At 68.6% G+C, this 223560-nt stretch carries 206 protein-coding genes, 5 tRNA genes, 3 rRNA genes, 1 pseudogene and 1 riboswitch (2 of these 216 only partly in view); of the genes and pseudogenes, 92 read left to right on the plus strand and 123 right to left on the minus strand.

Translation table 11 applies throughout. The features are described from left to right. From RAH39_RS08710 to RAH39_RS08740, 7 genes are all read right to left on the minus strand, one after another. Nucleotides 1-361, minus strand: the 5' portion of a protein-coding gene (locus RAH39_RS08710; RefSeq protein ID WP_306589704.1) for an SDR family NAD(P)-dependent oxidoreductase. 464 nt of this gene lie to the left of the window's left edge; the window shows 361 of its 825 coding nt (coding positions 1-361); it begins with the start codon at nucleotides 359-361; the stop codon falls past the left edge of the window. 60 nt (nucleotides 362-421) lie between these two features. Then, nucleotides 422-694, minus strand: a complete 273-nt coding sequence (locus RAH39_RS08715) for a hypothetical protein (protein WP_306589705.1) — start codon at nucleotides 692-694, stop codon at nucleotides 422-424. 37 nt (nucleotides 695-731) lie between these two features. Further along, on the minus strand, nucleotides 732-2453 hold the full coding sequence (ispH, locus tag RAH39_RS08720; RefSeq protein ID WP_306589706.1) for a 4-hydroxy-3-methylbut-2-enyl diphosphate reductase: 1722 nt from the start codon (nucleotides 2451-2453) through the stop codon (nucleotides 732-734). Nucleotides 2454-2545: 92 nt separating this feature from the next. Continuing rightward, nucleotides 2546-8695 carry a DUF8740 domain-containing protein gene (locus RAH39_RS08725; protein ID WP_306589707.1) on the minus strand — a complete coding sequence of 2050 codons (6150 nt, stop codon included), beginning with the start codon at nucleotides 8693-8695 and terminating at the stop codon, nucleotides 2546-2548. A 49-nt stretch (nucleotides 8696-8744) separates the two neighbouring features. Further along, nucleotides 8745-9299 (minus strand): hypothetical protein, encoded by a 555-nt coding sequence (locus RAH39_RS08730; protein WP_306589708.1) that lies wholly within the window; start codon nucleotides 9297-9299, stop codon nucleotides 8745-8747. Between the two features lie 7 nt (nucleotides 9300-9306). Continuing rightward, nucleotides 9307-9804, minus strand: coding sequence for a hypothetical protein (locus tag RAH39_RS08735; RefSeq protein ID WP_306589709.1), 498 nt, complete (start codon nucleotides 9802-9804; stop codon nucleotides 9307-9309). 382 nt (nucleotides 9805-10186) lie between these two features. Continuing rightward, complete coding sequence (locus RAH39_RS08740; RefSeq protein ID WP_306589710.1) at nucleotides 10187-12418, minus strand: nitric-oxide reductase large subunit; 2232 nt, start codon at nucleotides 12416-12418, stop codon at nucleotides 10187-10189. Between the two features lie 209 nt (nucleotides 12419-12627). On the opposite strand from RAH39_RS08740, the gene RAH39_RS08745 reads away from it, so the two are divergent. Further along, the gene (locus tag RAH39_RS08745) at nucleotides 12628-13068 is read left to right on the plus strand and encodes an ATP-binding protein (protein WP_306589711.1); all 441 of its coding nucleotides are present in this window, start codon (nucleotides 12628-12630) and stop codon (nucleotides 13066-13068) included. A gap of 19 nt (nucleotides 13069-13087) precedes the next feature. Here the strand turns inward: RAH39_RS08745 and RAH39_RS08750 are convergent, their stop codons facing one another. From RAH39_RS08750 to RAH39_RS08775, 6 genes are all read right to left on the minus strand, one after another. Further along, a complete protein-coding gene (locus tag RAH39_RS08750) occupies nucleotides 13088-14311 on the minus strand; it encodes a chloride channel protein (RefSeq protein ID WP_306589712.1) in 1224 nt (407 codons plus the stop codon). A gap of 17 nt (nucleotides 14312-14328) precedes the next feature. Continuing rightward, a riboswitch (Fluoride riboswitch) is annotated at nucleotides 14329-14391 on the minus strand. Continuing rightward, nucleotides 14392-15159 (minus strand): penicillin-binding transpeptidase domain-containing protein, encoded by a 768-nt coding sequence (locus tag RAH39_RS08755; protein WP_306589713.1) that lies wholly within the window; start codon nucleotides 15157-15159, stop codon nucleotides 14392-14394. It abuts the riboswitch before it with no gap. Beyond that, nucleotides 15156-16073, minus strand: coding sequence for a divergent polysaccharide deacetylase family protein (locus RAH39_RS08760; RefSeq protein WP_306589714.1), 918 nt, complete (start codon nucleotides 16071-16073; stop codon nucleotides 15156-15158). Before RAH39_RS08760 ends, RAH39_RS08755 begins: the two co-directional genes overlap by 4 nt. A gap of 2 nt (nucleotides 16074-16075) precedes the next feature. Further along, nucleotides 16076-17203, minus strand: coding sequence for a S41 family peptidase (locus RAH39_RS08765; RefSeq protein ID WP_306589715.1), 1128 nt, complete (start codon nucleotides 17201-17203; stop codon nucleotides 16076-16078). Between the two features lie 70 nt (nucleotides 17204-17273). Next, on the minus strand, nucleotides 17274-17591 hold the full coding sequence (locus tag RAH39_RS08770; protein WP_306589716.1) for a flagellar basal body rod C-terminal domain-containing protein: 318 nt from the start codon (nucleotides 17589-17591) through the stop codon (nucleotides 17274-17276). Nucleotides 17592-17616: 25 nt separating this feature from the next. After that, complete coding sequence (locus tag RAH39_RS08775; protein WP_306589717.1) at nucleotides 17617-18723, minus strand: D-alanine--D-alanine ligase family protein; 1107 nt, start codon at nucleotides 18721-18723, stop codon at nucleotides 17617-17619. A 125-nt stretch (nucleotides 18724-18848) separates the two neighbouring features. On the opposite strand from RAH39_RS08775, the gene RAH39_RS08780 reads away from it, so the two are divergent. From RAH39_RS08780 to coaD, 3 genes are all read left to right on the plus strand, one after another. Continuing rightward, nucleotides 18849-20096 (plus strand): DUF438 domain-containing protein, encoded by a 1248-nt coding sequence (locus RAH39_RS08780; RefSeq protein WP_306589718.1) that lies wholly within the window; start codon nucleotides 18849-18851, stop codon nucleotides 20094-20096. 7 nt (nucleotides 20097-20103) lie between these two features. Beyond that, a complete protein-coding gene (locus tag RAH39_RS08785) occupies nucleotides 20104-20613 on the plus strand; it encodes a DUF1858 domain-containing protein (RefSeq protein ID WP_306589719.1) in 510 nt (169 codons plus the stop codon). 67 nt (nucleotides 20614-20680) lie between these two features. Next, nucleotides 20681-21166 (plus strand): pantetheine-phosphate adenylyltransferase, encoded by a 486-nt coding sequence (coaD, locus tag RAH39_RS08790; protein WP_306589720.1) that lies wholly within the window; start codon nucleotides 20681-20683, stop codon nucleotides 21164-21166. A gap of 3 nt (nucleotides 21167-21169) precedes the next feature. On the opposite strand, the gene RAH39_RS08795 is transcribed toward coaD, so the two are convergent. Beyond that, entirely contained in the window at nucleotides 21170-21445 is a 276-nt protein-coding gene (locus RAH39_RS08795; RefSeq protein ID WP_306589721.1) for a metal/formaldehyde-sensitive transcriptional repressor, read from the minus strand. A 72-nt stretch (nucleotides 21446-21517) separates the two neighbouring features. Between RAH39_RS08795 and dmeF the strand changes: the two genes are divergently transcribed. Next, nucleotides 21518-22438, plus strand: a complete 921-nt coding sequence (gene dmeF, locus RAH39_RS08800) for a CDF family Co(II)/Ni(II) efflux transporter DmeF (RefSeq protein WP_306589722.1) — start codon at nucleotides 21518-21520, stop codon at nucleotides 22436-22438. Here dmeF and recG read toward each other — a convergent pair. The 3 genes from recG to RAH39_RS08815 form a co-directional block, all read right to left on the minus strand. Then, nucleotides 22431-24527: an ATP-dependent DNA helicase RecG gene (gene recG, locus RAH39_RS08805; RefSeq protein ID WP_306589723.1), complete on the minus strand. Its 2097-nt coding sequence runs from the start codon at nucleotides 24525-24527 to the stop codon at nucleotides 22431-22433. The genes dmeF and recG overlap by 8 nt on opposite strands. A gap of 37 nt (nucleotides 24528-24564) precedes the next feature. After that, complete coding sequence (locus RAH39_RS08810; protein WP_306589724.1) at nucleotides 24565-25347, minus strand: VOC family protein; 783 nt, start codon at nucleotides 25345-25347, stop codon at nucleotides 24565-24567. Between the two features lie 64 nt (nucleotides 25348-25411). Then, entirely contained in the window at nucleotides 25412-26626 is a 1215-nt protein-coding gene (locus tag RAH39_RS08815) for a trans-sulfuration enzyme family protein (protein WP_306589725.1), read from the minus strand. Nucleotides 26627-26704: 78 nt separating this feature from the next. Between RAH39_RS08815 and RAH39_RS08820 the strand changes: the two genes are divergently transcribed. Next, a complete protein-coding gene (locus tag RAH39_RS08820; RefSeq protein ID WP_306589726.1) occupies nucleotides 26705-27169 on the plus strand; it encodes an Lrp/AsnC family transcriptional regulator in 465 nt (154 codons plus the stop codon). On the opposite strand, the gene RAH39_RS08825 is transcribed toward RAH39_RS08820, so the two are convergent. After that, nucleotides 27157-27492, minus strand: a complete 336-nt coding sequence (locus tag RAH39_RS08825) for a winged helix-turn-helix transcriptional regulator (RefSeq protein WP_306589727.1) — start codon at nucleotides 27490-27492, stop codon at nucleotides 27157-27159. The two genes, RAH39_RS08820 and RAH39_RS08825, sit on opposite strands and share 13 nt — an antisense overlap. A 204-nt stretch (nucleotides 27493-27696) precedes the next feature. Between RAH39_RS08825 and RAH39_RS08830 the strand changes: the two genes are divergently transcribed. Further along, the gene (locus RAH39_RS08830) at nucleotides 27697-28767 is read left to right on the plus strand and encodes a DUF3187 family protein (protein ID WP_306589728.1); all 1071 of its coding nucleotides are present in this window, start codon (nucleotides 27697-27699) and stop codon (nucleotides 28765-28767) included. Between the two features lie 144 nt (nucleotides 28768-28911). On the opposite strand, the gene RAH39_RS08835 is transcribed toward RAH39_RS08830, so the two are convergent. The 5 genes from RAH39_RS08835 to RAH39_RS08855 are packed head-to-tail and all read right to left on the minus strand — an operon-like array spanning nucleotide 28912 to nucleotide 32320. Next, nucleotides 28912-29493: a TMEM175 family protein gene (locus RAH39_RS08835; RefSeq protein WP_306589729.1), complete on the minus strand. Its 582-nt coding sequence runs from the start codon at nucleotides 29491-29493 to the stop codon at nucleotides 28912-28914. A gap of 49 nt (nucleotides 29494-29542) precedes the next feature. Next, the gene (locus RAH39_RS08840; protein ID WP_306589730.1) at nucleotides 29543-30091 is read right to left on the minus strand and encodes a DUF1697 domain-containing protein; all 549 of its coding nucleotides are present in this window, start codon (nucleotides 30089-30091) and stop codon (nucleotides 29543-29545) included. Nucleotides 30092-30099: 8 nt separating this feature from the next. Beyond that, nucleotides 30100-31365 carry a hypothetical protein gene (locus tag RAH39_RS08845; RefSeq protein WP_306589731.1) on the minus strand — a complete coding sequence of 422 codons (1266 nt, stop codon included), beginning with the start codon at nucleotides 31363-31365 and terminating at the stop codon, nucleotides 30100-30102. Next, complete coding sequence (locus tag RAH39_RS08850; RefSeq protein WP_306589732.1) at nucleotides 31365-31988, minus strand: hypothetical protein; 624 nt, start codon at nucleotides 31986-31988, stop codon at nucleotides 31365-31367. Before RAH39_RS08850 ends, RAH39_RS08845 begins: the two co-directional genes overlap by 1 nt. Then, nucleotides 31988-32320, minus strand: coding sequence for a hypothetical protein (locus RAH39_RS08855; RefSeq protein WP_306589733.1), 333 nt, complete (start codon nucleotides 32318-32320; stop codon nucleotides 31988-31990). The genes RAH39_RS08850 and RAH39_RS08855 overlap by 1 nt, the downstream gene beginning before the upstream one ends. Nucleotides 32321-32358: 38 nt before the next feature. Here RAH39_RS08855 and map point away from each other — a divergent pair, with 38 nt between their 5' ends. Continuing rightward, the gene (gene map, locus RAH39_RS08860; protein ID WP_306589734.1) at nucleotides 32359-33156 is read left to right on the plus strand and encodes a type I methionyl aminopeptidase; all 798 of its coding nucleotides are present in this window, start codon (nucleotides 32359-32361) and stop codon (nucleotides 33154-33156) included. 106 nt (nucleotides 33157-33262) lie between these two features. Here map and RAH39_RS08865 read toward each other — a convergent pair whose 3' ends face one another. Beyond that, complete coding sequence (locus RAH39_RS08865) at nucleotides 33263-33766, minus strand: thioesterase family protein (protein WP_306589735.1); 504 nt, start codon at nucleotides 33764-33766, stop codon at nucleotides 33263-33265. Between the two features lie 37 nt (nucleotides 33767-33803). Between RAH39_RS08865 and ispE the strand changes: the two genes are divergently transcribed. From ispE to RAH39_RS08920, 11 genes are all read left to right on the plus strand, one after another. Next, nucleotides 33804-34640 carry a 4-(cytidine 5'-diphospho)-2-C-methyl-D-erythritol kinase gene (ispE, locus tag RAH39_RS08870; protein ID WP_306589736.1) on the plus strand — a complete coding sequence of 279 codons (837 nt, stop codon included), beginning with the start codon at nucleotides 33804-33806 and terminating at the stop codon, nucleotides 34638-34640. 69 nt (nucleotides 34641-34709) lie between these two features. Then, complete coding sequence (locus RAH39_RS08875; protein WP_306589737.1) at nucleotides 34710-35630, plus strand: ABC transporter ATP-binding protein; 921 nt, start codon at nucleotides 34710-34712, stop codon at nucleotides 35628-35630. Nucleotides 35631-35632: 2 nt separating this feature from the next. Then, nucleotides 35633-36691: an ABC transporter permease gene (locus RAH39_RS08880; RefSeq protein WP_306589738.1), complete on the plus strand. Its 1059-nt coding sequence runs from the start codon at nucleotides 35633-35635 to the stop codon at nucleotides 36689-36691. A gap of 55 nt (nucleotides 36692-36746) precedes the next feature. Continuing rightward, the gene (locus RAH39_RS08885) at nucleotides 36747-39161 is read left to right on the plus strand and encodes a PAS domain S-box protein (protein WP_306589739.1); all 2415 of its coding nucleotides are present in this window, start codon (nucleotides 36747-36749) and stop codon (nucleotides 39159-39161) included. Nucleotides 39162-39203: 42 nt separating this feature from the next. Then, nucleotides 39204-40472 (plus strand): MFS transporter, encoded by a 1269-nt coding sequence (locus tag RAH39_RS08890; RefSeq protein ID WP_306589740.1) that lies wholly within the window; start codon nucleotides 39204-39206, stop codon nucleotides 40470-40472. Further along, a complete protein-coding gene (gene hutH / locus RAH39_RS08895) occupies nucleotides 40469-41986 on the plus strand; it encodes a histidine ammonia-lyase (RefSeq protein ID WP_306589741.1) in 1518 nt (505 codons plus the stop codon). Before RAH39_RS08890 ends, hutH begins: the two co-directional genes overlap by 4 nt. After that, the gene (locus RAH39_RS08900) at nucleotides 41983-42663 is read left to right on the plus strand and encodes an HD domain-containing protein (RefSeq protein ID WP_306589742.1); all 681 of its coding nucleotides are present in this window, start codon (nucleotides 41983-41985) and stop codon (nucleotides 42661-42663) included. The genes hutH and RAH39_RS08900 overlap by 4 nt, the downstream gene beginning before the upstream one ends. Further along, nucleotides 42660-44906: a HEAT repeat domain-containing protein gene (locus RAH39_RS08905; protein WP_306589743.1), complete on the plus strand. Its 2247-nt coding sequence runs from the start codon at nucleotides 42660-42662 to the stop codon at nucleotides 44904-44906. The genes RAH39_RS08900 and RAH39_RS08905 overlap by 4 nt, the downstream gene beginning before the upstream one ends. Further along, nucleotides 44903-45982: a sensor histidine kinase gene (locus tag RAH39_RS08910; RefSeq protein ID WP_306589744.1), complete on the plus strand. Its 1080-nt coding sequence runs from the start codon at nucleotides 44903-44905 to the stop codon at nucleotides 45980-45982. Before RAH39_RS08905 ends, RAH39_RS08910 begins: the two co-directional genes overlap by 4 nt. 67 nt (nucleotides 45983-46049) lie before the next feature. Further along, on the plus strand, nucleotides 46050-46574 hold the full coding sequence (locus tag RAH39_RS08915) for an inorganic diphosphatase (protein ID WP_306589745.1): 525 nt from the start codon (nucleotides 46050-46052) through the stop codon (nucleotides 46572-46574). A gap of 4 nt (nucleotides 46575-46578) precedes the next feature. Then, on the plus strand, nucleotides 46579-47283 hold the full coding sequence (locus RAH39_RS08920) for an HAD family hydrolase (protein ID WP_306589746.1): 705 nt from the start codon (nucleotides 46579-46581) through the stop codon (nucleotides 47281-47283). Here RAH39_RS08920 and RAH39_RS08925 read toward each other — a convergent pair. Continuing rightward, nucleotides 47267-47845, minus strand: a complete 579-nt coding sequence (locus tag RAH39_RS08925; protein ID WP_306589747.1) for a LolA family protein — start codon at nucleotides 47843-47845, stop codon at nucleotides 47267-47269. The genes RAH39_RS08920 and RAH39_RS08925 overlap by 17 nt on opposite strands. Before the next feature lie 640 nt (nucleotides 47846-48485). Continuing rightward, nucleotides 48486-49061: pseudogene (locus RAH39_RS14090) on the minus strand (ATP/GTP-binding protein); the annotation flags it as partial. A 184-nt stretch (nucleotides 49062-49245) separates the two neighbouring features. On the opposite strand from RAH39_RS14090, the gene RAH39_RS08935 reads away from it, so the two are divergent. Further along, nucleotides 49246-50280, plus strand: coding sequence for an isocitrate/isopropylmalate dehydrogenase family protein (locus RAH39_RS08935; protein WP_306589749.1), 1035 nt, complete (start codon nucleotides 49246-49248; stop codon nucleotides 50278-50280). Nucleotides 50281-50498: 218 nt separating this feature from the next. Here RAH39_RS08935 and lexA read toward each other — a convergent pair whose 3' ends face one another. Next, nucleotides 50499-51167, minus strand: coding sequence for a transcriptional repressor LexA (gene lexA, locus RAH39_RS08940; RefSeq protein WP_306589750.1), 669 nt, complete (start codon nucleotides 51165-51167; stop codon nucleotides 50499-50501). A gap of 222 nt (nucleotides 51168-51389) precedes the next feature. On the opposite strand from lexA, the gene RAH39_RS08945 reads away from it, so the two are divergent. From RAH39_RS08945 to RAH39_RS08970, 6 genes are all read left to right on the plus strand, one after another. Further along, nucleotides 51390-53213, plus strand: a complete 1824-nt coding sequence (locus RAH39_RS08945; RefSeq protein ID WP_306589751.1) for a 2-oxoacid:acceptor oxidoreductase subunit alpha — start codon at nucleotides 51390-51392, stop codon at nucleotides 53211-53213. Between the two features lie 12 nt (nucleotides 53214-53225). Further along, entirely contained in the window at nucleotides 53226-54278 is a 1053-nt protein-coding gene (locus RAH39_RS08950; RefSeq protein ID WP_306589752.1) for a 2-oxoacid:ferredoxin oxidoreductase subunit beta, read from the plus strand. 208 nt (nucleotides 54279-54486) lie between these two features. Beyond that, a tRNA-Ala gene (locus RAH39_RS08955) sits at nucleotides 54487-54562 on the plus strand. Nucleotides 54563-54613: 51 nt separating this feature from the next. After that, a complete protein-coding gene (gene ruvA / locus RAH39_RS08960; RefSeq protein ID WP_306589753.1) occupies nucleotides 54614-55201 on the plus strand; it encodes a Holliday junction branch migration protein RuvA in 588 nt (195 codons plus the stop codon). Then, nucleotides 55198-56142, plus strand: a complete 945-nt coding sequence (locus tag RAH39_RS08965) for a 2-hydroxyacid dehydrogenase (protein WP_306589754.1) — start codon at nucleotides 55198-55200, stop codon at nucleotides 56140-56142. The genes ruvA and RAH39_RS08965 overlap by 4 nt, the downstream gene beginning before the upstream one ends. A gap of 40 nt (nucleotides 56143-56182) precedes the next feature. Next, complete coding sequence (locus RAH39_RS08970; RefSeq protein WP_306589755.1) at nucleotides 56183-57724, plus strand: tetratricopeptide repeat protein; 1542 nt, start codon at nucleotides 56183-56185, stop codon at nucleotides 57722-57724. 320 nt (nucleotides 57725-58044) lie between these two features. On the opposite strand, the gene smc is transcribed toward RAH39_RS08970, so the two are convergent. Beyond that, nucleotides 58045-61554, minus strand: coding sequence for a chromosome segregation protein SMC (smc, locus tag RAH39_RS08975; protein ID WP_306589757.1), 3510 nt, complete (start codon nucleotides 61552-61554; stop codon nucleotides 58045-58047). 251 nt (nucleotides 61555-61805) lie between these two features. On the opposite strand from smc, the gene RAH39_RS08980 reads away from it, so the two are divergent. The 10 genes from RAH39_RS08980 (at nucleotide 61806) to RAH39_RS09025 (ending at nucleotide 69419) form a co-directional block, all read left to right on the plus strand. Continuing rightward, the gene (locus RAH39_RS08980; protein ID WP_306589758.1) at nucleotides 61806-62537 is read left to right on the plus strand and encodes a hypothetical protein; all 732 of its coding nucleotides are present in this window, start codon (nucleotides 61806-61808) and stop codon (nucleotides 62535-62537) included. Then, a complete protein-coding gene (locus RAH39_RS08985) occupies nucleotides 62537-63385 on the plus strand; it encodes a PilN family protein (RefSeq protein ID WP_306589759.1) in 849 nt (282 codons plus the stop codon). Before RAH39_RS08980 ends, RAH39_RS08985 begins: the two co-directional genes overlap by 1 nt. Next, nucleotides 63382-63960 (plus strand): hypothetical protein, encoded by a 579-nt coding sequence (locus tag RAH39_RS08990; protein WP_306589760.1) that lies wholly within the window; start codon nucleotides 63382-63384, stop codon nucleotides 63958-63960. The genes RAH39_RS08985 and RAH39_RS08990 overlap by 4 nt, the downstream gene beginning before the upstream one ends. Continuing rightward, nucleotides 63957-64625: a hypothetical protein gene (locus RAH39_RS08995; protein WP_306589761.1), complete on the plus strand. Its 669-nt coding sequence runs from the start codon at nucleotides 63957-63959 to the stop codon at nucleotides 64623-64625. The genes RAH39_RS08990 and RAH39_RS08995 overlap by 4 nt, the downstream gene beginning before the upstream one ends. Nucleotides 64626-64643: 18 nt before the next feature. Next, nucleotides 64644-66983: a secretin GspD/PilQ domain-containing protein gene (locus RAH39_RS09000; protein WP_306589762.1), complete on the plus strand. Its 2340-nt coding sequence runs from the start codon at nucleotides 64644-64646 to the stop codon at nucleotides 66981-66983. Next, a complete protein-coding gene (locus RAH39_RS09005; RefSeq protein WP_306589763.1) occupies nucleotides 66980-67438 on the plus strand; it encodes a type II secretion system protein in 459 nt (152 codons plus the stop codon). The genes RAH39_RS09000 and RAH39_RS09005 overlap by 4 nt, the downstream gene beginning before the upstream one ends. A 92-nt stretch (nucleotides 67439-67530) precedes the next feature. Next, nucleotides 67531-67616 (plus strand) — tRNA-Leu (locus RAH39_RS09010). 126 nt (nucleotides 67617-67742) lie between these two features. Then, nucleotides 67743-68012, plus strand: coding sequence for a 30S ribosomal protein S15 (rpsO, locus tag RAH39_RS09015; RefSeq protein ID WP_306589764.1), 270 nt, complete (start codon nucleotides 67743-67745; stop codon nucleotides 68010-68012). A gap of 133 nt (nucleotides 68013-68145) precedes the next feature. Beyond that, a complete protein-coding gene (locus RAH39_RS09020) occupies nucleotides 68146-68820 on the plus strand; it encodes an NUDIX domain-containing protein (RefSeq protein WP_306589765.1) in 675 nt (224 codons plus the stop codon). Further along, nucleotides 68817-69419, plus strand: a complete 603-nt coding sequence (locus RAH39_RS09025; RefSeq protein ID WP_306589766.1) for an L-threonylcarbamoyladenylate synthase — start codon at nucleotides 68817-68819, stop codon at nucleotides 69417-69419. The genes RAH39_RS09020 and RAH39_RS09025 overlap by 4 nt, the downstream gene beginning before the upstream one ends. Nucleotides 69420-69612: 193 nt before the next feature. On the opposite strand, the gene RAH39_RS09030 is transcribed toward RAH39_RS09025, so the two are convergent. From RAH39_RS09030 to RAH39_RS09060, 7 genes are read right to left on the minus strand one after another with little or no spacing between them, the layout of a single operon-like run. Then, nucleotides 69613-70368 carry a hypothetical protein gene (locus RAH39_RS09030; RefSeq protein WP_306589767.1) on the minus strand — a complete coding sequence of 252 codons (756 nt, stop codon included), beginning with the start codon at nucleotides 70366-70368 and terminating at the stop codon, nucleotides 69613-69615. Next, on the minus strand, nucleotides 70368-71765 hold the full coding sequence (locus tag RAH39_RS09035; RefSeq protein WP_306589768.1) for an L-serine ammonia-lyase: 1398 nt from the start codon (nucleotides 71763-71765) through the stop codon (nucleotides 70368-70370). The genes RAH39_RS09030 and RAH39_RS09035 overlap by 1 nt, the downstream gene beginning before the upstream one ends. 24 nt (nucleotides 71766-71789) lie before the next feature. Continuing rightward, a complete protein-coding gene (gene nadB / locus RAH39_RS09040) occupies nucleotides 71790-73373 on the minus strand; it encodes an L-aspartate oxidase (RefSeq protein WP_306589769.1) in 1584 nt (527 codons plus the stop codon). Further along, nucleotides 73370-74146: a DUF309 domain-containing protein gene (locus RAH39_RS09045; RefSeq protein WP_306589770.1), complete on the minus strand. Its 777-nt coding sequence runs from the start codon at nucleotides 74144-74146 to the stop codon at nucleotides 73370-73372. Before RAH39_RS09045 ends, nadB begins: the two co-directional genes overlap by 4 nt. Continuing rightward, a complete protein-coding gene (gene yaaA, locus RAH39_RS09050) occupies nucleotides 74143-74880 on the minus strand; it encodes a peroxide stress protein YaaA (protein WP_306589771.1) in 738 nt (245 codons plus the stop codon). Before yaaA ends, RAH39_RS09045 begins: the two co-directional genes overlap by 4 nt. Beyond that, nucleotides 74877-75725 (minus strand): DUF3473 domain-containing protein, encoded by an 849-nt coding sequence (locus tag RAH39_RS09055; RefSeq protein WP_306592114.1) that lies wholly within the window; start codon nucleotides 75723-75725, stop codon nucleotides 74877-74879. The genes yaaA and RAH39_RS09055 overlap by 4 nt, the downstream gene beginning before the upstream one ends. Further along, nucleotides 75692-76387, minus strand: a complete 696-nt coding sequence (locus RAH39_RS09060) for a MotA/TolQ/ExbB proton channel family protein (protein ID WP_306589772.1) — start codon at nucleotides 76385-76387, stop codon at nucleotides 75692-75694. Before RAH39_RS09060 ends, RAH39_RS09055 begins: the two co-directional genes overlap by 34 nt. A 66-nt stretch (nucleotides 76388-76453) precedes the next feature. Between RAH39_RS09060 and RAH39_RS09065 the strand changes: the two genes are divergently transcribed. The 4 genes from RAH39_RS09065 to tatC are packed head-to-tail and all read left to right on the plus strand — an operon-like array spanning nucleotide 76454 to nucleotide 79170. Beyond that, entirely contained in the window at nucleotides 76454-77824 is a 1371-nt protein-coding gene (locus RAH39_RS09065) for a UDP-glucose dehydrogenase family protein (protein WP_306589773.1), read from the plus strand. Next, nucleotides 77821-78168: an AtuA-related protein gene (locus RAH39_RS09070; protein ID WP_306589774.1), complete on the plus strand. Its 348-nt coding sequence runs from the start codon at nucleotides 77821-77823 to the stop codon at nucleotides 78166-78168. Before RAH39_RS09065 ends, RAH39_RS09070 begins: the two co-directional genes overlap by 4 nt. A gap of 29 nt (nucleotides 78169-78197) precedes the next feature. Then, on the plus strand, nucleotides 78198-78383 hold the full coding sequence (tatA, locus tag RAH39_RS09075; RefSeq protein WP_306589775.1) for a twin-arginine translocase TatA/TatE family subunit: 186 nt from the start codon (nucleotides 78198-78200) through the stop codon (nucleotides 78381-78383). A 19-nt stretch (nucleotides 78384-78402) separates the two neighbouring features. Further along, a complete protein-coding gene (gene tatC, locus RAH39_RS09080; protein WP_306589776.1) occupies nucleotides 78403-79170 on the plus strand; it encodes a twin-arginine translocase subunit TatC in 768 nt (255 codons plus the stop codon). On the opposite strand, the gene RAH39_RS09085 is transcribed toward tatC, so the two are convergent. After that, on the minus strand, nucleotides 79116-80246 hold the full coding sequence (locus RAH39_RS09085; protein ID WP_306589777.1) for a UDP-N-acetylglucosamine--N-acetylmuramyl-(pentapeptide) pyrophosphoryl-undecaprenol N-acetylglucosamine transferase: 1131 nt from the start codon (nucleotides 80244-80246) through the stop codon (nucleotides 79116-79118). The two genes, tatC and RAH39_RS09085, sit on opposite strands and share 55 nt — an antisense overlap. Nucleotides 80247-80448: 202 nt before the next feature. On the opposite strand from RAH39_RS09085, the gene RAH39_RS09090 reads away from it, so the two are divergent. Together RAH39_RS09090 and RAH39_RS09095 are read left to right on the plus strand one after the other, a co-directional pair. Further along, the gene (locus RAH39_RS09090; protein ID WP_306589778.1) at nucleotides 80449-81198 is read left to right on the plus strand and encodes an electron transfer flavoprotein subunit beta/FixA family protein; all 750 of its coding nucleotides are present in this window, start codon (nucleotides 80449-80451) and stop codon (nucleotides 81196-81198) included. Between the two features lie 42 nt (nucleotides 81199-81240). Next, complete coding sequence (locus tag RAH39_RS09095; protein ID WP_306589779.1) at nucleotides 81241-82212, plus strand: electron transfer flavoprotein subunit alpha/FixB family protein; 972 nt, start codon at nucleotides 81241-81243, stop codon at nucleotides 82210-82212. Nucleotides 82213-82461: 249 nt separating this feature from the next. Here RAH39_RS09095 and RAH39_RS09100 read toward each other — a convergent pair whose 3' ends face one another. From RAH39_RS09100 to RAH39_RS09115, 4 genes are read right to left on the minus strand one after another with little or no spacing between them, the layout of a single operon-like run. Continuing rightward, nucleotides 82462-82911, minus strand: a complete 450-nt coding sequence (locus RAH39_RS09100) for a DUF1569 domain-containing protein (protein ID WP_306589780.1) — start codon at nucleotides 82909-82911, stop codon at nucleotides 82462-82464. 55 nt (nucleotides 82912-82966) lie between these two features. Continuing rightward, complete coding sequence (locus RAH39_RS09105) at nucleotides 82967-83194, minus strand: RNA-binding protein (protein ID WP_306589781.1); 228 nt, start codon at nucleotides 83192-83194, stop codon at nucleotides 82967-82969. A gap of 25 nt (nucleotides 83195-83219) precedes the next feature. Next, the gene (locus tag RAH39_RS09110; RefSeq protein WP_306589782.1) at nucleotides 83220-83942 is read right to left on the minus strand and encodes a cyclic nucleotide-binding domain-containing protein; all 723 of its coding nucleotides are present in this window, start codon (nucleotides 83940-83942) and stop codon (nucleotides 83220-83222) included. 25 nt (nucleotides 83943-83967) lie between these two features. After that, nucleotides 83968-84495, minus strand: coding sequence for a free L-methionine (R)-S-oxide reductase MsrC (locus RAH39_RS09115; protein WP_306589783.1), 528 nt, complete (start codon nucleotides 84493-84495; stop codon nucleotides 83968-83970). A gap of 24 nt (nucleotides 84496-84519) precedes the next feature. Between RAH39_RS09115 and lpxK the strand changes: the two genes are divergently transcribed. The 9 genes from lpxK to RAH39_RS09160 all read left to right on the plus strand — a co-directional run bounded on the left by lpxK (nucleotide 84520) and on the right by RAH39_RS09160 (nucleotide 93255). Further along, nucleotides 84520-85572, plus strand: a complete 1053-nt coding sequence (lpxK, locus tag RAH39_RS09120) for a tetraacyldisaccharide 4'-kinase (protein WP_306589784.1) — start codon at nucleotides 84520-84522, stop codon at nucleotides 85570-85572. A gap of 119 nt (nucleotides 85573-85691) precedes the next feature. Next, on the plus strand, nucleotides 85692-86966 hold the full coding sequence (locus RAH39_RS09125) for an ABC transporter substrate-binding protein (RefSeq protein ID WP_306589785.1): 1275 nt from the start codon (nucleotides 85692-85694) through the stop codon (nucleotides 86964-86966). 60 nt (nucleotides 86967-87026) lie between these two features. Beyond that, nucleotides 87027-87905 carry a branched-chain amino acid ABC transporter permease gene (locus RAH39_RS09130; protein ID WP_306589787.1) on the plus strand — a complete coding sequence of 293 codons (879 nt, stop codon included), beginning with the start codon at nucleotides 87027-87029 and terminating at the stop codon, nucleotides 87903-87905. A 1-nt stretch (nucleotide 87906) separates the two neighbouring features. Further along, a complete protein-coding gene (locus RAH39_RS09135; RefSeq protein ID WP_306589788.1) occupies nucleotides 87907-89871 on the plus strand; it encodes a branched-chain amino acid ABC transporter ATP-binding protein/permease in 1965 nt (654 codons plus the stop codon). Between the two features lie 10 nt (nucleotides 89872-89881). Then, complete coding sequence (locus RAH39_RS09140) at nucleotides 89882-90598, plus strand: ABC transporter ATP-binding protein (protein WP_306589789.1); 717 nt, start codon at nucleotides 89882-89884, stop codon at nucleotides 90596-90598. Nucleotides 90599-90656: 58 nt separating this feature from the next. After that, nucleotides 90657-90731 (plus strand) — tRNA-Gly (locus RAH39_RS09145). A 629-nt stretch (nucleotides 90732-91360) separates the two neighbouring features. After that, complete coding sequence (locus RAH39_RS09150) at nucleotides 91361-91621, plus strand: YkvA family protein (protein ID WP_306589790.1); 261 nt, start codon at nucleotides 91361-91363, stop codon at nucleotides 91619-91621. A gap of 224 nt (nucleotides 91622-91845) precedes the next feature. Next, entirely contained in the window at nucleotides 91846-92463 is a 618-nt protein-coding gene (locus RAH39_RS09155) for a GIY-YIG nuclease family protein (RefSeq protein ID WP_306589791.1), read from the plus strand. A gap of 360 nt (nucleotides 92464-92823) precedes the next feature. Continuing rightward, nucleotides 92824-93255: a hypothetical protein gene (locus tag RAH39_RS09160; RefSeq protein ID WP_306589792.1), complete on the plus strand. Its 432-nt coding sequence runs from the start codon at nucleotides 92824-92826 to the stop codon at nucleotides 93253-93255. 173 nt (nucleotides 93256-93428) lie between these two features. Here the strand turns inward: RAH39_RS09160 and RAH39_RS09165 are convergent, their stop codons facing one another. The 9 genes from RAH39_RS09165 to RAH39_RS09205 form a co-directional block, all read right to left on the minus strand. Next, nucleotides 93429-94538, minus strand: a complete 1110-nt coding sequence (locus RAH39_RS09165) for a hypothetical protein (RefSeq protein WP_306589793.1) — start codon at nucleotides 94536-94538, stop codon at nucleotides 93429-93431. Further along, nucleotides 94535-95359, minus strand: coding sequence for a helix-turn-helix domain-containing protein (locus RAH39_RS09170; RefSeq protein ID WP_306589794.1), 825 nt, complete (start codon nucleotides 95357-95359; stop codon nucleotides 94535-94537). Before RAH39_RS09170 ends, RAH39_RS09165 begins: the two co-directional genes overlap by 4 nt. Further along, nucleotides 95356-96330, minus strand: a complete 975-nt coding sequence (locus tag RAH39_RS09175) for an AAA family ATPase (protein WP_306589795.1) — start codon at nucleotides 96328-96330, stop codon at nucleotides 95356-95358. The genes RAH39_RS09170 and RAH39_RS09175 overlap by 4 nt, the downstream gene beginning before the upstream one ends. Beyond that, nucleotides 96327-97580, minus strand: coding sequence for a sigma-54-dependent transcriptional regulator (locus RAH39_RS09180; protein WP_306589796.1), 1254 nt, complete (start codon nucleotides 97578-97580; stop codon nucleotides 96327-96329). The genes RAH39_RS09175 and RAH39_RS09180 overlap by 4 nt, the downstream gene beginning before the upstream one ends. 88 nt (nucleotides 97581-97668) lie before the next feature. After that, complete coding sequence (locus tag RAH39_RS09185; protein WP_306589797.1) at nucleotides 97669-98082, minus strand: arsenate reductase ArsC; 414 nt, start codon at nucleotides 98080-98082, stop codon at nucleotides 97669-97671. Between the two features lie 73 nt (nucleotides 98083-98155). After that, nucleotides 98156-99235 (minus strand): ACR3 family arsenite efflux transporter, encoded by a 1080-nt coding sequence (gene arsB, locus RAH39_RS09190; RefSeq protein ID WP_306589798.1) that lies wholly within the window; start codon nucleotides 99233-99235, stop codon nucleotides 98156-98158. A gap of 10 nt (nucleotides 99236-99245) precedes the next feature. Next, nucleotides 99246-100082 (minus strand): arsenite methyltransferase, encoded by an 837-nt coding sequence (arsM, locus tag RAH39_RS09195; protein ID WP_306589799.1) that lies wholly within the window; start codon nucleotides 100080-100082, stop codon nucleotides 99246-99248. Nucleotides 100083-100096: 14 nt separating this feature from the next. Continuing rightward, a complete protein-coding gene (locus RAH39_RS09200) occupies nucleotides 100097-100420 on the minus strand; it encodes an ArsR/SmtB family transcription factor (protein WP_306589800.1) in 324 nt (107 codons plus the stop codon). A 79-nt stretch (nucleotides 100421-100499) separates the two neighbouring features. After that, nucleotides 100500-101864 carry a bifunctional type I 3-dehydroquinate dehydratase/shikimate dehydrogenase gene (locus RAH39_RS09205; protein ID WP_306589801.1) on the minus strand — a complete coding sequence of 455 codons (1365 nt, stop codon included), beginning with the start codon at nucleotides 101862-101864 and terminating at the stop codon, nucleotides 100500-100502. A gap of 189 nt (nucleotides 101865-102053) precedes the next feature. Here RAH39_RS09205 and RAH39_RS09210 point away from each other — a divergent pair, with 189 nt between their 5' ends. Then, nucleotides 102054-103388, plus strand: a complete 1335-nt coding sequence (locus tag RAH39_RS09210; RefSeq protein ID WP_306589802.1) for an anaerobic C4-dicarboxylate transporter — start codon at nucleotides 102054-102056, stop codon at nucleotides 103386-103388. Nucleotides 103389-103459: 71 nt separating this feature from the next. Beyond that, nucleotides 103460-104515 carry a tartrate dehydrogenase gene (locus RAH39_RS09215; protein ID WP_306589803.1) on the plus strand — a complete coding sequence of 352 codons (1056 nt, stop codon included), beginning with the start codon at nucleotides 103460-103462 and terminating at the stop codon, nucleotides 104513-104515. 114 nt (nucleotides 104516-104629) lie between these two features. On the opposite strand, the gene RAH39_RS09220 is transcribed toward RAH39_RS09215, so the two are convergent. The 17 genes from RAH39_RS09220 to RAH39_RS09300 all read right to left on the minus strand — a co-directional run bounded on the left by RAH39_RS09220 (nucleotide 104630) and on the right by RAH39_RS09300 (nucleotide 123224). Further along, the gene (locus tag RAH39_RS09220) at nucleotides 104630-105145 is read right to left on the minus strand and encodes a hypothetical protein (RefSeq protein WP_306589804.1); all 516 of its coding nucleotides are present in this window, start codon (nucleotides 105143-105145) and stop codon (nucleotides 104630-104632) included. Beyond that, entirely contained in the window at nucleotides 105142-105933 is a 792-nt protein-coding gene (gene mazG / locus RAH39_RS09225) for a nucleoside triphosphate pyrophosphohydrolase (protein WP_306589805.1), read from the minus strand. Before mazG ends, RAH39_RS09220 begins: the two co-directional genes overlap by 4 nt. Nucleotides 105934-106061: 128 nt before the next feature. Further along, on the minus strand, nucleotides 106062-108002 hold the full coding sequence (locus RAH39_RS09230; protein WP_306589806.1) for a glutamate ligase domain-containing protein: 1941 nt from the start codon (nucleotides 108000-108002) through the stop codon (nucleotides 106062-106064). Then, a complete protein-coding gene (locus tag RAH39_RS09235; RefSeq protein ID WP_306589807.1) occupies nucleotides 107999-109951 on the minus strand; it encodes an aconitase family protein in 1953 nt (650 codons plus the stop codon). Before RAH39_RS09235 ends, RAH39_RS09230 begins: the two co-directional genes overlap by 4 nt. 137 nt (nucleotides 109952-110088) lie before the next feature. After that, nucleotides 110089-110625, minus strand: coding sequence for an energy transducer TonB (locus RAH39_RS09240; RefSeq protein WP_306589808.1), 537 nt, complete (start codon nucleotides 110623-110625; stop codon nucleotides 110089-110091). Nucleotides 110626-111023: 398 nt separating this feature from the next. After that, nucleotides 111024-111968, minus strand: coding sequence for a retropepsin-like aspartic protease (locus RAH39_RS09245; protein WP_306589809.1), 945 nt, complete (start codon nucleotides 111966-111968; stop codon nucleotides 111024-111026). A gap of 194 nt (nucleotides 111969-112162) precedes the next feature. Continuing rightward, complete coding sequence (locus RAH39_RS09250) at nucleotides 112163-112357, minus strand: hypothetical protein (RefSeq protein WP_306589810.1); 195 nt, start codon at nucleotides 112355-112357, stop codon at nucleotides 112163-112165. Between the two features lie 99 nt (nucleotides 112358-112456). Further along, on the minus strand, nucleotides 112457-114046 hold the full coding sequence (locus tag RAH39_RS09255) for a methyl-accepting chemotaxis protein (RefSeq protein WP_306589811.1): 1590 nt from the start codon (nucleotides 114044-114046) through the stop codon (nucleotides 112457-112459). Nucleotides 114047-114294: 248 nt separating this feature from the next. Then, a complete protein-coding gene (locus tag RAH39_RS09260) occupies nucleotides 114295-114642 on the minus strand; it encodes a DUF1292 domain-containing protein (RefSeq protein ID WP_306589812.1) in 348 nt (115 codons plus the stop codon). 78 nt (nucleotides 114643-114720) lie between these two features. Continuing rightward, nucleotides 114721-115404, minus strand: a complete 684-nt coding sequence (gene flgA / locus RAH39_RS09265) for a flagellar basal body P-ring formation chaperone FlgA (protein ID WP_306589813.1) — start codon at nucleotides 115402-115404, stop codon at nucleotides 114721-114723. A 5-nt stretch (nucleotides 115405-115409) separates the two neighbouring features. Continuing rightward, complete coding sequence (gene flgG, locus RAH39_RS09270; RefSeq protein WP_306589814.1) at nucleotides 115410-116198, minus strand: flagellar basal-body rod protein FlgG; 789 nt, start codon at nucleotides 116196-116198, stop codon at nucleotides 115410-115412. A gap of 36 nt (nucleotides 116199-116234) precedes the next feature. After that, nucleotides 116235-116978, minus strand: coding sequence for a flagellar hook-basal body protein (locus tag RAH39_RS09275; protein ID WP_306589815.1), 744 nt, complete (start codon nucleotides 116976-116978; stop codon nucleotides 116235-116237). Between the two features lie 120 nt (nucleotides 116979-117098). Beyond that, a complete protein-coding gene (locus RAH39_RS09280; protein ID WP_306589816.1) occupies nucleotides 117099-117302 on the minus strand; it encodes a cold-shock protein in 204 nt (67 codons plus the stop codon). A gap of 160 nt (nucleotides 117303-117462) precedes the next feature. Further along, complete coding sequence (locus RAH39_RS09285) at nucleotides 117463-118275, minus strand: C40 family peptidase (RefSeq protein WP_306589817.1); 813 nt, start codon at nucleotides 118273-118275, stop codon at nucleotides 117463-117465. Next, nucleotides 118272-119423: an HD domain-containing phosphohydrolase gene (locus tag RAH39_RS09290; protein ID WP_306589818.1), complete on the minus strand. Its 1152-nt coding sequence runs from the start codon at nucleotides 119421-119423 to the stop codon at nucleotides 118272-118274. The genes RAH39_RS09285 and RAH39_RS09290 overlap by 4 nt, the downstream gene beginning before the upstream one ends. Further along, complete coding sequence (locus tag RAH39_RS09295) at nucleotides 119420-120631, minus strand: response regulator (protein WP_306589819.1); 1212 nt, start codon at nucleotides 120629-120631, stop codon at nucleotides 119420-119422. The genes RAH39_RS09290 and RAH39_RS09295 overlap by 4 nt, the downstream gene beginning before the upstream one ends. Before the next feature lie 4 nt (nucleotides 120632-120635). After that, nucleotides 120636-123224: a PAS domain S-box protein gene (locus RAH39_RS09300; protein ID WP_306589820.1), complete on the minus strand. Its 2589-nt coding sequence runs from the start codon at nucleotides 123222-123224 to the stop codon at nucleotides 120636-120638. A 281-nt stretch (nucleotides 123225-123505) separates the two neighbouring features. On the opposite strand from RAH39_RS09300, the gene RAH39_RS09305 reads away from it, so the two are divergent. The 3 genes from RAH39_RS09305 to RAH39_RS09315 are packed head-to-tail and all read left to right on the plus strand — an operon-like array spanning nucleotide 123506 to nucleotide 129570. Next, nucleotides 123506-126475, plus strand: coding sequence for a hybrid sensor histidine kinase/response regulator (locus RAH39_RS09305; RefSeq protein WP_306589821.1), 2970 nt, complete (start codon nucleotides 123506-123508; stop codon nucleotides 126473-126475). A 12-nt stretch (nucleotides 126476-126487) separates the two neighbouring features. Continuing rightward, nucleotides 126488-126934: a response regulator gene (locus RAH39_RS09310; protein ID WP_306589822.1), complete on the plus strand. Its 447-nt coding sequence runs from the start codon at nucleotides 126488-126490 to the stop codon at nucleotides 126932-126934. Next, on the plus strand, nucleotides 126931-129570 hold the full coding sequence (locus RAH39_RS09315) for a hybrid sensor histidine kinase/response regulator (RefSeq protein ID WP_306589823.1): 2640 nt from the start codon (nucleotides 126931-126933) through the stop codon (nucleotides 129568-129570). The genes RAH39_RS09310 and RAH39_RS09315 overlap by 4 nt, the downstream gene beginning before the upstream one ends. 3 nt (nucleotides 129571-129573) lie before the next feature. On the opposite strand, the gene RAH39_RS09320 is transcribed toward RAH39_RS09315, so the two are convergent. Beyond that, entirely contained in the window at nucleotides 129574-130485 is a 912-nt protein-coding gene (locus RAH39_RS09320) for an alpha/beta fold hydrolase (RefSeq protein WP_306589824.1), read from the minus strand. A 141-nt stretch (nucleotides 130486-130626) separates the two neighbouring features. After that, nucleotides 130627-131052 (minus strand): molybdenum cofactor biosynthesis protein MoaE, encoded by a 426-nt coding sequence (locus RAH39_RS09325; RefSeq protein WP_306589825.1) that lies wholly within the window; start codon nucleotides 131050-131052, stop codon nucleotides 130627-130629. A gap of 54 nt (nucleotides 131053-131106) precedes the next feature. On the opposite strand from RAH39_RS09325, the gene lat reads away from it, so the two are divergent. Beyond that, on the plus strand, nucleotides 131107-132447 hold the full coding sequence (gene lat, locus RAH39_RS09330; RefSeq protein ID WP_306589826.1) for an L-lysine 6-transaminase: 1341 nt from the start codon (nucleotides 131107-131109) through the stop codon (nucleotides 132445-132447). Then, nucleotides 132444-132884: a ribonuclease HI gene (rnhA, locus tag RAH39_RS09335; protein WP_306589827.1), complete on the plus strand. Its 441-nt coding sequence runs from the start codon at nucleotides 132444-132446 to the stop codon at nucleotides 132882-132884. Before lat ends, rnhA begins: the two co-directional genes overlap by 4 nt. Nucleotides 132885-132920: 36 nt before the next feature. On the opposite strand, the gene RAH39_RS09340 is transcribed toward rnhA, so the two are convergent. From RAH39_RS09340 to RAH39_RS09350, 3 genes are all read right to left on the minus strand, one after another. Beyond that, a complete protein-coding gene (locus RAH39_RS09340) occupies nucleotides 132921-134732 on the minus strand; it encodes a TonB family protein (protein WP_306589828.1) in 1812 nt (603 codons plus the stop codon). An 81-nt stretch (nucleotides 134733-134813) separates the two neighbouring features. Then, nucleotides 134814-135473 carry a hypothetical protein gene (locus RAH39_RS09345; protein WP_306589829.1) on the minus strand — a complete coding sequence of 220 codons (660 nt, stop codon included), beginning with the start codon at nucleotides 135471-135473 and terminating at the stop codon, nucleotides 134814-134816. After that, a complete protein-coding gene (locus RAH39_RS09350) occupies nucleotides 135466-136884 on the minus strand; it encodes a sigma-54-dependent transcriptional regulator (RefSeq protein WP_306592115.1) in 1419 nt (472 codons plus the stop codon). The genes RAH39_RS09345 and RAH39_RS09350 overlap by 8 nt, the downstream gene beginning before the upstream one ends. A 67-nt stretch (nucleotides 136885-136951) precedes the next feature. On the opposite strand from RAH39_RS09350, the gene RAH39_RS09355 reads away from it, so the two are divergent. Then, nucleotides 136952-139279: a ComEC/Rec2 family competence protein gene (locus tag RAH39_RS09355; protein ID WP_306589830.1), complete on the plus strand. Its 2328-nt coding sequence runs from the start codon at nucleotides 136952-136954 to the stop codon at nucleotides 139277-139279. On the opposite strand, the gene RAH39_RS09360 is transcribed toward RAH39_RS09355, so the two are convergent. The 10 genes from RAH39_RS09360 to RAH39_RS09405 all read right to left on the minus strand — a co-directional run bounded on the left by RAH39_RS09360 (nucleotide 139248) and on the right by RAH39_RS09405 (nucleotide 151236). Beyond that, nucleotides 139248-139829, minus strand: coding sequence for a phosphorylase family protein (locus RAH39_RS09360; protein ID WP_306589831.1), 582 nt, complete (start codon nucleotides 139827-139829; stop codon nucleotides 139248-139250). The genes RAH39_RS09355 and RAH39_RS09360 overlap by 32 nt on opposite strands. A 9-nt stretch (nucleotides 139830-139838) precedes the next feature. Continuing rightward, the gene (locus tag RAH39_RS09365; protein ID WP_306589832.1) at nucleotides 139839-140720 is read right to left on the minus strand and encodes a DNA cytosine methyltransferase; all 882 of its coding nucleotides are present in this window, start codon (nucleotides 140718-140720) and stop codon (nucleotides 139839-139841) included. Then, nucleotides 140696-141310, minus strand: a complete 615-nt coding sequence (locus RAH39_RS09370) for a hypothetical protein (RefSeq protein WP_306589833.1) — start codon at nucleotides 141308-141310, stop codon at nucleotides 140696-140698. The genes RAH39_RS09365 and RAH39_RS09370 overlap by 25 nt, the downstream gene beginning before the upstream one ends. Beyond that, on the minus strand, nucleotides 141307-143004 hold the full coding sequence (ettA, locus tag RAH39_RS09375; RefSeq protein ID WP_306589834.1) for an energy-dependent translational throttle protein EttA: 1698 nt from the start codon (nucleotides 143002-143004) through the stop codon (nucleotides 141307-141309). Before ettA ends, RAH39_RS09370 begins: the two co-directional genes overlap by 4 nt. 109 nt (nucleotides 143005-143113) lie before the next feature. Further along, nucleotides 143114-145828 (minus strand): pyruvate, phosphate dikinase, encoded by a 2715-nt coding sequence (gene ppdK, locus RAH39_RS09380; protein WP_306589835.1) that lies wholly within the window; start codon nucleotides 145826-145828, stop codon nucleotides 143114-143116. A 119-nt stretch (nucleotides 145829-145947) separates the two neighbouring features. After that, a 5S ribosomal RNA gene (gene rrf / locus RAH39_RS09385) occupies nucleotides 145948-146063 on the minus strand. 115 nt (nucleotides 146064-146178) lie between these two features. Further along, nucleotides 146179-149116: ribosomal RNA gene (locus tag RAH39_RS09390) — 23S ribosomal RNA — on the minus strand. Nucleotides 149117-149355: 239 nt separating this feature from the next. Continuing rightward, nucleotides 149356-149433, minus strand: a tRNA-Ile gene (locus tag RAH39_RS09395). Between the two features lie 68 nt (nucleotides 149434-149501). Further along, nucleotides 149502-149577, minus strand: a tRNA-Ala gene (locus RAH39_RS09400). A gap of 121 nt (nucleotides 149578-149698) precedes the next feature. Then, nucleotides 149699-151236: ribosomal RNA gene (locus RAH39_RS09405) — 16S ribosomal RNA — on the minus strand. Together the 16S, 23S and 5S rRNA genes with 2 tRNA genes alongside form the textbook arrangement of a ribosomal RNA operon. A gap of 369 nt (nucleotides 151237-151605) precedes the next feature. Here RAH39_RS09405 and trmFO point away from each other — a divergent pair. Beyond that, nucleotides 151606-152952 (plus strand): methylenetetrahydrofolate--tRNA-(uracil(54)-C(5))-methyltransferase (FADH(2)-oxidizing) TrmFO, encoded by a 1347-nt coding sequence (trmFO, locus tag RAH39_RS09410; RefSeq protein WP_306589836.1) that lies wholly within the window; start codon nucleotides 151606-151608, stop codon nucleotides 152950-152952. 10 nt (nucleotides 152953-152962) lie between these two features. Here the strand turns inward: trmFO and flgL are convergent, their stop codons facing one another. The 14 genes from flgL to hpt form a co-directional block, all read right to left on the minus strand. Continuing rightward, a complete protein-coding gene (gene flgL, locus RAH39_RS09415) occupies nucleotides 152963-153880 on the minus strand; it encodes a flagellar hook-associated protein FlgL (protein ID WP_306589837.1) in 918 nt (305 codons plus the stop codon). Nucleotides 153881-153898: 18 nt separating this feature from the next. After that, on the minus strand, nucleotides 153899-155374 hold the full coding sequence (gene flgK / locus RAH39_RS09420; RefSeq protein ID WP_306589838.1) for a flagellar hook-associated protein FlgK: 1476 nt from the start codon (nucleotides 155372-155374) through the stop codon (nucleotides 153899-153901). Nucleotides 155375-155382: 8 nt separating this feature from the next. Next, entirely contained in the window at nucleotides 155383-155679 is a 297-nt protein-coding gene (locus RAH39_RS09425; RefSeq protein WP_306589840.1) for a hypothetical protein, read from the minus strand. 32 nt (nucleotides 155680-155711) lie between these two features. Beyond that, nucleotides 155712-156020 carry a hypothetical protein gene (locus RAH39_RS09430; RefSeq protein WP_306589841.1) on the minus strand — a complete coding sequence of 103 codons (309 nt, stop codon included), beginning with the start codon at nucleotides 156018-156020 and terminating at the stop codon, nucleotides 155712-155714. A gap of 27 nt (nucleotides 156021-156047) precedes the next feature. Then, nucleotides 156048-156350 (minus strand): flagellar biosynthesis anti-sigma factor FlgM, encoded by a 303-nt coding sequence (gene flgM, locus RAH39_RS09435; RefSeq protein WP_306589842.1) that lies wholly within the window; start codon nucleotides 156348-156350, stop codon nucleotides 156048-156050. 43 nt (nucleotides 156351-156393) lie between these two features. Beyond that, the gene (locus RAH39_RS09440) at nucleotides 156394-156735 is read right to left on the minus strand and encodes a rod-binding protein (protein ID WP_306589843.1); all 342 of its coding nucleotides are present in this window, start codon (nucleotides 156733-156735) and stop codon (nucleotides 156394-156396) included. Further along, entirely contained in the window at nucleotides 156732-157841 is a 1110-nt protein-coding gene (locus tag RAH39_RS09445) for a flagellar basal body P-ring protein FlgI (RefSeq protein ID WP_306589844.1), read from the minus strand. The genes RAH39_RS09440 and RAH39_RS09445 overlap by 4 nt, the downstream gene beginning before the upstream one ends. A 10-nt stretch (nucleotides 157842-157851) precedes the next feature. Beyond that, nucleotides 157852-158517 carry a flagellar basal body L-ring protein FlgH gene (locus tag RAH39_RS09450; protein ID WP_306589845.1) on the minus strand — a complete coding sequence of 222 codons (666 nt, stop codon included), beginning with the start codon at nucleotides 158515-158517 and terminating at the stop codon, nucleotides 157852-157854. Nucleotides 158518-158569: 52 nt separating this feature from the next. Next, on the minus strand, nucleotides 158570-159400 hold the full coding sequence (gene prmC, locus RAH39_RS09455) for a peptide chain release factor N(5)-glutamine methyltransferase (RefSeq protein ID WP_306589846.1): 831 nt from the start codon (nucleotides 159398-159400) through the stop codon (nucleotides 158570-158572). Further along, nucleotides 159400-159978 carry a FumA C-terminus/TtdB family hydratase beta subunit gene (locus tag RAH39_RS09460; RefSeq protein ID WP_306589847.1) on the minus strand — a complete coding sequence of 193 codons (579 nt, stop codon included), beginning with the start codon at nucleotides 159976-159978 and terminating at the stop codon, nucleotides 159400-159402. Before RAH39_RS09460 ends, prmC begins: the two co-directional genes overlap by 1 nt. Nucleotides 159979-159998: 20 nt before the next feature. After that, nucleotides 159999-160979 (minus strand): fumarate hydratase, encoded by a 981-nt coding sequence (locus tag RAH39_RS09465; RefSeq protein ID WP_306589848.1) that lies wholly within the window; start codon nucleotides 160977-160979, stop codon nucleotides 159999-160001. A gap of 77 nt (nucleotides 160980-161056) precedes the next feature. Continuing rightward, nucleotides 161057-162076: a DNA polymerase III subunit delta gene (holA, locus tag RAH39_RS09470; RefSeq protein ID WP_306589849.1), complete on the minus strand. Its 1020-nt coding sequence runs from the start codon at nucleotides 162074-162076 to the stop codon at nucleotides 161057-161059. After that, nucleotides 162076-162642 (minus strand): LPS assembly lipoprotein LptE, encoded by a 567-nt coding sequence (lptE, locus tag RAH39_RS09475; protein ID WP_306589850.1) that lies wholly within the window; start codon nucleotides 162640-162642, stop codon nucleotides 162076-162078. The genes holA and lptE overlap by 1 nt, the downstream gene beginning before the upstream one ends. Continuing rightward, on the minus strand, nucleotides 162639-163160 hold the full coding sequence (gene hpt, locus RAH39_RS09480; RefSeq protein WP_306589851.1) for a hypoxanthine phosphoribosyltransferase: 522 nt from the start codon (nucleotides 163158-163160) through the stop codon (nucleotides 162639-162641). The genes lptE and hpt overlap by 4 nt, the downstream gene beginning before the upstream one ends. A gap of 142 nt (nucleotides 163161-163302) precedes the next feature. Between hpt and RAH39_RS09485 the strand changes: the two genes are divergently transcribed. The 3 genes from RAH39_RS09485 to RAH39_RS09495 are packed head-to-tail and all read left to right on the plus strand — an operon-like array spanning nucleotide 163303 to nucleotide 164923. Further along, a complete protein-coding gene (locus RAH39_RS09485; protein ID WP_306589852.1) occupies nucleotides 163303-163929 on the plus strand; it encodes an RNA polymerase sigma factor in 627 nt (208 codons plus the stop codon). Next, nucleotides 163926-164432 carry a hypothetical protein gene (locus RAH39_RS09490; protein ID WP_306589853.1) on the plus strand — a complete coding sequence of 169 codons (507 nt, stop codon included), beginning with the start codon at nucleotides 163926-163928 and terminating at the stop codon, nucleotides 164430-164432. The genes RAH39_RS09485 and RAH39_RS09490 overlap by 4 nt, the downstream gene beginning before the upstream one ends. 5 nt (nucleotides 164433-164437) lie before the next feature. Further along, a complete protein-coding gene (locus RAH39_RS09495; protein WP_306589854.1) occupies nucleotides 164438-164923 on the plus strand; it encodes a hypothetical protein in 486 nt (161 codons plus the stop codon). 142 nt (nucleotides 164924-165065) lie between these two features. Here RAH39_RS09495 and RAH39_RS09500 read toward each other — a convergent pair whose 3' ends face one another. The 8 genes from RAH39_RS09500 to priA form a co-directional block, all read right to left on the minus strand. Continuing rightward, complete coding sequence (locus RAH39_RS09500) at nucleotides 165066-166784, minus strand: ribonuclease J (protein WP_306589855.1); 1719 nt, start codon at nucleotides 166782-166784, stop codon at nucleotides 165066-165068. Beyond that, nucleotides 166781-167605, minus strand: a complete 825-nt coding sequence (gene rsmA, locus RAH39_RS09505; RefSeq protein ID WP_306589856.1) for a 16S rRNA (adenine(1518)-N(6)/adenine(1519)-N(6))-dimethyltransferase RsmA — start codon at nucleotides 167603-167605, stop codon at nucleotides 166781-166783. The genes RAH39_RS09500 and rsmA overlap by 4 nt, the downstream gene beginning before the upstream one ends. Before the next feature lie 55 nt (nucleotides 167606-167660). Continuing rightward, entirely contained in the window at nucleotides 167661-171983 is a 4323-nt protein-coding gene (locus RAH39_RS09510; protein ID WP_306589857.1) for a pilus assembly protein, read from the minus strand. 31 nt (nucleotides 171984-172014) lie between these two features. Next, nucleotides 172015-172581, minus strand: a complete 567-nt coding sequence (locus tag RAH39_RS09515; protein WP_306589858.1) for a PilX N-terminal domain-containing pilus assembly protein — start codon at nucleotides 172579-172581, stop codon at nucleotides 172015-172017. A gap of 22 nt (nucleotides 172582-172603) precedes the next feature. Then, nucleotides 172604-173842 carry a type II secretion system protein gene (locus RAH39_RS09520; RefSeq protein WP_306589859.1) on the minus strand — a complete coding sequence of 413 codons (1239 nt, stop codon included), beginning with the start codon at nucleotides 173840-173842 and terminating at the stop codon, nucleotides 172604-172606. Next, nucleotides 173835-174398, minus strand: coding sequence for a type IV pilus modification PilV family protein (locus RAH39_RS09525; protein ID WP_373467322.1), 564 nt, complete (start codon nucleotides 174396-174398; stop codon nucleotides 173835-173837). Before RAH39_RS09525 ends, RAH39_RS09520 begins: the two co-directional genes overlap by 8 nt. Continuing rightward, complete coding sequence (locus tag RAH39_RS09530) at nucleotides 174383-175057, minus strand: prepilin-type N-terminal cleavage/methylation domain-containing protein (RefSeq protein ID WP_306589861.1); 675 nt, start codon at nucleotides 175055-175057, stop codon at nucleotides 174383-174385. Before RAH39_RS09530 ends, RAH39_RS09525 begins: the two co-directional genes overlap by 16 nt. Before the next feature lie 137 nt (nucleotides 175058-175194). Continuing rightward, nucleotides 175195-177465, minus strand: coding sequence for a replication restart helicase PriA (priA, locus tag RAH39_RS09535; protein ID WP_306589862.1), 2271 nt, complete (start codon nucleotides 177463-177465; stop codon nucleotides 175195-175197). Between the two features lie 23 nt (nucleotides 177466-177488). Here priA and tsaD point away from each other — a divergent pair, with 23 nt between their 5' ends. Beyond that, complete coding sequence (tsaD, locus tag RAH39_RS09540) at nucleotides 177489-178517, plus strand: tRNA (adenosine(37)-N6)-threonylcarbamoyltransferase complex transferase subunit TsaD (RefSeq protein ID WP_306589863.1); 1029 nt, start codon at nucleotides 177489-177491, stop codon at nucleotides 178515-178517. A 1-nt stretch (nucleotide 178518) separates the two neighbouring features. Then, nucleotides 178519-178803: an Asp-tRNA(Asn)/Glu-tRNA(Gln) amidotransferase subunit GatC gene (gene gatC / locus RAH39_RS09545; protein WP_306589864.1), complete on the plus strand. Its 285-nt coding sequence runs from the start codon at nucleotides 178519-178521 to the stop codon at nucleotides 178801-178803. Between the two features lie 17 nt (nucleotides 178804-178820). Here the strand turns inward: gatC and RAH39_RS09550 are convergent, their stop codons facing one another. Next, complete coding sequence (locus tag RAH39_RS09550) at nucleotides 178821-179408, minus strand: hypothetical protein (RefSeq protein WP_306589865.1); 588 nt, start codon at nucleotides 179406-179408, stop codon at nucleotides 178821-178823. 68 nt (nucleotides 179409-179476) lie between these two features. On the opposite strand from RAH39_RS09550, the gene RAH39_RS09555 reads away from it, so the two are divergent. Then, nucleotides 179477-180598: an anhydro-N-acetylmuramic acid kinase gene (locus RAH39_RS09555; RefSeq protein WP_306589866.1), complete on the plus strand. Its 1122-nt coding sequence runs from the start codon at nucleotides 179477-179479 to the stop codon at nucleotides 180596-180598. Next, nucleotides 180595-182547, plus strand: coding sequence for a transglutaminase TgpA family protein (locus RAH39_RS09560; protein ID WP_306589867.1), 1953 nt, complete (start codon nucleotides 180595-180597; stop codon nucleotides 182545-182547). Before RAH39_RS09555 ends, RAH39_RS09560 begins: the two co-directional genes overlap by 4 nt. Here the strand turns inward: RAH39_RS09560 and RAH39_RS09565 are convergent. Next, on the minus strand, nucleotides 182534-183304 hold the full coding sequence (locus tag RAH39_RS09565; RefSeq protein WP_306589868.1) for a slipin family protein: 771 nt from the start codon (nucleotides 183302-183304) through the stop codon (nucleotides 182534-182536). The genes RAH39_RS09560 and RAH39_RS09565 overlap by 14 nt on opposite strands. Before the next feature lie 45 nt (nucleotides 183305-183349). Continuing rightward, complete coding sequence (locus RAH39_RS09570; RefSeq protein WP_306589869.1) at nucleotides 183350-183979, minus strand: MBL fold metallo-hydrolase; 630 nt, start codon at nucleotides 183977-183979, stop codon at nucleotides 183350-183352. A gap of 36 nt (nucleotides 183980-184015) precedes the next feature. Between RAH39_RS09570 and RAH39_RS09575 the strand changes: the two genes are divergently transcribed. Together RAH39_RS09575 and uvrC are read left to right on the plus strand one after the other, a co-directional pair. Beyond that, complete coding sequence (locus tag RAH39_RS09575; protein ID WP_306589870.1) at nucleotides 184016-184651, plus strand: DUF5808 domain-containing protein; 636 nt, start codon at nucleotides 184016-184018, stop codon at nucleotides 184649-184651. 34 nt (nucleotides 184652-184685) lie between these two features. Continuing rightward, complete coding sequence (gene uvrC, locus RAH39_RS09580; RefSeq protein WP_306589871.1) at nucleotides 184686-186500, plus strand: excinuclease ABC subunit UvrC; 1815 nt, start codon at nucleotides 184686-184688, stop codon at nucleotides 186498-186500. 1 nt (nucleotide 186501) lies between these two features. Here uvrC and RAH39_RS09585 read toward each other — a convergent pair whose 3' ends face one another. The 3 genes from RAH39_RS09585 to RAH39_RS09595 are packed head-to-tail and all read right to left on the minus strand — an operon-like array spanning nucleotide 186502 to nucleotide 188284. Further along, nucleotides 186502-186999: a tetratricopeptide repeat protein gene (locus tag RAH39_RS09585; RefSeq protein ID WP_306589872.1), complete on the minus strand. Its 498-nt coding sequence runs from the start codon at nucleotides 186997-186999 to the stop codon at nucleotides 186502-186504. A gap of 32 nt (nucleotides 187000-187031) precedes the next feature. Next, nucleotides 187032-187478, minus strand: a complete 447-nt coding sequence (locus RAH39_RS09590; RefSeq protein ID WP_306589873.1) for a hypothetical protein — start codon at nucleotides 187476-187478, stop codon at nucleotides 187032-187034. Further along, complete coding sequence (locus tag RAH39_RS09595) at nucleotides 187475-188284, minus strand: segregation and condensation protein A (RefSeq protein ID WP_306589874.1); 810 nt, start codon at nucleotides 188282-188284, stop codon at nucleotides 187475-187477. The genes RAH39_RS09590 and RAH39_RS09595 overlap by 4 nt, the downstream gene beginning before the upstream one ends. 148 nt (nucleotides 188285-188432) lie before the next feature. Between RAH39_RS09595 and lipA the strand changes: the two genes are divergently transcribed. Further along, on the plus strand, nucleotides 188433-189317 hold the full coding sequence (lipA, locus tag RAH39_RS09600; protein ID WP_306589875.1) for a lipoyl synthase: 885 nt from the start codon (nucleotides 188433-188435) through the stop codon (nucleotides 189315-189317). A 29-nt stretch (nucleotides 189318-189346) separates the two neighbouring features. On the opposite strand, the gene RAH39_RS09605 is transcribed toward lipA, so the two are convergent. The 6 genes from RAH39_RS09605 to RAH39_RS09630 form a co-directional block, all read right to left on the minus strand. Beyond that, entirely contained in the window at nucleotides 189347-190474 is a 1128-nt protein-coding gene (locus RAH39_RS09605; protein ID WP_306589876.1) for a response regulator, read from the minus strand. Between the two features lie 10 nt (nucleotides 190475-190484). After that, a complete protein-coding gene (locus RAH39_RS09610; protein ID WP_306589877.1) occupies nucleotides 190485-192017 on the minus strand; it encodes a sensor histidine kinase in 1533 nt (510 codons plus the stop codon). Between the two features lie 25 nt (nucleotides 192018-192042). After that, nucleotides 192043-193173, minus strand: coding sequence for an NrfD/PsrC family molybdoenzyme membrane anchor subunit (gene nrfD, locus RAH39_RS09615; RefSeq protein ID WP_306589878.1), 1131 nt, complete (start codon nucleotides 193171-193173; stop codon nucleotides 192043-192045). Next, nucleotides 193170-193943 (minus strand): 4Fe-4S dicluster domain-containing protein, encoded by a 774-nt coding sequence (locus tag RAH39_RS09620; RefSeq protein WP_306589879.1) that lies wholly within the window; start codon nucleotides 193941-193943, stop codon nucleotides 193170-193172. The genes nrfD and RAH39_RS09620 overlap by 4 nt, the downstream gene beginning before the upstream one ends. 538 nt (nucleotides 193944-194481) lie before the next feature. After that, a complete protein-coding gene (gene groL / locus RAH39_RS09625) occupies nucleotides 194482-196107 on the minus strand; it encodes a chaperonin GroEL (protein ID WP_306589880.1) in 1626 nt (541 codons plus the stop codon). Nucleotides 196108-196138: 31 nt separating this feature from the next. Continuing rightward, on the minus strand, nucleotides 196139-196426 hold the full coding sequence (locus RAH39_RS09630; RefSeq protein WP_306589881.1) for a co-chaperone GroES: 288 nt from the start codon (nucleotides 196424-196426) through the stop codon (nucleotides 196139-196141). A 216-nt stretch (nucleotides 196427-196642) separates the two neighbouring features. On the opposite strand from RAH39_RS09630, the gene RAH39_RS09635 reads away from it, so the two are divergent. The 9 genes from RAH39_RS09635 to RAH39_RS09675 all read left to right on the plus strand — a co-directional run bounded on the left by RAH39_RS09635 (nucleotide 196643) and on the right by RAH39_RS09675 (nucleotide 204634). Beyond that, nucleotides 196643-197341, plus strand: a complete 699-nt coding sequence (locus tag RAH39_RS09635; RefSeq protein ID WP_306589882.1) for a zinc ribbon domain-containing protein — start codon at nucleotides 196643-196645, stop codon at nucleotides 197339-197341. Next, nucleotides 197338-198003, plus strand: coding sequence for a YggS family pyridoxal phosphate-dependent enzyme (locus RAH39_RS09640; protein ID WP_306589883.1), 666 nt, complete (start codon nucleotides 197338-197340; stop codon nucleotides 198001-198003). Before RAH39_RS09635 ends, RAH39_RS09640 begins: the two co-directional genes overlap by 4 nt. A 69-nt stretch (nucleotides 198004-198072) precedes the next feature. Then, on the plus strand, nucleotides 198073-198501 hold the full coding sequence (locus RAH39_RS09645; protein ID WP_306589884.1) for an SRPBCC family protein: 429 nt from the start codon (nucleotides 198073-198075) through the stop codon (nucleotides 198499-198501). 21 nt (nucleotides 198502-198522) lie between these two features. Then, nucleotides 198523-199953, plus strand: coding sequence for a DUF4139 domain-containing protein (locus RAH39_RS09650; protein ID WP_306589885.1), 1431 nt, complete (start codon nucleotides 198523-198525; stop codon nucleotides 199951-199953). Nucleotides 199954-200179: 226 nt separating this feature from the next. Continuing rightward, complete coding sequence (locus tag RAH39_RS09655; RefSeq protein ID WP_306589886.1) at nucleotides 200180-200629, plus strand: hypothetical protein; 450 nt, start codon at nucleotides 200180-200182, stop codon at nucleotides 200627-200629. 15 nt (nucleotides 200630-200644) lie between these two features. Further along, entirely contained in the window at nucleotides 200645-201409 is a 765-nt protein-coding gene (locus RAH39_RS09660) for a DUF58 domain-containing protein (protein WP_306589888.1), read from the plus strand. Then, entirely contained in the window at nucleotides 201406-202179 is a 774-nt protein-coding gene (locus RAH39_RS09665) for a hypothetical protein (protein ID WP_306589889.1), read from the plus strand. Before RAH39_RS09660 ends, RAH39_RS09665 begins: the two co-directional genes overlap by 4 nt. Continuing rightward, nucleotides 202176-203132, plus strand: a complete 957-nt coding sequence (locus RAH39_RS09670) for a VWA domain-containing protein (RefSeq protein ID WP_306589890.1) — start codon at nucleotides 202176-202178, stop codon at nucleotides 203130-203132. The genes RAH39_RS09665 and RAH39_RS09670 overlap by 4 nt, the downstream gene beginning before the upstream one ends. Further along, complete coding sequence (locus RAH39_RS09675; protein ID WP_306589891.1) at nucleotides 203129-204634, plus strand: vWA domain-containing protein; 1506 nt, start codon at nucleotides 203129-203131, stop codon at nucleotides 204632-204634. The genes RAH39_RS09670 and RAH39_RS09675 overlap by 4 nt, the downstream gene beginning before the upstream one ends. A 15-nt stretch (nucleotides 204635-204649) precedes the next feature. Here the strand turns inward: RAH39_RS09675 and RAH39_RS09680 are convergent, their stop codons facing one another. Further along, nucleotides 204650-205057 (minus strand): thioredoxin family protein, encoded by a 408-nt coding sequence (locus RAH39_RS09680; RefSeq protein ID WP_306589892.1) that lies wholly within the window; start codon nucleotides 205055-205057, stop codon nucleotides 204650-204652. 161 nt (nucleotides 205058-205218) lie between these two features. On the opposite strand from RAH39_RS09680, the gene RAH39_RS09685 reads away from it, so the two are divergent. The 3 genes from RAH39_RS09685 (at nucleotide 205219) to cysS (ending at nucleotide 207509) form a co-directional block, all read left to right on the plus strand. Then, on the plus strand, nucleotides 205219-205566 hold the full coding sequence (locus tag RAH39_RS09685) for a hypothetical protein (RefSeq protein ID WP_306589893.1): 348 nt from the start codon (nucleotides 205219-205221) through the stop codon (nucleotides 205564-205566). Nucleotides 205567-205631: 65 nt separating this feature from the next. Next, complete coding sequence (locus RAH39_RS09690) at nucleotides 205632-206024, plus strand: acyl-CoA thioesterase (RefSeq protein ID WP_306589895.1); 393 nt, start codon at nucleotides 205632-205634, stop codon at nucleotides 206022-206024. A 45-nt stretch (nucleotides 206025-206069) separates the two neighbouring features. Further along, nucleotides 206070-207509 carry a cysteine--tRNA ligase gene (cysS, locus tag RAH39_RS09695; protein WP_306589896.1) on the plus strand — a complete coding sequence of 480 codons (1440 nt, stop codon included), beginning with the start codon at nucleotides 206070-206072 and terminating at the stop codon, nucleotides 207507-207509. Between the two features lies 1 nt (nucleotide 207510). Here cysS and RAH39_RS09700 read toward each other — a convergent pair whose 3' ends face one another. Together RAH39_RS09700 and RAH39_RS09705 are read right to left on the minus strand one after the other, a co-directional pair. Then, nucleotides 207511-208497: a PstS family phosphate ABC transporter substrate-binding protein gene (locus RAH39_RS09700; RefSeq protein ID WP_306589897.1), complete on the minus strand. Its 987-nt coding sequence runs from the start codon at nucleotides 208495-208497 to the stop codon at nucleotides 207511-207513. A 133-nt stretch (nucleotides 208498-208630) separates the two neighbouring features. Continuing rightward, nucleotides 208631-209611: a glycosyltransferase family 9 protein gene (locus RAH39_RS09705; RefSeq protein ID WP_306589898.1), complete on the minus strand. Its 981-nt coding sequence runs from the start codon at nucleotides 209609-209611 to the stop codon at nucleotides 208631-208633. Between the two features lie 30 nt (nucleotides 209612-209641). Between RAH39_RS09705 and RAH39_RS09710 the strand changes: the two genes are divergently transcribed. The 5 genes from RAH39_RS09710 (at nucleotide 209642) to RAH39_RS09730 (ending at nucleotide 214619) form a co-directional block, all read left to right on the plus strand. Beyond that, nucleotides 209642-210463, plus strand: coding sequence for a hypothetical protein (locus RAH39_RS09710; protein ID WP_306589899.1), 822 nt, complete (start codon nucleotides 209642-209644; stop codon nucleotides 210461-210463). Nucleotides 210464-210568: 105 nt separating this feature from the next. After that, nucleotides 210569-211453, plus strand: coding sequence for a hypothetical protein (locus RAH39_RS09715; RefSeq protein ID WP_306589900.1), 885 nt, complete (start codon nucleotides 210569-210571; stop codon nucleotides 211451-211453). Between the two features lie 36 nt (nucleotides 211454-211489). Continuing rightward, a complete protein-coding gene (locus tag RAH39_RS09720) occupies nucleotides 211490-213763 on the plus strand; it encodes a ribonuclease R family protein (RefSeq protein ID WP_306589902.1) in 2274 nt (757 codons plus the stop codon). Next, nucleotides 213760-214254: a crossover junction endodeoxyribonuclease RuvC gene (ruvC, locus tag RAH39_RS09725; protein WP_306589903.1), complete on the plus strand. Its 495-nt coding sequence runs from the start codon at nucleotides 213760-213762 to the stop codon at nucleotides 214252-214254. The genes RAH39_RS09720 and ruvC overlap by 4 nt, the downstream gene beginning before the upstream one ends. A gap of 170 nt (nucleotides 214255-214424) precedes the next feature. After that, complete coding sequence (locus RAH39_RS09730) at nucleotides 214425-214619, plus strand: hypothetical protein (protein ID WP_306589904.1); 195 nt, start codon at nucleotides 214425-214427, stop codon at nucleotides 214617-214619. A gap of 241 nt (nucleotides 214620-214860) precedes the next feature. Here RAH39_RS09730 and RAH39_RS09735 read toward each other — a convergent pair whose 3' ends face one another. Further along, entirely contained in the window at nucleotides 214861-216588 is a 1728-nt protein-coding gene (locus tag RAH39_RS09735; RefSeq protein WP_306589905.1) for an NAD-dependent malic enzyme, read from the minus strand. Between the two features lie 108 nt (nucleotides 216589-216696). Next, nucleotides 216697-218691, minus strand: a complete 1995-nt coding sequence (locus tag RAH39_RS09740) for a thioredoxin domain-containing protein (RefSeq protein WP_306589906.1) — start codon at nucleotides 218689-218691, stop codon at nucleotides 216697-216699. A 102-nt stretch (nucleotides 218692-218793) separates the two neighbouring features. On the opposite strand from RAH39_RS09740, the gene ffh reads away from it, so the two are divergent. The 5 genes from ffh (at nucleotide 218794) to RAH39_RS09765 (ending at nucleotide 222088) form a co-directional block, all read left to right on the plus strand. Next, nucleotides 218794-220152 carry a signal recognition particle protein gene (gene ffh, locus RAH39_RS09745; RefSeq protein ID WP_306589907.1) on the plus strand — a complete coding sequence of 453 codons (1359 nt, stop codon included), beginning with the start codon at nucleotides 218794-218796 and terminating at the stop codon, nucleotides 220150-220152. Between the two features lie 59 nt (nucleotides 220153-220211). Then, nucleotides 220212-220454: a 30S ribosomal protein S16 gene (gene rpsP / locus RAH39_RS09750; RefSeq protein ID WP_306589908.1), complete on the plus strand. Its 243-nt coding sequence runs from the start codon at nucleotides 220212-220214 to the stop codon at nucleotides 220452-220454. Between the two features lie 61 nt (nucleotides 220455-220515). Continuing rightward, on the plus strand, nucleotides 220516-220770 hold the full coding sequence (locus tag RAH39_RS09755; RefSeq protein ID WP_306589909.1) for a KH domain-containing protein: 255 nt from the start codon (nucleotides 220516-220518) through the stop codon (nucleotides 220768-220770). Between the two features lie 271 nt (nucleotides 220771-221041). Then, nucleotides 221042-221593, plus strand: coding sequence for a ribosome maturation factor RimM (locus tag RAH39_RS09760; RefSeq protein ID WP_306589910.1), 552 nt, complete (start codon nucleotides 221042-221044; stop codon nucleotides 221591-221593). A gap of 9 nt (nucleotides 221594-221602) precedes the next feature. Then, complete coding sequence (locus RAH39_RS09765; RefSeq protein WP_306589911.1) at nucleotides 221603-222088, plus strand: DUF4442 domain-containing protein; 486 nt, start codon at nucleotides 221603-221605, stop codon at nucleotides 222086-222088. Nucleotide 222089: 1 nt separating this feature from the next. Here the strand turns inward: RAH39_RS09765 and RAH39_RS09770 are convergent, their stop codons facing one another. The 3 genes in view from RAH39_RS09770 to sppA are tightly spaced (at most 57 nt apart) and all read right to left on the minus strand, a layout consistent with a single transcriptional unit that may run on beyond the window. Further along, nucleotides 222090-222671: a hypothetical protein gene (locus RAH39_RS09770; protein ID WP_306589912.1), complete on the minus strand. Its 582-nt coding sequence runs from the start codon at nucleotides 222669-222671 to the stop codon at nucleotides 222090-222092. A 57-nt stretch (nucleotides 222672-222728) separates the two neighbouring features. Beyond that, nucleotides 222729-223343, minus strand: coding sequence for a MarC family protein (locus tag RAH39_RS09775; protein ID WP_306589913.1), 615 nt, complete (start codon nucleotides 223341-223343; stop codon nucleotides 222729-222731). Nucleotides 223344-223346: 3 nt separating this feature from the next. After that, a protein-coding gene (sppA, locus tag RAH39_RS09780) for a signal peptide peptidase SppA (protein ID WP_306589914.1) crosses the window boundary here: on the minus strand, nucleotides 223347-223560 show its 3' portion. Its footprint extends 1559 nt past the window's final position; the window shows 214 of its 1773 coding nt (coding positions 1560-1773); the start codon falls outside the window, past its right edge — the gene reads right to left on this strand; its stop codon occupies nucleotides 223347-223349.

The raw sequence follows: 223560 nt of genomic DNA on the forward strand, positions 1-223560 counted from the left end.
CGCGCCGCAGGAGCGGCAGGAAGGCGTTCGTGACGGCGTGGAGGCCGATCACGTTGGTCTCGAACTGGGCTCGCAGTTCCTCGGGCCGCAGCAGTTCCAGCGGCCCCACCTGGCCGTAGCCCGCGTTGTTCACGAGGGCCTTGAGCCGCAGATCCGAACAGGCGCTTGCTGCCGCCGCGATGCTGTCCGCGTCCGTCACATCCAGGGTCAAGGTGCGCAGGTCCTCGCCCGGGGGCAGGTCCATGAGGGTTTCCGGTCGGCGCGCCGTCGCCACGACGCCCCAGCCCGCCGCGCGACAGAGCGGAACCAGCGCCCGACCGATGCCGGTGGAACAGCCCGTGATCAGCACCCAAGCGCGCATCCCGCCTCCTTCAGGAAAACGGGGCGCCGCGGCGCCCCGTTCCTCACGGTCCTTCGCCAGTCACTTCTTCTTCGCGTCCTTGGCCTCGATGCTGCTGGCCACCTGCCGGTAGGTCACGGTGACCTTGTTCCCCACCTTGAGGGCCTCCTTGCCGCTGGTGCCGCCCTCGGTGTAGAAGCGCCACTCCTCCTTCCCTAGGTCGAGGGTGAAGCTGTCGCCGGACAGCTCCTTCACGACTCCGGTCTTCTGGTACTTGGCGGCGGCCGCGGCCCATCCCAGGGCGCCGCCGAGCACGGCGACGGCGGACAGCACGACGAGCGGTTTCAGGCGCATGGGCTCTCCTCGAAAAAGGTGGACCCAGGCTAGCAGCTCAGACCAGCGCCAACAGCCCCACCAGCCAGAAACTCAGGTCCACGCTCAGTTCGAAGCGCGTCTTCCCCGTGGTGAACCGCTCGTGGTACAGCCACAGGTACAGCACGGGATAGGCGGCGCAGATCACCAGGACGAGCGCGACGATCAGGGGATGGCCCTGTTGGCGGGTATTGAAGGTGAGCCACAGGGTGCCCGCCAGCAGCGTTCCCAGCAGGGCGAGGAGAATGGCCTTGGTGGCGGGTTTCCCCAGAAAGATGGGGAGGGTCTCCTTCCCGATGATCTGATCGTTCTGCATGTCGCGGATCTCGTAGATCACGGTGCGGACGAAGGTCAGAACGCCGACGAGGAACGCCGCGGCGAAGGCGCGGAGGTTCCAGGGGCGGCCCGCCTGCCACATGGGCATGACCACCGCGACCGTTGCCAGGGCCAGGGCCACCACCGCGTCCTTGGAGCCGGGGATGTTCCGCAGGCTGACGCTTCGGCCGCCGACCAGGAAGCGGCGCTTGTAGGCGACGCCCACCAGGCTGGCCGCGGCCATCACACCGAGCGCCTTCGCCCCCAGCGTGGCGGCCAGTCCCAGGGCGGCGGCCAGGGCGGCCATACCGGTAAGAAGGAGGGCCATCCGGTTCCGCGACAGGAAGCGCGCGCGAGCGGGTCCCTTCGCGCCGAGCCCCAGGGGATCGAGGAAGGGCGTCAGCAGGTACATGGCCAGAACGTAGGTGCCCACGAGAAGGGGATAGCGCCAGCCGAAGGGAAAGCCGAGCCACTTGTGGACGCCCAGGGTCATCAGCCCCGCGCCGATCGCCAACAGGGAGGAACTGCCGAAGGCCGCCTGCACGAAGCTGCGCCAGCGACTGGGGCCGTCGCCGAGCTGTTCGAGCACATCCACCACTTCGTCCACGAGCCAGGTGGGCGTGGAGGCGCCCGCCAGGACGCCCACGGTCTCGCGACCGGTGAAGGCGGTCACGTCCAACTCGGCGGCCGTCTCCACGTACTGCACGGGCTTCCCATAGTGGTGGGCCAACTCGGCCAGGTGCTTGGTGTTGCTGGAGGCCTTCCCGCCGACCACGATCACGGCATCCACGGTTTGGGCCAGTTGCCGGGCCTCGTCCTGCCGCATCCAGGTGTCCTCGCAGATGGTGTTCTCGAAGACGGCGTCCTTGGCCCGGGTGCGGATGTAGTCGGTGATGGCGTGGTAGTCCTTCACGGTGAACGTGGTCTGGGCCACCACCAGCACCTTCTTGAGCTGCTCGTCCGTGAGGGCCTCGGCCTCGGCCATGTTCGCGACGATGACGGAGCCGCTGTCCGCGAAGCTGCGGTGGGCGACGCTCTCCGCATGGCCGTGGCTGCCCAGGATCACGGTGAAGTAGCCCTTGGGGCTCCACTTCTTGATCTTGTTGTGGACCTTGGCGACCTCGGGACAGGTCGCGTTCACGATCTTCAGTTCGCCCTTGGCCTGGCGCGCCTTCAGCCCGCGCAGATCCTGGATGGGGATGCCGTGGGCGCGGATCACGACCGTCCCGTTCTGGACCTGGTCCGGCGCCGGCGCGACCGCCACGCCCCGCTTCCCGATGAGATCCAGGGCCTGGGGATTGTGGATGAGGGGCCCGAGCGTCTGGACCGGGCGCCCGTCGTTCCGCACCGACGCCTCCAGCACCGCGTCCATGGCGCGCTTGACGCCCCAGCAGAACCCCGCGGTCTTGGCGACGATCACCTTCATGGCTGCCCCAGAAACCTGACCGACTTGGTCAGGTTATTCATCATAGCGCCCCTCGATCCCGGCCGGAATCGAGGGGCGCCATGAACCGGAGCTCAGTTGACGTACCAGTCCGTCCCGTCGCAGACGAGTTCCATGGGAGCCAGGAAAACGCCCAGGATGTTGTAAAGGAGGCTGGACAGCAGGGTTCCAAGCCCCGTGCGCCCATCGCGGATGCTGCCCGACAGCGTGAAGGAGTAGGAAGTCGGGAGGAGGGTGATGATCCGATTGGCGCTGGTGGCCGGGTTGGGGAGGGTGATGGTGGCCCCGCTGTTTCGGAGGACGAGGTAGCGGTCCCCGGCCTGCACCGTGTAGTTGGCGGTGATCTTGATCACGGTGTTGGAGATGTTGCCCCCGAGCACAGCAGCCCACGTGCCGTCCGCCTTGAGGAATTTTCCGCCCGCCGCATCGCCGGAGGCCGGCGCCGGGGCGATGCCGGCGGTTCCGCCGGAGCCGCTGTCCCCCACCAGGACGGGCAGCCGTGCCACCCCCACGGTGCCGGTGGAGAGATTGGAGGCGCTGATTCCCGTCAGCGAGGCGCCGCTGCCGCTGAAGGCCGTGGCGGTGACGGTGCCCGCGGTGAAGTTGCCGGAGGCGTCCCGCGCCACGATGGCGTTGGCCGTGTTGGCGGACGTGGCCGTGGTCGCGCTGTTGGACACTTTGCCCGCCGTCGCGACGGTGGCGAGGTTGGTGTCCGCCAGGCTGCCGGTGACTTCCGAAGCCAGGTTCACCGAACTGCCGTTGGAGGCAGCGGTAACGCGCCCCTGGGCATCCACGGTGATGTTGGCCCGGGTGTAGGCATTCGGCGTCACCGCCGTATTGGCGAGGGCGATGGTGCCGCTGCTGGAGATCGTTCCCCCTGTGAGGCCCGTGCCCGCGGTGATCCCCGTGACGGTGCCGGCGTTGATCGTCGTCCCGTTGACCCGGAATCCGCCGCTGATGTTCACGTCCCCGGCCACGTCCAGGGCGTAGCCCGGCGTGGACGTACCCACGCCCACCCTGCCGGTGCTGAGGATCACCACCTTCGGGGTGCCCGCCGAATCCGGATCCCCCTGGGCGGCGTTCGACACATGGATGCCCAGGGCGCCGGAGCTCACTCGATCCGCCGTGATGCCCCAGTTGCGGGCCGTGCTGACGGCGCTTTCGCTGCCCAGCCGGAACTGCGGTCCCGCGGTGCCGTTGCCGGCGAGGCGGATGCCGTCCGAATTGCTGCTCACCACCACGTCGAGGGCTTTGGTGGGGGAAGTCGTGCCCAGGCCCACCTTCCCGGCCGTATAGACCACGTCGGACCCGTTCAGGGTCAGGGGACTGGCTCCCGTCGCGCCTGTGGCGCCAGTCGCACCCGTGGGACCCGTGGCGCCGGTGGCTCCCGTCGCTCCGGTCGCGCCCTGGGCACCCTGCGGCCCCTGGGGGCCGATCAGGGAAACGGGCACCGGCCACGCTCCGCCGGCCTTGGGGCCGTAGAACTGCGATGTGGCGGTGTTGAGGTAGAAGTCCCCGTTCGTTCCCAGCGAGACGGAAGGCGCGGTCGTCCCATTGAGAACCGTCTTCCCGTCCAGACCGACCGCACCAGCGGCGCCCGTCGCACCCGTGGCTCCCGTCGCGCCGGTGGCGCCCTGGGGTCCCTGGATGCCCTGGGCCCCCTGCGGCCCTACGAGAGAGATGCTGGACGGCCAGACGCCGCTCGATTTGGGGCCATAGATCTGGGAGGTGGCGATGTCGATGTAGAAGTCGCCGTTGATGCCGAGACCCGCCGAGGGAATGCCGGACCCGCTGAGCACGCTCCTTCCATCCGCGCCCGTGGCACCCGTGGCGCCCGTCGCACCGGTGGGCCCGGTCGGTCCAGCCCCGCCGGTCGCGCCGGTCGCGCCCGTCGAACCCGTGGCTCCCTGCGGCCCCTGGGGACCCACCAGGGAAACGCTGGTGGACCACACGCCCGCGGCCTTGGGCCCGTAGATCCGGGAAGCGGTGGTGTCGACGTAGAAATCGCCGTTCGTGCCCACCCCCACGGAGGGCGCGCCGCTCCCGTTCAGGATCGACCTCCCGTCGAGGCCGGCAGCTCCGGTGGCTCCTGTCGCGCCGGTGGCTCCCGTGGGCCCCGTGGCGCCGGTCGGCCCGGCGACGCCGGTGGCTCCGGTCGCACCCGTGGCGCCCTGCGGTCCCTGGGCACCGATCAGGGAGGTCCCGGCGAGCCACACGCCGCCCGCCTTGGGACCGTAGATCTCGTGCGCCGCGGTATCGATGTAGAAGTCGCCGTTGGAGCCCGTGCCCGCTCCGGGCACACCCGTGCCCGTGAGGACGCTCCGGCCGTCGGCGCCCGCGGGGCCCGCCGCGCCGGTGGCTCCCGTCGCGCCGGTGGCGCCTGTCGGTCCCGCAACGCCGGTCGCCCCGGTGGTGCCCTGGGGTCCCTGCGGCCCGACCAGCATGATCCCGATCGGCCAGATGCCGCCGGCCTTGGGCCCGTAGAGTTCGGGAATGGCCGTGTCGACGTAGAAATCGCCGTTGGCTCCGGTTCCCGCCGAGGGGGCACCGACGCCGCTCAGCAGCGTCCGTCCGTCGAGCCCTGCCGCACCCGTGGCCCCGGCCGCACCGGTAGCGCCCGTCGCGCCTGCGGGTCCGGTAGCGCCGGCAGCGCCCGTGGCCCCCGTCGCGCCCTGGGCGCCCTGCGGCCCCACGAGGGAGACGCCGGCGGGCCAGGCGCCCCCGGCCTTGGGTCCGTAGATCCGGGAGGCGGCCACATCGACGTAGAAGTCCCCATTGGCGCCCAGGCCGGCGCCCGGCGCTCCGGATCCGTTCAATACGCTCTTTCCGTCAGCCCCGGCAGCACCCGTGGCCCCCGTCGCTCCCACAGCGCCTGCCGGTCCCGCGGGACCAGCCACCCCTGCCACGCCCTGGGGACCCTGCGAGCCCACCATGGACAAACCCGTGGGCCAAAGGCCACCCGTCTTGGGCCCGTAGATCTCCGCCGTGACGGTGTCGATGTAGAAGTCGCCATTCACGCCCAGGCCCGCGGAAGGAACGCCCATCCCGCTCAAGAGGCTCCTTCCGTCCGTTCCAGCCGGACCGGCAGGGCCGGTGGCCCCCGCCGAACCCGGCGTCCCCGCCGCACCGGCCACCCCTTGGACGCCGACCATGGAGACGCCGGGAGTGGGCCAAGCCCCCCCGGACTTGGGCCCGTAAATGCGGAAGGTCAGGGTGTCGATGTAGAAGTCCCCCTCCCCTCCCACACCCGAACCGGGCGCTCCCGCGCCATTCAGGACCGCTTTCCCGTCCACTCCGCCTGACGGCCCCGTGAGCCCCTGAGGACCGGCGGGCCCCTGCGGCCCGACAAGGGAGATGCCCGGCAGCCACGCGCCGGCCGTCTTGGGGCCGTAGATCGTGGCCGTCAGCGTGTCGAGGTAGAAGTCCCCATCGGTGCCCACTCCCACGCCGGGGGGCACGAGACCGTTCAGGATCGTCTTGCCGTCGATTCCCCCCGAGGGGCCGGCAGGTCCCGCGGCGCCCGTCGCCCCCTGAGGGCCCGTGGGACCGATGAGGGAAACGCCCACGGGCCAGAGGCCGCCGGCCTTGGGGCCGTAGATCGCGGCCGTCAGCGTGTTGATGTAGAAGTCCCCGTCCGCGCCCAGACCCGCGCCCGGGGCCACAACACCGCTGAGGACGCTCCGTCCGTCCGCGCCCGCAGGACCCGCGGCTCCCGTCGCTCCGGTGACGCCCTGGAGTCCCTGGGGACCCACCATCGAGACGCCCACCGGCCAGATGCCCGCAGCCTTGGGCCCGTAGACCTTGGACGTGAGCACGTCGATGTAGAAGTCCCCATTCGAGCCCGCCCCGGAAGAAGGCACGCCCGCACCGCTCAGCAGGCTCCTTCCGTCCGCGCCCGCGGCCCCGGCCGCGCCGGTCGCACCCGCGACTCCCGTGGCGCCCGTCGCTCCCGCGATGCCCTGGGAGCCTTGAGGTCCCTGCGGCCCGACGAGCGAAAGACCCGCGGGCCAGACGCCCGCGGCCTTGGGCCCATGGATTTCAGCCGTGGCGAGGTTGATGTAGAAATCGCCATCGACGCCCGCGCCCGAGGACGGTGCTCCGGACCCGCTGAGAAGGGTCTTTCCGTCCACGCCAGCCGCCCCGGCGGCTCCCGTGGCGCCCGCCGCGCCCGTCGCGCCGGTCGCCCCCGTGGCGCCCGCGACCCCGGCAGGTCCCGCGGGGCCCTGCGCTCCGATGAGCGAGACGCCCGCGGGCCACACGCCGCCCGCCTTGGGTCCGTAGAAATGGGAGGTCGCGACGTCGAAATAGAAATCGCCATTGTTGCCGGCGCCGGACGAAGGCGCCCCCGATCCGCTCAGAACGCTCTTCCCGTCGACGCCTGCCGCGCCTGCCGCCCCCGTGGCGCCCGCGACTCCCGGGGCCCCGGCCGCACCGGTGGCGCCCGTAGCGCCCGTCGTGCCCTGCGGTCCCTGGGCCCCCACGATGGAGATCCCCACGGGCCAGATCCCGGCCGCCTTCGGTCCGTAGAGATGGGAGGTGGCGACATCGATGTAGAAATCACCGTCCGCTCCAGCGCCCGAAGAAGGCGAGCCCGACCCGCTAAGGAGCGTGCGGCCATCCACACCGGGCGTTCCCGCCGCCCCCGCCACGCCGGTGGCCCCCGTCGGACCGGTGGCGCCGGGAGCCCCCGCCGCACCCGTCGCCCCGGTGGCACCCGCCGCCCCCGCGGGTCCCTGCGGCCCCTGGGAGCCCATCAGCGATACCCCGGCGGGCCACACGCCACCCGCCTTGGGACCGTAGAGATGGGAAGCGACAACATCGACGTAGAAATCGCCGTTCGCCCCAGCTCCCGAAGAAGGCGCGCCGGATCCGCTGAGGAGCGTTCTGCCATCCACGCCCGCTATCCCCGTGGCCCCGGTGGCTCCTGGAGCCCCGGGACTGCCCGCGGGACCCGTCGCGCCGGCGGGGCCCGTGGCTCCGGCAGGACCCGCCACGCCCTGGGGGCCCTGGGCTCCCACGAGGGAGACGCTGATGCTCCAGACGCCTCCGAGCTTGGGCCCGTAGAGCCTGTCGCTCGCGGTGTCGAGGTAGAAATCGCCATCGGCGCCGAACTCAGAGGGAGGAGCGCCGGCCCCGCTCAGTACCGTCCGCCCATTGGCTCCGCCAGGGCCGGCCGGTCCTGTGGGCCCCACACCGGCAGGCCCGACGAGGGAAACGGGAGGAGGCCAGACGCCCCCGCCCTTGGGGCCGTAGAGCAGGGCCGTGGTGGTATCGATGTAGAAATCGCCGTTGATGCCCAGCCCCACGGGCGGCGCGCCCATTCCGCTCAGCATGCTCTTTCCCTCGGGCCCCGCGGGACCCATCGGGCCCGTGGGACCCGCCGATCCAGCCACGCCCGCGGGCCCCGCAGGTCCCACGGGGCCCTGGCTGCCCATCAGGGACACGCCGACCGTCCAAACGCCATTCGCTTTGGGGCCGTAGATCTGGGAGGTGACCGTGTCGATGTAGAAGTCCCCATTGGTGCCCAAAGACACCGAAGGGGCTCCGATTCCCGTCAGGATCCCTTTCCCGTTGGCCCCCGCGGGTCCCGCCGCCCCTGCGGGGCCTGCCGGACCGGCGGGACCCGCGGGCCCTTCAGGCCCGGCCGGACCCACGGGGCCGATGCTGCCGCTGATGCTGGCCGGGATCCACTGGGCGCCGTCGAAGGTCAGGATTTGGCCCGTCAGCGGAGTGTGGTTGGTGAAGTCGATGGGCACGCCCTGGATCCGGCTGACGGCCATCTCCCCTTGGGTGCCCGTCACGTCTCCGGCGAAGGGGCCGACCACTTCCCAGGCCGCGCGGGCCTGGAAGGAGGGCACCAGTTCCACGTCGGGGCTCAACTGCCAGCCGCCGACATTCACCCGCAGCTTGATGTTGGAGATGCTGAGCGCCGACGCGGGAATGGCCGGCATGCCGGAGGAGCCGAGAACCACGGAATAGAGCCCGTTTTCCAGCGTGAGGGTCTGGGGGCCCGAATTCCAGAGTTCGGTGCCGGAGGTGTCCCAGAGGGAGAACACGAAACTGCGGGGCCCGTTGATGGGAACGGAGGCTTCCAGCAATCGGCCCTGGTACGCCAGCAGCGGGAGCGGAGTCGGATCCGCCTGGGCCGTGGGGACTTTGGACTGTTGGGCCACGAGACAGATGGCGCTGAGGCTGAGGGCCGCGGGGAGGGAAATGCGTCGCATGAAGCCGCCTGAGAAGTGAAAGAAAGGAAAGAAGGCTTGAAGAAGCGAGCTAGGGCGTCGTCGGGGCGGTAAAGGTCGAAAAGCCGTGGCGGAGCCGGACCGTGCCCGTCGAGTCCTCCACGGTCATGGCCCGCAGGGGCTCGCCCACCACGACGGCGTTCCACAAAATGTCGCCCGGCGTGCCCTGTCCCACGCCGGAGGCCTGGACGATCTCCGGCGAAGAAGTCGCGGGCATCGGCAAGGCCATCACAGTGGCGCTGGCCAGGGCCGTGTACCGCACGTCGTCGTTCCACATGGCCACAATTCGGTACTGCCCGGGAGCGGCGGCCGCTGTGAACAATCCGTCCGCCGTGAAGGTGCCGCCGGTGGCGGGCACGACGGACCAGCGCGCCTGCTGGCCCCACGGGCCATACGCCCGGAATTGGACCGTCTGCCCGACCAGGACGTTGGCAAGGGCCGGCTCCACCTTGAACACCGCATTGGCCGTCCCCACCCGATCCCCGCGGTTGTGGTTCGAGCCGGTGCACGCCGCTGACGCCAATAGGGCGAGGGCCGCCAAGAAGCGCAGGGCGTGAAGCGAAAGGGCAAAGCGAGGAAGGCTCATAAAGATCCTAGAAATGCCAAAGAACGCCGAGGGAAGCGGCGTGGATGGAGTGGTTCTCGTAGCCGTAGCGGCTCGCGATCGTCCGCGCCTCCACCTCCCAGGCGCGGGAGAGGCGCCACGTGGCCACCAGGCCGAAACCGGGCCGCGTCCAATGGCTGGTGCCGCTCTGGGCGACGGTGCCCTCCGGCAGGTGCACGCGGTTGGTGCTGTCCACGCTCCAGCGGATCTCGTAGACTCCGACGCCGATCGCCAGGGGCCTCTGTCCGGGGAAGCGGAAAAGGTACTCGGCGCCCGCCGCCAGGCTGCTGACGCGGGTGCGCAGATCCTGCGAATAGCCGGGCAGGTCGGTGTGGTGGTCCGCCTTCTGGAAGAAGCTGGCGTCCAACCGCGGCCGCAGGAGATGCCTGCCCTGGGCTCCGAAGCTCCAGGTTCCATGGACGCCGACGGAAAGATGGGGGCCGGAACCGGTGGTGTTCCGGAGATCGCCGTTCTGGGGGAACAGCACCGCCCCTTGGACACCCCATGCCGGGGCAGCCATCCCGTCCTGGGCTCGGAGTCCTCCCCCCACGAGGAGGATTAGCGGCAGGATCCATCGGCTGCTCATCAAGGGCCTTTCTGCTTCCGAGGGCTCAAGTTGAAAAACGCTTCATATTTGTTTTCGGAAGTTTATTTGCCAATGGTAAATAAAAAACAAATTATTTTTTTATGCATTTTTTGCCCCTGAACACCTATGCCAATAAAAAGCATTTTTTTGTTCTATGAATGGAATCGATTAAAAATAGAAGACTAAAGTATCGCTAGGTAAAAAAACGCTAGTTGAGGCTCGTGAAATCGGAATACAAAAAGGACCTCCATGTCGGAGGTCCTTTTTGCGGGAAAGGGGCGCTTCAGTCTTCGGCCACGGCAAAAGCGGGGGCCGGAACCGGATCTTCCGCGAGGGGTTCGGAGGCTTCGGCGCTCCTCCATCCCCACGCGCCGATGACGGCCTTGAAGGTGAAGAGGATGACCGCCAGGGCGCCGAGCCCGAAGAGGATGTCGCCGGGCATGCGCATCCAGGTGAAGGCGCGCATGAGCGGGCTCTGCACCACGTCGGCGCTCCGGGCGTACCAGGTGCCGTGCTCGAGGCTCTGGGCGATCTGGTAGAACCCGCTGGGGACGAGCGAGCAGGCCAGCATCAGGATCAGCCCCAGGTTCAACCCCCAGAACCCGAACTTCAGCCACTTCTCGTCCCAGGCCTTGTCCGGCGTCATGCCGCGCAGCGCGAACAGCATGAGGGAAATCGCCAGGAAGCCGTAGACCCCGAACAGCGCGGCGTGGCTGTGGATGGGCGTGGTGTTGAGCCCCTGCCCAAAGTAGAGGACCGACGGCGGATTGATCAGCATCCCGAAGACGCCCGCGCCCAGCAGGTTCCAGAAGCAGACGGCGGCGAAATACTTGAACGGCCACTCGTAGCCGCTGCCGAGGGCGCGGCCGGCCTTGAGGCTCTGGGCGATCTCGAAGCCCACGATGGTGAGGGGCACGATCTCCAGGGCGCTGAACACGGAACCCAGCGCCGAGATGGAGGAGGGCGAGCCGGTGTAGTAGAGGTGGTGGAACGTGCCGATCACGCCGCTGCCGAGGAAGAGGCCCATGGAGAGGCTGACGGCGCGGAGCGCGGTGCCCTCGCGCAGCAGGCCCATGCGGGTGGACAGCAGCGCGATGGCCACGGTGGCGAAGACTTCGAAGAAACCCTCCACCCAGAGATGGACCACCCACCAGCGCCAGTACTCGGCGAGGGCGATGTGGGTCTCGCGGGTGTACATGAAGCCCGCGGAGTAGAACAGCGGAATGGCGATGGCGGACAGCACGAAGAGCTTGAGCAATCCCAGCCGGCCCCGCTCGCCGCGCAGGGCGGGCAGGAGCGCACGCAACACCAGCACCAGCCAGCCGATCATTCCCACGGTCAGCAGGATCTGCCAGAGGCGACCCAGTTCCACGTACTCGTAGCCCTGGTGGCCCAGCATGAAGGAGCCCGACAGCCTACCGAGGATCGCCTGGTGGGCGCCGGCCAGCGCGCCGACCACCACCACCACGAGCGCGGCGAGCAGCCCGGCCACGCCCAGCCACTGGCCCTTCGGCTCCTTGGCGCTGAGCTTCGGCCCCAGATAGAGCCCCGTGGCCAGCCAGCAGGTGGCGATCCAGAAGACCGCCAGCTGGAGATGCCAGGTGCGGGACGCGGCGTAGGGGAGGATGCGGGACAGGTCCACGCCGTAGAGGGCGTTGCCTTCCACCGCGTCATGGGCGGTCAGGACGCCCATCCCGATCTGCACCAGGAACAGGGCCATGGCCACACCGAAGTAGAGGGCGGACCAGCGCTGGCTGGGCGTGGCGGGAGCGGGCGGGATGGGCTGGGGATCGGGGAATTCCTCCGCCGGCTGGCTGGCGTGGTGCCAGATCATCAGGCCCACGCCCAGGATCAGGAGAATGATGGAGAGGATGCTCCAGAGGTGGCTGATGGGCGTGATGCTGTTGCCCACGAGCGATTCCTGGGGCCAGTTCTGGGTATAGCTGTGATCGGCGCCGGGCCTGCGGGCCGAGGCGGTCCAGGCCGTCCACAGCCAGAAGTCGGCCACGCGCTCGCCTTCCTCCATGACGGGAATCCAGCGGGCGGGAATCGCGGCGCTCTTGTCGCCCTCGACCGCGATCTTGGCCAGTTCGGCGCGGGTGCGGAGGTAAGCGGCGGCCTGCGCGCCCGACAAGGTCAGCGTGGCGCTCGATGAATCATACCTATTTATCTGAAATATGGACGCGGTTTGCGCCTTGGCGTCGGCGAGGGATCCCCCCGCGGCCTTCACGCCTTCGAGGGTGTGGGAAGCCCACTGGTGCAGCGCCTTCGCCGTCCAGTCCGGGGCGAGGTAGGCGCCGTGGCCCCAGATGGAGCCGATGTGCTGTCCGCCGTGGCCCAGGTAGCTCTTCTGGCCTTCCATGATCTGTCCGGGCCCCACCAGCACGGTGCCGTCCTCGGCCACCACCCGCTGAGGAATGGGCGGCGCGTTCTGGGCGATCTGCCGCCCCCCCAACCCCAGCACGCCGAAGCCCGCCAGGAGCACCAGCAATACCCCCCACCATCGACCTTTCATGGAAACCTCCTCACCACCGCATCGGGCGTCAGAGGAAGAGTGTTTCAGGATTTTCCATATTTAGGACACATTATTCTTAATTGTGATCTTCGGCACGCCCGCAGGGCTTCTTGCCTCTTCCTACCTGGCAAAAACTTCTGGCCGAAGGAGCGGGATTCCCATTACCTTGAGCACTGACCCCCCGATCTCTGAAAGGGTTTGTCCTTCCCATGGCCCATCCCGCCCTTCTGCCCGTCGTCCTCACCTGCAACACGGACCTTCGCTTCATCGACCTGATCCAGGTGGTGGGGGCGGAGTTCCTGAAGCACCTGAGCTTCAGCCAGGAGGACGGCGAGCGGCTGTGGCTCGCGATCCAGGAGGGCATCGCCAACGCCATGCGCCACGGCAATCACCTGGACCGGGAGAAGCCCGTCAAGGTGACGTTCACCCCCAAGACGGACCGCTTCGAGATCCGCATCGAGGATCGCGGAACCGGCGTGGACCTGGAGGCCCTGCCCGATCCCAACCTGCCGGAGAACCTCCTGAAGCCCGGCGGCCGGGGCGTGTTCTTCATGCGGCAGGTCATGGACGAGGTCCACATGGAGCGCCGCCCCGAGGGCTCCACCCTGGTGCTGGTGAAGGCCCGGAAGGTGCGGGAACCACACCACTGAAGGGATCGCCCGCCCCCTACTAGGGGCGCTTGGGCGTGTGAATCCGGTGGCCGCCGTAGATGCCGCGGTGGCCCACCAGGACGTAGGCGACGAAGCTGACCACGGCGATGGGGCCCACGAACGCCGAACCGAACAGCTCGATTCCCATCAGCGTGGACGCGATGGGCGTGTTGCTGGCCGCGGCGAAGACGCCGATGAAACCGACGGCTGCCAGGACGGGCACGGGGATGTGCAGGATCCCGGCGCAGGCCGCGCCCAGGAGCGCCCCCATCACGAAGAGCGGCGTCACCTCGCCCCCCTTGAAGCCAAAGCCGACCGTGACCGCCGTGAACACCAGCTTCACGAGGAAGGCCCAAGAGGGCACGGCGTGGGGGCTCGTGAAGACCTGGTCCAGCCAGGGAAGGCCCAGATTCAGGAACCCGTCCTGGGGAAAGATCACGGCGAGGAGGACCACGGCGAGTCCTCCCATAACGGGACGGGCCAGGGGGTGGAGCACGCGCCGGCTCCAGCGCCCCAGCCCGTGGGCCAGTTCCGAAAAACTGCCCGCCACGAGGGCGACCGGAATGGCGAAGAGGAGCATCCGGATTCCCAATCCCCAGGAGAAGACGGGGGCGGGAACGCTGAAGACCGCGTGATGGGCTCCCAGCCCCCGGCAGGTCCAGTCGGCGACGAAGCTCGCCGCGGTGCAGATGACGAGCCCCTCGTAGTGGAGCTTGCCGATGGCGACCGCCTCCAGTCCGAAGACGGTCCCCGCCACGGGCGTTCCGAACAGGGAACCGAAGCCCGCGGAGACCCCGGCCATGAGCAGCCGCCGCTGCCGGGAGCGGGTGAGTTTGAGGAAGCGCCAGGGCAACTTGCCCACGGACCGGGCCAGCGAAGCACCCATCTGGACGGCGGTGCCCTCCCGCCCCGCGGATCCTCCCCCGAGGTGGGTCAGCAGGGTTCCCAGGAGGACCAGGGGCGCCATCCGGCTCTGGACGCGGCCCCGGAATTCCAGGGCCTCGTCCAGGACCAGCGTGCCGCCGCCATCAGCTTCTCCCCCGTACCAGTGGTACAGCGCCGCGGAAACCAGCCCCAGGACCGGAAGCAGGAACAGAAGCCACGGATGCGCCATCCGAAGCCCGATCACCCGTTCCAGGGCCCAGAGGAAGCCCGCCGAGGCCGCCCCGGCCAAAAGGCCCACCACCGCTCCCAGGAGCGACTCTCGAACGGTGCGGGAAAGGGTGTCCGCGAATGCCTGCATGCCTACGCCTCCTTGAAGGGATCGTAGGCGTCATCAGCCGTTCCGGCGGTTATGGGGCGGACACCATCGCCGCCTCCAGCCTACCAGACGGCCCGCTCCAGCAGCACCCGCAAGCGGCGCTCCGCGTCGCTTCCCGACGCGCCCTTCCCCTTCAGCAGGACCGTCACCCAGGAGGCATGGCCCTCGCGGGTGATCTGCCCCACGAACCAGCCCAATCCCTCCCGCGCGGCGCCCGTCTTGCCCTCCAGGAGGCAGCCTCCCGCGGGAGCGCGGCGGGTGGCGGCGCGGACGGCCGCGAGGTGTTCGGCCTTCACCGGCAGCGGCTCCGTGAAGAAGCGGCGGATCCACCGGAGCTGCTGCTCCGCGGTGATCCGCATCCCGCCGGTGAGCCAGAACCCGTCGAGGGGCTCCAACATTCCCGTGGTGGGGGTCCCCGTCGCCGGATAGCCCAGCTTCCCCAGGCCCGCCGCCATCCGCGCGGGTCCGATGGCGCGGGCGGTCTGCCGGAAGTAGCTGATGCAGGATTCCCGGATGGCGCCCGCCAAATCGATCTCGCCGTGGGCGCTGTGGCATTCCCGGGGCTCGCAATGACGGCGATCCTTCCCCAACACCACGACGCCCGTGTCGAGGGCGACCAGGGCGTGGGGCAGTTTGAAGGTCGAGCACGGCAGAAAGGCGTCCTGCGCCGTCAAACGGTGAGTCCAGACCGCCGTCGCCCCGTCCCGTTCCACGAGGAGGACGTAATCGTAGGGCGCCAGGACCTCCGCGACGCGGGCATCCGTCCAGCCCTGGGCTCCCGCGCCAACGCAGAGGCAGGCGCAGAGACAGGCCAGGAGCGGCACCCTCACCGCGCCAGCTCCCCCGCCTTCACGAAGCGGACCTGGCCCTTCGTCCGGGCCACCAGCTTCTCCAGGGCCTCCACCGTCTCGGGATAGATGTGGCCGATGGCCAGCACCGATCCCTCCTTTTCCGCCAGCTTCACGGCCCGTTCCCACTGCTTCTCGATGGCCGGGAAAGCCTTGTCGTCGTCCAGGAACACCTTCCGCTGGACGGCGGGAATCCCCAGTTGCTCGGCCACGTCGAAGGCCACGCTGTCCTTCTCCGTCCGGCTGTCCACGAAGAACAGCTTTCGCGCCTTGATCTCCTGGAGCACCCACCCCATGCGCGCGCGGTCCGGCGTGATGCGGCTGCCCATGTGGTTGTTCACCCCCACGCGATGGGGGATGTCGTCGAGGGCGAGCCGGACGCGGCGGCGCACCTCGGTTTCGGAAAGGTTGAACAAGATGGCATTGGGACCAGGATCCCGGCCGGGACCCGGGTAGCCGATCGGCTCCATCGGCAGGTGCAGCATCACTTCCTTGCCGAGGCGATGGGCGATGTCGGCGCTCTCGCGGGTGTGCTCCTGATAGGGCAGGACCGCCACGCTGAAGGCCACCGGCAGGCTGCACAGCCGCGTCACCACTTCCGGCTGCATGTAGCCGAGGTCGTCGATCACCAGGCAGAAGCGGGGCAAGCTGGGTTCCGGCTCCGAAACGGCGGGTGCAGGGGGTTTCGCCGGGACTTCGGGCTTCTTGGGTTCGGGCCGGGCGTTCCGCCGGGGTTCGGGCTGATCCGCCTCTGGCTTCCGATGTTCCTGCCGCTCCCCGCCGCGGCGGCCGCAGCCCTGCTGGCCCAGCACGAGGCCCGCGCCGAGCCCCAACGCCAGCATCAGGACGGCCCAACCCACCAGGGCCAGGCTGGAGGTGCGCTTCCCCTTCGCCAAGGTCAGGAGGCTTTCGCGGGGGTCGCGGGAGGGGGAGTCTGGAGGGCGGCGAGCGCCTTGGCCAGCGGATCGTCCCCGTCAGCCAGGCGCAGTGCCTGATCGGGCGTCATTCCCTGGCGGTCCAGCTTCTCGCCGCCCGCGCCCAGCCAGCGGCGCGACACCAGTTCCACGGCACCGCCCTGCTTCAGGGGGAAGCGGCTGCGCTCCACGCCCAGGCCCGGCGTCTTCTCTCCCAGGACTTTGGCGCCGCCCTTCTTGAGGCAGGCGGTCAGCACTTCGGCGGGTCCCAGGGTGGAGCGCCCCACCAGGAGGGCGACATGAGCGAAGGGCGTTCCCCCCGCGGCCACGGGCACGACGCGATCGGCCTTTCCCGCTTCCTGCAGCGTTCCGAAGGGGCCTGGGACCCCCAGGAGTCCAGCCAGAGCCGCGGCTTCCTCCGGGGTGCCCTGAGCGCACTGGCGGAGGTCCAGGACCAGGGTGTGGGCGCGGTTGGCGGAAGCGAGCAGCTTGCCCACCTCCTCCGCCCGCCCGGAACCGAGATCCGGCAGGGTCACGAGGATGCCGTTGGCGCCCGTCTTGAGCGAGGCCGGGGCCTTGGGCAGAACATGGCGCTGGATGGTGGTCTTGGCCAGATCCCCGGCCGTGTTGTAGCGGTACAGGTCCAGGCTGGAACCCTCGGCCCCGCGGAGGCGCCGTTCCAGAGCCCACGCGCTGATCCGGCCCACGGAATCGCCGTCCATCTTGCGGATGACGTCGCCGGCCTGGATGCCGGCCTTGGCCGCCGGCCCGTCGGGCGTCACGGCGAGCACCGCGGCGTAGATGCCCCGCTTCATCACCACCATCCCCGCCTCGGCGGGACCGGGATCGGGCAGGCGGAGATCCTCCGCGGACAGGTAGGCGTTCAAGGGATGGGACCGCTCCAGCACCGCCTGGATACCCCCGGAGACGACCTTCTCCATGTCCGGCGGGTCCACGTAGTTCTGCTGGACCAGGCCCAGGACGTCCTGGATGTCCGACAGCCCGGCCAGGGGATCCTGGGGCGTGGACTTGGCCCCGGCCTTCGCGGGCTTGGGCTGCGAACCCTGTTGGAGCACCGGCAGCGTGAACGAGGTCACGAGCGGAAGGGACAACACCGAGAGCCAGGTACGCGCGTGCATAGGGACAGTGTCGACTATCGGCCGCCCGCTGTCAGCTGTCGGGTCAGGCTTTCAAGTCCAGGGTGGCCTGGGTCAGCTCGTCCTGGGACTGGAGGACCTTGAGATTCGCCTTGTACATCAGGTCGAACCCCATCCCCTGGACGGTCTCCGTCGCCAGGTCCACGTTCGAACCGCCGGGCACCGCCGGGGCGGCCGTGTCGGACAGGCTTTCCACCCGCACCCCACCACCGGGCTGCTCCGCGAGGTCGGCGCGCTTCGCCTTGAACCCCTCCGACAGCTGATTGACGACGTTGTTGGCCTGCACGGCGAGCCCCGCGCCCGCAGCGCGGAGTCCCGAAAGGGCAATGCCGAATCCGTCCATGGAGGCGATATCGGCAGGGCCGAATTCAGCCTTGAGCGTTCCCGCCCTTCCGGAACCAGTCGCTCCCCGACTGGAAGCCCTTCTGCTTGGCGGCCATCTGGGCATGCCGGGCGAGGGCCAGATCGATGAGCCGCGTGAGCAGCTCCCCGTAGGGCATCCCCCCGGCCGCCATCATCTTGGGATACATGGAGATGCTGGTGAACCCGGGGATGAAGTTCAGCTCGTTCAGGAACACGCGCCCCGTGAGCCGCTCCAGGAAGAAGTCCACCCGGGCCATGCCGTAGCCGTCGGACGCGGCGAAGGCCTCCGTGGCCAGCTTGCGCACGAGGTCGGCCAGTTCTCCCGGGATCTGGGCGGGGATCTCCGTCCGGCTCTTCCCCTGGATGTACTTGTCCTCGAAGGTGTAGAACTCGTCGGCCACGATCACTTCGCCGGGCTCGGAGACCAACGGCTCGTCCCCGCCGAGGACCGCCACTTCGATCTCCCGGACGTCGAGCCCCTGCTCGACCAGGACCCGCCGGTCGTAGGTGAAGGCGCGGTCGAGGGAGGCCGCCAGATCGTCCGCCCGCTTCACTTTCTCCACGCCGATGCTGCTGCCGAGGTTGGCGGGCTTCACGAACAGGGGCAGGCCCAGCTTCGCGCATTCCGCCAGGCAGCCGCCCCGGTCCCGCTTCCAGCGCTCCTCGGTCAGGCCCACGTAGGGCACCACGGGCAGGCCGGCGGATTCCCACAGGCGCTTGGTGATCCACTTGTCCATCCCCGCGGCCATCGCCAGCAGGCCGGCGCCCGTGTAGGGACGGTGGAGGAGTTCCAGATAACCCTGGATCTGGCCGTCCTCGCCCCCCGCGCCATGGAGGGCGTTGAAGAAGAGATCCGGCAACGGCGTAGCCTCCGCGCCCTTCTCCAGAGGCAGAAAGGGGTGGTCGCTGCGCTCCGGCAGCTCGCCCACCGCCAGCCGCGCGAAGGGATCGCCCGTCACGACCCACACCCCGTTGCGCGCGATGCCCATGGGCCGCACGATGAACCGCTCAGGATCCAGGTGCTCCGCGATGGCACGCGCCGTGACGATGGAGACTTCGTGCTCGGGCGATTCCCCGCCGAAGAGAAGGCCGACGCTCAGATGCTTGCTCATGGAATCACTCTAGCATCGGCGCCAGACGCGCTCCGGCGGGGTTCGGGGGCCCTCCCGGATGATGGCGGTCACATTTAGGAATAGTTGATTTTTTTAGTATGGTAATTTTCTTCCGGGAGGCTCCCATGAGCGAACTCATCAACAACCGCGAGCACCGGATCGCCACCCTCAAGCACGTCATCCTCCATCTCCACCGCGGGGAGGCCCCGGAGCAGGTGAAGGCGCAGCTCGCCCAGCTCATCGGCGAAGTGGACGCCAGCGAGATCGCCGCGATGGAGCAGGCGCTGATGGCCGAGGGCATGGCCGCGGAGGAGGTGAAGGCCATGTGCGACCTCCACGCGGAGGTGCTGCAGGACGCCGTGGCCCCGCCCCGGACCGAGTCCCTGCCCGCGGGCCATCCGGTGGACACCTTCCGGAAGGAGAACCGCGCCCTGGAAGCCGCCGTCGCCACAGCACGGGAGCGGGTGGGGACGCTGGAATCCGTGGAGGACCACGCCTATCCCGCGGCCCAGCGCCTCGACGTGCTGGAAGCGTTCAATGTCCTGATGGACGTGGACAAGCACTACCAGCGCAAGGAGAACCTGGTGTTTTCGATCCTGGAGCGCCACGGGACCACCGGCCCTTCCAAGGTGATGTGGGCCAAGGACGACGAGGTGCGCGAGCTACTGAAAAGCGCCATCCAGGTCCTGCGGGAGGAGCACCTCAGCGGGGCGGAGCTGAAGATTCTCGCCCCCACCGTCCTGAAGCCCGCCCTGGCCGCGGTGGAGTCCATGATCTACAAGGAGGAGAACATCCTGCTGCCCATGGCGCTGGGGATGTTCACGGAAGAGGAATGGGGCGAGATCTGGCGCGACAGCCCGCGCTACGGCTGGTGCCTGGTCGAGCCCGGCACAAGCTTCGCGCCGCCGGAAGCGCATCTTCCCGAAGCTCCCATCCAGCTGCCGACGGCGTCCGCCGTGGCCTTCCCCAGCGGATCCCTCACCTTCCAGCAGCTCGTGGGGATCTTCTCCAATCTGCCCGTGGACATCACCTTCGTGGACGCGGACGATCGCGTCGCCTTCTTCAGCGAAGGCCCGGACCGCGTGTTCGCCCGCAGCCGCACCATCCTGGGGCGCGAGGTCAAGCACTGCCATCCGCCCAAGAGCGTGGACGTGGTGGAGCGCATCCTGGGCGACTTCAAGTCGGGCCGGCAGAGCGTCGCCGAGTTCTGGATCCAACTCCAGGGGAAATTCGTCCACATCCGCTACTTCGCCGTCCGGGACGAGGCCGGCGCCTATCTCGGAACGCTGGAGGTGACGCAGGACCTCACGCGCCTCCGGGCGCTGGAGGGCGACCGCCGCCTGCTGGAATACGACGCTCCCGCGCAGGCCTGAGGCGGCCGTGGCCATCACCCCCGCAACCCGGATCGGCGACTTCCTGGAAGCCCACCCCGACCTCCAGGAAGCCCTCATCGCGCGGGTTCCCGAATTCGCGAAGCTGCGCAATCCCATCCTGCGCCGCACGGTGGCGAAGCTGGCCACCGTGGACCAGGCGGCGCGGATCGCCGGCCTCCCCACCGCCGAGCTTGTGCGCTTCCTCCGGGAACTGGCGGGAGAAGCCGACATTCCGGGACCGGAAGCTCCGGTACTCATCCCCGAAGCCCGCCCGGATTGGGCGTGGCCCGAATCACTCCGCGCCACGGTGGACGCCGAGGCCGCCCTCGCGGCGGGAGAGCATCCCCTCGCGCAGACGCGGGCGGCGCTCCGAGTGCTCGCCTCCGGCGAGGCCATGCAGCTCCTGAGCGCCTTCCGGCCCGAGCCGCTATTGGCCGAACTTTCCCAAGAGGGCGTGCCGTGCTGGTGCGAAGAAGAGGCGCCCGGCCGCTTCCGCACGTGGATCCTCAAGGCGTGAGCGCCCAGCTTTGACCCGGCAGGCGGCGCGGATGCGCTAGGCTGGTTCCCCATCTTGCGGAGCGCCCGTGCGGTCGGCCATCTATCCAGGCTCCTTCGATCCCGTGACCCTCGGCCACTGGGATCTCATCCAGCGGGCGGCGAAGCTCGTCGATCGGCTGGTGGTGGCCGTCCTCCACAATCCCGCCAAGTCCCCCGCCTTCAGCGTGGAGGAGCGGGTGGAGATGCTGAAGGAGTTGACCGCCCCCCTCCCCCGAATCGAAGTCACCGCCTTCCACGGGCTATTGGTGGACTTCGCGCGGGCCCAGGACGCCCAGGTGATCATCCGCGGCGTGCGCGCCTTCAGCGACTTCGAGTACGAGTTCCAGATGGCCCTGATGAACCGCAAGCTGGCCCCGGAGCTGGAGACGGTCTTCCTGATGCCCAAAGAAAAGTACAGCGCCGTCAGCAGCCGCTTCGTCCGCGAGATCGGCGGCATGGGCGGAAACCTCGCCGACCTGGTGCCCGAGTCCCTACGGGAGCGGCTGGCCGCCCGCCTGCGGAAGCCCGACTAGCCGCTATTTGAAGTAGGACCGCAGGACCGCGACCACCTGCTCCAAGTCCCGCTCCCGCTCCGCGGCCGACACCGCCTCGGACGCCAGGTGCTCCCGCAGGTGGCCCTCCAGGACCACGGCCATCAGGCCATTGACGGCGCCCCGGACGGCGGCGATCTGTTGGAGGACCGCGCCGCATTCCGAGCCGCGCTCCAGCGCCTTCTCCAGGGCCCCCACCTGCCCCTGGATGCGCCGCACCCGCGCCAGCAGCTTGTCCTTCGCCTTGATCGTGTGGGGCATCCGGCCTCCGTCCCCGCCTCATAGGGCGAAGTATACTGGGGTATAGTATATTCCTCCGCGAAAGGAAGGTCCATGCGATCCGCCCCTTCCCTCGAAAGCCGGCAGCATTCCCACGTCTTCGACGAGGGGGACCCCCTGGCGGAGCGCAACACCAGGTGGGCGGTGGGGCTCACCGCCGCGATGATGGTCGCGGAGATCGCCGGCGGGTGGAGGTTCAACTCCATGGCCCTGCTGGCGGACGGCTGGCACATGAGTTCCCACGCGCTCGCCCTGGGCTTGGCGGCCCTGGCCTACGGCGCCGCCCGGCGGTTCGCCCGCGACCCGCGCTTCGCCTTCGGGACCTGGAAGATCGAGGTGCTGGGCGGCTACACCAGCGCCCTCTGCCTCATCGGCGTGGCCCTCCTGATGGCCTGGCAGTCCGTGCAGCGCCTCCTCGCCCCCGCGCCCATCCACTACGACCGGGCCATCGCCCTGGCGGTCGCGGGCCTCCTCGTCAACCTCGCCTGCGCCTGGCTCCTGCGGGACGGACACGACCACGGGCATGGGCCCCACCATGACCTGAACCTGCGGGCCGCCTACCTGCACGTCCTCGCCGACGCCGCCACGTCCATCCTCGCCATCCTGGCGCTGGTGGGAGGCAAGGCGTGGGGCGCCGCCTGGCTCGATCCGCTGATGGGCCTGATCGGAGCGGGTCTCGTGGGGGCCTGGGCCTGGGGCCTGCTGCGGGATTCGGGGCGGGTGCTGCTCGACGCGGAGATGAACGCGCCCGTGGTCGAGGAGATCCGGGAGGCCATCGCCGAGGGGCCGGTGGAAGCCGCCATTTGCGACCTCCACGTGTGGCGCGTGGGGAAGGGCAATTACGCCTGCATCCTGTCCCTCGTGACCGCCGAGGCGGCCGATCCCGACGTCTTCAAGCGCCAGTTGGAGCTCCACGAGGAACTGGCCCACATCTCGATCGAAGTGAACCGCACCTGCACCGTTCCGGTCAGCTGATCTCGGCCAGCTTGAGGCGGGCCTGTTCCCGGCGCAGCCACTGGATCTGGGCCTCGGTCAGCCCCGCCGCCAAAGCTTGATCGGCGGCTTCGCGGCACCGCGCGAGCAGGCGGCGGTCGCGCACCAGGTCCGCCACCTGGAACTGGGGCAGGCCGGCCTGCTTCACGCCGAAGAACTCGCCGGGACCGCGCAGCTCCAGGTCTCGCTGGGCGATGCGGAACCCGTCCTGGGTTTCCACCAGCGTCTGGAGGCGCTCGGTCTCGGAGCCGCTGATCATCAGGAAGTGGCTGCGGTGGGCACCGCGCCCCACTCGGCCGCGGAGCTGGTGGAGCTGGCTGAGACCGAAGCGCTCCGCGTGGTCCACCACCATCACCGTCGCGTTGGGCACGTCCACGCCCACCTCGATGACCGTAGTGGCAACGAGGATCTTCGCTTCCCCCGCCGTGAACCGCGCCATCCGGGCGGCCATGTCGTCCGCCTTCAGCCGGCCGTGGACCACCTCCAGGGGCGTGTCCGGGAAGATGCCCCGCAGCAGCGCCTCCATGGCCTGGATGTCGCGGAGCTGCACCTTGCCCTCGTCGGACGGATCGATGCTGGGGCTCACCACGAACGCCTGGCGGCCCTCGGCGAGTTCGGTGCGGACGCGCTCCCAGGCGCGCTCCGCGAACTCCGGTTTGTGCAGCTTGGTGGTGATGGGCTGGCGCCCGGGGGGCAGTTCGTCCAGGACGCTCTGGTCCAGATCGCCGAACACCGCCAGGGCCAGGGATCGCGGAATGGGCGTGGCGCTCATCACGAGCCAGTGCGGATCCCCCCCCTTCTCCTTCAGCGCCTCGCGCTGCTTGACGCCGAAGCGGTGCTGCTCGTCCACCACGACCAGTTGCAGGCGGTGGAACGCGACGGCCTCCTGGAACAGGGCGTGGGTGCCCACCACGTACTGCGCCTCGCCACTGGCGATGCGGGCGAGGGCGGCCCGCTTCTCCGCGACCTTCATGCCGCCCAGAAGCAGTTGGAGCGAATCCGCGCGGTCGCCGAGGTAGCGCCGGAAGCTGGTGGCGTGCTGGCGCGCCAGAACCTCGGTGGGCGCCAGGAGCGCGCCCTGGCCTCCGGTTTCCGCCACCATCCCCATGGAAAGCAGCGCCACCAGGGTCTTTCCGCTGCCCACATCGCCTTGGAGGAGGCGGTTCATCACGCGGCCCGAGGTCAGGTCATCCACGATCTCCTTGAAGGCCCGCCGCTGGGCCCCCGTCAGGGAAAAGGGGAGGAAGGACTTCAGCCGCTCCCGCAGCTCCGGCGAGGTGGGGATCACCAGGCCCTTCCGCTTCATGCGTCCCGCCCGGCGCAGGGCGACGCCCAGGGCGAAGGCGAACAGCTCCTCCACCGCCAGCCGCTGGTGGGCGGGCGATTCGCCCCGCTCCAGGAGCGCCGCGTCGCTGTCGTCGGGAGGGTCGTGGAGGAGCCGCAGGGCCGCCAGGCTGTCCGGCAGATCCCGGGACAGCTCCAGCGGCAGCCATTCCGGAGGAGGCGGCACCCGCGAAAGGGCCTCCTGCACCAGCTTTTGCCGCGCCCGGCCCGGCAGCGCCCCCAGCTTGCGGTAGAGGGGAAGGAAGCGGCGGATCCAGGGATCCTCCCCGCCCCGTTCTCCTTCCCGCCCCATCAGCTCGACCTGCGGCCCCCGCAGCTCCAGGCCGTGGCGGCCGGCGCTCAGCGTTCCGAAGGCCAGCAGGCGGTCGCCCACTTTGAGCGCCCGGGCGAGGTAGGGCTGGTTGAACCAGACCAGGCGAAGGGTCCCCGTCCCGTCCTCCAGGAGGGCCTCGGTGAGGGCCATCCGCTGAACGCGGGTGGTGCTCTGGCGGAGGTCGCGAAGGGTGCCCAGCACCGTGACCACCCCCGGATCGGCGGGCTCCAGCCCCCGCATCTCCAGGCTGCCTAGGGGCCGGAGGCTGCCCCGGTCCACGTAGCGGTAGGGAAGGCTCCACAGCAGGTCGCGCAGGGTGTCGATCCCCGCCTCCTGGAGCGCCGCCGCCCGCGCCGGCCCGAGGCCCCGGAGGACCGTGGCCTTGGACGACAGGGGGAGGGGCGCGAGCGACATGGCCTTCCAGCCTAGCGGAGCGCCGCCGCCGCAGGATCTAGAGCGGCTGGAGGAGCGAGATCACGCCGCCCGTGGGATCCCCCACCACCGCGAACCGGCCCACGTCCGGAATGTCCGTGGGAGGCACGCAGCCGGATCCGCCCAGGGTGGGCACCGCCGCGGCGCGCGCATCCACGTCCGCCACCGCCACGTAGGGCATCCAGTGGTTGGGAACGCCTTCCCATTCGGGGCCCGAGATCGCCATGAGGCCGCCCATCAGCTCCTCTCCCCGGAAGAGCAGCGTGTAGTCGACGGAGGCCAGCCCCATGGGCTGGGCCGTCCACCCGAACAGGGCCCCATAGAAAGCGAGGGCAGCGTCCCGCTCGCGCGTGGCCAGCTCGTACCAGCAGAACGTGCCGGCGCCCGCGGGGAGGGGGCGGGAAGGATCCGCGGGAGGATTCTGCTGATACAGCCCCAGCGTGGCTCCGGTGGGATCGCCGATGACCGCGAAGCGCCCCACGCCGGGGATGGGGGAAGGAGGGACGAAAGCCGCGGCGCCCAGCGACAGGGCCCGCGCGAAGCTCGCGTCCACATCCTCCACCCAGACGTAGCTCATCCAATGGCTCCGGGCTCTGGGCGTGCCCGCGGGGATTTCCAGGAGGGTGGCCACCTCGTCCTTCCCCCGCGTGAACAGGGTCAGGGAGGCGCCGCCCGCCCGTTCGGGCGCCGCGGACCAGCCGAGCAGCTTCGTGTAGAAGGCTTCGCACGCCGCTGGGTCCGTGGCGTTCAGCTGGCTCCAGCAGAAGGCGCCGTAACCGGTGGGAACGGGTCGATCGGCCATGGGTCGCTCCGGAATGGGATTCCAGGATAGAACCCGGGCCGATCTCCCGGCAGGCGCTTTTTCGTCAGCGGGACGCGCCCACCGCCAGCTTCGCCATGGCCTTCACGAGGGCCTGCTCCAGGTCCGCCCAGAGATCCTCGGGGTTCTCCAGGCCCACGGACAGGCGCATCAGGGACTGGGAGATGCCGGCGTGCTCGCGGGCCTCGGCATCCACCACGCGGTGGGTGAGGGCCGCGGGGTGCTGGATGAGGGTGTCCACGCTGCCGAGCGATACCGCGGGCGTCATCAGCTTCACCTCGGCCATCACCACCGCTGCGGCCTCGAACCCGCCCTTCAGCTCGAAGGCCATGAGGGACCCGGGGCCCTGCATCTGGCGGCTCAGCAGACCCTTGGGGTCCTGCCCGGGGAGACCGGGGAAATGGACCGCGGACACGGCCGGATGCGCGGCCAGCCGCTCGGCGATGATGCGGGCGCCCTCCTGCTGGGCGCGGACGCGCAGGGGTAGCGTGGGCAGACCGCGGTGCAGCAGGTAGGCGGCCAGCGGATGAAGCACATTGCCCGTGATCACGCGGATCTTGCGCAGCTCCGTGGCCCACTCGCCGTTGGTGGCGACGATCCCCGCCAGCACGTCCCCGTGGCCGCCCAGGAACTTGGTGGCGCTGTGGAGAACGAGGGCCACGCCGTGCTTGATGGGGTTCTGGAGCACGGGCGTGGCGAAGGTGTTGTCGGCGAGGACGGGCACCTTCCCCGCCTGGCGCACCACTTCATCCAGATCCACCATCGCCAACGTCGGATTGGCGGGCGTCTCCACGATGACGAGGGAGGTGTCGGGGCGGATCGCGGCGCCGATGCCCTCGACCTCCGCCCAGGTCACGTCCAGCCCCAGCAGCCCCGAGGCCAGCAAGTGGTCCGTGCCGCCGTAGACAGGACGAACCGCCACGACGTGGCCCCCGCGCTGCTTGGCCGCCATCAGGCACGCGGTCACCGCCGCCATTCCGGATCCGAAGGCCACGGCCTCCTCGGCCCCTTCCAACTGGGCCAGAGCCTGCTCGTAGCGGGCCACGGTGGGGTTGTAGAGGCGGGAATAGACCGCGCTTCCCTGGGGCAAGCCGCCCAGGGCCATGGCCTCCAGGCTGCGGCCGCCCTCCTCCAGATCGTGCAGGGGATAGGTGCTGCTCAGGTCGATGGGCATGGCGTGGATGCCCTGCTCGTGCAGCACTTCGCGTCCCGCATGGACGGCCTGGGTTTCCAGCGACAGGGGAAGGGCGGACTTGGGCATGGGTGACGCTCCTGTCCTCAATGTAAGTTTCACGGATTCGCCGATCTCTCGAATTTATTTCGTGAAACAATGGCATTCATGAATCTGGACCGAATCGACTGCGACATTCTTGTTCATCTACAGAAGGATGCTCGGCTGTCCAACAAGGAACTGGCCGCGGCCGTGGGTCTGGCGCCTTCCTCCTGCCTGGCGCGCGTCCAGCGCCTGCGGACGGACGGCATCCTGAAGGGCGCCTACGCCGAAGTGGATCCCGCCGCCCTGGGGGTGGGGCTCCAGGCCCTCATCGCCGTCCAGCTCCGCCAGCACAGCCGGGCCCAGGTGAAGGCCTTCTGGAAGCACGCCATGGGGCTGCCGGAAGTCCTGGCGGTCTTCCACGTCGCCGGCACCCACGACTTCCAGGTCCACGTCGCCGTGCGGGACGCCCACCACCTGCGGGATCTGGCCCTCGACGCCTTCACCACCCGGTCCGAAGTGGCGCACATCCAGACCAGCCTGATCTTCGAGTGGGCCAAGGGCCCCGTGATGCCCAACTACCGGGGCTGAAGCTCCGCCGCCGACAACTGTTCGCCCCAGCGCGTGACGGCTTCCACCACGTGGCGGAACCCCTGCCCCTTGCAGGTGAGTTCGTACTCCACCTTCACGGGGGTGGTGGGCAGGACGCGGCGCACCAGCAGCCCCTGGCACTCCAGCTCCTTCAGCCGGGCCGAAAGCACCTTCTCCCCGATGCCTTCCACCTGGGTCACCAGCTCATTGAACCGCAGGGGCCCCTCCTGGAGGCTCCACAGGATGTGGCCCGTCCAGGGCTTGGCCAGCAGGTCGATAGCCCGGCGGAAGAGTTGGCAGCTGGTGGATTCGGGAAGGGTCATGGGAACACCCGGAAGCGGGGAACGACTCACCACCAAAGCTATCCCAAAGAAAGTGACTTGACAAGGGAAAGCCAATCTTTCATGATTGCTTTCATGGGGAAACCGACTTCCCCCAAGAAAGCAGAAACCGGCTGATCCGGCGTGCTTCCCTCGCCCCCTTCGGGGAGGGAACCCGTCGCCATCCCTTCTTCCAGGAGCCTCTCCATGCGCGTCGCGATCGCGCTGGCCCTCGGCCTGTCCCTTCAGGCCCAGGACGCGGCCTATCCCGAAATGGGGCCCCTCCCCACCCGGAACATGTTCACCCTGCTCCAGGCCCCCATGACCTACCAGCCCGTGGCGCCGCGCCCCATCGGCGCCGGGAACTGGCAGGCGACCTTCACCCACGTGCGGGCCAACGTCTTCGAATTCTCGGACCTGATCAAGGACCATCCGCCCGCCTGGTTCCAGGGACGGCACCGCATGGACCGCGCCTCCCTGGAAGCGTTGGCCGCCGAATATCCGGCGGCCCCCTTCATCTTCTACTTCGACGAGGAGATCGCCCGCACCACCCTCCAGGTCCGGCGCGGGCTGACGGACCGCACGGACGTCTGGATCGAGCTGCCCGCGGAGCGCCACGGCGGGGGCGACCTGGATTCGCCCATCGAGGCCTTCCACCGGACGTTCGGATTCGCCCAGTGGGGCCGGACGGAAATAGCCCGCAACCAGGCCGTGGTGGCCACCATCCGCTACGGCCGCCTGGATTTCGTGCGCGAGGGCAGCCAGCCCACGCGGATCCAGGACCCCCTGATCGGCCTGGTCCACCAGGTGTACCGGGGCCAGACGGCAGGCCTGAGCGCCACCCTCACGGTGAAGCCGCCCCTGACGGAGACCTACGGGGCCTACCGCGCGGGGTGGGATGAAGAAGCGGGCCTCAGCGGGTGGTGGGACGCCACGCCGACGCAGACCCTGTATGCCGGCGCCGCCTACACCCACCGCGGTCGAGGCAACACCGCCTACAACAACCTCGACTACACCTCGGACCTGGGAGCCCACCTCACGTGGCAAGGCCGGCGCAACCGGGCCGTCCAGCCCTTCGTCCAGCTCTACTTCCTGAGCGGGTTCAGCACGCCCCGCCCCTTCGCCAAGCTCCACGAGGGCAGCCTCCAGCACGACGTGGGCCTGCACGCGCACCTCGACCGCCGAACCACCCTGACGTTCCGCTACATCAACAACATCACCCACCACGAGAACACCGACGACGCCTCCTTCGCCGCCAGCCTCACCTGGCGATTCTGATCCCCATGAGCGATCAAAATCCGAGTTTTTTTCACCGCCAAGACGCCAAGGACGCCAAGAAAGAAACCTGCTTTTCTTGGCGCCTTGGCGTCTTGGCGTCTTGGCGGTGATCCTTATTTTTTGAACGCAAAGTGGTATGAGCCGTCAGCTACGAAGGGCCAGCACGCGCTCGATGCGTCGGTCCGGCACCAACCAGACCAGCGCCACGAGCCAGTAGAGGCCGAACCCCACCCACCGGTTGGCGAAGGACAGGAGGATCGCCGCCGCGTAGACCGCGATGGAGAACTTCCCCTTCGCGTCCGCCCCCACCGCGGCCTCCAGCAGCGAGCCGGCGCCGTGGTGATGGATGAGGCAGCGGCTCAGCAGGTAATAGGCCAGGGCCGCCATGAGGAGGACCAGGCCGTACAGCGCCACGGGCCGGGCCGCGAAGTGGTTATCGCCCATCCACGCCGTGGCGAAGGGGATCAGCGAAAGCCAGAAGAGGAGGTGCGTGTTGGCCCACAGGATCGGCCCGTTCACCTTGCCTGCGGCGTGAAGCATGTGGTGGTGGTTGTTCCAGTAGATCGCCACGTAGATGAAGCTGAGGACGTAGCTCACGAACGTCGGCAGCAGCGAGGCCAGCGCCTGGAACGAGGCGCCGTGCGGGACCTTCAGCTCCAGCACCATGATCGTCAGGATGATGGCCAGCACCCCGTCGCTGAACGCCTCGAGCCGCTGCTTGCCCATGTCCCACCTCGGATCCGAGGTTCCACCAAAGCGCATCTCCGGCCGTTTTTCAATCGCAGGAGGGCAGGTACTTCGCCGCCAGCCGCTGGAGGGTGTTCCAGCCCCGGAAAGTCGCCTTCGCGCCCAGGGCTCTCTCGAACACGGCGTTCGAGAATTCCGATTCGCTCTGCTTCACGCGGCACCGCCACCACACCTCGCGGCCGGGACTGCGGAAGTCGTCCACGCCGCTCCGCAGCTCCATGAGCCGAGCCTTCTGGGCGGCGGTGAGCGGAGTCCGCAGGAACGCCACGTTCATGGCCCCTGCTTCCGCCTGCTCCGCCGCCTCGAAGGGGCAGCCCGCCAGGAGCGCGGCCAGCTCCGCCTCGGAACGGAGGAACACCGCCACCTCGAATCCGAGGGAAGCCTTGAGGTGGGCCTCGATCCGCGCGGCAAGCGCCGCTTCCTTCTCCGGCACGGCATCGAAGATCACGTTCCCGCTGGCGATGAAGGTCTCCACGCCCCGCAGCCCCAGCTCCTCGAACAGGCTCTTCAGCCGCGCCATGGGCACGGTCCGGCCACCGACATTGACGGCGCGGAGAAAGGCGAAGGCCCGCGGCATCGCGTGCCTCAGCCCAGCGCCCGGTCCGCCAGGCGGCCGAGGTCCCCGCTTCCCTGGCTGTTGGCGAAGCTCTTGGCCAGGGCGACCAGCATGGCCTCGGCCGAAGCGGAAGGAAGGTGGGGCAGGAGATCCGCCGTCGCGGCGGCGGCCAGGATCTGCGAGGCGTGATTGAAGGTGGGATCGTTGAAGGTGGCCGCCTCCGCCACCCGCGCCAGCGCCTCGTCGGCCTTCCCCGCCCGGCAGAGGGCCTGGGCATGGCCCATGGCCTCCGGCGCCTCGGCGTCGAGGATGGCCTCCAGGAGCGCGCTTCCGTCGGGAACGCCGCCCTTGGGTTGGACCCGCTCCTCGGGCTCATCCGTGGGGAAGAGGTTCACGAGCGCCGCGCCCTGCGCCCAGACGCAGGGATCGGACGGCGGCGTTTCGGCCAGATGGGCCAGGTAGACGAGGGTCCACGCCGTCTTGCCCTCCAGGTCGCGACGGGCGTCCAGGAGTTTCTCGGACGCCGCCTCGACCAGAATGGACAATAGCTGTCCATGCGAAGCGCCGGCCTTGATCCGGCCCGTAAAGGCGTCCAGCATCCCCACAAGCCCCAGGTCGCAGATCTCCCGCACGGCAGCGTCATTCCCAGCCGCCGGAGCATCCGTCGCCTCCCGTTCCATCCGCTTGGCGGCCCGGCGGTACCAGAACGTGTCCTCCTGCGTGGCGGCCAGCCAGGCGGCCAAGCCGAAGAGCCGGCGGCCCGTGGCCTTGGGGCGCTCCAACCGCTCGTGGAGGTCCGCCAGGTGCGCGGTAAAGACGCCCTTGTGGCCCACGTTGGCCATGTCCCCTTCGACCAGCGCCCCCAGCCGGCGGAAGTCCGCGGCGTCGGGCAGGTCGAAGCCCTGGGCCTCGGCGTAGGCCAGGCCCGGCTTGCGGGACTGGATGAACGATTCCAGGTTCCGCCAGGTTCCGCTGCCTTTCGCGGCAACCGCCTGAGCCGTCGTCGCGGAGGCCCGCCGCCCCTCGTGGGCCGCCATGTGGAGCTGGATGGCGAGGGCCCGGCGGAAGGCGCCCTCCGTCAGCAGGGGCCGCAGCCGCAAAACGGCCCGCAGACCGAGGATCCCCTGGGGAACGTGCGGCAGGTACGCCTCCCAGTCGATGCGGGGAATCAGGACTTTCACCGCCTCGCGGAGCCCGTCCCGCAGTCCGTCCGGCTGCGCGAGCTGCGAAGCGAACGCATCGAAGAAACCCTCCGTGGGGATTTCCAGTTCCGTCTGCCAGCGGGAATCGACCATCACGCGCCCTCCAGCGGCAAGTTCCAGGCGGCGGCCACGAGGCGGCCCCAGTGGTGGCTCCAGGCTCGCGTCCACACCAAGCTGCCCTCCTTCATGCCCGAGGCCTCCAGGCGCTCGCGCAGGCCCGCTTCCAGCAAAGCCGAGGCTGGTCCCAGAGCGGCTTCCGCCAGGGCCAGCATGTGGGCTCGGGCGGCGCGTTCGCGGTCGTGGTGATCCAGGTAGCCGGCGGATTCCGGCGAAGGGGCGGCGGCCCTCACGCGCTGCCAGGCCTCGAACGCGGCGCGGGCGGCGGGATCGCCCTTGAGGGGCGCCTTCACGCGGTCCCAATCTCCAGCCGCCGCCAGCTCTGGACCCGCCCGCAGCGAGCTCTCCCGGAGCTTCACCGCCTTCGCCACGTCGCGGTCCACCTGCTTGAGCGCCACGAAAGTGCGGGGCTTCGCCTTCCCCTCGCGGCGGTCGAAGAATCCGTTGAGGGCCGAGATCACCAGATCCATGGGCACGCCGGCAGCCTCCCAGGCGAGCACCTGCCGGTAGTCGTCGGTGGACAGCAGCCCGGCGCGGCCCCAGGCCCGGAACGCCCATTCGCGCTCCAGCCAGTCCTTCTCCTCCCTGCTGTAGGCCATCAGGGGCGTTCCGGCACCAGCCAGGTGCCGTCCTTCAACTGGAGGGCGCCATTCCGCCAGCCCAGCACCTCCTCGGGCACGATCTCCGCCTTCGCGAAGCCCTTCAGGCGGAAGGCGCCGGAGCCCAGCCGATTCCCCTTCCGGTCCCAGACCTCCAGCTGCCAGAGGGTGCCCTCGTGACTTCCGGCCTTGAAGAACACGCCGTCCTTTCCTTCGCCCGCCCAGCGGGCTTCCGCGGGCAGGGCGGCGGGCCGGGAGGGCACTCCGCGGCAACCCGTCAGGAGGCCCACGGAGAGGGCCATCGTGGCAAGGATCATCGAAGGTCGCACCATGCCGGCATTCTACCCGTTAGACTGAGGCGGAGGGGACCATGGTCCTGATCCGAGAACAGATCCGATACAAGAGCCGCAAGGAGATCGAGAAGCTCCGGGAGGCGGGCCGCTTGGCCGCCAACGCGCTTCGCCTGGCCGCCCGCAACGCCAAGGCCGGCGTGAGCCTGCTGGAGCTGGACCGCATCGCCGAGGCCTACATCCGGCAGCATGGCGCGACGCCCAGCTTCAAGGGCTACCACGGGTTTCCCGCCACCCTCTGCACGTCGGTGAACGACAAGGTCGTCCACGGGATTCCGACCAAGTACGTGCTTCAGGAGGGCGACGTCATCGCCATCGACTGCGGCGCCAAGCTGGACGGCTACCACGGCGACACCTGCCTCACCGTGGGCGTCGGAAAGATCAGCGAGGAGGCCCGGCGCCTCATCCAGACCGCCCAGCTCGCGATGTACGTGGGCATCGAGCACTGCCGGCCGGGCATGCGCCTGGGCGACATGGCCACCGCCGTCCAGACCTTCGCCGAGGAACGCGGCTACGCCATCGTCCGCGAGTACATCGGCCACGGCCTGGGCCGCGACCTGCACGAGGATCCCCAGGTGGTCTACGCCGACCAGCGGCCCGGGACCGGCTTCCGGATGGAGCCCGGCCTAACCATCACCATCGAGCCCATCCTCAACACCGGCACCCACAAGTGCCTGGTGGAGCCCGACGGCTGGACCGTCCGCACGCGCGACGGCGGCCTGTCCGCCCAGTTCGAGCACGACGTGGCCATCACCAAGGACGGCCCCGAAATCCTGAGCATCCCGGATCCTGAATTCGAACTGGAAGACGGGCTGTAGGTCCAGCTTCTATGGGTCGCTCATAACGCTGCAAAAGCGGCGTTGTGAGCAGATACCAGTTCGAATTCATGCCATCGAACTGGAAGACGGGCTGTAGCTCTCCCTCTCAAGGCATCGTCCAATCGCGAATGGCGGGCGGCAGTTCCGGCGCCGGGCCTTCATAGCCCATCTGCCGGATCACGTCGGGTGCGGGGACGTTGCCGTCCTTTCCCCGGAAGAGGGCCCGCACAACGCCCTCAGCGGCGAGGTCTCCGCCCGCTTTCACGAAGCGCTGCTCCAGGTAGAACCACTTGGCGTCCCAGCCCAGGAGGCGGGTATGCAGCTCGTAGGATTCGAAAGGATCCAGGCTGCGCCGGTAGCGCATGGAGACGGCGCCCACCAGCGGCTTCCAGCGGTTCCGCACCATGGCGCGGCCCAGACCCGTGCGGAAGGTTAGGTCGAAGCGGCCCAGATCCATCACGCTCAGGAACCGGCCGTTGTTCATGTGGACGTTCACGTCGAGATCGTTGGGCCAGACGCGGAACGTCAGGACCGAGGTCCCAAGGGGCTCCAACCGGGCGCGGAAGCGGAGGGTGAGGCCTTTCACGAGGAGGCGGAACAGGAGGACCATGCCCCAGGCTAGCGGAGGGCTGCGCTACCGTGGAGCCATGTCCGCCACCGCCCTGGCCCCCGCCAAACTGAACCGCTTCCTGGCCGTCCTGGGACGGCGGGCCGACGGGTTCCATGAGCTGGAGCTGGTCACCACCGTCCTCGACGGCGTGCCGGAGCTGACCGACATCCTGGAGGCCGAGCCCGCGGAAGCGCTGTCGCTGGCCATTTCAGGGCCGACGGGCGAGGGGCTGGAGGCCGACGAATCCAACCTGGTGGTCCGCGCCTGGCGTCTCCTGGAAGCGGCGGCGCGGCGCCCCCTTCCCGCCGCCCTGCGGCTGGTGAAGCGCATTCCCCACGGGGCCGGGCTCGGCGGGGGAAGCAGCGACGCCGCGGCGGCCCTGCGTCTGGGGAACGGCCTGTTCGGCCTGGGTCTGGATGACGCCGAGCTGTTGGACCTGGCGGCGCGCCTGGGCAGCGACGTGCCCCTCTTCCTGCTGGGCGGAACGGTGCTGGGGCTGGGGCGCGGCGAACGGGTGTTCCCGCTGAGGCCCGTCCCTCTGGAGCCCCTTCTCCTCGCGCATCCCGGGCTCCACGTGCCCACGCCCAACGTGTACTGCGCGCTGCCGGAGGTGGGCTATCCGTCGCCGGCGCCGCTTGGCTCTTTGCCCGAGGGCGCGGCGCCGCCGTGGCGGAACGACCTCACGGACGCGGCGATCCGCGTGTGCCCGCCGCTGGCCGAGGTGCGGGAGGCGCTCCGCGGGACGGGCGGCGAGCCCCTGCTGTGCGGCTCGGGAAGCTGCTGGGCCGCCCACTATGCGTCTTCCTCCGCCCGCGACGCCGCCCGAATCGCCCTCCGCGCCGCGCGGCCGGACTGGAGCCTCTGGGCCGTCTGAGCGGGCTCGCGCCCGCCAGCCCTGTCCTCCAAAGACTGCGCGTGGTATTCAATGGGACCCGAGGTACCCATGTCCGGTCCCGCCCTCCGCATCCGTGGCCTCCGCAAGGCCTTCCCCAAAGTCGTCGCCGTGGACGGGGTGGACCTGGACGTGGCCCGGGGCGAGGTCTTCGGGCTGCTCGGCCCCAACGGCGCAGGGAAGACCACGACGCTGGAGATCATCGAGGGCCTCACCCAGGCGGACGCGGGCGAGATCGAGATCCTGGGCCTCCCGTGGGCGGGCCACAAGAAAGAGATCCACTCCCGGGTGGGCGTCCAGCTCCAGAGCACCAGCCTGTTCAACAAGATCACGCCGCGGGAGGCGCTCGACCTCTACGGGAGCTACTACCCCAAGCACCGCGGCACCCGGGAGCTGCTGGAGCTGGTGCAGCTGGAGGAGAAGGCGGACGCCTACCACGTCACCCTCAGCGGCGGCCAGCAGCAGCGCCTGGCCCTCGCCCTGGCCCTGGTGAACGACCCCGAACTGGTGTTCCTGGACGAGCCCACCACGGGGCTCGACCCCCAGGCCCGGCGCAGCCTGTGGGACGTGGTCCACCGGATGAAGGCCGAAGGGCGGACCGTGGTGCTCACCACCCACTACATGGACGAAGCCGAGGCGCTCTGCGACCGGCTCGCCATCATGGACCACGGAAAGGTGATCGCCACCGGCACGCCGGCATCGCTGATCTCCGGCCTGGCCATCCCGAGCGTGGTGGAGCTGACCTTCGAGGGCGCCTCGCCGGATCCCGGCGCCTTCGCCCACCGGCTGGGCGAGCCCGTCGAACGGCGCGCGGACCTGTGGGAGATCCCCACGCCGGATCCCAAGGCGCTCCTTCCCCGGCTCCTCGAAGCCGCGGAAGCCGCCGCCGTGCCCTTCCAGCAGGTCCACATCCGGCGGGCCACCCTGGAGGACGTGTTCCTGCAGCGCACCGGGCGCAGCCTGAGGGAGTGATGATGATGCTCTGGCGCCAATTCACGATGGAATGGCGGCTCTACAGCCGCGACCGCATCGCCATGTTCTGGACCTTCGCCTTCCCCGTGGTCCTGCTGGTGGGCTTCGGGACGATCTTCCGGGACGGCGGGGGGCCCAAGCTCACGGTGGTGCGCGTGCAACCCGCCGCCTCCGCTCCCCGCGACGCGGCCCTGGATCAGGCGCTGGCTGACCTCCAGCTGAAAGTGATCCCCCTGACGAAGACCGACGCGGAAACGCGGTGGGCGAAGGGCGAGACCGCTGCCCAGCTGGAACCGGACGGCGAGGGCTACCGCCTGCGCCTCAACAGCTACCTGATGGCCCAGGCGGGCGCCACCTCGGGGCTGGTGAACCAGGCCTGGCTGATGGCCCAGGCGCGGCTCAGCGGCGCCCCGGAGCCCCAGCGCATTCCCGTTCAGGTGGAGAGCCCCGGCCACAAGCGGTCCACCAACTACGCCTCGTTCCTGCTGCCGGGGCTGCTGGGCCTGAACCTCGTGAGCATGGGCCTGTTCAGCGTGGGCATGGTGAACGTGTCCTACCGCGAAAAGGGGAAGTTCCGGCGGCTGGCGGTGACGCCGCTGCCCAAGTGGATCTTCCTGCTGGGGCAGGTCCTGCACCGGCTGGCGGTGACCATCGTCCAGGCCTCCATCCTCCTGCTGGTGGGCCGCGTCGTCTTCGGAATCCAGAACCAGGGCTCCTTCCTGGACCTGCTGGTGATCATGACTCTGGGAACGGCGTGCTTCATGGCGTTCGGGTTCGCCCTCAGCGGTTTCGCGGACACGTCCGAAGGCTACGCCGCCATCTCGAACCTGGTGTTCTTCCCGCTCATGCTCCTCAGCGGCGTCTACTTCACGCTGGATTCCGCGCCGACCTGGCTGCAGCACGCCGTGGCGGTGACGCCCCTCGCCCCGTTCCTGCGGGCCCTTCGGGCCGTGTTCAACGACGGCGGATCCCTGGCGGGGCACGGGATTGGGCTCCTCATCGTGGGAGCCTGGGCGCTGGCGGCGTTCGCGCTCGCCGTCCGCCGCTTCCGCTGGGCCTGAGTCTTTCGTCGTGAGGCGCTTGTGTTCCCCGGGGGGAGCGGCCGATGAGCCCCCCATGCAGCCCATCCGCGAGCCCCAGGATCCAACCCAAGCCCTCGGCGTGGTCCGCCGCTATCTGGAAGCGGCCTACCGCATTCCCCAGGCGGCGGCCGAGGCCCGCGACCTGCTGGACCTCTTCGGCCACATCCACGCGATCATCCGCGACCTGATGCCGGCGGAGAACCTCTACTTCGCCTTCTGGGACCGGCCGACGGACACCGTGTCCTTCCCCTATTGGGCGGACGCGGAGGATCCCATTCCCCAGCCCCGGGCCTTCCGCCGCGGGCTGACCGAATACGTCCTCCGCACCGGCCACCCGCTCCTCGCCGACGCGCCGACCCTCACCGAACTGGAGGCCTCCGGCGAAGTAGAGTGCATCGGAACCGATCCCCTCGCCTGGCTGGGCGCGCCTCTGGCCGGCGAGCAGGGCGTCTTCGGGGCGCTGGTGATCCAGATCTACGAAGCGGGCCGGTCCTACTCGCCCGAGGAGCGGGACCTCCTCGTCTTCGTGGCGGGCCAGGCGGCGCTGGTCCTGGAGCGGTGGCGGATCGAGACCGAGCAGCGGATCCTGTCGGCCGCCATGGACCGCTCGGCGGATCCCATCTACGGCATCGACGAGTCGGGCCGCCTCACCTTCATCAACCAGTCGGCCTGCGAGACGCTGGGCTACACCCGGCAGGAGCTGCTGGCGATGACCCTGTGGGACGTGGCGCCCTACCTGCGGCCGGAGGAATGGCCCGAGAAGTGGGCCTACGTGCGGCACCAGGCCAACTTCCGGGGCGAGGCGATCCACCGGCGGAAGGACGGCAGCCTCTTCTCCGTGGAGATCAGCAGCAGCTTCCTGGCCTTCGAGGGGCGCGAGGTCATCGTCAGCATGGCCCGCAACATCACCCGCCGGAAGGCCGCGGAGCAGGCGCTCCGGGCCAGTGAGGAGAAGTTCTCCAAGGCGTTCCAGGCCAGCCCCGACGCCATCATCCTCAGCCGGATGGACGGCACCATCCTCGACGTGAACGACGCCTTCACCCACACCACCGGCTGGACCCGGGAGGAGACCCAGGGCCAGACGACCTTCGAACTGGCGCTGTGGTCCGAGCAGAGCGGCCGGGCGAAGGCCATGGACCTGATCCGCCGGGACGGGCACTTCGCCGACCTGGAAGCCTCCTTCCGGGTGAAGGACGGGAGCCAGCGGACCGGCCTCATTTCCGGCGCCATCATCGAAGTCGACGGCCAGCCCTGCATGCTGTCCGTCACCCGCGACATCACGGAGCGCCGCCAGGCCGAAGAGGCCCTCCGCCACGCCCAGAAGCTGGAGAGCCTCGGCGTCCTGGCCGGAGGCATCGCCCACGACTTCAACAACCTGCTGACGGTGGTCCTGGGGAACCTGAACCTCGCCCAGATGCACCTGCGCGAGGATTCCACGGCCCGGCCCTACCTGACCAACATGGAGGCCACGATCCTGCGGGCGACGGAGCTGACGAAGCAGATGCTGGCCTATTCCGGCCGCGGCCACTTCATGATCAAGCCCCACGACCTGAACCTGGTGGTCCAGGACCTCACCCACCTGCTGGAAGTCGCCCTGTCGAAGAAGGTGCGCCTCAGCTTCGACCTGCATCCGGGGCTACCGCCCATCCAGGCGGACGCCGCGCAGATCCAGCAGGTGGTGATGAACCTCGTCACCAACGCCTCCGACGCCATCGGCGACCGCGAGGGCGCCATCCACGTCGCCACGGCGGTCCGCACTCTCACGGCCCAGGAGCTCCAGGCGGACTATCCCGTGGGCGCGCCTCTCCCCGGACTCCACGTGATCCTGGAGGTGAGGGACACCGGCAGCGGGATGACGTCCGAAGTGATGGAGCGGATCTTCGATCCCTTCTTCACCACCAAGAGCGCCGGCCGGGGCCTGGGTCTGTCCGCGATGGTGGGGATCCTCCGGGGCCACCGCGCGGGGCTGCACATCGCCAGCGAGGTGGGCCGGGGCAGCGTCTTCCGCCTCTGCTTCCCCGCGATGGGAGCCGTGGAGCATCCCGACGTCACCCAGGCGGCGACGGGGGGCGAGACGCTGCTGCGGGGGCTGGTCCTGCTGGTGGACGACGAGGACCAGATCCTGGAGGCCACCGGCGCCGCCCTGACGGCCCTGGGATGCCGGGTGATCACCGCGCGAGACGGGCTGGAGGCCCTGGAACGGTTCCGCCAGAGCCGCGGGGAGCTCGACCTCGTCCTCATGGACCTCACCATGCCGCGGATGGACGGCCGGGAAGCCTTCCGCGCCATGCGGAGCCTGGACCCCCACGTGCCGGTGGTGCTCAGCAGCGGGTTCACGGAGCAGGACAGTCTCCAGGCCCTGCCCGGCGGCGGGCCGGAGGGGTTCCTCCAGAAGCCCTATCAGATCCGGGAACTGGCCGCCGTCGCCCGGAAGGCCCTGGAAGGCTGAACCGGGACGCCGGGCTACACTGGGGGGCTGGAGAACGACCCCATGCAGTCTTCCAAGCGCGCCAGAACGGCGATCTTTCTCACGGTCTTCGTCGATCTGCTCGGCTTCGGGATCGTCATCCCCATCCTGCCGCTCTACGCCAAGGCCATCGCCGACCATCCCAGCCCGTGGATGGAGAGCGTCAACCACTTCCTGGGGCTGGGGGGCGGAGGCACCACCCCCGGCGCCTTCTGGGCCGGCGTGGGCTTCCTCAGCTTCAGCCTGATGCAGTTCATCGCCTCGCCCATTCTGGGCCGCATCTCGGACGTCTCCGGCCGCAAGCCCGTCCTGTGGATGAGCCTGGCCGGCTCCGCCGCAGGCTACCTGATGCTGGCCCTCACCAGCCGCTTCGAGTGGATGCTGGCGGCGCGGATCCTGGACGGGATCACCGGCGGGAACATCTCCGTGGCCCAGGCGGCCATGGCGGACAGTTCCCGACCCGAGGAGCGGTCCAAGGTCATGGGGATGATCGGCGCCGCCTTCGGCCTCGGCTTCGTCCTGGGTCCCGCTCTCGCCGGAGTCCTCAGCGGCAGCGCCTTCGGCCACCACCTGCTGGAGACCCGGGGCTGGCACCTGCCCTTCTTCGTGGCGGCGGGCCTGTCGCTGACGGCCTCGCTGATGGTCCTGCTGTGGCTGCCCGAGACGCTCACGCCCGAGGTCCGGGCCCGCGCGCGGTCCCACGAGAGTCGGGGCCACGCCCTGGTGAAGGCCCTCAAGCGCCCCGCCATGGCCAAGATCCTCAGCGTCTCGCTCCTCGCCATGGCGGGCTTCGCCATGATGGAGGGCACGTTCGCCCTGCTGGTCCACGAGCGCTTCGGATTTCGCCAGCGCGAAGTGGGCTTCCTGTTCGCGGGCATCGGGATCCTGCTGGTGATCTACCAGGGCGGCCTGGTCCGCGTCGTGGCCAAGCGCCTGCCGGAGCGCGGCGCGCTGGTGGCGGGGCTCGTCCTGATGGGCCTGGCCCTGCCGCTGATGCCCTACGCCGCGTGGATGTGGCCCTTCCTCCTGCTCTTCATTCCCCTCGCCTGGGGCAGCGGAATGGGGAACACCGCGGGCTCCGCCCTCGCCAGCCGCCTGACGCCGCCCGAGGACCAGGGCAGCCTGTTCGGAGTCCTGAACGCCACCACGGGGCTGGGCCGGATCGTCGGCCCCGCCGTCGGCACCTTCACCTTCGCCCGCTGGGGTGGCGCCGCCACCTACACGGTCGCGGGCCTCACCCTGGCCCTCGCCCTCGTCCTCGCACTGACCCTCTCTCCCAAGGTGACCCGATGATCCACCTCGATGGGCAATCCCTCACCGCGCCGCTCCTGGCGCGCATCGCCGCTGGCGAAAGCGTGGCCCTGGACGAGCGCGCCCTCGCCCGCGTGGCGGAAAACCGCGCCGTGGTGGATCGAATCGTCAGCGAGGGGCGCACGGTCTACGGGATCAACACCGGCTTCGGCCAGTTCGCCACCGTGGTGATCCCCCCCGACCAGCTCCAGCAGCTCCAGCTCAACCTCGTGCGGAGCCACGCGGCCGGCGTGGGCGAGCCCCTGCCCAAGGACCAGACCCGGGCCCTGATGGCCGCCCGGATCAACTGCCTGCTGAAGGCCCACAGCGGGATCCGCCCCGAGCCCATCCATCTCCTCACCGAGTGCCTGAACCGCGACGTGGTCCCCGTCGTCCCCTGCCAGGGCAGCGTGGGCGCCAGCGGCGACCTGGCGCCCCTGGCCCACATGGCCCTCCTGCTGGTGGGCGAGGGACTGGCCTGGAGCGGTGAAGGCCACATTCCCGGCGGCGAGGCCCTCGCCGAGGCCGGCCTGGCGCCCGTGACTCTCCAGGCCAAGGAGGGGCTGGCCCTCATCAACGGGACCCAACTCATCACGTCGCTGGGCAACCTCGCGGCGGAGAAGTTCGCGCGCCTGGCGGAACTGGCGGATCAGATCGCCGGACTCAGCCTGGAGGCCCTGCGCGGCACCCGCGCCGCCTTCGACCCACGCATCCACGCCGCGCGGCCCCATCCCGGCCAGATCGCCGTGGCCCGCCACATGCGGGAACTCCTCGGCGAGACCAGCGCCGTGGCCGAGAGCCACCGCGACTGCCACCGGGTGCAGGACGCCTACAGCCTGCGGTGCATTCCCCAGGTCCACGGCGTCACCCGCGACGCCCTCCACTTCGCGGGCGCCATCCTGGAGCGGGAGCTGAACGCCGCCACCGACAATCCCATGATCTTCACCGACACCCAGGAATCCCGGTCGGGAGGCAACTTCCACGGGCAGTATCCGGCCTTCGCCTGCGATGTGCTCGCCATCGCCGCCGCCGATCTGGCCAGCATCTCCGAGCGCCGCCAGGAGCGGCTGGTGAACCCCGCCTACTCGGACCTGCCCGCCTTCCTGACCCAGAACGGCGGACTGGAATCCGGGTTCATGATGGCCCACGTCACCTCCGCCGCCCTCGTCAGCGAGATGAAGGGCCTGGCGCATCCCGCCTGCGTCGACACCATCCCCACCAGCGCGGGCAAGGAGGACCACGTCAGCATGGGCCCCATCGCCGCCCGGAAGCTGCTGCGGGCGGTGGACGCCCTGGAGCAGGTCCTGGCCATCGAGGCCCGCATGGCCCTGGAGGGCCTCCGCATCCTGGGGCTGGCCCCCGCCGCCGGACTCCAGCGCCTCGCGGACCGCCTCGGAGAGGCTTGCGCCCCATGGACCGATCGCGCCATGTTTGAGGAGATCCACGCCACCCTCGAGGCCCTCCGGGTCCATCAGCTCGGCGCGCCCCTCGGGACCCCTGAGGAAGTCCATCCATGACCCAGCCCGTCCCCTGGCGGACCGCCTGCGAACGCGCCCTGCGGGGCTTCTCGGACGCCGACTCGATCCGCGTGTGGGGCATCGGCCACGAGGTGGACGGCACCTACGTCCCCATCTTCAACTACCGCTTCGAGCACACCTACGCGGCCGTGCTCCTGGCCCGGTGGCTGGCTCCCGCCACCGGCGCGGACGCGGAGGTGGTGGAATGCGCGGCCTGGCTCCATGACGTGGTGAAGCGGCTGAAGGATCCCGGAGCCAAGGACACCCACGCCCAGGACGCCTCCGCCGAGGTAGAGGGCATTCTCGCCGGCACGGACTTCCCCTCCGCGAAGATCCCCGCGGTGCGCCACGCCATCGAGCACCATGTGGGACTCCGGCTGACCAAGCGCTTGGAGCCCCTGGAAACCGCCTGCCTGTGGGACTGCGACAAGCTCAGCAAGGTCGGCGCGGCCAGCCTGATCCACTTCGGCTGCATCAGCGGCGCCTTCCAGCCCATCACCACCGCGGAGATCCTGCGCCGCGGCGAGGCCTGGCTGGACTTGGCCCGGGGCATCGTCGCCAGCTTCAACACCCCCCCCGCCCAGGTGGAGGGCCGCAAGCGGCTGGCCTTCCTGGAGGCCCACTACGCCCAGTTGCGGCGGGAGTGGTCCGACCCCATGGAGACGACGCCCGAATGAGCGACTTCCTGCAGCTCGCCCAGAGCCTGACCTTGGCCCTCAAGGCGCTGCAGATGTACACCGCCGCCCACCCCCGGGGCCAGGAGGCCCTGGCCGCGTCCCATGCGGTGCTGGAGCGGTGGCTGGCGGACCAGGAGCAGTTCCAGGTGGCCGTCTCCGGCCCCAAGACCTTCATCGACGGCGTGGTCCAGGACGCGCGCAATCCCCACGTGGCCGCCCTCGCCAAGGCCGTCGCCGAGCGCGGCGTGGCGGGCTTCACCTTCGAGCGGGGCGTCACGGTGGGCGAATACCTGGCCTTCCTTCAGGGCCTGGGCACCAAGCCCCAGAAGCTGGAGGAGGCGGGCGGCTTCGAGGCCTTCCTGCGGGCCGCGGACGTCCGGCGGATCCGGATCTCCCAGGTGCGCTACCAGGAGGTCCGCGAAGGCGAAGGAAACGGCGAGGAGGACTCGAATCGTCCCCCGGCGCTGAACGTGGCCCTTCCTCCGAAAGAGGATCCCCTGGCGAAGGCCATCCGCGAGGCCCTCATGGCGGCCCTCGGCTCCCAGCCTTCCTCCGCGGCGGCCTCGGCCGAAGCCCTTCGCGGATTCTCTCCCGCCAACCTCGGGGGCCTGGGCCCCCTGGGATACGAACTGGGCTTCGGGGACGGGCCGCCCACCCAGGCCCAACTCGGCACCCTGCGTCAGGTCCTGATGGGGCTGGAGCCCGAGGTTCAGCTCAGCCTCCTGGCGGGCCTCGGCAGCCTGCCCGACCACCCCGCGGGGCTGGGGCTCGCCGTGAAGGCCCTGGCGGGGGAACTCCTCGCCGTGGCCGTCAGTTCCGCCCTGGCCAAGGGCATCTCGTGGCTCCGCCTCCGCGGCCCGGTGGAGGACATCCTCCGTCCCCTGCCCGACCGGGACCGCCTGGGGCACGGGCTCGCGGCGCACCTGCGCGGCTCCGGGCAGGAGGCCGGCTCCCTCGACCTCATCCTCCGCCAGCTGGAATGGGAGGCCCTGAGCGTCGAAGCCAAGCTGGTGAAGGTTCTGGAGGAAGGCCAGCTCTTCGAGCTGAGCGGCGATCACCTCCTCGCTTTCCTCCGCGATCTGCTGGATCTCCGCCGCTTCGACGCCTTCCTCCGGGTGCAGGACGTCCTGATGGAGACCCTCCGCCACGACCGCCCCGACTTCCGCCTCAAGGGCGCCCAGGCGCTGGCCGGCATCGCCCGCTGGGCCCAGGAGCCCGGACTTCCGCCCGGCGGGGAAGGTCCCCTGGCGGAAGCCCTCCGCGCCCACTTCGCGTGGGAACCGGATCCGCACATCCATCGCTGGACCCAGGAAGCGCTGGAGGCCCTGTTCGCGGCCTCGGTGAACCGCGGCGACCTGCTCCACGTCCTGTCCGACCTCCAGGAGGTGGAGGGGCTCTGCGCCTTCCTCCAGGAGGACGCGCCCTGGCGGCGGCAGGCCCTGGAGGCCCTCCGCGCGGGGCTGGCGGAGCCGGCGCTTCTGGACGCCGCGGTGGACGCCATCTTCGATCCCGACCGGGAACGGGTGGCGCGGGAAGTATTCCCCTACCTGGAATTCCTGGGCGCGCCCATGGCCCAGCAACTGGTCGCGCGGCTGGAGCGCGAAACCGAGCGCGCCCGCCGGGGCCGGCTGGTGGAGGCGCTCCGCAACCAGGGCGACCTGGCCCTCTCGCCCATCACCGACGCGCTGGGAGCCCCCACCTGGTTCCTCGTCCGCAACGCCCTCACCCTCCTCGCCGATCTCGGCGACGCCAGTTCGCTGCCGGCCATCATCCCGATCCTCCGCCATCCCGAACCGCGGGTGCGCCGGGTGGCGGCGCGCGCTCTCTGGAAGCTGGGCGGCCCCAGCGCCGAACCCCATCTGGTGGCCCGGATGAAGGACACCGATCCCGAGACCCTCCAGGAGATCCTGTTCATCCTGGGGCAGCTGCGGTCGGAGACCAGCGTCCCCGCCGTGCTGGAACTGGCCCAGGACAAGCGCGTGTGGGAGCCCCTCCGCGTCCAGGCCCTGGCCACCCTGGCCCAGATCGCGTCGCCCCAGGCCCAGCCGATCCTGATGGAGCTGCTGCGCCGGGGCTTCTTCGCCGCGGCGGAGCCTCCCGCCATCCGCTTGGCCGCCGCCCGCGCCCTGCGCGCCATCGCCACGCCGGCGGCCCAGGAGGCGCTCCGCCGGGTGGTGGACGCCGAACCCAAGGGCGCGGACCGGGACGCCCTCCTGGAGATCCTCGGCCCGGTGCGGTCATGACCGACCTTTCCGCCCATCCCGATCCCCGCCAGCTGCTGGAGGCCTTCGAGGCGTTCACGGCGGCCTCCGAACACCTCCAGGCCCGGTACGAGGCCCTCCAGGCCCAGTTGGGCCAGTTGCAGGGCGAACTTCAGACAGTCCTGGAGGCGGTCCCCTTCGCCATCTGGGTGCTGGGGGAGGAAGGATCGCTGCGGTTCACCAACCGGCCCCAGGGCCTCGACGGAAAGTTCGTCGCGGGACCGGCGCCGTGGGAACCGGGCAGTCCCGGCGGCCAGCGGCGCTTCGCGTCCGCCGGGGGCCGGGAGCTGATCTTCGAGGAGGAGCGCCGCTCCGCTCCCCACGGCGGGATCATCGTCACTCTCCGGGACGTGACCGAAGCGGTGTTCCAGGCCCAGCAGGCCACCCGCGAGGATCGGCTGGCGGCCATGGGGCGCATGGCGGCGGAGCTGGCCCACGAGATCCGGAACCCCCTGGGGAGCCTGGCCCTGTTCTCCGGAATGCTGGTGGAGGATCTCCAGGATCAGCCCGGCCCGCTGGAGCTCGCCCGCAAGGTGCAGGAGGGCGTGGGGCGGCTCAACCGCGTGGTGGGCAACACCCTCTCCTTCAGCCGGGACCTCCGCCCCCGGGCCGCGTCCATTCCCCTCCGCGCCTTCTGGGAAGAGGCCCTCCGCAGCGCCACCCTCGCCGAGGCCGTCCCCTGGGACAACCGCATTCCCGAGGCGGCCACCTGGGAGGGCGATCCGGATCTGCTGCGCCAGGTCGCCCAGAACCTGCTCCAGAACGCCACGCGGGCCCTGGAGGACGCCGAGAAGCCCCGCCTCGCGCTGACGGCCTTCGAGGAGCCCCTGGAGGACCGCCGCTGCTGGCACCTGACCCTGGCGGACAACGGCTGCGGGATCCCCGCGGACACCCTGGCCCGGGTATTCGATCCCTTCTTCAGCACCTTCGGCGGAGGCACGGGCCTGGGCTTGGCCGTCTGCCACCGGATCGTGGTGGCCCACGAGGGGCTGCTGTTCATCGAAAGCCAGGAGGGGCGAGGGACCACCGTCCACCTCCGGCTGGCCGCAGGTGGGTGAGGCTCGGACGCGGGCGCGTGACGCCGGTCACAGAACCTGCGAAAATCGATCTCTTTCCGGAGCGCCCATGTCCCTTCTCCACGTCGATCCCGGTCCGCGGGCGCCCGAAATCGTCAACGCGATCATCGAAATCCCCACCGGTTCGCGCATCAAGTACGAGATCGACCACCACACGGGCCTGGTCCACGTGGACCGCGTGCTGTTCTCGCCCTTCCACTACCCCGCCGAGTACGGGTTCATCCCGGGCACCCTCGCGGAAGACGGCGATCCCGCGGACATCCTCGTCCTGATCAACGGCGCCACCTACCCGGGCGTGGTCCTGCGGGCGCGGCCCATCGGCCTCCTGCGGATGAAGGACGAGAAGGGGTCCGACGGCAAGATCCTGGCCGTGGCCACGGACGATCCGACCTACGCGCACGTGACCTCGCGCAGCGACCTGCCCCCCCACTTCCTGCTGGAGGTGGAGCACTTCTTCCTCACCTACAAGGACCTGGAGCGCAAGAGCGTCACCAGCGACGGCTGGGGCGGGAAGGACGAGGCCCACGCCTTCGTGCGCTCCTCCATCGCGGCGTACCAGCGCGAAAAGAAGTAGGCGGATGGCCTCTCCGGAGGCGCCCGGCCTCGTCTGCTTCGACCTCGACGGCACGCTGGTGGACCCCCTGCTGGGGGTGCGGAACTGCGTCCGGAAGACCTGCGCCGCCTTCGGGCTGGAGAGGCCTTCCGACGCGGTTCTCCGCGGCTGGATCGGGCTCGGGATGCGGGAGGCGCTGGCGACGCTGGAGGGGCTGCAGGATCCGGCCCGCCTGGAAGCGGCGCTGGAGTTCTACTGGGAGCGCTACCGCGAGGACGGCGTCTTCGAGCACGAGCTGTATCCCGGCGTCTTCCACCTGCTGCATCGCCTCAAGCGGCAGGGGCACCGCCTCTACGTGGTGTCCGCCAAGCCCACCCTGTTCGCGCGGCGGATCGCCTACCAGTTCGACCTGAACCTGATCTTCGACGACATCTTCGGCAGCAGCCTGAAGGGCCGTTGGCAGCCCAAGACCGAGGTCCTGGCCGGCCTCGCGGAGCGGGGGACCATCTGGCGCGGAGGCGTGTTCGTGGGGGACCGGGGCGTGGACATGGCCGCCGCCCGCGACCATCGGCTGGAGGCCGTGGGCGTCGCCTGGGGCTACGGGACCCGCGAGGAACTGCGGGAGGCGGGCGCGGAGCGGATCTTCGACGCGGTGCCCGACCTCGACGCGTGGCTCCAGATCCGCTTTCCCGGAGCGGAAGCCTTCGACGCCTTCAGCCGTTCCGAGTAGCCCAGCGCGCGTCCGCCGGAACGTCCGGCCGGAAGGCGCCCGCCGGCGCCGACGCGGGCGTCCGGGCGTCCAGAAGCTCCAGGCGCTGCTTGGCGCCGGTGGGATCCGTCCATTCGAGGGCCCGCAGGAGGCCCTTGCGGCCCCAGACTTTCAGCGCGGGCACGCCCGCCTGCTTGGGCGTCAGGGTCACGGCCTCGCCCGCGGCCTCCGCGCGGTAGAGCTGCCCGATCCGCGCGGGCTCTAAGAGCAGGCCGAGCAGCGGGAAATTGCGCACGGCAGAGGCCAGCTCGATCCGCTGCGCCGTGCGCGTGTCCGGATCGTACTGCACGAGGTAGTGGCCGTCGGACGTGACCTTCAGGCCCGAATCGTAGGCCACGCGCAGCTTTCCGCCCCGCGCGAGGAGCAGATCCCCCTCCCGCGCCAGCTTCCCGAAAACGGCGCTGTCGCTCTCCTGGCGGAAGCGGCTGGCAAGAATGGGCACCTTGGGAAGGGCCGTCCACCACGCCGGCAGCCCCGACCACAGCGGCGCGGCCAGGACCGCGGCGAGACAGAACGCGCGCATCTCAGCCCCGCTTCAGTTCGACGTTGAGCTTGGCGGTGGCTCCCTTGGCGGGCGCGGAGCGCTGAACGCGGCCTTCCGCCACGGTCCGCCCCTTGAGCCGGACCTCGACCAGGACTTCCACGTCCTCGCCCTCGACCTCCGGGGGAAGGTCCAGCCGCAGGACCGACAGCGCGCCCTGCCGCCCGGCCTGGGTCAACTCGCCCAGGAAGGTGGAAAGGGCCGCCTGGGGGTCGACCGGCGCGCGCGGAACGGGGCGCTTGGCCTCCACCTTCAGCGACGCGAAAGCCGCGAAGGGATCCGCCTTGGGCGCCGCGGGACGCAACGGGCCCGCCTGGGGACGGTTCCCCTCGAAGGGCCGTTCCGGTTCCGCAGGAGGGGCAACGGGCGGAAGGATCGCAGCCGGAGGTTCGGGCAGGTGAGGAGCTTCGATCACCAGGCCGCCCTCGTCGTCCTCGTCGGGCAGCGGCAGGACCGGCGGCGGTACGACGGGCAGCGGCGCTTCCATGTCCAGCAGGTCGCTGACGGAAGGAAGGTCCGACAGGGTGAGGGGCGAAGGGGCCGAGGAGGAAATGACGGGCTCCGGCGCCGGAAGCGGAGCTTCCGCGATCCGTGCCGCCGGCCCGTCGCCCAGGACGTTCAGCTTGATGTGCGACAGGGCGAGCTTGGTGATCCCGCGCAGGGTCTCGAACACGCCCGTGCCGTCGGAAGCCACGGACTGGAAGCTGGGCAGGCCGCGAGGATTGAAGGCGGCTTCCAGCTCCTCGATGGGGACGACGTTCTTCAGGTCGCGCTTGTTCCACTGGAACACGAGGGGAACGGCGTGCAGGTCCAGCCCCAGTTCGCGGAGGTTCCCCTCCAGGTTCAGCCAGCTCTCGCGGCCGGCCTCCAGCATGGGCACCTGGCTGTCCACCACGAACACGATGCCGTCGACGCCCTTGAGGACGAGCTTGCGCGTGCTGTTGTAGAACACCTGGCCGGGCACGGTGTAGAGCTGGAGCTTGGTCTTGAACCCGCCTACCATGCCGACGTCCATGGGCAGCAGGTCGAAGAACAGCGTGCGATCCGTCTCCGTGTTAAGGCTCACCATCTCGCCGCGGGCCTTCTGGCTCGTCTTGCCGTAGATGGTGTTCAGGTTGGTGGTCTTTCCGCACAGACCCGGCCCGTAGTAGACGATTTTCGCCGTCATCTGCCGGGTGGCGTGGTTGAAGAACACCATTCCAGAACCTCGCTGGGATTCCGAAGTCTAGCCCGGAAACCCGCGCCGGCTCAATGCAAATGCGGGTTTTCCGGCTCCGCCGCGGCGCGCGGAGAAGCGGATGCCGTCCTTTTTCTCAGGCTGAGGAGGCCGAGGGGCCCAACGGAATGTGGGACCATCCTCCCTTCAGCGGAGGCGGGATCCCTTGGACAGCGCGGTTCGCATCGCCCTCATTCCCGGCGACGGCGCCGGACGCGACGTCATGGCCGAGGTGGAACCCTGCCTGGCCTGGGCCCGATCGCGGGGCCGGAACCTCGAGGCGGTGGCCTTCCCCTACGGCGCGGACCACTTCCTGGCCACGGGCGAGACCCTGCCGCCCGCGGCCTTCGCGGAGCTGCGGGACGGATTCGACGGCATCCTGTTCGGCGCCGTGGGCGATCCCCGCGTCCCCGACGGACGGCACGCCGAGGAGATCCTCCTCCGCCTCCGCCAGGGCCTGGAACTGGGCGTGAACTTCCGTCCCAGCCGATCCGCCGGACCAGGGCTGGGAATCCCGTTCGACGTGGAGGTATTCCGCGAAAACACCGAAGGCCCCTATTGCCTGCAGGGCCACACGGAGCCGGGTCGCGCCGTGGACTTGGCGGTCCACACCGAACCGGCCGTCCGGCGCCTGCTCGAAGCCGCTTTCCGCCGGGCGGAAGAACGCAACGTCCCCCTGGTCCTGGCCCACAAGGCCAACGTCCTGAAGCACGGCCACGGCCTGTGGCTGCGGGTCTTCGAAGAGCTGAAGGCGGCCCATCCCGCGGTCTCCGCGCGGGGAATGCACGCCGACGCCCTGCTCTGCGCCCTCGTCCAGGATCCGAAGCCCTTCGGCGTGATCGCGGCGGACAACTACCTGGGCGACCTCATCAGCGATCTCTGCGCGGGCTTCATCGGGGGCATGGGCGTGGCGCCTTCCCTGAGCTGGGCGCCCCATCGTCCCTTCCGCTGTACCGCCCTGGCCGAGCCCGTCCACGGCTCGGCCCCGGACATCGCCGGGCGGGGCCTCGCGAATCCCATCGGCATGTTCCTCAGCCTCGCCCTCCTCTTCCGCCACCTCGGGTGGACAGGGGAAGCCGAGGCCCTCGAAGCCGGCGTGGAAGCCGCCCTCCACGACGGGGCGCGCACCCGGGACCTGGGCGGCACGCTCGGGACGATCGAGATGGGGGAGGCCATTCGGAGTCGGCTGAGAGAAAGCTGACTTCGAAAAAAAGAACACCGCCAAGACGCCAAGGGAGAAAAGAAGAAAGCCGGTGAGCGATCTGTACAAGGCTGGCGGAAGATCTGGGGCGAACCTGAAAGATCACCACCAAGACGCGAAGACACCAAGAAAAGCGTCCTGCATCTCACGCTCTTCTTGGCGCCCTTGGCGTCTTGGCGGTGAAAAAATCCCCGATGTTTCGACGGCTCGGGATTGTGTCAGCAGCTTCGCATCACGCCCACCAGCACGCCCTGGATGTCGATGCGCTGGGGGAGGTAGCAGTGGGGCTGGAGTTCGGGGTTGTGGGGGATCAGCCACACGCCCTTGGTGTCGCGGCGGAACTCCTTGAGGGTGACCTCCTCGCGGTCGATGAGGGCCACCACGCGATCGCCGTTGCGGTACTCCCCCTTGCGCTGGAGCACCACGAGGTCGCCGTCCAGGATGGCGTCGTCGATCATGGAGTCGCCGCGGACGCGCAGCACGAAGAGCTCCTCCCGCTGGCGGTGGATGCTGTTCGGCACTTCGATGGGAAGGGCGCGGCTCTCGGGCAGGATGGGCGAGCCCGCCGCCACGTCGCCGCAGAAGGGGAAGATGCGCACCGACGACGGAAGCTCCGGGCGCTCGGGCCGAGCGGAAACTCCGGTCGCGGAAGGCGCGTCCAGAGCGGCGCCCGAAGCGACGACCAGGTTGTTGCCCTTGCCGTGGCTGCGGACGAGAAAGCCCTTGTCCATCAGGTGCTGGACGTGCTTGTGGATGGTCGAGACCGCGCTGGAACCCACGCCCTTGGCGATTTCGGCCAGGGTGGGGCTCCGCCCTTCCGCCTCCACGAAGGTGCGGATGAACTTCAGGACAGCCTGCTGCCGTTTGGTAAGATCACTGGCTTTCATGATTCAAAAGTAGGTGTGGCGTTCCCCAGCGTCAATCCCTTTTTTTTCGCTTTATTTCAGGCCCCTGGATCCCTTTCCGGAAGGACCCTCGATAGAAGCCCCGGCCGGCCTCTGCCATACTGGAAGCTCGCCTGGAGTGTCAACTATTTACACCCAGGGTGTCCTCTTTCCGCTTTTTCCGCCTTCCTTCCCTGGCTTTGACCTGAAGAGAAAGGAGTCCCCATGACTGCCACCCTTGCCACTCCCGATACCGCTGGAGGGGCGAAAACCCGGATCAATGATTTTTCCATCCAGGTGGCCACGGTCAACGGCTCCGGTTCCCAGACGGCCAATACGGTGCTCCTGCGCGCCATCTTCCAGATGGGCGTCTTCGTCAGCGGAAAGAACCTGTTCCCCTCCAACATCGCGGGCCTTCCCACCTGGTTCACCATCCGCGCCAGCGCCAAGGGCTACGTGGCCCGCAAGGCCAGCAACGAAATGCTGATCCTCATGAATCCCGAGACGGCGAAGGAGGACATCGCCAAGGCCGACGCCGGCGCGCTGGTGATCTACGACGAGCCCCTCCAGCTCGACAAGCTCCGCGCCGACCTCCACTACATCCCGGTGCCCTTCCAGAAGCTGGTGACCGCGTCCTGTCCCGAGCCCAAGCTGCACAAGCTGGTGAAGAACATGATCTACGTGGGCGTCGCCGCGCGGCTGCTCTCGGTGGACATGGAAGAGGTCCGCAAGGCCATCGCCAAGCAGCTGAAGGGCAAGGCCAAAGCCGTCGAGCTGAACCAGGGCGCCGCCACCGCGGGCTACGACTGGGCCATGGAGAACCTGCCGGACCAGGACAGGATCAAGGTCGTGCGCGACAACCGCACCGAGGGGCTGATCATCGTGGACGGGAACGAGGCCTGCGCCCTGGGAGCGCTGTTCGCGGGCGTCACCGTGGTGGGCTGGTATCCCATCACCCCCGCCTCCAGCCTCGTCGAGACATTCATCGAATACGCGGAGGAGTACCGCAAGGACCCCAAGACCGGCAAGTCCACCGTCGCCATCGTGCAGATGGAGGATGAACTGGCTTCCGCGGGCGTGGTGCTGTCCGCGGGTTGGGCCGGCGCGCGCTCCATGACGTCCACCGCCGGCCCCGGCGTCTCGCTGATGAGCGAGTTCATCGGGATGGGCTACTACGTGGAGGCGCCCGGCGTCTTCTTCAACGTGGCCCGCACCGGCCCCAGCACGGGCCTGCCCACGCGCACCCAGCAGTCGGACGTGGAGCTGTGCGCCAAGTGCAGCCACGGCGACACCCAACACATCAACCTCTACCCCGGGACGATGGAGGAGTGCTTCCAGTTCTCCTACGACGCCTTCGACCTGGCCGAGCGCTTCCAGACGCCGATCTTCGTGGTCACCGACCTCGATCTCGGGATGCAGAACTGGTCCTCCAAGCCCTTCGACTACCCCGCCAAGCCCTACGACCGCGGAAAGGTGCTCAACCAGCAGCAGCTCGCGGAAGCCAAGGACTGGGGCCGCTACAAGGACGTGGACGGCGACGGGATCTGCTACCGCAGCCTCCCCGGCACGGCCGGCGGCAAGGGCGCCTACTTCACCCGCGGCTCGGGCCACAACGCCTACGCCCAGTATTCCGAGAAGCCCGAGGACTACCTCGAGGTCGTGGACCGCCTCAAGCGGAAGTACGAAACCGCCAAGGCCTTCGTGCCCAAGCCGGTCTTCCGGAACATGGGCTCGGACACGGGCGTCCTCGCCTTCGGCTCCAGCAATCCCGCCGTCGTGGAGGCCCAGGACATCCTGGCGGAGAACGGAGTGAAGACCGACTACCTCAGGCTGCGCGCCCTGCCCTTCACCGCGGAGATCGACGCCTTCGTGAAGGAGAAGAAGGTGGTCTACGTCGTCGAGCAGAACCGCGACGGCCAGATGGCCAACCTCTTCCGCGAGGCCTATCCCCAGCACGCCACCAAGTTCAAGAGCGTCCTCCACTACGACGGGCACGCCATCGACGCCCAGGGCATCGTGGACCAGATCACCGCCTTCGAGCAGAAGTAAGAGGAGCCGCCCATGACCACCGCCACGCCGTCCGCTCCCGTGCCCGCCGCTCCCGTCAACCGCCTCGGACTCACCAAGCAGGAATACGTGGGCTCGAAGTCCACCCTGTGCGCGGGCTGCGGCCACGACGCCATCACGGCCCAGATCATCAACGCGGCCTTCGAATCCAACATCGAAGGCCACCGCGTCACCAAGTACTCCGGGATCGGGTGCTCCTCCAAGACGCCCGCCTACTTCATCAGCCAGGGCTGGGGCTTCAACAGCGTCCACGGCCGGATGCCCTCCATCGCCACCGGCGCCTCCCTCGCGAACCGGCAGCTCATCAACGTCGGCGTCTCCGGCGACGGCGATTCCATGTCCATCGGCATGGGCCAGTTCGTCCACGCCGTCCGCCGCAACATCCCGATGATCTACATCATCGAGGACAACGGCGTCTACGGCCTCACCAAGGGGCAGTTCTCCGCCACCGCCGACAAGGGCTCCCACCTCAAGAGCGGCGCCGTGAACGACCTGCCGCCCATCGATCCCTGCACCCTCGCCATCGAGCTGGGCTGCGGCTTCGTGGCCCGCTGCTTCTCCGGCAACCCCAAGCAGCTGAACGCCGTCCTCAAGGCCGCCTTCGCCTACGAAGGCACGGTGGTGCTCGACATCATCAGCCCCTGCGTCACCTTCAACAACCACGACGCCTCCACGCGCTCCTACAAGCACGTCAAGGACCACGATTTCCCCCTCCACGAACTGGGCTTCATCCAGTACTCGGAGCTGGAGGAAGTGGACATCCCTGCGGGCGAGACGGAAATCGTGACCTTCCCCGACGGCTCCAAGGTGGCCATCAAGGCCCTGCATGAGGGCTACGATCCCACCGACCGCTTCGGCGCCATGAAGGCTGTCCACGAATCCATGGCCAAGGGCGAGTTCCTCACGGGCCTGCTCTACATCAATCCCACCCAGCCGCCCCTCCCCCATGTCCTGAACCTCGTGGACGAGCCCCTGGCCACCCTGGGCGAGGACCGCCTCAAGCCCAGCCCCGCCGAGCTGGACAAGATCATGCAGAGCCTGATGTGACCGACCGCCGGGTGATTCCGAACGCGCCGGGGGCGCGTCCGGAATCGGGACCCGGCGAGGAGGTCATGCCACCGACTCAGAAGGCCGCCGAAAGGCGGCCTTCGTCATGAAGCCGGAATCTTGCGCGGCACTCGGACGCCATCCACGGGCCAGCCCGGCGGAAGCGGCCATTGACCCCCGCCGCCGACCCGCTAGACTGGAGTTTCGTGGGCCTGTAGCTCAGCTGGGAGAGCGCCGCGTTCGCAATGCGGAGGTCGTCAGTTCGATCCTGATCAGGTCCACCAATACGGATACAAAACGGGCGGCGCGAGCCGCTCGTTTTGTATGCTGAAGTCATGATCGGACGCCTGCGCGGGGAACTCATCCAGAAGCTGCCCAACCTCGCCCTCGTGGAGTGCGGCGGGGTGGGCTATGCGGCGGCCATCAGCCTCTCCACCTACGGGCTGCTGCCGGAAGCGGGCGCCCAGGTGGTGCTGTACACGGAGCTGCTGGTCCGCGAGAACGAAATCGCGCTGCTCGGCTTCTCCTCGCCCCAGGAGCGGGAGCTCTACCGGATGCTGGTGAAGGTGGACGGCGTGGGCCCCAAGCTGGCCCTGGCGGCGCTCGGCGCCCTTCCGCTGGAAGACCTCGTGCGCGCGGTGCGCGGCCGGGACGTGAAGACCCTCACCCGCATCCCCGGCGTGGGCAAGAAGACCGCGGAGAAGCTGTGCTTCGAACTGTCCGAAAAGATGGGCGGACTGTCGGGCCTCGACGGCCTGGCGGGCGCGCCCGGGGGCGATCCCTGGGAGGAGAGCCTCCGGTCGGCCCTGACGAATCTTGGCTTCAAGGAAGATGTAGTTCTGCCCGTGGTGGCGGACCTGCGCTCCGCGAAGCCGCCCCTGGCGGAGGCCATCCGCCAAGCCCTGAAGGCCCTGCAGCGATGACCACCCGCATCCTCTCCACCTCCCCCCTCGTCGGCCCCGCCCTGGGCGAACTCGGCGCGCGCTTTCCGGAACTGCGCCTGGCGGCCTTCCGTTCGCCGGAGTGGAACGCCGCCCTTCCCGACGCCGAGGCCCTGGTGGTGATGCTGTCCGAGCCCCTCACCGAAGCGGATCTCGCCGCCGCGCCGAAGCTCAAGGCCATCGGCACCTACTCCGTGGGCGTCAACCATCTGCCCGTGAAGGCCTGCGCGGCCCGCGGGATCGCCGTGGTGAACACCCCGGGCGTCCTCACCGACGCCACCGCCGACATCGCCCTGGCCCTGCTGATGGCCGTGACCCGCCGCGTGGCCGAAGGCGAAGCCCTCGTGCGCTCCGGCGAGTGGAAGGGCTGGGCGCCGGACCAACTGCTGGGCCCCGGCCTGTCGGGGAAGGCCTGCGGCATCCTGGGCAGCGGTCCCATCGGCCAGGCCTTCGCCCGCCGCGCCTGGGCGCTGGGCATGACGCCCCTCTTCTGGGACCGCGAGGGCCGCGGCGGCGAGGTGGATTTCGGCGCGGGTCGCGCCGTCCGCCTGCCCCTGGCGGACCTGCTGCCCCGCAGCGCGGTGCTGTCGCTCCACTGCCCCCTGACGGACGAGACGCGCGGGCTACTGGGACGCACGGCGCTCGAGACCCTGCCCGAGGGCGCCGTCGTGATCAACACCGCCCGCGGCGGAATCCTTGATGAGAACGCCGCCATCGATCTGCTGGAAGCGGGGCGGCTCGGCGGCGTCGGGCTGGACGTCTACGAGGGCGAGCCGCGCCTCAATCCGCGCTGGCTGAAGGCGCCGCGCGCCGTGCTCCTCCCCCACCTCGGCTCGGCCACCGTCGAGACTCGGCAGGCCATGGCGCGCCTCCTGTGCGACGGGCTCGCCGCCGCGCTGGAGCGGTCGCCCGCCGCTTCTTAGCGGCCGCAGTGATACCCTGAACCCTTCGCGAGGCACTCCCATGCAACGTCCCTGGCTCGAACTCCTGGATCCCCGCCTGACGGCCCTGAAGGCTGCCGTCGGGGCCGGTTTCGACGAACGCCTGCAGCTCGCGCGCGCCCTGAACGGGCGCGCGCGGCACGGCGAAGCCCAGGAGATCCTGGAGCAGCTCCTCGCGGAGAACCGTTCCCATGCCGACGCGTGGTTCGAGCGCTTGGTCTGCTTCAGCGCGCGCGCCGACGAGGAGGAGGGCCTCGAGTTGATGGCCCAGTTGGAATCCCTCCGGGATGAGCATCCCGGCGACGGCGGCCACCTGCGCAACCTCGGCTACCTGCGGCTGCTCCTCCAGGACGCCGACGGCGCCGAACTCGCGCTGCAGCAGGCGCTCGGCCGCGACGGGCAGGACCCCAAGGCCCTGGAACTGCTCGGGCTCGTGCAGCTCCACCGCGGCCAGTCCGCCGAGGCCCGGGCCTGGCTGCTGAAGGCCCTCAGCCTCAAGCCGAAGGATCCGCGCACCCTCCGCCTGATGGCCATCGCCATGGAGCAGATGGACGACTGGAGCGGCGCGGAAGCCCAACTCATGGCCGCCCTCCGCGTCGAGGAGGCCTACTACTGGGGCTGGCACGCGCTGGGCGAGCTGCTGCTGAAGCGGGGCGACCTCCCCGAGGGCATGCGCTGCATCCAGCGGGCGCGGACCCTCCAGGTGTGCGATCCCGCCAGCTACTTCATCCTCGCGGAGATCTTCAGCGAACAGGGCCACCTCGAACTGGCCCAGGGACAGCTCCACGCCCTGATGCTCCTCGCCCCGCCCGCGTCCGTCCTCGCCGAAGCCCAGGCGCTGCTGGGCGAGCTGAAGCGCGACATGGGCGACCGCGACGGCGCCGCCAGCTACTTCTCTCTCGCCACGGAAACCGATCCGGAGGCCTCGAATCCCTGGGCGGCCCTGGGCGAGATGGCCCGGGAGGACGGCCGGTGGGACGACGCCCTCCGCTGCTACCGCGAAGCCCTCGTCCGCGAGCCCGGCGCTGCGGATCTCCAGGTCCAGCTGGGCTACGCCCTTCTGGAAACCCGGCAGGGAGAGGCCGCCGAACAGGCGTTCCTCCAGGCCCTCGAACTGGATCCGGGCGAATACAGCGCCTACCTGGGGCTCTCCGAGGTCTGCCGCTTCTCCAACCGCCGGGAGGATCAGCTGCGGATGGTGGAGGAAGCCATGACCCTGGCTCCCGACGACGCGGACGTGTGGAACGCCCGGGGCGTGGCGCTGGAAGTCACCGACCGCTGGAAGGAAGCCACGGAAGCCTATGAGAAGGCCCTGGCCCTCGAAAGCCAGCATCGCAAGGCCGCCAACAACCTGGGCTTCGTCCTTGAGAAGCGGATGAACCAGGGCGAGCCGGACCTCCGCCCGCGGGCCGTCGAAGCCTGGCGCCAGCGCCTCCTCATCTGCCACGAAGGGGGCCAGAGCCTCAAGATGGCCAAGGAGCACCTGGTGGGATTGGGCGTGGAGGAAGCCACCCTCCGGGAGTGGCTGCGGCCCGAGTTCCTGACGGCGGACACGAAGGCCTGAGCGGCCCCGTTTCGCATTCGTCACATGAATGTTTCCAGGAACTTACAGGGGGTCATTCCAGGGCTGTGGAAAAGCCTGTGGATTCCCCTGTTTCCGAGGCCCTAAAGTCTGTCCGCCGACGCACTTCCTTGTGTTGTGCATCGATATTCCGATCAATTCAAGTTATTCATTTTCAATATCTTGCATAGATTACCCGGCACCATTTTGAACGTAATTCTCCCGCCGGAGTTTTCCACATATTCCGTTTTCTTTCGCGTTGACAGAGCGAAGCCCTTGGAAACCAAGGAACCGGGGGCGAAAAGGGGGCCGGACCCCCTTCGTCACACCAGCGCCTCGGCCTCCTTCAACTGGACGCTCACCAGGCGGGAGCAGCCCGCTTCTTCCATCGTGACGCCGTAGAGGGTGTCGGCCGCCACCATGGTCGGCTTCTGGTGGGTGATGACGATGAACTGGGTGTCCGCCTTCATCTTCCGGACCATGGCCGCGAAGCGGCCGACGTTGGCCTCGTCCAGGGGCGCGTCCACTTCGTCCAGGACGCAGAAGGGGCTGGGCTTGAAGTGGAAGATGGCGAAGAGGAGCGAGATCGCCGTCAGGGCCTTCTCGCCGCCGCTGAGGAGGGTGAGGGCCTTGGCGGTCTTGCCCGGCGGCTGGGCCGTGATCTCGATCCCGCACTCCAGCAGGTTCTTGGCGTCCTCCAGCGCGAGCTGGGCGTTGCCTCCGCCGAAGGCCTCGCGGAACACCTCCTGGAACCGGAGGTTCACGAAGTCGAAGGCCTCGCGGAAGCGCTCCGCGCTGGTGATGTTGATCTCCTGGATCGTGGCTTCCAGGTTCCCGATGGCCGCCGTAACGTCCGCCCGCTGCTCGTTCATGAAGGCCAGGCGGCCCTCCGCCTCTTCCAGTTCCTGGATGGCGAGGGGATTCACCCCGCCCAGTTCCATGCGCCGCCCCTGGAGATCATTCAGGCGGGTCTGGTGCACCAGCTCGCCCTCTTCCCAGGCCGCGCGCTCGGTCTCGTCCAGGCCGGCCAGGAAGGCCGGGATCTCCAATCCGAGGGCCAGTTCCACTTCCTTGGCCAGAGCCTCCTGGCTGCCCTGGACCTGGGCGCCGTGGATCAGCGCCTCCTGGTGCTGGGCGCGGGCGTTCTCCAGAGCCTCCTGGAGTTCGCGGGCGGCGCGCTCGTGCACCCGCAGGGCCTCCTGGTCCAGTTCGAGGCGGGGCTGGGCTTCCTGAGCCTGGGCCTGGATCGCGGCGCGCTCCTCCAGCAAGGCCTGGGATTCGGCCTCCAGCTCCTCCAGCCGCGTGGCGCAGGCCCCGGCGCGCTCCGCCTGGGTGCCCGCTTCGGCTTCCACTCGCTGGCGCTCCGCCTCCAGATCGAACCGGCCGCGCTTGGCCAGTTGGAGATGGCGCTCGTGGCCATCCCGCTCGGCCCACACGGCGTCGCGGGCGCGGGCCGCCTCCAGCCGCGCGTCGCGCGTCGCGTCGAGGCGCTGCCGCGCGTCGCCCACGCGGCCTTCCCCTCCGTGGATGGCCTCGTCCAGGGCCGCGTCGCCGGCCTCTTCGGGATGTTCGTCCAACTCCCGCAGGAGCCCGCGCAGCCGCTTGATCTCGCCTTCGATCTGCTCCCACAGGGCGTCCGCCCGCTCGCTGGCGGACCGGATCTCGGCGAGCTGGGCCTGCAGCCCCGTCCTCTGGGCCCGCAGGGTGTCCGCCCGGCGGCGCAGGGCACGCAGGTCCTCGTCGATCTCGGCGGAACGCTCCCGGGCCTCGCGGCTGTCGTCGCCGCCCCGGCCCCGCCGTGCCTCCAGATCCTCCAGCCGATCGAGCAGCGCTTCACGGGTGGCCTTCGCCTCCTCCAGCTCCGCCCGCAGCTTGAGGGGCGACGCGGCGGGCGCCGACACGCCCACCTGGATCGGACCGAAAGGCAGGCGCACAAAGCCCGGCGAAACGAAGGCCAGATCCGGATGGGCCGAAACCAGCGCGGGCAGGGCCTCGTCGGAGCACCGGAACGCGCGGTCCAGGAGGCCGCCCAGGGGCCGGTCGCCGCCAGTCCAGCGGAGGTGGGACCGGAAGGGCTCGCAATCCGCGGGAGTCTCCGGCACCGCGGGCATGCCTTCCAGCGCCAGGAGCAGATGGCCCGGCGCGTCCGCCGCCCGCTGGGCGAGGGACGCGTCGGCGGCGAGGGACTGGAGCCAGCCGCCGAGAAGGCGCTCCAGATCGGGGCGGACGGCCTCGTCCACCGCCAGGAGTTCCACGAAGGCGCGCGGACGGGCGCCCTGCTCCCGAAGCCAGGCGAGGCCCTTCTGCATCTGCTCGTCGCCGAAGCTCTTGGCCAGCAGGTCGGAGATCTGCCGCAACCGGCGCTCGGCGGCGTCCAGTTCCGCCTCGGCGCGGTGGTGATCCTGCGCCAGCACCCGCTGGGCCTCCTCCAACTGCTCGGCCCGGCGGCGCTGGTCGAAGGCGGCCTCCTCCGCCTGCTCCAGCTGGGAAACCAGGCCTTCGAGGCTGCGCTCCACCTGCCCGGCTTCGGCCTGGAGGCTCTCCAGCCGAGGGGCGCGGACGGATTCCTCGTGGTTGAGGGCATCCAACCGCCCTTCCAACTGGGCGATCTGGCTCTGAAAGGCCAACCGCTGCTTCTGCCGGGCCACGGCTTCCTTCTGGAGCGAGGCCTTCTGCTCGCGGAGGGCGTGGAGTTCCCCTTCCTCCCGCCGGAGGGCCCCCTGGGCGAGGGCCACCTGCTCCTCCGCCGCCGCCAGCTCCGCTTCGCGGACCCCGAGCCGCTCCCCCGCCTCTTGCAGCTGGGCCTCCAGGGCGGTGAACGAATCGCCCGATTCCTCCAGCCGCGCCACGAGGGTCTGGATGTGGTCCCGGAGGCGGCCTTCCTGTTCCTTGGCCTCCCGGCGGCGGTCCTCCTGGAAGCTGCGCTCCTGGTCCGCCAGCTGCAGCCGCTGGTCCAGCCCCAGGATCGCGGCGGAGCGCCGGGCCTGGGCCTGCTGCTGCTCGTCCACGGACAGGCGCAGGGCCTCCACCTCCGAAGCCTTCTCCGACACCTGGACCGTCAGCTCCGCCACCCGGCGCTCGATGTGATCCAGTTGATCCAGGATCCGCTGCTTGGCGGCCTCCAGTTCCACCGCCTTGCCCGCGAGCAGGATCCGCTGGGTGGCCTTGATCTCGGCGTCCAGTTCCCGGGCGCGCCGGGCGCGGGAGGCCTGGCGGCGGAGGGAATCCATCTGCTTGTTCAGCTCGAACAGGATGTCGTCCAGGCGCTGGAGGTTGGACCGGGTCTCGTCCAGGCGCTTCTCGGCGTCCGCCCGGCGCAGCTTGTAGCGGGTGATCCCCGCGGCTTCCTCCAGCAGGAGGCGCCGGTCCTTGGGCTTGCTGCTGAGGATGAGGTCGATCTGCCCCTGCTGGATGAAGCTGTAGGCGCGGGTTCCCATGCCCGTGTCCAGCAGGAGGTCCTGCACGTCCTTGAGCCGGGCCTCGCGGCCGTTGATGCGGTATTCGCTGCCGGAATCGCGGTAGAGGCGGCGGGAGATCGCCACCTCGCGGGTGGCCCCCGGCAGCGCGGGATCGGGCATCTCCAGGACCAGCTTCACTTCGGCCAGGCCCGTGGGCCGGCGCTGGGCCGTGCCCGCGAAGATCACGTCGGCCATCTCGGCCCCGCGCAGCATCGAGGCGCGCTGCTCTCCCAGGACCCACGCCAGGCTGTCGGAGATGTTCGACTTGCCGCACCCGTTGGGCCCCACCACGGCGGTCATCCCCCCCGGGAAGCTCAGCTTCTGGGCGTCGGCGAAGGACTTGAATCCGTGGAGTTCGAGGGAGATCAGGCGCACGCGGTCAGCGCTCCGGGGAAAACGTGAGGAACATCTCTTCCCATCATTCCATACCAAGCCTGATTCTTCCTGAGAGCGGACCAGCCTGTCCCCTTGGGAATCCGGTCCGCCCCCGGTAGAATCGCCCTCTCCCCTTGTGCCAACCAGGAGTCATTTGTGGAGCCCCTCCGAGATCCCCTGCGCGACCCGGCGACGGACGGGCGGCTTCGCATGTGCGAACCGGCCGGTCCGAGGGTGAGGGGGGCGGGGCTGTGAGACTGCCGTTCCTCCAGGCTTCCGAAGCCTCTCTCTTCTGGCTGGAAGCCCACCGCATCCGCGCCGGAGCCCATCGCCGCCCCCTGACGGATTTCCCCACGGACGACCAGTTGGCCCAGGCCCTGGCGGCCCTTCCCGCGGGCCCCACCCGCTGGGTGGTGGACGACCTGTGGACGCCCTCCCTCCTGCTGCGCGACCTGGCGGAGATCCCCCGCGGCGCCGAGGCCCAGGAGGCCTTTTTCCGCTGGCGGTTCAGCCAGTCCCTGGCGCTCGATGAGCCCCACTTCGTGCAGACGCTGGAAGTGGAACCCGGCACGTGGCTGGCCTGCGGGATCCGCGAGACCTTCCGCGACTCCCTGCTGCAACTGGGCCTCCGCATGGATCGCACGGTCCACGCCCTCACCCCGCGGTGGCTGCACCTCTACAACCTGCTGGCGCCGACCCTCGACATGCCGGGAATCCTGCTGTCCCTCAGCCCCGTGGGCCAGAACCGCTACGCGGGGAGCCTGGTGGCCTGGGGACGCACCATCTGCCTGCTCCGCCAGTGGGCGGAGCCCCTGGATCTCGACGGCTGGAACGAGGAGCGCATCGCCCCCAGCGCCGCCTTCCTCCAGCGCGAGTCCCGCACGCCCCAGGTGCTCTACCTGTGGGGCGCTCCCGGCTGGCGCGACATCGACCTGCCCGTGCGGGTCCTGGACGACCGCTTCGCCCAGACGGAGACCCCCTGATGGCCGTCCCCGTCCTTCATCTCAACCTGGCCCCCCGCCCCAGCCTGTGGCGCCAGCGCCACCAGATCCTGGGCTGGGTGACCCTGGGCGTGGGCACGGCGTTCCTCCTGGGGTCCCTGGGCCTCACGTGGCGGGCCTACCGGCAGGCGAGCCGCGCCGGCCAGGCGGCCGTCAGCCTCACCGAGGAGGCCCGCCGCGCCGCGGGCCAGGAACAGCGGATTCAGGCCTCCTTGCAGGACGTGGACGCCTCCCGCGAGCAGGCCCGCTGGAAGGTGGCCGAGCGCATCCTGATGGAGCGCAGCCTCCCCTGGTCCCGCGTCACCGCGGAGCTGGAGCAGTGCATGGTGCCCGACATGCGCGTGAAGGGCCTCCAGCGCACCCGCGGCAACAACCAGCAGGTGGTGATGAAGCTCAAGGCCGAGGCCCGCACCCGCGAGGCGGAAGCGGCGTTCGTGGAAGCGCTCCAGGCCGCGCCCGTGTTCGCCCAGGTGGTCCTCGAGCGCGAGTCCGAGCGTCAGGGCGGCGGCTGGGACCTGGAGATGAGCCTCCCCGCCGCGGCCGTCCCGCCGCCCTTCGTGGTGAAGGCCGTCAAGACCGCGCCCGCCGGCACCATCAGCATCCCGGCTCCGAAGGTCGCTCCGCCCGTGGCGGGCCGTCCCCTTCCGCCGGTCGGTCGGCCCGCCCCCGCGCCTCCCGTTCCGCAGGCAGGCCCGCCCGTTCGCCCCGCCCCGATCGTCCAGCCCCAACCCGTTCCTCCGCCTCCCGCGGAACCCGGCAGTGACGAGGGCGACGAGGGCCGCCGGCCGCGGCGACTCCGCTCGGGACGCGACAGGAGGCCCTCCGAATGAACAGCCCCCTCCGCACCAGCCGCCTGCGGTTGGCCCTCGGCGGCCTGGGCCTCGTCCTGGGTCTCGGCGTGGCCTTCTTCCTGCTCCCCGACGCGTCCCAGCAGCTGAACCAGAAGCTGAAGGCGAAGGGCGAAGCCGAGCGGAACCGCAACCAGCAGGTCCAGCGCCTCCAGGAACTCCAGCAGCTGGCCGACCGCATCCAGCGGGGCCGCGAGACGCTGGCGGACCTGGAGAATCGCCTGCCCAAGGGCTCCGCCGGCGAGCTGCAGTGGTCCCTCAGCAAGCGCCTGCACGAGTTGGCGCAGAAGCACGGCCTCCGCCTCCAATCCATCAAGTACGGCCTTCCCAGCCGGGAGGGCTCCCGGGGGACAGACCTGGAAGCCGTGGACGTGGAGTTCGTGGCCGTGGGCGTCTACGCCAGCCACAAGGCCTTCATGATCGATCTGGAGAGCTCCGGCCTACCCTTCGCCGTCCGGGACGGCCGCCTGGAGGAGAGCCCCGAAGGCGCGCGACTCGACATCGTCCTGCGGGCCTTCCGGAAGACCGGAACGCCGGAACGGGAGGAAGAGGCATGAGCCCGACTCCCACCGCCGCTGCCACCGGGGCCTTCGATTTCCGGACCATGCTCCAGGAACTGAAGGGCAACCGCCGGACCCAGCTCGCCCTGGGCGCTTTCGCCCTGGTGCTGGTGTACGCCGCCTACACCCTGTTCGCGCCCTCCGCTCCGCGCGCCCGCAAGGGCGCCACCGTGGGCGCCGCCGGCGGCCTGGATTCCCGGCAGCTCCAGGGGCTGCGCCGCCTGCCCGATCTCGCCGCCCTGAACCGGGCCGGGGAAGTCCCCTCCAACCCCAAGGTCCGGCGCGATCTCTTCTTGTTCGAGGCTCCGCCTCCCCCGGTGGTGGTGAAGGTCAAGCCCCCCCCGCCTCCGCCGCCACCGACGCCCGAAGAACTGGAGCGCCAGCGGCTCGCCCAGGAGAAGGCCACCGAGTACGCCGGGCGGCCCCAGGATCTCCGCTACCTCGGCTTCTTCAAGGGAAGCCCCTCGGGGATGGTGGGCGCCTTCATGAAGGGCGAAGAGCCCGTGACCCTGCTCCAGGGCACGCTCCTGAAGGAACGCTGGAAGCTGGTGACCATTCTCGATACCCGCGCCGAATTCCAGAACACGAAGTACCCGGACCTGCGGCTGGTGCTGGAGACCCGCGAGGCCTCCGGCGGCGCGCCCACGACGAACCAATTCTGACCCCGAAGGACGTTCCCGATGCCCATTTCCTCCTTCGCCCCCTTCCGGAACGCCCTGATCGTCGGGGGAGCGCTCCTCCTCACGCTGGGTTGCAGCCTGCACAAGGCCAACCAGGCCTATGACGAGGGCCGCTACGACGACGCGGTGATCGCCTACCGGGCCGCCCTGCGGAGCGATCCGTCCAACACCAAGGCAAGGATCGGCATCAAGCGCGCCTCCCAGCGAGCGGCGGAAAACCACCTCTCCCTCGCGCGCTACGCCGAACAGCGCGGGCAGAACGACACCGTCCTCCAGGAAGTGCGGAAGGCCCTCGTCCTCGATCCCGACAACCAGATCGCCCAGGACTGGCTGATCCGCCTGGAGCAGCGCGCTGCGCAGGAACGGGCGCAGGCCGACGCCGCCGAGGATCTCGAAGTGATGAAGGCCCGGGCCGACGCCAACAACGTGGTGCAGCTGAACCCGCGCTCCATCGAGGGCATCGACCTGAACTTCAGCCGGCGGACCAGCCTCCGCGAGATCTTCGCCACCCTGAGCCGGGCCTCGGGCGTGAACATCATCTCCCACAGCTCCTTCCAGGATCAGACCATCTCCATCGACCTGCGGGGCCTGCCCTTCCAGCGCGTGCTGGACACCCTGATGCTGCAGAACGACCTGTTCTACAAGGTGATCGACAAGAACACGATCATGGTCTTCAAGGCCACCCAGCAGAACCGCGAGCAGTACGAGAACCAGATCCTGAAGACCATCTACCTGTCGAACGCCGATCCCAACGACGTCCGCTCGACCCTCAACGCCATCAATCCCCAGCTCCGCGTGTTCGTGGACAAGCGGATCAACGCCATCATCGTGAAGGCCAAGCCCCTCGACCTCACCATCGTCGATCAGGTCATCCGCAGCCTCGACAAGGCCAAGGCGGAAGTCATGGTCTACCTCGAGCTGATGGAAGTCACCGAGAACAGCCTGGAGCAGGTGGGCCTGCTGCCCGTGGTCAACGCCAGCGACACCTCCGGCACCTTCCGGATGGGCGCCACCACGGTGAACAACACCTCGGGGATGAACACCAACTCCGGCTTCACGAAGATCCACACCGCCGACATCCGCGTCCTGTTCCCCAACCTCGCCCTCGACTTCCTGAAGGGCAACGGCGACGCCCGCCTGGTGGCCAGCCCCAATGTGCGGGTGCTCTCCGGCGAGAGCGGCGAAGTGAACATCGGCGAAAAGATCTCCACCACCCAGAGCCAGTTGTCCCTCCCCACGACGGGCACCACCGGCACCACCGCCAGCGCGTCCTCGCTTCTCGGCGGCGTGGGCCAGACCTCCTACTCCTACGAGGACGTGGGCGTGAAGATCAAGGTGGAGCCCCGCGTCCATCACAACGGCGAGATCACCCTCAAGATCGAGAGCACCGTCACCACCCTCAAATCCGGTTCCACCCCCGGCCGCCCCGACCTGGGCAAGCGCGAGATCAAGACCTCCGCGCGGCTGCGGGACGGCGAGACCGCCATCTTCGGCGGGCTGCTGAAAGATGAGGAGCAGAAGAGCCTCCAGGGCATCTGGGGCCTCGCGGACATCCCGTTCATCGGGCGCCTCACGGGCAACACACGGAACAGCAAGGCGAAGACCGACGTCATCCTCACCATCCGCACCGTGCTGGTGCGCAAGCCCGTCATCAGCGACCAAGACATGTCGGCCTTCAACCCCGAGGACGCCGCCGCCCAGGCCGGCCCCTTCGCCCCGCCCAAAGTCGTGAAGCCCGCCGCCGCGCCCGCGGTCCAGGCGCCCGCCCCAACCTCGCCCCAGACTCCCAATGGCGCGCCTGCGGCCGCTCCCGCTGCGGGTCAGGCCCCCTCCGCCACGGCGCCCACAGGCGCGGTTCCTGCGGCTCCGGGCACGCCCGCCCCGGCGGACGCCATCCAGGAGAAGCCGGTGGCAGCGGCCACGACAGAGGCCCGTCCCCCCACCGCCTCCGACCTGGTGGTGTTCATGTCCCCCGTGGCCTCGGAGATCAAAGCCGGCGAGAAGGTGCAGCTCAGCCTCACCGTCAGCGGCGGAAACGGCCTCAGCTCCGGCTCCCTCGACCTCCGGATCCCCCCCGGCCTGCGCCTCCGCACGGTCGCGCCCGGCGACTTCATCACCGGCGAGGGCGGCAGCCTGGAGCAGTTCCCGGGCAAGGACGGCACTCTGAAGCTCACCTTCAAGCGCAACGCCTCCGGCGTGGACAGCGGCCTGTTCGCCATCCTGGAACTCGAAGGCCTCACCGCGGGGAACGCGCCGGTGCTCATCCAGAGCGGCCAGTTCCTCGCCGGCAGCCTCCCCATTTCCGGGCGCTGGTCCAACGCCCTCGTGACGGTGCAGTGAGCCGCCAGCGCGGATTCACCCTGCTGGAACTGGTGGTCACGGCCACCGTCCTGCTAATCCTCGCGTCGGTGACGGTCCCCCTCGCCAGGAACGGGCTCAAGCGCCAGCACGAGCTGGAGCTGCGCCGCGACCTGCGCGAACTCCGCACCGCCATCGACGACTACAAGCGGATGGCCGAGCAGCAGAAGATCAAGGCGCCGCCGGCGGAGGCGAACTTCTATCCCGAATCCCTGGAGATCCTGGTGGAAGGCGTCCCCGCCGCGGGCTCCATCAGCCGCAAGGTGCGCTTCCTCCGCCGCATTCCCCCCGATCCTTTCACAGGCAAGCGGGAATGGGGCCTGCGGAACAGCAACGACGACGCGAACAGCACCACCTGGGGCGGCAGCCACGTCTACGACGTGTACAGCCTCGCGCCCGGCACGGGGATGAACGGGATCCCCTATCGCGAGTGGTGAGGCCAGAATCGGGTGTTGCCTCCCGCGGAGGACCGCGCTAGGATTGATGTTCGGCACGTCCGGAACCTGCGGGACCCGGAGCGCTCTTTCAAGCGGATATGGCGGAATTGGTAGACGCGCTAGTTTCAGGTACTAGTGTTCACAAGACGTGGGGGTTCGAGTCCCTCTATCCGCACCACCCTTCGGCCCGCCCAGCGGGCCGAAGTCTTGAAGCGACACAAGCGCCTGGCTCACCCAGGCTGGACCCACCTTCGGCACGGGGCTGAGGGCCGGGTGACGGGCGATCCCCCGAACAGGAGCCGTCATGGCCCTCAGCGTGGAACAGAAGAAGATCATCATCGACGACTACAAGCAGCACGAGTCGGACACGGGTTCGCCGGAAGTGCAGGTCGCCATCCTGACCAAGCGGATCAACGACCTCACCGAGCACTTCAAGACCCACAGCAAGGACTACCACAGCCGCCGCGGGCTCATGATCATGGTCGGCCAGCGCCGCCGCCTGCTCGACTACCTGAAGAAGAAGAGCAAGGAGCGCTACGCCGCCCTGATCGAGCGCCTCGGCCTCCGCCGGTAGGCATTCTCCCGGGGATTCCGCGCTGCGCGCGCATCCCCGAACGCCAAGAAGAAGCCCGGCTCTGCCGGGCTTCTTCTTTATTCCAGACCAGGGGACATCCCGCTTCGCGGACATTTTTCGCTATGGTCGAAGCATGGAATTGCAGCCTCTTCCGCGCCCCGAGCAGCCCGATCCCTACACGGTCCTGGACCGGCGGTTCGTCTACGATTCGCCGTGGATCCGGGTGCGGGAGGACCGCTTCCGCCACCGGCGAGGCGCCGAGGGCCGCTACGCGGTGTGCGGGTTCCGGCGCACCGCCTGCGGCGTGGTGGCGCTGGACGACGCGGACCGCGTGATCCTCGTGGGCCAGTGGCGCTATCCGCTGGAGGTCTATTCCTGGGAAGTGCCCGAGGGCGGCGGGGACGAGACCGAGAGCCCCTTCGAGGCCATTCGCCGCGAACTGGCCGAGGAAGCGGGGCTCGCCGCCGCGGTATGGGAACCGCTGTGCTTCTTCCATCCGAGCAACTCCTCCACCGAGGAGGAGGCTTTCCTGTTTCTCGCCACCGGCCTCTCGCCGGCGGAAGGCCACCACGCCGAGGACGACGAGGAACTGCTGATCCACCGCGAGCCCTTCGCGGACTGCCTGCGCCGCATCCTGGCGGGCGAGATCACCGACGGGCTCACCACCATGGGCCTGCTGGCGCTCCAGGCGCGGCGCAGCGGCGTCGCCGCTCCCCTGCAGGCGGCCGTCGCCGAGCGGTTCTTCCAGCGGCCCGCGGAACATCCTTCGGCGGGCCGCGCGCGCTGGAATCGGCTGGAGGAGCGATGATCCTCACCCTTCATCCGGACACGCCGCAGGTGCGGCACCTGGAGCGCATCGCGGAGCTGCTGCGGCAGGACGGCGTGATCGCCTATCCCACCGACACGCTCTACGGCCTGGGCTGCCTCGCCTCCCGCAAGAAGGCCGTGGACCGCGTGCAGCAGTTGAAGGGCCGCGATCCCAAGAAGCCCATGTCCATTCTCTGCTCGGACATGGAGATGCTCTGCCGGTACGCGCGCCACCTGGACACGCCCACGTTCCGCCTCCTCAAGCAGATGCTGCCGGGCCCCTACACGGTCCTGCTTCCCGCCAGCCGCGAGGTGCCGCGCTACCTCCAGAACAAGCAGGTGGTGGGCCTCCGCATCCCCGACAACGCCTTCTGCCGCGCGCTCGTGTCGCTCCTCGGCGAACCCATCATCACCACCAGCGTCGCCCTGCCCGACCAGCCCGTCCTGAACACCGCCTGGGAGATCGAAGAGGAACAGGGCCACGCCCTGGATCTCGTCGTGGACTGCGGCCAGCCGCTGGGCGTCCCCAGCACCATCGTCGACCTCGCCGCCGACCCGCCGGAACTGCTGCGCGAAGGCGCGGGCCCCTGGCCGCTGTGAGGCCAGGAAAAGCCGCATTCAAAACAGCGGAGGATCGCGGAGCAACCGAGGAAAGCGGAAACGTTTCTCCCCGGCCTTCTCCGCGCTTCTCGGCTTTTATTTCTTGGCAAGAATTTACCGAGCCAACGGCAGACCCAGCTTTCCTTGGTGTCTTCGAGCCTTGGTGGTGATCTTCATCCCTTGAACAGGCGCCCTACTTCCCGCCCGGCAGCTTCGCGGCGCGGTCGGCGGCGCGCTTGCGGAAGGCCTGGTATTCCTCCTCGCTGAGCAGCCCATCGCGCTTCAGGCCCTCGATGCGCCGGAGGGCCCCTTCGAGGTCGAAGGCGGGGGGCTGGGGCGCGGGAGCCGCTTTGGGGGCGGCGACGGGAGGTTGAGGCGCCGGCGCCTGGAGCGTGCCGGCCAGGAAGCGGCCCAGCTTCTCGCACCACGCGGCGTACTGGATGTCCAGGACGTCGACCCCGGGCGCTTCGAGGGTGGTGTGGAAGGCGCCCAGGAGTTCGCCGGTGTCCCCGTCCACCAGCTTGAGGTCGATGGAGAGGCTGGCGGTGCTGAAGGTCAAGGTGTCGCCGCCGTCTCCCACGGCATCCACCACGCGGCCCACCACCAACACGTCGCCCTCGGTCTGGGAGACGGGCACGGCGCCTTTCAGCCCGCGGCGGAGGCCCTTGGCCAACTCCGACACCTGCGTGCGTTCGAAGCGTCCCTGCAGCGCCTGGTCCTTGGAAGGCCTGGCGCCCATGAGCCAGGCCGCGGGTTCCCAGGCCTTGAGGCGGAGGCCGCGCCGCCGGAGGTCCAGCCCCGGCTTCAGCCACTGGAAGCCCAGGGCTTTGGAGGCCTGGAAGGCCGCCGCGGGCCCGAACCAGCCGGGTTCCAGCCGCCCCTCGTCCAGGGGCGCCGGCTGCGCGGCGAGGACCGCGGGAAGAATGAGGGAAAGGGCAGCGCGTCGCATCAGCACTCCGGAAGGTTCACGGGGAAGTCCAGGGGCAGCTCGGGAACGGCCACGGCGAGGCCTCCTCGGGCGGTTTCCTTGTATTTGCTCTTCATGTCGGCGCCGGTGTCGCGCATGGTGCGGATCACCTTGTCCAGGCTCACGAAGTGGTGCCCGTCGCCGTGGAGGGCCAGCCGTGCGGCGTTGATGGCCTTGACGCTCGCCATGGCGTTCCGCTCGATGCAGGGCACCTGCACCAGGCCCCCGATGGGATCGCAGGTGAGGCCCAGGTTGTGCTCCATCCCGATCTCCGCGGCGTTCTCCACCTGGTCGGGCGTCCCGCCCATCACCTCCGCGAGGGCCCCGGCCGCCATGGAGCAGGCCACGCCCACTTCGCCCTGGCAGCCCACCTCCGCGCCGCTGATGGAGGCGTTCTCCTTGTAGAGCGCCCCGATGGCGCCCGCGGTGAGAAGGAAGCGCACCACGCCCTCCTCGTCCGCCCCCGGCACGAAGCGGCCGTAGTGGTGGAGCACCGCGGGGATGATCCCCGCCGCGCCGTTGGTGGGCGCCGTCACCACCCGGCCGCCGGCGGCGTTCTCCTCGTTGACCGCCAGGGCGCAGAGGCTGACGTAGTCCATGGCGAGGAGCGGATCCTCCGATCCCGCTTCCCACAGGTCCTTCAAGCGCCGGTGCAACGCCGGCGCCCGCCGGGGAACCTTCAGTCCGCCGGGGAGGATGCCCTCGGTCCCGCAGCCGCGGCGCACGCAGGCCCGCATCACCAACCAGATCTCCAGCAGGCCCGTCCGCACGTCCGCCTCGGACCGCCACGCGCGCTCGTTCTCCAGCATCAGTCCACTGACGCTCAGGCCCGTCGCACGGCAGCGCTCCAGCAACTCGTTCCCGCTGTGGAACGGATGCGGCGGCTCGGGCCCGGGATCGGGGCGCGGGGCTCCCTCCTCCACCACGAAGCCGCCGCCCACGGAGTAGAAGATCCGCGCCCGCAGGGTCCCGTCGGCGGCGTCCAGGGCGGTGAAGCGCAGCCCGTTGGGATGATAGGGGAGACTCCGGCGGAGGAGCAGGAGATGCTCGGACTCCCGGAAGGGAATCTCCCGCCGCCCCAGGAGGGAGAGGCGTTCCGATTCCCGGACCCGCGCCACCAACCCTTCGACGGCCTCCACGTCCACCGCTTCCGGGGTCTCCCCCATCAACCCGAGGAGCACGGCCCTGTCGCTGCCGTGGCCCTTCCCCGTGGCGCCCAGGCTGCCGAACAGCTCCACCTTCACCGCCGCCGTCGCGTCCAGCAGCCTTTCCCGTTCCAGGCCCAGGACGAAGGTGCGCGCGGCCCGCATGGGGCCCACCGTGTGGGAAGAGCTGGGTCCGATGCCGATTCGGAACAGGTCGAAGACGGACAGCACCATGCTCCATTCTCGCCGATTTGCAGATCAATCCACGCGGTAATGGCAGCCCCGGCTCTCGGGGTTCTGGAGCGCGGCGTTCAGGATCAGGCGCGCGCAGAGGATGCCGCTGCGCAGCTCCAGCAGCTCCCGGCTGAGACGGGACTCGTGATAGAAGCGCTCGATCCGGTGGGCGAGGTAATGCAGATCGGCCTTGGCCCGCTGCAGGCGCGCGCCGGTGCGGACGATCCCCGCGTAGTTCCAGAGCGTGCTGCGGATCAGCCCCCAGTCCTGGTCGATGAGCAGCGGATCCATCTCCTCGGGATCCTCGGGCATCCGCCAGATCGCCAAATCGGTGGGATCCGGCTCCCCCACCGCGGCCAGTTCCGCCACGGCGGCTTCGGCGCCGCGGAATCCCCACAGGAGGCCTTCGAGCAGGCTGGTGGAAGCCAGGCGGTTGGCGCCGTGAAGCCCGGTGCAGGCCACTTCGCCCGCCGCGTAGAGCCCCGGCAGGCTGGTGCGCCCGTCCAGGTCCACCAGGACGCCGCCGCAGAAGTAGTGCGCGGCGGGCACGACGGGAATGGGCTGGCGGGAAGGGTCGATGCCTTCGGCGCGGCAGGCCGCCATCACCGTGGGGAAGTGGGCGTCCAGGTCGAGGTGGGCGGCCACGGGCGCCAGGTCGAGGTAGACGTTGGCTTCGCCGCTGGCGGCCATCTCCTGGAAGATCGCCCGGCTCACCACGTCGCGGGGGGCCAGCTCCAGCTGCTCCGGCGCGTACTTCTCCATGAAGCGCTCGCCCCGCCGGTTCACCAGCCAGGCCCCTTCGCCCCGGAGGGCCTCGGTGAGCAGCGTGCGCGGCTTGCCCGGCACGTGCAGCGCGGTGGGATGGAACTGGACGTACTCGCAGTTCACGATCCGGGCGTTGGCCCGGTAGGCCGCCGCGAGCCCGTCGCCGGTGGCGCTGGGCGGATTGGTGGTGTGCAGATAGAGGTAGCCCAGGCCGCCGGTGGCCAGCATCGTCCGCCGCGCCAGCAGGCCCTCCACCTCGCCCATCGCGGGATCGAAGAGGTAGGCGCCGTGGACCTGGATGGGCTCGTAGACCCGCACCGGCTTGACGCAGTGGTGGGGGCTGGTGATGAGGTCCACCAGGCAGAGGCCCTCGCGGACCCGGATGTTGGGATGGGCCCGCACGGCGGCGCTGAGGGCGATCTGGATGGCCAGGCCCGTGGCGTCCTTGGCGTGGTAGATGCGCCGGGCGCTGTGGGCCGCTTCCGCCGTGGGATCCGGCGTCCCGCCCATGCCCAGGTCGAAGGGCACGCCCAGGCGCTCCCACAGGAAGCTGCGGCACAGGGCCGGACCTTCCTCCGCGAGGAGGCGCACCGCCTCGGGCCGGCACAGCCCGGCGCCCGCGGCCTCGATGTCCGCGGCCAGCAGCTCCGGCGAGTCGCCTTCCTCCTCCGGGGGGAGGCCGATGATCCCGCCCTGGGCCCAGGCGGTATTGGTGGCGCCCAGTTCGTCCTTCGCCACCAGGACCACGGAAGCCCCGAGGTCCGCCGCCCGCAGGGCCGCCGCGCATCCGGCGATCCCCGCCCCGAGGACCAGCAGGTCGGCGGGTACGGAAGATACGTTCATGCCAGCTCCCAGGTCGGACGGTCCAGGGCCCAGAGCGGCCCGAAGTCCGCGTCGCCGTCCATGCGCCTTCCATGGTCCAGCCGCCGGGCCGTCAGGTCCAGCGCGGCTTCCGCCCGGACCTCCCCCCACGGCGTGGACACCCGCCCGCCGCAGGGCTCCAGGCGGCCTAGGGCCTCCTCCCACAACCCGACCATCCCGCTGAGGTTGTGCTGCTGGAGGTGGTGATAGCCGCCCGCCAGGAGGATCAGTCCCTGGAGGCCGTCCTTCAGCTCGCCCCGCGCGTCCGTCCACAGCGGCTCCAGCGCGTCGTGGCACTCGTGGAAGAGGCCGTGGTTGAAAAGCGAGACGCCGCAGGCCAGCGGATAGCGCTCGCCCAGCGGCAGGGGCGTGAGCGCCGCCAGTTCCCAGCCACAGCGCAGGCTCACCAGGGGTCCCCAGGCGCCCCAGGCCGGCGCGGGTCGCCAGCCCGTGGGTCCCGCTTCGGCGGTGGTGGGCCAGGCCTCGCGGTGCGCGCCCCACGCCGCGGCGGGATCGTGATGGCCCAGCGAGCCGAGCATGCGGGCGGCGTGGGCCAGGAGTTCGCCTTCGGGCACGCCGTCGGGATGGGCCCTTCGCAGCGCCGGCGCCCCGAGGATCGTGGGCCACACAAGGACCTGCCGGGCGTCGGGATCGCCCAGGGCCGCTTCCGTCCGCGCCTGGAGGAAGCGCTGGATATCCAGGGGAAGCCGCGGCTGCCGCTGCCAGAAAGGAGTGCGGTTGCAGTCGTCGCTCATGGCTCCACCACCAGCCGAAGGGCCACGCCGCCCCGGTCGTTCTCGTCGACGCCGACCCACTGGCAGCCGGGAATCCGCCCCTTCAGCACCTTCCGCGGATCCCCCTGCCCGTGCGCCAGGATCCACCGGGCCACCAGCCCGCGGTACTTCTTCGCGAAGTGGCTGAGGGCCTGGCCGCGCTTTCCCAGGATCTCCACCGTGTGCCGCGGGCGGTCCCACCCCTTGAGCAGGCCCGCGGCGTCGCCCGGAAGCAGTTCCCACACCGGGCCTTCCGGAAGGTTCTCCAACAGTGGGGGCAGCGCCTTCCGCCAATGGGCCTTCAGGCCCGGAAGGGCGGCGAGGTTCAGCTTGTAGGGCGGCACCGGCTCGTCGCCCCGGACCAGACCGCGCAGGCTGGACAGGATGAAGACGCGGCACCACGCCTCCGGCGGAAGCGTCGCCGCGTCCAGCGCCTGGAAGGCCACACCCGTGTAGCGGCCCAGCGCCGGGAGGAGAGGCACCTCGCCGCCCCGGCCCAGCTTCTGGAGCGCCAGAGCTTCGGCCCGGGCCTTGTCCAGGGCCAGATCCTTCACGTCGAAGGCCTTCCGTAGCGCCTCGGGCGTCCCCGTCTTCGCCAGGGCACCCAGCCCTTCCCGTACCCACCGCTGGGCGGGGGTCTCCGCTAGGCGGCCCGGAACACCACCGGGGGCCTTGTCCTCCGAGGGGGCCAGCAGGACGACGGGTGGCACGCTCATCGGGCCTCCACCCAGGCGTCCAGCGGCACGAGGCGGATCCCTGACAGCAGCTTCCGCAGGCGGGCCCCGTAGCCCTTCAGGCCCGCGCTGTGGGCGAAGCGGTGGCCGAGCGAAGCCCCGGGCAGGGCCGGCTGATCGGCGTCCAGTTCCCACGGATGGATCACCACGGGCGTCCCGGCGTCCTCAGCGGCGAGGGCCGTCAATCGGCGTCGGAGAAGGCCGGTAGGAAGGGCGCGCAGGCCCCAGCCCCACATGGGGACGCGCCAGGGCCCCAGGGAAAGCACAGGCGGGGGCAGTTCCCACAGGCCGTTGGGCAGGCGATGGGGCCGGCGGGGCCAGGCGGGATCGCCGATCACCGGCAGGGGGGCGCGGCTGGAATCGTAGCTGAACCCCAATTCCGGCAGGTCGTCGCACCACTCGGACGCGGCGCCGCGCAGGCTCCACTCGGGGGCGCGGTACCCGGTCACGGGAACGCCGGCGAGGTCCTCCAGCAGCGCCTTTCCGTCCCGCATGGAGATCCGCCAGGCCGCGCGATCCATCTCGAAAGCCCGGCGGTGCGTGAGCCCGTGGAGGCCGATGGCGTGGCCCCGGGCCGCGATCTCCCGCAGCAGCGCCGGATGGCGCCGCGCCTGGTCCCCCAGGCAGAACCAGGTGGCCGTGGCGCCCAGGTCCGCGCACAGGGCCAGCGACAGCTCCGTGGCCCGCGGCAGGCGGCACTCGAAGCGATCCAGCGCCTCGGGCCGATCGTAGGGCGGGCAGCAGAGCTGGAACCAATCCTCCCAGTCGAAGGACAGGGGCAGGCGGCGCGGGCTCAGGTGAAGTTCCGCTCGGACAGGCTGATGAATTCGAGGGAGAAGTCGTCCAGCTCCGTCTGGAACTGCTTGAGCTGGCCCTGGAAGAAGTTGTAGGCCATCAGCGCCGGGATGGCGGCCACCAGGCCGATGGCCGTGGCGACCAGGGCCTCGGAGATGCCGGGCGCCACGGTGGCGAGGTTGGCGTTGCCGGTGGCGCCGATGCCGCGGAAGGCGTCGATGATGCCCCACACCGTCCCGAAGAGGCCGATGAAGGGGCTGACCGCCGCCACTGTGGCGAGGCCGCCCAGCGAGCGCTCCAGCCGGCCCATCTCCACCACGCTGGCCCGCTGGAGGCTGCGCTCCACGGCTTCCATGCTGCGGAGCTGCGCGCGGCCGTCGGGGCCCGCCTGGCGGAGCTGGTAGGTCACTTCCCCGTAGCCCGCGGTGAACAGGCCCACCAGGGGGCTGATGGCGAACTTCTCCACCTGCTGCTTCAGCTCCCGCCAGTCCGTGGCGCGCTTGAAGGCCCCGCGGAATTCCTCGGAGACCGCCCGGCTGCGGCGGTAGAGGAGCGCCTTCCGGATGATCACCACCCAGCTGAGGAGGGAGAACACGATGAGGATCAGTAGGACGACCTTGGAGACGGGTCCCGCGTGGAGCATCACCTCCAGCAGGTTGACTTCGTTGCCCGTGGGTGCCGCCAGGATCGCCATGCCGCCTCCGTGGAGGAATGATAGCAAGCGGAAGAGGCTACACTGGATGCTTTGCGAGGACGCTGCATGCGCGTATTGGTCATCGGTTCGGGATACGTGGGCCTGGTCGCGGCCGCCTGTTTCGCGGAAGCCGGACATCGCGTCCTGGGCGTGGACGTGGACGCCGCCAAGGTGGCCACGCTGTCCAAGGGCGAATCCCCGATCTTCGAGCCGGGCCTGGACGAGCTGCTGGCCAAGCACCTGGGCTCCGGCGCCCTGAGCTTCACCACGGACCTGAAGGCGGGCATCGCGGATGCGGACGCCGCCTTCATCTGCGTGGGCACGCCCCAGAGCGAGGACGGCAGCGCCGACATGAAGTACGTCCTGGCGGTGGCCGGTCAGCTCGGCGAGGCCATGGCCCTCCGCGCCGCCGATGCCAAGCCGCTGGTGGTGGTGGACAAGAGCACCGTTCCCGTCGGCACCGCCGCCCGCGTCCACGCCGCCATCGCCGCCGCGCTCCGCAAGGCGGGCGTGGACCGCGCGTTCGAGGTGGTGAGCAACCCCGAATTCCTGCGCGAGGGCTCCGCCATCGGCGATTTCCTGGAGCCCGACCGCGTGGTGGTGGGCTGCCGCACCGATCATGCCGAGGCGGTGATGAAGGGCCTCTACCAGCCCTTCCTCGACCGCAGCGGCGGCAAGTGGTTCCGCATGGACCCGCCCAGCGCCGAGCTGACCAAGTACGCCGCCAACGCCATGCTCGCCCTCCGCATCAGCTTCATCAACGAGATCGCCAACCTGGCGGAATCCGTCGGCGCGGACGTGGACTACGTGAAGGCGGCCATCGGCGCCGACCACCGCATCGGCCCCGCCTTCCTCAATCCCGGCCCCGGGTTCGGCGGCTCCTGCTTCCCCAAGGATCTCCAGGCCCTGCTCAAGGTGGGCCGCGAGCACGGCCAGCCCATGATGACGCTGGCCACCACCGTGGAGGCCAACCGCCACCAGAAGCAGGTCCTGCTCCGCAAGGTGAAGGCCCATTTCGACGTCCATCCCGGCGTTCCCGCGCCCCTCCAGGGCCGCCGCTTCGCCCTGTGGGGCCTGGCGTTCAAGGCGAACACCGACGACATCCGCGAGAGCATGGCGCTGGAGCTGATCGACGGCCTGGTGAACCTTGGCGCGGAGGTGGTGGCCCACGACTTCGCCGCCATGGACGCCGTGAAGGCGCGCATCGGCGACAAGGTCCGCTACGCCGAGACGCCGCTCGCGGCCTGCGAGGGCGCCGACGCCCTGCTCATCGCCACCGAGTGGCCCCAGTACCGCGACGCGGACCTGGGCGCCGTGGCAAAGGCCATGAAGGCCAAGCGCATCTTCGACGGCCGCAACCTGTTCCGCCCCGAGGCCCTGGAAGCCGCGGGCTGGACCTACCACTCCCTGGGCCGCCGGGCGGTGGTGGCCCCGTGACCCGCGTCCGGCTGGAGGACATCGCTCACGCCCGCAGCGGCGACAAGGGCGACGGTTCCAATGTGGGCGTCATCGCCTACACCGAAGCCGGCTATCGCCTGCTGGAGCGGGAGCTCACCGCCGAGCGCGTCAAGGAGCACTTCTCGGCCATCTGCAAGGGAAGCGTAGAGCGCTTCGAGGTACCCAATCTCAGGGCCCTCAACTTCCTCCTGCACGATTCCCTGGGCGGCGGCGGCAGCGAAAGCGTGAAGACCGACGCGCAGGGCAAGACCCACGGGCAGGCCCTGCTTAGAATGGAACTCGACCTTCCCGGCGGGACTTCGCTGGCGGAGCTGCAACCCTAGCTTTCGGATCCACAGCCTCGGAGCACCCCATGGGCAACCTCGGAATGATGGAAATCCTGCTGATCGGCATCGCACTGCTGATCTTCTTCGGACCCTCCCGCCTGCCGGAACTGGGCAAGAGCCTGGGCAAGGGCATCCAGGAATTCAAGAAGGCCAGCCGCGAGCTGACGGACGCCGTGAAGGAAGACACGGTTCCCGACAAGGACAAGAAGTAGGATCGAGCCCCTTCCCGCCATGGCGCCTCAGGCTCCGCCGGACAAGATGAGCTTCTGGGAGCACCTCCAGGAGCTGCGGGTCCGCATCGTCCGCTCGCTCATCATCGTCGCGGTGTGCTTCGCCGCGACCTACGCCTTCCGCTTCAAGCTCTGGATCTGGGCCCAGAAGCCCTTCATCGACGCCATGGCCCGCCAGACCGGCAAGGCCGCCGCCGACCTCCAGCCCTTCGCCTTCACCGACCTCACCGAACCCTTCTTCAGTATGATGCGGCTCTCCCTCTGGGCCGCCGCCTTCCTCGCCGCGCCCCTCCTCTTCCACCAGCTCTGGGGCTTCATCCGCCCCGGCCTGATGCCCAAGGAGCGCCGCCTCGTCGTCCCCTTCGTCGTCGTCACTTCCGGCTGCTTCCTCGCGGGATCCGCCTTCGCCTACACCCAGGCGTTCAAGTTCCTCGGCGACATCCTGTTCCAGGAAGCCGCCACCGCCGGGCTGCGGGCCAACCTCCACGTCTCCGACTACCTGGACCTGTTCATCTCCACCACGCTCATCACCGGCGTGATGTTCGAGCTGCCCGTCCTGTTCTTCTTCCTCGCGAAGTTCCGGATCGTGACCGCCCGCCTGATGCTGAAGTACTGGCGCCACGCCACCATGGCCATCCTGATCTTCAGCGCCTTCTTCACCCCCGGCGACGTCGTCGTGACCACGCTGTTCTTCAGCGTCGTCCTCCTCGGCCTCTACTTCATCTCCGTCCTCGTCGCCTGGATCGCCGAACCCGCGCCGCCCAAGTAGGACGCGAGATCGTCCAGGCAGAGGTCCACCGCGCGGTTGGGCTGGGGCGTTCCGGACAGCGACTGTCGAGCGCCCGCGTCCGCCATCAGCGGCTCGAGGGCCGCCGTCAGGCGCGCGGCCAGATTCACATCCTGCTCCACCACCACGGCCCGTCCCTCCGCCGCCAGGGCTTCGGCGTTCTTCCGCTGGTGGTCGTTGGCGCTGCCGGGAATCGGCACCAGGACGGCCCCCCGCCCCGCGGCCTTCAACTCGGCACAGGTGCTGGCGCCCGCCCGGCCCACCACGAGGCTGGCGCCTTCCATCGCCTCGTCCATCGCGGCGATGAACGGCACCAGGGCATGGCGACCGTGGCGGGGCCGCGCGGCCAGGCGCTGCATCTCCGCCCGCCCGACCTGGTGGAGCAGTTCCCAATCAGGGAAGGCCTCGAGGAGGGCGGGCGCAGCCGAAAGGAGCGCTTCGTTGACGGCGCGGGCGCCGCCGCTGCCGCCCACGGCCAGCAGGCGGAAGGGCTCGCTCAGTTCGCCCGCGGGCCGGAAGGCCCGGAGGAAGGCGGCCCGCACCGGCGTCCCCACCACCCGGCAATCCGCCCCGGGCAGCAGCGGCTTCACCGCCTCGAGCCCGCACCACACGCGGCCCGCCTTCGGCGCCACCAGCTTGGCCAGGGCGCCCGGCGCGGCGTTGCTCTCGTGCAGGAAGAAGGGGATGCCCATCGCCCGCGCCGCGAGGAGCGCGGGCGCCGCGGCGTAGCCGCCGGTGCCGATCACCGCCCAGGGCCGCTCCCGGCGCCACAGGGCCTTCAGCAGGCCCGTCGCGCGCCACAGCTTCCACGCCGCGCGGGCGGCCTTCAGGGGCGAGCGGCCCAGGAAGCCCTCCACGTCCAGCAGCAGGTGGGGCCAGGGGCCGCCGGGCAGCTCCCGCGCCTCGATCCCGCGGCGCGCGCCCACGAAGGCGACGGGGCGGCCCGGCCACCGCGCCTGCGCCGCTTCCGCCAGCGCGAGGGCGGGAAAGAAGTGGCCGCCGGTGCCCCCTCCGGTCAGGACGAGGGTTCCGGCGAAGGCGGGTGTGGTCGAATGCATGATCGGACCACGATAGCGGAACCTCTTCCTCCGACCTCGCACTTCACCCCGTCCGCCTCCCTGAGGACAAAGGCATCGCCTACCCGGAGACAGGCATGATTCCTGGCACAAACAGCTGGAAGCGGAGGGGATTCCCCGCGCTAGAATGCCCCTTTGCCGCCGGGCCGAATCCGGTTCGCCCACGACGCATCAGGGAGCGCCCATGAAGATCCTCGTCGCCCTCAAGCAGGTCCCCGACACCGAGACCAAGATCAAGGTCGCCGCCGATGGCCGGTCCCTCGATCCCGCCGACGTGAAGTGGATCACCAGCCCGTACGACGAGTACGCATTGGAAGAGGCCATCCGCCTGAAGGAATCCAAGGGCGCGGAAGTGACGGCCCTCTCCGTCGGCGGCGATTCCGTCAAGGAAGTGCTCAAGAACGCCCTGGCGCTGGGCGCGGACACCGCCGTCCTGCTGAAGGGCGACGGCCAGGGCGACGCCTTCGCCGTGGCGCAGATGATCGCCGCCTACGCCAAGGACAAGGGCTTCGACCTGATCCTCTGCGGCAACAAGGGCCTCGGCGGCGATAACGCCGCGATGGGTCCCATGCTCGCCGAGCTGCTGGGCGTGGCCCAGGCCAACGTGGTGGTGAAGCTCGAACTGGGCGACGGCACCTTCAAGGCCGAGCGCGAGATCGAAGGCGGATCCGAGGTGGTGGAGGGCGCCCTGCCCGTGGTGGTGACCGCCCAGAAGGGCCTCAACGAGCCCCGCTACGCCAGCCTGAAGGGCATCATGGCCGCCAAGAAGAAGACCATCGAGGAAGTGGACGCGGCCCCGGCCGCCGCGGGGGCCCAGACCAGCGCCCTGGCGCTGCCGCCGGAGCGCCCCGCCGGCCGCCGGCTGGAGGGCGAGCCCGCGCAGCAGGCCCAGGCCCTGCTCCAGGCGCTCAAGGACGAAGCCAAGGTCTTCTAGCCGCTCCCCGCCGACCGAATCCGACCCGAAAGGACGACATCCATGATTCTCGTGTTCTGTGAACTGAAGGACGGCCAGATCCGCAAACCCAGCCTCGAAGCCCTGAGCGAGGGCCGCCGCCTGGCCGACGCGTCGGGCAGGCAGCTGGGCGCCCTGTTCGTCGGCGCCTCCGCCGCCGGCTCCGCCGCGGCCGCGCAGTACGGCGCCGACGCGATCCTCACCGCCGAGGCGCCCGCCCTGGCCTCCTACTCCAGCGACGCCTTCGCGGCCGTGCTGGCCGACGCGGTGAAGGCCAAGGGCGCCACCGTCCTCCTGGCCGCCGCCACCGCCGTGGGCAAGGACGTGGCCCCCCGCGCCGCCGCCCGCCTGGGCGCCGGCTACGCCTCCGACGTCACCGGGCTGTCCATGGTGGACGGCAAGCTCCAGGCGGTTCGCCCGGTCTACGCCGGAAAGGCCTTCGCCACCACCTCCTTCGCCAGCGCGGTCCAGGTGGCCACCACGCGGCCCAACGTCTTCCCCGCCGCCGAGAAGGCCGGCGCGGGCGCGACCGAGGCCCTCTCCGTCCCCGCGGGCGACTTCAAGTCCGTGGTGAAGGAGATCCTCGCCAAGGCCAGCGGCAAGGTGGACCTCAGCGAAGCCAACGTCATCGTCAGCGGTGGCCGGGGCATGAAGGACGGCGCCAACTTCAAGATTCTCGAAGAGCTGGCCGACGCCCTGGGCGGCGTGGTCGGCGCCTCCCGTGCCGCGGTGGACGCAGGCTGGGGCCTGCCCCACAGCATGCAGGTGGGCCAGACCGGCAAGGTCGTCAGCCCCACCCTCTACATCGCCTGCGGCATCAGCGGCGCCATCCAGCACATCGCCGGCATGAGCGGCTCGAAGTACATCGTCGCCATCAACAAGGACCCCGAGGCGCCCATCTTCAAGCTGGCGAACTACGGGATCGTCGGAGACCTGTTCGAAGTCGTCCCCGAACTCACCAAGGCCGCGAAGACCATGGGTGTCGGCGTCCACTAGGCGCCGATCCCTTGCCCCGTCCGCGCCCAGCATTCGCCGGGCGCTGTCATTCAGGCCGCGCCTCCGGCTTGCCTTCACGAACGGGGCTACGCTCCATCGATCGGACGGAGCCTCCGTCGAAGACCTGTTTGAGGTGGTACCCGAACTCACCAAGGCCGCCAAGGCCCTGGGCGTCGGCGTCCACTGGAACCGCGCCCTCCCACACGAAAGCGCCCGGCGGATGCCGGGCGCTTTCGTTTTCGGGGAGGTCTACGCCCCGAACTGCCTCAAATGGTGGTCCAGGTGCTTGTAGGCCAGGATGCCCCATTCCTCGCCGCTGAGGCGGCCGAAGAAGATGTGGGTGGCCTTGGCCGCCGTGGCGGGGCCGCGCTGGACGAAGCGGTCGATGGCGTTGGCGAGGCGGGCGCGCTCGGCGTCGAAGGCACAGGGGTCGGCCACCACGAGGAAGGGCGCGGTGGGGGCGTTCCGGCGGAAGGGGCGGTCGCCGAAGACCCGACCGCGGATGAAGGGCATGACGAGCTTCCCGAGGAAGATCTGCTTCACCGGGCGATCCGACATCCCCGCTTCCAGGCCGCGGGCGCAGTGGCACAGCATCTGGGCGGGATCCATGGTCCCCCAGTGGCGGGCCGTGGCGGGCTCCAGCTCGGCCAGGCGCAACGCCAGCGAATCCCGGTCGGCGGGGACGAACAGGGAATGCATGGAGACCTCCGGGACCAGGGACTTCCACGATAGCCCGTCCGGGCCGGGGCCAGGGTCACAGGGGCTCGAAGCCCTCGTCCCGCAGGAAATCCCGGGCGTCCTCGGGATCGCCGAACCGGGCCACCACCGTGTCGCCCTCGCGCACGTCGCCGTCCAGGGCGTCCAGGCTGTTCCGCTCCCGGATCACGCAGGCGCCCCCGATCTCGTCCAGCCCGAACTGGACCAGTTCCCGGATCCCGCCGTGCTCGTCCCGCCACAGCTCCACCCGCAGGTCCGCACCCATTCGTCCTCCTTCCGCCCCGAAAAAGCTAGGCCTTCTCGAAGAACATGACCACCATCCCGAACCCCACGCGGTCGCCGGGCTTCAGCTCCCGGGGCTCGCCGGGCTGGATCCGCTCGCCGCGCACGAAGGTGCCGTTGGCCACGCCGGGCTCCTCCAGCAGGAAATAGCGGCCGTGCTCGCACAGGATCCGGGCATGGCGCCGGGAGACGCTGAGGTTGTGGTCCTCTTCGGTGAGGTCGATGTCCGGATGCACCCCCGTGGTGGGGTCGAAGCGGCCGATGAGGGAGCCGTGCGCCAAAATCGGATGGGGGCGACCCCCCAGGACGGACACCAGATTCGCCACCGGGCCGCTGGGGGCCTTGGCGGCGCGGTGGGCGTCCAGCGCCTCCAGGCGCTGCCCGAGCTCGCGGTGGCGCTGGGCCAGCCGCTGCATCATCTTCACGGATACTTCGGGGTTCTGCCGGATCATCCGGAGGAAGGTCCCGCGGTTGATGGCGATGAGGTCCGAGTCCTCCAGGGCCATGGCGGTGTGCAGCCGCGGCAGCGCCTCCAGGAGGCTGCCCTCGCCGAAGAAGTCGCCCTTGGCCAGCTCCTCCGCCCAGTCGCCCTTGGGCTCCTCCGACACGTACAGCCGCACCTTGCCCGCCAGGATGATGTACATCTGCTGGGCCATCTCGCCCTTGCGGAAGATGATCTCGCCTTCGCGGAAGCGCAGCTTGCTTTGATCGATGAAGCTGGGTTCGGCCATGCGGGTCCCGGGAGCGTGCCCTAGGTTAACCCAGGGGCTCGGCGACAGGGGAGAAGACCCGGGCCAGCAGACCTTCGAGCAGACGGGCTTCGGCCGCGGAGAAGCCCTCCGGATGGGGCGAGTCCAGGTCCAGGACCGCGATGAGGCGCCCCCCCGCGACCACGGGAATCACCAGTTCGCTGCGGGTGGCGTCGTCGCAGGCGATGTGCCCGGGGAAGGCGTGGACGTCGGGCACCAGCTGGGTCGCCTCCGTCCGGGCGCAGGCGCCGCACACGCCCCGCTCGAAGGGGATCCGGAGGCAGCCCATCCCACCCTGATAGGGACCCACCGCCAGCATCCGCTCCCCCACGCGGCGGTAGAACCCGCACCAGTTGGCCTGGGGGAGGGTGTCCCACAGGAGGCAGGCCAGGGTGGCCTCAAGGGCGACCTCGTCGGTCTCGCCCTCGACGGCGGCCAGGATCTGGGGAAGGGCCGCCTCCAGCCGCGCCACCCGGGCCGCTTCCGGCAGCAGAACGCCCCGCTCCGCCTTCTCCAGCAGGATGCCCTCGCTCATGGTGTCCTCCGCTAACCTGGGTCCATGTCCATTCTGCGCTATCTGGCGGCCCCGCTCGCCCCCCTCTACGGGTCGGTGATCCGGGCGCGGAACCGCAGCTTCGACGCCCATCCCGAGCGGGCCGTCCGCGCCGGCGTACCGGTGGTTTCCGTGGGGAACCTCAGCGCCGGGGGCACGGGCAAGACGCCCCTCACCCTCTTCCTGGCCGAGGGGCTGCAGGCGGCGGGGTGGAGCAACGCCGTCCTGTCCCGGGGCTACGGCGGACGGCGGGACATCGATCCCATGAGCGTGGAGCCGGATTCCGATCCGCGCCAGACGGGCGACGAGCCCCTCCTGATGGCGCGCCGCCTGGGGCCGGAGCGGGTGGTGGTGGGCCGGAAGCGCCACGCCGCGGCCCTCCGCGCCCTGGCCCAGCGGCCGGACCTCGCGTGCCTGCTGCTGGACGACGGCTTCCAGCACCGCGCCCTCCACCGCGACCTCGACCTGCTGGTGCTCGACGGCGTGCGGCTGTGGGGCAACGGGCGGATGCTGCCCCTGGGCGACCTGCGGGAGCCCATGGACAGCGCGCGGCGGGCCCACGCCCTGGTGGTGACCCGCGCCGGGCGGGTGAAGAACCGCGCGGCGGTGGAAGCCTGGTGGGTCCGCCACGGCCACGGCGGCGGCCCCATCTTCTGGGTGGATTTCGCCCTGGGCGCCCTGCGCCGTTGGCCCGGCGGGGAACGCTCTCCCCTGCCCGGCCCCGCGCCCGAGCCGGGGCGTGCCTTCGCGTGGTGCGGGCTGGGCCATCCCGAGGCGTTCTACGCCGATCTCCTGGTGGCGGGCGTGCCCTGGGCCGGGACGCACAGTTTCGGCGACCACCGGGGTCCCTCTCCCGCGGAACTGGGAACTCTCCAGGCCCTCGCCCGCCGGGCGGAGGCCGACTGGCTGATCTGCACGGAGAAGGACGCGGTGAAGCTCGGCGAGCCCCACGCGCGGGCCCTGGAGCTGCCCCTGCTCGTGGCGGAACAGCGCGTGGTGGGCGGGGAAGAGCTGCTGGCGTGGATTCTCCACCGCCTGGAAGGGCCCGGGCGGGAATAGAACGCGTTCGAAGGCCGATGCGGGCGACGCCTTCCCAGGAGCGGGGAGGGCCGCTATGCTTGCGCCCACCCAGCTCCTTCAACCAGGCCCCATCCACCCCCTCTCCGCGGGAGCACCCGATGCTGAAGCAGACCTTCTACGTGTCGCTGTTGACCGCCGCCCTGGGCCTCCAGGCCGCCGGCGACACCGTCAAGATCGCCCTCACGGGCCCCTTCACGGGCGGGTCCGCGCCCATGGGCAGCTCCATGCGCGACGGCGCGCGGCTGGCCATCTCCGAGATCAACGCCGCCGGCGGGGTGCAGGTGGGTGGCCGGAAGCTGAAGATCGAGGCCGTGGAGCGGGACGACGAAGCCAAGAACGAGCGCGGCGCCCTCATCGCCCAGGAACTGGCCGCCATGGGCGACCTGGCTGGCGTGATCGGCACCGTCAACACCGGCGTCTGCATCGCCGGGGACCGTCACCTCCAGGAGAAGGGCATCACCAAGATCATCTGCCCGGCGGCGGGTTCGGCCTCCATGACCCAGTGGAGCAAGGCCGGAGCGAAGGACCTGTCAATCTTCCGGTTCGCGGCCCACGACGGCATCCAGTCCGCCATGGTGGTGGAGGAGGCCCTCCGCCGGAAGTACTCGAAGGTGGCCGTGGTCTACGACTCCACCAACTACGGCGTGTCCGGCCGCGACGACCTCCTGGACCAGATCAAGAAGCAGGGGAACCAGCTCCAGGTCGTGGCCCAGGAGAAGTTCAACATCGGCGACAAGGACATGACGGCCCAGCTCCTCCGCTGCAAGGCGGGCGGCGCCCAGGCCATCCTGATCTGGGGGATCGGGCCGGAACTGGCGGCGGTCTCCAACGGCATGGCCAAGATCGGGATGAAGGCGCCGCTGATCGGCGGGTGGACGCTGTCCATGTCCAACTACATCGACAACGCCGGCAAGAACGGGAACGGCACGCTGATGCCCCAGACCTTCATCGAGGAGCCCATCACCCCCAAGGCCAAGAGCTTCATCGAGGGCTACCACAGCGCCTTTAAGGTGAACCGCATCCCCTCGCCCGTCTCCGCCGCCCAGGGCTACGACGCCGTCTACCTCTTCGCCGCGGCGGTGAAGCAAGCAGGCACCACGGACACCCACCGGGTCAAGGAAGCCCTCGAGGACCTGAAGGAGCCCGTGAAGGGCGTCATCGCCACCTGGAACCGCCCCTTCACCAAGTGGGATCCCGCCAACGTCGAGACCCACGAGGCCTTCCGCCGGGAACAGACCGTGATGGGCATGGTGCAGGACGGCCGCGTGGTGTTCGCCAACGCCGCCGATAAGGACCGGCTGGTCAAGGCCGCCGCGGGCACCACCCCGGCGAAGGCCCCCGCCAAGACTCCCGCCAAGCCCAAGGCCAAGTAGGCCGCTTCGCCACCGGGGGGCTTCGGCCCCCCTCCTTTTCCCTCCCGAGGCCCCGCCTTCATGAACGCTTCGATCATCGGACAGATGGCCGTCAGCGGCGCCCTGATGGGCCTGGTGTACGCGCTCATCGCCTACGGCTTCCAGCTGACCTACGCCACCAGCAAGAGCATCAATTTCGGGCAGGGCGAACTGGTGATGGTCTCGGCCTTCTTCAGCCTGACCCTCATGAACCTCGGCCTGCCCTACTGGGCCATGGTCCCCGGCGGGCTGCTGTTCGGCGCGCTGCTGGGACTGGTGGTGGAGCGGGCCGGCGTGCGGCTGGCGCTGGAGCAGAAGAGCGAGGGCTGGATCCTGCTGACCATCATCCTCGGGCTGTTCTTCTTCTCCGCCGCCGAGAACATCTGGGGGAAGGACGACCGCCCCTTCCCCACGCCCCTCTCCGCGGATCCCATCCACGTCCTGGGGGTGGACGTCACCCGGGTCGAACTCTCGGTGGCCGTGGGCGTGCTGGCCATCATGGGCCTCATCGAGCTGTTCAAGCGGCGGACGCTGCTGGGCAAGGCCTTCGAGGCCGTGTCCGCCGACCGCGACGCGGCGGAATTGATGGGCATCAGCGCCACCCGCACCGTGATGCTGTCCTACGCCCTGTCCGGCGCGGTGGCGGCCCTGGCCGGGATCCTGGTCGCACCCATCACCACCGTGGGCCCCACCATGGCCTCGGCCCTGATCCTCAAGGCCTTCTCCGTGGCGGTGGTGGCGGGCCTGGATTCGGGCTTCGGCGTGGTCCTGGTCGGCATGTTCCTGGGCGCGCTGGAGAGCCTGGCGAGCTTCTACCTGGGCAGCGGCTGGCGGGAAGCGCCGGGCCTCACGCTCCTGATCCTCGCCCTGGCCGCCCGCCCCACCGGCGTGTTCGGCAAGGCCGCCATCCGGAAGGTGTGAGATGCGCCGCCTGCTGATGCTCCGGGGCGCCGAACTGGCCGCCTTCCTCCTCCTCGCCGCCGTGCCCCTGGCGGTGGCGAACCCCTACGCCCTGGGCCTCCTCACGCTCCTCGCCATCTACGCGATCCTGCTCATCGGACTCGACGTCACCGTGGGCTACCTCGGCCAGGTGAACCTCGCCCATGTCGCATTCCTCGGCCTGGGCGCCTACACCGCGGGCCTCGCCGTGACCAAGCTCGGGATGGGAATGGCCCCGGCACTGCTCGCCGCGCTGATCGTGGGCGTCGCCCTCGGCGGCCTCCTGGCTCTGCCCGCCCTGCGGCTCGAAGGCCCCCAGTTCGCGCTGGCCACCCTCAGCTTCGCCGCCCTCAGCACCACGGCCCTCAACGAGCTGGAGCCCCTCACCGGCGGCGCCCAGGGGCTGAGCCTGACCCGCCCTCCGGTGTTCGGCCACGCGCTCACGCCGCCGGGCTTCTACTGGCTGTGCCTCGCCCTGCTGGCGGTGGTGTGGATGGTCATGCGGAACCTGCTGTCCTCCCAGTGGGGCCGCGCTTTCGAGGCCCTGCGGGACAGCCCCATCGCCACGGACGCCATGGGCGTCGGCACCTACCGCCACAAGGTCGCCGCCTTCGCCCTGGGGTCGGGCCTCGGCGGGCTGGCGGGCGGGCTGTACGCCTTCAACTTCCAGTACCTCCAGCCCCAGAGCTTCGTCTACGAGCTGATGGTGATCCTCCTCCTGGGCGTGGTCCTGGGCGGCCGCAAGAGCCTGTGGGGCGCCCTGGTCGGCGCGTCGCTCGTGGTCCTGCTCCCCAACCTCCTGTCCAAGCGCGACCTCTTCCAGATCGTCAGCGGGATCGGCTTCGCCCTGGCGGTGGCGGCGGGGCTCCGCGGCCTGGTGAAGAAGACCATGAGTCCCTTCCAGGCCCTGGCCCCCGTGGCCGCCATGGGCCTGCTGGTGGGGGGCAGCCTGCTGGTGCGGAACACCGAGGATTGGCGCAAGGCGATCTTCTCGCTGATGCTCTTCTCCGTGGTGGTGGGCCTGCCGGAGGGCCTCATGGGCTTCCTGGGCCAGTTCCTGACGAAGCTGTTCCGGGTGCCGCCCTCGCCGCTGCCTGCGCCTTCCGCCCTGGACGACGTGCTTCCGCTGCGGTCCATGGAGGAGGGCCCCCTGCTCGTTCTTCAGGACCTGAAGCGCCACTTCGGCGGCGTGAAGGCGGTGGACGGGCTGTCCATGACCGTCCGCGCCGGCAGCATCCATGGGCTGATCGGCCCCAACGGCTCGGGCAAGAGCACCGTGGTGAACGTCATCTCGGGGCTGTACACGCCCTCCGACGGGAAGGTCCTCCTCCGGGGCGCCCCCCTGCCCCAGGGAAGCCTGTACCGCGTCGCCCGGGGCGGCGTGGCGCGGACGTTCCAGAACCTCCAGCTCTTCGGCGAGCTGACCGCCCTGGAGAACGTGATGGTCGCGCTCAAGGGCGTCTACCGCGCGCCGCTGCTCCTGGTGCTCCTCGGCCTCGCCCGCACGGAAGAACGCCGCGCCCGGGCCGACGCCCTGGCGCTCCTCGACCTGATCGGGCTGAAGGACGAGGCCCGGACGAAGGCCAAGGACCTCACCTACGGCGCCCAGCGGTTCCTGGAGATCGCCCGCGCCCTGGCCCGCCGGCCCGATCTCCTGATCCTCGACGAGCCCGCCGCGGGCCTCGCCCATCCCGACGTCCTCCAGCAGGTCGCGATCATCCGGAAGGTCCACGCCCGGGGCGTGACCATCGTCCTCATCGAGCACCACATGGACGTGGTCAGCGAACTCTGCGACCGCGTGACGGTCCTCGACGGCGGGAAGGTCATCGCCGAGGGCACGCCCGCCGACGTGAAGCGGGATCCCAAGGTGATGGAGGCCTACCTCGGCCAGGCCGCTCCCGGCTCCGCGCCCATCGAATCCGGCGGCCCCGAGCCGCTGCCCGCGTGAGGAGCCCGGCATGCTGAGGGTGGACGATCTCCATGCGGGCTACGGCGCCAGCGAAGTGCTGGCCGGCGTTTCCCTGACCGTGGCGCCCGGCGCGGTGGTGGCCCTGATCGGCGCCAACGGCGCGGGCAAGACCACCACCATGCGCGCCCTCTCCGGGGCGATCCGCCCCCGGCGCGGAAAGGTGCTCCTGGACGGACGCGAGGTCCAGGGACTGGACGCCTCGCGCATCGCGCGCCTCGGCCTCGCCCACGCCCCCGAGGGCCGAAAGGTGTTCGGGCCGCTGTCCGTGGAGGACAACCTCCTCCTGGGCGCCTACGGTCGCCTCCCCAAATTTCTCGGGTTCAAGGCCGCCGCCCGGAGCGACCTCGACCGCGTCTACGCGCTCTTCCCCCGCCTGCGGGACCGCGCGCGCCAGGCCGCGGGCACACTGTCCGGCGGCGAGCAGCAGATGCTGGCGATCGGCCGCGCCCTCATGGCCCGACCCAAGGTGATGCTCCTGGACGAGCCCTCCATGGGCCTCGCGCCGGTCATCGTGCAGGAAGTCTTCCGCACCATCCGCCGCCTGAAGGAGGAGGGCATCACCCTGCTCCTCGTCGAACAGTTCGCCAAGAGCGCCCTCGAAGTGGCCGATTACGCCTACGTCATGGAGCGCGGCCGCATCGCCGTCGAAGGCACCCCCGCCGACCTCGCCCGCAACGAGCGCGTCATCGCCGCCTACCTCGGCTGACGCCCAAGCACCCACCCGTTGGCACCCGCCCCCACCTGCGCTAGCATGGACCCCTGCCGCGGGCGTAGTTCAGTGGTAGAACGCAAGCTTCCCAAGCTTGATGTCGTGGGTTCAATCCCCATCGCCCGCTCCAACGAAGAAGGGCTCCCGCACGGGAGCCCTTCTTCGTTGGATTGGACATGGCGGGGATTGAAATCGCTGAATCGCTGGCAGGTAGGCTCCCGAAGGGGCAGTCCAGGGGACTGCTCCTTCGGATAAGAGCCGTGCCAGCGATTCGCGCGGCCGGAGCGGCGGCGAAGACGCCGCGGAGGAATCCCCATCGCCCCTCCCCACATTGAACCGCCTCGCATAGGGTTCGTGCGCTTTAGAGAAAAAAAGTTAGGGCGGAAACCATTAGGAACAGGCTCCCCGTGGAGACAGCCGAATCACCCTCACGCCCCACTACCGCGTTCGCGCTTCGCGCACCAGTCCTCATCCCTCTTTCACACGTCTGCCTATCTGCCTGGAACAGGCGCTCCGCCCTATCGATCCAGGGTCACCTATCGCGCTAATATTCGGACCAGATCCTCGTTCCCACGTGCCAGACGTGATTCAAATCATCCTCTTTTTAGTCCGCCAAGGAGTTTAATGGATTCGCCTATTCCATCTGCAACGAATCTCCGTCCTCCGGCTGAATCCTCAGATTGGACGAACCATTCACCCTCATGTCCCCGACGTTCAATCCAAAGTTAGGCGTCCTCCCCAATCACACATGGAGATCCAATGACAGAGCAAAACCAGGGCTTCTCCAATGAATATTCCGATGAGAGATTCTGGGAAAAGCTAAAACGATATGCGAAAACGGCCGGCAAAGAAGTGATCGAGAAGGCCCTCTGGTTGTACTATGCCGCTCAAGAAAAGGAGACACCACTTTGGGCTAAGGCTGTCTGCTACGGGGCTCTCGGCTACTTCATATCTCCCATCGATGCAATTCCTGATGTGACTCCTGTCGTCGGGTACGCCGATGATCTCTCGGTGTTTTAGTTGCAGCTATCGCTACGGTGGCTGCCTTCATCAACGACAATGTCAAAGCAAACGCTGCAAAGAAACTTCGAGATTGGTTTGGTGAATAAGGGCCTAACCCTTAGCTCAACTCGGACCCCGCCTGCATTGCCTTCCGTTCTCTCTCAACCTCGTGCTTCCTCGGCTCCGCTCATCGCCTCGGCACAAGCGCGGCCGGTTAGCCTCCATCGTTAGGTACCTCACGTATGTTATGGGGCTTCATTTACTTTCTGACCAACCCGTCCATACCTGGACTGGTCAAGATTGGGCAAACAACGCAGGAGATTGAAACACGCATTCGCCAGCTCAACTCAACGGGAGTTCCAACTCCTTTTTCACTTGCTGTATGCATATCCGTCGTCGATCCACCCCGGGTTGAGGCTGAATTACATACCTTATTGGCGGACTATCGCTACTCCAAGGATCGTGAGTTCTTCTCCGGATCGGTTGCCAATCTGTTGAGAGAAGCGATACCGCTACTGCTTCAAGCGGTTGAGACAACAACACCCTCTACTCAAATACCCAAGCGAAAGCGCGCCATCGATCTTGAACCTAAGGCTGTAGAACTTCTCGTCTGCCTTGCAGGCGAACAGCGTATGTACGGGTATGACGAGTACGAATTACTCCGATGGTTTAAGGAAGAGCCAACCCTCAAGACAGAAGCGCGTCTTGCTCATCTGAAGGAGCTCAAGCTAGTCATGGAGAAGCGCTCTCGAAATGCCTGGCAAGGTTCACGCTGGCGAATCACCAGCGAAGGGAAAAAATTTCTCTTCGACTATGGATATGTCACCGACGAGATGCTGCGCCAGGGGGAAGACCCCTAGCCCTCCGCTCAACTCGGACCCAACCGCTCGAAGCTTCTACGCCTTTCCCCTCCCATCGCCCAGGAGTAAACGCTTACACCAAGTGCCGTAGTCTCCACGGCGGTATCTATGGCAAGGGCCCCACGCGGTGGATCAAAGCCATCCATGCCGATCGCTGTATTCATGTCTGGAAAACAATTACCCTCGATGAGTTCCAAGCAAGAGCTGAGTCAGAGTTTCCAGATCAATGGGTCTCGGTGCGTTCGCACTTTCCTCACTCCCCAAAACAATGACCCCTCTCCTGGGGACTCCAGCTTTTGCTCAACTCGGACCCTGCCTCCACTGTCTACCTTTTTGTTGTTTCCCATTTCGAGGCATTCCATGCGGACCATCCGGCCTTTTCTGCTGATCCTTCTCGTCTCCTCCGGTTTGCTGGCTCAGGTACCCGCGGAGCGCATCAGTGCCGGTTTCAAATCCCTGGGGACGGGGTCTTGGGGGGACGCCTTCAAGGAGTGGGACAAGCAGGCGTTGCCTTATGTCCCCGTCGAGCAGGATCCCCGAAAAGTCCTGGAGGAATGGATACCCAGCACGTGGAGCATTGGAGGCTGGGAGCTTCTCCAGTCAACGCCCATCGGCAAGAGATGGCAGCGGCAATGGTGGCTGGCCAGCTTCGATCAAGGCGTGGTTTTCTTTTCCTTCGATCACGTGTTCCACAAGGGCGAATGGCGGATCTTCCGCATTCAGGTCTCGAGGGATCCGGCAGGGGTGCTACCCGGTCTGGATCTCTATCCATCCCTATTGGCCCGCAATTAGGAAATCTCATTCCTACGGATTTGCAGTCAAAGAAAAAGATCACCACCAAGGCGCAAAGGCACCAAGAAAAGCGCTGTCGTTGAATGATGAGGAGAGATCTCGATTCCTGAGAGAGGGGCTTCGCATCTGCGGAATGCCCTTGCATATTCGGGTTCGGACTTGCGGGAACTTCCCTACCCCTTCCCCTGCGCCTTCATCTCCACCAATCTCTTCGCCTCCCGCCGCAGCAACTCCGGGACGTTGCGGTCCTTCATCAGCAGCTTCATGTCGCTTTCCAGCAGGCGCTTGAAGTGGGTCATGGCGACGGGGAGGGGGGTGCGGGGGTTGTGGACGAGGGCTTTGGTGATGGGGTATTTCTTCATCCACTCGCGGCTGTTGGAGATGATGCGGAGGACTTCCTCGTTCACGGTGCGCATCTGGGCGATGTAGGCGATCTCGGATTCGGTGATCCGGCCGTTGCGGATGACGTTCACCTGGATCAGGCGGTTGGCTTCGCGGACGAGGATGGTGCGCTCCTCCTTCCCGCCCTTGATGGCCAGCATGATCTTCTGGTTGGTGCTCAGCCGGGCGATCCGCTGGGTGATGGTGAGGTTGACCTCCTTGCCCTCGTCGTCCACCACGGGCCGCTGGGCCAGGAGCCGGCGCTCGGCGGCGAGTTCTTCGGATTCGATTTCGGCGTCGATCTCCTCCTGGGACCGCTCCTTGGGAAGGGGCAGCTCGGACCAGGCGCGGTCCAGCCGGCCCGCTTCCACTTCCTCCAGGATGGCGAGGCGGTCCGCCTTGACCTCCTCGGGCACGAGGCGCAGCACGTCGAAGCGGTACTCGTTCACCCGCCGCTTGACGGCGTATTCCGCTTCCGGGTGCTCCTCCAGCAGGTCGAGGATGCGGGGGCGCTGCATCCACAGCACCTGGTTGTTCAGGACGATCTCGAGCACCGCCCCCGGCAGGCTCGGCACCACCGCTTCCACGATCTCCGCGGTGAGGGCGGGGTTCAGGAGGGCCGCCTCCAGCAGGGCGGGCTCCTTGCGGTGGCCCAGCACCAATTGGAGCGGACCCGGCGGGTCCACCGGATCCAGCAGGACGCCCGCCACCAGGGATTCGGGCATGGAGGCGAGGAACGTGAGGGCCCGCTCCGCGTGGGGCGTCCCTTCCAGCACGGCGTGGGCCAAGGCCTGCAGCAGGTCCTGCGGGGGCACCGGCAGGCTTCCCCCGACCAGGGCCGCGGCCATGGGCTCGGGCAAGGCGCCCTGGCGGAACCGCTCGACGAGGGGATGCATGCTCATGGGGTCGGTCCATCCTCATCATCGGGATCCGCGGAGTTCGCGGGATCGGGCGGCTCGGCGGCGGGCGCCGGGGGCTGGGGCGGCCGGAGCCAATGGCCCTCGGCGTCGAACTGGCCCGTCCAGGCCTCGCCCACGTTCTGGCCGTGGGGAATGCGCTGGCCCGCCACCTCCACGTTCACCACGCCGGCGTTGTCCAGGGCGAGGCTGAAGGGCCCCTTCACGCGGAACTGCCACGGCTCGGACACGCGCAGGGTGCGGGCCTGGGGCGGATCCCCGGCGCTGGATTCCAGCTTCACCTCGCAGGTGTCCATGGCCCGGAGGCTCACCAGGACGCCCTGCTCGTTGAGGGGCGCCTCGGGGAGCAGTTCTCCCAGCACGGGATAGGGCGCCGGGGAAGGCGGGGGCGGAGGCGGCGGCTGGAGCCGCGCCTGGACGGCGAAGGCGTTGACGGAGGTCTTCCGTCCGAGGCTGGGACCGGGCACCACCAGCCACAGGACCACCAGGACGGAGGCGACGGTGAGGCCGGCCATCACCATGCGCTCCAGCCGCTCCTGGCGCGGATCCGGCGGCGCCCATTCCTGGGCCCCGGGCACCACCTGGAAGGCCCCCGTGTGGAATTCCAGATCCACCCCCAGCCGCTCGGCCAGCTGCCGCGCCAGGGGCCGGGCACGACCCGGCGGCAGCGCCTCCCAGTCATCGCCTTCGATGGCCTCGATGTGCCGGACCGGAAGCTTCAGCTCCAGCGCGAGGATCTCCCGCGACAGGCCCTTCCCGATCCGCGCCTCGTGAAGCAGGGCGCCCACCGTCCCGTCGTCCCTCATCCCGCCCATCCCACGGGCAGTTCCTTCAGCAGCCGGGCCAGGTGCTCGCGCCGCTCGCCGCGGCTGAGGCGCCGCTCGTCCAGGCTGCCGCGGTGGGCCATGGTGTCCGCCAGGGTGGCCTGGAGGTCGTCGGGGGTGATGAAGGCGCGGCCCTCCAGCCAGGCCTCCGCCTGGGCCAAACCCAGCCAGTGCTTCACCGCGCGGGTAGAGCAGAAGCCGCCGTCGGCGCGGATCCGCTCCACCATGCGCTCGGCGTAGTCCAGCACCGCTTCGGAGATCTTGACGGCGCGGACGGCGCCCCGGGCCTGCTTCCAGCCTTCGAGATCCAGGGCGGGCCGCAGGGTGTCCAGGCGGTCCGATCCGGCTTCGCCGCGCAGGATCCGGCGCTCCGCCTCCCGGCCGGGATAGCCCAGGTGCAGGGCGCAGGAGAAGCGGTCCAGCTGGCTCTCGGGCAGCGGGAACGTGCCCGCGTGATCCAGGGGATTCTGGGTGGCGATGACGAAGAAGGGATCCGGCAAGCGGTGGGTGCTGCGGTCCAGGGTCACCTGCCCTTCCACCATGGCCTCCAGCATGGCGCTCTGGGTCTTGGGGCCGATCCGGTTCAGCTCGTCCAGCAGCAGGACGTGACAGAACACCGGGCCGGGCTGGAAGTGGAAGGTCTGGGTCCCCGCGTCCCACAGATGGACGCCCAGCAGGTCCGACGGCAGGAGGTCGTTGGTCCCCTGCACCCGCTGGAAGCTGCCGCCCAGGATCCGGGACAGGCCCTTGGCCAGGGTCGTCTTGCCCACGCCGGGCAGGTCCTCCAGCAGGATGTGGCCGCCGGAGAGGAGCGCCGCGAAGGCGCGCCGCACCTTGGCTTCCTTGCCGACCACCACCGCCTGGAGGGCGGTCAGCCCCGCCAGCACGGACGGCCGCAGCGCCTCCGGCGAAACCGGGGGCGCGGAAGGAAGGGAGGCGGGATCGGGCGTCATGGGCAATTCCCCGGAGGGGCTTCTCCATCTTCCAGAGGGATGCCGTGATCCCGCAAGCGCTGACCCAGGCTCCGGGGCGTCAGGCCCAGGGCCTCCGCCGCCCGGGGCAAGTCCCCGTCGGCATCAACGAGGGCCTTCCGCAGCAGTTCCCCTTCCGCGGACCGGAGCACAGTCCGGAGCTGGACCTCCAGCGTGCCAACGGGCGGATGGGGCAGGCACAGCACCGGCCCGCCGTCCCGCCCCAGGGCGGGGAAAGCGCGGATGGCGGGGCCGTCCGAGAAGAGCACCGCCCGCTCCGCCGCCGCCGCCAGCTCGCGGAGGTTGCCCGGCCAGCGGTGGTCCAGGAGCTGGCGCTCCGCGGCCCGCTCCAGCCAGGGCTGCCCCCGCCCTTCCCGCCGCGCGGCCCGCTCCAGCAGCAGGCGCGCCAGCGGCAGCAGTTCCTCCCGCCGCTCCCGGAGGGGCGGCACCCGCACTTCGAGGGGCCCGAAACTCCGGGCCAGATCGGGAGGAAGGGTGGCGCCCTCGTCCAGTCCCGCCATCCAGCGGATCCCGCGACCCGAGTCGCCCTCCATGGCCCGGGCCAGCGGAAGGACGGCGCCGGGCGCGAGGTGCTCCAGGCCCGCCACATACAGGCTTCCGCCGGCAAGGAGGCGGAGGCGTTCCGGGTCGGGCCCCTCCGGCCCCAGCGTGGCCGCCGCCACGGCGAGGAAGGGCGCGGCGGGATGGCGCAGGGCATGGAGCCGCCGGGCGCACCGGGCCTTGCCCGTGCCCCGTTCGCCGCGGAACAGCGCCGGCAGGTCCGTGGCCGCCATCCGGCCCAGGGCCTCGTCCAGGGCCCGCATGGCGGCGCCGTGGGCGATCCAGGGCTCCGCCGGGTCCGGCGGCGGCGCGCCGGCCAGGGCCCGCAGGCGCTCCAGCAGCGCGAGGAACGCGTCGAGGTCGAAGGGCTTGGGAAGGAAGTCGTCGGCGCCCAGGCGCATGGCCTCGACGATGTCCCTGGGCTCGCCGAAGGCCGACATCAGGACGATCCGCAGCTCCGGCCGCAGCCGGCGGGCCCGGCGGATCAGCTCCAGCCCGCTCATGCCCGGCAGCCGCAGGTCCGTCACCAGCACGTGGCTGGGCGCCTCCTCCAGCGCCCGCAGCGCCTCCTGGGGATCCGCCACCGCCCGGACCGACCACGCCGACCCTTCCAGGGCCCGCGCCAGCAGGCGGCGGAAGCTGTCCTTGTCTTCGACCAGGAGGAGGTCCATGGATGGAACGGTAGCAGCGGACGAGGTCCGGAGGGCGGCAGCCGAAATTCGGGGGGATTTCCTCAGCGCCCAGGCCAGCGCGGAAAGATCAGAATCGTTCGATCTGCAATCGCTCCAGTCGTCTCCGGATCTCGTCCCGACTCTCCCGGAAACGGTGCCTGAGCTCATCCGGCGTCAGGCGGGCGTCCTCTCCGGCGGGATCCGGAAGGGGCCAATGCAGGCGCTCCACGGGGCCCAAAAACAGAGGACACACCTCCTCGGCGCAAAGGGTGATGACCAGATCCACCGAGGTGGGATCGATGGTCTCCACGCCTTTCGAAACCTGGAAGGACCCATCGATGCCCTGCTCCGCCAGCACCTCGACCGCGTAGGGATTCAGCCGGCCGGGACGGCTGCCGGCGCTCTGGATGAGGCAATCCGGAAACATCCGGCGGGCCAGGGCTTCGGCCATCTGGGAGCGCGCGCTGTTGGCCACACAGAGGAACAGGATCGAACAGTTCATGGGGATCTCCAGCTCCGAACGCCCCGGATGCGGACTCCGGCGCGTCCCGACTCGCTTCTGCCTTCCGGAAGGCTCAGAGCGATCCCTTCCGGAATTCCGGCGCCGCGCAGGGAGAACCTTCCCGCCACCGGGCCTTCAGCCGGAGGGCGACCTGGACGAGGCCGATGAGCACGGGCACTTCCACGAGGGGCCCGATGACGGCGGCGAGCGCCGCGCCGTGGGCGATCCCGAACGTGCCCACAGCGACGGCGATGGCCAGTTCGAAGTTGTTGCTGGCGGCGGTGAAGCTCAGGGTGGCGCTCTGGGGATAGGTGGCGCCGGCTTTCTTGGACAGCCAAAAGCTGGCCACGAACATCACTGCGAAGTAGATCAGCAGAGGTACGGCGATGCGAAGGACGTCCAGGGGCAGCTTGACGATGGCACCGCCTTTGAGGCTGAACATCACCACGATGGTGAAGAGCAGCGCGAGGAGCGTCAGCGGCTGCAGCCTGGGGAGGAAGGTCCGGTGGTACCAGTCCAGGCCCTTCAGCCTCCCCAGGATGAACCGCGTCAAAAAGCCCGCCACGAAGGGCACGCCGAGGTAGATGCCGACGCTTCCGGCGATCTGGCCCAGGGTGATGTTCACGACCGCGCCCTGAAGGCCGAGCCTCGCGGGCAGGTAGGTGACGAAGAACCACGCATAGAGGCTGAAGAAAAGCACCTGGAAGAGGGAGTTGAAGGCGACCAGCCCGGCGCAGTATTCCGTGTCCCCCTGCGCGAGGTCGTTCCACACGATGACCATGGCGATGCAGCGGGCGAGGCCGATGAGGATCAGGCCCAGCATGTATTCGGGCCGGTCCCGCAGGAACAGCACGGCCAGCCCGGTCATGAGGACAGGCCCCATGACCCAGTTCTGGAACAGGGAGAGCCCCAGCACCTTTCCGTTCCGGAAGACGCGGTGCAGTTCTTCGTACTTCACCTTGGCCAGGGGCGGATACATCATCAGGATCAGGCCCGCGGCCAGGGGAAGGCTGATGGAGCCCACGTTCCAGGCCTGGATGGCCCGATTGAAGCCGGGGACCGCGATCCCCAATCCCACTCCGATTCCCATGGCGAGAAAGATCCACAGGGTCAGGTACCTGTCCCCGAACGAAAGGCGCCGCTTCTCGATCACGGGACTCCCATCAGGCGGGCTTGCGCGCGGAGACGATCAGGCTGGTGATGAAGTCCGAGGGCCGGCTGCCATCGGGGAGAAGCCCCAGCAAATGGGCGGTCATGGGGTCGTTCAGCGGCAGCATGGCTTCCACGGCTTCCCCTTTGGGCATGAAGGAGGGGTCCACGAGACCCGCCCCGGAGACCATTCCCTTGAGATCGTCCAGGAGCGCGGCTCCGGCGATGCAGCCCACAAGGGCTTCCACGCTCTTCCGCACCGCGTCCGGGAGGGGACGCAGCAGCACCATATCGGAGATGGAGACCCGGCCGCCGGGCTTCAGCACGCGGGCGATCTCCTTCCAGACCTGGGGCTGATCCGGACTCAGGTTGAGTACGCAGTTGGAGATCACCACGTCCACGCTGGCGCTCGGCAAAGGGATGGCCTCGATCTGTCCTTGATGGAACACCACATTGTCGAGCCCCGTGCGCCGGTGGAACTCGGCCGCATGGCGGCGGGCCTTGGCGAGCATCCCGGGAGTCATGTCCACGCCGATGGCCCTGCCCCCGGGCCCCACCCTCTGAGCGGCCAGGAAGACATCCAGTCCCGCGCCGCTGCCGAGATCGAGGACGACCTCGCCCTCCTTCAGCTCCGCGAAGACGGTGGGGTTGCCGCAGGACAGGCCCAGATTGGCGCCCTGGGGAAGGATGGCCAGTTCGACCTCCGAGTAGCCCACTCCCTGGGCGATCTCGTCGGCGCGCGCCCCTCCGCAACAGGAGGATTGAGAACCAGAGCAGCTCTCGCCCAGGCTCGCGATGCGCCCATAGGCATCCTGGACTTTCAGGTGGATGGGGTGGAGAGGGGATTCCATAGGAACTCCTGGGATCAGGGGCAATTCGCATCCCGGCAACCGCCGCCGCAGCAGTCCTGCCAGAGGTAGTCAGTCAGGGCCCGAAGTTGATCGAAGCGAACGGCATAACGGATGGTGGTGCCCTCCCGGGAGGCCCTGAGCAGGCCCGCTTCGGCGAGATCCGCCAGATGGTGGCTGACCGTCGACGCGGGCATTTCCACGAGCGCCTGGATCTGGCCCGCCGGGGTCCCTTCCTCGGGACCCTGCACGACGGCCCGCACGACCGCGAGACGGCCGCGGTGGGCGAGGGCTTTCAACTGGCGAATGATCGGTTCGGGGGGCAGGACCGCGGTTTCCATCTCCATAATTCTAAATTTTCAGAAATATGAAATCAATCAAAAAATCACTCGCGGCGAATTTTCTGGCTCTCAGCGTCCTCTACTCTCCCCCGCACCCCTCGACGAACCGCCGGCTCTGGCCCTCGGCCTGGGCCTCGAATAGGCTCCCGCCGGAGACCAGCGCCAGGCCCGCGTCCCGGGCCCAGGCAGCAAAGGCGGTGTCCTCCTTGTAGATCCACTCCACCGCCCACCGCGCGGTGGAACGGGCAGCGTCCAGCAGGTCGGGAAAGGGCGCGGGATCCTCCTCCGCCATGCCCAGGGCCGTGGCCTGCACGACGCCGGCGGGCGCGAAGGCGGCCACCGCCGCGGGCAGGACCGGATCCCGGCGGGAGGCCTGGAGCGCCGGCCGGCCGGCCGCTTCCAGCACGGCGCGGGTGGTTTCGGCCACGCCGCCAGAGCCCAGCAGCAGCACCGGGCCGGGAGCCAGACGGGACAGGGACTGTCCAAAGGCCTCGGCGTCCGTGTTGGCGCCTTCCCAAGGATCGCCGGGCGCCCGCCGCCACAGCGTATTGAGGGGCCCCGCCAGACCCAGCGCCGCGGGAAGGGAGCGCTTCAGGGGCGCGGTGATGCTCAGTCCCAGGATGCCGAGGGCCTCCAGCGCCTCGGCGGCTTCCTCCGCGTCGCCGCAGAGGAGGGGCACGTAGAGGAGGTCCTTGTAGGCCCGCTGGAACCGCGGGTTGTGGAAGGCCGGTCCGCGCGAATGCAGGACCGGCTCCCCGATGACGCCGCAGAGGCCGTAGCCCGGATGGAGCCGGGCGCAGCGCCAGGCGCGGAGTGTCTCCAAAGGAAGCTGGCCCGGCGCGGCGGGCGGGCCGTCGTCCGGGGCCGCATAGGTGAACGCCCCACCCCAGGCCGCCTGCATGGCGCGCCCCGCGATGCCCTTGGGGCCCATCAGGAAGGCCGACAGCGCCACCCCGTGGTCCCGCGCCCAGGCCAGGGGCGCCCGGAGCCGCCCGTTGTCGCCCAGGCGGCCCGCGTGCCCCACCCACTTGAAGGCCTCGCCGTCCGGCAGCGCCTTCACGCGCGCCTCCAGGTCGAACACCCCGGGGGCCACGTGGACGGAGCGCAGCAGCCGGACGTGGGTCCGCGCGGCCTGGATCTCCGCCGGCACGGGCAGGTCCCACTCCAGGTCCATCCAGGCGGGACGGCCCCGGACGGCCTTGGCGAGGCGGGCCAGGCGCTCGGATTCGTCGGCGTCGGGCCACTGGCCCCCTTCGGACATGCGGCGACACGTCACCAGACAGCGGCGCTTCAACGCATCCACCAGAGCCTCGGGATCCGCGTCGGGGAAGAGGTCCAGCCGCAGCTCCGGCAGGGCGTCCGCCGGCAGGCGCTTGGCGCAGGCCAGGGCCGCTTCCCAGTCGGGATGGGTGAGGGTCACGAGGTGGAAAGGCAGGGCGTTCAAGGCGGCATCCGAGGTTCCGCCATCCTAACGTCCCCCGCCGAAGCGCGGAGAACGGAGGGATTCCCGGCGGGGTGTGATTCATTTCACACCTCATCATCATCTTTGATCGTTCGGGCCGCTTTCCCCTGCTACCCTCTGTCGTCACAGGGGGTGGTCAGACCACGGGCCCTGGGAACAGGAGCCATCGAAATGTCCCCCGCATTGATGTTCTGGGTGCAGTTCTTCCTCGTCCTCGGCGCCATCCTCATCGGCATCCGCAGGGGCGGCGTCGCCCTCGGGCTGATCGGCGGCCTCGGCGTGGCCGCGCTGGTACTGGTCTTCCGCGTGGCGCCCGGCACGCCCCCCATCGACGTGATGCTGATCATCCTTGCCGTGGTCACCGCGTCCGCGACCCTTCAGGTGGCGGGCGGCCTCGACTACCTGGTGCAGCTCACCGAGCGATTGCTGCGCGCCCACCCCAAGCAGGTGACCATCCTGGCGCCGCTCTCCACCTTCCTGCTCACGGTGTGCGTGGGCACGGGCCATGCCGTCTACGCGCTGCTGCCGGTGATCTCCGACGTGGCGCTCAAGACGCGCATCCGGCCCGAGCGCCCCATGGCCATCTCCAGCGTGGCGTCGCAGATGGGCATCACCGCCAGCCCCGTGGCCGCCGCTGTCACCACCTTCCTGGCCATGGCCGCCAAGAACGGGCATCCCGTAGGCCTGTTCGACATCATCCGGATCACCCTGCCCGCCGGCATCGTCGGCGTCCTGGCCGCCGCGGCCTGGAGCTACAACCGCGGGAAGGAACTGGACGAGGACCCCGAGTTCCTGGAGCGGATGAAGGATCCCGACTTCGCCAAGGCCCTGGACGCCAACGTCACCACCCTGGACAAGGTGATCCCCTTCAAGGCCAAGCTGTCCGTGGGGCTGTTCTTCGCGGGCGTCCTGACCATCGTCCTGATCGCCCTCAAGCCCGGCATCCTGCCCCTGATGAACGGGAAGGCCATCCCCATGACCACCGTGGTGCAGATCATCATGCTGGCCTTCGGCGCCTTCATCCTGTTCGCCACCGACGTGAAGGCCCCCGAGATCGCCCGATCCAGCGTGTTCATCGCGGGCATGATCGCCGTGGTCTCCATCTTCGGCATCGCGTGGATGAGCGAGACCTTCATCAAGGCCAACGAGAGCTACCTGGTGGCCAACATCAAGGCCATGGTCCAGGTGGCGCCGTGGACCTTCGCCCTGGCCATGTTCGCCGTGTCGGCCTTCGTCAAGAGCCAGGCCGCGACGCTCACCATCATGCTGCCCTTCGGCTACGCCCTGGGCCTGCCGACGCCGCTGCTGCTGGGCCTGATCCCCGCGAGCTACGCCTACTTCTTCTTCGCCTTCTACCCCAGCGACCTTGCCGCCATCAACATGGACCGCACCGGCACCACGCGCATCGGCAAGTTCCTCCTCAACCACAGCTTCATGATCCCCGGCCTCATCGGCGTCAGCGTCTCCACCTGCGTCGCCTTCGGGCTGTCCAAGCTCCTGGCCTGAGCCCCCGCCGCCCTCCGGAACGCCCCGCGCCGCGGGGCGTTCTTCTGGCAGCATGCGGGAGGGAGGTTCCCGTGCGCGAGTTCAGGATCGCCGTCATCCCCAGCGACGGCATCGGCAAGGAAGTGGTTCCGGAGGGCATCCGCGTGCTGGAGGCCGCGGCCCGGAAGCACGGCCTGCGGTTCCGGTGGGACACCTTCCCGTGGAGCTGCGAATACCATCTTCGGACGGGCCGGATGATGCCCGAGGACGGCCTCGACCAGATCCGCCACCATGACGCCATCTTCCTGGGCGCGGTCGGATTCCCCGGCGTGCCGGACCACGTGTCGCTGTGGGGCCTGCTGATCCCCATCCGCCGCGGCTTCCGCCAGTACGCCAACCTGCGTCCCGTGAAGCTCATGCCCGGCGTGCCCTGCCCCCTCGCGGGGCGGGAAGTAGGCGACATCGACTTCATCGTCGTGCGCGAGAACAACGAGGGCGAGTACTCCAGCATCGGCGGCCGCCTCTACGAGGGCACGGACCAGGAGATGGCCGTGCAGCAGAGCGTGTTCACCCGCCAGGGCACGGACCGCATCCTGAAGGTGGCCTTCGACCTCGCCCAGTCGCGGCCCAAGAAGCACCTCACCTCGGCCACCAAATCCAACGGGATCGCCATCACCATGCCCTACTGGGACGAGCGGGTGGAGGCCATGTCCGCGGGCTATCCCGACGTGAAGGTGGACCGGTTTCACATCGACATCCTCGCCGCCCACTTCGTCCGCAATCCGCACTGGTTCGACGTGGTGGTGGGCTCCAACCTGTTCGGCGACATCCTGTCGGACCTCGGCCCCGCCTGCACCGGCACCATCGCCATCGCCCCCAGCGCCAACCTGAACCCCGAGCGGGAGTTCCCCTCCATGTTCGAGCCCGTCCACGGTTCCGCGCCCGACATCTACGGGAAGGGCATCGCCAATCCGGTGGGCCAGATCTGGGCCGGCGCCATGATGCTGGACCACCTGGGCTGCTCCGAAGCCGCCGCCTCCGTCCTGGCCGCCATCGAAACGGTGCTGGCGAAAGGCCCGCGCACCCCCGACATGGGCGGAACCGCCAGCACCTCCGACATGGGAAAGGCCATCGCCGAAGCGGTGTGAGCCGCGAATGGCAAAGGATCTTTCACCACCAAGACACCACGGCACGAAGAAGGAAAGAAGTCCGCTTTTCTTGGTGTCTTGGCGTCTTGGTGGTGATCTTTTCTTCCTGGATCCTCAGCGCGGCCGGATCGCCCGGTCCGAAGGAATCGGCGCGACGGCGCCCCGCCCCTGCTTCTCCAGGACCTTGGCCTGGAGCGTGCGGGCGGCACGCCCGCGGAGTCGGATCACCCGGCCTCCCTCGCCCAGCCGGAACTCCGCCGCGCCCAGGAAGCTCCAGCGGGAGGCGTCGATCTCCTTCTCGATCCGGATCACGTTCCATGGAATCGACGCCGGCCCGCGCCACCAGGCGGGTTGGAAGGGAAAGGGCTGCCTGAGGTGGAGGCAGCGGCGGCCGGCCTTGTAGGACATCGGCGTGTGGCCCCGGAAGGTCCGGAAGTCCGTCTGCAGCCATCCCAGGTTGGCCTCGATGGGATCTGACCTATCCGCGGGAAAGGCCGCGTACAGCGCCGGAATCCCCAGCATCCGGTGGGTGAGCGCCGATCCCAGGAAGAAGAAGATCGGCGCGAAGAGGATCACCCACGGCGGCGGAGGCGGGCCGTTGCGGACGAGGAGAAGCGCGACGGGAATCACGGCTTCGCGCGGCGCTTGGCCGCCTGCCAGGCCGCTTCCATCTCATCCAGGGTCCGGTGCTCCCAGCCGCCATGGGCGCGGGCATCATCCTCCACCGCGGCGAACCGGTCCCGGAAGCGGAGCATCTGGCGGCGCAGGGCGGCGTCGGGATCCACGCCCTTCTTCCGCGCCCACTGCATGAGGCTGAACAGGACGTCGCCGAATTCCTCCTCCACCCGCTGGGGATCCGACTCCGCCTGCAGCTCGGCCACCTCTTCCTTCACCTTGTCGAGGACGCCCTCCAGATCGGGCCACTCGAAGCCCACCTTCGCGCAGCGGCGGCCGATCTCCAGGGCCTCCTCCAGCGGCGACAGCGCGGCGGGAATGCCTTCCAGTAGGCGCGGCTCCTGGTCCGGAGGCAGCCCCTTCTCCTCGCGCTTGATGGCGGCCCAGTTGGCCAGCACGTCCTCGCTGCCCGAAACCGCCACTTCGGCGAACACGTGGGGATGCCGGCGCACCAGCTTCTCCACCACGGTCCGCTCCACGTCGTGCAGGTCCCAGGCCCCCCGGTCCGCCGCCAATTGGGCATGGAAGGCGATCTGGAGCCACAGATCGCCCAGCTCCTCCCGGAGATGGGCCTCCGTGGCCGCGTCGCCGGGCCGGTGCGCCGCCAGCGCATCCAACACCTCCGCCGCCTCCTCGCGGAGGTAGCGGGCCAGGCTCTGATGATCCTGCTTCAAGTCCCAGGGGCAGCCCGTCTCCGGCTTCCGGAGCGCGGCCATCACGGCGCGGAGGGTGGTGGGTTCCATGCCCCAGGGTACCGCGGAGCGAAGGGTTTTGTTTTTAACCGCAGATGACGCCGATGGCGCAGATCAAGCCGCATCCGTTTTTCATCTGCGAAATCTGCGTCATCCGTGGTTAAAAAAGCAGCTTTCCCTCAAGCGCGCAGTCCCCCAAGAATCGCCCTGGCCAAGTCGGTGAGCGACGGATCCCGCGCCCCCATGACGAGGATCAGATCGCCGGGCCGCGCTTCGGCGGCGAGGCGCTCCGCCAGCCACGCGCGGGAAGGGGCGTGCTCTGCGGCTACGCCGCGGGCGGCGAGGTCGGCCACCACATCGGCGCTGCTGATGTCCTTGGCGGCGGTGCCGCCGGCGTAGTAGACGTCGAGGAGCCATAAACGGTCCTGGGGCGCCAGCTCGGCGACGAAGGCTTCGACGAAATCCTGCCGCAGGAACTTCAAAGGGCCGAACCCATGGGGCTGGAAAACGGCCAGGACCCGTCCGCCGCTGATGGCGGTGCGGAGGTGCGCCGCGCGGAGCGAGGCTGCCACTTTGGCGGGATTGTGGCCGAAGTCGTCCACCACCGTGACGCCGCGCCGCTCGCCCAGCACCTGGAACCGCCGGCCCACGCCCTCAAACGCAGCCAGAGGGGCCGCCAGCTTTTCCAGGGGGACGCCCAGCACGCGGCCCGCCGCCAACGCGGCCAGAGCGTTCTCCACGTTGTGGCGACCCGGAACGGGCAGGCGGAATGGAACGCCATCCACGGTGAAGGAGGAGCCCGCCGGTTCGAGCCGGAGGTCTTCTGCGCGAATCTCCGCGTCCGCACCGAAGCCGAACAGCGTGGCTCCCGGCGCGAATTCCCGCAGGTTCGCGGCCTCGCCCACCACCGCGGCCTCGCCGACCCGGCCCCGGAAGACGCGGAACATCTCGGCCACCGCCGCCATCTCCTTGTGGTCCTTCTGGAGGTTCAGAATCACGCCCACCGCTGGGCGGTAGCGCACCACCGACCCGTCGCTCTCGTCCGCCTCGATGACCAGCAGATCGGAGCCGCCCGCCCAGGCGTTGCCCCACAGGCCGCGCCGCTGCAGCGCCACCAGGTCGCCGCCGGTGATGACGGAGGGATCTAGGCCCGCGCCGCGCAGCAGCTCGAAGACCATGGCCGTGACCGTGGACTTCCCACTGGTGCCCGTCACCGCCACGGTGCGGTGGCGCGCCACCAGGTGCGCCAGCAGCTCGGAACGGTGCAGGACCGGCACGCCGAGGCGCCGGGCGGCGGCCACGTCAGGCGTGTCGTCCTCCACCGCCGTGGACACCACCAATCCCGCGCAATCGCCCTCCAGCCCCGAGCCGTCCTGGGGAAAGATCGCCACGCCCAGGGCCTCCAGCTTCACCCGCGCATCCGGACGCTGGCCGCGGTCGAAGCTGCGGTCGCTGCCGCTGGCCCGCCCGCCCTTCATCGCCGCAAACTGGGCGAGGGCACTCATCCCGCTTCCCGCCACGCCCGCGAAGTGGAGGCGCCCCAGCCCCAGACCGTCGCCGGGGAGCCCCTCCGCGATCAGCACGGGATCTCCCTCCGCCATGTGATCGAACAACTCCGCCACCGCGGCATTCGACAATCGCACGCAACCGTGGGACACCGGATGGCCCAGTTGGGATTCCTGATTCGTGCCGTGCAGGTAGATGAACCGCTCCAGGGAATCCCGTCCCGGCCCGCGGTTCCAACCCTCCTCCAGCCCGTCCAAAGTGAGGACGCGGGTGAGGATCAGATCCTCGTCCCGGGGCTCGCCGCGCCAGACTTCGCCCGTGGCGACCCGCGCGCGGAACACGGTCCCAGCCACCGCTCCCGCGCCGATGCGGGCGTGGATGCGGTGCCAGCCCGTGGGAGTGCGGTACGAGCCCTCCTCGCAACCCAGACCGTTCAAAGCCGTGGAGACCGGAGCCTCGAACACCAAGGCTTCGCCCTCCAGAAGGCCCGCGCGCTGGCGGCCGGCGTCCACCACGAGCACTCGCGCGCCGGCCGCCAGGATCGGCGCTCCCGGCCGATCTTGGCGGCCCAGAATGAGCGTGCGGTAGCGGGCGGCGAGGACGGGATCGATCATTCCCCCGCTCCCACAATGCGGCCGGCCAGCGCGCTGGCGGCGACGGTGGCGGGGCTGGCGAGCCACATCCGGCCGGGGCCGCTGCGGCCGGGGAAGTTGCGGTTGATGGCGCTGATGGTGACCTGGTCGGGATCCGTGGACACCCCGGGCCCGGCGTTGATGCAGGCGCCGCAGGCGCTGCCCAGGACCGTGGCGCCCACGGCCTCGAAGGCCGCGATCCAACCTTCCGCCTCGGCGTGGCGGCGGACGGCTTCGCTCCCGCACTGCACGTAGAACTTCACGCCATCGGGCACCCGCCGCCCTTCGGCCGCGGCGCCCTTCACTGCCTCGAAGGCCCGGCGGAGGTCCTCCCGCTTCCCGCCCGTGCAGCTGCCGAGGTACGCGATGTGGATGGGCACGGCCTCGTCCAAGTCCGCCAGGGCCACGCCATTCCCGGGATCGCCGGGGCGCGCCAGCATCGGCCCCAGCGCCGCGCAGTCCACGGTCAGCGTGTGGGCATACTGCGCGTCCTCGTCGCCCGCCATCCAGGGTTCCAGCACCACGTCCACGCCCCGCCGCTCCTTGATGAAACGCACGGTTTCGGCGTCCGGCGCCACCAGGCCGGTGAAGCCGCCGATCTCCGCGGCCATGTTGGTGAGGGTGGCCCGCTCGTCGGTGTCGAGATCGCGTAGGCCCTCGCCGACGTACTCCACCACATGGCCCAGCGCCCCACCCTCGCGGATGAACGGCTGGGCCAGGAGATGCAGGGCCACGTCCTTGGCGGAGACTCCCGGGCGGAGGCGGCCCTCCAGGCGCACGCGGAGGGTGGGCGGGACTGTGACGCGCACGTCGCCCGTCACCCACGCGTTGGCGATGTCGGTGGTGCCGATCCCGAAGGCAAGACACCCCAGGGCGCCGGCGTGGGGCGTGTGGGAATCGGTGCCCACCACCACTTGGCCCGGGAGGGCGTACCGCTCCGTCATGATCGCGTGGCAGATGCCTTCGCTTCCGGAGCCATCCGCCAGTTCGCCGTGGAGGCGGATCCCGTGCTTCGCACAGAAGGCCTCCTGGGCGGGCTTCAGGCGGTCCGCCACGGCCAGGAGGCCGTGGGCGCGGTGCTCGGGCTTCATGCTGGTGGACAGGAACGTGAGGTGGTCGCGGAAGGCCAGGATGCTGTCAGGGTCGCGGAGCATCGCGCCGGGTCCCAGCGCCTTCTCCAGGAAGCTCGCTGCCATCGGGGTCACGTAGTCGTGGCTGAAGCGCCAGTCGGCTCGGACGAACAGCCCGTCGCCGGACGCCACCGCCGGAAGGCCCACGGCGCCCGCGACGGCATCCACCACCGCGCGACGGGCCAGCAGCTTCTCGGCGTAGGTCATGGGCCGACCCTCGCGCGGGGGGAGCGGGGGCGCCACTTCACCTTTCATCCGCGCGGCGTTGTAGGCGAACAGCCCGCCGCGGCGGACGATCTCGGCGGTGACGGGATCGAGGCCCTCGGTGAACTCCGATAGGGGAATGGCCTCGCCGCGGCGGATGCGCGGGACCAGGCCGAAATCCGTGCTGGTGAGGAGGCCCAGGTTCTGGCAGTTCTGGCGGTAGATGCGCTCGAAGCTCTCCGCAATCACCAAGCGGATTCCCGCGCACCACTCCGCGTAGGGACTGGCCTCGCGGCTGCTTCCCTTTCCGCGGCGCCTGCCCGCCGCGCTGACGGCGAACCCGCCGGCACGCACCGCGCCCTCCTTCACGGGGAACCTGTCGCCGCACTTCAGGCCGAGGTACGGGAAATCGCCCAGCTTCTCGTCGAAGTGGTAGCAGATGAAAGCGGGCGTGATCTCGTCGGTGCTGATCTGGTCCCGCAACGGCGCGGCCTCAGCCAAATCCAAGTCTTCGCCCGCCAGTTGGCGGGTTACTTTCTCCGGATCCTCGGACAGGAACAGGACGCGGCCATCGAAGCGGAAGGGATCGGACAGCATCTCTCCAGATTACGACAGGGCTACCCCTTCTCTGGGGTTGAGCGGAGCGACGCGCCACCAGAGCAAGGCCCAGAGCCACCTCCACTCACAATGGACCTCCATCCACCACGTGCCGCTGAACCCGTTTGCCCTTGGCATCAATAGTATTTCAGCGTGAACCGGACGCGCACCTCGAAGGAGGCGCCCACCTTTTCTCCGTTGTGGACGACGGGGATAAAGTGCCAACGAGGAAAAACCGCCAAGGTGGCCTCGGCCAGCAAGGGATGCCCCTCCACCACGTGCCATCTGATCGGGTTGCCATCGGGGTCGATGGTGACAGCGATCGCCACGATGCCCTCGATGTGCTGCGCCTGTGCCTTGGCCGGATAGGCCGGCGCGACGTAATGTCGCATGTCCAGGAAATCGACATGAACTTTGAGTTCTTCCTCGCCGCGCGCGGAGTAAATCCGGGTGCTTCCGCGCCCGCGTCCACGGCCAGATCCGAGGCCGTTTCCGATCTCGTGGCCCCATCCACCCCCAATGCCGCCGCCATCGCCGAAAGAGGACACCAAGTGGGGTGTGAAACTCAATGGTTCCCTGTGCCTGGTGAGCTCATCGTCTCGCGGCGGCAATTCCTCGGAGACATCCTCCGCAACATCAAGGTGCGTAGCAATGGCATTCACCCTCGGCAGCATGGGTTTGCCGTCGGACTCGGTAGGTTGCGCTGCCCTCCCACCCCCCGAAGTTCCCCCTCCGGGCTCGCCATCTCCCCCTTCGTACAGCATCAGAGCAACCATTTTCGGGAGAGCCGACGGTGTCGGGACCCGATTCCCCCGGCCAGCGACCAACCAAAGCGCCATGCCCAAAAGGAGGGACCAAGTCGCGGTGGTCAGAGCCAACGTCAACCTCCGGTTTGGAGGCGCGCTCGAGTGCTGGATCGGGCGGATCCTCAGCCCCGGCGGCAGGGCCGTGTCACTTGGTAGTTCAGCGGAAACTCGGCGCAGCATATTGTCACCGGCCAAAGATAAAGATGGTGATGAATGGATCGGCTCCTAAGTATGAATTCCTTTAGCCTGCCCCTCAATTCAATTGCTTACCTACGAATGAGAATTAGCTTGGTAGGGGCCTTTTCATCAATGGTGTAAACAAATGCTTTAAGAAAACTTTGGCCCAATAACCCGTCGACGCCGACTTCTGCAGGGGGCACCACAGAGGCTGCCACCTCCGTCAGGGTTTGGCCGGCAACGGTGAGCTGCGGAATTCTGCAGCTCAGACCTTTGACACGCAGACCACCTATTACGGAAAGGGAGGTCTCCCTTCCGAGGCTTCTCCCCAGATCGAGGGCATCCAACATTTCCTCGTTCACGATGGTATCCATGGCGCCCGTATCCACGATGAACCACCCGGGCTCATCCCCCACCAGGGCTTCCACAATCACCAACCCGTTGGTTTTCAGTGCCTGCCCCACGATGGCCCACGCCGCCAATTCGCGCCGGAACCCCCGGATCCGGTTCAATCGCTCCTGGAGCGCGGGATCCCCGGGCTTATCCCGCAGCCCCTGGCGAATGTCCGCCAGCAGCCGGTTGAGGTCGAGGAAGAAGGCCACGTCCTGCCCTGATTCCGTAAATGCCTTGAACGCCGCGAGGCGCCCGTTCACGGCAGCCTGGACGGCCATCACCCGCTTCCGGTGCTCTTCCAGTTCCTGTTGAGTGCGGGTCACCATGGCGTTGTGGGCGTCTAGGGCGGACCGGGCCTTGGCGCTTTGCTCTGCGAGCTTTGAGGCGAGGGCATTTCTCGCATCCACCTTGCGTTTCAAAGCCTCCCGGCTGCTCCGATCTCCAGGGTCGCGAAGCTCGAGGTCAGCTGCTTTCAGCTGGGCCTGGATCGCTTCGACGGAAGCCAGCATGCGATCCAGGTTGGAGCGCTCCGCGAGGAGCGTTTTCTGAAGTTCCTGTGCATGGGCATTGTATTTCTGTATCCCTGCATCTGAACGGTCGATGGCGGTTTCCAGCCGTTCGCCCCGGTAGAACCGATCCAAGATCCGCTCGAGGACTGCGGCGCGGGAATCAAGGCTTTCCTGCCCATGCGCGATGAGGCACAGGCATCCGAAAAGGAGGAGGCTTGCGATCCTCTTCAGGACCCAGAGCCACGCATTACAAGAACCGGTTCCGGAATCATCCAGTGTCCCAGCCGCTCCAGGGGAGGCTGCCGCGCCCGCCTGGCATCCGGAACTCATTCCAGCGCCAGGAGCGCGAGGCTTGCGGACGCCAAGGGCGTCGGCAGGCTCCCGGCTTCGATGGGGAAGGCCGCGACGCTGTCATGACCGCAGTTGGAGCCCGACGCCTGGGCTTGGGGCTCAGAACCCGCGTACACGCTGGATGAAGCCGCACAGGCAAGAACCAGGAGGCGCTTGAGGGGGGTGGGCATGGCTCCATCAAAGCAGAAAAGCCACGGCCTGCGGCAGGTGGAGCGTAGGGATCGTGCCCCGGGTGGTGGACGCCAGATGCGAGGGAGGGAATCCTCCGCTCAGGCCAGGGCGGAGCGCATGTGCTGGGTGAGGCGGCGCAGTTCCTCGGAGGTGAAGCGCAGCTCTTCGCTGGCCTCTCCCACCAGCTGGATGGCGTTGTTGTTCTCGTCCACCGTGGCGGCCAGGCGCTCCATGGTGTTGGCGATCACGTTGGAAGCGGAGGACTGCTGCTGGAGCATGTGCTTCACCTCCCGCCCCAGGTTGTCGGACCGCTCGGAGGCGCCGACGATCCGTTCGAGGTTGCCGCCCGTCACCTCGATCTCGGCGGAGGTGTGCGTGGCGTCGCGGACCGCCTGTTCCATGGCCGCCACCGCATCGTGGGAATCGGCCCGGATGGCCGCGATGGTCCCGGCGATGGTGCGGGTGCTGGTGGCGGTGCGCTCGGCCAGCTTGCGGACCTCGTCGGCCACCACGGCGAACCCGCGCCCCTGCTCGCCCGCGCGCGCCGCCTCGATGGCGGCGTTGAGCGCCAGGAGGTTGGTCTGGTCGGCGATCTCGTGGATCAGCCGGGCGACGGAGGAGACCTCCTCCACCGACCGGTTCACGCGCAGGAGCTGGGCGTGGGAGGCCTTGACCACGTCCATGAGGCGGCGGCTGGCTTCGATCTCGTGCTCCACGGCGAGCCGGCCCTTTTCCGCCAGTTCCGTGGTTTCCGTCACGGCGCGCATGCTCTGGTCGGTGTTGGTGGAGATCTCCTGCACCGCCACGCTCATCTGCTGGGTGGCCGCCGCCACGCCGTTGAGCTGCTCGCCCTGGGCCACGGTGGTGACCACCATCCGCTGCATGTCCTCGGCGAGCACCACGGCATTGTGCTCCACCCGCTCGGTGTTGATTAGCACATCGCAGAACATCGCCTTGAGGTGGATGCGCAGGGTCTCGAGCTGCATGAGGACGTCCGCGCAGGGCCCGGGCCGGATCGCGGTGTTCTCGCTCAGGCGCCCTTCGTCGATGGACCGGAGGAGGCGCCGGATCTCGCGCAGGGGGCCGAACACCCAGCGCTGGAGGAAAAGCGGCAACGCGGCCAGGAGGACGACCGCACCCGCCGTGCAGAGGAATCCCACGTTCCCTCCCGCGCGGTTTCCAGCCACGGCCAGCGCGGCGGCCAGGAGGCACAGGGCTCCCACCACCGGCAACGACCAGCTCCGCCCCACGGGAGCCCGGCGGGTGGGGAAGCCCGCCCGCTTTTCCCGCACGGCCTGGTAGAGCCGCTCCGCCTCGTCCACGGCGGACCGGTCCGGAGCGGAGCGGACGGAGATGTAGCCCACGGGCGCGCCACGGTCCGTGATGGGCGTGATGTAGGCGTCCACCCAGTAGAAGTCGCCGTTCTTCGCGCGGTTCTTGACGAGCCCCCGCCACGGCAGGCCCGCGTGCAGGTTGCGCCACAGGTCCTCGAAGGCCTCGGCGGGCATGTCCGGGTGGCGGACGATGTTGTGGTCCGCGCCGATCAGCTCCTCGCGCCCGAAGCCGCTCACGTGCACGAACGAGTCGTTGGCGTAGATGATCCGGCCCTTCAGGTCCGTCTTCGTGACGATCGGCTTTCCCGCTTCCAGGAGCCGCTCCGTCTGGGTCACGGGCGTGTTGAGCTTCATGCCATCCTCCATCTCCATGCGCCGGGGTCGCCGGCAGACCAGGCACTCGACATCGGGAACACCCCGTCCGGCTCCTGCGAAAGGCAGGGGCCGGGATTTTCCGAGACGGAAGCCGGGGGCAAATCGCCTTTACGGAAGCAAAGATCGGACGAAAGGATGTCGAACAGCCTAGCGGAAGCTGGAGATCGATTGTCAAAAAAAGAAGAAGGCCCCCGATCCGGGGGCCTTCTTCATGGAGCGGAAAAGGCTCAGTCCTTGTCTTCCTCGGCGCGGAGCTTGGCTTCCTGGTCGTCCAGGTGCTTCATCAGGCGCTCGGCCAGTTCCTCGTCCTCGAGGGGCGTGAACATCTCGTCCTTCACCTCGAAGATCTCCAGGCTCAGGCCCTCTTCGGGATCGGCGGTGCCTTCTTCCTGGGCCTGCAGCTCGGCCAGGGGCGCGAGGATGGCGAAATTGCGGCCCTCGAACTCCAGCTCTTCCAGGATTGCGAATTCCTCCTTTTCGCCGTTCTCGTCCTCGAGCTCGACGACTTCGATTTCGAAGGAATCATCGTGATCGTGATTGCAGTCCGGTCCGTGTTCGTGACCTTCATGAGCCATGGGCTTCTCCTTGCGCAAGGGACCAGAATACGGTCCGAAGCCTTCCGTACCAAGGGGAAAGGGAGAAAAACCCCCGCGTCAGCGGATGAGCGTGGCCTCGCCGGGACCCGTCACGATCGCCGTCACCTGGCGCTTGGCGCCGGGGGCCTCCACCCGCACCCGGTCGCCCAGGCCTCCGCGGCTGCGGGCCGTGGCGTCCACGCTGATGGTGAGCGATTCGTGCGTCGCGGTCAGCCGGACCTTGTCGCCGGACTGGACCAGGGGAATGGGTTCCAGGTCGGCGCGGGTGAGGATCTTGCCCGCCGCCACGGCGCGCATCAGGCGCTGGCCCTCGGGGATCTCGGTCAAGGCGCCTTCCGGAGGAATGCCCTCGAAGGGGGCGGATTCCACCTGGTCGGCGGCCAGCTCCGTCTTGCGGGCCAGATCGCCCTTGGCGCGGAGAACGTTGCCCACCCAGGTGCCCTCCAGATCGACCCGGGCCGTTCCGACCCTCTCGCCGTCCACCTTGAGGGCCACGACGACGAAGAACCGCCCCACGGGCTCCCGCTTGCTGAGGTGGGAGGGCTCGAACACGAGCGTCCCGGGCCGCGTGATGAGGGGCACGCGAGGGGGCTGCGCCACCTTGAACTTGTGCTCCCCGCCGAGGGCGCTCGCCTCGCGCTGGGCGAAGGCCAGGGCCGCGTCCGCCAGGCGCTCCGGCGGCGAAGGGACCGCCTGGGCCGCCAGAACCGGCGCGAGGAGAAGGAACACGGCGGCGCGCATGGAGCCTACCGCTTGAGGTTGTTCAGGAGGCTGAGCATGTCGTCCACGGTGCGGATGGTCTTCGAGTTCGCCTCGTAGGCCCGCTGGCCGATGATCATGTTCACCATCTCCTCCGCGACGTCCACGTTGGAGACCTCCAGGAAGCCCTGGTTGAGCGTGCCCAGGCCGTCCGAGCCCGGAGTCCCGTCGATGGCCTCCCCGCTCGCCAGGGTGGGCTGCATGAGGTTCTTGCCGAGCTGATTCAGGCCCGTGGGGTTGATGAAGTGCGACAGGGTGATCTGGCCCACCTGCTGGGGCTGGGTCTGGCCCGGCTGGGTGACGGTCACGGTGCCGTCGCCGGCGATGGTCACGCTGAGGGCGTCCTGGGGGATGGTGATCTGGGGATCCAACTGGTAGCCCGCCGCGTTCACCAGGGCGCCGTTCTGGTCCGTGGTGAAGCTGCCGTCCCGGGTATAGCCCAGCGTCCCGTCCGGCAGGGTGACGCGGAAGAACCCGTCGCCCTCGATGGCCATGTCGAAGCGGTTCGACGTCTGGCGCAGGTTGCCGGTGGTGTACTGGCGCATCAGGCTCTGGAGCTTGGCGCCGTGGCCGAGCTGGATGCCCGCCGGGATCGACGTGCTCGTGCTGGAACTGGTGCCGGCCAGGTTCACCGTCTGGTAGAGCAGATCCTGGAACTCGGCCCGGGCCTTCTTGAACCCGGTGGTGTTCACGTTCGCCAGGTTGTTGGAGATGGTGTCCATGTTGAACTGCTGGACATTCATGCCGGCCGCGGCCGACCACATTGCGCGCATCATGGGGAACCTCCGGAAACGTCGCTGAAATCGAATGGGCTAGCGGGAAATGGCCACGTCGTTGATCGACCGGGAATCCAGGTCGTTGGTGAGGGTGGAGGCAACCTTCATGCTCAATTCGTAGAGCCGGTTCACCCGGATCATCTCGACCATGGTCGAGGCGGTGTCCACCGAACTCTGCTCCAGGTGGCCCTGGGTGACGGTGGCCTTCACGGGCGCCTCGGTCGCCCCGGTGGGATCGAACCGCAGGGCGCCCACGCGCTTGAGGGAGCCGCCCTTTTCGTAGGCCTTCAGGTCCAGTTGGCCGAGGGCCTGATCGCCCTGCTGGACGGTCCCATCTGCGGAGATGGTCAGCGAGCCGTTCTTGGCGTCCACTGTGATGGGCTGGCCGTTTTTGCCGAGCACGGGATTGCCGTCCATGGCCTGGAGCTGCCCGTCCTGCCCGATCTGGAGGCGACCGTCCCGGGTGACGAGGGTTCCGGTCGGCGTCTGCACCGTGAGGAAGGCGTTGCCTTCGATGGCCACGTCCAGTTGCCGGCCCGTCGCGCGGAGGTTGCCCTGATCCGTGACCACGCCGGTCTCGCCGAACACGACGCCGTCGTTGAGGGGCCCGCTGAGGGGAAGGTTCCGGCCGCTGCCGGCGGCCTTGTTGAATACGGCGAAGAAGGGCTGGTCGGGCTTGTAGCCCACCGTGGCCGCGTTCGCCAGGTTGTTCGCCACCACCTCCAGCTGGAAGGCGCGGGCCTTCAAGCTTCCGGCGGCAACGTAGTATCCAGGATCCATTGGGCACCTCTCGCCCAGTCAGCGACCGGGACAAGGGATCTACCGCCAAAGGGATGCCAGAATGCTGGCCAAAAACAAATCGGCCTCCCGAAGGAGGCCGATTCGCAGAAAAGAGGAAGGTCAGATCTTGGTGACGTTGGTCGCCTGGGGGCCCTTCTGGCCCTGACCCGTGTTGAAGCTGACGCGCTGATTCTCGTCCAGGGTGCGGAAACCCGTGGTCTCGATGGCGGAGTGGTGAACGAACAGATCCGCACCACCGTCATCGGGGGTGATGAATCCGAAACCCTTTTCGGCGTTGAACCACTTGACGGTTCCCTGAGCCATGTTGCCTGCCTATGTACGTTTACCTGGAGATGGATGCATTGTTCCTTCCAGGCGAGGCAGCAACGCGTTGTTTTGCCCGCACGACTGACGGAGCGAGTTCCAGTGTAGAACCCTTTTCGTTCCGTTTTTAAAAAATCGATCCAAAATCGCGATTCTTTTTCTAGAGGTAGGTCCGGGCGCCCAGAAAGGCGCGCTGGTAGTAGCGCTCCGACAGGTCGTCCCGCCGGATGCTCTGGCCCGAGCGGGGGGCGTGGATGAAAGCGCCCCGCCCCAGGTAGAGTCCCACGTGGCTCACGCGGTCGCCCCCCGCCGTGGCGAAGAAGACCAGGTCCCCGGCGCGGGCTTCCTCCAGATCCACGGGTCGGCCCGCGTCGAACTGGGCCTGGGACGAGCGCGGCAGGCGCAGGCCGTTGAGGCGGTAGACGGCGCCCGTGAGGCCGCTGCAGTCGAATCCGCGATCCGTGGTTCCCCCGAAGAGGTAGGGCACGCCCAGATAGCCCTTGGCCGTGTCCGCCAGGCTCGCCCGCAAGCCGCCCTCCTCGGCGGGATGGACGTAGGCGCGACCGCCGGCCCCGGGAGCCGAGCCGTCCGGCGCCACCACCCAGAAGGCGTCGATGATCCCGGCGGCTTTCAGGGCCTCGCCCTTGACCCGTGCTTTGTCGCGGGTGGGGAAGTCCCCGAAGCGCACGCGGTACAGCCCGTCGTCGGAGCCGTAGTAGTCGGCTTCCAATCCCCGGGCCTGGAGCGCCTGGGCGAAGCGGGCCGCGTTCTCCACCTTCGCGAAGGCCCCCGCCTGCAGGGTGTAGCCCACTCGCGCGAGCGGCCGCGCCGGGGCTTTCGGCGGCGAGGGGCGCCGGGACGGAGGTTGAGGCTGGGACTGGGGGCCGCGGGCGCAGGCGGACAGCAAAAGCACCGCCGCCAGGATGAGGCGGGAGCCGTTGCGCTCCTTCACGCGCCCCATGGAGGCCGTCATTCCCCTCCGCGCACGAACAGGGGTTCCACCAACCCGACGATGCGCGCGAAGTTCCTCAGCTTTTCGATGTGGGAGTACATCAAGTTGGTACCTTCCAACGCGACGAGCATCCCCATGCGGGTCTTCACGTCGGAGGTGAGGACCATCCCCGGCAGCAGATCCTTGACCGTGACCGCCCGGGGCCGCTCGGGATCGGGCTCCTGCTGGCCGGTGCCGTAGAGATCCTCCAACGCCTGGAGAACCACGGGATCGTACCAACCCCGGCGGAGCTTCAGGTGCTCCAGGGCCACCACCCGGGAGCCGCGCCGATCCTCGATGTCCTGGAAATCCCCCACCGCCTTGAGGATCCGGGCCCCCAACGGAATGTCCTCGCCCTTCACGCCGTCGGGCGGATAGCCCGCGCCGGCGTAGCTCTTGTTCTGGTACCGGACGATTTCGGCCACGCCCTCCAGGCGGGGAATCCGGGCCAGGAGCTGGGCGCCGAACTCCGGGATCCGCTGCATGGCCTCCTTTTCCGGGGGCGTGAGAGGCTCGCCCCGGCGCTCCTTCTCCAGGGCGCCGTGGGGGACGGTCACCAGGCCCAGAGGGGCCATCATGCAGGCCACCCGGATCTCCCAGATCCGCTCCATGTCCAGCCTCTCGGCGACCTCCACCGCCCGCTGGCGGACCACCTCGGCCCGGCCGAAGGCATAGGGATCGCTCACCGCCAGGATCTCGGTGAGCACCTTCAAGCTGCCGGTGAGGGTCTGCTCCAGCAGCTCCCGCTCGGCGGTCTCCAGGGCGTACTGGCGGACGGCGGAATCCAGCACGGTCCCGAGGTCTTCCGGCGAGCAGGGCTTCGTCAGGAAGCGAAAGACGTGGCCCTGGTTGATGGCCTCCATCGCCGTCTTCTGGTCGAGGTTGCCCGTGAGCATCAGGCGGATGGTCTGCGGCCAGCGCTCCTGCACCTTCTTGAGGAGATCCACGCCGTTCATCCCGGGCATCTGCATGTCGGCCATCAGGACGGCGTAGGGCCCGTGCTTCTCCAGGGCGATCAGGGCCTGGGGCGCCCCCAGCGCCACGTCCAGGTCGAACCGCTTGCGGAGGATGCGGTGGTAGCCGGCGAGGATGTTCTCGTCGTCGTCCACCAGCAGCACGCGCTGATTCATAGGGGAGCCTCCTCGGCACAGGCCGTCGCCATGACCTGCCTCCACTCCTCCAATCGGTCGCTCCTTCCTACGGCCTGAAAGTGGTCCATATCCAACTGGGCCGCCTCGAAGCCGGGCGACCCGTCCAGGCTCCAGGCCAGGGATTCGGCCACGTGCACCGCCGAGACCGGGGAGAACGAGGCGTGATGGGCCAGGGAGGGCCGGTGATGGAAGGCCGCCGCCCGGGAAAGCGCCTCGGGAAGGCCCCACAGGTCCATGAGGTACCCCCCCAGGTCGCTGTGGGTGGCGCCGAACGCCTTTTGTTCCGCATGATCCAGGACGACTTCCCCCGCCCGGGCCTGGCCCAGAATCTCGTCGTATTCCTTGGGAGCCCAGCTCGCCAGGACCAGGATCCCCAGGTCGTGGAGGAGCCCCGCCGCGTAGGCCACTTCCTGCTGCGCCCGGGACAACCCCTCCATCCCGGCGATGACCTTGGCGCCCATTCCCACGTGGAGGCTGTGGGACCAGATCTCTTGGATGGTGAGGTTCTTGGTGATGAGGGGGGGAGCCCCTCCGAAGATCCCGTGGGCCAGCACCAGCGAACGGAGGGTGTCCGCCCCCAGGAAAGCCACCGCCTCGATGGGGCTGGCCACCTGCCGGTGGAGCCCGAAGAAGGCGGAATTGGCGAGCTTCAGCAGCTTGGCGGACATGCCCGGATCGTCGGCCACGATCCGGCCCAGATCCTCCGTCCCGCACTTCTCCGTTTCCATGGCGTGGACCAGGCGCAGATAGAGTTCCGGCGGACTGGGAAACCGGTCGATGCGGGACACGAGTCCCAGGATCCCCCGGTCCGCCATCCCCACGCCGAGTTCCCCCACCTGCTGGATCCGGGCCTTCAGGAGGGCGGGATCGCAGGGCTTCGACAGGTACTGGTGGGCCGCGTCCATTCCCCGCAGCGCCAGCTCCTGGTCCGCGTGGCCCGACAGGGCGATCCGGACCGTGGTGGGATGGCGTTCCTTGACCTGCCGCAGGAACTCCGCGCCGCTCATTCCCGGCATCTGCATGTCGGACACGACCACGTCGTAGGGCAGGGCCGCCATGGCGTCCAGGGCCAGTTCCCCGCTCGGGATGAAGGCCATGTCCCACTCGGCTCGGAGGGGACGCATGGTGCGCTCCAGGCCTTCCAGCACCAGGGGCTCGTCGTCCACGAACAGAACGCGCTTCTTCATCGACTCATTCCTTGGGGGCCTTCGCCGCCAGCGGCAGGCGGAAGGTGAACAGAGTGCCCTTCCCTTCTTCGGATTCGAACTGGATGCTGCCTCCGTGCTTGTCCACCACCACCGAATGGGCGATGGAGAGGCCCTGGCCGGAACCCCGACCCACTTCTTTCGTGGTGAAGAACGGATCGAACACGCGCCCCTGGATCGCCGCGGGAATGCCCCCGCCGGTGTCCCCCACCTCCACCGCCACGCAGTTCTCCTCGCGGCGGGTGCGGATCGTGATGGTGCCCTTCTTCCCGGACCGGCCCACCACATCGGAGATGGCATGGGCCGCGTTGACGATGAGGTTCAGGACCACCTGGTTGACCTCGCCCAGCAGGCAGGGCACCTCGGGCAGGTCGCGATCGAGGTCCAGCACCAGGTCCGCCACGTACTTCCATTCGTTCCGCGAGACGGTGATGGTGCTCTCGATGGCGTGGTTCAGGTCCGCGGGCGCCTTGTCCTCCCCCCCGGGATGGGAGAAGGCCTTCATCGCGCCCACGATCTTGGCCACCCGGTTGACGCCCTCCAGCGACTGCTCGATGGCCTTGGGAAGTTCGTTCCGGAGGTAGTCCAGGTCCGCTTCCTCCGATCGTTTGGCGATCCGCAGGAGGCCGGGACCGGCGGCGGGATCCACCTCCGCGACCAGGGCCATGGCTTCGTCGATCACGGAGAAGACGTCCTTCAGCGCATCGTGGATGAACCGGAGGTTGTCCCCGATGTACTGAGTCGGCGTGTTGATCTCGTGGGCGACCCCCGCGGCCAGGTGGCCGATGGATTCCAGCTTCTGCGCGTGGCGCAGCTGGACCTCGATGCGCTGGCGCTCCTTCTCCGCGGCCTCGCGGTCGGAGATGTCCCGGGCGACGACCAGGATCCGCGTGGGCCCGTTGGCCGGATCGCGGATGGCCGTCAGCCTCGCTTCGTACAGGCTGTAGCTCCCGTCGCGGCGATGCATCCGGTACTCGGTGGTGGCGGCTTCGAAGCCCTCTCCGGCGATCAACTGGAAGGTGCGCTTCACCCGCTCCCGATCCTCGGGATGGACCACCTCCAGGGGCGCGGAATCGAGCTCCGTGCCGATGCCCCCCAGGACGGTCTGGTAGGAAGGGCTGGAGTACAGCCGGCGGCCGTCGGCCTCGGTAAGGGCGATGAGGTCCACCGCGTTCTCGGTGATCAGGCGGAACAGGGTCTCGCTCTGCCGGAGGCGCTCTTCCACGTCCTTCCGGCTGGTGATCTCGCGATGGGCCACCACCGTCCGGGTGAATCCCCCATCCTCGAAGCGCGTGGAGCGGCTGGTGTACCAGAGCTTGGACGCCCCGGCCCCCAGGTAATCCACGCTGAAGACCTTCCGGCCTCCCCCCAGGACGTCCAGGATGCCGACGGCGGCTTCCGCCAGGGGGCCGCCCTCCCGGAGCGCACCGCACACGGCGACGTAGTCCGCCCCCGGCCCGAGCCCGTACACGAAGGGGTTCGAGGTGTCGTGGGAGTCCGTCCAGGCGGCGTTCACGGCGAGGATCGTCCCCTTCTCGTCCAGGATGGCGATGGCTGCGGTGAGGTTGTCCAGGGTGGCTCCGAACAGCCGTTCGGAACGCCGGAGCCGGGCCTCCGTGTCCGACCAGCGCTGGGCCTGCTCCAGGCGCTCCAGGGCGAGAGAGGCTTCCTCGGACAGGCGCTCCAGGAGGTCCAGCACTTCCGGATCGAAGGCCCCCGCCTGGGAGGAGTAGAGGGCGAGCACGCCCCGCACCTGCCCCCGGCCCAGCAGCGGAAAGACCGCCGAGGCGCGCATCCCGTAGCTCTCCGCGGCCTCCCACCAGGGGCGCAGCCGTTCGTCGCTCCAGATGTCGTTGGAGACCATCAACCGGGCTTCCCGGCAGCAGGGCCCTACCAACCCCTGCCCTTCCGGTCGGTCAGGGCGGTCCGTGAGCTTCACCTTCTGCAGGAACGCCCACATCTCCTCGTGAGTCATGCGGTCGAGGGCGCCCGCGAGGACCGTGGGGATGACCAGACGGGTGACGGGATCCAGGATCCCCACCCACGCCGCCTGGAACTGCCCGGTTTCCACGGCGATCCGGCAGGCCTCGTCGAAGACGGCCGCGGGGCTGGTCTCCTGGCCCAGGGCCCGCTTCATCCGGGCCAGGGCGCCGTAGAGGCTGCCCAGCCGCGCGGTCCGGGCCTCCGCCGCCCGCGTCCGGGTGTCGTCCGTCCCCACCACGAGCCAGCGGGAGGCGGGCTCGTCCATCGGCGTCGCCCGGTCCACCATCCAGTGGTAGCCGCCTCCGGCGCTCCTCAGGCGGTAGTCCAGCGTGAACGCGCCCCCGCTCCGGAGCCCGGCCTCGATCTCCCCGCGGGTGCGCTCCGCATCCTCGGGATGGATCGCCTCCCACCAGGCCTGGGAAGGCTCGGAGGGTTCCGCAGCCCCGGTGAACTCCAGCCAGGCCCGGTTCACGCCCTCGCACCGCCCGTCCGCCCCCACCTGCCAGCAGGGAACCCCCAGGAGGTCGAGCCCCTCCTCCAAGGCGACCCGCTGGGATCCGCCCGTGCCCCGGAAAGCGTCGTCAGGTGCCATGGTCTCCTTTCGGCGGGAAGGCGCCCCCCTCCCTATCGACCCCCTCCTCCTTTGGATAAATGAATGCGTGCCCCGGGAGCATCAAAGTCCGCATGTGGCTGGATTCATGCATGAAAAAGAAGCGCCGAATCCATTCAAAAGCCCAAAAAGCACGACCCGGTCATGTCATTTTGTCCGAATTCTTGATTTCCGGATCGGATTGGCCGATAAAAAATCGAGGTTCCCCACCCCTTGTAAATGATCCTTCAAACTTCGCATTTTTCAGGTTCAGGAGGATGGCAATGACGCCTTCCGGACCCCTTCCGGACATCCCCCCCAGCGACCTGGCAATGGGCCAGACGGGGGGCCCGCCTCTCCAGCCCCTCTCGACCACGTGGCAGGCACCTGATTTCCGGGCCCTGTTCGAGGCGGCCCCCGCCATGTACATGGTTTTGGATCCCGCGTTCCGAATCGTGTCGGTCAGCGACGCCTATGCCTCGGGCACCCTGATCCAGCGCAACTCCGTCGTGGGCCGCGGACTGTTCGAGGTGTTCCCCGACAACCCCGACGACCCCAACACCCAGGGCGTCCGCAACCTTCGCGTCTCCCTCCAGCGGGTCCTGCAGACGGGACAATCGGACCCCATGCCCATCCAGAAGTACGACGTCCGCAAGCCAGAGGCCGAAGGAGGGGCGTTCGAGACCCGCTACTGGAGCTGCGCCAACACCCCGGTGCGCGACGCCGAAGGCCGGCTGGCGTGGATCATCCACCGGGCCGAGGACGTCACCGAATTCCTGCGCAGGCAGGAGCAGCCTGCGGCCCTCGAAGGAGCCCAACCCGACGCCGCGAGTCAGCGGGAAATGCAGGTGGAAGCCGAGGTCATGCTCCGCGCCCAGGAGGTGGCCGACGCCAGCGCCCAGCTCAAGCTCGCCAACGAGGAGCTGGCCCGCCTCTACGCGAAGATGCAGGAACTGGACGACCTCAAGACCCAGTTCTTCTCCAACGTCAGCCATGAATTGCGGACGCCCCTGACCCTGGTCCTGGCTCCCGTGGCCCAGCGCCTCGCCGACCCCTCGCTTGAATCGGGGCTGCGGGCCGATCTGGAGCGGATCTACCGCAATGCCCAGGTGCTCCTGGGCCACGTGAACGACCTTCTGGACGTGGCCAAAGTGGACGCGGGCCACATGAGCATCCTGCGGTCGCGGGCCGACGTGGCGAAGCTGGTCCGGCTCGAATGCGCCCGTTTCGAAAGCCTGGCCGCCGGCCGGAGGACGCACTTCGAGGTCGATGTTCCTGCGGAATTGACGGCCGAGATCGATCCCGAGAAGCTCCGGCGGATCCTGGCCAACCTCCTGGCCAACGCGTTCAAGTTCACGCCCAGCGACGGCCAGGTCACCGTGACCCTCGCCGCCCAAGGGGACCAGCTCCTCCTGGAGGTCCGGGACAGCGGACCGGGCATCCCCGAGGCGATGCGGGGGGCCGTTTTCGATCGGTTCCGGCAGGTGGACGGCGGCTCCGCGCGGCAGGCCGGCGGGACCGGCCTGGGACTGGCGATCGTCAAGGAATTCGTCCTGCTCCACGGGGGCAGCGTCACCCTGGATCAAGGCCCCGAAGGCGGCGCCCGCTTCCTGGTGAGCCTGCCCCTGCGCGCGCCCGAAGGGACGCAGATCCAGGCCGCCGTCGAAACACCCGAGTCGGTGGTGCCCCTTCTCCTGTCGGGTCCGGAGACAGCGGATCCCTCGACGGCCCAGGTCCTCCCGGAGGATGCGCCCATGATCCTCCTCGTGGAGGACCACGCGGACCTGCGGGATCTGCTCGCCACCACCCTGGGGCGCACCTACCGCGTCACGGTAGCGAGCCACGGGCAGGAAGGGCTGGACCTCGCCCGCCAGATCCAGCCCGACCTCATCCTGACCGACGTGATGATGCCCGGAATGACGGGCGACCGGCTGCTCGACATCCTCCGCCAGGACCCCCACTTCCAGGACACCCCGATCATCCTCCTGACGGCCCGGGTGGATGACGAGCTGTCGCTGAGGGTCCTGCAGCGCGGCGCCACGGATTTCCTGTGCAAGCCTTTCCAGTTCGACGAGCTGCTGGCGCGGGTGGCCACCCATCTGGGAACCCGCCGCCGGAACCAGGCCGCCCTCCGGTCCAGTTCGGAGATGCTGGCCCGCACCAGCCGCCTGGCGAAGGTGGGCGGCTGGGAGTTCGAGATCGCCACCGGGCAGGGCACCTGGACGGGCGAAGTCGCGCGGATCCACGACCTGGATCCCGACGAGCCCACCTCCGCGGCGCGGGGGCTCAGCTTCTTCCACGGCGAACATCGGCTCGCCATGGAGCAGGCGGTGCGGGAAGCCATCGAGCTGGGCCGCCCCTACGACCTGGAAGCGGAACTGGTGACCGCCCGGGGGATCACCAAATGGGTGCGCAGCCAGGGCGAACCCGTCCTCGAAGGGGGGCGCGTGATCCGCCTCCAAGGGTCCATCCAGGACATCACCGATCGGAAGGAAGCCGAGGCCGAGATCCGTCGGCTGAACGCGGACCTGGAGCGCCGCGTGGAAGAGCGCACCCGGGAGCTGCAGGCCGCCAACACCGAGATGGAGGCCTTCTCCTACGCGGTCTCCCACGACCTGCGCGCCCCGCTGAGGGCGATGGGCGGGTTCAGCCAGGCCCTGGAGGAGGATTTCGGCGACCTCCTGCCCGACGAGGCCAAGGGCTACCTGGCCCAGATCGCCCTGGGGAGCCAGCGGATGGGGGAACTCATCGACGGATTGCTGGTGCTGTCCCGGATCAGCCGCGGGGAGGTCCAAAAGATGGACGTGGATCTCAGCGAGCTGGCGGAGCGCGTGGGACGGGAACTTGAACAGGGGGAACCCGGCCGGAACGTGACCTGGCGCATCGAACCCGGCCTCCAGGCCCAGGGCGATCCGCGGATGCTGGAGGCCCTTCTGAGGAACCTCCTGGGGAACGCCTGGAAGTACACCGCCCGCACCGCCGCGCCGGAAATCCGGTTCGAGGCCGTCGAGGAAGAGGAAAAGCCCGTCCTGAAGGTTTCCGACAACGGAGCGGGGTTCAACATGGCCTACGCGGCCAAGCTGTTCAAACCCTTCCAGCGGCTCCATCGCCAGGACGAGTTCCCGGGCCTGGGCATCGGGCTGGCGACGGTCCAGCGCATCGTCCACCGGCATGGCGGAAGCATCTGGGCGGAATCTCAACCGGGCCAGGGCGCGACGTTCCTGTTCACCCTTCCCGGCGTTTCTCCGTCTTAAGGAGGTAGCGGCATGAACCCCCAAGGCATCCTGCTGGTGGAAGACAATCCCCAAGACGAGTTGCTGACCCTCCGCTCCCTGAAGCGGGTGAACCTGGCCAATGCGGTGGAAGTGGTGCGCGACGGGCAGGACGCCCTGGATTACCTGTTCCACCAGGGCTCCTATGGCGCGGGGCCGGTCCTGCCCCTGCCGGCGGTCGTCCTTCTCGACCTCGGCCTCCCCCGGGTGGGGGGGCTGGACGTCCTCAAGCGGATCCGCGCCGACGCCCGGACGCGCCATCTTCCGGTGGTGATCCTTACGTCCTCCCCGGAGGAGCAGGACCGCCTCCGCAGCTACCTGGGCGGGGCCAACAGCTTCGTCCGGAAACCCATCGACTTCACGGAATTCGCCGAGACGGTGGCGCGCCTCGGAGTCTACTGGATGGCCGTCAACCAAGCGCCCCTGCAGGAGGCCCTGTGACTCCCTCTCTGAGCCTCCTCTCCATCGAGGACTCGGAGCCCGACTTCCTGCTCGTCCAGCGCAGCCTGAAACAGCACGGAGTGATGGCCGAGTTCCGCCGAGTGGACAACTACTCGGACCTGAGAGAGGCCCTGAACAGCGGTGGCTGGGACGCGGTCCTGTCGGACTACAACATCCCCGGCCTGGATTTCCGCCAGGCCCTGGACTTCATCCGCACCGAAGCGCCGGATCTGCCCGTCATCCTGATTTCCGGCAGCATCGGCGAGGAAGAGGCCATGGACCTCCTCCGCCGCGGGCTGTCGGACTTCGTGCTCAAGGACCGCCCCACCCGCCTGGCCGGGGCCCTCCGCCACAGCCTGGAGACGGTGCGCGTCCGCAAGGCCCAGCGCGTGGCCGAGGCGGCCCTCCTGGAGAGCGAATCCCGCTTCTCCACCATCTTCCGGTCCAGCCCGCTGGGGATCGCCCTCAGCCGGAAGGAGGACTCCCAGTTCGTGGAAGTCAACGAGGCCTTCCTGGAAATCTTCGGAAAGGAGCGAGAGGAGGTCATCGGCCGGACGCCGTTGGAGCTGGGATTCTTCCTCCAGGCGGAGGACCGGGAGCGCTTCATCGAGCGCATCCGGGCCGAGCATCGGGTCAGCAACTTCCAATTCCAGTTCCTCAAGGGCGAAGAGGTGCGGGACCTGCTGATCTCCGGCGAGCAGGTGCAGGTGGGCGGCGAGGATCTGCTCCTCGGGATGGTCTCGGACATCACGCCCCTCAAGACCGCGGAGCGCGGCCTGCGGGCCAGCGAATTCCGCTACCGGAACCTGTTCGAGAACCTGGTGGAGGGCTTCGCCCACTGCCGGATGATCTTCCGCGACGACCAGCCCGTGGATTTCGAATTCCTGGCCGTCAACCCGGCCTTCGGCCGCCTCAGCGGGCTGTTCAACGTCGTGGGGCGCCGCATCACCGACGTCATTCCCGGGATCGAGCGGGACAATCCGGAACTGTTCCAGGTCTTCGGCGAAGTCGCCCAGACGGGGATGTCCACCCAGATCGAGACCTACCTTCCCGCCCTCGGCATCTGGCTGTGGATCACCGTCTACCGCCCCGACGAAGGCGAGTTCATCGCGGTGTTCGACAACATCTCCGACCGGAAGCTGGCCGAGAACGCCCTCCGCACCAGCGAGGCCAAGTTCCAGGCCGTGTTCAACGTCTCCCCCGTGGGGATCCTGCTCAGCCGCCTGCACACCGGCGAGATCATCGACGCCAATCCCGGCTTCCTCCACCTGATGGGCTACCGCCTGGACGAGATGCTGGGACGCACCACCCTGGACCTCGACTTCTGGGTCCGCCCCAGCGACCGCGAGGAGGTGCTCCGCCAGATCCGCCGCACGGGCCACGTGGAAGCCCGGGACCTGGAACTCAAGAGCCGCTCCGGCGAGATCCTGTCGGTCACCTGGTGGACCGATCGCGTGGAATTGGGCGGGGAGTACGCCCTGGTGAACCTCGTCCAGGACCGCACGGCCCGCCTGAGGGAGGAGAAGGAACGCCAGCGGCTGGAGGCCGAAGTGGCGCACGCCCAGAAGCTGGATTCCCTGGGCGCCCTCGCCGGCGGCGTCTCCCACGACATGAACAACGTCCTGGCCGCCATCATGGCCCTGGGCTCCATGCTGAAGGAGAAGCACCGCGACGATCCCGTCCTGTCGAAGTACATGGATACCCTTCTCCACGCCGCCGGCCGCGGGCGCGACCTGGTGAAGGGGCTCACGGACTTCGTCCGCAAGGACATCCCCGAACCCAAGGCCATGAACCTCAACGACGTGGTCCGCCACGAGGCGGCCCTCCTGAACCGCACCACCTTCCAGAAGGTGGCCGTGGAGCTGGTTCTGGAAGAAGGCCTGCCGGAGGTGATGGGCGATTCCAGCTCCATCTCCAACGCGCTGATGAACCTCAGCGTCAACGCCCTCGACGCCATGCCCGGCGGCGGACAGTTGATGATGACCACCCGGCGCGGAGACCTGGGACAGGTGGAGCTGTGCGTCCGGGACACCGGCGAGGGCATGCCGCCCGACGTGGTCAAGCGGGCCATGGAGCCCTTCTTCACCACGAAGCCCCCCGGAAAGGGCACCGGCCTGGGCCTGGCGCTGGTCTACAGCGTGATGAAATCCCACGGGGGGCGGGTGCAGATCCTCAGCGAACCCGGCGAGGGCACCGAGATCATCCTGTCCTTCCCCGGGCTCATCCCCGGGGCGGAGAGTTCCAAGGAGTTCCTCTTCCATGAATCCGCCGTCCAGTCCTCCCTCCAGATCCTGCTGATCGACGACGACGACCTCGTCCGCCATTCGGTCCCGGGGATGCTGGAAGCCCTCGGTCACCGGGTGGTGGCCCTCCCCGGCGGGCGGGCAGCCCTGCAGGAACTCGACGGCGGCCTGTCGCCCGACCTGATCATCCTCGACCTGAGCATGCCTGGCATGGATGGCGAGGAGACCCTGGAGCGCATCCGGCTCAAGCTGCCCGAGGTGCCCGTCCTGCTGGCGACCGGCTACCACGACGAGCGCAGCGAGCGGATCCTGGAGCGCTTCGTGGGCGTGGACGTGGTGATGAAGCCCTTCACCCTCATGGACATCAAGGTCAAGCTGGCCCAGCTGACCTAGGCCCTACTTCAGGAACTCCAACAGCGCGGCGTGGAACGGCTCCGCCGCCTCCAGGTGGGGGATGTGCCCCACGCCTTGCAGCTCCATCAGCCGGGCGCCGGGGATCGCGGCCTGGGCGCGGCGGCCCAGCTCCGGGTAGCGTCCGAGGGTCGCCAGCACCTCCGGCGACACCGCGTCCCGGCCCACCACGGTGCGATCCGCCTGTCCGATCACCAGCAGCGTGGGCACCGCCAGCCGCGGAAGATCCTGCACCACCGGCTGGGTGTAGATCATGTCGTAGGTCAGCGCCGAGGCCCGCGCCGCCCGGGGCCACTCGCCGCTGAAGGTGGCCCGCCACGCCAGGTCCGCCCACACGCCGAAGTCCGGCTTCCAGGTGGCGAAGTAGCCGCGGTAGAAGCGCTCCAATCCCTCCCGCGTCGGCGCCACCATGCTCCGGTAGCTGGCGTCCACGGACGCGAACGGCACCTTCCCGCGGTAGTCCTCCAACCCGATGGGATTCTCCAGCACCAGCTTCGCCGTGGCGTCCGGATGCATCAGCGCGAACCGGACTGCCAGCATCCCGCCCATGGAATGCCCCACCACCGCCGCTTTGGGAATGCCCAGGTGGTCCAGCAGCCGCTTCGTCGTCTGCGCCAGCAGCTCGAAGCTGTAGTGGATGTCCGCCTTCGCCGACTTGCCGAACCCGATCTGGTCCGGCACCACCACCCGATACCCTGCCTCCGTCAGCGCCCGGATCGTCCCCGCCCAGTACGCCCCGAAGAAGTTCTTCCCGTGGAGCAGCACCACCGCCTGCCCGTTCGCCCGTCCCGTGGGCGCCACGTCCATGTACGCCATCCGCAGGTCCTGTCCCTCGATCATCACCGGAAAGAAATGGACGGGATGGGGATAGGGATGGTTCTCCAAGGCGAGGCCCAAGGGTTCCAGCGCTACCACCGGAGCAGACGACTGGGCCAGCATCGGAAGTGGAAGAAACAGAGAGGCAAGGGCGAGGCGCTTCAACATGGAAAGGAGGATAGCAATAGAACTCTTTTTCGCGTCTTTCGCGGTTTCCAATCGCTACGGGTAGGCGCAGTCCACCCAGCTCTCGGAGCCATCCCCGTAGGTCTCCCGCTTCCAGATGGGGACGCGCCGCTTGATCTCGTCCATCAGCCACGCGGCGGCCTCGAAGGCCTCGGCGCGGTGGACGGAGGCGACGGCCACGAGAACCGCGGGTTCGCCGATGGGGACGCAACCGATGCGGTGGTGGACGGCGCAGCGCAGCAGGCCGTGGCGCTCGATGGCCTCGTCGCGCAGGCGGGCCAGTTCCTTTTCGGCCATGGGGACGTAGGCCTCGTAGGCCAGTTCGGCCACAGCCCGCCCCGCGTGGTGGTCGCGGACGCGGCCCTCGAACAGCACGAAGGCCCCCGCGCGGGGATCCGCCGTGACAGTTCGTAAAGCGTTGGGGTCCAGAGGCGCTTTCTGGACGGAAATGAAGGGAATCATGCGTGTCCGGGCCTCCGGGCCAACCATACACTGAACCGTTTTCCCGAGGTCCCCATGTCCAGCCTGCCCGTCGATCCGACCGCCGTCTTCGACACCCTGCGCCGCCACATGCTGGTGGACGGGTTCCACCTGGTAATGGACCTGGAAAAATCCCACGGCTCCTGGATCGTGGACGCCCGTGACGGGCGGAAGTATCTCGACTTCTACACCTTCTTCGCCACGACGCCCCTAGGGCACAACCATCCCCGCCTGCGGGAGGCGGCCTTCGTCCGCCACCTGGGCGAGATCGCCGTCAACAAGCCCGCGAACTCCGACATCTACACCACGGCCTTCGCCGAATGGGTGGAGGCCTTCGGGACCCACGTGGCGCCGGACTACCTGCCCTGCCTCTTCTGGATCGACGGCGGGTCCCTGGCGGTGGAGAACGCCCTGAAGGTGGCCTTCGACTGGAAGGTGCGGAAGAACCTGGCCGCGGGCAAGGGCGAGAAGGGCTCCCAGGTCCTCCATTTCCGCGAAGCCTTCCACGGCCGCAGCGGCTACACCTTGAGCCTCACCAACACCGCCGATCCCCGGAAGCATCAGTACTTCCCCAAATTCCCCTGGCCCCGGATCCCCAATCCCAAGCTGACCTTCCCCGTGGATCCCGCCACGGCGGAAGCGGCCGAAGCCGAGGCCGTCGCCGCCATCGAAGCGGCCGTGGCGCGGGACCCCGACGACATCGCGTGCCTCATCGTCGAGCCCATCCAGGGCGAGGGCGGGGACAACCACTTCCGCGGGGAATTCCTCGCGAAGCTGCGCGTCCTGGCGGACCGTCATGATTTCCTGCTGATCTTCGACGAAGTGCAAACGGGCTTCGGCGCCACGGGCAAGTGGTGGGCCCACCAGTGGTTCGATGTGAAGCCCGACCTCATCAGCTTCGGCAAGAAGGCCCAGACCTGCGGGATCGCCGCGGGCCCGCGCCTGAACGAGGCGGGCGGCGTGTTCAAGGTGCCCAGCCGCATCAACAGCACCTGGGGCGGAAACCTCGTGGACATGGTGCGGGGCACGCGGATCATCGACATCATCCGCGAGGAGAACCTGCTGGACCACGGCGTGAAGCAGGGCGAGCGCCTGCTGAAGGGCCTTCAGGAGATCCACCGGGACTTCCCGGAGACCACCTCCAATCCCCGCGGTCGCGGCCTGTTCTGCGCCCTGGACCTCGCCACGCCCGAACTGCGCAACGCCGTGGTGGCCAAGGGCCACGACCTGGGAATGATGATCCTCTCCACCGGCGTGCAGGGCCTGCGCTTCCGCCCCGCCATGAACCTCAGCACCGAGGATCTGGACCTGGGCGTGGAACTGCTCCGGCGCGCGGTTTCCGAAGTGACCGCCACCTCGCCTACTCTGGTGGGATGAAGGTCGAACTCTACTGCGATGGTGCGTGTCTCGGAAACCCCGGTCCCGGCGGCTGGGGGTACCTCCTCCGGGTGCGCTTGGCGGCTGGCGTCCAGGAGCGGGAGGATTCCGGCCCCGAAGGCGGCACCACCAACAACCGGATGGAGCTGATGGCGGCCATCCGCGGGCTGGAAGCACTCACCCGCCCCTGCCAGGTGGTGCTCCACAGCGACAGCCAGTACGTGGTGAAGGGCATCACCTCCTGGCTGAAGGACTGGAAGCGCCGCGACTGGAAGAAGGCGGACGGCAAGCCCGTCATCAATGCCGACCTGTGGCAGGCCCTGGACGCCCAGTTGGCGCGGCATCACGTCGAGGCGAAGTGGGTGCGGGGCCACGCCGGACATGCGGAGAACGAGCGGGTGGACCGCCTCGCCAACGACGCCGCCCACCGGGCCTGAGAAAGGGCCGCCGGAGCGGCCCTTTCCCTTCGGTGATCAGCGCCGGCGCGGGAAGCGGTAGATGATCTCCGGCGTCCAGCCGCGGACGGGCTTTCCGTCGCGGGTGGCGGGCGCGAAGGCGGACTTGTTCGCCGCTTCGATGGCGGCCTCGTCGAACCCGTAGGCGCCGGCCACGCCTTCGACCACGGAGACCTTCAGGGGCTGGCCCTGCTCGCCGACGAACACCTTCAGGCGGACGGTGTGATCCAGGTTGGTCTCCCAGCGCATCTGGACGGCCCGCAGGGGGAAGGCCGGCGCCACCTGGGTCGTGACGCGCGCCGCCTGGTCGTTGGTGACCGCGGACGCGACCGACTGCGGGGCCGTCTGCTGGGGGGTGGGGACCTGCGCGGCCGCGGGGCGCTGGGTCTCCTGCATGGGCTGGGGCTTGGGCGATTCGGGCGGCGGCAGCACCGGCACCGACGGGCTCTCGGGAAGCTTCTTCTGCTCCGCCAGCTTCTGCTCAGCGGCCTTCTGCTCCGCCAATCGCTGCTCGGCGAGCTTCTGCTGGCGCTCCACCTCCAGCTTCCGCGCCTGGGCCTCTTCGAGCTGCTTCTGCAGCTTGGCCCGCTCTTCCACCGACTTCGTCTCGCTCAGCTGCTTCTGCAGCTGGGTGGTGCGCTCGGTTTCGGCCTTGGCCCGGGCATCGAGGTCGGCCTTCTGCTGCTCCATCTGGACCTTCAGCTGGCGAAGCTCGGCGAGCTGCTGCTGGATGGCCGGATCCAGCTTCGGCGTCCGCCCGAAGAGGAGGTAGCCCAGCCCCAGGATCACCACCGCGCCGATGCTCCCGCCGATGAGGAGGGTCCGGTTCTTCTGCTGGACCTCGGCATGACCGTCGATGTGCTCCGCGCGGTTGGCGCCGCTGCGCAGCGTCTCGCCCGCCGCGGTGTAGGCCAGGTAGTTATCCCCCTGCTCCGCCTTCATGGCGGCGGCGTCCCGGTCGTTCTCCTCCCGGAACAGGGTGTGCATGAAGAAGGCCATGTTGAAGGTGGTGGGGCTGTACTCTCCGTCGTAGAGCACCCGCTCCAGCTCCGCGTTGAACGCCTCCACCGTGGGGAAGGGCTGGCGGCCGAGGAGCAGCCGGCCCAGGAAGGCCCGGATCTCCGCGGGGATCGGGGCGTCCTCCTGCGCGGCCTTCAGCGTGGCGCGATCCAGGGCGCCCTGCAGGTCGCCGCCCACCGGCAGCGGCTCGAAGGTCAGCAGTTCGTAGAGCACCGCCCCCAGGGCGAAAAGATCCTGCTGCAGCCCGTCGTTGGCGGCGCCCTGGAGGTAGGGCGCCAGCTTCCGCTGGGCGGCGGGAGCCTTGGCCAGCAGGCTCGCCATGAGGGGCGCGTAAGGCGCATCCATCACCTGGACGGCGCCCTCGAAGCTCACCCACACGCTGTGGGGGCTGAGCACGCCGTGGGAGACGCCCTTGGCCTGCATCTGGACGATGGCCTGGGCCACGCCCTGGATCACCGTGAGGGCGTGGTCCACGCCGAAGGGGATCTGCTCCAGCTTCGCCTTCTCGATGAGCTGCGCCAGGCTGCGCCCGGGCACGTAATCCCAGGCCACGTGCGGCGTCTTCCCGCCCTCCAGGCGGTAGCCCAGGCCGTAGACGCGCGCGCCGCCCAGCAGGGGCACTACGCGACCGGCCTCGGGCAGGCGCGTGTTCATGCCCGCCTGGAACAGCTCCTCCGAGAACGTCCGCACCAGGACGTGGCGATCGAAATTCCCGCCGGCGAGGGCCACGGCGCGGTGGACGCCCCCGAAGGGATCGCTGGTCAGCTCCGAAGCCAGCAGATAGGACCCGAGGCGCGTATAGGTGCCCATGACTTCTCCAGAGGGGATGCAGAACGATAGCCCGAAAGCCCCGATCCGACTAGGTGATCCGAAGGTGGCGAAAGGGCTCCCTCAGGGCGCGGGCGGCAGTTCCCACAGGTCGCCCGCCGTCCGCCAAGCGAGGATCCACAGGTTGGCGGTGGCGTGGACTCCGGTGGAGAAACCGAGCTGCAACTGAGCGAAGGGAAGGGAGAGATCGTCCCAGGGCCCGATGCGCCGACCCGTCGCCTCGTCGAAGTGTTCCCGCAGGCGGAGGTTCCGGGTCCGCTTGACCTCCAACAGCCGGCGCAGCGCGGGACCCGGATCCAGCGGGCCGGTGGCCGCCCAGGCGGGTTCCCGGGTCACCAGGAGGTGGGAGAAGTGCCCGTCGGCGTAGGCCTCGAAGCTCTCCCGCAGGGGGCTCAGGCCCTCCGAAGCGGAGGGATCCGCCAGGAGCTGCACCTGGTGGGCGAGAACCCCCAGGTCGCGCGCCAGTTCCTCCGGACGGCGCCGCTCCTGGCTGAGCCGGAGGACGGTGCGGAACTGGGCCTCCACCTGCTCCACCGTGGGAGGCTGATCGTTGGCCACGCCCCGGGCGCCTTCCATCAGGGGACCCGCGTGGGCGCGCAGGAAATCGGCCATCCGGCGGGGCACCAGGCGCATGGCCTTGGCGGTCTGGGCTTCGTGCACCTTGGGCGACCACGCGCCGAGGGACCCGCAGGCGAGGATCGCGGCCAGGGCAGCGCTACGCATCGGGGGCCTCCCGCGCCAGGGCCGACGCCGCCTCTCCCATGGGATCCAGGGGGATGCCCAGGGCCTTGAGGCGGTGAAGGAGGGTGGTGCGGCGCATCCCCAGGCGGCGGGAGGTCTCGCTCTTGTTCCAGTTCGTGGCCTGAAGGGCTTCGAGGATCAAGTGGCGCTCCAGATCGGCCAGGAAGCGGCCCAGGTCCTGGTGCTGCGGAAGCCGCGGGAAGGCCGCCGAAGGCAGGACGCCCGCCACGGGAGCCGGAAGGTCCTGGAGGAGAAGGCGCTCCGGATCCGACCCCAGGGCCATGGCGCGCTCCACGGCGTTCTCCAGTTCCCGCACGTTCCCGGGCCAGCCGTAGACTTCCAGCGCCTGGAGCGCGGCGGGCTCCACCTGCTTGAGGGGAATTCCCAGATCCCGCGCGAACTTGCGGAGGAAATGGGCCACCAGCACCGGAATGTCCTGGGGATGCTCCCGCAGGGGATGGAGCTGCACCGGGATCACGTTCAGTCGGTAGAAGAGATCCTCCCGGAAGCGCTTCTGCTCCACCAGATCGCCGAGATCCTCATTGGTGGCGGCCACCAAGCGGAAGTCCGCCTTCTGGGTGCGGGTCGAGCCCAGGGGCGTGAACTCCCGCTCCTGGATCACGCGGAGGAGCTTCACCTGGAGGCTCGGCGGCATGGTCCCGATCTCGTCGAGGAAGAGCGTCCCGCCCTCCGCCTGCTGGAAGCGGCCGGGGCGATCCGTGCGCGCGTCGGTGTAGGCGCCCCGGACGTGGCCGAACAGCTCGTCCTCCAGCAGCGTCTCAGGAATGGCGCCGCAGTGGATGGCGACGAAGGGGCCAGGCGCGCGCGGGCTCCACTGGTGAATGGCCCGGGCCGCCAGTTCCTTGCCCGTGCCGGAGGGGCCGGTGATCAGCACCGTGGAAGGCGAAGGCGCCACCCGGCGCAGGAGGGCCTGGAGGTTCTGCCAGGCGTCCGACCGGCCCACCATCTGGGGACCCGAGGGCCGACCCTCCACCCGCTCCCGGAGGCGCTGGTTCTCCAGGTTGAGGCGGGACTTCTCCACCGCCCGCAGGAGGGTGTGCTCGAGATCCTCGGTGCGGAAGGGCTTGGGCACGTAGTCGTAGATGCCCATCTTCATGGCCTGGAGCACCGTCTCCACTTCCGTCGAGCCGGACAGCACCACCACGACGGTGTCCGGCCGGGCGACCGCCTGGCGGGCCAGTTCGAGCCCGCTGAGGTCGGGGAGCATGAGATCCACCACCGCTAGGTCGAACCGCTCGTTGCGGAGGCACTGGGCACCGCGGAGCCCCGAGCCGGTGCCGACCACCTCGTGTCCGTGGCGGGAGAGGAGGCTTCCTACCACCTCGAGGATGGTGGGATCGTCGTCCACCAGAAGGGCCCGCACGGGAGTCATCACCTGCCAGAGTCCCCGTCCCCGAATCCGCTGTCAAGGTTTGGACAGGCTCGGTAGACTCGTCGCCATGCTCTCCAGATCCAGCCTGTGGCGCCGCCTCTCCGGCGCCCCCATGTGGCCCCTGGCCTGGGCCCTCGCCGCCGCCTGCGCCGTGCCATGGCTCGCGCCGGAACGCTGGAGCGGACACGTCGACACGCGGTGGCTCATTCTGGGCGCCCTCGGCTGGTGCGCCACGCTGCCCCTCTTCTTCCGCCGCCGCTGGGCGGTGGTTCCCCTCGCGCTCGGGCTCGCGGGCTTCACGTTCCTGGGCCTCGCCCGAAAAGCGCGGTGGGAGACGGCCCTGCCTGCGGGTTTCCAGGCGCTGGAGGGCCGCCTTGCAGAGCCCTGGACCCCACAGGGCGACCGCGTGCGGACCCATCTGGAGGTGGTGGCACCCGAGTCCCTGAAAGGGCTGGCGCTTCCCCTCACCGTGCCGGCCGAGGGCAAAGCTCCCCTGCCAGCGCCCGGAACGCCCATCCGCCTGCGGGCGGAATTGCGGTCGGTGGAGCCCGGCCCCATCTTCCTGGCCGAGCGCCCGCTGTGGCGGGCCCGGAGCGACGAGGCCCCCCGCCGCATCCACCTTCCTTCCGCCCAGTTGATGGAAGCCACCGGTCCGCCCGCCCCTTCCCTTCTCCTTCGCCTCCAGGCCTTCGCGCGAAGACGCTTCGACGCGCTCCCGCTGGACCCCACCGCGCGGGACCTGTGGGGAGCCCTCACCCTCGGCATCCCACCCGCGCAGGAAGCCCATTTCAGCGTGTTCGCCGAGAGCGGGACCCTCCACATCCTGGTGGTCTCGGGCCTTCAGGTGACGCTGGTGATGGCGGCGGTGGAGGCCCTCCTCCGCCGGCTCCGCATGCGGGGCGCGGCCGGAGGATCCATGGTCGCGGGACTGCTCTACTCCGCGCTGGTGGGCTTTTCCGCCCCGGTGTGGCGGGGCCTCTTCATGGGCATCGCCTGGGCCTTCGGGCGGCGCAGCGGGTGGCAGCTTCCGCCCGCCGCCGGCCTTCACTTGGCCCTCCTCCTGTGGCTGCTGGGCCATCCCGCGGCGGGAGCGGAGCCGGGGTTCCTCCTCGCGTGGTGGGCGCTGCTGGGCCTGCTGTGGGGAGCGGAGCCCCTCGCCGGGCTCATCGCTCCGCTCCTGGGCCGCGCGGCGCTTCCTTTCGCGCGGCTGGCGGCACCCTGGCTGTCCACGCTGCCCCTGCTCGCCCTGCTCCACGGCGGCGCCCCCAAGTGGGGAATCCTCGCCAACCTCCTGGTGCTGCCCCTGGTGGCCTTTCTGACGCCCCTCTGCCTCGCGCTGATCCTCCTGCCCCTTCCCGGCCTGACGCCGGCCGCCGCGGCGGTTCTGGGCTGGATGGGCGATCGCCTCGTGCCCGCGTTCACGGGGCTGGCGCCCCTCGCCACCGGCATTCTGTGGCCCTGGCTTCTTCTGGCTTTGGGCTGGATCCTCCTGGCGCATCGCCAGGGAACCCTCCGCCGCACCCGCGCCCTGATCGTGGGACTGGTGGGCCTTTCGGCGGGACTGCTCGTCTCCCGCGGGACGGGCCGCGCGCCGGAGGCTCTGTCCCTGGAGGCGGTGGACGTGGGCCAGGGCGATGCCCTGCTGGTCCGCGCGCCGCAAGGGGACGCCACGCTCGTGGATACCGGAGCCGGCCCCTGGACGGCCCGGCGCGTCGTGCGGGTGCTGAGCCGCCGGGGCGTTCGCGAACCCGTCCACCTCGTCCTCACCCATCCCCACGCGGATCACACGGGCGGGTGGGCCACCCTGTCGCGGCTGTGGCCCCTGGCCTCGACCTCCGTGCCCATCACCGCCGACGACGAGGATCCCTGGGCGCCCTTCAGCCCACCCGGGGCGGATCCTTCGGGTCTCTTGCGGGGCGATGGCTGGAGGCGCGGAGAGGCTGCCTTCAGCGTCCGGTGGCCCGCCCGCGCCTACGCCCTGCCCGACGCCAACATGGTGTCGGCAGTTCTGCGCGTCACGTGGGGCGACCGGGAGCTGTGGCTGATGGGCGACGCCCTGGGCATCCAGGAGCGGGACCTGCTGGACCTCGGCGAGCCGGGTCCCTTCGCCCACCGCGTCCTGAAGGCCGGCCACCACGGCAGCCGGACGGCCTCCGATCCCGCCTGGGTCGCGGCCCTCCGCCCGGAAGTCGCCATGATTTCGGCGGGCCTCCGGAACCGCTTCGACCACCCGCACCCGGAAACGCTGGAGACGTTTCGGAGGGAAGGCATCGGCGCGTGGATCACCGGCCCCTCCCGCGGCGTGCGGATCTCCGCCGTCCCCGGCGGCTGGCGGATCGATACGGGCGACGGCGCGGCGGCCTTCATCCCCTTCCGAAAAACCCCGACTCCCTGAGCGCTTCCACCAACCGCCGGCTGCCCTCGGCGTGGTTGGCCTTCCACTGGGCCTGCGCGTCCGGTCCCACGTCGTTCACCACCACCAGGGCGCCGCCGCAGGGAACGCCGGCCCCGTGGCACGCCGCGAAGACCCCCGTCAGCTCCAGGTGCTCCGCGGGGGCCACGGACGCCAAGCGGGCAGCGCCTTCGGCAGTCTTCGTGATGGCGGGGGGAACGGCCACGGAGTGGGCGGCAAGCGGCCCGGGCAGGGTGGATTCCCAGCGGACCCGCTCCAGTCCCGGGCGGTAGGCACCTCCCTGCACTTCCTCCAGGGACGTCGCCACGGCTTCCGACGCCCAGAGGCAGTCGAACAGGGCGAGGCGCGCGTCGTAGCGCCCGCAGGTTCCCAGGAACAGGACGGCCTCGGGCCGCCGCTCCACTAGGAGCCTCGCCGTGGCCGCCGCCGCCGTCACCGCGCCCACGCCCACCGTGGCCGTCTCCCAGCCGGGCGGCGGATTCCCCGCGAGAGGGCCCAGTTCGGGAGCGAAAGCCGAAAGCAGAAGGCGCATGGGGGAAGTCTACAGGTGGTCCAGCGCCCAGGTCGCCACGGGAATGGACAGGCCGTTGCCCAGCAGGCGGTAGCGGGCTTCCAGCGACAGGGAATCAGGAAAGCGGAATCCCGCCGGCAGGCCCAGCAGGCGGGCCGCTTCAGAGGGCGAGAAGCGGCGCACGCCCTTCGCCGTCCGCAGGAAGGAGCCGCTGCCCACGAAGCACTGGCCGTAGCCGCCGATGAAGCAGGCGCTGCGCCGATCCGCCGCCGTCACGAGATCCATTCCCTCACCATGGCGGGCGAGGACGTCGGGCGCGAGGTACAGCGCAGGGTCCTCCTCCTCGTCCAGGAAGTCGGCCAAGGGGCGCGGCGGCACGGCCGGCAAAGGCCGAACCGCGAGGGGCTTCCGGGAAGCCACCACGAAGACCCGCGGCCGCAAATTGGGCAGCCCGAAGCCGGTGGGACAGGCCTCGAGATCGAGGGCGTGGAAGCCGTGGGCGCGCAGACGTTCGGCCAGCAGGGCATGGGCGTCGGAGCCCCGGAAGCCTCCGACGTTCTCCAGGACGAGCCGCTCGGGAGGCGCCGCGTCGAACAGATCCATGAGGTGGCGGAAGGCGCGGGAGCGGCGATCCTCCAGCCCCCGGTGGTTCCCCATGCGGCAGAAGGGCTGGCACGGCGGGCTCAGCAGCCATGTGTCGGCGTCCACCGCGGCCAGATCCTTCGGGGGAAGGGTGGCGAGCTCGCGGGTGCGGGGCCGGTCCCCGTGGTTCAGCGCGTAGGTGGCATTGGCGGGGTCGCTCACGTCGTAGGCGGCGGCGACAAGGCCGCGATCTCCCAGGGCGAAGCGCCAGCCGCCGAGCCCCGAGAACAGCTCCAGGACCCGCATCACCCGCAGCCGCAGCTTCCGCAACTCCCGCAGGCGGCCGCAGGCAACGCCGAGACCTTCGCCAGCGCGCGGCCCTCCCAGAAGAGGCGGACGGCGGCGACCAAGGCGATCGCGGCATCGGCCCCGGCGAACCAGCGGCTCGCCAAGCCTCCCGCAAGGAGGAGCAGGGCCAATTCCATGGGAACGCGCGCCACCGTCGCGTCGAGGTCCAGCGTGGGATGAAGCCCCTTCTGGCTCCGCTTCCCCATCCACGCCAGTCCGAAGCCCACCGCGCCAGCGCCTCCCAGCGCAAGGCAGGAGGATCCGAGAGGGGCGCTCCGGTCCCCCATCAGCGCGGCGCCGGCGGTGAGGGCCATGCCCGCAGCCAAGAGGCGTAGCAGAAGACCGACCGCCCGCAGGACGAGGCGCTCCCGCTCCAGTCCGCGGTTGCCCAGACCCTCGCGGAGGCGCATCCAGGCGTTCACGGAAAGGGCCGCGTGAAGAAGACAGGCGCCGCCGAAGCCCCACAGGGCGATGGAGCCTTCGGCCCAGCCGAAGGCGACGCCTCCGAACCCCAGGCCCAGGGCGGCCGCGAAGAGCATGCCGCGGGGAGAAGGGGAGACGGCGGTCGTCATCGCGTCAGCTTGCGGTACTTGATGCGGTGCGGATCGAAGGGCTTCAGGCCCAGCACGTCCTTGCGGTAGGCCTCGTACTGGCTGTAGTTCCCGTCGAAGAACTGCACCTGGGAATCGCCTTCGAAAGCCAGGATGTGGGTGGCCAGGCGGTCCAGGAACCACCGGTCGTGGCTCACCAGCACGGCGCTGCCCGCGAAGGATTCGATGGCCTCCTCCAGCGCCCGCATGGTGTTCACGTCGAGGTCGTTGGTGGGCTCGTCGAAGAACAGGAGGTTGGATTCGCTCTTGAGGGTCAGCGCCAGATTCAGGCGGTTCTGCTGGCCGCCGCTCAGTTCCGAGACCTTCTTCTGCTGGGAATCGCCGCTGAACCCGAAGCGGCTGAGCCACGCACGGGCGTTGATGAGCTTTCCGCCCAGCTCGATCTGCTCGTAGCCGCCGGAGACCGCCTCGAACACGCTCTTGTCGAGGTTGAGCCCCGCGCGGAGCTGGTCCACGTAGGCCATCCGGACGGTCTCACCCAGCTTGATCGTGCCCGCGTCCGGCGTTTCCTGGCCCGTGAGCAGCCGCAGAAGCGTGGACTTGCCGGCGCCGTTGGGGCCGATGACGCCCAGGATCCCGCCCCGCGGAATGGCGAAGCTCAGGTTCTCGAACAGGACGTGGTCGCCGTAGGCCTTGGTGACGCCTTCCAGCTCCGCGACGAGGTCGCCCAGGCGCGGGCCGCTGGGGATGTAGATCTCCAGCTCCTGCTCCTTCTGGCGACCTTCTTCACCCGCCAGGCGCTCGTAGTTCGCGATGCGGGCCTTGCTCTTGGTGTGCTGGCCCTTGGGCGACATCCGGATCCACTCCAGCTCGCGCTCCAGGGTCTTCTGCCGCTTCTGGTCGGACTTCTCCTCCCGTCCCAGGCGCCCCTGCTTCTGCTCCAGCCAGCTGGAGTAGTTGCCCTTCCAGGGGATGCCCTCGCCGCGGTCCAGTTCCAGGATCCACTCGGCCACGTGGTCCAGGAAGTAGCGGTCGTGGGTGACGGCGATGACGGTGCCCTTGTAGTCCTGGAGGTGCTTCTCCAGCCAGGCCACGGTCTCGGCGTCCAGATGATTGGTGGGCTCGTCCAACAGGAGGATGTCGGGCTCCTGGAGGAGCAGGCGGCAGAGCGCCACGCGGCGGCGCTCGCCGCCGGACAGGACGCCGATTTTGGTGTCGGGATCGGGGCAGCGGAGGGCGTCCATGGCCTGGTCCAGCCGCGCGTCCAGGTCCCAGCAGTCGTGGGCGTCGATCTTCTCCTGCAGCTCTCCCTGCTTCGCGAGAAGCACGTCCATGTCCGCGTCGGGATCCGCGAACTGCTCACTGATGGCGTTGTAGTCCCTCAGCCAGCCCACCTTCTCGGCGGCGCCCTCCTCCACGATCTCCCGCACGGTGCGGGCGGGATCGAGCTGGGGCTCCTGGTCCAGGATGCCGGTGGTGTAGCCCTTGCTGAGGACGGCCTCGCCGTTGAAGTCCTGGTCGACGCCCGCCATGATCCGCAGAACCGTGCTCTTGCCTGAGCCGTTGAGGCCCAGGACGCCGATCTTGGCGCCGTAGAAGTAGCTGAGGGAGATGTCCTTGATGACGGGCTTGTTGTTGTAGATCTTGCTCACCCGCATCATCGAGTAGATGATCTCGGGCTGATCGGAAGGGGTCCGGGTCGCGGTCTTGGCCATGGGTCGCTCGAAAAGGCCTATTTTACCGCGTTTCCGAGGATTTCCCGAGACGCCCGAACGCGCAGGGGGACGCGAATCGCCGCGTCCCCCTGCGTTTACGGCGAATGGCTCAGTCCAGCGCGGCCTGGGCCGCCGCCAGGGTGGCGATGGGCACGCGGTAGGGACTGCAGCTCACGTAGTCGAGGCCCACCTGGTGGAAGAACCGCACGCTGCGGGGATCCCCGCCGTGCTCGCCGCACACGCCCAGCTTGAGGTCCGGCCGGACGGCGCGGCCCTTCTCGCAGGAGATCCGCACCAGCTCGCCGATGCCCTCCTGGTCCAGGCTCTGGAAGGGATCCTCGTCGAGGATCTTCTTCCCCACGTACTCCGGCAGGAAGGTTCCCGCGTCGTCGCGGCTGAAGCCGAAGCCCATCTGCGTCAGGTCGTTGGTCCCGAAGCTGAAGAACTCGGCCTCCTGGGCGATCTTGTCGGAGGTGAGCGCCGCGCGCGGAATCTCGATCATGGTGCCGATGGGGCACGCGAAGGCTTCGCCGCGCTCCCGGCTCACCTGGGCGAGCTCATCCAGGATTTCGGTCTTGGTGTAGACCAGCTCCCGGACGGTGCCGATGAGAGGCACCATGATTTCGGGAATGGCCGTGATGCCCTTCGCCCGGACGTTGAGCGCGGCTTCGGCGATGGCGCGGACCTGCATCCGGACGATCTCGGGGAAGGTGATGCCCAGGCGGCAGCCGCGGTGGCCCATCATCGGATTGAATTCGTGGAGCTGCGCCACGCGGCGCTCCACGGTGCCCAGATCCACGCCCAGGATTTCGGCCATCTCCTTTTGGCCGGCCTCGTCCTGGGGCAGGAATTCGTGCAGGGGCGGATCCAGGAGCCGAATGTTGACCGGCAGGCCATCCATGGCGGCGAAGATCCCCTCGAAATCCTCGCGCTGCATGGGGAGCAGCTTCGCGAGGGCCTTCCGGCGGCCCTCGGTGTCGGTGGCGAGGATCATCTCGCGGACGGAGAGGATACGGTCGCCCTCGAAGAACATGTGCTCCGTGCGGCACAGGCCGATGCCCTGAGCGCCGAAGGCCCGGGCCACGGCGGCGTCGTGGGGCGTGTCCGCATTGGTCCGCACCTTCAGCCGCCGCGCCTCGCGGCTCCAGTCCATGATCTTGGCGAAACGGCCGTAGAGCTCGCTCTCCTCCGCTTTCAGGCGGCCGTCCACCAGCACCTGGTTCACTTCGGAGGGATGGGCGCTGAGCTTGCCCGCGAAGACCTCGCCCGTGGAACCGTCGAGGGAGATCCAATCCTCGCCGGCCTTCAGAACCTGCTCGCCCACCATCACCAGCCCGCGCGCCACGTCGATCTGCACCGCCGAGGCGCCGCAGACGCAGGGCTTGCCCATGCCCCGGGCCACCACCGCCGCGTGGCTGGTCATTCCGCCGCGGGCCGTGAGGATCCCCTGGGCGGCCACCATCCCCGCGATGTCCTCGGGACTGGTTTCCACCCGCACGAGCACGACGGGCCCTTCCTGGGCCATGCGCTCGGCGTCCTCCGCGGTGAGGGCGATGCGGCCCGTGGCCGCGCCGGGACCGGCGTTCAGTCCCTTCGTCAGGAGGTGGCCCTCCGTGCGGAGCCGATCCTTTTCCTTGGGATCGAATACGGGCGCCAGGAGCTGCGACAGGCTGTCGGCGTCCAGGCGCTTGAGGGCCGTTCGGCTGTCGATGAGCCCTTCGTCCACCAGGTCGATGGCGATGCGGATCCCCGCCATGGCCGTGCGCTTGCCGTTGCGCGTCTGAAGAAGGAACAGCTTGCCGCGCTCGATGGTGAACTCGATGTCCTGCATGTCCTGGAAGTGCTGTTCCAGCCGCTGGCATGTGGCGTCGAGTTCCGTGAAGGAAGCGGGCATGGCCTCTTCCAGGCTCTTGAGCCCCGTGCCCTCAGCCTGCTGCCGGGTGATGGGCTGGGGCGTGCGGATGCCCGCCACCACGTCCTCTCCCTGGGCATTGATCAGGTATTCGCCGTAGAACAGCTTCTCGCCCGTGGAGGGATCCCGCGTGAAGGCCACGCCCGTGCCGCAGTCGTCGCCCATGTTGCCGAAGACCATGCTCTGGACGTTGACGCCCGTGCCCCAGTCGTCGGGGATGCGGTTCAGCCGCCGGTAGGTGATGGCGCGCGCGGTGTTCCAGCTCTCGAAGACGGCGCGGATGGCGCCCCACAGCTGGTCCATGGGTTCCTGGGGAAAGGCGCGGCCGGTCTCCTCCTGGACGATCTCCTTGAAGGCCACGACCAGGGCCTTCCAATCCTCCGCGCTCAGATCCGTGTCCTGGTGCTTCCCGAGGCGCTCCTTGGCGCGCTCCAGCTCGGCCTCGAAGAGCGCGTGCTCCACGCCCAGCACCACGTTGCTGTACATCGTGATGAAGCGGCGATAGGAGTCCCACGCGAAGCGGGAATTGCCGCTGGCCTTCTCCAGGGCCAGGACGGTGCGGTCGTTGAGCCCCAGATTGAGGACGGTGTCCATCATGCCGGGCATGGACACCCGCGCCCCGGAGCGCACCGACAGGAGCAGGGGATTTTCGTCGGAGCCGAACCGGCAGCCGCGTACGCCCTCCAGCCACCGGAGGGCCTCTACCACTTCCGTGCGCAAGGCTTCAGACAGTTGCCGGCCATGGGTGTAGTAGGCCCCGCACTGCTCGGTCGTCAGGGTGAATCCGGGCGGGACGGGAATGCCAAGCCCCGCCATCTCCGCAAGGTTGCAGCCCTTGCCTCCCAGAAGGTTGCGCATGGCAGCGCTGCCTTCATTGCGGTTTCCCCCGAAGGTGTAAACACCTTTACTCATCAGTCTCCTCCACGCGGAACCCCCAGTGTATCCGGCGCGGAGCCCAAAAACCCGCATGGATGCGGAAGTGGGTACGCAAAAAAACGGGTCACTCACAATGGAGTGACCCGTTCGATTTAACGTCGCAGCGACCTACTTTTCCACTCCTGTGGGGAGCAGTATCATCGGCCCTCCAGGTCTTAACGGCCGTGTTCGGGATGGGAACGGGTGTGACCCCTGGGGAAAAGCCACGACGAAGGGTAGAAGGGTTGAGAAGGGTTTAAGGCGAAGGCTCTGTCGAGCGTTCGTGGGTATGACGTCGTTGCAGGTTGAGCGGAGCTCAAAACTGCAGGGGTGTGATTGATTGATGAAAGGTCAAGTCGATGGACCGATTAGTACCGCTCAGCTGAATCCGTCACCGGACTTGCACATGCGGCCTATCAACGTGGTGGTCTACCACGGGTCTCATAGGGAGATCTCATCTTGAGGGGTGTTTCGCGCTTAGATGCTTTCAGCGCTTCTCACTTCCCGACATAGCTACCCAGCATTGCACCTGGAGGCACAACTGGAACACCAGAGGTCAGTCCATCCCGGTCCTCTCGTACTAAGGACAGGTCCTCTCAAATCTCCTGCGCCCACACTAGATAGGGACCGAACTGTCTCGCGACGTTCTGAACCCAACTCACGTACCACTATTGATCGGCGAACAGCCGAACCCTTGGGACCTGCTTCAGCCCCAGGATGTGATGAGTCGACATCGAGGTGCCAAACCTTGCCGTCGATATGAACTCTTGGGCAAGATCAGCCTGTTATCCCCGGCGTACCTTTTATCCGTTGAGCGATGGCCCTTCCATTCGGGACCACCGGATCACTATAACCTGCTTTCGCACCTGCTCGTCGTGTCTGACTCGCAGTCAAGCTCCCTTATACTATTGCGCTCTGCGGCTGATTTCCAAACAGCCTGAGGGAACCTTCGTACGCCTCCGTTACGCTTTAGGAGGCGACCGCCCCAGTCAAACTACCCGCCTGACATTGTCTTCCACCCGGATCACGGGTGCGAGTTAGAGATCAGCGTTAAACAGGGTGGTATCTCAACGTCGGCTCCACCGACCCTAACGAGCCAGTTTCATAGCCTCCCACCTATCCTGCACAGTCCAACGCCAACCTCAATGTCAAGGTGTAGTAAAGGTGCACGGGGTCTTTCCGTCTAAGTGCGGGTAACCGGCATCTTCACCGGTGCTACAAGTTCGCTGAGTCTCTGCTGGAGACAGTTCCCAGATCGTTACGCCATTCGTGCAGGTCGGAACTTACCCGACAAGGAATTTCGCTACCTTAGGACCGTTATAGTTACGGCCGCCGTTCACCGGGGCTTAAATTCGCAGCTTCGCTTGCGCTGACCGCTCCTCTTGACCTTCCGGCACCGGGCAGGCGTCAGCCCCTATACCTCCTCTTTGGAGTTTGCAGAGACCTGTGTTTTTGTTAAACAGTCGCCTGGGACATTTATGTGCCACCCCCTCGGGCTATGAACCCTACCGGGGTACCCCTTCTCCCGAAGTTACGGGGTTAATTTGCCGAGTTCCTTCAGCAGAGTTCTCTCAAACGCCTGAGGATTCTCTCCTCGACTACCTGTGTCGGTTTGCGGTACGGACACAAACATCTCTCCTTAGCAGCTTTTCTCGGCAGTGTAGGATCAGAACTTTTCGTCAGAAACCTTGGGCTCGCGGCGCCCGGACTTCCCTAAGCGCCACCCTTGGATCCTTTCGCAGGACATTCCATAGCCCTGCGTCCCTACCTTCCTGCGTCCCTGCATCGTGCAAACGAGATGCTCATGGTGCTGGAATATTAACCAGCTTTCCATCGCCTACGCCTTTCGGCCTCAGCTTAGGGTCCGACTAACCCAACGCGGATTGACCTTGCGTTGGAAACCTTAGTCTTACGGCGGACGGGGTTCTCGCCCGTCTTTACGCTACTTATGCCGACAGAGTCTCTTCCCATGTCTCCAGCTGTCCTTACGGTCAACCTTCACAGACGTAGGGAATGCTCCCCTACCACTTACGTTCGCAGCTTCGGTAACATGCTTGAGCCCCGTTGAATTGTCGGCACAGACCCGCTTGACCAGTGAGCTATTACGCTTTCTTTAAAGGATAGCTGCTTCTAAGCTAACCTCCTGGCTGTCTAAGCACATCCACATCCTTTTCCACTTAGCATGTATTTTGGGACCTTAGCTGGCGATCTGGGTTCTTTCCCTCTCGACTACGGATCTTATCACCCGCAGTCTGACTGCCGGACTTCACGGCGTGCCATTCGAAGATTGGTTGGATTCAGTAAGCTGGTAAGCCCCCTAGTCCATTCAGGTCTCTACCTGCACGACGAAACATCCGACGCTAGCCCTAAAGCTATTTCGGGGAGAACGAGCTATCACGGAATTTGATTGGCCTTTCACCCCTATCCTCAACTCATCCAAGCGGTTTTCAACCCACACTGGTTCGGACCTCCATCCGGTGTCACCCGGACTTCATCCTGGTCAAGGATAGATCATCCCGTTTCGCGTCTATTTCCAGCGACTGTCGCCCTATTCAGACTCGGTTTCCCTGCGGCTTCGCCTCTTCGGCTTCGCCTCGCCACTAAAAATAACTAGCCGGCTCATTATGCAAAAGGCACGCGGTTCCCCTGGTTAAAACCATAGGGGTTCCACTGCTTGTAGATTGACGGTTTCAGGTTCTATTTCACTCCCCTCATCGGGGTTCTTTTCGCCTTTCCCTCACGGTACTGGTTCACTATCGGTCAGATGAACATATTTAGCCTTACCGCATGGTCGCGGCAAATTCTGTCAAGGTTTCTCGTGCCCCGACATACTTGGGAACACCTCTCAGAGTCCGATCGGCTTTCGCATAAGGGGCTATCACCCTGTATCGCCGGCCTTTCCATGCCGTTCCGCTAACCGTCGGTTTTGTAACTCTGTGCTGGAGGGCAGCTCCAGCCTGTGGGTCCCACGACCCCCCTTACGCAACGCCTGCCGCTTACACGTAAGAGGTTTGGGCTCTTCCGGTTTCGCTCGCCGCTACTCCCGGAATCACTGTTGTTTTCTGTTCCTGTGGGTACTGAGATGGTTCACTTCCCCACGTTCGCTTCCCGAAGCCTATGGATTCAGCTTCGGGATGACTGAGCTTTCACCCAGACGGGTTTCCCCATTCGGACATTCCCGGATCACCGTTCGCGTGCAACTCCCCGAGACTTTTCGCAGCTTACCACGTCCTTCATCGCTGTCATCTGCCAAGGCATCCACCGTCAACCCTTTGTAACTTGGCCTTCCATCAATGAATCACATTGACTTCAGACCCACGAGAGTGTTGATTCGCTAAACTTGCCTCGCCTTAAGCCCACAGCGTCACTTCAACGCCATGGATCACCCTTCTCTATTCCTTCTATTTGATTGTCAAACAGCTCTGCCTTGCGACCACCGGCCCTCAAGCCGGTCTTGAGCTGGATTCAAACCCCGCAGGGTCTCAACTCAACTCAATTCCCTCTTCGCCATTCCTGGCTCGTGGTGGTGGGCCTAGGTGGATTCGAACCACCGACCTCACGCTTATCAGGCGTGCGCTCTAACCAGACTGAGCTATAGGCCCTCGTGCGTTCACACACGGGAGGGCCCCGAGGCTCCTGCTTGGCCTCCTACTCGTGCCCCAGCAGGCGTTGGTGGACCCGACCGGGATCGAACCGACGACCTCCTGGATGCAAACCAGGCGCTCTCCCAGCTGAGCTACGGGCCCTTACTCACGCCCAAGCACGCTCGTCAAAGACTCGCTGATCTGCTCGAGCGTCTTTAAAAACCGGATAGAATTTCGATCGGAAGCGTTGACCTATGCCATTCGTTCGAACGGCTCTCCTTAGAAAGGAGGTGATCCAGCCACAGGTTCTCCTACAGCTACCTTGTTACGACTTCACCCCAATCACCAAGTTCACCATTGAGAGCTGGCCCCTTTCGGTTACCTCACCCTCTTCAAGTGCTCCCGGCTTTCGTGATGTGACGGGCGGTGTGTACAAGGCCCGGGAACGTATTCACCGTATCATTCTGATACACGATTACTAGCGATTCCACCTTCATGTAGTCGAGTTGCAGACTACAATCCGAACTGAGGACGACTTTCTCCGATTAGCTCCATCTCGCGACTTTGCAACGGTTTGTATCGCCCATTGTAGCACGTGTGTAGCCCTGGACATAAGGGCCATGAGGACTTGACATCATCCCCACCTTCCTCCCGGTTAACCCGGGCAGTCCCCGTAGAGTTCCCGCCATGACGCGCTGGCAACTACGGGTAAGGGTTGCGCTCGTTGCGGGACTTAACCCAACATCTCACGACACGAGCTGACGACAGCCATGCAGCACCTCTGCAGCAGTTCTTGCGAAAAGGCCCATCTCTAGACCGGTCCACTGCAGTTCAAGCCCAGGTAAGGTTCTTCGCGTTGCGTCGAATTAAACCACATGCTCCACCGCTTGTGCGGGCCCCCGTCAATTCCTTTGAGTTTCAGCCTTGCGACCGTACTCCCCAGGCGGAACACTTAACGCGTTAGCTCCGGCACGGAAGGGGTCAACTCCCTCCACACCAAGTGTTCATCGTTTACAGCGTGGACTACCAGGGTATCTAATCCTGTTTGCTACCCACACTTTCGCGCCTCAGCGTCAGTTACTGTCCAGGTGGCCGCCTTCGCCACTGGTGTTCCTCCTCATCTCTACGCATTTCACCGCTACACGAGGAATTCCACCACCCTCTCCAGTACTCTAGCCTTCCAGTCTCAGATGCAGTTCCCAAGTTGAGCTCGGGGATTACACATCTGACTTAAAAAACCGCCTACGCGCCCTTTACGCCCAATAATTCCGAATAACGCTTGCCCCCTCTGTATTACCGCGGCTGCTGGCACAGAGTTAGCCGGGGCTTCCTCTCCAGGTACCGTCAAGCAACAATGCTATTAACACTGCTGCCTTCGTCCCTGACGACAGGGTTTTACAGTCCGAAGACCTTCATCACCCACGCGGCGTTGCTGCGTCAGACTCTCGTCCATTGCGCAAAATTCCCCACTGCTGCCTCCCGTAGGAGTCTGGACCGTGTCTCAGTTCCAGTGTGGCCGATCACCCTCTCAGGCCGGCTACTGATCGTCGCCTTGGTGGGCCATTACCCCGCCAACTAGCTAATCAGACGCAGGATCCTCTTCTAGCCCCAGGCCTTGCGGTCCCCAGGTTTCACCTCCAGCATCCCAGCCAAAGGTCTCATGCGGTATTACCACTCCTTTCGGAGCGTTATTCCCCACTAAAAGGTAGATTCCCCACGCGTTACTCACCCGTCTGCCATGCACCTTGCGGCACATCCGACTTGCATGTGTTAGGCACGCCGCCAGCGTTCATTCTGAGCCAGGATCAAACTCTCAAGTTTCATTCCTGAACCCTCAAACCCAAGAACTCTCGTCCTCAGGCCAATGTTCTGGTCGTATTTCTCTGAATTTCGCAGCCCGTCCTAGAACGTCCCACGAAACCCTCAAAGGCTTCCTATCTTCTATCCGGTTTTCAAAGACGCCCACGCTTCCACACCCTCGTGCTTCCGCGCCCTGAAAGCTCCTCAGCGGCTTCCGCCCCCTCGGCTCTTCCCTCAGCTCCTCGCAGCCTCAACTGCCCAGGAGATTTAGACTAACACGACCCTCGACTCTTGCAAGGCTTTTTTTCTGGAGGGCGCGTCCTCTCCCCTCGCAGTGGCGCGGGATGCCGGGCGCGGTGGCCTAGAATCGTGCTTCTACAAGGGGGAAGCGTGATTCATGTGATCGGAGCGGGGCTGGCGGGATCCGAAGCAGCCTGGCAGCTGGCGATGCGCGGCCATGACGTCCGCCTGACGGAGATGCGGCCCGGCCAGAGCACCCCGGCCCACACCACGGCGGGTGCCGCAGAGATGGTCTGCTCCAATTCCTTCAAGAGCGACGACCCCAACTCCGCCACCGGCATCCTCAAGGCCGAGATGCGCCGGATGGACTCCCTCATCCTCCGCTGTGCGGAAGCGGCTCGAGTGCCGGCCGGCAACAGCCTTGCCGTGGACCGCGAGGTGTTCTCCACCGCCGTCACGACGGCCTTGAAGGGCCATCCCCGCATCCAATGGGAGGAAAGGGAGGTCGCCACCCCGGAACCCGAAGTTCCCACCATCCTCGCCACGGGCCCCCTCACGTCGGAACCCCTGGCCGCTTGGCTGGCGGCGGCCACGGGGAGCGACCGCCTCCACTTCTACGACGCCATCGCCCCCATCGTGACGCGCGACAGCATCGACATGGATCGGGCATGGATGGCCGCCCGCTACGACAAGGGCGGCGCGGACTTCATCAACTGTCCCCTCGACACGGAAGAATATGGGCGCTTCATGGACGCGCTGCTCAGCGCCGAGCGCGTCCCGCTCTCCGACGTGGACACGCCCTACTTCGAGGCCTGCCTTCCCATCGAAGCGATGGCGGACCGCGGCCGCGAGACGCTGCGCCACGGCCCCATGAAGCCCGTGGGGCTCGACGATCCCCGCACCGGACGCTGGCCCCACGCGGTCGTCCAGCTTCGCCAGGACACCCTCGCCGGCGACCACTTCAACCTGGTGGGCTTCCAGACCCGGCTCAAGTGGAGCGCCCAGAAGGAGGTCTTCCGCCTGATCCCGGGCCTCGGGGCCGCCGAATTCGCGCGGTTCGGAAGCATCCACCGCAATACCTACGTCCAGGCGCCGAAGGTCCTCGATGCGACACTCGCTGTCAAATCGATTCCCAACCTCTGGATTGCGGGCCAGCTGTCGGGGGTGGAGGGATACCTGGAATCCGCCGCGGGCGGCCTCGCCGCCGCCTTCGCCGCGGATCGCGCCGTCCGGGGCATCGAAACCGCGCCCTTCCCTCCGGAGACAGTGCTGGGCAGCCTTCTCCACTACCTGGCCCACGCCTCGCCCGCCGACTTCGGGCCGACCAACGCCATGCTGGGCCTGCTCCCCCCCCTTCCGGAAGGGCTCCTGGACCTGCGGGGGCTCAAGCGGAGCGGAGGCACCCGCGCCGTCAAGGCCGCCAAGGGACAGGTCCATCGGGAGCGCTCGATCCGCGCTCTCGAAGAACACCTTCGTCAGGCCGGAGAATCGGCCTGACGAAGGGAAACTAGCCCAGGTAGTCGAACAGGTTCTGCTGGGTGGACTTCGCCAGGGAACTGAGCGTGGCGGACTGGACGATCTGGTCGTTGTTGAAATCGGTCAGGGCCTGGGGATAGTTCGTGGCCTCCCGCGTGTTCTGCAGGGTCTGGAGGGTCACGTTGATGTCGGTGAGGCTGTCCTGCAGGTCGCTGAGGCCCGCCTGCCGCCCGCCGAGGTCCGTCTGCACCTGACTCACGTTGGATAGGACGCTCTTCAGATTTGCGGTGGCCGTCTGGATGAGGGTGGCGTTGCCGCTGCTGAGGCCGTCGCGCAGATCCGTCACCGCCTTGAAGAGGTCAGTGGAGGAACCGGCGCCGCCGGACCCGAAGAAGACGCTATTTCCGGGCACATTGGTGCTCACGCTCGTGCTCGAGTTGACGTCGAGGTTGATGGAGCCTGAATTGCCCGCGTAGACGATGGGGCCGGCGGGTGGCGCGGAGTCGCTGAAGGGCTGGGTCTGCGTCAGGGTGCCGGAGAACATGTACTTGCCCTGCTGCTGCGTGTTGGCGAGGGCGAGGAGGGTGGTGCGGACGGAATCCACCTGCTGGGCCAAGGCGGCCTGGCCGGTGCTGCTGATGGTGGCGTCCGTGGCCTGCTGGGCGAACTCCTGAAGCCGCGTCACCTGGGTGATGACGCTGTCCACCACCGTCTCGGTGGATTGCAGCAGGCCGCTGGCCGCGTTCACCTGCTTGAGGTACTGCTCATTGGACTGGATGGAATTCTCGAAATCCAGGATGAGCGCGGCCCCGCTGGGATCGTCGCCGGGGCGGGTGATGTTCTTGCCCGAGGAGATGCGCTGCTGGTTCTGGGCCATGCGCGCCTTGGTGCGCTCGAGGTCCAGAAGGGACTGGCGGTACTGGGTGGTGTTGGGGGTGCGCAGGGACATGGTTCACCGCCTCCGGAATCACTTGCCGAACTGGTTCACCAGCTGATCGGTGAGCTGGTTGATGACGCTGAGGAAACGGGCCGAGGCCTGGTAGCCCCGCTGGAGGGTCATCATGGAAGCGGCTTCCTCGTTCAGATCCACGCCGGAGATCTGGTCCCGCTGGGACTGGAGGGCGGCGACGAGGTTCTGCTGCGTGTCGCTCTGGGCCTGATAGCTCTGGGTTTTGTTGCCGATGTCGCTGATCATGCTGCCCACGAAGCTGCTGAAGGGGCCCGTGTCGCCCACGCCGTCGCCGTCCGTATCCACGGTCCCGGTGGCCGTCTGGAGCTTGGCGAGCGCGAGCGCGTTGGTGTTGTCGCCCGTCGCGCTGGCCGCGCCGGCCGCGGCGATCAGCGAGGGATTGCCCGCCACCGCCGTATCCACGGACAGGGCGTTCACCATCCCCTTGTAGCCGTTCGTGGCGGTGATGCCCGTGGGCAGGCCGCCATTGGCTGTGGCTCCGGTGAAGAAGTAGTTGCCCGTCGTGACCCCATCCGCCGCGTAACCGGCGCTGTGGAGCTGGTTCACCTGCGTCGCGAGACCGGCGGCGAGTTCGTCGAGCTGGCTCTGGAAGCCGGGCAGGATGTTGTCCCGCAGGTCGAGCTTGGCGCCGAGCTGGCCTTCCTTGATCCCCGCGGTAACGTCGACCACAGTGCCCCCCATGACCGATTCCACCTTGAGGTGGTTGTCGAGGGCGGCCCCGCCGGCGGAGGTCTTCAGGGCATAGGCATTGTTGCCGCTCACCAGCACACCGGAGCCCGAATCGAGGGTGATCTGGTACTCCCCGCGGGAACCCTCGAAGACGTTGATCCCGACGAGGGCCGACAGCTTGTCCGTGAGGGCCTTCCGCTGGTCGCGGGCGTCGTTGTTGGCGCCCGGCGTGGTCTCCGTGCTGATCTGGTCGTTGAGCTTGGCGATCTGGGTGGTGAGGGTGTTCACCTCGCCGACGAGACTCTCTACGGCGCGATCCGCGTTGTCCCGCTGATCGGACAGCAGGCGGTAGCGCGTCTGGAGCCCGGAAATCATGGTCTGGGCCTTCCCCAGGAGGCTGGTGCGCAGCGCCGCGTTTTCGGGCTGGGCGGAAAGATCCTGGAAGCCCTGGAAGAAGGACTGGATCTGCGCGGCGATGCCCGTGGTGCCGGTGTCCCCGAGGCTGGTGGAAATGGCGTCCACGCCCGAATAGCGCTCCGTGGCCCCCGTCTGGCGGGCGGTCTCCCGGTAGATCTGGAGATCCAGGAAGCGGTCCCGGATGCTCTGAACCGAGTTCAGGGAGACGCCGTTCCCGAAGTAGACCTGGCCTTCGACGAGGGAATTGTTGGTGCTGAGGTCCGCCCGCTGCCGGCTGTACCCGGCGGTGTTGACGTTGGCGATGTTGTGGCCCACGACGCTGAGGGCCGCCTGCTGGGCTTGGAGGCCCGACAGTCCGATGTAGAGGCTGGCATTGAGTCCCGGCATGGCGGCTCCTACACGTGTTCCTGCAGCCGCGACGGAAGGGCTGACGCATCGGCGGGAATGCCGGCGCGGCCGTAGCCGGGGCTGCCGGACAGGCCGATGAGCGTGGCGCGGAGGGGCGACTGGAGCCCGGCGAGAAGGGTCTGGACCGAGGTAAGCCGCCGCTTGAGCGCGTAAGCGCCCGCCTGGTCCTCGGGCCACCCCACCAGTTCCGACCACCGAATGGAGGACAGCAGCGCTCCGGGGTCTTCCCCGGCGACAAGCCTGGATTCGAGCGCGTCCAGAAGGTCGGGCACGGCATGCAGCATGGATGGCCTCCTCTCGGAAGCTACGGCAAGCCTCACGCCAAGAGGTCCAAATGGAGGGCGGCACCCTCTGCCGGGCTCTCGTCCGCGTCTTCCCATCCGTCGGGAGACGCGCCCGTGGCATCCCCGCCCTGCCCGCCATGCTTCTCGCCGCGCTCCGACAGCCGAAGGGCATCGGATTCGGCGATATCGGGCACCTCGGTCAGGGCTTCGGCGAGTTTGGCGTCGAAGGCGTGCCGCCGGGCTTGCTCCCGCTGGACCTGGGCCGCGCCCTCCATGGCCTGCCGGCCCGTCTCGAGGGCGGCGGTCTGAAGAATCTGGCGATGGGTCAACGGGGTGATCATTCCCTCACGACGAGGGCCTCAGGACGCTCAGGGATGGTGCCCCTTCGCGAGGTGCTCACGAATGAGCCCTTCGGCCACGGCCTCTCCGTCGGGGTGATAGGCGTCCGCATCCAGCTGGTTCTTGAGGGCTTCCACCTTCTCCGTCCGGATATCCGGAACCACCGCCAGGGCTTCCTGCGCCACGGCGACGAGCCGCGCGGCGGAAGACACCTGGACGGCGTCGGAAGCAGGCGCGGACCCCACCGAAGCAACCGAAGGCGCGGAGGAACTCTTGGCTCCGGAAACGCCCTGGCTGCTGCCGATGCTGCCCGATTTGCCACTGATGCGCATGTTCACCTCGACAGTTCCCCTATCGGCAGGTCCGGCCATTCTCTCAACCCGTGGGAAGAGCTGCGTCTTTGCTGGTTTTTTCCTGAGTTTTCCAGCTTTCCTGGAGCCGCTCGGCCAAGCCCCAACCCCGCCCTCCGGCGACGGCCTGATCGACGACCGCCTGATCCATCAGGTACTCGTAGGTACCCCGGGACTGGCCGGAATCCCCCAGCAGCCCCGACGGCTCCACGGTCTTGCGCATGGTCTGAAAGAGAAGGCCCATCAGCATTCCCTCGAACTGGCGGGCGGCCTTCTCGGTCTTTTCTGCCGGTGCCGGCAGGCCCTTGGCGCTCGCGGCCTGGGCCACGGGATCGGCGGTGAGGGCGGTTCCGACGACGGCGCTCACAGGACCCTCAACTCGGCCTGGAGGGCGCCTGCTTCCTTGATGGCCTGGAGGATGGCGACCATGTCCCGGGGCGTGACGCCCATCCCGTTGAGCATCTCGGCCAGCTTGCCCACACTGACGCCCGGCTCCACGGTGACGGTCTTGGGCTTCTCCTCCGTGGCCGTGACCTCCTTCTTGGTCGCGGTGACGGTCTTGCCCTGGCTGAAGGGCGCGGGCTGGCTCACCAGCGGCGTGGAGGTAACCACGATGCTCAGGCCGCCCTGAACGATGCTCACGGCGCCCACCCGGACTTCGGACCCGAGGATGACCGTGCCCGTCCGCTCGTTCACCACGACGCGGGCCTTGGGCTGGAGCTGGACGTTCAGATTCTCCAGCCGGGCCACCAGTTCGACCGCGCGGCCCTGATAGTCCTTGGGGATCTGGACGTCGATGGTGCGGGCATCCAGGGGCTGGGCCACCTTCTCGCCAAGTTCCTCGTTGATGCTATGGACCACGCGGACGGCGGTGGTGAAATCCTCTTCCACCAGACTGTACCGCAGCGAGGCGCGGGCGTTGAAGTTCCCGCCGGTCTCGCGTTCGATCAGCCCGCCCTCGGGGATGCGGCCCACGGTGGGGTGGTTCTTGGTGACGGAGGCCCCGCCCGCGGCGGCGCTGAATCCCCCGACCAGCAGCGGGCCCTGGGCCACGGCGTAGACCTGGCCGTCCGGCCCCTGGAGCGCGGTCATCAGAAGGGTGCCGCCCGCGAGGGACTTGGCGTCGCCGGTGCTCGACACCGTCACGTCCAGGCGGGATCCGGTGCGGGCGAAGGCCGGCAATTCCGCCGTCACCATCACCGCCGCCACGTTCTTCACCTTCACGGTGGTGGGGTTCACCGTCAGGCCCTGGCGGGACATCAGGTTGGCGAGGGACTGGACCGTGAACTTGGTCTGATCCTTGTCGCCGGTGCCGTCGAGGCCCACGACCATCCCATAGCCCAGGAGCTGGTTGGCGCGCACGCCTTGCAGGCGAGCCACTTCCTTCAGGCGGGCGTCGATCTTCTTTTCGGGCTTGACGGCATCGGCGCCCAGAAGGGCGAGGCCGGCGAGGAACAGGGCTGCGATGCGCATGGACGCCACCTCAGAAGGGCCAGATGTAGTTGAGGAGGCGGCTGATGAAGCCGGGCTTCAGGGTCTCGTCCACCACGCCCTGGCCGCCGTAGCCGATCCGGAGTTCGGCCACCTGGCCCGAGCTGATGGAATTGGCGCTGTCCAACATGTGCGGGTCGATCATGCCGGCCACGTAGAGGCGCTGGGTCTCGTTGTTCAGCTGGATGTCGCGGTAGCCCTCGACGATCAGGTTGCCGTTCCCGATCACCTTGACCACCCGCGCGGTGACGACGGTGGTGAAGGTGGCGCTGCGGCCGGTGGTGCCCTTCCCGGCGTACTTGTTCTGGGTGGCGGTGCTGCGGGCGGCGTCGCCGCCGCTGCCGATTCCGAAATTGGACAGGGCGCCGAACAGGGTGGGGCTCGTCAGTTTGTTGGAGCCGTCCCGCGAGGTCGTCACGTCCGCCTTGCTGATGGCGTTGGTGCTCTCGGTGATCCGCAAGGTCACGAGGTCGTTCACCCGGAACGCCCGCAGATCCGCGATGAAGGGCCGGTCCCGCCACAGGCTGCCCTCGCTGAGGGCCTGGGAGGCGGGCGCCTCCTCCACCAACGGAATGTCCGGCTTCTTGACGAGGTTGGGATCGTGCCGCCGGGGGATGGAGCAGCCGATTCCGGCGAGCACCACGATGATAGGCAGCATTTTCCGCATAACCAACCTCCACTCCCTGACAGGGCGAGGAGGATGCCAACCTTCAGGACAGGGCGATCAGAACCCGGTCGTGGCCCGCGAAATCCTGATGGACCATGGCTTTGCCCCATCCGGACCCCAGGGCGCTGCGGCACAACTCGCCCCCCTGGCCCGCCCCGATCTCCAGGAGGCAGGCCGCCGCCTGGCGGACCTTGGCCTGGCGCAGCAACTCGATGGAAAGGGCCAGTCCCCGGTTCGGGGCGAACAACGCCGACGCCGGCTCGAAGTCCAATTCCCGCTGGAGGGTGGGAGCGTCCGCCGGATCGACGTAGGGCAGGTTCGCCACCACCAGCCCTGGAGGATCCGGCAGGGGCTCCAGGAGGCTGCCCTCGAAGAAAGCCACCTCGGCCCCCAGGGTCCGGGCATTGTCGCGGGCCACGGTCAGAGCTCCGGGGCTCACGTCCGAGGCCGAGACCTTCCAGTCCGTTTCCAGGGCGAGGCTGACGGCGATGATGCCGCTTCCCGTCCCCACGTCCACGCAGCACGCCACGCCGAGGCGGCGGCCCACGTCGAAGGCGGCTTCCACCAGCAGGTCGGTTTCGGGACGGGGAATCAGCGTGTCCCGCGTGACGCGGAAGCGCCGGTCCCGGAACAGCGCCCAGCCCAGGATGTAGGCCCAGGGCTCGCCCTCTCGGCGGCGGCGAAGCCAGTGGCCCACCTCGGCGCGGGCGGATTCGGGAGCGGCCTCATCCCCTTCCGCCGCCAGCCGGGAGCGCGTCCAGCCCAGCCCCTCCTCCAGCCAGCGCCAGCTCTCCGCCTGGGCTTCGCCGGGATCCAGGAACCGGCCCAGCTGGGCCGCCAGATCCCGGCGAAGCTCCAGGTACGTGAGCCTCACTAGGCCATCAGCGCTTTGGCGCGCTCCTGGCTCGCCTGGGCCACGATCTCGTGGAGGCTGCCGCCGTGGCTGTCCATGGTGACCACCAGCGGGAAGTCCTCCACCTCGATGATCCAGAACGCCTCGGGGCTGCCGAATTCCTCCAGCATCTTCACGTCGACCACGCGCTTCACCCGCTTGGCCAGCAGACTGCCGGCCCCGCCCGTGGCGTGGAGGTAGACGGCGCCGGTCTTCTGCAGGCCCTCGCTGGTCTTCTTGCCCATGCCGCCCTTCCCGATGACGCCGCGCACCTTGTAGGTGTCGATGACGTCGGCCTGGTAGGGCTCCTCCCGGATGGAGGTGGTCGGGCCGGCGGCCACGAAGCTGTAGTGGCCGTCCTCGTGCTTCTTCACGACCGGACCGCAGTGGTAGATGACCATGTTCTCGAGGATGGGCTTCAGCCACTCGGGCTTCTGCTCCTTCATGTACTTGTGGCCCATGTCGCGGCTGAGGACGATGCGCCCGTTGAGAAGCACTTCGTCGCCCACCTTGAGCTGGCGGATCTGGTCTTCGGTGATGGGGGTGGTGAGTCGGATCATGGCAGCCTCGTCGTCGCGAATCAGTCGAAGGACACTTCGCCGGCGGCCCCGAGCGTCAGTGTGCCGCGGCGGCTGCTCCAGCACATGTAGCTGATGGAGACGTAGAAGCTGGCGGGATGCCGGTACATCTCCTCGGCCAGGACGCCGAGGATGGTGGTGTTGCCGCCGTAGCCCATGGGACCGATGCCCAGGGTGTTGAGGTCGGCGGTCATCTCCCTCTCGAAGGCGTCCATTCGGGAATCGGGATTGGAGGTGCCGAGCTTGCGGAGGATCAGCTCCTTGCTCTTCTCGTAGCCCGTGACGCGGTCGCCGCCGATGGCCACGCCGAGGATGCCGGGGCTGCAGCCCTGGCCCTGGGCCTTCACCACGGCGTCGATGACGCACTTCCGGACGCCCTTCATGTCGCGGCCCGCGCCGAGGGCGGCGTCCGGCAGGCGGTACTGGGCGCCCACGTTCTCGCATCCGCCGCCCTTCTGCATGACGGAGATCTCGATCTCGGGCTTGTCCCACTCCTCGAAGTGGATGGCGGGGTGGCCCTCATGGAAGGGATCCATGTTGTTGCCGGTGTTCTTCCCGCTGAGGGACTCGACGCAGTTGGGCCGCAGCCACGACCGCTTCGTGGCTTCCACCACGGCGGCGCGGATCTGCTGCTTCGCCGTCCGCTGGCTCAGGCCGAAGGGATGGCGGACCCAGAAGATGATGGTGCCGGTGTCCTGGCACAGCGGCGTCACATGGCCGTCCGCCAGGAGGATGTTGCGCACCATGTCGTTGAGGGTGTTGAAGGCGCGGCTGCCTTCCTCCTCGGCGTCGCGGCCCTTCACCAGGGCGTCGATCACGTCCTGGGGAAGCCGGCTGGTGGTGCGGCGGAGCAACTCGGTGGCGGGCAGGGTGAGATCCAGAGCCTTCAGGTTCGAAAGGTCGGCTTTCCATCCGGCAGGCAGGACGGACTTGGACTCCACCACCTCCATGGAAGTCAGGGTGGGAATGACGCATTCGGGCATGAGTCCTCCGGGATCCAGGCCCCATGATCCGCCCGTCACAGCCGACGCTCAAGTGACCAATGCCCGGTTCCGGCGCCTCAGCGCGCCCAGGCCCGGCACAGCGCCAGCGTGAGATTCAGGAGCGGAGCCTCGCTGCGGGACAGGGCCATGCCCTTGAGGTCGCGCTCGCACTGGTTGAGGCGCCCCAGCAGGGCCTTCAATCCGGACAGCTTCAGCTTCCCCAGAGCGTTGCGATAGCCGTCCAGGAGAAAGGCCTGGCGCGGCGACAGGCCCAGCGCGCCCAGGACGTCGTTCCCCTTCAGCCCTGCGGCCTCCGCTTCGGCCAGCTTCAGCAGGCGGTCCACTTCCCGCCGGGCCTGGCCGAGCAGCATCAGGGGCTCGTCGCCGTCTTCGAGGGCGGAACGGAGGGCCCGCAGGGCGCCCGCCGAATCCCCCTTCTGCCAAGCGCCGGACCACGCGAAGGCCTTTTGCTCCGCCAGGCGGAACGTGACCTGGTCCACCATCGCCTCGGTGACGCGGCGGTCCTCCGCCAGCAGGTCCAGCACTTCGAGGGCCCGCTTGAGGAGCCCGGGATGTCCGCCCTGGCGCTGGGCGAGCAGGGTCGCCGCCGCGCCCTGGAGCGCCAGACCGAGCCGCCGCGCCTCCGCTTCGATGAAGGGCGGGATGTCCGCCGGATCGAGCACCCCCACCTTGAGGATGCGGCCCGCCTTGGTCCAGTCGGTCCAGGGCTTGGCCCCCAGCGCCTTTCCGGGGGCCGCGGGGAGCGTGGTCCAGGCCACCAGCAGGAGGTTCACCCCCGCGGGCGGCTTCTCCATCAGGCCCTTCACGGCGGGCGGAAGGTCCTTGGCGCGGGTGAAGAGATGATCCGCGGCCGGAATGATCACCGTCCGGGCGCCGGCGCCGAAGGGCGCGGATTCCTGGATGGCAGCCACCACCTCGGGCCACGAACAGGTCTCGGAGCACACCGTCAGGGCGAAGTCCGCCCACTCGGGATCGACGTGGCGCCGCTTCCAATCCTCCACAGCCTGGCGACGGGCGTCGCCGTCCTCCCCGTGGACCAAGGCGAACGCCTGGTCCGCCCACGCCGGAGCCGCCATCAGTCGGTGCTTTCCAGCAATTGGGTCAGAAAGCTCTCGGCGAAATCGTCCGCCAGGTTCTCCAGGACCTGAAGCTCGCGGTTGTCGAAGCTGGCGAAGTTCTGATCCACCCGGTACTGGTTGGAAAAGGTGAGTCCCCGCCGCGACAGGACCACGGCCCCCGTCTGCCCGTCCAGCAGCTCGACGCTGGCCACCACCGCCACCTCCACCCGGGAGGCCGATCCGGCGCTTTCCATCCGGGAGGATTTGCCCCCCACGGACAGTCCAATGGGACGCGACCGGTATTCCTCCAGGGTGCCCTGGAGCACCCAGCGGGAGGCCTCTCCCTGGGCGACGAGCCGCCACGGGCTGGCTGCCACCACGCGGTTCTCCAGCGCCCGGGTGAAGCGGTCCTCCAGCCCCAGGCGGGGCGTGAGGTTGCGGAACCGGGCCAGCCGGATGGTCTCCCCCTGCTTCGCCCAGGCCACCGGCCGCACCTGCCGGTCCAGGCGCCGATAGCCGCAGCCGGCGAAAAGCGCGAGGCTGAGGGGAAGGAGCCAGCGGCTGGCGGCCGACGCGCGGATCACGGGTGGTAGACCCCCACGTAGGGCAGGTTGCGGAGCTTGCCGTCGAAATCCAGGCCGTAGCCGACGACGAAGTGATCCTCGATGGTGAAGCCGACGTAGTCCACGGGGACTTCCACCTTGCGGCGGGTGGGCTTGTCCAGGAGGGTGCAGATCTTGAGGCTGAGGGGTTCCCGGTCCTTCAGGAGGTTGCCCACCTTGAAGAGCGTCAGGCCCGTGTCCACGATGTCTTCCACCACGATGGCGTGGCGGCCCTGGATGGAGCGGTCCAGATCCTTGAGGATGTGCACTTCCCCGGTGCTCTCCAAGCCGCCGCCGTAGCTGGCCACCTGCATGAAGCTCATGTCGAAGTCGAAGTCCATGGCCCGCACCAGATCGGCGAAGAAGGGGAACACCCCGTTGAGCAGGCCCACCAGGACGAGGTCCTTCCCCGCATAGTCCTGGGTCAACTGGGCCCCCAGCTCCTGGACCCGGGCCCGGATCTGGGCCTCCGTCAGCAGCGGGGTGATGCGGTCTCGCATGGGGAACTCCTGGGCCGGGCGGGGTGGGACTGGAGGCGGATGCCTTTCCCATTCAACCCCAGATGGGCTTCCCGGGTCCATCCAGGCAGACGAACGTCCCGGTCCCCAACCCTCGAGGTTTAGGATGATGGCGGAAGCTGCCTTGAACGAATCCCCGCCCTTCCGGCCGACCCCTATCGCCGAACGCCTCCCCGATCCGGGCTCCCCCTACCACACGCCCGAAGTCCTGGCGTGGGTGGAAGCGGCCCAGGGCGGCGACCAGACGGCGTTCGCCTGCCTGGTGAAGCTGTTCTCCCGCGACGTCTACCGGAAGGCCTTCTCGGTCCTGAAGAACCACCAGGACGCCGATGACGTGGTACAGGAGACCTTCATTCGGGTGTTCCGGTCCCTGGGAAACTTCCGGTTCGAATCCTCCTTCCGCACCTGGCTCATCACCATCGCCACCCGCCAGGCCCTCAACTTCCGCGAGCGCATGGCCCGCGAACACGAGAGTCTGGAAGGCCCGGACGGCGCCCTTGAACACCCCGCCCTCCGGGTGGAGGAGACTCAGATCACCTCCACCCTCGACCAGGAGGCCCGGCGCCTCCTGACCGAGGCCCTTCCCAAACTGCCCCGCCGCCAGAAGGAAGCCTTGACCCTGAAGCTGCAGCACGACTGGAAGTACGAACAGATCGCCCAGCAGATGGGCACATCGGTGGGCAGCGTGAAGGCCCACATCTTCCACGCCATCCAGAATCTCACCCGCCATCTCAAAGGAGGCCGGAAATGACCGCCGAGCCCCTCGATCTGCCCGAAGCCTGCGCCGCCGCCCTGCTCGCCGTGGAGGCGGACCCCCTGGATCCCGGCCCTGGAGCCGAGGCCCATCTCAGGACCTGCCCCGCCTGCTCGGAAGCACGGATCCTGTGCCTGTCCCAGGAAGAAGTGCCCGACGTCCTGGCGCCCCAGGGCTATTTCGACCGCCTGCCGGGGCGGATCCTCCGGAAGCTTCCCACCCGCCTGCCGCTCTACCGACGGGTGGGCCCCCTGGCCTGGAGCGCCGCGGCGGCCATTCTGCTGGCGGTTGGGACCGGCGCGTTCGTCGCGGGGTACGCCAACCAGACGCCCTACGTCGAAGCCACCCTTCCCCACGCCGACTTCGCAGAGCCCGCCGTGGCCGATACGCCTTTCCGCGACGGAGAGGAGGACGCCGCCCAGGTCCAGGCCCTCAGTCCCGAAGAGATGAAAGCGCTCCTCCAGCGCCTCGATCCGCCCCCTCCCGTGTCCCCGAGGTGACGACCATGTTCCGCGCCGCCCTCATCGCCCTGTTCCTGGCCGCCCTTCCCGCTTCCGCCCAGGCGGAGGAGGAGCGCCCCCTCGCGCGGTACCGGCTGGATCAGCTCCAGCAGACCGTGGGCCTCCAGGAGGATCAGGCCCGGACCGTCGTCGAGCGGTGGACCCGCTACGACCGGGACCAGTTCGACCGGACGCGGCAGATCCAGGCCCTGCGCCGCCGGTTCAACGACATCCTGATCGGACCCGGCACCGAGGAGGAGAAGAACGCCAAGGTGCGCCCCCTGCTCGACCAGTTCGTGGACCTGCGGCGCCAGCAGATGGAGCTGAAGCTCAAGTTCGAGGACGACATCCGCGCCCGCCTCAGCCCCGCCCAGCAGGTGCGCCTGATCATGCAGGTGGAGGAGATGCAGCGGCGCGTGGTAGAGGCGCTGCGCCAGGGCTTCGGCGACCGCCCGGGCCTGCGGTCGGGGGGTCGCCGCGGCTTCCGGTAGGGCTCATATCCAATAAGCGATCGAGATTCAGGATTTCCTTTTTCACCACCAAGGCACCAAGGAAATCTACCCCTTGGGGTGCGGTTCTTGGTGCCCTCTGCGTCTTGGTGGTGATCCTTATCTTTTTGAATGCAAAGTGGTATCAGGAAGCGGGGGATTCCAGGATCACGGGAATCACCAGCGGCCGCGTCTGGGTGGTCTTCCGGATGATCCGCCGCAGGGCCAGCCGAAGCGCGTCGCGCAGGGCCTCCCCGTCCTTCCGGACCAGCGGCGGCGCCTCCTCGTAGGTCTTGCGGGCGACGCCGGCCAGCAATTCCGCATAGGCCTCGTCGTCCGACACCATCACGAACCCCCGGCTGAGGATGGTGGGGTCGGCCGCCAGGGCCCCCGTGTGGGGATCCACCAGGAGGGTGGCGAACACGATGCCGTCCTCCTGGAGGATCAACCGGTCCTTGACCACGCGGGCGTCGACCATGTGATCCACCCCCTCGTGGACGAAGCACTTGCCGACGGGCACCGAGCCCGGCAGGTCCACGCGCCCATCCTGGAACAACCGCAGGCAGAGCCCGCCGTCCAGCAGGCTGATGCGGTCCTGCGCCCATCCCAGGGACGCCGCGAGACGGCCGTGGGCCTTCAGGTCCCGGAAGGTGCCGTGGACGGGCACCATCTGCGCCGGTCGCACCGCGCGGATCAGGTCCGCCAGTTCCTCGCGGCACCCGTGGCCCGAGGCGTGGACGAGGCCCAATCCCTCCAGCGAGGTTTCTGCCCCGAGCCGCTCCGCAGCGTCGAGCATCCGGGAGATCGCCACCTCGTTGCCCGGAATGGGCCGGGCACTCACCAGAAGGCGGTCCCCCGGCTCCATGGGCAGGCCCTTGACCTCCTTCCGCAGGAGCCGCGCCAGGCCGCTCATGGGCTCGCCCTGACTGCCGGTGCAGAGGACCAGCAATTCGTCGGGAGCGAACAGCGCCGCATCCTTCGGTTCGAGAAGGATGTCGTCGGGGAGGGCGAAGCGCTTCAGGGAGCGCGCCAGAGTCAGGTTGCGGTCCAGGCTCCGTCCCAGCAGCACCACCCGCCGGCGGAACTCGTAGGCCAGATCCACCAGCGTCTGGAGGCGCTGGATGTTGGAGCTGAACGTGGTCACGAACAGCCGCCCCTCCGTGCGCTCGAAGGCGGCTTCCAACCCTTCGCGGCACAGGGATTCGGAGGGGGTGCGGCCCGGCCGGCTGACGTTGGTGGAATCGGCCATCAGCAGCCGCACGCCCCCATCGCCCAGAGCCCGCAGGCGGTCGAGCCCGGTGACGCGTCCGTCCGGCGGCGCGGGATCCAGCTTGAAATCCCCGGAGTGGACCAGAACGCCTTGGGGCGTATACAGAACGAGGGCGCAGGCATCGGGGATGCTGTGGGTGACGGGAATCCACTCGGCTTCGATCTCGCCATCCCCCACCTTCACCCGGCCGTAGTCGGCCACCGGGCGCAGCAGCTCGGGGCTCAGGCCGTGCTCGCGAAGCTTGCCCTCCAGCAGTCCCAGCGTGAAGGGCGTGCCGTAGACCGGCACCGGCCAGCGCCGCAGGAAGTAGGGAAGCGCCCCGAGGTGATCCTCGTGCCCGTGGGTGAGCAGCACCGCCTGGAGGCGGTCCGCGAAGGGCTCCAGGTAGGCGAAGTCGGGGACGATGGAATCGATGCCCGGCTGGTCGTCGGAGGGGAAGAGCTGGCCGCAGTCCACCAGGAAGAGGCTACGGGCGCTGTGGACCACCAGGGCGTTCATCCCGAATTCGCCGAGGCCGCCGATGGGGATCAGGCGCAGTTCGTCCGCCGCGGGAGGGGTCGTCCAATCCTGGAAAACGGGAGCGGAGGAGATCATGGCGCAAGCCTTTCGGGGAGCCGGGAGGCCAGAGCCCGGGATGCGGCAAGCCACGTCCGGGGCTCGATCCCTTCCGCGCGGAGGGTGGGATCCAGGCCGGCTTCGGCCAGCGCCTCCGGCGGGAGAACCCCCTGCCAGTTGTTGGCCAGGGTCTTCCGCCGATGGGCGAAGGAGCGGTGCAGGAGCGCCAGGAGCGCCTTGCGCTCCGCAAGCGGGGGCGCGTCCGCCCGGGGCTCGAACAGCACCACGGCGGAATCCACTTTGGGCGCGGGCCGGAAGGAACCCGGCCCCAGCTTCACCAGGCGGGTGAGCCGGGCGCACAGTTGCGCGAGGATCGACAGGGGTCCGTAGGCCTTCGTTCCCGGCGTACCCATCAGCTTCTGGGCCACTTCCAACTGGAACATCAGCGCCATCCGCTCCCAGGGAATGTCCTCGGTCAGCAGCCGGGCGAGGATGGGCGTCGCCGCGTTGTACGGCAAGTTGCCCACCACGGACCAGGGCTCGCCTTCCGGCAGGCCCATGCGAACGGCATCCCCTTCCAGCAGATGGAAATGAGGCCGGTCCACGAACCGCTCCCGCAGCAGGGCGCAGGCTTCGGAATCCAGATCCACCGCCCAGAGCGGACGGCCATCGTCCAGGAGCCGCTCGGTCAGGACGCCGGGCCCAGGGCCGATCTCCAGCAGCCGCGGGGCCGGCGTTCGCAACGCGGCCTCGACGATGACGCGGATCGCGCCCTCATTCACCAGAAAATTCTGGCCAAGGGATTTCTTGGGACGCAAACGGGGGAGGGTGGAAGGTTCCGACACGCCCCAGAGTACCACCCGCTACCCGGCTTCCTGAAAAGGGGCCCTTGCGGGCCCCAGTGAGCGTGCGTCGTTAGTGGACCGTCCGCCAGGTGCGGGGACGGGGGAATCGGTCCTTGACCAGACCGAAGATGGTCCGGATCGCGGTGGTGGATGTGTTTCCGGTGCTTCCGCCCGCAGTCGGCAGCATGCCGGCCTGATTGGCGGTCACGGTGCTCCGGGCGGAGAAGCTGGTGGCGACTCCCGACCACGTGAAGACCTGGCCGCCCTGGCAGGCGGTGCCATAGGCGTTGGAGGCCTGGGTGGTGTTGCCGAGATAGACGGGCGAAATCACGTCACAGACCCGATTCGTGCTGGTGGTGCCGCTGCCGCCGCTGCAGGGATCCGAGAGGGTGGGCATGAAGTAGGAGAAGAGGAGGGCACCCCCCAGCACGAGGGGCTCGTTGATTCCCTTGGGAAGGAAGCCTCCGGTCTTGGCGGGGAAGAAAATGTCGTAGCCCCGCTTTCCCTTGGCCAAGTAGTAGGAGGTGTTGCCGGGCACCACCTCCGGCGGCGTCGTCCCCGAGGGGCTGTTGGGCACGTCGTAGAGGTCGGTGGTCTGGATGGTCGTGCCCCCCAGCGTGGCCTCCTGGTTGTCGAATACGACGGTCAGGCGGTGCCGGGTGGGAATGGTGGCGGAAGTGTAATTACGATCCAGGGGATTGTTCCGATCGCCGCTGACCAGCGCAATGCCCACCGGAATGGTCCCTGCCGAAACGGGGACGTTTCCCGTCAGGAAGGGAGCCGGCACAGTGGACATGTACTCGTTGGCCGCTCCTGCGTAAATCTTGCGGACGGAGGCGGCGGAACCGAAGTTGCCGTCCACGGTCCAGGCACTCAGGTTGCTGCTATCCCGGCGGTAGGATTTCCCGTCGGAGGCGGTGGTCGTCTTCGCGGATCCCAGCGCCCAGAGGCTGCCGTTGAAATCCGTGAAATAGGCGCGCTGGACCAACCCGCTGTTGAGGAAATACTCGAAGGGCACCAGGCCTGCAGCCACAGGCCCCATCCCCGTCACGACGCCCCCCAGTCCACCGCTGGCCGAGAAATCCCATACGTTCAGGATGGTTCCCGACCCGGCGTCCACAGCCAGTGCGGAACGCCCCAGAAGGGCCGGAGCGAACTCGGCGTCCACTTCCGTGGTGCTCAGGCCTCCGCCCAGAAAGACGGCGTCCCGGAGGGTGGGAGCCGTGGTGCCGTACTGCACGCGGCCCACGGTCACCGCCGAGGTGGAGAAGCCGAGATTCTTGATCACGGACTTGGCCTTGGTGGGATCCGAGTACTCGACGCGGCTGGTGGGAATGGTGGCGGATTCATCGGCGGAGACCACCCACGCCATCGTCGGAGTGAACGGATTCGTGATGTTCAGGGCGTAGTAGCTGCGTCCCCCCTTCCGCAGGCCGAAGATCACCCGGGCCGTCTCCGTGCTGTCGATGGTTCCGTTGCCGGAGAGGTTGGTGCCCACCGGAAGGTCCAGGTGATAGACGTAGGGTGAGCCGTCCACCAGGAAGCGATGGGTGTTGACGGTCTGCATGTAATCGAGATTCGCCAGGAAATCCGTGGGCACGAAGGCCCACAGTTCGTCCACCGCGCCGCGGGTGATGGGATTTGCCGGGTCGGTGGTGTTGTCCGTCCAGCTGATCTCTCCGAACGCGTGGAACATGCCCTGGTTCGTGCCCACGAACAGGACGCGGAACCGAGCGCCGCTGTGCGCGCTCAGCGCGGCGGTGAGCGTCGCGGGGAGACCGGTGCGGATGGCGTCGGTGAGGGTGTACTCCACGACGGCAGGGGCGCTGTTGATGACGTCGCCCATGATGGTGGAGCGGTTGGGCTGGGCGGCGAGGTTCAAGTCGGCGCCCATGATGAACTTGATGAGGTCGCTCTTCTGGGCTTCGGTGTAGGACGAGCTGGTGGCGATGTAGGCCTTGATGGCGTCGAATTGGGCGGTGGAGCCCGAGGTCGGCTTGAACATGAAGGGGATCAGGGCCGGCGTGGGAACCGACGTGGTGGCCGGCAGGCGCGTCCAGATCTTCCTCTGGTCCCACTTCCGGTTGTAGAGCGCGGCGGAGGCGGCCCAGCTGGCGTTGCTGGCGCTCAGCGTCGTGGAAACGGGGGCACCCGCCTTGTCGAGGATCACCGTCTCTCCGTTCACCTGCTTCGTGGGGAACATCAGCAGATCTCCCGGCCAGACGGGACCGCCCTCCTTGGGAGGCGTGAAGTTGCCCAGATAGATCTGAGAGGCCAGACCGAGACCCACGAAGGGAACGGTGGGGAGCGCATTGGAGTTCTGGTTGGCGATGCTCGCCGCTTCCTTGAAGGCGCGGTCCAGGTTGTCCACCAGGGTCTGGGGCGCCGTGCCGTCGAAGAAGTAGACGGAATTGGAATCGGTGACGCCGTCGTTCACCGTGTAGGGAATCGCGGTGGCGATGTTGTAGGTGGTCTTCCGCGGATCGCCGAACGTGGCGGTCGCCAGGAGGCGGTACTTGGCGGACGTGATGTCGGAATTCAGCGCGATGGGAGGAACGTTCAAAGCGATGGGCTGCGCCGGAGTGCCGGCCCAATTGACGCCGAGGCTCACCCCCACCGTCATCGTCTGGATCGGATGCGGGTAGCTGAAGGTCATGGCGTCGGAACCCGTCCCCCGCTTCTTGACCCAGAAGGGCGCGAAAGCGGCGATCGACCCGGAGGAGGGATAGGTGACGGTCAACGGATCCACCATCGCCCCGATGTTCAGATCGCCGCCGTGGGCGGCCACGCCCGCCAAGGTGGGGGAGTTGTAGTAGGTGCTCCCGATGTTCAAGGAGGAAGCGTTCCCCTTGAGGGCCGCGTTCCCGGCAGCGGCTCCCCCCAGGTAGGGGAAATTGGAAGCCGACCCTTCCGAGGGGAGGGTCTCGCCGCTGGGCGCACCGTCCGTGAACAGGATCATGAAGTGCTTCATGCAGTCCTGCGGCGCGTCGTCCGGCGACTTCTCCACGCGGGAGAAGGGATCGACGTTCTGCAGCTGGGCGTAGACGCTGGCGTGGGAGAGGGTCAGCGGCGTGCCGCCGTTGGGCACCAGCTTGGAGATGCGCCGGACGCCGTTGTCCGTGTCCCCATTGAACAGGTTCCAGTTCTGGCTGCCCACCTGCGTGTTATCGTCGACGTCCGGCACCGAGATGGTGGTCGGCGCGGAAGTCGTCTGGCTCACCGTGGAGCCGGTGGCCGCGAGGCTGCGGAAGGCCCAGTACACCTTGTCCTGGTACTTCAGCCAGGTCCGGATCGCCGCTTCCTTGATCGCCTGGATGCGGTTCCGATTCGGAAGGCCGTTGTCGAACGATCTCTTCGCGGCCGTCGTAAAGGTCAGCGTGCCTCCCACCGAATCGGGATCGATGGCGGTGAGGGATGTGGAAATGGCGTCGGGGACGCAGTAGCGCCCGCTTCCGTCCTTGCCCCAGAAAATCCACTCGATGTAGCGGGTGCGGTAGAGGCCGATGTTGGTGTTGCTGTTGTTTCCCACATTCGCGGTCTGGTCGTTGCTCACCCGCCGCAGCATCACATCGTTGCTCTGGGTGCCCAGGTAGTTGGTGTCCAGGTCGTACCGGATGGATGTTTTGGGATCCGTGACCGTCTCCCTCGGCAAGGTGGAGCTGATCGTGTACGGGCTGCTGCCGTCGGGGAGGGTGTCGCCCGTCACCACGCCGCTGGAGGTTCTCCAGCCCTTGGTGGGCAGGACGGCCCAGTTCAGGGGAAAGTCGATGTTGCGCGTCACGCCGTTGTAGGTGCATTCCATCCGGACGTGGGAAGCCGCGCGGATCCAGTTGCGCGCATCCTTGGAACGCATGCCGAGGGAGGTGGTCCAGTCGAGATCGGCGTAGCTGTAGGCGTTCGCGGCGTTGGGATCCGTGGATGGCAGCGCGTTCACATCCGCCTGCATGACCTCGCTCCCGTCGGGCTTCACCAGAATGTTGGTGCGGATCCCGGAGGTGGTCTTGGGGGCCCCTCCCACGGTGTAGCTCCGTCCGCTCACCGAGACGGTGGTGCTGCCCGCCCCGCTTCCGAAGCGGACGCTGGTGATGGCCGTCCCCGTGGTGTTGATCACCACGCACACGTTCGTATACATCGACGTCGTAGTGGAAGTCGTATCCTCGTCCGCCCAGTTGTTGGGAAAGAGCGGATGGAACATCAGGCGGTTCATGGACCCCGAGAAGTCGAAGACCGTGGCGATCTCCGGCTTCAGGTCGAGGGTGGTCTTTTGGTAGAGGTCCAGGAAGTCCGTCTTGCCCTTCTGAAGCCGCGGGTCGAGCTGGGCGCAGAGGGGCTGGACGAGGAGGATCGCCAGGGCGAGAGAGGCCAGGGAGCGGAGGTTCGGGAAGCGGATCATGGGAGTCGGAGCTCCTCTCGCGAAAGGTCGTTCACTGCTGCTTGTTGGTCGTGGAAACCCAGGTCTCGCGGCTGTGCTGGAACTGCATGGAACCGCCGTAGTCGTAGACCCCGTTCGAACGGATGGCCCACAGGTCGGGCTTGAGGCGTTCGTCGATCTGGCTCGTGAGCACGATGGGAAGCTTGCCCATCTGGAGCGCCCACAGATCGAAGGTGCCCGTCTTGCCCGTTCCCAGCGAGACCGTCATGTCCGAGGACGTGCCCACCTTGAAGTACTGCCCCCCCAGTTCCGGATTGTCGCGAAGCTGGTCCAGCACCCAGATGAGCCGCTGATAGCCGGTCGTCACGCTGCTGTCGACCGCGGGCCGATTCTCCCGTTCCTGGATCATCCAGTAGATCGTGTATTCCAGGCCCGTGTCCGCCACGGTCCGCACCTCCGCGCCCTGGCGGGAGGTCCCCGACACGATCATTTCGCGGAGCGCGTTCTTGGCCATGGCCACCGACGCCACCGTCAGCAGGACCAGAAGCATCAGGGTCACGACGATGGTGATGCCACCGGCTTCGGAACGGCGGAGGGGAGAGGGCGTGCGAACAGGCATGGCGGATCGCCTCATGGAAGGATCACTTGAAGGAGAGGCCGAAGTGGCGAGGCACGAGGTAGAGGCTCTGGACGCGCTCGCGGTATTCCGCCGTGTTGGCGACAGCGGCGTTCTCCGTCCGCTTCACGGCGCTCCGCGTCGTGAGGTCCACGCGCACCATGACGGGGGTCTCGCGGAACCAGTTGGCATCGTTTGTATTGTTGGCGGAGGGAAGCCCCACCGCCGCCAGTTGCGTATTCACCTGGGGCAGGATTCCGTTGGTCCAACCCGAGGCGAAATCGTTCGCCGTCAAGCCCACGCCGGCCCAGGTCCGCCCTCCGTCCCCACTGAGGTACACCTTAAAGGTCGTGGCATTCTCGGCCACGATGGTCTGCAGGCTGTCGTCCGCGATGAAACCGGCGCGGTTGTAAACTCCCTGCTCCCGGATCAAGCAGGGCAGCGCCACGGTGGGCGTGGAGGGGTCCAGAAACTTCGGACGGATGCTGTACCGCACCATCTGCCCCCCGCGGACGAACACCACCGGCGCGCCACCCGTGGACGGATTCGTGATGGTGGGATTGGTGAAGGTCCCGGTCCCGGCGAAATGCCGGGTCTTGCTCATGGCGTTCACGCCCGTGGGAAGCCCCTGCTCGTTGTCGGGCTCGTCCACCGTGGTGAACCTGACAGTCTTGCCGTTGACCGTGGATCCCTGGATACGCACGGGACTCCACTGGTCCTTGAAGATCGCGTATTGCCCGTCCTTGACCATGGAGGCGTAGCTGGCATCGGCAAAGGTGACGGTGAAAGAGCGGTCGAGGGTGGCCAGGTTCGTCTTGTTGGCCACGCGTTCCGCATTGGACGAGCCCGCAAACGAAGCGCCCGCGCTCGGGGCCGTGAGGGTGCCCTCGAAGGGGAGCGCGTCGTCCAGATAGAGGTAGAGCTCGTCGCCCAGTGCCTTGGCGGTGGGTACGTCCGTACCCGTATAGGGCCGGTTGGGAATGATGTAGAAGGCGGGATTGGTATTGTTGTCGATGATGGTGGGATAGACCGTCAGGTTGATGAGGTACTGACCCGTCGCGTTGAGGTCGTCGTACACCATGTCCAGGGCCACACGGTTCCGGCGGCCGCTGCTGATGGTCTCGCTGGAAACGTAGAAGGTGTTGAGGCTGGACTGGTAGACCTTCGCCATCCCGGCCATCAGCAGGCCGATGAACACCAGCGCGATGAGGAGTTCGACCAGGGAGAATCCGCGGTCAGCAGAGAAAGGACGCGGCCTAGGCATGGACCACCGATCGGACGAGGTTGACGCTGTGCTTGACGAGCTTCGCGGGATTCGAAGGATCCGGTGATTCGGTGAATTCCACCCGCACCAGATAGCGGTCCGTGGCTCCAACCGTCCCGCTGATGACCTGGGTATCGACCCAGGAAGACACCGTGAAATAGGCGCCGGTCGCGCTGGGCAGCGGCGCGCCGGCGAAATCGTAGTAGTCCACGATGGCGGCGGCTGGAGCGGCGGCCGTGGGAAGGATGCCGCCCACCACCGGCGCCTTGCCGATGTAGCGGGGCGTCCAGCTGGGAGCGCCGTTGAACACCATCCCCAGATAGGACTGCCGGGCCTCCGCGTTGATTCGCTCCATCACGCCCTCGGAGACGAGCACCGCCGTGCTCATGCCCCGGCTGCTGGTGGTGGTTCGCAGCGCCATGATCTGGAGCGTGGCCAAACCGAGCAAGCCGATGGCCAGGATGAACGCGGCCATCAGGAATTCGAGCATGCTGAAGCCCGACTCCCGCCTCGCTACGGAAGAAAGGGGCGAAGGGGTCCTCACAGGCGCCTCCACGATTCGGCCGAATTGGAACGGTAGAACTTGTAGATGGAATTCCCTCCGCCGGGCACCACGATCACCCCGACGGGTCCGCTGGTGATGGGAAAGCCGTTCCGCATCCCCACCACGGCAATGTAGAAGCCCTGGTTGAAGCGCTTGCTGTACCCGTTGACGACGAAAGAGGTGACCGTCGGCTTGGTCGGATCCGGAAGCGGAGGATTGAGGCTTCCCGTGAAAAGGGCGCGCGTCAGCGCATCCCTGAAGGGGTCCGCATTGGTGGGCACGACGGTCCTCAAGGACGCCACCGCGTCGTTCGCCCAGCCGTTCCCGCAGTCCACGCCCGCGTAGTCATAGTCGCGGGAGCCCCGGACGTAGCGGAAAGTCTCGCCGGAGAGATCCGCCGCGCCGTTGAAACTCAACAGGGCCGGCGTGGTGGTGTTTCCCCACACCCCGTTCGTCGTGAGGGTCACGTCCGCAAGCGTGGAGGTGGTGCGCTTGTGGGCGGCGACCAGCACCCCTTCGAGCTCGTCCATCACCGAACGCACCGCGCTCCCGGGCCGGTTCCCGATGGTGGTGACCGCGGCGATGGCGAGGATGGCCACGATCGCCATCACGGCCAACAGCTCGATCAGCGAATATCCCGACGCCCTGGAGGGATGACGGCTCGTTCTCATGGGAAACCTTCGAAGTGATCCAAGGATCGACGGGATGGAGGAGGATCTCAAAAAATGATAACGGCTTAAATATATCAACTTACACGGTAAGCTTTTCTGGAATCACGTTGAAAAGGGAGGGTATGACTACTTTTTAATCACCCAAACTGAAGCGGATCCCGGTCCAGGCTGACGGACCCGCCGGGATCCAGCGGGTGGCGGCGGAGCACTTCGCTGAGCGCGCCTCGCCCGCCCTTGAGCAGGAGGTGCATCCGCCAGCGGTCCCGAACTCGGGGAACCCCGGCTTCCAGAGGACCCAGGACGCGCAACCCCGGAACGGACAAGCGCTGTCGAAACGCTTCCAATGCTTCATGGGCCTGACGAGGCGTGTCGGCCTCGGCGCGATAGAGGCTGAGGGCCGTGAAAGGGGGGTAGCCCAGTCCTTCGCGGAAGGGCAGCTCCGAAGCCGCAAAACCTTCGAAATCCTGAGCCAGGGCGAAGGTGATCGCGGGATGGTCGGGAGAGTAGGTCTGGAGGATCACCCGCCCGGCCAGCTCGGCCCGACCGGCGCGGCCCGCCACCTGCGTGAGCAATTGGAAGGTCCGCTCGGACGCCCGGAAATCGGCAACCTTCAGGCCCTGATCCGCGTTGAGTACGCCCACCAGGGTGAGCCGAGGGAAGGTGTGGCCCTTGGCCAGCATCTGGGTGCCCACCAGGATGTCCACCTGCCCCGCCTCGGCCGCGAGCAGCCCTGCTTCCAGGGAGCCCCGGCGGCGGGTGGTATCCCGGTCCAGGCGCAGAATGCGCGCGGAGGGGAAGAGCTGGCGGAGGTGCTCCTCCACCTGCTCCGTGCCCTCCCCCACGCCGCGGAGATGCTCGGCGCCGCAGTCGGGACAGGCTTCCGGGGGCGCCGTCTCGTGACCACAGAGGTGACAGCGGAGACGGAAGTCGCCGCGGTGGTAGGTGAGCGAAATGGCGCAGTGGGGACATCCCAGCGCCTTCCCGCAGGCCCGGCACATCCAGAAGTTCTCGTAGCCCCGCCGGTTCAGCAGGAGAAGGGCCTGCTCTCCCCGAGTCAAGGTCTCGCCTAGAGCCTGCATCAGGGGCGGCGCCAGGATCACCTTCCGCCGCGCCTCGCGGTACACGTCGCGGAGATCCACGATCTCCACTTTCGGAAGGGTGATGCCGGCGGGCCGCTGGCGCAGCCGGAGCAGCCGGTAGCGGCCCTCCTGCGCCGCCTGCCAGCTTTCCAGGCTGGGCGTGGCGCTGCCGAGAACGATGGGACAGTCCTCGATCTGAGCCCGCTTGATCGCCAGGTCCCGGGCATGGATGCGGGGATGTTCCTCGGACTTGTACGAGCCCTCGTGCTCCTCGTCCACGACGATCAGCCCGATGTCGCGGAGGGGCGCCAGGACCGCGTTCCGCACACCCACGAACAGACTCGCGCCGTTGAAGAGAAGGCGCGTGACGTCCCCGTGCTTTTCCCCGGCGTTCAGCCCCGCATGGCCGACGGCCACGCGGCCGGGGAAGCGCGCCTCCAGGCGGCTGAGCAGCCGCCCCGTGAGGCCGATTTCCGGCACCAGCCACAGCACCCGCCGATTCGCGGCGAGCGCCCGTTCCGCCAGCGCCAGGTAGACCTCCGTCTTGCCGGAACCCGTCACGCCCTGCAGCAGGTGGACGCCGAAGGTTCCCAGGGCGACGGCTTCCAAGGCCGCCCGCTGTTCCTCATTGAGCGTCACCGTGCGATCCGCTCCGGCCTCCCGCCGCTGGGCCAGCAGATCCACCCGCTTCATCCGCACGACGAGCCCCCGCTTCTCCAGGGTGCCCAGCACCGACATGCCCACGCCCGCCGCTTCCAGCAGCTCCGGCTCCATCAGGGCGCCGCCCGCGTCCTCCAGCGCCAGCAGGACCTTGGCCTGGGCGGGCGTCACCCGGGGAGGATGGGGCGCCCCCGTGAGCCGCACCTCGGTGAGCCCCACGCCCCGCAAGGCGGCCCGGTGCAGCAGGGTTGGGAGAATGGCCGGATCGCGGTGCCAGACCTCGCCCCTCTCCGCCAATACATCCCAAGCTTCCCGGTCCCGGTGAAAGGACAACGGCTGTCCATCCTCCTCCGCCTCCCAGTGGGGCAGCAGGGCCTGAGGGAGGCTCAACGGCAGGAGGTGCGCCTCCAGGCAGCCGTAGTAGCGGGCCGCGAAACGATGGAGTTCCCGCAGTTTGGGCGGCAGGAGAGGAAAGGGATCCAGGATGCCCTCGATGGGCCGCAACCGGGCCGCCGGCGGTGCGGGATCCGGGCCCATCGCCAACCCCATCGCCGCGGTCGTGCGCAACCGCACGCGCACCCGCACGCCCTCCGGCAGCCCCTCCGGCGCCAGGTAGGTGAGCGGGGGCAGCGGCCGGTTCAGCTGGATGCGGGTGGGGACGAGGGCCATCGGGCTCAGGATACACTTGGCCCATGCTGGTCCTGGGCCTGGAATCCTCCTGCGACGACTGCTCCGCCGCGGTGGTGGAGGAGACGCTCGCGGGTCCGGTGCTGCGGTCCCTGGTGCGCGAGAGCCAGGACGCCATCCACGGGCCCTTCGGGGGCGTGGTGCCGGAACTCGCGGCGCGGGAACACCTGCTCCAGGCGCGCGCCGTGATGGCCGGCGCTCTGGTGGGCGCCGGCGTGGGGCTGGATGATCTCGACCGCATCGCGGTCACGCGCGGTCCGGGGCTGGTGGGCAGCCTCCTCGCCACCTTCAGCGCCAGCAAGGCCGTGGCATGGCGCGCGGGCATTCCCTGGGTGGGCGTCCACCACCTGCTGGGCCATCTCAATGCGGCGCGTTTCGCCGCGCCGGCCCTGCCCTTTCCCGCGCTCGTTCTGCTGGTCTCCGGCGGGCACACGCACCTCTATCTCGCCAAGGATTGGACCTCCCTGAGCCTGCTCCAGAAGACGCGGGACGACGCGGCGGGGGAGGCCTTCGACAAGGCCGCGCGGATGCTGGATCTGGGCTATCCCGGCGGGCCGCTGGTGGACGCCGCGGCCCGGGCCGCTTCCCGCGCTGGCGAACCGTTCACGCCCCCCAAGTTCCGCGACGGCAAACCGTCGTGGAGCTTCTCGGGACTGAAGACCGCGGTGAAGCTGCGGGTGGAGCGGAATCCGCGATTGGCGTCAGCGGGGGCCCAGGATCCCGACGTCCAGGGCCTGTGCCGCAGCCTGCAGGAAGCCATCAGCGCCTGGCTGCTGAAGCCCATTCCCGCCCTGGCGGAGGAACACGGCGCGCGGAGCCTGGTGATCAGCGGCGGCGTCGCGTGCAATTCGCGGCTGCGTACCGAGGCGGCGCTGGTCGCCGCGCGGACGGGCTTGGCCCTGGCGATCCCCGAGCCGCGCCTCTGCACCGACAACGGCGCTATGATCGCCGCCGCGGGCGCCCTGCTGGAGCCCGACCCCGATCCGTGGCCCCGGAACGCCGACGCGGACCTCAAGCTGGAGCTGGGAGGCTGACATGGAAGTGACCTGCGAGGATGTCCTGCGCTGCGCCGCCCTGGCTCACCTGAAGCTGGCCGAGGAGGAGATCGAGCCCCTGCGGCTGGCGATGGCGCGGATGCTGTCCCACGCGGCGAGCCTGGACGAGCTGCCCCTCGACACGGTGGAGCCCATGTTCGGACTGGCGGGCCGCGCCCTCCCGCGACGGGAGGATGTCCCGGGGGAATCCTTCACCCAGGCGGAAGCCCTGGCCTCCGCTCCCGAGCAGGATCGGGGGCACTTCGTGGTTCCGAAGGTGCTGTAGAAGCCGGACGCCCGGTCCTACCAGTCGCCTCCGCCCGAATCGCCGCCGCCTCCCCAGTCGCCGCCGCCGGAATCGCCCCAATCACTGGAGCCGGAGCCCGACTCGCCCCAGTCGCTGGAAGAATCCCCCGAGCCGCCGCTCCAGCCGTCCCCTCCGCCGTCGTTTCCCCGATCCTCGTGGTGATGGCCGCCGCCCAGCATGCTGCCGATCATCATGCCCGTGAGCAGCCCGCCCGCCCCGCCGCCGGGCTGGCCGTAGCCGCCCTGCTGCATCGGAACGGAGCCCTGCATGGGGGCGTCGAGCCCCAGGCGCCGCCGGGCGGACAGCGGAAGCTCCTCGTCCTTCAGGTTCTGGACGCCCGCCACGGCGCCGCAGTACCCGCAGGCCCACTTCACGGCGCGGAGTCCGTCCCAGTCCTGCTTCATCCCGTCGCCGGAAGCGCCGCAGGCGGGGCACTTGGGATAGGGGCACGGGAAGGTGTGGGGTTCCAGGGGGCCCGTCGGGAGGGCGCGACGCGAGGCGCCCAGCTGTTCGGGGCGGTCCTTCTTACCGCGCATGACCAGGAAGATCACGACGCCGATGATGAGAATGAGCCAGAAGGACATGGGCAACCCCCGGAGCCTTCAGGGTATCCGCAATCTCCAGCCCCGTTCTTGCTGGCATCATCAGCGTCATGCGCCCCCCCATCCCGCTTCCGGAGGACCGCCCCTGGCGCGTGCTGGGCCTGATGTCCGGCACCAGCGCCGACGGTGTGGACGCCGTGCTCGCGGAAATCGATCCCCGCGCCTTTCCCGAGGGACGCCCCCTCCTCCGGCTGCTGGGCCACCGGGCCGAACCCTATCCCGGACCCCTGCGGGACGAGGTCCTGGCGGCCGCTTCGAACCGCCTCGATCCCGCTGGCCTGTGCGTTCTCCAGCGCCGGCTGGGCGACCATCACGCGCGGGCGGCGGCGGACCTGTGCGCGGAACTGGACCTCCGGCCCGACCTCGCCAGCCTCCACGGCCAGACCGTCCAGCACCACCCCGCCGAGGGCGCGAGTCTCCAGCTGGCGGATCCCTACGTCCTGGCCGAAGCCGTCGGCTGTCCCGTGGTGTGGGACCTCCGCCGGCGCGACCTGGCGCTGGGGGGACAGGGCGCACCACTGGTGCCCCTGCCCGAGCTGTGGCTCCGCGGGCGCGAGCCGTGGCTGGCCTTGAACCTGGGCGGAATCGCCAACCTCGCCGCCTGGGACGGCAGCCGCCTCCGGGCCTGGGACACCGGCCCGGGCATGTCGCTCCTGGACCTCGCCGCCCGCCGCTGGCTGGACTTGCCCTTCGATCCCGCCGGGGCGGCGGCCTCCGGTGCCGTCCACGCGCCGCTGCTCGAAACGTGGCTGGCGCATCCCTACTTCCGTCAGGCGCCCCCCAAATCCACGGGGCGGGAGGTCTTCGGCGAGGCGTGGCTGGGGGCGGAAGCCCTGGCACTGGAGGCCCTGCCCCTCCCCGACCGGCTGGCGACGCTGGCGGCCTTCACGGCGGAAGCGGTGGCGCGGGAGGCCGCGCGGCTGGATCCCGTCCCCTCCGGCGCCCGCGGGCTGGTGAGCGGCGGAGGGGCGCAGCATGAACGGCTCCGCGCCGAACTGACCGCGCGGCTGCGCGTGCCCCTGGAGGACGATCTCGCCTTTCCTTCCGGCGCCCGGGAAGCCGTCAGCTGGGCACTCCTCGGCGCCGCCAGCGCCCAGGGGGTGGCCGGCAACCTGCCGGAAGTGACCGGCGCGTCCCGGCCCGCGGCGCTGGGGAGCTGGGTCTGGCCGTGAAGGCGGCGCGGTGGATCGACCACCTCCCCCTGTGGGTGGTCCTGGGGGCGGCCGCGTCCACCGGCACCTACGATCCGGGCGAACTGGTGGCGATGGCGCTTCCCCTGGCCGCGGCCGTCGGAGTGGAGCTGCTCCGGTGGGATCTGGGCCGCCGCCAGCGCTGGCTGGAGGCGGGGGCCGTGGTCTTCTTCCTCGCGGACCTCAGCCGGGGCCGGGGCATCTTCGCAGTGGCCATCCACACCCTCTTCCTCCTGGCGGGCATGCGCCTGGCCCTCCCACGGGAGCTGCCCCAGCGGCGCCAGCTGGTACTCATCGGGTTCCTGCTGCTCCTCACCGCCGCCGTCAGTACCACGGACCTGATCTTCCTCGTCTGGGCCCTGGCCTGGGCCGGAGCGGCCGCCGCGGCCCTGCTCCAGCAGACGTGGGAGGCCTCTGCCGCGCTCCGGAGAGGGGCGCCGTCGCGGGCCCCCTACGCCCGCGTCCCGCTCTGGCTGGGCGCGTCGGTCCTTCTGGGGGCGGCGTTCTTCCTGCTGCTTCCCCGTCTCAATGCCGGCTTCCGCCCGCCCTTCCTGCGGGTGGCGGGCGCCCTGGCCCAGGCGGGCCTGGGGGACCAGCTCGACTTGGGCGCGAACGGCCCCATCGCCCCCAACAGCGAGGTCGTCCTCCGCATCGTGCCGCCGCCCGAATGGAATCCGACCGACAGCCGCGGCCTGGAACTTCTGCGTGGCGTGGCGCTGGAGGCCCTGGACGGCGACCGGTGGACCACCTCCGATCTGACGCCCAGCACGGCCTTCATGCCCCCCGCCCGGCACGCCAGCGCCTTCCGGGTGGAATTCCTGTTCAGCCCCAGCGGGCAGGGGATCCTCGCCCTGCCCTACGGCTTGAGCGAGGTCGCGCCGCCGGGCCTGCCGCTGCGGCGGGCGGAAGGGGGCAGCCTCCGGTGGCGGTTCCCCCGGGCTCGGCCCATGCCGGTGGAGGTGGCGTGGAATCCCAGTGACGCGGACCCCGGCGAAGGCGAGCTGTCCTCCCGCCGGCGCCAGCTGCTGCTCCAGCCGGGCCCCGAGGAAGCCGCAATCCGCCGCTGGAGCCTGCGCGTGGCGCCGGGGATCCTTCCGGCGCCCCAATTGGCGCGGACGCTGGAGCGCGCCCTCCGCGGCTTCCGCTACACCCTCGACAACCCGTCGGGGGGAACGGAGCGCCCCCTGGAGGATTTCCTGGAGCGCACCCAGGCGGGCCACTGCGAGTACTTCGCCTCGGCCATGGCGCTGATGATGCGGACCCGCGGCGTCCCCGCCCGCGTGGTGAACGGCTATCGCCTCGGCCCGTGGATTCCCGAAGGCGGCTATTTCCGCGTGAGCCAGGACCAGGCCCACAGCTGGGTGGAGTACTGGGACCAGGGCCGCTGGCGGCGCGCGGATCCGACCCCCGCGGGTCCGCCGGGGGCCAAGGACGCGGGCTTCCTCGCCGCCCTGTCGCGGTGGGCGGACACCCTGAACTACCGCTGGGACCGCTACGTCGTCCGGTTCTCCGACGAGGACCAGCAGGCGGGCCTGTCGTGGATCCAGAGCGCCGCCCAAGCCTGGGAATGGCGCTGGAAGGCGCCCCCGGCGGGACTTTCCTGGTCGGTGGGCACGCTGGCCTTGGCCTGGATCGGCTGGCGCAGCCGCGCCCTGTGGCGGCCCACGCCCTCCGGCCCGGGCAGCATCCGCGCCCTGCGGCCCCTCCTGGCCCGCCTCCGGCGGCAGGCGCCGCCCATCTCCGGAGAAACGGCCCGGGCGTGGCTGGAGCGCCTCGGCGCCCTCCGGCCGGAACGGGCCGAGGCCCTTTTGCGGCTGGCGGAGGCCGTGGAGGCCCAGATCTACGGGGAGAAAGCGAGCATGGAAGCCTCCGCCCTGGCGAAGGCGGAGGCTTCCGCGTGGCGGGGGTGGAAGGCTTCTACTTCCCGGTGAGCTTCTCGAAGGCCTTCATCAGCTCGATGGGCAGCGGGAAGACGATGGTGCTGTTCTTCTCCGTGGCGATCTCGCCCAGGGTCTGGAGGTAGCGCATCTGGAGGGCCGTGGGGTTCTCGCTGATCTTGTTGGCGGCTTCCAGCAATTGCTGGCTGGCCAACAGCTCGCCCTCGGCGGCGATGATCTTCGCCCGCTTCTCGCGCTCCGCCTCGGCCTGCTTGCCCATGGCGCGCTGGATCTGCTCGGGCAGGTCCACGCTCTTCAGCTCCACACTGGTGACCTCGATGCCCCAGGGCTCCGTGGAGCGGTCGATGATCTCCCGCAGGCGCTGGCTCAGCTTCTCGCGATCGGCCAGCAGCTCGTCCAGGGTGACCTCGCCCAGGATGCTGCGCAGCGTCGTCTGGGCCATCTGGCTGGTGGCGTAGTAGTAGTTCTCCACGCCCACGATGGCGGCTTTGGGATCCAGCACCTTGAAGTAGACGACGGCGCTCACCTTCAGGCTGACGTTGTCGCGGGTGATGATGTCCTGGCTCGGGACGTCCATGACCACGGTGCGCAGGCTCACGGTGACGGAGGTCTGGAAGGGCCGCCACACGAAGCACAGGCCCGGTCCCTTGGGCTGGGCGTCGACCTTCCCCAGGGTGAAGACCACCAGCCGTTCGTACTCGTTCACCACCTTGAGGCAGGCGAAGAAGTAGATCACCAGGAAGAGCGCGATCGGGCCGAAGCAGCCGAACGACGTGAGCAGGGCGTCCATGGAGGACCTCCGGGGGTTGCGCCCAGTCTACGCCGGACTATCCCCTCACGAATGGCCCCTCACGAAGGGATTGCCCGTCGCCTCCTCGCCGATGGTGGTGGCGGGTCCGTGGCCCGGGATCACCAGGGTGGCGCCGTCCAGGACGTAGAGCTCCCGGCGGATGCTCGCCTCCAGCTGATCCCAGTTTCCGCCCCACAGGTCCGTGCGTCCGACGCCCCCGCGGAACAGCGTGTCCCCCGCCAGCAGCACCCGTCCGCGGGCGAATTCGCCGTGGAAGCAGCAGGAGCCGGGCGTGTGGCCCGGGGTGTGCAGCGTGGTCAGGTCTCCGTGGCGATCCCCGGCGTTCAGGTCCGCCATCTCGGGCTGGGGGATGGCGGGCATCCCGAACAGCCCCGTCTGGCGCGGCAGGGCGTCGATCAGGAACCCGTCGTCCGCGTGCAGGTGCGCGGGGCACTGCCACAGGTCCTGCAGTTCGCGGGTGGCGCCCACATGATCGAAGTGGGCGTGGGTGTGGAGCAGCGCCGTGACGGTGAAGCCGAGGGTTTCCACTCGCTTCCGGATCTTCGCGCCGTCGCCGCCGGGATCCACCACCACCCCCTGCCCCGTAGCCGGATCCCACAGAAGGGAGCAGTTGCAGCCGAGGGGTCCGACGGGGAAGGTTTCCAGGTTCAGCATGGTTCCAGTCTCTCATCGCGGAGCTAGGCTGGAGCCATGGAACCCCACGATCGCACTCCGGGCTGGCTTTCCAAGTGGGACCTGGTCCCGCTCGCGGCGGTGCTCCTGGTGGCCTGCGCGCTGCCGGTCCTCCTGTCCCGCCTGCCGGATCCGATTCCCACCCACTTCGACCTGCGGGGCCGGCCGGACGGCTGGACGTCCAAGGCCGCGTTTCCCTGGCTTCTGTTCGGCCTTCCCGGCGGTCTGTGGCTGATCCTGCTCTTCAGCGGGTGGGCCTTCGCCGGGAGCGACCAGGATCCCGACGGCCGGAAGGGCGCGGCGATGGCCCCCATGCGGGGATTCACCGCCTCCGGGGTGATGGTCCTGCTCCTCGCCGTCGTCCTCCGCCCCGGAAGCCTCGCCCTCGGCTTCGGAATCTTCGCCGCCTTCCTCCTGCTGGGAATGATCCTGATGGTCCGGGAACTCAAGCGGCTCGGAGCCCCGGGGCCTTCGGACGACTACCGGTGGGGCCTCTTCTACGTGAATCCCGACGACCCCAAGGTGTGGGTGCCCAAGCGCTTCGGCATCGGGTGGACGCTCAACTACGCCCACGCCTCGGCGTGGTGGCTCACCCTCCTGCTGCTGGCGCCGGTGCTGGGCCTGCTGTTGGTCCAGGTCCTGATCCGCCGCTAGGATCGCCGGCGGCCCGCTAAACTGGGATGTGGCTGTGATCCGAACCAACCTGGAGGCCTCCCCGGCCTTGAAGCGCAAGCTGGCGGACCTGCCCGTGCAGCCCGGCTGCTACCTGTACCGGGACGAAGGCGGGAACCTCCTCTACGTGGGCAAGGCCAAGGTCCTGCGGAATCGGGTGAAATCCTACTTCCAGCAGAAGCGCCTGGACGCCAAGACCCGCCGGCTGGTGGCGCGGATCTGGGATCTGGAGTTCATCGTCTGCGAGACGGAACTGGAAGCCCTGATCCTGGAGAACAACCTCATCAAGGAGCACCTGCCGCCGTTCAACATCCTGCTGCGGGACGACAAGAGCTATCCGTACGTGAAGCTCACCTGGAAGGAGGCCTTCCCCAAGGTCTACGTCACGCGGAAGATCCGGAAGGACGGCAGCCTGTACTTCGGCCCCTTCTTTCCCGCCAGCACCGCCTACCGCACGGCGGAGCTGGTCTACCGCTTCTTCCAGATCCGCGACTGCGACATCGACATCGACGGCAAGCGGGGCCGGGCCTGCCTCAAGTACCAGCTGCACCGCTGCACCGCGCCCTGCATCGCCGCCGTGACCCAGGAGGCCTACCGCGAGCAGGCCAAGGAGGCCCGGCTCTTCCTGGAGGGGAAGCGGGACGAGCTGAAGGCGCGATTGGAGGCGGCCATGTGGAAGGCCGCCGAAGCCGCCGCCTTCGAGCAGGCCGCACAGCACCGGGACGCCCTCCAGCAGGTCGACGCCTGGTTCACCCGCCAGAAAGCGGCCACCCCCGACCTGGAGGACACGGACATCTACGGCAGCGCCGTCCTGGACGGTCGGGCCTGCGTCCACCGCCTGATGCTGCGGGAAGGGCGGATGGTGGGCCGCCATGAGTACCTCCTGGACGAAGTGGAGATCCTCGACGGCGAGGTGCTGTCGCAGGCGATCCAGCGCGTCTACAGCAGCGAGCCGCCCCCCGCCCGGATCCTCACGGAGGTGGAACCGGTGGATTGCGACCTGCTGTGCGAGTGGCTGTCCGGACTGCGCGGCACCAAGGTCCGGGTCCACGTCCCCCGCAAGGGCGAGAAGGTGGATCTCCTCGCCATGGCCCAGGAGAACGCCCGCCTGGCCTTGGAGCGCAAATTCGAGCCCGCGCGCCTCAACGAAGCGGTGCTGGAGGGCCTCCAGGCCTTCCTCGGCCTGGCCCACCTGCCCCGCCGGCTGGAGTGCTTCGACATCAGCCACGGCCAGGGCCGGGAAGTGGTGGCCAGCTGCGTGGTGTTCACCGACGGCGTGCCCGACAAGGCCCGCTACCGCCGGTTCAAGATGACCAACGAGCAGAACGACGACTTCGCCAACATGCACGAGGCCGTCACCCGCCGCTACCGGCGCATGAAGGACGAGGGCCAGGCATTTCCCGACCTGGTGCTGATCGACGGCGGCCTGGGCCAGCTCCACGCGGCAGAGGCCGCCCTGAAGGCCCTGGAGTTGGAGAACCTGGAGCTGGCCAGCCTCGCGAAGAAAGAGGAGCTGGTCTTCCGGCTGGGCGCGGCGGAGCCCCTGCGGATCCCCAAGTCGTCCCCCGTCCTGCAACTGCTCCAGCGCATCCGCGACGAGGCCCACCGCTTCGCCATCACCTACCACCGCGCCCTGCGCGCCAAGCGCACCCTGCAAACGGAATTGACGCAGATCCCCGGCATCGGGCCCACCACGGCGAAAAAGCTGCTTCAGGCCTTCGGCAGCGCCACCAAGGTGCGCGAGGCCGAGGAGGCCGCCCTGGTGGAAGCCGTGGGCCGCGCCGCCGCCGCCAAGGTCGCGGCCTGGCGGAACGGACCCCCTCCGGCCTAGCCTATTTCCGCACCCGCTCCAGCTTGGCGAGTTCGGTCTGGGCGGCTTCGCTGCCCCGCTCCGCGGCCTTCCGGTACCAGTAGAGGCCTTTCTCGGCGTCCTGCGGCACGTTGAGCCCGTAGTAGTACATCACGCCGAGCATCCGCATGGCGTGCGCATCCCCGGCCTGGGCCTGGTCGAAATAGGCCTGGGCCCCGGGAGGGACGGCCTCCGCGGGCGCCGCGGCCACCGACGGCGGCGTGCGGCCCGAGAACAGGAGGTAGGCGCCCAATCCCACCAGCGCCACCACGGCCAACCCGGCGGGGACCTTCCATCCGCCGGGCGGGAGGGGCAAAGCGGACTGGGCCGACGGGGGTTCCGGCGGGGGCTCCGGCGGCTGGAGCACGGGAGGAACCAGCCTCACCGTCTGGTCCGGCTGGGGCTGGATGAGCAGCTTCTGAGTGGCATAGGGATCCTCGCCCCGCGCGGGATCAGGTTCGGGCCGGTGGGACTCGGGCATGGGGACCCCCGCGGACGCATGATCGTCGGCCGTCAGGATACCGCCCCTTCCCGCCATCGTCGGAGCGGGGGGAAGAACGCCAGGAACAGGAAGGGGGTGCAAAGCACGAATCCCCATGCGTGGCCCGCGGCATGGCGTCCCGTCAGCGCCCAGTAGACCAGCCCGTACATGCTGCTCAACTCGAACAGCGCCGCGTACAGCAGGGATTCGCGCAAGAGCACACCGGATTGCCGGGCTGGAGGCAGCTGTCCGAAATCCTTCAGGACCGTCCCTCTGCGCCACAGCACCCAAGCGGCGGACAGGAAGACCAGACCCGTGAACGCGTGTCCCACTTGGAGGAAGGGGCCTTCCGGAAGGTTCCGCCCCGCTGGGACGGCCCCGGACACCATCAGCAGCGCGACCAGGACGGGGCCGCCTCCGCAGAGGGCCCATCCGACCGCGCGAGCCCGCCGGTGGGCCGCCGACAGGACCTCGCTCACGCGGCCTCGGCGGCCTTGATCCGGATCTCGCCGAAGGTCTCGCCCTGCACCAGGGCGATGCGGCCCGTGCGGACCAGCTCCAGGAGGGCCAGGAACGTCAGGACCAGCTCCTCGCGGGTGCGGACCTGCCCGAGGAGCCCCTGAAAGGGCTTCCACAGTCCGTCCTGCAGCTCGCGGAGCACCTCCACCACGCGCTGTTCCAGGGTCTTCGGCTGGGTGCGGACCTCCACCGGAGGCGGCGGCAGCAGCCGCTTCAGGGCGTCGCGGTAGGCGCCCAGGAGGTCGAATAGCGTGGCGCGGATGGGCTCCTCCTCCACCCGCTTGTGGTCGTCCAGGTCGAGCCCGGGCGCGAAGGCGATCTTGCGCCAGTCCGCTTCCCGGTCCGACAGCATCGCCGCGGCGGCCTTGACCTGCTGATAGTCCAGCAGCCGCTGGATCAGTTCCTCGCGGGGATCCTCCTCGCCGGTCTCCTGCGGCGGTCGGGGGAGCATCAGGCGCGACTTGATCTGGAGAAGCTGGGCCGCCATGGCCACGAACTCCGCCGCGATCTCCAGGTTCAGCTCTTCCATCAGCTGGAGGTAATCCATGTACTGCCGGGTGACGTCCGCCATGGGCAGATCCAGGATGTCCAGCTTCTGGTCGTGGATCAGATGGAGCAGCAGGTCCAGCGGCCCTTCGAACGCCGACAGGTGCAGGGCCAACCCCCGGAACTTGGTCTCGAAACCCTTGGGGGGCTCGAAGGTCTTCGAAGCCTCCGGCGCACGTTGGGCCAGGGATTCGGGGACTTCCGGAGGGGTGTCGGACATGGGCTCATTCTATCCGAAGAGAAAGAAGGAATCGGCCCCGGATAAACACCGATAAACGCTGATTAAAAAAGACATGATCAAGACTTGGCCATCCCCCGTCCGCGTTCATCCGTGTTCATCCGTGGCCAATCCCCCACAATGGGGGGCTATGGCCCGTCCTCCCGTGCTTCCCGGCCCCCGCCCCGATTGGCTGAAGATCCGCGTTCCGGCGCCGGAGGTGGTGGCGGAGGTGGAGGAATTGATCCGGAGCCAGCGGCTCGTCACGGTCTGCGAGGAGGCCCGCTGCCCCAACCTCCACGAGTGCTGGGGCGTCCACCGCACGGCGACGTTCATGCTGATGGGGGAGATCTGCACCCGCCACTGCGGGTTCTGCAACGTGGGCAAGGGGCGGCCAGGAGAGCTGGATCCCGGCGAGCCCCAGCGGGTGGCCGAAGCGGTGGCTCGCCTGGGCCTGCGGTTCGCCGTGGTCACGTCCGTGAACCGCGACGATCTGCCCGACGGAGGCTCCGTCCACTTCGCGGAGACCATCCAGTGGATCCGGACGCTGTCGCCCGGATGCGGCGTGGAGGTGCTGATCCCCGATTTCCGCGGAGACGAAACGGCGCTCCTGACCGTCCTGGAAGCCCGACCCGACGTGCTGAACCACAACGTGGAGACGGTGCCCCACCTCTACCGCCGCGTCCGGCCGGATGCCGACTACCGCCAGAGCCTGGAACTCCTGCGCCGCGCGGCGGACTGGCGGGATCGCCACGCGCCGGCCATGCGAGTGAAGAGCGGGATCATGGTCGGCCTGGGCGAGACGCCGGACCAGGTCCTGGCGCTGATGGCGGACTGGCGGGCTTCCCGCGTGGACATCGCCACCATCGGCCAGTACCTTCCGCCGTCGGGACTGCACCTTCCCTTGGATCGGTTCGTGGAACCCGCGGAGTTCGATCTCTACCGGCGCGCAGGCCTGGCCATGGGCTTCCACCGGGTGGAATCCGCGCCCCTGGTGCGCTCCAGCTACCACGCCAAAGAGAGCGCCGGAGGCTGAAGCCCCCGGCGCTCTCTTTGCGGAATCGCTCAGGCGTGGGTGGGCGCGCTCTGTCCCAGGAACTGCTGCTCGAAAGCGGACCAGTCGAGGGCGTCCGTTCCGACCGCCTGGGGCGCTTCCGTCATCCGCAGGCGGGCGATCTCCTCCTGGTACCAGTCGATGACGGGCTGGCCGATCTTGAGGTCGGACAGTTCACCGGCGAGGTCCTCGGGCGTCATCAGGCAGACCCAGCCGCGGTCGTAGGGGCTGCGCACCACTTCGCCCGGGTCCGTCAGCAGGCCCGCATTGTCGTGTTCGACGCGCCCGCTGAGCGGAGCGACGACCTGCACCGTGCCCGTCGCGCCCTTGAGGGTGAACAGGGGCTCGCCCCGCTTGACGGTCTTTCCGCGCTCGGGCAGCGTCACGGCCTTCACCGTGCCCAGGGCCTTGCGGACGAAATCGTCGATGCCCACCCGGATCTGGCCTTCGGGCTCGATCCGCACCCAGGCGTGGCCCGCGGACAGGAAGGCGCCACCGGGCACGCAGAACTCGCTGGCGGACACCACGTCGGCCATCTCGGGCGCCACCACCTTCACGCTGGGGCGGCGCTGGGATTCGATGCGCGCCTCGCGCTTGATGACGAGCTTCCGGGCGAACTCCGCCAGCTCGTCGGCGGTGAAGGGCTTCTGGACGTACTCGCAGGCGCCCTGCTGGAGCGTCTGGACGGCGGTCTCGATGCTGCCGTAGCCGGTCACCACCACCACGTCCATGTCGGGACGCAGGTGCTTGGCCCCCTTCACCACGTCCACGCCATCCATGTCCGGCATCTTGAGGTCGGTGAACAGGAAGTCGTAGTCGTTGCGCTGGATCAGTCCCAGGGCTTCGGCGCCGTGCTCGACGGTGTCCACGCTGTAGCCCTCCAGCACCAGGATCCGGCGGAAGGAATCCAGCACCACCGCCTCGTCGTCCACCGCGAGGATGCGGGCCTTGGGATTGGGCACGGCCACGCGCTTGAGGCTCTTGGCTTCGTGGGTGAAATCGAGGCGGATGGCGGTGTTCAGCACGGCTTCGCGGGCTTGGCGCTCCTGCTTTTCGCGCATCCGCCGAAGGGTGGTGCGCACCAGGAAGTCCGTGCCGACGAAGGCCAGGAACATGAAAAGGATCAGAACGGCGGTCATGACTGCCTCCTTAGGATGGGGACGGAATGGAAGGGGACGGGGAAAGGCCGGGCGCGTCGGGGGACGTGGGGAGGCGGAGGGTGAAGCGGGTGCCCTGCCCCTGCTCGCTCTGGACCTCCAGCGTTCCGCCGTGGGCCTCGACGATCCCCCAGCTGACGGCGAGCCCCAGGCCCGTGCCCTGGTTGCCTTTGGTGGTGAAGAAGGGTTCAAAGATTCTCGGCAGGTCCTCGGCGGGGATGCCCCGGCCGCTGTCCTCCAGCAGGAACTCGATGGAGCCCGCCGTCGCCGATTGCGTGATGGCGCGGATCCGTCCGCCGCCCCCGCCGATGGCGTCCGCCGCGTTCAGCAGCAGGTTCACGACCACCTGCTGGATCTGGTTGGCGTCCGCGTGGACGGTGGGAAGGTCCTCGGCCAGGTCCAGGGACAGATCCACGTGGTTCAGGGAGAGCTGGACCATCACCACCGACACCGCCCGGCGGACCACCTCGTTGAGGTCCATGGTCTTCCGGGCCGGCGCCGCGGGCCGGGCGAAGTCGAGGAGATCCCGGATGATGCCGCGGCAGCGCACCGTCTCCCGCACGATGACGTCGAGGTCCTCGCAGGCGGAGGCGTCGTCGGTGAGCCGCTTGCGGAGGAGGGACGCATAGCTCAGGACGCCCGTGAGGGGGTTGTTGATCTCGTGGGCGACGCCCGCCGCCAGGCGTCCCACGGAGGCCAGCTTGTCGGCCTGGGTGAGCTGGCGCTGGGTCTCCGCCAGGCGCTGGGTCATGGCGTTGAAGGCTCCCGCGAGCTGGCCCAGCTCGTGGCGTCCGCTGACCGGGATCGTGGTGGCCAGATCGCCCTCACCCACCCGCTTGGTGCCGGCGACGAGCGCCTTCACAGGCCGCACCACGAGGCGGCGGTTGAGCCACCACAGGATGAAACTGCCGGCCAGAATCGCGAGGACGGCGGAACCCGCGATCACGGCGCGGCTGCGGGCGATCTCCTCATCCACTTCCGCGAGGGAGACGTTCACGTCCAGGACGCCGAGCAGGCTCTGCTTGGGGCTGTGGGCATGGCACGCCGCGGTGTAGCAGGAGGGCTCGTTCGGGATGGGGTTGATCAATCCCAGGACGCGGGTGCCGTCGGGGGCCCGGAACGTGCGGGCCCGCGCCTGGATCTCCAGCCGCTCAAGGGGCCGCCCCTCGGCGTGGCAGACGTAGCAGGCCTCGCCCTTGATATCCAGGCTGGTCCCGATCTCCTCGCCGGCGGAGGAGAACATGACGCGCCCCTCCTTGTTGAACACCCGCACCTTGCGGATGCCCTGCTCCTGCAGGCCGCCCACGGCGCGGATCTGCCGGTGCAGGTTCTCCCGGCGGTTCTCCATCATGTCGAAGTGCGTGCTGCTCTTGATCGTCTCGCTGAGCTGGTCCGCGCTGCGGGTGCGCTCGGCCATCAGCTGGGCGCCGTGGGTCCGGAGGACGGCCACGGCCATCCCCCCGATCACCAGGGCCGTCGCCAGCCCGGCGCCTAGAATCAAGCGGGTTCCGATCCGGGTCCGCATGGCTCGAATTCCTTATGGCAGACCGCTAGTGCGAAGCCGAAGAAGGTTCGGTCTCGAAGATGGGAAGGTGGCGGGCGGTCAGGGTGAAGGCGCTGAAGCCGATCGCCGCGATGCCCATGGTGATGAGGACTTCCATCAGGGAGGGGAAGTAGGTGCGGGTGGGCCAGTCTTCGAGGCCCGTGATCGCCGTGTTCATCCGGTTAGCGGCGAAGCCGGCGAGGACCAGGAGCGCGGCGACGTAGAGGCCCCGCCGGGAGAAGCGCACGCGCTCGAACATCAGGAGGATCAGCGGAACGACGAACCCGATCAGGATCTCCGCCCAGAAGGCCAGGCTGTGGTAGCTCAGCGTCTTCATCTCGTGGAACACGCCGCGGGCGAGCATGTCCTGGAACCGCACCACCAGGTAGATCGCCAGGGCCACCGCGGTCATCTTCGCCAGGTTGGCGCGGAGCGCGGGGGAAAGGAGGGTCCGCCCGCTGCGGGACAGGATCAGCGTCTCGACGATCACCATCGACAGGCCCGAGGCGATGCACGAGATGAAGAACAGGATGGGCAGGAGCGGCGTGTACCACAGGGCGTGGAGCCGATTCGGCACGATCAGGTAGAGCGATCCGAACGACGACTGGTGCAGGGTGGACAGCAGGACGCCCAGGATCATGAACGGCAGCGACACGTTGTGGATCCACTTGATCGGCGTGTGCATCTTGAACTTCTCGAGCACGATCGGCGCGAATTCCAGCGACAGGACGGTGGTGTAGAGGATCACGCACCAGGTGATCTCGAACATCACGGAGTGGGGATTCCACATGACCAGCGGATGCCAGAAGTTCTCGGGTCGCCCCAGATCGATGACCAGCACCAGCACCACGAGGAGGTACCCGATGAAGGCCGTGAGGATGGCCGGACGGACGATGGGCTCGTACTCCTTCGCGTGGAAGAGGTTGACCGTCGCCACGATGGTGAAGCCGGCGGCGGCGAGCCCGATGCCCAGGAAGTCGAATCCGATCCACAGCCCCCAGGGGAACTGGTCGCTGAGGTTGGTGGTGGCGCCCAGCCCGAGGGTGAACCGGGCGATGGCCGCGCTCACGCCGGCGGCGATGAGGACGACGGCGATCACGCGCCAGACCGTGATGCGGGGGAAGGTGAAGGACCTCATGGCTTATCCTTGGTCTGAGGGCGGTTTTCCTGCTTCTGGGACGCTTCGTAGCGCTGGACGTCGGCGCGGCGGCTGGTGATCCACCAGATCCCCGCGAGCATCACGCTCCCGACGGTGACGACGTTCGGAATCTTCGACATGGCCCGGTTGGTGAGGACCGGCATGGGCGACTTCTCGAGCTGCGTGTCGAAGCCCAGCTTCTCGAAGGCCACGGGACTGATGTAGAGGATCGAGGTGCCGCCCACCTCGTCGGTGCCGTAGATCTTCGGCACGAACTTGGCGGGTTCCGCGCTGATCCGCTTGCGCGCTTCCTGCAGGAGTTCGTCCCGGTCGCCGAACAGCGTCGCGCCCGTGGGGCACGCTTCCGCGCAGGCGGGCTGGAGGCCCTTCGTGATGCGGGGCGCGCAGAAGATGCACTTCTGGATGCGGGGCTTGGTGCTGGCCCACTCGTAGCGCGGCACATGGAAGGGGCAGGCCTGCATGCAGTAGCGGCACCCGATGCACTTGCTGGCGTCGTAGAGGACGGGGCCCTCCGCCAGTTTCGTGAAGGCGGAGACGGGGCACACGGACACGCAGGTCGGCACGTCGCAGTGCTGGCAGAGGTGCCGGACGAAGACGCCGTCGTGCTCGCTGAGGGCCGTGTAGGCCGATGGCGACAGCCGCTTCTCCTCCCCCGGTTTCAGCTTGTTCTCCGTCTTGCATCCGTCCTGGCAGGCGTTGCAGCCTATGCAGAGCGAGATGTCGATCAACATCGCCTTCTTTTGAGTCATCGGTCTCTCCAAGGGGAGCCGGCGGCCTTCCCCGGCGCCGCCGAACGGGGCGGTACCGTCCGGAGTCCGGCCGGGAGAACAGGGGCTGCGGAAGGGAACGGAAGAGAGACGCGATCAGCCGCCCGAAGATCGGCGTTGGCGCTTCGCGAACCATCCATGTCCATGGATTTCCGTTCCTTCAATCGCTCGCGGGGGAAAGACCCGGAGGGATCCGGGAGAAAGATGCGCCGCGGCCCGACCATAGTCAACCCATTGGTAGCAATTAAAAATGACTCTATTGTCGTGTATAAGAATAAACCCCCACTAATTCACATCAACAGCCAGCCATGACGGGGCGTTAGGCTTAGATGTCCCGTCGCCGTCTCCATTCGTTTTTTTCGCCCGTCTCAATCGCCCCCAAGGTGGATTTTTTTCGTTTTGTGCGGCTATCAAGGGAGGCCTCGGTCCCTTTTGGAGACATCCGCAGGTACAGAAAAAGGCCCCGCTCGCGCGGGGCCTTTCGTGGAGCGGCGCCGAAGGAGCCGCTGCCGGTAAGGGGCTAGTACATGTCTTCCATGCCGCCCATGCCGGGGCCCGCAGGAGCGGGAGCCTTGGGCTCAGGGATCTCCGTGATGATGGCTTCGGTGGTCAGCATCATGGACGCCACGGAGGCGGCGTTGCGCAGGGCGGACTTGGTCACCTTGGCGGGATCGACCACGCCGAAGGACACCATGTCGCCGTACTCGTTGGTGGCGGCGTTGTAGCCGTGGTTGCCCTTGCCCTCGCGGACGGCGTTGACCACGACGGAGCCTTCGACGCCGGCGTTGTTGGCGATCTGGCGGAGGGGCTCCTCCAGGGACTTGCGGACGATGTCCACGCCGGTGGCCTGGTCGCCGGTGACCTTCAGCTCGGCGAGCTTGCTCAGGCTGCGGAGCAGCGCGACGCCGCCGCCGGCCACGATGCCATCCTCGACGGCGGCCTTGGTGGCGTGCATGGCGTCTTCCACGCGGGCCTTCTTCTCCTTCATTTCGGTCTCGGAGGCCGCGCCCACCTTGATGACGGCGACGCCGCCCACGAGCTTGGCCAGGCGCTCCTGCAGCTTCTCCTTGTCGTAGTCGCTGGTGGAGACCTCGACCTGGGCGCGGATCTGCTTCACGCGGCCCTGGATGGCCTCGGTGCTGCCGGCGCCCTCGACGATGGTGGTGTTCTCCTTGTCGATGACGATCTTCTTGGCGGAGCCGAGGTCGGTCAGGGTGAGGTTCTCGAGCTTGAGGCCCAGGTCCTCGCTGATGGCCTTGCCGCCGGTCAGGGTGGCGATGTCCTCGAGCATGGCCTTGCGGCGGTCACCGAACCCGGGAGCCTTCACGGCGGCCACGTTCAGGGTGCCGCGGATCTTGTTCACCACCAGGGTGGCCAGCGCCTCGCCGTCCACGTCCTCGGCGATGATCAGCAGGGGACGGCGGCTGTTGACGACCTGCTCCAGCAGGGGCAGGAGATCGCGCATGTTGGAGACCTTCTTCTCGTAGGCGAGAATGTAGGGATTCTCCAGCTCGACCTTCATCTGGTCGGGGTTGGTCACGAAGTAGGGGCTGAGGTAGCCGCGATCGAACTGCATGCCCTCGACCACGTTCAGCTCGGTCTCGCGGCCCTTGGCCTCTTCGACCGTGATGACGCCGTCCTTGCCGACCTTGCCCATGGCTTCCGCGATGATCCGGCCGATCTCTTCGTCGCCGTTGGCGGAGATGGTGCCGACCTGCGCGATGGCGTTGCCTTCGACGGGCTTCTTGATGTCGTCGATGGCCTTGACGACGGTCTCCACGGCGAGATCGATGCCCTTCTTGATCTCCATGGTGTTGGCGCCGCTCACGACGGCCTTGATGCCCTCGCGGTAGATGGCGCGGGCCAGGACGGTGGCGGTGGTGGTGCCGTCACCGGCGATGTCGGAGGTCTTGGAAGCGACCTCGCGCACCAGCTGGGCGCCCATGTTCTCGTGCTTGTCCTTGAGCTCGACTTCCTTGGCGACGGTGACGCCGTCCTTGGTCATGAGCGGGGAGCCGAACTTCTTCTCGATGAGGACGTTGCGGCCCTTGGGCCCGAGGGTGACCTGCACCGCGTCGGCGAGCTTGTTCACGCCGCGCAGGATCGCCTGGCGGGCATCTTCGGCATAGATGATGGACTTGGCCATGTGTATCTCCTCTTGGGTTCCGTAGTCTCGATTAGCCGACGATCGCCAGGATCTCGTCCTCGCGCACGATCACGTGATCGACGTTGTCGATCTTCACTTCCGTGCCGCTGTACTTGCCGATCAGCACCTTCTGGCCGGCCTTCACGGACATGGGATTGCGGGTGCCGTTCTCGTTGATCTTGCCCTCGCCGACGGCCACCACTTCGGCCTCCATGGGCTTCTCCTTGGCGGTGTCGGGGATGATGATGCCGCCCTTGACGACTTCGGCGGGATCGACGCGCTTGAGCACGACGCGGTCGGACAGAGGCTGGATGGCCATGGGATCTCCTCGAAAGGAAAAGGGGAAGGTATAGAGAGGAGCTGTTAGCACTCACCAACAGCGAGTGCTAAGAGACTCGCATCGCCGCGCATCCACCGTCAAGTCGTATTTTTCAGAGATCCCTCACATCTTCGTCATTTGACTAATATTTTTTTATTTACTCAAATTCATATTCAAAGGCCCTCTGAAGTCAGTGCTGGGTGTAGCCTCAGACCCATGGACCTGCTCCCCATCCTGCGCGATCTGCAAGCCACCCAGGACTACCTGGGCACCATCCACCGCGACTTGGCCGCCCTTCCTCCGGATCTCGCCGCTCTGGAAGCCCGGATCAAGACCGCGGACAAGCAGATCGCCGACAAGACCAAGGCCCTCGAAACCGCCCGGACCCAGATCCAGACCAAATCCAAGGATCTGACCCTCGCCCAGAAGGAGGAGGATCGCGCCCGGGCCGCCCTCAAGACCGCCACCCAGAAGGTCCAATACACCGCCGCCATCCGCGACCTGGACGAGAAGGAGCGGCTGAAGGCCGCCATCGCCAAGCCCCTCAAGGCCCTGGAAAGCGAGGTTCAGACTCTGGGCCAAGCCCTGACGGACCTGGAGGCCGAGCGAACCGCCGCCAAGGCCCAATTCGACGAACTCCATGCCGTCTTCCTGGATGAGCACGCCAACCAGGTGGAGGGGCGGACCCTGTTGGAAGCCAAGCGGGCGGAGTTGGAGGCGAAGCTTCCGCCGCAGGAGGTCGCGCGCTTTCATCGCCTGGCCGGCGCCCGCCAGGGCAAGGCCGTGGTGCCCGTGGAAAACGGCACCTGCACCGGCTGCCGGGTGAAACTGCGCGGGCCTTTCCTCTTTCAGCTGAAGGAGGGCAAGACCCTCCTCGCCTGCGAATCCTGCCAGCGCATCCTGTTCCTCCCGTGAACCTGGTCGATCGCATCGCCGGACTGAAGCAGCGGCTCCGCTTGGCCTGCGAGGCGGCGGGGCGGGATCCGGAGCGCGTCGAACTGCTGCCGGTCTCCAAGCGGCAGCCGCTGACCCTGATCCGCGAGGCGGCGGCCCTGGGCTTCTCGCGCTTCGGCGAAAACTACGTCCAGGAAGGCGCAGACAAAGCCGCCGCCGAACCGGAATTGGCCTTTCTGCTGATCGGCCCGCTGCAGCGGAACAAGGCCAAGGCGGCCCTCCAGCACTTCCGCGAGATCCAGAGCCTCGACCGGCCCGAATTGGCGGAGCGCCTCCGCCGCCTCGCCGCGGAACTCCAGGTGGTGCGCCCGGTCTGGATCCAGGTGGACCTGTGGAATGAAGCCACCAAACTGGGTGGCTGTCCGGAAGCGGACCTGCCCGCGCTGCTGGCGGCCCTGGCGGGCGATCCGAACCTGCCGCTGCGCGGCCTGATGGCCATCCCTCCCCCGGAGGACGACGGCGCCTTCGCGCAACTCGCCGCGCTCCGGGATCGGCTCCAGCAGGATCTCGGCCACGCCCTCCTCCTCAGCATGGGAATGAGCTCCGACCTGGAAGCCGCCGTCCGCGCCGGCACCGACCAGGTCCGCATCGGCACGGCGTTCTTCGGCGAACGCGTCCACTGACTGCGGGGCATCTTTCCTTGGCGTCCCGGCGTCGGGCGGTGATCATTTCCGTTCAGCTCCGGAGCCCCCATGACGACGATCAAGACCGACACCGCCTCGCTCCCCGTCTCCGCGGAGGCGCTGTACGCCTTCCTCTCCGACCTGTCGAAGCACCGGGCCTTCCTGGAGCCGGACGCCCAGAACTTCCAGGGTGAGCCCGATCGGCACAGCTACATCATCGAGGTCATGGGGATGAAGATGCCCCAGGAACTGGTGGTGAAGGAGCGCGTGCCCAATCAGAAGGTGGTCCTGGTTCCCGGCGGAAAGAAGCTCTTCGACCACGAACTGCGCTTCGAGATCGCCCCGGCCGGCGCGGGCAGCACCCTTCGCGTGGTGGACGAGGCCGACATCCCGATGATGATGGCCATGATGGGCGCGGAGAAACTCCTGAAGGCCCAGCTGGACGCCGCCGTGGGGCGGATCCAGGGCCTGGCCGCGGCCGGCAAACTGGAAGGCTGAACCCCCTCGGACGGAGGTCCCATGCGCGTCGCTCTGCTCGCCGCCCTTCCCGCCCTGCTCTCCGCCCAGGAGACGGCCACGACGCTGAAGGACCAGAAGGCCCTGGCGGTCACGATCTACAACGACAATCGGGCGCTGGTGAAGGACACCCGCGACGTGCGCCTGACGAAAGGCGAGACGCGGCTGGCGTTCCAGGACGTGGCCGCCCAGATCCGGCCGGAGACGGCGCTTCTGCGGAATCTCACGGCGCCGAAGGATTTCTGGGTGGCGGAGCAGAACTTCGACTTCGACCTGCTCACGCCCCAGAAGCTGCTGGAGAAGTACGTCGGAGAGAAGGTCGTGGTGGTGCGGAGCGTCCAGAATGCGGACGGCGCCGGGGCGAAGGAGGTCCGCGAGGAGGCCACGGTCCTGGCCACCAACAGCGGCACCGTGCTCCAGTTCGCCGACCGCATCGAGACCACCGTGCCGGGGCGGATCGTCTTCCCCGGCGTGCCCGGCAACCTCCGCGCCCGGCCCACCCTCGTCATCACCCTGCACAGCGGCATCGAGCGGGAACAGAAGCTGGAGCTGAGCTACCTCACCGGCGGCCTCTCCTGGCGCGCCGACTACGTGGCGAACCTCGCCACTGACGAGAAGACCCTCGACCTCAGCGGCTGGGTGACCCTCACCAACCAGGGCAGCGTCCCCTTTCCCAACGCCACCCTCCAACTGGTGGCCGGGGATCTCAACCGGGCTCGGACACCTATGCCCGGTTCCGCGCCGGGGGGCATCGTGGGAAGCCTCATGAAGGCCGAGGCAGCTCCCCGCATGGCCGAAGAGAGCCTCTTCGAATACCACCTCTACACCCTCGACCGCCCCACTACGCTGGCGGCGAACCAGACGAAGCAGGTGGCCCTCCTGAGCGCGGCATCGGTGCCCGCGCGCAAGGAGTTCCTCCTGCAGGGACAGGACTACTACTACTCGGGAAGCTACGGGCTGGTGGAGGACAAGCGGAAGGTGGGCGTGTTCGTGGAGTTCGACAACAAGGAGGCGAGCCGCCTGGGGATGCCGCTGCCCAAGGGCGTCATCCGCGTCTACAAGCGCGACGGCGACGGCCGCGCCCAATTCGTGGGCGAGGACAATGTGGACCACACGCCGCAGAACGAGCGGGTGCGCCTCAAGCTGGGCGAAGCCTTCGACGTCACCGCCCGCCGCAAGCAGACGGACTACAAGAGCCTGGGAAAGCAGGGGAAGTTCGGTTCCGTCCACGAATCGGCCTTCGAAGTGGAGCTGAAGAACGCCAAGAAGGAACCCGTGACGGTGACGGTGCTGGAGCCCCTGCCGGGCGACTGGGAGGTGATCCAAAGCAGCCATCCCTGCACCAAATCCGCGGCCCACGAAGGGCGGTTCCAGGTGACGGTGCCCGCCGAGGGCCGTGCACTTCTCACCTACCGCGTGCGCGTGAAGTGGTGAACCTCCGCTGCAGGAACAGGTTCCTTCTCGGCCTGCTCTGCCTGGCTCCGCTCGGATTGAGCGCCCAGGGAACCTCCGAGGTGATCGCGGGAGCGGCCCTGGCGGCGGTCGGGGAGTGGCATGTGGGAGTCACCCAGGCGCCCTCCGACCTGCACGACTCCGTCACCGACGGGCGCAAGCGCGCCCTCGGTCTCGCCTTTCCATGCAAGCGGCCCCGGGGTGGCAGTTGCGTCCCCGCTACGACGATGGCCTGTTCTCAAGGGCCCAGGTGGTTCAGAGCGCCTATGGCGCGGCTACGGTGAAAACGGCGATCAAGCAGCGCCACCTGGGGCTGGATGTGCTGTACGCCCCCGTGGCCGACCGCTTCGCCGCGAGCCGGCCCTTCGTCTATGGCGGGGCGGGGGTGGGGATCATGCGGACTTGGCATGAGCGCGTGCTCACCGGCTATCTCAGGAGCCCCGGCCTTCCTGAACCGGCCCAAGAAGGGTCCTGGTCGGCGGCGGGGCGGATCGTCGCGGGAATCCAACTGCACCCGGCCCTGGGCGTCGAAGCCCAATTCCAATCCAGCAGCCACCACTTCGAGGAGCGCGACTACCGCGATACCTGCGTCACCTTGGGCGTGCGGATGTGGCCCGCCCTGCTGGTCATCGGGAGGCCATTCAGCCGGGGCAATTGATCCATACTGGCCCGCATGCCTCTGCCCGCCCGTTTCCTCGCCCGCCTCCGGCGGCTGCCGCTGCGGTTGAGGGGAAGGCTGGGCGGCGGAACGGAAGGGACGCATCCTTCCACGTTCAAGGGCGCGGGGCTCACCTTCGTGGAGAACCGCCCTTACGTGCCGGGGGACGACCCCCGCTTCATCAATTGGCCGCTGACGGCGCGGACGGGCGAACCCATCCTCAAGCGCTTCGAGAGCAGCCGGGATCTGGTGCTGTGGCTGGTGGTGGATCCGTCCCCCTCCATGTTCCTGGGCGATCCGGTATCGCCTCTGCGGTGGGCCCTGGAGCTGTGCGCCGCGGCCTGCGCCACCCTCCAGGCCACCGGGGATCGCATCGGGCTCGTAGTGCCCGGCGACGGCCGGACGCCCGCCCTCCGCCTCGTCCCCCGGCGAGGGCGGATCCACGGGCTCCGCATCCTGGAGACCCTCGCCGAGCGGGGGCCCTTCGTCCCCACGGAGGCCGCCTGGCGGGAGGCTCTGGGCCACTGGGGCGAGCACGGCAAGGGGCACCGCCTCTGGTTGTTCAGCAACGGCGCGGGGCTCCGCGGCCTGGCGCCGCTCCTCAAGCCCCTGGCCGCCCGGCATCGGCTGGTGTGGTTCGAACCCCGGGACCCCGAAAGCCGGAAAGCCGGGACTTGGCCGGATCCGGAATTCCCCCCCACCATCGAGCGGCAGCGATGGGACCTGCGGGAGGATCCCGTCGTGAAGCTGAACGCGTGGCTCCGGGCGGGAGGCGCATGAAAGCCGCCTTCCTCCTTCTCGCGGCGTGCGCGTCCCTCCCCGCCTCCCCCGCCTGGAAAGCGCCGGCCCAACTGAAGCTGGGAGACCTCCAGACCCTGGAACTGCGGGAGGAGGATCCGGCGAAGCCCGCCCTTCCCCGGCCCACCATGGAGGATCGCCTGGGGCCGCTGCGGGTTCGCGCAGTAGAACCCCTGGCCGACGGGCGGGGCTGGCGCTTTCGCGTCCAGGCCCTGGAGCCCGGCGTCGCGGTGGTCCCTCCCCTGGATCTGGGAAACGGCCAGCGGGCCCCCGGCTTGCGCCTTGAGGTTCCCCGCACGATCCCCTTCGGCGGGCCCTGGGTGGGATTCGGCGGGGGCAACGAGGATCTCCTCCCCGCCATCCCCTTTCCCTGGGCCTGGGCCTGTCTCGCGCTGGCGCCCCTCGTTCCCCTCGGGGCCTGGGGCTTCCATCGCTGGCGCCGGGCGTCCGCCGGACGCCGCCTGCACCGCGCCGTCCGGGCATTCCGCCGCCATTGGCCTCCTGAAAACCGGGATCGTCCGGCGCTGGACGCCGCCCACGACCTGGGCCGGGACCTGCTGTCTGCCCGGTTCGGGGAGGTCGCCCGCGCCTGGGGCCCGGCGGAATTCCAGGCCCGCAACCTGGGCCCCTGGGACCAGTGGGTCCGCAGCCTCGACGCGGCCCGGTTCGGGCGCACGGAGCCGCCCTTCCCTCCCGCCGACGCCCTGGCCGCGGCCCTGGACGCCCGGGGCGGGCGGGCGGACGCGCCATGATCGGCCTCCGGTATCCCCTCCTCCTGCTGCTGGCAGTTCCCCTGGTGGGATGGGCCTGGCGCGCCGCCTACCGCTGGGGGATCCCCGCGTCGCGGCCCTCGGGCGCCTTGGCCCGACTCACCGCCCACTGGCTCCCGCCGCTGGCGGCGCTGATTCTCGGGTTGGCCGCCGCGGGACCCGAATGGCGCCGCCCCATCCGGGGCGCGGCGCCCGTAGTGGATTTCGCCGTGGTCCTCGACGGCAGCAGCAGCATGCGGATCCTGGACCGACCCGAGGAGAATCGCTGGACCGCGGCCCGGCGCCTGCTCGCGCAATTCGTCCGCCGCCGGCCCGACGACCGCTTCGCCCTCGTCCTGTTCAGCGCCCATCCGGTGACCCTGAGCCCCCTGACCGCGGACCACGCGCGCCTGCTCGGAACCCTCGCCCATTTGGACCTGGAGAGCCGGGACGACGGCACCGCCATCGGATCGGCCCTGATGACCGCCGTCCGCCGCCTGGAGGACAGCCCCGCCCGCAGCCGAGTGATCCTGCTGATCACCGACGGGGTGCAGAACCGCGGGCGGGTCACGCCGGGAGAGGCCGCGGAGGAGGCCCGCCGCAGCGGCATCCGCATCCACACCGTCGCCATCGGATCCACGGGCGAGAGCCTGGTTCCCCTGGAGGGCGGCGGTTTCGCCCGCCTGCGCGTGGAAGTGGACCACGCGGCCCTGGCTGAGGTCGCCCGCGCCACAGGCGGAGAATCCTTCAGCGCGGAGGACCCGGGCGGGCTGGCTCGCAGCCTGGCGGCGGTGGACCGCCTGGAGCGGACCCTCCTGCCCGTGGATCCGCCCACCGAGGGTCGCCCCCTGGCCCGCTGGTGCCTGGGGCTCGCCGCGCTCTTGATCGCGCCTCTGGCCGGCGACCTCGCCTTCAAGCGGGGCCGGCCGCGGCCCGCCTGGATGGAGGCGCCGTGAGCCTTCCGTTCACCCACCCGTGGGCGCTGGCGCCCTTCGGAGCCGCGGCGCTCCTCGCGCTGGGACTCGCCCTCCGCGCCCATCTGCGCCCGGGCCTCGGCGTCCAGGTGGTGGGACAGCGTCCCCTGTGGCAGGGCCTGGGGATGGCGCTGGTCCTCGCGGGACTGGGCCTCGGACTGGCGGAACCCCGATGGGGCCTGCCGGACGCGCCGCGCTTGACGATCCACGTCGTGCTCGACGCCAGCCGGTCCATGGGCGCGACGGACGCGGAGGGGGGCGCCACTCGGTGGGACGCGGCCGTGGCCGCCCTCGAGCGACTGTGGTCGAAGCCCCAACCCGGCCAGCGCTGGAGCCTGGACCTGCTGACGGGCGATGCCATCCCCGTCCTGCCGCCGGGGGAGGACCGGACCCTGCTGCGGGAAAGCCTCCGTGCCGTCGCGCCCGGCGAAGTCGGGTCGCCGGGGACGAGCCTGGGCCGGGGCCTGCTCCAAGTGGCCAAGGAGGCGGATCGGGAAGGCCCGGCGGTGATCCTCCTCCTGAGCGACGGCGAAGAGACCTGGGAGGCCGCCGAGGACGCCCTCCAACGGGCCGCCGCCGGTCTCCGGAAAGCGCGCCTCCCCCTCTACGCCCTGGCCTTCGGCGACGGCCAGCCCCATCCCGTCCCTTCCCGGAACGACGCGGCCCCCCCCTCGCGGGAGCCCGCCATCAGCACCGCGCGACCCGACCTTCTCGTCCGCCTGGCGGAGGCTTCGGGCGGGCGCGTCTTCCCCAGCGCGGAGGCTGCCGAAGCGGGTCTGCAAGCCCTGGCCGCGGGGCAGGCGCCCCTTCCCGCGCGGCGGTCCCTCCAGCCCGCCCATCCCGAGGCCGGCGCCTGGCTCGCCCTGGCCGGCCTCGCCCTGTGGCTGGCCTTCGCGGGAAAGCCCATGGCCCGGTGGCGGCCCATCCTGCTGCTGATCCTCGCCTTCGGACCCGCGGCCCGCGCCCAGGGCCCGCCCACGTGGGCTCCTCCCACCGTCAAGGCCTGGCTGGCCCAGCGCGCCCTGGAGGACGGCGATCTGCCCCGGGCGCGGCGCTGGCGCCCCTCCGACGGGCGGCCCACCCACCTCCTGCTCGCGGCCCAGATCGATCTCCAGGCCGGCCTTCCTGACGAGGCCCTTCGCACCCTGTCCCCCCTCCTTGGTCAGGGCGTGCCGCGGCCCCTGCCCGACTGGCGGGCCCCGGCGCTTCTCCTGGCGGCCCGCGCCCACCTCGGCGCCAGCCGGCCGGAGGAGGCCCGCGCCCTCCTGGAGCGCCTGCTTCTGGAGCAGCCGGGCCAACGGGAGGCCGTCCACGACCTCCAGACCCTGGTGAAGGACGCCGTCCCCCCGCCCCCGGATCCCAAGAAACCTCCCCCGCCGCCTCCGCCCCGCCCCAGCCAGGGGGCCCAGGAGGACGAGCTGGAAGGCCTCAAGCAACGCCTCCCGAGGCCCAACAAGGCGCCGGGAGGCGTGAAGGACATCTAAAAATCGGAACTGCGGCTACTTGGAGCCCAGCCACGCCGCGAACTCGGTTCCGGTCCGGAACGCGCCCACCTGCCGGCGGATCTCCTTGCCGTTCTCGTCCAGGATCACCAGGGTGGGATAGGCGCTCAGCTTGAAGGTGTCGGCCAGCTTGGTGCCTTCGGGCAGGGGGGTGCCGTCCCGCTTCTGCACCAGGGAGGAGAAGGGCACCACCTTGGCGAGGGCGGCCTGGCCTTCGGCGCTGGGGAAGACGCTCTTCTGCAGGTACTGGCAGGGGCCGCACCACTCGGCCCACAGGTCCATGAAGATCACCTTCTTCTCGGCCTTGGCGCGCTTGAGGGCGGCCTGGTAGTCGTGCTCCCACTTCACGGGGCCCTGGGCCGCCAGGGGCGCGACGATGAGCAGAAGGGCGGCGAGGGCTTTCATGCTGGCTCCGGAAAGGGGCGGACGATCCGCAGGGGTTGGATGGAAAGGGCAGGAAAACCGTTCCCGGCTCCAGGATACTCCCCGCTAATCCCCGCCGCCGCCGGGCCGTAATCCCATTCGACGGCAAGCCAAGCCCGTCCCCTTTCCCAGGAGGCCGCCCCATGCGCGCCATCATGATCCCGCTGGCCCTGGCGGCCGGCCTCAGTCTTCCCCTGTCCGCGCAGACCGCGCGGTTCATCAAGGTGGACATCGTCTCCAAGTCCATGCACGAGCACGCCATGAAGAAGGGCGTCGACGGCCCCACCGAGGTGCACGTCCGCATGCCCATCAGCCTGGCCAAGGGCGTCCTCGACCTGGCCGGCGACAGCGAAATCAAGGTGAACGGAGAGACCAAAAAGGGCATGAAGCCCGATCAGCTCCAGAAGCTGCTGTCCGACGCCAAGCCGGGCGACCTGCTGCTGGAACTCACCACGGACAAGGGCGATCACATCCGCGTGGCCGTCGAGTAGCCGGGAGCCCGGTCCGTGTCAGCCAAGGCCCCGCTCCGGCGGGGCTTCTTGTGTACGCTGGAGCCATGGAATCCACGACCGAACTCCGAGTGCGCTACGCCGAGACGGATGCGATGGGCATCGTTCATCACGCCACGTATCCCGTTTGGATGGAGCTGGGCCGCAGCGACTTCCTGCGGGAGCTGGGGCAGAGCTACGCCGAATGGGAGGCCCGGGGGGTGCGGCTGGTGGTCAATGAGATCCGGGTGCGCTTCCGGTCCCCGGCCCGCTACGACGAGCTGGTGCAGGTCCGGACCCACCTCCAGGAAGCGGGGCGCCGCCGGATCGTCTTCGGCTACCGCATCGAACGGGACGGCGTGCTGCTGGCCGAGGGCGAAAGCGTCCACCTGGTGGCGGGCTCCGACAACCGGGCCCGGGTCCTCCCCGACGACCTGCTCGCCCTGGTGCAGGCGCGTTGACCGCTTGGGGAGCCGCCCCAAAGATGGTTTCCTAGACGGATGCGGATGCGTCCCATCTCCCTGTTCAACACCCTGACCCGGAAGGTCGAGCCGGTGGTCCCGGTGGCCCCGGGCAGCGTGTCGCTGTACACCTGCGGGCCCACGGTCTACAACTACGCCCACATCGGGAACCTGCGGACCTTTCTGTTCCAGGACCTGCTGAAACGGACGTTCCGGGGCGCGGGCTACGAGGTCCGCCACTGCATGAACATCACGGACGTGGAGGACAAGATCATCCGCGATTCCCAGGGGGATCTCCCGGCGGATGCCCCCAACGAGGCCCGGCACGCGGCCATGGGCGCCCTCACCGACCGCTTCACCACCATCTTCATCGAGGATCTGGAAACGCTCCGGATCCAGCGGGCGGACTTCCTGCCCCGGGCCACGGCCTACATCCCCCAGATGATCCGCCTCGTCCAGGACCTGGAAGCGCGGGGCCTGGCCTACGCCCGCGAGGGCAGCGTCTACTACCGGATCGCCGGCCTGCCCCAGTACGGCTGCCTGGCCCACCTGGACCGGGAGGGGATGCAGGCGGGAGCCTCCGTGGACGCGGACGAATACGAGCGCGACTCGGTCACCGACTTCGTCCTGTGGAAGGCCGCCAAGCCCGGCGAGCCCTGGTGGGACAGCCCCTGGGGCCCCGGGCGTCCCGGCTGGCACATCGAGTGCTCCGCCATGGGAATGGAACTGCTGGGCGAGCGGGTGGACATCCACAGCGGCGGGGTGGATCTGATCTTCCCCCACCACGAGAACGAGATCGCCCAGAGCGAAGGCTGCCTCGGCCACAAGTGGGTGAACCACTGGGTGCATGGCGAATTCCTGATGGTCGAAGGCCAGAAGATGGCCAAGAGCCTGGGGAATTTCTTCACCCTGCGTGACTTGGTCGCCAAGGGCATCGACCCCATCTCCCTGCGCTACGCCATCCAGAGCAACCACTACCGGAAGGTCCTCAACTTCAGCTTCGAGGGGCTGCGCGCCGCCGACAACTCCCTGAAGCGGATCCGCGCCTTCCGCAAGCGGATGGAGGGCGAGGGCCAGGCCGGCGGCGGCCCCTGGAAGGAAGCGGTCGATCCCGCGGCGCGCCTCACCGAGGCCCGGGAGGCTTTCTGGAACGCCCTGGCGGACGACCTCAATACGCCCGAGGCCCTGGCCGCGATCTTCACCCTCATCAGCGACCTCAACGCCCAGGATGACCACGCGGCCCTCACCCGGGACGAGCGGGACGCCGTCCTGGCCTTCCTCGACGAGGCGGATGGAGTCTTCGCGGCCTGGCCCCACGAGAAGGCCAGCCTGGACGCCGAGGTGGAGGCCCTCGTGGAGGCCCGCCGTGCCGCCAAAGCCGCCAAGGATTGGCCCGCCGCGGACCGCGTCCGCGACGAACTGAAGGCCATGGGCATCGTCCTCGAGGACCGGAAGGACGGCACCGTGGGCTGGCGCCGCGCCTGACCTAGCGGCTGAGCCGCTTCAGGGCGATGGCGAGGAACTCGGGAGGCCCGGGGAGGAGGCCCGCGTCCGCGACGGCGTTCTGGCCTTCCTGCGTCAGAAGGAAGTGGGCCACCTCGTTGACGGCCGGGGGAAGCGGCTCGCCCGGCGTCCGGTTCAGGTAGGCGTAGAACAGCCGCGGCATGGGGTACTTGCTGGTGGTCACGGCCTCCTGGCTGGGAAAGCGCGCGTCCTCGCCGTGGTGGGGAACCACCGGAATCACCTTGTTGGCGAAGTACCAGGACGCCATGGTCCCGAAGGCGATGCCCGCCCGGTCGGTCATCACCGCTTCGGCCAGGGACGAGGGATCGTCCCGCACGAGAATGCCGGGCCGGTACTCGCCCTTGAGTAGGGCCTTCTCCGCGAAGGAAGCGCGGGTTGCGTTCCCCTCGCCCCGGGCGTAGGCGTTGATGGGCAGCTTGGCCCACTCGCCCTTCAGCCCCAGGTCGCCCCACACCGCGGCGGGGGTCTTGGCTCCGCCGAGCCGGCCCTTCGAATAGATGGCGTCCAGCTGTTCCATGGTGATGGAGGTGAGGGGATTGGTCTTGTGGACGAAGACGATGTTCGCGTCCAGGCACACGGGGATGCGCATGGGCAGGTAGCCGAACTTGCCCTGGAAGGCCTTCGCTTCGTCGGCGGTCAGCTCCCGGTCCGCCAGGACCAGCAGGGCCGAGCCCTCCGTGAACGCCTTCACCAGGCTGTCCATCGGCTTCGATCGGTACACCAGCTTGGCGTCGGGGTGGATCTTCCGGAACGCGGACACCCATTCCTCGCCGAGGTCGCCCAGCTCGTCCGTCCCCAGCAGCTCGAAGGGCCCCTTCACCGCCGCGGCGGCCTGGTAGCGGGGCACGGAAGCGGGGACCTTGGCCCGCACCTGTGCCGTCTGCGCCTGCAGCAGGCCGGAGCAGGACGCACCCGCCGCCAGGATCAGTCCGGGGAGCAGTCGGTTCATGCGCATGGGAATCCTTTTCCGCGGCGGGACACCATACATGCCCTATGGGTAAAGATCGCACGCCGCCCGGGGAAGCGCCCTTCCGCAGCCCTCCCTTCGTGATTCAAATCACGCGGCCATCCTCAGAGGCGCCTTAGCCCAGGAGCGCTTCCGCCACGGCTTCCACGCCCAGGTCCTCCAGGCATTGCCGCCGCTGGCAGGCCCGCTCCCGGCAGGGCGAACACGGAATGCCCGTCCGCAGGATCCGACCCGCACCGTCGGGCAGACCCGCCACCACGGGATCGCTGGAACCGTAGAGCCCGAGGGCCGGCACGCCCAGGACCACGGCGAGGTGCAGCAGCCCCGTATCCGGCGCCACCACGCGGTCCGCCTGGCGCAGCGCCGCCGCCAGTTCCCAGAAGCGGAGCCGGGGAAGGGCGGCGACGCCCGTGGCCTTCGGCAGCCACTCCCGCAGATCCTCTTCCTCCGGTCCCAGCGACCAGCGGAGATCGCAGCGGTCCTTCAGCTTGCCCGCCAGGGTCACCCAATGGCGGAGGGGCCACCGCTTGATGGCGCCGCGGCGGGAAGCGCCCGGCACCAGCACCATCCGGGGCTTTCCCTGAACCGACCAGATCGGGCCGGGATCCGGAAGCGGAACCTCCCCCAGGACCGGCCGGAAGCGCCCCAGCCCTTCGACGCCACGGCTCCGGCCGAAGGCCTCCGCCAATCCCAGGGCCTGGGCGTAGCGGGTCTGGTGACGGAAGGGCAGCGGATGGGTCTGGAGCGCGCCGGCGAATTCCTTGGTGACGCCGTCGCCCCAGCGCTCCGAGATCCCCGCCAGCCGCGGAATGAGCGCCGCCTTGAGGATGCCGTGGAAATCCAGGCTGGTCTCGGCGCCGCGGATGAGCCCCGCGGCCCGCTGGAGTTCCGCCCAGGCTGAAACGGGGTTGGACAGCCGCTTCCGCCGCACCAGGACGGGCTCCAGCCACGGCAGGGGCTCCAGCAGGAAGGCGTGGCGATCCTCCACCACCGCCCGGAAGCGGGCGTGGGGAAAAGCCTCGTGAAGGTTGGCCCACGCGGGCAGAACGCGCAGGATGTCCCCGAGCGCGGACAGGCGGAGGAGGATGAGATCCATGTCCTCCATGCTATTCGCTAGGCTGGGGGCATGAAGGCCTTCGCCCACGACCAGTCCAAGAACCCCCCGCCCAAAAACTGGCTGGACCAGCTGCTGCGGCGGTTCTCGCGGGTGGCCTACGGCACGGCGGTCCTGGTGATGTACGCCCTGGCCTCCACGGCCTTCGGGCTCGCGCTGGCGCCCGCGCTGTGGACCTGGTCCGCGGTCCACCACTGGTCCGCGCATCTCCCGGGGGCCTTCCCCTGGATCCTGTCGGGCGTCGCCCTGGCGCTGTGCTTCTTCCTGTTCGGCCTGGGCCTGCTGGTGGTAATCCCCGTCTACAACTGGATCCTCCCGACCCGCATCAAGCCCTTCAAGGGCGGCTACTACACCATCCACGCCCTGCCCTGGTTCCTGCACAACGGCTTGTTCTACCTCGTTCGGTTCACGTTCCTCCCCTTCGTGACGCTGACGCCCTTCGGGATCTGGTTCCTGAAGGCCATGGGCATGAAGATCGGCCGCCACGCCTTCATCAACACTGAGTACATCAGCGATCCCCAGCTCATCACGGTGGGCGACGACGCCGCCCTGGGCGGCAGCGTGCGGATCTTCGCCCACTACGGCGGCGGCGGGAACCTCACCATCGCGCCCGTGGTGGTGGGCAAGCGCGCCACCCTGGGCCTCGCCTGCTGCGTGATGGGGGACGTGGTCATCGGGGACGACGCCACCATCCTGCCGGAAAGCGTCGTCCTCCCCGGCAGCCGCGTGGGAGCCGGGGAGACCTGGGGCGGGGTTCCCGCCCGGCGGATCCAGCGGGAGGAAATGGACCGCATCAAGGCGGAGATCCGCGGCATGGCGGAAGCGGCGGGCTAGGCGCCGGGCCCTTCGGAGACAGGCCCTAGCCACCATCCGCAAATCCCGGGAGAATAGGCGTTTCCCCCTCGGGGTCGATCCCCTCCTCCTATTCGGATCCCGCTGATGCGCACACTCGCCCTCCTCCCCACCCTTCTCGTTCCCGCAGCCCTGGTCGCCCAGGCGCCGGCTCCCGCCGCCTCCCTCGGAGATCGCGTGAAGGCCGAGCGCCCGATCGTGGAAAAGCTCATGGCCGACCTGAAGTACCCCGAGGCCCAGAAGCGGGCCGAGGCGCTGCTGCCGGCGGAAAAGCCCGTCTTCGACAAGAAGGACAACCAGACCATGGTCCAGAGCGCCGGGCTCTTCATGGACCTCGGCCAGGCCTACCGCCTCGCGGTGGAGACCGCCGACGCCGCCGGCGCCTGGGAGAAGGCGCTCGAATACGCCAAGGCCGCCAAGGCGATCAGCGCCGAGAGCTACACCTCCATCAAGGAGCCCTTCACCAAGACGGTGGCCTACTACACCCAGTCCGGCGCCCGGGCCAAGCAGGTGCTCGACGAGAACGCCGACCGCATCAAGGAGCTGAAGGCCAAGACCAACCTGGATCCCGGCGAGCGCCAGGAGCTGGACCTCGCCCTGGGCGTGGAGAAGGAAGTGGTCGAAAGCGCCAAGTGGGTGAAGTTCTTCCAGACCTACATCGACGTCACCCAGCGCGAGACCGAAGCCTACGATCCCCTCGTGAAGGTGATGGAAGAGAAGCTCAAGTCCGAAGCCGACCAGGTGGAGGAATACAAGGCCGGAAAGGGCGACAAGCTCAAGTGGGTGGAGGCCGTGGTGTCCACCCCCGCCTACCTGGAAGCCCAGGGCGACAAGGCGGGCAAGGTCCGCTGGCTGTATCGCCTGTCGGTGCTGGATCCCGAGAACAAGAAGGTCCAGAAGCAGCTCGACCTCCAGATCAGCGGCAAGCCCGCGGCCGCCCCCGCCAAGCCGGCCAAGGGAAAGAAGGGCTGATCGGGGCAGCGCCGCGGATGGCTGTACTCTGAGGACATGCCGCGCCGCGCCCCTTCCCGCACCTCCGTCCGCCGCCCGTCCCGGACCCCCGACCGGCGCGAATCCTCCCGAGCCCCGAGATCCCAAGCCGCCGGCGGGGGGATTTCGGGGCTCCGGCCGTACGAGACCTTCGAGGGCACGTTCATCGGCCATCCGGAGGGCACCGGCGGATTCCTGAAGCCCCTGGGGCCGCGGGTCAGCCAGGATCTGCTGGTGGACTGGCGGGACGCCCACGGCGCCATCCACGGGGACCGCGTGGTGGCCGAGGTGAGCGGCGAGGGCTGGGACGGCCGCCTTCGCGCCCGGATCCTGGAAGTCAAAGGGCGGGGGGAACTCCCCCTTCCCGGCACCCTTCAGAAGCAGCCCTGGGGCTGGCGCGTGGTGCCCCTCGAACCCCGCCTGTCCCAACTCATCACCGTGCCTCCTACGGACCTCGCCGAGGACGGCGAATTGGTCAGTGTGCGACTGGATCCCGATCCCACCGTTCAGCAGCTGCGGGGAACGGTGGTGGCGCGGCTGGGAAAGAAGACCGATCTCAAGATCGAGAACAAGCTGACCGCGGCCCTCTTCAACCTGCGGATCGCGTTTCCCGACGCGGTCATGCGGGAACTGGCGCCCTTCCCCACGACGATCCCTGAAGACTGGCTCCAGGGGCGGGAGGATCTACGGGAGGTGCTGACCTGCACCGTGGATCCGCCCACGGCCAAGGACTTCGACGACGCCATCAGCCTGGAAGTGCTGCCCCCTTCGGAAGGCGGCGGCTGGCTGCTGGGCGTCCACATCGCGGACGTGAGCCACTACGTCGCCGAGGGCGGCCCCCTGGACGAGGAGGCCCGGCTGCGCGGCACGTCGGTCTACTTCCCGGACGAGGCGATCCCCATGATCCCCGAGCGCCTCAGCGGGGACCTGTGCAGCCTCCGGGAGGGCGTGGACCGGCTCACCATGACGGCCTGGATGACGCTCTCTCCGGATCTGGACGTGGTGGAGACGCGGCTGTCCGAGAGTGTCATCCGCAGCGCCAAGCGCCTCACCTACGACGAGGTGAAGGAGGCCTGCATCGACCTCTCCGCTCGCAAGCGCGCCGAAGTGGGGGAACCTCTCTGCGCCCTTCTGGACGAGGCCCTGGTGATCTCCCGCCGGCTGACCCAGGCCCGCCTGGGCCGCGGGGCCATGAACCTCGACACCGAGGAGGCCGAGTTCATCTTCAACGAGGAGGGCCGTCCCGTGGACGCCCGGCGCTATCCGCGCCACGACGCCCACCGCATGATCGAGGAGTTCATGCTCCTGGCGAACGAAGCGGTGGCGCGGTTCTTCACCCGCCGGAAGCTCCCTTCCATCTACCGCATCCACGACGAGCCGGATCCGCTGAAGCTGGAGGTCTTCGCGGAGGTGGCCCGCAGCTTCGGACTGCTGAAGCCCAAGGAGACGCCCACGCCGGACCACCTCAACGCCATGCTGGACAAGATCCGCGGCGGGCCCTTGGAGGCCATGATCAACAACCTCCTCCTCCGCAGCCTCAAGAAGGCCGAATACAGCGCGGAGAACATCGGCCATTCGGGCCTCGCTCTCCAGGACTACCTGCACTTCACCAGCCCGATCCGGCGCTATCCCGATCTCATCGTCCACCGTGTGCTGCGCAAGGTGCTGCGCGGGGAGCGGCTGCCCGAGGGGCTTCAGAGCCACCTGGCGGTGCTGGCCAAGGGCGCCAGCGACGCCGAGCAGAAGGCCACCCAGGCCGAGCGCGAGAACGACCGCTGGAAGGCCTGCCTGCTGATGAAGGACCGCGTGGGCCAGCGCTTCCGGGGCCGCCTCCAGGGGTTCTCCGCCAAGGTGGCCTTCGTCACCCTGGACGCCCCCTTCGTGGACGTGGGCGTGCCGCTGGCGGCCCTCGGCGGCAACTTCTGGGTGGACGAGCACCGCACCAAGGCCACGGGCCTCCGGGGAACGGTGGTCCTGTCCATCGGGGACGCCGTGGAGGTGGAGATCACCGCCGTGGACGAGGACCTGCGCCGCATCAGCGCCTGGCTGACGGAAGCCAGGGCCCAGGACGCCCATGGGAAGGCCTTCGCCTTCGCCCCCACGCTCGCGGCGCCGGCGACCCTACGGGAAGGGGATTTCGAGAAGCCGAAGGGGTCGCGCGCTCCCAAGACAGGCGGAGAACGCGGCCGGAGAGAGGCTCCCTCCAAGGGCCGTCCGCCGAAGAAGGCCCGCGAGGCCAAGCCCAAACCGCCCAAGGGCAGCGTCCGCGGCGGCAAACGGAAGGCCCGGTGATCGTCCCACCGGCCCCCGTCCGGTGCCTGGGCGTAGATCCCGGGTCCCTGGCCTGCGGCTGGGCGGTGGTGGAGCGCTTCGGGTCGCGACTGGCCCTGCTGGAAGCGGGCGTCGTCCGTAACCCCCGGGGCGCCGATTTCGATCAGCGGGCGCTCCGCATCCACGAGCGGCTCACAGAGGCCATCGCCACTCACGCCCCCGGCTTCATGGCCGTGGAATCCCCCTTCGTGGAGAAGAACGCCGCCACGGCCCTCAAGCTGGGCCAGATCCGGGGGGGCATCCTGCTCACGGCGGCGCTCCACCGCCTCCCGGTGGGCGACTACAACCCCATGCAGGTGAAGAAGGCCGTCAGCGGCTACGGCTGGGCGGCCAAGGAGCAGGTGGGAAAGATGGTGATGACCCTCCTGAACCTGAAGGATCCCCTGCCCGCCGACGCGGCCGACGCGGCCGCCGTGGCCATCGGCCATTTGCTAGCTTCCAGGCGCGCGTGAAGGGCATGGAAGACATGGATGTCATGTTTTTCAAAGACCTTCCGATTTGTCACGCAGGCCATGACAAAAAACCTCGTAACTCGTGACATTTCTTGTGATGTCGATCACTAGCATGGGGAATCGTCAAAGGCGATGATGATGTCCAGCAAGTGAGCGAGGCGGTCATGCACATGGATACCAGCGTTCGGCAGCACAACCCGGCTTTCTGGACCACCGCGGAGCGGCTGCACGAAGTGTTCAGCCAGCTGGAGCGCCAGATGAGCAGCTCCCCGCGCGGCCTTGCCGTCCTGCGCCAGGTCCAGGCCCTCGAGGCCGAGCTGGAAGCCGAAGTGGTGCACCACAGCCGCCGCGTCGCCGTCGTCTAGGAACCATCGCTCTTCCGAAAGGCCCGGCGCACACGCCGGGCCTTTTCGCGTACAGACAAAGGGCACCCGCGAAGGGGTGCCCGGAGTCTCGACCTGCGGGATTAAGCCCGGGGCCGGAAGGGGCTGGCGAAAACGGTCGCCCCGTGGGAGGAAAGAGGATCTCTTCCCGTGCCTTCAAACCTAGGCCGAGCGCCCGCCCCCTCAAGCGGAAAAACGGCGAAGAGGGGGCGGGAAAAGCGCCTTAGCCCTGGACGGGCGTCCCGGGGCGGTAGGCGGCGTAGGCCGGCTTCCACTGGGCCTTGAGGACGATGGCTTCCAGCTGGTCGTCGTCGAGGAGGCGGCCCAGGCCGGCGTTGCGCGCTTCCATGCCTACGGCCTTGGCCACGGCGGCGGAGACCTTCCGGATGTCCTTCATTTCCGGCAGCAGCAGGCCGGTGGCTTCCTGGGACGGCGTCACGTAGGCGCTGATGGCCCGGCTGGCGGCCAGGAACATCCCGTCGGTGACGCGGGACGCCTTGCAGACGAGGGCGCCGAGGCCCATGCCCGGGAACACGTACATGTTGTTGCACTGGGAGGCCTGGAGCCGCTGCCCGTTCCATTCCATGGGCGCGAAGGGGCTGCCGGTGGCCACGAGGCCCTTCCCGTTCGTGGCTTTCCACACCGCCTCGGGCGAGCATTCGCACTTGTGGGTGGGGTTCGACAGGGCGAGGACGATGGGGCGCTCGGAGTGGCGCGCGGTCTCCGCCAGGATGGCCTCGCTGAACAGCCCGGGCTGGGCGGTGACGCCGATCAGGACGGTGGGATGGGCGTTGCGCACCACGTCCTCCAGCCCGATGCGGGAAGGATCGTCCAGCTTCCAGCCCTCGACGACCGTACGGCGCTGGGCGAGGGGTTCCTGGGGGCCTTCCAGCTGGGGATCGTCGTCGATGAGGAGGCCCTGCATGTCCACGGCGAAGATGCGCTGGCGCGCCTCCTCGTCGGACAGCCCCTCTTCCTTCAGGGCGGCGCGGATGTTCATGGCGATGCCGGTGCCGGCCTGGCCCATCCCGACGATGACGTAGCGCTCATCCTGGAAGCGGCTCTTCTTGATCCGCATGGCGGTCATCAGCGCGGCCAGGGCGGTGGCGCCGGTGCCCTGGATGTCGTCGTTGAAGGAGAGGATCCGCTCGCGGTAGCGATCGAGGTTCTTGAAGGCCGTCTGCTTGGCGAAGTCCTCCCACTGGAGCAGCGCGCCGGGGAAGTTCCGCTTCACGCCCAGGATGAACTTCTCCACCACTTCCTCGTACTCCGCGCCGCGGAGCCGGGGCTTGCGGATGCCGAGGTAGAGCGGATCCTCCAGCAGGCGGGGATTGTTGGTGCCCACGTCCAGGCAGATGGGGAGGCACACGGCGGGATGCACGCCGCCGGCGGCCACGTAGAGGCTGACCTTGCCCACGGGAATGCCCATGCCGTCGGAGCCCAGGTCGCCCAGACCGAGGATGCGCTCGCCGTCCGTCACCACGATCAGGTTCACCTGGGGCTGGGACAGGCCCTGGAAGATCTGGTCGATGTTGCCGATGTTCTCGGGGGTGATGTAGATCCCGCGGGTGCGCCGCTGGATGTGGCTCATCTGGAGGCAGGCCAGACCCACGGTCGGGGTGTAGACGATGGGCACCATCTCTTCGAGGTGCTCTTCAAGGAGACGGTAGAAGAGGGGCTCGTTGCGGTCCTGGAGGCCGGACAGGTAGATGTAGCGCTCCATGTCGTCGTGCTTGCGTTGGTAGGCCTCGTAGGTCCGGTCCAGCTGGGATTCAAGGGCCGAGATCCCCGGGCGGAGCATTCCGTCCAGACCCAGGCTGAGCCGCTCCTCCTTGGTGAACGCCGAAGCCTTGTTCAGATGCGCATCGTTGAGGAGCTGGCGGCCTCGAAGGTAGACCTCGTAGTATTCCTCCCCCGTCAGGGGATCGATCTTGAACGCGAAGGTCTTCATGGCCGCTCCTTTGGATGGCCGCGCCCCGCGCGCCCCGCGCCGCCAGGGCGCCGGACCGCGGATGGTGCCGCGACAGGCAAGTGTAGCCACCCGTCCGGCGGAGCCGGATCACATCAAGAGACCCGCGAGGGCATTGGGCGTGGAAACCGGCGGGGCGCAGGTCCGGCCCCGGCACACGAAGGCCACGGCTCCCCCTCGCGGCCCGCCCCGGCCCTCGTGGAGCGGCAGCAGCTGGTCCGCGGAGGCCGACACCACCCGGCCCGGCAGATGGCGGCGATGGATTTCGGCCAGGAGAAGGCGCGCGGGCTCGCTGGCGGGATCGCCGGAGACGGCCACCTCCAGCGGCTCCCGGAGCGCCAGGTCCAGGACGCCCAGGAGACCGGGGAAAGCCCGGGGTGCCCGGGCCATCGACGGCCCGAAACAGCGCAGCACGCCCTCCGCCGCCTGGTGGAAGTCCTCCCGCTGGAGGTGGCGGGAAAGCCGCAGGAGAGCGCGGGCGGCCAGGGTGTTCCCGCTCGGCAGGGCCCCGTCAAAGGCCGGCTTCTGGCGGAAGAGGAGATCCGCCCGGCCCGCTTCGGCGCTGAAGAAGCCGTCGCCGTCCGGATCCCGGAACCGCGCCAGCATGCCGGTCCCCAGGGCTTCCCCCCACCGCAGCCAGCCCTCGTCGAAATCCGCCTCGAACAGGTCCAGCAGGCCTTCCGCCACCGCGGCGCTGTCCTCCAGGAATCCCGGCGTGTGGGCCTCTCCTCCCCGCCACACCCGCAGCAGGTGGTCCTCCCGGCCGAGGGCCGTCCGCAGAAAGGCGGCGCAGGCCTGGGCCGCGGCGAGGTACCGCGGGTCGCCCAGCACCTGGAATCCCCGGGCGAAGGCGGAGAGGGCGAGGCCGTTCCAGGCCGCCACCACCTTGTCGTCCTTCCCGGGGCGCACGCGGCGATCCCGCCAGATCCGCAGCCGGTGCCGCAGGGCGCGGTCGTCCTCCTCCGCCAGGCGCGCTTCCCGCGGGCAGGAAAAGCGGTGGACCACGCTGCGGCCGTGCTCGAAATTACCGCCTTCGGTGATCCCGAAGGCGGCGCAGAACCTCGCCCCGTCCGCATCTCCGAGCGCCTCCCTCACCTCCGCGGGAGTGAAGGCGTAGAAGCGGCCCTCTTCGCCTTCGCTGTCGGCGTCCTCGCTGGCGTGGAAGCCCCCGGCGGGATCCAGCAGGTCGCGCAGCAGGTAATCCAGCGTCTCCCGTGCCACCTGGGCGTAGCGCGCGTCGCCCGAGGCCTGGAAGGCCGACAGGTAGCAGGCGGCGAGCTGGGCGTTGTCGTAGAGCATCTTCTCGAAGTGGGGAATCAGCCACTGCCCGTCCACGCTGTAGCGGGCGAAGCCCCCACCCAGGTGGTCGTACATCCCGCCTTCCCACATGGCATCCAGGGTGCGGAAGGCCATGGCCCGATCCTCCGCGTCGCCGCGCGCCAGCAGCAGTTCCAGCACCATCGAGGGCGGGAACTTGGGCGCCGGGCCGAACCCGCCCCACCGCGGGTCGTAGGCCCGTCGGAAGTGGGCGGTCGCAGCCGCCAGCACGCTTTCGCCCGGCAGGGCCGCGCCGGGATCCACCTCCGCCTGCCGCCGCAGCTCCGCGGCGAGGCCCGCCGCCTGGGCCGCGATCCCGCCGGGATCCTCGCGCCACACCTCAGCGATGCGCCGGAGGAGCGGCAGAAACCCCGGCATCCCGCCCCGGGATTCGGGCGGAAAATAAGTACCGCCATAGAAAGGCTCCAGGTCCGGGGTGAGCCACACGCTCATGGGCCAGCCCCCGCGGCCGGTCAGCGTCTGGACGGCGCCCATGTAGAGGTCGTCCAGGTCGGGGCGCTCCTCCCGGTCCACCTTGATACTCACGAAATGGGCATTCAGCGCCTCCGCCACCGCGGGGTTCTCGAAGCTCTCCCGCTCCATGACGTGGCACCAGTGGCAGGCGCTGTAGCCGATGCTGAGGAAGATGGGCTTCCCCTCCTCCTTCGCCTTGGTCAGGGCCTCGTCTCCCCAGGGAAACCAGTCCACGGGGTTGTGGGCGTGCTGGAGCAGGTAGGGGCTGAGGCTGCCGGCGAGGCGGTTGGACATATCCGACTCCGAAGGCCAGGATTATGCCCCAGGATTCCTTTCCTGACAGGGAAAAGCCCCCCGGGCCCGGTACAATGGGCGTTTGGTCCTTGCCGAGGTCCCATGTTCGACAGCCTCACCCAGAAGCTCAGCCAGGCGATGAAGGCCCTCCGGGGGCAGTCGAAGCTGACGGAAGCCAACCTCGAAGCCGTCCTGCGCGAAGTCCGCATGGCTCTCCTGGAGGCCGACGTCCACGTGAGCGTGGCGCGCACCTTCCTCCAGCGGGTGAAGGAGAAGGCCCTGGGCGTCGAGGTCATGCAGGGGCTCAATCCCGCCCAGGCCTTCATCGACATCGTCCACCGGGAGCTGGTGGAGATCATGGGCGGCCAGGCGCCCGAACACCCCATCGCCTTCTCCGCCAAGCCGCCCACCGTGGTGATGATGGTGGGCCTCCAGGGCGCCGGAAAGACCACCACCTGCGGCAAGCTGGCCGTCTTCCTCAAGAAGCTGGGGCGATCGCCCCTGCTCGTGCCCGCGGACGTCTACCGCCCGGCGGCCATCGAGCAGCTCCACGTGGTGGCGAAGGACGCGGGCGTGCCCTCGTTCCGCACGGAGGAGAAGGAACCCGTGGCCATCTGCGCCGCGGCCCTGGCGGAAGCGAAGCTGAAGGGCTGGGATACGGTCATCCTCGACACCGCCGGCCGCCTGCACCTGGACGAAGCCCTGATGGAGGAGCTGGCCCGGATCAAGGCCGCCACGTCCCCCGACGAGATCCTGTTCGTGGCCGACGCCATGACCGGCCAGGACGCCGTCCGCAGCGCCACCGCCTTCCACGAGAAGCTGGGCATCACGGGCGTGGTCCTCACCAAGGCCGACGGCGACACCCGCGGCGGCGCGGCCTTCAGCATCAAGCAGGCCACGGGCCAGCCCCTGAAGTTCGTGGGCGAGGGCGAGAAGCTGGAGGACTTCCAACGCTTCCATCCCGACCGCATGGCCCAGCGCATCCTGGGGATGGGCGACGTCCTCAGCCTCATCGAGCACGCCAAGGACAAGCTGGATGAAAAAGAGGCGGAGGGCCTCGCCAAGCGCCTGGCCAAGAACCAGTTCACCCTTGAGGACATGCGCAAGCAGTTCCAGCAGGTGCAGAAGCTGGGGTCCATGAACAAGATCCTGGGGATGCTGCCCGGGCTCGGCCAGATGAAGGATCAGCTCGCCCAGGTGGCCACGGACAAGCGGATCAAGCACCTGGAGGCGATCCTCAACTCCATGACGGTCGCCGAGCGCGCCAACCACAACCTGCTGGACGGCAAGCGCAAGCGCCGGATCGCCGCGGGCTGCGGCCGTCCCGTCAGCGAGATCAACCAGCTCCTCAAGCAGTTCGCCGAGACCAAGAAGATGATGGGCCAGATGAACGACCCCCGCTTCATGGCCCGGATGCAGCGCATGGCCAAGATGGGCGGCGGCCCCAACCTGCCCTTCTAGCAATTACCGCTTGGGCGGAGGGCGTTTCCGCGATACACTCTCCTGCTCAGGGAGTGCCCATGCTGTCGATCCGTCTTGCTCGCAATGGTGCCAAGAAGCGCCCGTTCTACCACATCGTCGTCTCCGAGAACGACCGCATTCCCACCGGCCGCGCCGTGGAAGTGCTGGGCTTCGTGAACCCCATCGCCGGCTCCGGCGAAGCGGTGCGCATCGACGTCGAGAAGGCCAAGTCCTGGCTCCAGAAGGGCGCCCAGCCCTCGAAGACCGTCCTCGATCTGTTCAAGAAGAACCAGATCCTGTAGCCGGTTTCCGTCCTTTCGAAAGCCGGGCGCAGGTCCGGCTTTCTTTGTTCGTGGAGCGACCATGGACCTCGACGCCTTCCTGCGCGACGTGCTCACGCCCCTGCTGGACCATCCGGAGGCCCTCCGGATCGAAGTGGGCGGCGAGGGGAAGAAGCGGGACGTGCTCCTCTTCGCCAATCCCGAAGACCGGGGCCGGATCATCGGCAAGCACGGGCGGATGATCTCCGCCCTGCGGACGCTCTGCCGGACCGCCGGCGACAAGGCCGGCCTGGCCGTCACCCTGGAGTTGGACGACCGGGACGAGCAGGAGGCTTAGGAGCGCGTCCAATTAATCGATAGGGGCTGCATTGATGGCAAAGGGCGTTCAGGCAAGGAAGCGGGCGCAGGGCGGTGGGGAGCCACCGTTCAAGACCGATGACGCAGCATGGATGCCCTTTGCCATCAACCCTTCGGGCAGAGGCGACAGCCGTCGGGATGCTGCGTCAAGCTCCTCGTCGATAGTCCCGCTATCGCCTTCGTCGCTTTCCTTGCCTCCCTCGGCTGGCACCTCTGTGCAGCCCCCACCCATTACTTGGAGGCGCTCCTAAATGCTTCTGGCGGGTCATCTCGCGAAGGTGCAGGGCCTCAAGGGCGAGTTCCTTTTCCACGCGGTCATGGACAATCCCGAGCGCCTGGAGGGGCTGAAGGATCTGATCCTGGCTCCGCCGCACATGGACCTGGACCGCAACGAATCCATCCCTCCGGCCCGGCCGGCGGCGCTGCGGAGCTTCCGGTGGCACCAGGAGCGTCCCTGCCTCGCTTTCGAAGGCGTCCCCGACCGCACCGCCGCGGAGGCCCTGAAGGGCTGGGCGCTGTGGATGCCCGAATCCGCGGCCTCCCTGGAGGAAGGCGAGAGCTTCCGCCACCAGTGGATCGGCTGCGAAGTCTTCATGGGCGGGCGCAAAGTCGGTGAGGTGCTGCGCCTCGACCCCGGCCCCGCCGGCTACGACATGGTGGTGATGCGGGACCTCCGCCCGGGCCGGACGGGCCAGCGGGACATCCCCTATATCAAGGCCTGGTGGACCCTCGACCTCCCCCATCGCCGGCTGGATGTGGATCCCCCCGAGGGGCTGCTGGACGTCAACCAGATCGGCGGCTGACAATCGGGGATGTCCTCCCGATTCGAGCGCCTGAAACAGACCTTCGGCATGCGCCTGTTCGGGTGGTTGAAGATCCCGCTACTGGCCGCCGTCCGCCCCAGCGTCGTGGAGCTGGGCGAAACGCGGTGCGTGGTGCGGATCCCCCTCCGCCGGCGGACGAGGAACCACCTGGGCTCCATGTACTTCGGCGCCCTCGCCATCGGCGCCGACTGTGCCGGCGGGCTTCTCGCCATGGACCAGATCAAGCGTTCGGGCGGCAACGTGTCGCTGGTGTTCAAGGCGTTCCAGGCCACCTTCCTCAAGCGCCCGGAATCCGACGTCTACTTCATCTGCGACGAGGGCGAGGCCATCCGCGACCAGGTGCGCCGCGCTCGGGCCTCCGAGGAGCGGATCACCGAGCCCATGCGCATCCGCGCCGCGGTCCGGCTGCCCGACGGCACCTTCGATCCCGTCGCCGAGTTTACGCTGGAGCTCAGCCTGAAGCGGCGGAGCTGAATCAGCCCCGGGCGAGGACGCCTTCGATCTCCCGCAAGCAGCGGGCGGTGATGGTCTCCATCCCTTCGATCTCGTGCACGCTCTCGGACAGCACCGTCAGGATGGCGTCCAGGCGCGCCGGATCCATCCGCTTGGCGATCTCGGGATCCGCGGCGGCCTGGATCAGCCGCTGTCGCTGCCCATCCAGGTGCTGGCGGACGAACAGCCACCACTGGGCGACCCGCCGCACCCGGCGCGCGGCCTTGGCGGGGAACTGGTAGTCCAGCGGCTCCTTCGCCAGGTTCGTCTCCACGTCCTTCATCAGGGCTTCCACCCCGTCGGGGAAATCCTGGCCGAGGGGCGTGCCCTCCTCGAAAGCCGTGCGGCCGAAGGCGCGCCGCAGCATCTCGATGTCGTCCCGGGACAGGGCGCCGAGGGACGATCGCTCCGCCGCCTCCCGGCACTCGGTGCTCATCCGCTGGACGAGCTGCTGGACGCGCCGCGCCTGGCGGAGTTCCCGCGACTCGCAGCCGACCGACAGCAGGACGGGAAGGACCAGCAGCGGAAGGCCCCACCCTTCCATGCACCGCGCCTTACCCGCCATCGAGTCCGCCTCCTTCCCCCGCATCGTCGGGAGCCGGAGGCGCCTTGAACGACGCGGTTAAATGCCAGCGGCGCTGAGCTGGCGGACAAACTTCTCGATGCCCCCCAGCAGCATCTCGATGGCGATGGCGGTGAGCACCAATCCCATCAGCCGCTCGAAGGCCATGGTCACCTGCTCGCCCAGGAAATCGGCGATCTTCTCTGCGAATCCCAGCACCACCGCGGAGACCGCCATAGCCACCGATAGCGCCCCCAGCCACTCCCACAGGCGGTGCGGCTCCCGGCTCACCAGCAGCAACACCGTGGCGATGGCCGAAGGTCCCGCGATGAAGGGAATGGCCAGCGGCACCAGGAAGGGCTCCCCGTGGATCCGGTGGCCCGACCGGCCCTCGGGATGGGGGAAGACCATCTTCAGGGCGATGAGGAACAGGATCACCCCGCCCGCGATTCCCAGGGACGTGTCCGTGAGGTGCATCAGCTTCAGGACCCGCTGGCCGAAGAGGGCGAAGAACAGCAGGATCGCGAACGCGAACAGCACCTCGCGGATGATGATCCGCTGCCGCCGGGCGGGGTCCACCTGGCGGAGCAACCCGATGAACAGCGGGATGTTCCCCAGGGGATCCGTGACCAGAACGAGCAGGATGATGGCCGAGACGAACGAGGATGAATCCATGCGCTACTTCAGTTCCAGATCGAAGGGCAGCCGGGCGTAGACCCCGCGCGGATCGTTGAGGGAGGTCAGCATCTCCGCCTGGCGGAACAGCCCACCGGCCAGCACGTCCACCGGACCGGGCTTGGCCAGTTTCCGGGGCTTCCCGCCGAAGCTCTTGAGCAGTTCCTTAAGGGTGTCCGGCTCGCGCTCGGGGCCCACCAGGAAGTAGTCGTCGCCG

The sequence above is a fragment of the Geothrix sp. 21YS21S-4 genome (genome assembly GCF_030845995.1).
In the GTDB taxonomy this organism is placed as follows: Bacteria; Acidobacteriota; Holophagae; order Holophagales; family Holophagaceae; genus Geothrix.

What these genes read in the sequence shown, in the direction of transcription:
- RAH39_RS08715 (WP_306589705.1), bottom strand. Translation starts at nt 694, where the DNA reads ATGCGCCTGAAACCGCTCGTCGTGCTGTCCGCCGTCGCCGTGCTCGGC.
- ispH (WP_306589706.1), bottom strand. Translation starts at nt 2,453, where the DNA reads ATGAAGGTGATCGTCGCCAAGACCGCGGGGTTCTGCTGGGGCGTCAAG.
- RAH39_RS08725 (WP_306589707.1), bottom strand. Translation starts at nt 8,695, where the DNA reads ATGCGACGCATTTCCCTCCCCGCGGCCCTCAGCCTCAGCGCCATCTGT.
- RAH39_RS08730 (WP_306589708.1), bottom strand. Translation starts at nt 9,299, where the DNA reads ATGAGCCTTCCTCGCTTTGCCCTTTCGCTTCACGCCCTGCGCTTCTTG.
- RAH39_RS08740 (WP_306589710.1), bottom strand. Translation starts at nt 12,418, where the DNA reads ATGAAAGGTCGATGGTGGGGGGTATTGCTGGTGCTCCTGGCGGGCTTC.
- RAH39_RS08745 (WP_306589711.1), top strand. Translation starts at nt 12,628, where the DNA reads ATGGCCCATCCCGCCCTTCTGCCCGTCGTCCTCACCTGCAACACGGAC.
- RAH39_RS08750 (WP_306589712.1), bottom strand. Translation starts at nt 14,311, where the DNA reads ATGCAGGCATTCGCGGACACCCTTTCCCGCACCGTTCGAGAGTCGCTC.
- RAH39_RS08770 (WP_306589716.1), bottom strand. Translation starts at nt 17,591, where the DNA reads ATGGACGGATTCGGCATTGCCCTTTCGGGACTCCGCGCTGCGGGCGCG.
- RAH39_RS08775 (WP_306589717.1), bottom strand. Translation starts at nt 18,723, where the DNA reads ATGAGCAAGCATCTGAGCGTCGGCCTTCTCTTCGGCGGGGAATCGCCC.
- RAH39_RS08780 (WP_306589718.1), top strand. Translation starts at nt 18,849, where the DNA reads ATGAGCGAACTCATCAACAACCGCGAGCACCGGATCGCCACCCTCAAG.
- RAH39_RS08795 (WP_306589721.1), bottom strand. Translation starts at nt 21,445, where the DNA reads ATGCCCCACACGATCAAGGCGAAGGACAAGCTGCTGGCGCGGGTGCGG.
- dmeF (WP_306589722.1), top strand. Translation starts at nt 21,518, where the DNA reads ATGCGATCCGCCCCTTCCCTCGAAAGCCGGCAGCATTCCCACGTCTTC.
- recG (WP_306589723.1), bottom strand. Translation starts at nt 24,527, where the DNA reads ATGTCGCTCGCGCCCCTCCCCCTGTCGTCCAAGGCCACGGTCCTCCGG.
- RAH39_RS08810 (WP_306589724.1), bottom strand. Translation starts at nt 25,347, where the DNA reads ATGGCCGATCGACCCGTTCCCACCGGTTACGGCGCCTTCTGCTGGAGC.
- RAH39_RS08815 (WP_306589725.1), bottom strand. Translation starts at nt 26,626, where the DNA reads ATGCCCAAGTCCGCCCTTCCCCTGTCGCTGGAAACCCAGGCCGTCCAT.
- RAH39_RS08820 (WP_306589726.1), top strand. Translation starts at nt 26,705, where the DNA reads ATGAATCTGGACCGAATCGACTGCGACATTCTTGTTCATCTACAGAAG.
- RAH39_RS08825 (WP_306589727.1), bottom strand. Translation starts at nt 27,492, where the DNA reads ATGACCCTTCCCGAATCCACCAGCTGCCAACTCTTCCGCCGGGCTATC.
- RAH39_RS08830 (WP_306589728.1), top strand. Translation starts at nt 27,697, where the DNA reads ATGCGCGTCGCGATCGCGCTGGCCCTCGGCCTGTCCCTTCAGGCCCAG.
- RAH39_RS08835 (WP_306589729.1), bottom strand. Translation starts at nt 29,493, where the DNA reads ATGGGCAAGCAGCGGCTCGAGGCGTTCAGCGACGGGGTGCTGGCCATC.
- RAH39_RS08840 (WP_306589730.1), bottom strand. Translation starts at nt 30,091, where the DNA reads ATGCCGCGGGCCTTCGCCTTTCTCCGCGCCGTCAATGTCGGTGGCCGG.
- RAH39_RS08845 (WP_306589731.1), bottom strand. Translation starts at nt 31,365, where the DNA reads ATGGTCGATTCCCGCTGGCAGACGGAACTGGAAATCCCCACGGAGGGT.
- RAH39_RS08850 (WP_306589732.1), bottom strand. Translation starts at nt 31,988, where the DNA reads ATGGCCTACAGCAGGGAGGAGAAGGACTGGCTGGAGCGCGAATGGGCG.
- RAH39_RS08855 (WP_306589733.1), bottom strand. Translation starts at nt 32,320, where the DNA reads ATGGTGCGACCTTCGATGATCCTTGCCACGATGGCCCTCTCCGTGGGC.
- map (WP_306589734.1), top strand. Translation starts at nt 32,359, where the DNA reads ATGGTCCTGATCCGAGAACAGATCCGATACAAGAGCCGCAAGGAGATC.
- RAH39_RS08865 (WP_306589735.1), bottom strand. Translation starts at nt 33,766, where the DNA reads ATGGTCCTCCTGTTCCGCCTCCTCGTGAAAGGCCTCACCCTCCGCTTC.
- ispE (WP_306589736.1), top strand. Translation starts at nt 33,804, where the DNA reads ATGTCCGCCACCGCCCTGGCCCCCGCCAAACTGAACCGCTTCCTGGCC.
- RAH39_RS08875 (WP_306589737.1), top strand. Translation starts at nt 34,710, where the DNA reads ATGTCCGGTCCCGCCCTCCGCATCCGTGGCCTCCGCAAGGCCTTCCCC.
- RAH39_RS08880 (WP_306589738.1), top strand. Translation starts at nt 35,633, where the DNA reads ATGATGCTCTGGCGCCAATTCACGATGGAATGGCGGCTCTACAGCCGC.
- RAH39_RS08885 (WP_306589739.1), top strand. Translation starts at nt 36,747, where the DNA reads ATGCAGCCCATCCGCGAGCCCCAGGATCCAACCCAAGCCCTCGGCGTG.
- RAH39_RS08890 (WP_306589740.1), top strand. Translation starts at nt 39,204, where the DNA reads ATGCAGTCTTCCAAGCGCGCCAGAACGGCGATCTTTCTCACGGTCTTC.
- hutH (WP_306589741.1), top strand. Translation starts at nt 40,469, where the DNA reads ATGATCCACCTCGATGGGCAATCCCTCACCGCGCCGCTCCTGGCGCGC.
- RAH39_RS08900 (WP_306589742.1), top strand. Translation starts at nt 41,983, where the DNA reads ATGACCCAGCCCGTCCCCTGGCGGACCGCCTGCGAACGCGCCCTGCGG.
- RAH39_RS08905 (WP_306589743.1), top strand. Translation starts at nt 42,660, where the DNA reads ATGAGCGACTTCCTGCAGCTCGCCCAGAGCCTGACCTTGGCCCTCAAG.
- RAH39_RS08910 (WP_306589744.1), top strand. Translation starts at nt 44,903, where the DNA reads ATGACCGACCTTTCCGCCCATCCCGATCCCCGCCAGCTGCTGGAGGCC.
- RAH39_RS08915 (WP_306589745.1), top strand. Translation starts at nt 46,050, where the DNA reads ATGTCCCTTCTCCACGTCGATCCCGGTCCGCGGGCGCCCGAAATCGTC.
- RAH39_RS08920 (WP_306589746.1), top strand. Translation starts at nt 46,579, where the DNA reads ATGGCCTCTCCGGAGGCGCCCGGCCTCGTCTGCTTCGACCTCGACGGC.
- RAH39_RS08925 (WP_306589747.1), bottom strand. Translation starts at nt 47,845, where the DNA reads ATGCGCGCGTTCTGTCTCGCCGCGGTCCTGGCCGCGCCGCTGTGGTCG.
- lexA (WP_306589750.1), bottom strand. Translation starts at nt 51,167, where the DNA reads ATGAAAGCCAGTGATCTTACCAAACGGCAGCAGGCTGTCCTGAAGTTC.
- RAH39_RS08945 (WP_306589751.1), top strand. Translation starts at nt 51,390, where the DNA reads ATGACTGCCACCCTTGCCACTCCCGATACCGCTGGAGGGGCGAAAACC.
- RAH39_RS08950 (WP_306589752.1), top strand. Translation starts at nt 53,226, where the DNA reads ATGACCACCGCCACGCCGTCCGCTCCCGTGCCCGCCGCTCCCGTCAAC.
- ruvA (WP_306589753.1), top strand. Translation starts at nt 54,614, where the DNA reads ATGATCGGACGCCTGCGCGGGGAACTCATCCAGAAGCTGCCCAACCTC.
- RAH39_RS08965 (WP_306589754.1), top strand. Translation starts at nt 55,198, where the DNA reads ATGACCACCCGCATCCTCTCCACCTCCCCCCTCGTCGGCCCCGCCCTG.
- RAH39_RS08970 (WP_306589755.1), top strand. Translation starts at nt 56,183, where the DNA reads ATGCAACGTCCCTGGCTCGAACTCCTGGATCCCCGCCTGACGGCCCTG.
- RAH39_RS08985 (WP_306589759.1), top strand. Translation starts at nt 62,537, where the DNA reads ATGGCCGTCCCCGTCCTTCATCTCAACCTGGCCCCCCGCCCCAGCCTG.
- RAH39_RS08990 (WP_306589760.1), top strand. Translation starts at nt 63,382, where the DNA reads ATGAACAGCCCCCTCCGCACCAGCCGCCTGCGGTTGGCCCTCGGCGGC.
- RAH39_RS08995 (WP_306589761.1), top strand. Translation starts at nt 63,957, where the DNA reads ATGAGCCCGACTCCCACCGCCGCTGCCACCGGGGCCTTCGATTTCCGG.
- RAH39_RS09000 (WP_306589762.1), top strand. Translation starts at nt 64,644, where the DNA reads ATGCCCATTTCCTCCTTCGCCCCCTTCCGGAACGCCCTGATCGTCGGG.
- rpsO (WP_306589764.1), top strand. Translation starts at nt 67,743, where the DNA reads ATGGCCCTCAGCGTGGAACAGAAGAAGATCATCATCGACGACTACAAG.
- RAH39_RS09020 (WP_306589765.1), top strand. Translation starts at nt 68,146, where the DNA reads ATGGAATTGCAGCCTCTTCCGCGCCCCGAGCAGCCCGATCCCTACACG.
- RAH39_RS09025 (WP_306589766.1), top strand. Translation starts at nt 68,817, where the DNA reads ATGATCCTCACCCTTCATCCGGACACGCCGCAGGTGCGGCACCTGGAG.
- RAH39_RS09030 (WP_306589767.1), bottom strand. Translation starts at nt 70,368, where the DNA reads ATGCGACGCGCTGCCCTTTCCCTCATTCTTCCCGCGGTCCTCGCCGCG.
- RAH39_RS09035 (WP_306589768.1), bottom strand. Translation starts at nt 71,765, where the DNA reads ATGGTGCTGTCCGTCTTCGACCTGTTCCGAATCGGCATCGGACCCAGC.
- nadB (WP_306589769.1), bottom strand. Translation starts at nt 73,373, where the DNA reads ATGAACGTATCTTCCGTACCCGCCGACCTGCTGGTCCTCGGGGCGGGG.
- RAH39_RS09045 (WP_306589770.1), bottom strand. Translation starts at nt 74,146, where the DNA reads ATGAGCGACGACTGCAACCGCACTCCTTTCTGGCAGCGGCAGCCGCGG.
- yaaA (WP_306589771.1), bottom strand. Translation starts at nt 74,880, where the DNA reads ATGAGCGTGCCACCCGTCGTCCTGCTGGCCCCCTCGGAGGACAAGGCC.
- RAH39_RS09060 (WP_306589772.1), bottom strand. Translation starts at nt 76,387, where the DNA reads ATGGCGATCCTGGCGGCACCCACGGGCAACGAAGTCAACCTGCTGGAG.
- RAH39_RS09065 (WP_306589773.1), top strand. Translation starts at nt 76,454, where the DNA reads ATGCGCGTATTGGTCATCGGTTCGGGATACGTGGGCCTGGTCGCGGCC.
- tatA (WP_306589775.1), top strand. Translation starts at nt 78,198, where the DNA reads ATGGGCAACCTCGGAATGATGGAAATCCTGCTGATCGGCATCGCACTG.
- tatC (WP_306589776.1), top strand. Translation starts at nt 78,403, where the DNA reads ATGGCGCCTCAGGCTCCGCCGGACAAGATGAGCTTCTGGGAGCACCTC.
- RAH39_RS09085 (WP_306589777.1), bottom strand. Translation starts at nt 80,246, where the DNA reads ATGCATTCGACCACACCCGCCTTCGCCGGAACCCTCGTCCTGACCGGA.
- RAH39_RS09090 (WP_306589778.1), top strand. Translation starts at nt 80,449, where the DNA reads ATGAAGATCCTCGTCGCCCTCAAGCAGGTCCCCGACACCGAGACCAAG.
- RAH39_RS09095 (WP_306589779.1), top strand. Translation starts at nt 81,241, where the DNA reads ATGATTCTCGTGTTCTGTGAACTGAAGGACGGCCAGATCCGCAAACCC.
- RAH39_RS09100 (WP_306589780.1), bottom strand. Translation starts at nt 82,911, where the DNA reads ATGCATTCCCTGTTCGTCCCCGCCGACCGGGATTCGCTGGCGTTGCGC.
- RAH39_RS09105 (WP_306589781.1), bottom strand. Translation starts at nt 83,194, where the DNA reads ATGGGTGCGGACCTGCGGGTGGAGCTGTGGCGGGACGAGCACGGCGGG.
- RAH39_RS09110 (WP_306589782.1), bottom strand. Translation starts at nt 83,942, where the DNA reads ATGGCCGAACCCAGCTTCATCGATCAAAGCAAGCTGCGCTTCCGCGAA.
- RAH39_RS09115 (WP_306589783.1), bottom strand. Translation starts at nt 84,495, where the DNA reads ATGAGCGAGGGCATCCTGCTGGAGAAGGCGGAGCGGGGCGTTCTGCTG.
- lpxK (WP_306589784.1), top strand. Translation starts at nt 84,520, where the DNA reads ATGTCCATTCTGCGCTATCTGGCGGCCCCGCTCGCCCCCCTCTACGGG.
- RAH39_RS09125 (WP_306589785.1), top strand. Translation starts at nt 85,692, where the DNA reads ATGCTGAAGCAGACCTTCTACGTGTCGCTGTTGACCGCCGCCCTGGGC.
- RAH39_RS09130 (WP_306589787.1), top strand. Translation starts at nt 87,027, where the DNA reads ATGAACGCTTCGATCATCGGACAGATGGCCGTCAGCGGCGCCCTGATG.
- RAH39_RS09135 (WP_306589788.1), top strand. Translation starts at nt 87,907, where the DNA reads ATGCGCCGCCTGCTGATGCTCCGGGGCGCCGAACTGGCCGCCTTCCTC.
- RAH39_RS09140 (WP_306589789.1), top strand. Translation starts at nt 89,882, where the DNA reads ATGCTGAGGGTGGACGATCTCCATGCGGGCTACGGCGCCAGCGAAGTG.
- RAH39_RS09150 (WP_306589790.1), top strand. Translation starts at nt 91,361, where the DNA reads ATGACAGAGCAAAACCAGGGCTTCTCCAATGAATATTCCGATGAGAGA.
- RAH39_RS09155 (WP_306589791.1), top strand. Translation starts at nt 91,846, where the DNA reads ATGTTATGGGGCTTCATTTACTTTCTGACCAACCCGTCCATACCTGGA.
- RAH39_RS09160 (WP_306589792.1), top strand. Translation starts at nt 92,824, where the DNA reads ATGCGGACCATCCGGCCTTTTCTGCTGATCCTTCTCGTCTCCTCCGGT.
- RAH39_RS09165 (WP_306589793.1), bottom strand. Translation starts at nt 94,538, where the DNA reads ATGAGCATGCATCCCCTCGTCGAGCGGTTCCGCCAGGGCGCCTTGCCC.
- RAH39_RS09170 (WP_306589794.1), bottom strand. Translation starts at nt 95,359, where the DNA reads ATGAGGGACGACGGGACGGTGGGCGCCCTGCTTCACGAGGCGCGGATC.
- RAH39_RS09175 (WP_306589795.1), bottom strand. Translation starts at nt 96,330, where the DNA reads ATGACGCCCGATCCCGCCTCCCTTCCTTCCGCGCCCCCGGTTTCGCCG.
- RAH39_RS09180 (WP_306589796.1), bottom strand. Translation starts at nt 97,580, where the DNA reads ATGGACCTCCTCCTGGTCGAAGACAAGGACAGCTTCCGCCGCCTGCTG.
- RAH39_RS09185 (WP_306589797.1), bottom strand. Translation starts at nt 98,082, where the DNA reads ATGAACTGTTCGATCCTGTTCCTCTGTGTGGCCAACAGCGCGCGCTCC.
- arsM (WP_306589799.1), bottom strand. Translation starts at nt 100,082, where the DNA reads ATGGAATCCCCTCTCCACCCCATCCACCTGAAAGTCCAGGATGCCTAT.
- RAH39_RS09200 (WP_306589800.1), bottom strand. Translation starts at nt 100,420, where the DNA reads ATGGAAACCGCGGTCCTGCCCCCCGAACCGATCATTCGCCAGTTGAAA.
- RAH39_RS09210 (WP_306589802.1), top strand. Translation starts at nt 102,054, where the DNA reads ATGTCCCCCGCATTGATGTTCTGGGTGCAGTTCTTCCTCGTCCTCGGC.
- mazG (WP_306589805.1), bottom strand. Translation starts at nt 105,933, where the DNA reads ATGGAACCCACCACCCTCCGCGCCGTGATGGCCGCGCTCCGGAAGCCG.
- RAH39_RS09230 (WP_306589806.1), bottom strand. Translation starts at nt 108,002, where the DNA reads ATGATCGATCCCGTCCTCGCCGCCCGCTACCGCACGCTCATTCTGGGC.
- RAH39_RS09235 (WP_306589807.1), bottom strand. Translation starts at nt 109,951, where the DNA reads ATGCTGTCCGATCCCTTCCGCTTCGATGGCCGCGTCCTGTTCCTGTCC.
- RAH39_RS09240 (WP_306589808.1), bottom strand. Translation starts at nt 110,625, where the DNA reads ATGCTGCCGAGGGTGAATGCCATTGCTACGCACCTTGATGTTGCGGAG.
- RAH39_RS09250 (WP_306589810.1), bottom strand. Translation starts at nt 112,357, where the DNA reads ATGCCCACCCCCCTCAAGCGCCTCCTGGTTCTTGCCTGTGCGGCTTCA.
- RAH39_RS09255 (WP_306589811.1), bottom strand. Translation starts at nt 114,046, where the DNA reads ATGAAGCTCAACACGCCCGTGACCCAGACGGAGCGGCTCCTGGAAGCG.
- RAH39_RS09260 (WP_306589812.1), bottom strand. Translation starts at nt 114,642, where the DNA reads ATGGCTCATGAAGGTCACGAACACGGACCGGACTGCAATCACGATCAC.
- flgA (WP_306589813.1), bottom strand. Translation starts at nt 115,404, where the DNA reads ATGCGCGCCGCCGTGTTCCTTCTCCTCGCGCCGGTTCTGGCGGCCCAG.
- flgG (WP_306589814.1), bottom strand. Translation starts at nt 116,198, where the DNA reads ATGATGCGCGCAATGTGGTCGGCCGCGGCCGGCATGAATGTCCAGCAG.
- RAH39_RS09275 (WP_306589815.1), bottom strand. Translation starts at nt 116,978, where the DNA reads ATGGATCCTGGATACTACGTTGCCGCCGGAAGCTTGAAGGCCCGCGCC.
- RAH39_RS09280 (WP_306589816.1), bottom strand. Translation starts at nt 117,302, where the DNA reads ATGGCTCAGGGAACCGTCAAGTGGTTCAACGCCGAAAAGGGTTTCGGA.
- RAH39_RS09285 (WP_306589817.1), bottom strand. Translation starts at nt 118,275, where the DNA reads ATGACGGCCTCCATGGGGCGCGTGAAGGAGCGCAACGGCTCCCGCCTC.
- RAH39_RS09290 (WP_306589818.1), bottom strand. Translation starts at nt 119,423, where the DNA reads ATGAATCAGCGCGTGCTGCTGGTGGACGACGACGAGAACATCCTCGCC.
- RAH39_RS09295 (WP_306589819.1), bottom strand. Translation starts at nt 120,631, where the DNA reads ATGAAGAAGCGCGTTCTGTTCGTGGACGACGAGCCCCTGGTGCTGGAA.
- RAH39_RS09300 (WP_306589820.1), bottom strand. Translation starts at nt 123,224, where the DNA reads ATGGCACCTGACGACGCTTTCCGGGGCACGGGCGGATCCCAGCGGGTC.
- RAH39_RS09305 (WP_306589821.1), top strand. Translation starts at nt 123,506, where the DNA reads ATGACGCCTTCCGGACCCCTTCCGGACATCCCCCCCAGCGACCTGGCA.
- RAH39_RS09310 (WP_306589822.1), top strand. Translation starts at nt 126,488, where the DNA reads ATGAACCCCCAAGGCATCCTGCTGGTGGAAGACAATCCCCAAGACGAG.
- RAH39_RS09325 (WP_306589825.1), bottom strand. Translation starts at nt 131,052, where the DNA reads ATGATTCCCTTCATTTCCGTCCAGAAAGCGCCTCTGGACCCCAACGCT.
- lat (WP_306589826.1), top strand. Translation starts at nt 131,107, where the DNA reads ATGTCCAGCCTGCCCGTCGATCCGACCGCCGTCTTCGACACCCTGCGC.
- rnhA (WP_306589827.1), top strand. Translation starts at nt 132,444, where the DNA reads ATGAAGGTCGAACTCTACTGCGATGGTGCGTGTCTCGGAAACCCCGGT.
- RAH39_RS09340 (WP_306589828.1), bottom strand. Translation starts at nt 134,732, where the DNA reads ATGGGCACCTATACGCGCCTCGGGTCCTATCTGCTGGCTTCGGAGCTG.
- RAH39_RS09345 (WP_306589829.1), bottom strand. Translation starts at nt 135,473, where the DNA reads ATGCGTAGCGCTGCCCTGGCCGCGATCCTCGCCTGCGGGTCCCTCGGC.
- RAH39_RS09350 (WP_306592115.1), bottom strand. Translation starts at nt 136,884, where the DNA reads ATGACTCCCGTGCGGGCCCTTCTGGTGGACGACGATCCCACCATCCTC.
- RAH39_RS09355 (WP_306589830.1), top strand. Translation starts at nt 136,952, where the DNA reads ATGCTCTCCAGATCCAGCCTGTGGCGCCGCCTCTCCGGCGCCCCCATG.
- RAH39_RS09360 (WP_306589831.1), bottom strand. Translation starts at nt 139,829, where the DNA reads ATGCGCCTTCTGCTTTCGGCTTTCGCTCCCGAACTGGGCCCTCTCGCG.
- RAH39_RS09370 (WP_306589833.1), bottom strand. Translation starts at nt 141,310, where the DNA reads ATGACGACCGCCGTCTCCCCTTCTCCCCGCGGCATGCTCTTCGCGGCC.
- ettA (WP_306589834.1), bottom strand. Translation starts at nt 143,004, where the DNA reads ATGGCCAAGACCGCGACCCGGACCCCTTCCGATCAGCCCGAGATCATC.
- ppdK (WP_306589835.1), bottom strand. Translation starts at nt 145,828, where the DNA reads ATGAGTAAAGGTGTTTACACCTTCGGGGGAAACCGCAATGAAGGCAGC.
- flgL (WP_306589837.1), bottom strand. Translation starts at nt 153,880, where the DNA reads ATGTCCCTGCGCACCCCCAACACCACCCAGTACCGCCAGTCCCTTCTG.
- flgK (WP_306589838.1), bottom strand. Translation starts at nt 155,374, where the DNA reads ATGCCGGGACTCAATGCCAGCCTCTACATCGGACTGTCGGGCCTCCAA.
- RAH39_RS09425 (WP_306589840.1), bottom strand. Translation starts at nt 155,679, where the DNA reads ATGCTGCATGCCGTGCCCGACCTTCTGGACGCGCTCGAATCCAGGCTT.
- RAH39_RS09430 (WP_306589841.1), bottom strand. Translation starts at nt 156,020, where the DNA reads ATGATCACCCCGTTGACCCATCGCCAGATTCTTCAGACCGCCGCCCTC.
- flgM (WP_306589842.1), bottom strand. Translation starts at nt 156,350, where the DNA reads ATGCGCATCAGTGGCAAATCGGGCAGCATCGGCAGCAGCCAGGGCGTT.
- RAH39_RS09445 (WP_306589844.1), bottom strand. Translation starts at nt 157,841, where the DNA reads ATGCGCATCGCAGCCCTGTTCCTCGCCGGCCTCGCCCTTCTGGGCGCC.
- RAH39_RS09450 (WP_306589845.1), bottom strand. Translation starts at nt 158,517, where the DNA reads ATGCTGCCTATCATCGTGGTGCTCGCCGGAATCGGCTGCTCCATCCCC.
- RAH39_RS09460 (WP_306589847.1), bottom strand. Translation starts at nt 159,978, where the DNA reads ATGATCCGACTCACCACCCCCATCACCGAAGACCAGATCCGCCAGCTC.
- RAH39_RS09465 (WP_306589848.1), bottom strand. Translation starts at nt 160,979, where the DNA reads ATGCCCGAATGCGTCATTCCCACCCTGACTTCCATGGAGGTGGTGGAG.
- holA (WP_306589849.1), bottom strand. Translation starts at nt 162,076, where the DNA reads ATGGCGGCTCCGGCGTGGGCGGACCAGGCGTTCGCCTTGGTCCACGGG.
- hpt (WP_306589851.1), bottom strand. Translation starts at nt 163,160, where the DNA reads ATGCGAGACCGCATCACCCCGCTGCTGACGGAGGCCCAGATCCGGGCC.
- RAH39_RS09490 (WP_306589853.1), top strand. Translation starts at nt 163,926, where the DNA reads ATGACCGCCGAGCCCCTCGATCTGCCCGAAGCCTGCGCCGCCGCCCTG.
- RAH39_RS09495 (WP_306589854.1), top strand. Translation starts at nt 164,438, where the DNA reads ATGTTCCGCGCCGCCCTCATCGCCCTGTTCCTGGCCGCCCTTCCCGCT.
- RAH39_RS09500 (WP_306589855.1), bottom strand. Translation starts at nt 166,784, where the DNA reads ATGATCTCCTCCGCTCCCGTTTTCCAGGATTGGACGACCCCTCCCGCG.
- RAH39_RS09510 (WP_306589857.1), bottom strand. Translation starts at nt 171,983, where the DNA reads ATGATCCGCTTCCCGAACCTCCGCTCCCTGGCCTCTCTCGCCCTGGCG.
- RAH39_RS09515 (WP_306589858.1), bottom strand. Translation starts at nt 172,581, where the DNA reads ATGCCTGTTCGCACGCCCTCTCCCCTCCGCCGTTCCGAAGCCGGTGGC.
- RAH39_RS09520 (WP_306589859.1), bottom strand. Translation starts at nt 173,842, where the DNA reads ATGCCTAGGCCGCGTCCTTTCTCTGCTGACCGCGGATTCTCCCTGGTC.
- RAH39_RS09530 (WP_306589861.1), bottom strand. Translation starts at nt 175,057, where the DNA reads ATGAGAACGAGCCGTCATCCCTCCAGGGCGTCGGGATATTCGCTGATC.
- priA (WP_306589862.1), bottom strand. Translation starts at nt 177,465, where the DNA reads ATGGCCCTCGTCCCCACCCGCATCCAGCTGAACCGGCCGCTGCCCCCG.
- tsaD (WP_306589863.1), top strand. Translation starts at nt 177,489, where the DNA reads ATGCTGGTCCTGGGCCTGGAATCCTCCTGCGACGACTGCTCCGCCGCG.
- gatC (WP_306589864.1), top strand. Translation starts at nt 178,519, where the DNA reads ATGGAAGTGACCTGCGAGGATGTCCTGCGCTGCGCCGCCCTGGCTCAC.
- RAH39_RS09550 (WP_306589865.1), bottom strand. Translation starts at nt 179,408, where the DNA reads ATGTCCTTCTGGCTCATTCTCATCATCGGCGTCGTGATCTTCCTGGTC.
- RAH39_RS09555 (WP_306589866.1), top strand. Translation starts at nt 179,477, where the DNA reads ATGCGCCCCCCCATCCCGCTTCCGGAGGACCGCCCCTGGCGCGTGCTG.
- RAH39_RS09565 (WP_306589868.1), bottom strand. Translation starts at nt 183,304, where the DNA reads ATGGACGCCCTGCTCACGTCGTTCGGCTGCTTCGGCCCGATCGCGCTC.
- RAH39_RS09570 (WP_306589869.1), bottom strand. Translation starts at nt 183,979, where the DNA reads ATGCTGAACCTGGAAACCTTCCCCGTCGGACCCCTCGGCTGCAACTGC.
- RAH39_RS09575 (WP_306589870.1), top strand. Translation starts at nt 184,016, where the DNA reads ATGGAACCCCACGATCGCACTCCGGGCTGGCTTTCCAAGTGGGACCTG.
- RAH39_RS09585 (WP_306589872.1), bottom strand. Translation starts at nt 186,999, where the DNA reads ATGCCCGAGTCCCACCGGCCCGAACCTGATCCCGCGCGGGGCGAGGAT.
- RAH39_RS09595 (WP_306589874.1), bottom strand. Translation starts at nt 188,284, where the DNA reads ATGTCCGACACCCCTCCGGAAGTCCCCGAATCCCTGGCCCAACGTGCG.
- lipA (WP_306589875.1), top strand. Translation starts at nt 188,433, where the DNA reads ATGGCCCGTCCTCCCGTGCTTCCCGGCCCCCGCCCCGATTGGCTGAAG.
- RAH39_RS09605 (WP_306589876.1), bottom strand. Translation starts at nt 190,474, where the DNA reads ATGACCGCCGTTCTGATCCTTTTCATGTTCCTGGCCTTCGTCGGCACG.
- RAH39_RS09610 (WP_306589877.1), bottom strand. Translation starts at nt 192,017, where the DNA reads ATGCGGACCCGGATCGGAACCCGCTTGATTCTAGGCGCCGGGCTGGCG.
- nrfD (WP_306589878.1), bottom strand. Translation starts at nt 193,173, where the DNA reads ATGAGGTCCTTCACCTTCCCCCGCATCACGGTCTGGCGCGTGATCGCC.
- RAH39_RS09620 (WP_306589879.1), bottom strand. Translation starts at nt 193,943, where the DNA reads ATGACTCAAAAGAAGGCGATGTTGATCGACATCTCGCTCTGCATAGGC.
- groL (WP_306589880.1), bottom strand. Translation starts at nt 196,107, where the DNA reads ATGGCCAAGTCCATCATCTATGCCGAAGATGCCCGCCAGGCGATCCTG.
- RAH39_RS09630 (WP_306589881.1), bottom strand. Translation starts at nt 196,426, where the DNA reads ATGGCCATCCAGCCTCTGTCCGACCGCGTCGTGCTCAAGCGCGTCGAT.
- RAH39_RS09635 (WP_306589882.1), top strand. Translation starts at nt 196,643, where the DNA reads ATGGACCTGCTCCCCATCCTGCGCGATCTGCAAGCCACCCAGGACTAC.
- RAH39_RS09645 (WP_306589884.1), top strand. Translation starts at nt 198,073, where the DNA reads ATGACGACGATCAAGACCGACACCGCCTCGCTCCCCGTCTCCGCGGAG.
- RAH39_RS09650 (WP_306589885.1), top strand. Translation starts at nt 198,523, where the DNA reads ATGCGCGTCGCTCTGCTCGCCGCCCTTCCCGCCCTGCTCTCCGCCCAG.
- RAH39_RS09660 (WP_306589888.1), top strand. Translation starts at nt 200,645, where the DNA reads ATGCCTCTGCCCGCCCGTTTCCTCGCCCGCCTCCGGCGGCTGCCGCTG.
- RAH39_RS09665 (WP_306589889.1), top strand. Translation starts at nt 201,406, where the DNA reads ATGAAAGCCGCCTTCCTCCTTCTCGCGGCGTGCGCGTCCCTCCCCGCC.
- RAH39_RS09670 (WP_306589890.1), top strand. Translation starts at nt 202,176, where the DNA reads ATGATCGGCCTCCGGTATCCCCTCCTCCTGCTGCTGGCAGTTCCCCTG.
- RAH39_RS09680 (WP_306589892.1), bottom strand. Translation starts at nt 205,057, where the DNA reads ATGAAAGCCCTCGCCGCCCTTCTGCTCATCGTCGCGCCCCTGGCGGCC.
- RAH39_RS09685 (WP_306589893.1), top strand. Translation starts at nt 205,219, where the DNA reads ATGCGCGCCATCATGATCCCGCTGGCCCTGGCGGCCGGCCTCAGTCTT.
- RAH39_RS09690 (WP_306589895.1), top strand. Translation starts at nt 205,632, where the DNA reads ATGGAATCCACGACCGAACTCCGAGTGCGCTACGCCGAGACGGATGCG.
- cysS (WP_306589896.1), top strand. Translation starts at nt 206,070, where the DNA reads ATGCGTCCCATCTCCCTGTTCAACACCCTGACCCGGAAGGTCGAGCCG.
- RAH39_RS09700 (WP_306589897.1), bottom strand. Translation starts at nt 208,497, where the DNA reads ATGAACCGACTGCTCCCCGGACTGATCCTGGCGGCGGGTGCGTCCTGC.
- RAH39_RS09705 (WP_306589898.1), bottom strand. Translation starts at nt 209,611, where the DNA reads ATGGATCTCATCCTCCTCCGCCTGTCCGCGCTCGGGGACATCCTGCGC.
- RAH39_RS09710 (WP_306589899.1), top strand. Translation starts at nt 209,642, where the DNA reads ATGAAGGCCTTCGCCCACGACCAGTCCAAGAACCCCCCGCCCAAAAAC.
- RAH39_RS09715 (WP_306589900.1), top strand. Translation starts at nt 210,569, where the DNA reads ATGCGCACACTCGCCCTCCTCCCCACCCTTCTCGTTCCCGCAGCCCTG.
- RAH39_RS09720 (WP_306589902.1), top strand. Translation starts at nt 211,490, where the DNA reads ATGCCGCGCCGCGCCCCTTCCCGCACCTCCGTCCGCCGCCCGTCCCGG.
- RAH39_RS09730 (WP_306589904.1), top strand. Translation starts at nt 214,425, where the DNA reads ATGGATACCAGCGTTCGGCAGCACAACCCGGCTTTCTGGACCACCGCG.
- RAH39_RS09735 (WP_306589905.1), bottom strand. Translation starts at nt 216,588, where the DNA reads ATGAAGACCTTCGCGTTCAAGATCGATCCCCTGACGGGGGAGGAATAC.
- RAH39_RS09740 (WP_306589906.1), bottom strand. Translation starts at nt 218,691, where the DNA reads ATGTCCAACCGCCTCGCCGGCAGCCTCAGCCCCTACCTGCTCCAGCAC.
- ffh (WP_306589907.1), top strand. Translation starts at nt 218,794, where the DNA reads ATGTTCGACAGCCTCACCCAGAAGCTCAGCCAGGCGATGAAGGCCCTC.
- rpsP (WP_306589908.1), top strand. Translation starts at nt 220,212, where the DNA reads ATGCTGTCGATCCGTCTTGCTCGCAATGGTGCCAAGAAGCGCCCGTTC.
- RAH39_RS09755 (WP_306589909.1), top strand. Translation starts at nt 220,516, where the DNA reads ATGGACCTCGACGCCTTCCTGCGCGACGTGCTCACGCCCCTGCTGGAC.
- RAH39_RS09760 (WP_306589910.1), top strand. Translation starts at nt 221,042, where the DNA reads ATGCTTCTGGCGGGTCATCTCGCGAAGGTGCAGGGCCTCAAGGGCGAG.
- RAH39_RS09765 (WP_306589911.1), top strand. Translation starts at nt 221,603, where the DNA reads ATGTCCTCCCGATTCGAGCGCCTGAAACAGACCTTCGGCATGCGCCTG.
- RAH39_RS09770 (WP_306589912.1), bottom strand. Translation starts at nt 222,671, where the DNA reads ATGGCGGGTAAGGCGCGGTGCATGGAAGGGTGGGGCCTTCCGCTGCTG.
- RAH39_RS09775 (WP_306589913.1), bottom strand. Translation starts at nt 223,343, where the DNA reads ATGGATTCATCCTCGTTCGTCTCGGCCATCATCCTGCTCGTTCTGGTC.